Source organism: Pseudomonas sp. GW101-3H06 (assembly GCF_059424605.1).
The window spans coordinates 4,612,834-4,837,295 of record NZ_JBWKZO010000001.1 but is presented as its reverse complement, the minus strand read 5'-3'; the positions used below and the strand labels follow the sequence as shown (position 1 = coordinate 4,837,295).

The window sequence follows — 224,462 nt, the reverse complement described above, 5'->3', positions numbered from 1 at the left end:
AATTGTGTTCTATCTAAATTGTGACTATTCGGGTTTCGAAAATGCACATCATTTATGTAGTTGTCGAGGTTGATGTCGCCGATTGATTTATCGATTTCGCTTATTAGCTTGCCTGAAGCCTGGGAAGAGTTTGCTAGCTTTTGTAAGTCCCGTCCTTTCGCTGAGCTAAAACTGAGCTGTTTTAATGTTGGTGAGTTTATCCTGTATGTTTTTATGCCTGTGCTATCCATGTACATCGTAGTCGTGCCGTCGTTAATTGAGTAACTGATGAATGTTTTTGTTTGTTGTATCGAATACTTTATCTGGACCATTCTTTGCTCGAGGTAATACTTTTCGTTTTTTTATTCCTGAAGCTATTTTCGGGGGGGGCCGACTCCGCTTTAATGTGTTCTTCAAAATTTTCGCTGCAGCTATGCTAGCTGCGCTATGGCCACTTGGGTCTGATAGAGATACTGGATTTCCTAAGCAATATGCATAATGGTTCAGGCCTCCTCTACCAAGTGGACTCCAATTGTCCGGACTGACGAAGCGCATCAGCACCGGATTAAACGGTCGATACCCATTCCCCAAAAGATAATACCCGGTCACTGGATCCGGTTGTTCACCGTTGAAACCAAGCAGGCTTAGTAATCCGTTTAAAATCTGATGGTGGCCATAAGGGGAATAGGCGATTGGCTCTGGTGCTTGATTGGCCTTAAGTGTCTGCAGCACCGAGCGCTGTTGGTCGGTGACCAGTAGCGTGGTGTCGCATCTATTACCGTTGTCCTGCTGTTGAGCCAGCAACTGGTCGCCATGCTGGACAATCGAGTAACGCATCGCGCCCTGTATCTCGGTAGCCAGGCGGCTTTTGCAGTAGAAGCGCTGGTGCTCTGGCTCGTTCGGGAGTGTATTGGCGATGAGCCGGTCCAGGGCGTCATAGTGATATTGGCAGAGCAGGGTGACGGGCAGCGATGGCATGCGTGAGTGCTCCGAAGGTTCGAAGTGCTGGCGCTCAGTATCGGCGATGTTGCGTGGGGCGGGAACTAGCAGAACTGATAGGTTCGGTCGCGGCACAATCTCCTGAATCACTCAATACCTGTGGCGAGGGATTTGATTCGATTACTTGGTTTACCGCATAAGCAGTTCCGACCTCTTCGCGAGCAGGCTCGCCCCCACAGGGTGTGTGTCGAACGCTGGATTCACGGTTCGCCTCGATCATATTGTGGGAGCGAGCCTGCTCGCGAAGAGGCCAGAGCAGGCAATACAGATTTCCTCTGACAACCCCCTCTATTTCAACCCCCCGCAAAAGTTGGAAAGCTTCTTGCAGTAGCCGCCCTGCGCCCGCTTCAGGCGTCAAAAGTTTGCTTTAAAGGCACGGGGATTACCGGTGGATCGCTCTCAGTTACTCAGCAGTACACGCACGCACATGGCAGACCTCAGTCGAGGCAATCTGGGCGTGCCGCTGTTGTTGCTGGTCATGTTGGCGATGATGATGTTGCCGATGCCGCCGTTCCTGCTCGACGTGTTTTTCACCTTCAACATTGCCCTGTCGATTGTCGTGCTGCTGGTCTGCGTCTACGCCTTGCGGCCGCTGGATTTCGCGGTGTTCCCGACCATCCTGCTGGTGGCGACGCTGTTGCGACTGGCGCTGAACGTGGCCTCCACGCGGGTGGTGATGCTCCACGGCCAGGATGGTCACGCCGCCGCCGGTAAGGTGATCCAGGCTTTCGGCGAGGTGGTGATCGGCGGCAACTACGTGGTCGGTATCGTGGTGTTCGCGATTCTGATGATCATCAACTTCGTCGTGGTCACCAAGGGTGCCGGGCGGATTTCCGAGGTGAGCGCGCGTTTCACCCTCGATGCGATGCCCGGCAAGCAAATGGCGATCGACGCTGACCTCAACGCCGGCCTGATCGACCAGGCCCAGGCCAAGGCCCGTCGTTCGGAAGTGGCGCAGGAAGCCGAGTTCTACGGCTCCATGGACGGTGCCAGCAAGTTCGTGCGCGGTGACGCCATCGCCGGTTTGCTGATTCTGTTCATCAACCTGATCGGCGGCATGGCGGTCGGTATCTTCCAGCACAACATGACGTTCGCCGATGCCGGCAAGGTTTACGCGCTGTTGACCATCGGTGACGGTTTGGTGGCGCAATTGCCATCACTGCTGTTGTCCACCGCGGCGGCGATCATGGTGACCCGTGCTTCCGGTTCGGAAGACATGGGCAAGCAGATCAATCGCCAGATGTTCGCCTCGCCCAGGGCCCTGGCCGTGTCGGCGGGTTTGATGGCCGTGATGGGCCTGGTGCCCGGCATGCCGCATTTTTCCTTCCTGAGCATGGCTGCCCTGGCGGCGGGTGGTGCGTATCTGTTCTGGCGCAAGCAGAACATCGTCAAGGTCCAGGCTTTGCAAGAGGTCAAGCGTCAACAGGAGCTGCTGCCATCGCCGGCCCGCGCCCAGGAAACCAAGGAGCTGGGCTGGGATGATGTGACACCGATCGACATGATCGGCCTGGAAGTGGGTTATCGCCTGATTCCGCTGGTGGACCGCAATCAGGGTGGGCAATTGCTGGCGCGGATCAAGGGTGTGCGCAAGAAGCTGTCCCAGGACCTGGGTTTCCTGATGCCGACCGTGCATATCCGCGACAACCTCGACCTGGCGCCGAGTGCCTATCGCCTGACCCTGATGGGGGTGATCCTGGCGGAAGCGGAGATCTACCCGGACCGCGAACTGGCGATCAACCCCGGGCAGGTCTACGGCTCGCTCAACGGCATCACCGCCAAAGATCCGGCTTTCGGGCTGGAGGCGGTGTGGATCGAAATCAGCCAGCGTGCCCAGGCGCAATCGCTGGGCTACACCGTGGTCGATGCCAGTACCGTGGTGGCGACTCACTTGAACCAGATTCTGTACAAGCACTCCAGCGAGCTGATCGGTCACGAGGAAGTGCAGCAGCTCATGCAATTGCTGGCGAAAAACTCGCCGAAACTGGCCGAAGAACTGGTGCCGGGCGTGCTGTCGCTGTCGCAATTGCTCAAGGTCCTGCAGGCGCTGCTGGCCGAGCAGGTGCCGGTGCGCGATATTCGCAGCATTGCCGAAGCCATCGCCAACAACGCGTCCAAGAGTCAAGATACTGCCGCATTGGTGGCCGCGGTGCGCGTCGGCGTTTCCCGCGCTATCGTCCAAAGCATTGTAGGCACTGACTCCGAGCTGCCAGTTATAACGCTGGAGCCAAGGTTGGAACAAATATTGCTCAATAGTCTGCAGAAGGCAGGACAAGGCTCGGAAGAGGGCGTTTTGCTGGAGCCAAGCATGGCTGAGAAGCTGCAACGTTCGTTGATCGATGCGGCACAGCGCCAGGAGATGCAAGGTCAGCCGGTGATTCTGCTGGTAGCCGGCCCGGTTCGCGCGATGCTCTCGCGGTTTGGCCGACTGGCAGTGCCGGGTTTGCACGTTCTGGCGTACCAGGAAATTCCTGACAACAAGCAAGTGACCATCGTTGCGACAGTAGGGCCCAACGGCTGAGGTAGTGGGTTATGCAAGTTAAGCGTTTTTTCGCCGCCGATATGCGTCAGGCCATGAAACTGGTTCGTGATGAGCTGGGTGCCGATGCCGCCATCATTGGCAACCGCCGCATCGCCGGTGGGGTCGAGCTGACGGCTGCCCTGGATTACAAGCTGTCGGCGCTGGCGCCGCGTGTTCCGAACATGGAACTTGAAGACGAGCTGCGCAAGACCCAGTCGCGGATCGTCACCGCCCAGGCCGAATTGAGCCTGCGCAGCGAGGGTGAGAGCGACAACGCGACCAATCGCCAGTTGTTCGCCGGCCTGCCGCTCACGGCCGCCGAGCCACTGATCGAACCCACCTACGCCGAGCCCCGTCGCCCGGCGCCGGCACCTGTTGCTGCGCCTGCGGTCGATCAGCGTGTGTTCGACTCGATGCGGTTCGAACTCAACGGCCTGCGTGAGCTACTTGAAGTTCAACTGGGCTCCCTGGCCTGGAATCAGCTGCAAGGCAGCCGCCCGGACCAGGCTAACCTCTGGCGCCGCTTGCAGCGCATCGGCCTGTCCGGCCCGTTGTCGCGGGACTTGTTGGCGCTGATCACCGATATCGAAGAACCCCGCCAGGCCTGGCGCATGTTGCTGGCCCACTTGGCGCGGATGATTGCCACACCGGAAGTCGAACCGCTGGAAGAGGGTGGTGTGATTGCCATGGTCGGCCCTGCCGGCATGGGCAAGACCACCACCCTGGCCAAGCTGGCTGCCCGTTACGTGCTCAAATACGGCGCGCAAAACATCGCGCTGGTGAGCATGGACAGCTATCGTATTGGTGCCCAGGAGCAACTCAAGACCCTGGGCCGGATTCTCAACGTGTCGGTAACTCACGTCGATCCGGGGCAATCGCTGGTGCAGGCGCTGGATCCATTGTTGCGCAAACGCGTCGTGCTGATCGATACCGCCGGCCTGCAAGCCAGCGATCCGGCGCTGCGCATGCAGCTCGAAAGCCTGGCCGGGCGTGGCATCAAGTCAAAAAATTACCTGGTCCTGGCAACCACCAGCCAGAAACAGGTTCTAACGGCCGCTTATCACAGTTACAAGCGCTGCGGGCTCGCTGGCTGCATCCTGACTAAACTGGATGAAACGGCGAGTCTGGGCGAGGTGTTGAGCCTTGCCATCAGCCATGAGTTGCCGGTGGCGTACCTGACCGATGGGCCGCGGATTCCGGATGATTTGCATCTGCCGCGTCGTCATCAACTGGTCAGTCGCGCCGTGAGCGTGCAAATGCAGGAAGAGCCCAGCGAAGAAGCCATGGCTGACATGTTCGCTGATATCTACCACAGCCCGACCAAGCAGGTAGGCTGAGGTGACAATGAATCGTTTTTGTACCTACATCGATGGTCTGCCATGCATTGTTCCAGTTGCGAACGCGCAGCCAGTAATGTGGCCTCCGTCTATGCAAGACAAGGTAAAGAAATAACATGGGCAGCATGCATCCCGTACAGGTGATCGCGGTGACCGGCGGCAAAGGTGGCGTCGGGAAAACTAACGTGTCAGTGAACTTGTCCCTGGCTTTGGCTGAGCTTGGCCGGCGCGTCATGCTGCTGGACGCCGATCTGGGGCTGGCGAACGTCGACGTTCTGCTGGGTCTGACACCCAAGCGTACTCTGGCTGATGTGATTGAAGGCCGTTGCGAGCTGCGTGACGTCCTGTTGCAGGGGCCAGGCGGCATCCGCATCGTTCCGGCCGCGTCCGGGACCCAGAGCATGGTGCATTTGAGCCCGGCGCAACACGCCGGCCTGATCCAGGCGTTCAGCGACATCGGCGACAATCTCGACGTGCTGGTGATCGACACCGCTGCGGGTATCGGTGACTCGGTAGTCAGTTTTGTGCGCGCCGCGCAGGAAGTGTTGCTGGTGGTCTGCGACGAGCCAACCTCGATCACCGACGCCTACGCATTGATCAAATTGCTTAACCGCGATTACGGCATGAATCGTTTCCGCGTCCTGGCCAACATGGCGCAGAGCCCGCAGGAAGGTCGCAACCTGTTCGCCAAGTTGACCAAGGTCACCGACCGCTTCCTCGACGTCGCCCTGCAATACGTTGGCGCCGTGCCGTACGACGAAAGCGTGCGCAAGGCCGTGCAGAAACAACGTGCGGTCTATGAAGCGTTCCCGCGTTCCAAGTGCTCGCTGGCGTTCAAGGCCATCGCACAGAAGGTCGATACCTGGCCGCTGCCCGCCAACCCGCGCGGGCACCTGGAGTTTTTCGTCGAGCGCCTCGTGCAACAAACGGCAGGACCTGTGCTATGACAGCCAGCGGTTACAACCTCTACAAGAAGTCGGCGCGTGACGCGCAGTACGAGCTGATCGAGCGTTACGCGCCACTGGTCAAACGCATTGCCTATCACCTGCTGGCACGTCTGCCGGCCAGCGTCCAGGTCGAAGACCTTATCCAGGCCGGGATGATCGGCCTGCTTGAAGTGTCGACCAAATACGACGCCAGCAAAGGCGCGAGTTTCGAGACGTACGCGGGCATCCGCATCCGCGGCGCCATGCTCGATGAAGTACGCAAGGGGGACTGGGCACCACGTTCGGTCCACCGCAATACCCGGATGGTCAGCGACGCCATTCGCTCGATTGAAGCTAAAACCGGTCGTGACGCTAAAGATCACGAAGTTGCGGCCGAACTCCAATTGAGTCTCGACGATTATTACGGGATTTTGAACGACACCCTGGGCAGCCGCTTGTTCAGCTTCGACGATCTGTTGCAGGACGGCGAACACGAAGGGCTGCATGAGGATGGCGCGAGTGCTCATCTTGAACCGTCACGCGATCTGGAAGATGAACGCTTCCAGGCGGCGCTGGCGGACGCGATTGCCAATTTGCCGGAGCGTGAGCGACTGGTGTTGGCGCTGTACTACGACGAAGAGCTGAATCTCAAGGAAATCGGTGAGGTCCTGGGGGTCAGCGAATCTCGGGTCAGCCAGTTACACAGCCAGTGCGCGGCCCGTTTGCGGGGGCGTTTGGGAGAGTGGCGAGCGCGCTGAAGGCAGTGTGGGGGCACTGCGACGTGGCTGGTGGGGTGATGAACCGCGCCGGTCTCGATCCGCTGTACTCCAGACAGTCATCGAGTGCTTTGCCAGATTGATTGAAATGGCGCGTCCAGGTGCTGGGCGCGTTTTAGTCTGCTTGGAGGTCGAATTGGACAAGAACATGAAAATCCTCATCGTTGATGACTTCTCAACGATGCGGCGGATCATAAAAAACCTGTTGCGTGACCTTGGGTTCACCAACACGGTCGAGGCCGACGATGGCACTACCGCCATTCCGGTACTCAACAGCGGGAGCATCGACTTTCTGGTAACGGACTGGAACATGCCAGGCATGACCGGTATCGATCTGCTGCGCCACGTGCGTGCCGATGAAAAGCTCAAGCACCTGCCGGTGCTGATGGTGACCGCTGAAGCCAAGCGCGAACAGATCATCGAAGCGGCCCAGGCCGGTGTAAACGGCTATGTGGTCAAACCCTTCACGGCCCAGGCGTTGAAAGAAAAAATCGAGAAGATTTTCGAACGCATCGGTTGAACTGCGCCACGGGGGAGCTATGGGGCATAACGAATCTTCGCAGGGTGATTTTGAATCGACCCTGAAAAAACACGCCGTCGAACTGGTCGCGAGCCTTGAAAAGGGCAAGTTCGGCGATGCTGTGCAATTGATCCATGAGCTCAACCAGACCCGTGACCGCGGCCTGTATCAGGAAGTGGGCAAGCTGACCCGCGAGCTGCATAGCGCGATCGTCAATTTCCAGATTGACCCGCACATGCCGCAAGCCGAGGAAGTGTCGCAGATCACGGATGCGACCGAGCGCCTGTCCTATGTGGTCAAGCTGACCGAGGCGGCGGCCAACCGCACCATGGACCTGGTGGAAACCGCCACGCCGGTGGTCAACCGCCTGAGCGATGAAGCCCAGGCCTTGAGTACCGACTGGGGACGGTTCATGCGTCGTGAAGTCGGGGCTGAAGAGTTCCGCGAACTGGCGCGGCGGGTCGACGGTTTCCTGGCGCGCAGCGCCGAAGACGGCCGCGCGGTGTCGAGCAACCTCAACGACATCCTGCTTGCCCAGGATTACCAGGACCTCACCGGTCAAGTGATCAAGCGCGTGACCCAACTGGTCACCGAAGTTGAAAGCAACCTGCTCAAGCTCGTACTCATGGCCAGTCAGGTGGACCGCTTTGCGGGCATCGAACATGACCGTGAGGCGATGCTTGCCGAAAAAGATCCACAAAAACATCTCTCTCAGGGTGAAGGTCCGCAGATTCATGCCGATAAAAGAGAAGACGTTGTGTCCGGTCAGGACGATGTGGACGATTTGCTATCCAGCCTGGGATTTTAGAATTTTAGTTTTCTAGAGTTTTGGAGTTTTAGGTTTTTTGGGTTTTTAGACCTGTTAGGAGCACACCATTAATGAGCTTCGGCGCCGATGAAGAGATCCTTCAGGATTTCCTGGTTGAGGCCGGCGAGATTCTAGAGCAACTGTCAGAGCAACTGGTCGAGCTGGAAAGCCGGCCAGATGATGCGGACTTGCTCAATGCAATTTTTCGCGGTTTTCACACTGTAAAAGGGGGCGCCGGCTTCCTCCAGCTCAACGAGCTGGTGGAGTGCTGTCACATCGCCGAAAACGTGTTCGACATCCTGCGCAAGGGCGAACGTCGCGTCGACTCGGAATTGATGGACGTGGTTCTCGAAGCACTGGACGCGGTGAACAGCATGTTCAGCGAAGTCCGCGAGCGCAGCCCGATCACGGCTGCCACGCCTGAATTGCTCGCGGCCCTGGCTCGTCTGGCCGAGCCGCAAACGGCTGACGAGGTCGCACCGGCACCTGTTGCCGACGTGGTTGAAGAGCCTGTCGCTGAAAGCGAATCGGGCGATATTACCGACAATGAATTTGAACAACTGCTGGACTCGCTGAACGCCGTCAAGGCTCAGGCCGAGGCGCCGGCGGCTGCTCCGGCACCGGCCAGCGACGGCGCTGCCAGTGACGAAATCACCGATGCCGAGTTCGAGTCGTTGCTCGACCAGTTGCACGGTAAAGGCCAGTTTGCCGTTGATGCGGTGGTGGCGCCTGCCGCGCCTGCCGCGCCGCAAGCGCCGAAAGCCGCCGGTGACAGCTCCGATATTACGGATGACGAATTCGAAGCACTGCTCGACCAGTTGCACGGCAAGGGCAACTTTGCGGTGGATGCGCTGGAATCGGCCATTGCTTCGGTACCGACCCCTGCAGTGCCAGCCGCCGCTGCGGCCGGTAGCGACCTGATCACCGATCACGAATTCGAATCGCTGCTTGACGAATTGCACGGCAAAGGCAAGTTCACCGAAGTCGGCACTGCCTCTGGAACCGCTTCCGGCACCAGCGCACCGGTGGCGGCACCTGTCGCCAAGGCTGCGACACCGAAACCCGTGGCCAAGGCGCCAGAGCCGAAAGCCGAAGCTCCAGCGGCCGCTGCCGCTCCGACCCGCGCCCCGGCATCGGCGCCAGCGGAAAAACCGGCCAGCGAAGCCGAGACGACCGTGCGGGTCGATACCGCGCGTCTCGACGAAATCATGAACATGGTCGGCGAACTGGTGCTGGTGCGTAACCGCCTGGTCCGTCTTGGCGCCAACAGCGCCGATGAAGCCATGTCCAAGGCCGTGTCGAACCTCGACGTGGTCACGGCCGACTTGCAGACCGCGGTCATGAAGACCCGGATGCAGCCGATCAAGAAAGTCTTCGGGCGCTTCCCGCGCCTGGTTCGCGACCTGGCTCGCCAGCTCAAGAAAGAGATCAACCTGGAGCTGGTCGGCGAAGAAACCGACCTCGACAAGAACCTCGTTGAAGCCCTGGCCGACCCGCTGGTTCACTTGGTGCGCAACGCAGTCGATCACGGCATCGAGTCGCCGGAAGAACGCGAAGCTTCGGGCAAGGCCCGTGGCGGCAAGGTCATCCTGGCCGCGGAGCAGGAGGGTGACCACATCCTGCTGTCGATCTCCGATGACGGCAAAGGCATGGACCCGAACGTCCTGCGTTCCATCGCCGTGAAACGCGGTGTGATGGACAAGGATGCGGCCGACCGCCTGAGCGACACCGAGTGCTACAACCTGATTTTCGCCCCGGGCTTCTCGACCAAGACCGAGATCTCCGACGTATCGGGTCGTGGCGTGGGCATGGACGTGGTGAAAACCAAGATTTCCCAGCTCAACGGCTCGATCAACATCTACTCGGCCAAGGGGCAGGGTTCGAAGATCGTCATCAAGGTGCCGCTGACCCTGGCGATCATGCCGACGCTGATGGTCATGCTCGGCAACCAGGCGTTCGCGTTCCCGCTGGTGAACGTCAATGAGATCTTCCACCTCGACCTGTCGACCACCAACGTGGTGGATGGCCAGGAAGTGGTGATCGTGCGGGACAAGGCGCTGCCGTTGTTCTACCTCAAGCGCTGGCTGGTCAGCTCCGCCGCTCACGAAGAGCAGCGCGAAGGCCATGTGGTGATCCTTTCGGTGGGCACTCAGCGGATCGGCTTCGTCGTCGATCAACTGGTGGGCCAGGAAGAAGTGGTCATCAAGCCATTGGGCAAAATGCTCCAGGGAACCCCGGGCATGTCGGGCGCCACCATTACCGGTGACGGTCGCATTGCACTGATTCTCGATGTTCCGAGCATGCTCAAGCGTTACGCCACGCGGCGTATTTGATACTGGCGAAGCGGGGCGACTGATGGTCCCGCGGCGTCTAACGGAGTGTTTATGGCAGTCAAAGTCCTGGTGGTGGACGATTCGGGGTTTTTCCGCCGCCGCGTCTCGGAAATTCTTTCAGCGGATTCGAATATCCAGGTCGTTGGCACGGCGACCAACGGAAAAGAGGCGATCGATCAGGCACTGGCCCTCAAGCCGGACGTGATCACCATGGACTATGAGATGCCGATGATGGACGGCATCACGGCGGTGCGACACATCATGCAGCGCTGCCCGACTCCGGTCTTGATGTTTTCTTCGCTGACCCACGAAGGTGCCCGGGTGACCCTCGATGCGCTGGACGCCGGCGCGGTGGACTTCCTGCCAAAGAATTTCGAAGACATCTCGCGCAACCCCGAGAAGGTCAAGCAACTGCTGTGCGAGAAGATTCTGAGCATCTCGCGCAGTAACCGTCGCGTCAGTGCCTACAGTGCTCCGGCTCCGGCACCGGCAGCGGCAGCCACACCAGCGCCTGCGCCTGCGCCTTCCAGCCTCGGCAGTTATGGTGGCAGCGCACCTGCGCGTCCGGCTCCGACCCCGATCCCTGCACGCGCCCATGCGGCCACGCCGTCGTCGCCCGCGCCGAAACGCAAAGCCTACAAACTGGTGGCCATCGGTACCTCCACCGGTGGGCCGGTTGCCCTGCAGCGGGTGTTGACCCAGTTGCCGGCCAACTTCCCGGCACCGATCGTGTTGATCCAGCACATGCCTGCAGCATTCACCAAGGCTTTCGCGGAGCGTCTGGACAAGCTCTGCCGCATCAGCGTCAAGGAAGCCGAGGATGGCGACATCCTGCGTCCAGGCCTGGCGTTGCTGGCTCCGGGTGGCAAGCAAATGATGATCGACGGCCGTGGCGCGGTGAAAATCCTGCCGGGCGACGAGCGTTTGAACTACAAGCCGTGCGTGGATATCACTTTCGGTTCGGCGGCCAAGTCCTACGGTGACAAAGTTCTGGCAGTGGTATTGACCGGCATGGGCGCCGACGGTCGCGAAGGCGCGCGTCTGCTCAAGCAGGGCGGCAGTTCGATCTGGGCCCAGGATGAAGCCAGCTGCGTGATCTACGGCATGCCGATGGCCATCGTCAAAGCCGAGCTCGCCGACGCGGTGTACAGCCTGGACGACATCGGCAAGCACCTGGTCGAGGCCTGTATCTGATGGATGTTCTGAGCCTTATCGGCATCATTATGGCGTTCGTCGCCATCATCGGCGGCAACTACCTGGAGGGCGGACACCTCGGTGCGCTGGCCAACGGCCCGGCGGCACTGATCGTACTGGGCGGGACCATTGGTGCAGCATTGCTGCAATCACCGATGAGCGCTTTCAAGCGGGCCATGCAGATCCTGGCGTGGATTCTGTTCCCGCCACGCGTCGACCTGGCCGGTGGCATCGATCGTGTCGTCAACTGGAGCCTGACCGCGCGCAAGGAAGGCTTGCTCGGTCTGGAGGGCGTCGCCGACACCGAACCCGACAGCTATTCGCGCAAAGGCTTGCAACTGCTGGTGGACGGCGCCGAGCCGGAAGCCATCCGCAGCATTCTGGAAGTGGATTTCTATACCCAGGAAAGCCGCGATATCGAGGCCGCCAAAGTCTTCGAAAGCATGGGCGGCTACGCGCCGACCATCGGCATCATCGGTGCGGTGATGGGCCTGATTCACGTCATGGGCAACCTCGGTGATCCGTCGCAACTGGGTAACGGCATTGCCGTGGCCTTCGTCGCCACCATCTACGGCGTGGCCAGTGCCAACCTGGTGCTGCTGCCGATTGCCGCCAAACTCAAATCCGTTGCATTGCGCCAGTCGCGTTATCGCGAAATGTTGCTCGAAGGCATCCTGTCGATCGCCGAAGGTGAAAATCCGCGCTCCATTGAATTGAAGCTCCAGGGCTTCATGGATTGATGGGGGTAATGGACTATGGCTCGTCGTCGCCAACATGATGAACACGTCAACCACGAGCGCTGGCTGGTGTCCTACGCGGACTTCATCACCTTGCTCTTCGCGTTTTTCGTGGTGATGTATTCGATATCTTCGGTCAACGAAGGCAAGTACAAGGTCATTTCCCAAGCGCTGATCGGCGTCTTCAACGATGCCGACCGTTCGCTCCAGCCTATACCCATCGGTGAAGAACGCCCGAAGACCGTGACCCCGGCCAAGCCGCTGGTCAAGGATGCTGAACAAGTTGACGCCGGTATCGCCGGGGCCAGCGATCCGCTGAAAAGCATCGCCGACGACATCAGCGCAGCCTTTGGCGACTTGATCAAATCCAACCAGATGACCGTGCGCGGAAATGAGCTGTGGGTCGAGATTGAACTCAATTCCAGCCTGTTGTTCGGTAGCGGCGACGCCATGCCCAGCGACATGGCCTTCAATATCATCGACAAGGTCGCGGCCATTTTGAAGCCGTTTGACAACCCGATTCACGTCGAAGGTTTCACTGACGATCAACCCATACGTACCGCGCAGTACCCGACCAACTGGGAACTGTCGTCGGCCCGTTCGGCGAGCATCGTGCGCATGCTGGCGATGCAGGGGGTGAACCCCGGCCGTCTGGCGTCGGTGGGCTACGGCGAATTCCAGCCCGTGGCCAACAACGCGACGGTCGAGGGTCGGGCGCGCAACCGTCGTGTAGTGCTGGTGGTGTCACGCAATCTTGACGTGCGCCGCAGCCTGACCGGGACCGGAGCCGCTCATACCACACCGGATGCCGCTTTGAAGCGTGCTGGCACACAAACTGCACCGACCCCGGTCAAGTCGCCGGTACGAGAGAGCGCCGTCAATTCTCCGTCACCCGCATTAACACGTTGAGCTATTTCCCGGTCGATTCGACCGGGAGGAACCAAACCAAATGAGAGTCTGGGCAGTCGCCAATCAAAAGGGTGGTGTCGGTAAAACCACTTCCTCCATTGCTTTAGCCGGTTTGCTGGCCGAGGCGGGCAAGCGCGTGGTCGTGGTTGACCTTGACCCCCACGGCTCGATGACCAGTTATTTCGGCTACGACCCCGACAGCCTGGAACACAGCAACTACGACCTGTTCCTGCATAAGGGCAGCGTGCCGCAGGGTTTGCCCGGACAATTACTGCTGTCGACCAGCGACGAACGTATTTCCCTGCTGCCGTCGAGTACCGCCCTGGCCACCCTTGAACGCCAGTCGCCGGGCCAGAGTGGCCTGGGCCTGGTGATCGCCAAGAGCCTGGCGCAGTTGTGGCAAGACTTCGATTACGCGGTGATCGACAGCCCGCCGTTGCTCGGCGTGCTGATGGTCAATGCCTTGGCGGCGAGCCAGCAACTGGTGATCCCGGTGCAGACCGAACACCTGGCGGTCAAAGGCCTGGAGCGCATGATCAACACCCTGGCGATGATCAACCGCTCGCGCAAACAGGCCTTGCCGTTCACCATCGTGCCGACTCTGTTCGACCGGCGTACGCAAGCGTCCCTCGGCACGCTGCGGGTGTTGCGCGACAAGTTTCCGGAGGAAATCTGGCAGGGCTACATTCCCGTGGACACCCGCTTGCGTGATGCCAGTCGTGCCGGGCTGACGCCTTCGCAATTCGACGGCAAGAGCCGTGGCGTTCTTGCCTACCGTGCGCTGCTCAAGCATTTGCTGACGGCACAACTTGTGCCGCAGGTGGCCTGAAGATGAAACCCGTACCGCTCGCTCCTACAGGAGTGCGCCAATGAATCGTCCATTGAAGACCACTTCGCGCCCGCAACTGGCGTTGCAGTCCTACCTGGATAATCTGCTGCAGGAAGTCACCGAGGAATTCGCGCCAGAAATGGAAGCGCTGCCCGCCGTGGTTGAGGTTGAGGCTGCGCTGGACGAATTCCAGGCGGCAGTGCTCGAAGAGCAGGCGCGCGATGCGCAGAAAATCGTAGTTGCGACTGTCCCGGTTGCAGCACCGGTAGTGAAAACACCGGTTGCAGTGGTTGATGCGCCGACACCCGTTCTGGCGCCGGTCTCGACGATCGCCCCCTTGCTGCAAGCCTTGGTGTCACCGGCCGTCGAAGAGCAACAGGTTTTGGTTACTGCCCCGGTCGAAGTGCAACAGGTGCTGGTACCGCCCGTGGTCGATGTCCACCTGCCACCTGCCAACACACCGCCGCCGGTGGAAACCGACGGTCGTCCGGCGTGGGCAGCCGAGCCCTTCGAGTGCCTGTTGTTCGATGTTGCCGGGTTGACCCTGGCGGTGCCTCTGGTATGCCTGGGCTCGATCTACTCCCTGGCCGGCCACGAACTGACGCCGCTGTTCGGTCAGCCGGAGTGGTTCCTCGGCATCCTGCCGAGTCAGGCGGGCAACCTGAAGGTTCTGGACACTGCGCGATGGGTCATGCCCGATCGTTATCGCGATGATTTCCGACAGGGCCTGCAATACGTCATCTCGGTTCAGGGCTACGAGTGGGGGCTGGCGGTGCATCAAGTCAGCCGCTCATTGCGCCTGGACCCGAACGAAATCAAGTGGCGCAGCCACCGTGGTCAACGGCCATGGCTGGCGGGCACGGTGATTGAACACATGTGTGCATTGCTCGACGTGTCCGAACTGGCCGAGTTGATCGCCAGCGGCGGGGCAAAGCACATGGGCGGCAGCAAGCCGGTCCAAAAGTTGAAATGAAAACTGCACAACAAACAGGCGACGGCATCCAAATGCCGCAGCACCGAACACACACCGCCAGGGCGGTTTTTCGAGGGGTCAGGGTATGAATGATAAGGCGACGGCGGCAAAAGGGTCCGAAGATCCGATCCTGCAATGGGTAACCTTCAAGCTGGATAACGAAACCTACGGCATCAACGTGATGCGCGTTCAGGAAGTCCTGCGCTACACCGAAATCGCCCCGGTGCCGGGTGCCCCGAGCTACGTGCTGGGCATCATCAACCTGCGCGGTAACGTGGTCACCGTGATCGACACCCGTCAGCGCTTCGGCCTGATGAATGCCGAAATCAGCGACAACACCCGTATCGTCATCATCGAAGCCGACAAGCAGGTTGTCGGGATCATGGTCGACAGCGTGGCCGAAGTGGTTTACCTGCGTCAGTCGGAAATCGAAACCGCGCCGAACGTCGGTAACGAAGAATCCGCCAAGTTCATTCAAGGCGTGTGCAACAAGAACAACGAACTGCTGATCCTGGTCGAACTGGACAAGATGATGAGCGAAGAAGAATGGTCGGAACTGGAGAGTATCTGATTGATTCTCGAGGTTGCGGTCATTGTCCTGTTCCTGTTCTGGGCAGGCACGCTGGCGATGTTTCTGGCGTACATTCGCGATCAACGCAAGATCGCCGCGCAACAGGCCCAGGGCGATGCGTTGCGTGATCAGCGCATCAAGGACCTGGCCAAAAGCGTGGATGACTATCAGAACGGCAACGTGCGCATGGGTGAAGACCTGCACGAACTGCGCGCCATCGTCGCGCCGTTGCCGGACCGGCTCACCCGTGTGGAACAACGCGATCCTACCAGCCTGTCGTTCGCCCAGGCGGCGCGACTGGTGGGAATGGGCGCGAGCGTCGACGAACTGACCCAGTCCTGCGGCTTGACCCAGGCTGAGGCGGAGTTGATGAGCAAGCTGCACAAGAACTGATTGTTTCGATCACGCTGAAATCGCCTTCGCGAGCAGGCTCGCTCCCACAATGGATCGGGGTGGACACAAGACGTGTGAACACCGCCAATCACCTGTGGGAGCGGGCTTGCCCGCGATGGCGTCTTCGAACCCTCAGTAATCATTCCCCGCGATCGGTGATGTCCTTCTCAACCATCGGCGCATCCGGATCCTGCCCCGTCGGAAACTTGCCCTTCAGATTCCACGCAAACGAAACAATCGTCGCAATTGTGCAAGACAGCTCTTCCGGAATAATTCAATTTCTAGGACTGAATCGAAATGTTCATTGTGCGAGACTTTTGAAGAAGCCTGTACTATCAATTGTGATAGTTGTATTCGGCTGATGTTCGTATTTAACTGTTGGCTCTCCTCGTTATGTCGATATTTGTGGAGATTGATTGTTATATAGGGATTGGGAGAGGGTTTTTATGAGCGACCAGCCGAACCGCGCTGCGGGAGTAGTTACTTCTTTTGAAACGGTAGATCCAAGCGACGATCCGGACTGGCCGTTAACCCGCATAAAGGGTTTGATCAAAGATGATTTGGATGGAAGGATTTACATTTATAATCATAAAACTTTTGAAGGGTGGTATGACGCAAGGCCGCTGGTTGGAAAGCGTGTCCGTTTTCTAAGGTATTACAGTGGGCAACACGGTCACGTAGCGGAAGAAGTCGAGTTGGAGTAACGAGTAATCTACTCAAATAGTGAGTGCTGATCCTACTTCGGTATGATAGTGGTCAAATTAACATGTGTTTCCAGGCTCGCTTTTAAGACTTGGTAGTTTTCACACTTCGTGTGTTTGCCACGGGTTTCTTGAAAGCGAGCTTTTTGTGATCGCAGTTTTGACCTCTCAGTAATTTTCCCCGCGATCCGTCACATCCTTCTCAACCATCGGCGCATCCGGATCCTGCTCCTCCGGAAACTTGCCCTTCAGATTCCACGCGAACGCAATGATCTCCGCAATCGTGCGGTACAACTCCTGCGGAATGCTGTCTCCCAGCTCCATGCGCGCCAGCAGCCTCACCAACTCGGCGTTTTCGTAAATCGGCACTTCATACTCGCGGGCGATCCGCAGGATTTCTTCAGCCAGTTCTTCATCACCCTTGGCGGTGAGGGTAGGGGCGTGGGTGCCGTCGTATTTGAGGGCGATGGCCTGGCGGGGTGTGTTGGGATTTTTCATGCGGTTTCGTCGACCCAGCGTTGTTCTAGACGAGTTTGCTGGCCTTGAGGCGGTCTGCCCTGATGGCAATCGAGATCGCCGACATTCAGCCCCGAGGCCAGCAGACGCTGACGCAGTGCGGCCAGGTTGTTTTCGATCAGGCTGGCGGTGTACGGCCGTTCGGCCCAGAGCTGGCTGGAGAGACTGCCCTTGATCAGCTGTGCCTGAATCTGCATCGGCCCCAGCGGCTCCATATCGAACGCCAACTCGACGCGCCACAGTTGTTGCTTGGGCTCTCGCTCTTCACGGCGTTCATGGGGTTGTTCCCTGTCTGGCGCTTCTTCACGCTGGAACTTGATCTGCAACGGCACGATGTCCTGCAGGTTGCGCATCGGAACTTCCAGTTGCCAGGTGCTCATCAAGCGGCCGTCGCTGGTAACACCGGTCTGCTCCAGGCTTGACAGTTGATGGCTCTGCAGGCGTGAAACCGCCGCCGCGGCCAGGCGCAGCAGGTGTTCAAGATCATCTTCGCCTTCAGCGTTCTGCAACAGGCGCTCGGGCAGCGGGAAGCTGGTGGGCGACGGTTTGGCACTGACCTGCCCGAGCATGCCCAGGGCATTACGCACGAAGCTCGGCATGGCTTGGGCCAGGGTGTTGGCGGCGATGATCGCGCTGAGGTTGGTGCTGGCGGGCAGCCCTGGCGTCAGTTGCGCAATCAGCTTGAGCAGATCGGCCTTCATGTCGGGCGCGAGCGCCGGGTTGTGCCCGGTCAGCAGTTTCGATTCGAGGAACGCGCCGCTGCCAGCCAGTGCCAGGGCCAGGCCTTTGGGGGTACTCAGTTGCTGAACGTCGGGCAGGCCGGCGAGCAATTTATCAACCGCCACGCGCAAGTCGCTTGAGGTCTGATTCGAGGGTGGCAGGTTTTGCAGCAGCTTGAGCAAACCATCCAGCGATCCCTGACGGCTTTGTTGGCCGACCAGTTGCTGGGTCACCGCCAATTGCTCCTGGCGGCTGCTCAAGGGCACGAACTTCAAGGTCTGGGTGTCCTGCACCTGGGCGCTGAGCAAGGTGCCGATGCGCAAAGGCTGTGGGCTGTCGATGCTCAAGGTGCTGCCGCTCAAGGCCGTATTGAGCAGGCTGACCATCGAGCGAAATATCGTCGGTTGCCCCGGCACTTGCGGCAACACCTGGGAGGTCAGCACTTTGCCCTGCAACAGGGTGCCGACCGGCAGTTGCGTGGTGTCGAGGCGGGTGAGGGTGGCGACGCTGGAAGCGATGGCTTGTTGCACCGTGACGGCGAGGTTCCCTGCTGAAGGCTGGGTGACCGCGATGCTTGTACCCTGGGCCAACGGCAGGTTGCTGGTGGCCTGGACCGTGGTCTGGCGGCCGCTTTCCAGGGTGACCTTGAGCAGCAGCTGAAAAGTCTGATCCGCCTGCTTGAGCGACAACACCTCGGCCTTGGCCGTCTGCCCGGCAGTGATCAGGCCCTCGATGGGCGTCAGCAGCTTGAGCAATTCGCCGCTTACTACCAGTGGGCGCGCAGATGTCGGGCTGGTCTGCGGGAGCGGGAGGATGTTCATTTCGCCTGTCATACGCGGTCACAACCTTGGGAAAATGCACTCTTTAGAGTAGGAAATGGCATGTATAATGCCGCCGCGTTGTATACAGAGTGCCGGAAACCTTGCAATTATTTGACGCAGCTCGCTAGTTCGGGCTGCCAATAGATCTATTCTGCATCTCTTTAACGGCCGCGCCAGAGCCGACTTGAACCGTATAAGGCCCGTGAACCCTTGACCAGTCCTGTCCTGCAAACCGTTGCCCTTGCCTGTGAGCGAGACCTTCGGCTGCTCTTCGAAAATCTCGATTTGAGACTGGCCAGTGGCGAAATGGTGCAAATCAGTGGCCCCAACGGCAGTGGCAAGACCAGCCTGTTACGCCTGCTTTCGGGGCTGATGCACCCGACGGCCGGGCAAGTGCTGCTCAATGGCCAACCACTCAACGAACAACGCACGGAACTGGCGCGCAACCTGCTGTGGATTGGTCATGCGGCGGGGATCAAGGATCTGCTGACGCCGGAAGAGAACCTCAGCTGGCTCTGTGCCCTGCATCAACCGGCCTCCCACGACGCCATCTGGCAAGCCCTGGCAGCGGTCGGATTGCGCGGTTTCGAAGATGTTCCCTGCCACACGCTATCCGCTGGGCAGCAGCGGCGTGTCGCGCTGGCACGGCTGTATCTGGACAGCCCGCCGCTCTGGATTCTCGATGAACCCTTCACCGCCCTCGACAAACAAGGCGTGGCGCAGTTGGAGGAACACCTGGCCGGCCACTGCGAACGCGGCGGCATGGTGGTGTTGACCACTCACCACACACTGAGTCGCCTGCCGGCCAGCTATCGCGACATTGATCTGGGGAAATGGGCCGTATGAGTGTTTTTGGCCTGTTGGTCGCCCGTGAAGCCCGTCTGCTGTTCCGCCGTCCCGCGGAGCTGGCCAATCCGCTGGTGTTTTTCGCCATCGTCGTTTCCCTGTTCCCCTTGGCGGTCGGTCCCGAGTCTCAATTGTTGCAAACCTTGTCTCCGGGACTGGTCTGGGTGGCGGCCCTTTTATCGGTTTTGCTCTCGCTGGACGGGCTTTTCCGCAGTGATTTCGAAGACGGCTCGCTGGAACAGTGGGTCCTTTCGCCGCACCCCCTGCCTCTTCTGGTTTTGGCCAAGGTGCTGGCACACTGGGCGTTTTCCGGCCTGGCACTGGTTTTGCTCGCTCCGTTGCTGGCGTTGATGCTCGGTTTGCCTGCCGCCTGTCTGCCGGTGTTGCTGCTTTCTTTATTGCTGGGTACACCGGTGCTGAGTCTGCTCGGTGCGGTGGGCGCGGCACTGACGGTCGGTTTGAAACGCGGTGGCCTGTTGCTGGCGTTGCTGATTCTGCCGTTGTACATCCCGGTGCTGATTCTCGGCAGTGGCGCCTTGCAGGCAGCCCTGCAGGGCATGCCGGCGACCGGTTATCTCTTGTGGCTTGGTAGCCTGACCGCCCTGGCGATAACCCTGACACCTTTTGCAATAGCCGCTGGCCTGAAGATCAGCGTCGGCGAATAATAATGAGGTCTGGTTAATTTTTAACCACTCTTTTTAAAAAAAGCAGACCCTTTGGCTGCTTCGTGAAAACGAACGGCAACCGTGATGGAAACAGTAATGAACTGGACCTGGTTTCATAAGCTCGGCTCACCCAAGTGGTTCTACGGCATCAGCGGCAAGATGCTGCCGTGGTTGAGCATCGCAGCCTTACTGCTGATCACCATCGGCGTAGTCTGGGGCCTGGCCTTCGCGCCACCGGACTATCAGCAAGGCAACAGCTTTCGCATCATTTATATCCACGTTCCGTCCGCCATGCTGGCGCAGTCCATCTATGTGATGCTGGCCGTGTGCGGCGTCGTCGGGTTGGTGTGGAAAATGAAACTGGCCGACGTCGCCCTGCAATGCGCGGCGCCCATCGGTGCCTGGATGACCGCCGTGGCGCTGGTCACCGGTGCAATCTGGGGCAAGCCGACCTGGGGCTCGTGGTGGGTCTGGGATGCACGCCTTACGTCCATGCTTATCCTGCTTTTCCTGTACTTCGGTCTTATTGCGTTGGGCAACGCCATCAGCAATCGTGACAGTGCGGCCAAAGCCTGCGCGGTATTGGCAATCGTCGGCGTGATCAATATCCCGATCATCAAATACTCGGTGGAGTGGTGGAACACCCTGCACCAGGGCGCGACCTTTACCCTCACCGAAAAGCCGGCGATGCCCGCCGAAATGTGGCTGCCACTGCTGCTGACGGCACTCGGGTTCTACTGTTTCTTCGGCGCGGTGTTGTTGCTGCGCATGCGCCTTGAAGTGCTCAAGCGCGAGGCACGGGCCAGTTGGGTCAAAGCTGAAGTGCAGAACAGCCTGGAGGTCGCTCGATGAGTTTTGCGTCATTCGGCGACTTCATCGCCATGGGCCATCACGGCCTGTATGTCTGGTCAGCCTACGGCATCTGCCTGGTGGTGCTGGCCCTCAACGTGGCGGCGCCGATCCTGGCCCGCAAGCGGTATTTGCAACAAGAGGCGCGTCGTCTGCGCCGGGAGAACGGCAAGTGAATCCCCTGCGTAAAAAGCGTCTTACCATCATTCTCGCGATTCTCGTCGGAGTCGGCGCTGCCGTGGGCCTGGCCCTGAGCGCCCTGCAACAAAACATCAATCTGTTCTATACACCGACCCAGATTGCCAACGGCGAAGCACCCCATGACACGCGCATTCGCGCTGGCGGCATGGTCGAGAAAGGTTCGCTGCAGCGTTCCGGCGATTCGCTGGACGTGAAGTTCATCGTCACCGACTTCAACAAGTCCGTGACCATCACCTATCGCGGCATCCTGCCGGACCTGTTCCGCGAAGGGCAGGGCATCGTCGCCCTGGGGAAACTCAATGCCGACGGCGTGGTAGTGGCCGATGAAGTGCTGGCCAAACACGACGAGAAGTACATGCCGCCGGAAGTGACCAAGGCCTTGAAAGACAGTGGTCAATCCGCACCCACACCCGCCAAGGAGGGTTGATGATGACTTCCGGCATGTTTATTCCAGTGCTTTTCATACCAGAACTGGGCCACCTGGCCATGATTCTGGCGCTGTGTTTCGCCCTGGTTCAGGCCGTGGTGCCCTTGCTCGGCGCCTGGCGTGGCGACCGTTTGTGGATGAGCCTGGCCCAGCCGGCCGCATGGGGCCAGTTTGCCTTTCTGCTGTTCGCCTTCGGTTGCCTGACCTACGCGTTCATGGCCGATGACTTCTCTGTCGCGTATGTGGCCAGCAACTCCAACAGCGCGTTGCCGTGGTACTACAAATTCAGCGCCGTGTGGGGCGCCCACGAAGGTTCGTTGCTGCTGTGGGCGCTGATCCTCGGTGGCTGGACCTTCGCCGTGTCAGTGTTCTCCCGGCAGTTGCCGCAAGTGATGCTGGCGCGGGTGCTGGCGGTGATGGGCATGATCAGCATCGGTTTTCTGCTGTTCCTGATCCTCACCTCGAACCCGTTCGAACGCATCCTGCCGCAGATTCCGGCGGACGGTCGCGACCTTAACCCGCTGCTGCAGGACATCGGTCTGATCGTGCACCCGCCGATGCTCTACATGGGTTACGTCGGTTTCTCCGTGGCCTTCGCCTTCGCCATCGCCGCACTGCTGGGCGGTCGCCTCGATGCGGCGTGGGCGCGCTGGTCGCGTCCGTGGACCATCGTCGCCTGGGCCTTCCTCGGTATCGGTATTACCCTCGGCTCGTGGTGGGCCTATTACGAACTGGGCTGGGGCGGCTGGTGGTTCTGGGACCCGGTGGAAAACGCTTCCTTCATGCCTTGGCTGGTGGGCACCGCGTTGATTCACTCGCTGGCGGTCACGGAAAAGCGTGGCGTGTTCAAGAGTTGGACCGTGTTGCTGGCCATCGCCGCGTTCTCATTGAGCTTGCTGGGGACTTTCCTTGTGCGCTCCGGCGTACTGACGTCGGTTCACGCCTTTGCATCCGATCCCGAGCGCGGCGTGTTCATCCTGATTTTCCTGCTGTTCGTGGTCGGCGGTTCGCTGACGCTGTTCGCCCTGCGTGCGCCGGTGGTCAAGAGCCAGGTCGGCTTCAACCTCTGGTCCCGGGAAACCCTGCTACTGGGCAACAACCTGGTGCTGGTGGTGGCGGCTTCGATGATCCTGCTGGGCACCTTGTACCCGCTGATTCTGGATGCCATGACCGGCGCCAAGCTGTCGGTCGGCCCGCCGTACTTCAACGCGTTGTTCATTCCGTTGATGGCGTTGCTGATGCTGGTGATGGCGGTCGGCGTGATCGTGCGCTGGAAAGACACCCCGGTTAAGTGGCTGCTGAGCATGCTGACGCCGGTACTGCTCGGCAGTGCTGCGCTGGCGGTGGTGGCCGGTGTTGCTTACGGCGATTTCAACTGGGCGGTGCTGGCGACCTTCATGCTCGCAGCCTGGGTGTTGTTGGCCGGTGTGCGAGACATCTTCGACAAGACTCGCCACAAAGGCCTGATCAAAGGTTTACCGACGTTGACCCGCAGTTACTGGGGTATGCAGGTCGCGCACCTGGGTATTGCGGTCTGCGCCCTGGGCGTGGTGCTGTCGAGCCAGAACAGTGCCGAGCGCGATCTGCGCCTGGCACCGGGCGAATCCATGGCGTTGGGCGGTTATCAGTTCGTGTTCGAAGGCGCCAAACACTTCGAAGGCCCGAACTTCACTTCCGACAAGGGTACCGTGCGGGTGATCAAGGACGGCCAGGAAGTCAGCGTGCTGCATCCGGAAAAACGCCTCTACACCGTGCAGAATTCGGTGATGACCGAAGCCGGGATCGACGCCGGTTTTACCCGTGACCTCTACGTCGCCCTGGGTGAACCGCTGGGCGAGGGTGCCTGGGCAGTGCGCGTTCACGTCAAGCCATTCGTGCGCTGGATCTGGTTCGGCGGCTTGCTGACCGGACTTGGCGGATTGCTGGCAGCGCTGGACCGGCGTTATCGGGTAAAGGTGAAAAGCCGCGTGCGTGAGGCGCTGGGCATGTCGGGAGCTACTGCATGAGACGTTGGTTGATGCTGTTGCCACTGGCGATTTTTCTGGTGGTCGCTGTTTTCCTGTATCGCGGTCTGTACCTGGACCCGGCTGAGTTGCCTTCGGCGATGATCGGCAAGCCATTCCCGGAGTTTTCCCTGCCGGCGGTGCAGGGCGACAAGACCCTGACCCGTGCCGATATCCTCGGCAAACCGGCGCTGGTCAACGTCTGGGGCACCTGGTGCATTTCCTGCCGGGTCGAGCACCCGGTGCTGAACAAACTGGCCGAAAAGGGCGTGGTGATCTACGGCATCAACTACAAGGACGTCAACATCGACGCCTTGAAGTGGCTGAAGGATTTCCACAACCCCTATCAACTGGACATCCGCGACGATGAAGGCTCCCTGGGCCTGAACCTCGGCGTATACGGCGCGCCGGAAACCTTCTTCATCGACGCCAAGGGCGTCATCCGCGACAAGTTCGTCGGGGTGATCGACGAGCAGGTCTGGCGTGAAAAACTGGCGGCCAAGTATCAGGCGCTGGTCGATGAGGCCAAGCCATGAAGCGCTGGATTGCCGCTGTCGTTCTGGGCTTGAGCATGGCCGGGGTGGCTCACGCCGCCATCGACACCTATGAGTTTGCCAAGGAAGGGGACCGCGAGCGTTTTCGCGAATTGACCAAAGAGCTGCGTTGCCCCAAGTGTCAGAACCAGGACATCGCCGACTCCAACGCACCGATCGCCGCCGACTTGCGCAAAGAGATCTTCCGCATGCTCGGCGAGGGCAAGGACAACCAGCAGATCATCGATTTCATGGTCGATCGCTATGGTGATTTCGTCCGCTACAAACCGGCCCTGAACGCCAAGACTGCACTGCTCTGGTTCGGTCCTGCCGGCCTGTTGCTCGGTGGTGTTGTGATCATCGCGGTGATTGTCCGCCGTCGGCGCGTTCAACGCACCGCCACCAAGGATGAGCTTTCTGCCGAGGAGCGCGAGCGCCTCGACCAACTGTTGGATAAAACCAAGAATGATTGATTTCTGGCTTGCTGCTGGTCTGCTGCTTCTGGTGGCCCTGAGTTTTCTGTTGATCCCCATTCTGCGCAGTCGTCGTGCACAGCTCGAAGAGGATCGGACCGCCCTGAACGTGGCGCTGTATCAAGAGCGTGTGGCTGAGTTGCAGGCTCAGCAGGAAGAAGGCGTTCTCGATGCCGCACAAATGGACGCCGGTCGCGCCGAAGCCGCCCGGGAGTTACTCGCCGATACCGAAGGCGTTGCCGCGCCACGGGTATCGCGCCTGGGCAAACCGGCACCGTTGCTGGCGGCGATCCTGGTCCCGGTGCTGGGCCTTGGGTTGTACCTGCATTTCGGTGCCAGCGACAAAGTCGAGCTGACCCGGGAATTCTCCCAGGCGCCACAGTCGATGGAAGAGATGACCCGGCGTCTGGAGCGCGCGGTAGCGGCGCAGCCGGATTCCGCCGAGGCGTTGTATTTCCTTGGCCGCACCTACATGACTCAGGATCGTCCTGGCGACGCGGCGAAAATCTTCGAACGCACCGTCGCCGTGGCCGGGCGCCAGCCTGAACTATTGGGGCAATGGGCTCAGGCCCAGTACTTCGCCGATGGCAAGAAATGGTCGGACAAGATTCAGGCGCTCACCGACGAAGCGTTGAAAGCCGATCCGAAGGAAGTCACCAGTCTCGGCCTGCTGGGCATCGCGGCGTTCGAAGGCCAGCGTTATCAGGAGGCCATCGATTACTGGAATCGCCTGTTGGAGCAACTGCCACCGGAAGACAAATCCCGTATCGCGCTGCAGGGCGGTATTGACCGCGCCACCGAGAAACTGGTGGCCAGCGGTGGCAAGGTGGCCGCGGCCCCGGTGGCCAAGGCTGCTGTGTTGCTCAAGGTCCGGGTGGACCTGGCGGCTGACCTGAAAGCCAAGGTCCAGCCGGGTGACAGTGTGTTCATTTTCGCTCGCGCCACCTCCGGCCCACCTGCGCCGCTGGCGGCCAAGCGCCTGACCGTGGCCGACTTGCCGGCAACTGTCGAACTGGGCGATGCCGACGCGATGATGCCGCAGTTGAAACTGTCGAACTTCCCTGAAGTCCAACTGGTTGCGCGCATCTCACGTGCCGGCAAACCAACGGCCGGCGAGTGGATCGGTCGCAGCCAGCCTCTGGCCAGTAGCACCACCGCGCCGCAAAAACTGACCATCGACAGCCCGGACAAATAACAGGAAACGCCACCATGACCGCCATCGCTCGTATCACTCTGCTCAGTATGGTTTTAGGGTTGAGCGCTTGTGCGGTCCAACGACCCGAGCCGACGTCGCTGCCGCCGATCCCGCCGTCGCAACCAAAGCCTACGCCGTCTACTTCGCCGACCCCGAGTAAGCCGAGCATTCCGGCCAAGCCTGCCAAACCGTTGCCGCGTACCTCCGCCAGCTTCGCGCCGCCGCCGGGGGGCAATAGCCATTGGGATCCGAAACTGGGTGTGTATGTGCTTGATGATCAGCCCAATACCTTTTATCGCCAGCGTACTTATTACCGTTGGGATAATGGCTGGAGCCGGTCGATCAGTCCTAAGGGCCCCTGGGAAGAGACGGATATTCATGGGGTGCCGGGTGGGTTGGGACGGCAATTCGGGCAGTAGCGCAAGAGGCGACCTTCGGGTCGCCTTTTTTCTTGGGTGCAGAAAGGTAATGGCTGGGCCATCGCTGAGCACTGTGGGAGCGAGCCTGCTCGCGAAAAACGCCCGGACAACGCGTTCACTCAGACAGGGCGCGTTACCGTGTACGTCCATCGCGAACAGGCTCTCCCACACGGTGCAGGAGCAAGCTTTTGACCTTTTGCTTTTCTATTCGGGCGGATCAATCCGATCCAGCGCCCGGTTCACCACCAGCTCACCCAGCATGATGACTTGCGCGATACCCAACAGAGTATTGCGACTTGTCCCCTCCGTTCGATCCGCCAGATCCATGGTCATGACATTGGCCGAAGCCAGTGACTCACAGGCGTGGGCCAGCAGGGTTTCGGTATCCAGTTCTGGGTTGACGAAGAACATCGCGCATAGTTTGCGTGGGGTGGCACGGATATCGGCAGCGGAGGGTATGCGTTCGGATGGTTCGTGAGAATTACTGGGATCGATGGATTCGGATGGCGTTTCCGGATCGGTGTCCGGGGGATTCGGCGTTACTTTGAACATAGTTACCAACTCCAGATGAGGAGCCGTACACACGTCGCGACTAAACGAGGGTGGCGGCTGTACGCAGGTTAGTCGACCGGGGAGTTAGCAAAACCGGCGCGCCCGAAGGCGCCCTGCGCACAACCACCATTAAGTACAGGGCTGAAATACCTGACTGAATGAAGCGTTATGCACCTACTAACTGGGACGGGCGACTAAACCCGATCACTGATGGGCAGTGACGCGAATCAAGTTACCGAGCGGCCCCCAGGCGCACAAGCCGGCGGATTCTGGCGTAACCGTAGGCAACGACGCAAGGTGCTGTGGCTTTTGCGAAGTCACTTTGCCGACATTTAAACAAACGAGAAACGGCTTACCAAAACGGGCAGAACACTGCTCGATCCAAATGGTTTAACGCTGCTAAAGGGCAGCTTTCGACATGGCCGTTAAAAAATCCTACAAACAGCTACGCCCATAAACGGACACGTCCTACGCGCTTCTCGGAAGCATCCTATTTTCAGCCTGTGTCGGCTTCTTGAAGCTGACACAGGCTTGAACGAGGGTGGAAATGACGCCTCCTCGAATACTCCAGGAGGTTTGAATGTGAACACCACACTGCCCGTCTTCTTCGACCACAGCCGCCACAAACTCTGGGTCCGCAACCTCGAGGCTCCCCTCGACGTCCTCGCCTTCCACGGCCAGGAACGCCTCAGCCAACCCTTCACCTACACGGTGGAATTCACCAGCCCCGAACAGGACATCGCCGCCGAACACCTGCTCGGCCAGTCCGCCCGTTTCAGCCTGTACGCGGCCAAACAGCCCCCGGTCATCAAAGGCCTGCCCGTCCCTGAAATCAAACCCCTGCGCAGTCTGAACGGCGTGATCACCGCTTTCAAACGGCTGTCCGCCTCCGTCGACGAAGCGCGCTACGAACTGACCCTGCAACCGCGCCTGGCCCTGCTCGAGCGCGGTCGGCAATACCGCCTCTACCAGCATCAGTCGGTGCCGCAGATCGTCGAACACGTCCTGCGCAGCCGCCACGAATTCGAGGGCCACGACTTTCTGTTCCGGCTGGTGCGCGACTACCCCAAGCGCGAACAGGTGATGCAGTTCGGCGAAAGCGACCTGGCCTTCATCGCCCGATTGTTGGCCGAAGTGGGCATCTGGTATCGGTTCACCAGCGACCAGCGCCTGAATATCGACGTCGTGGAATTCTGCGATGACCAGCGCGGTTACCAGTTCGACGTCGAACTGCCGTTGCGCCCGCCCGCCGGGCTCAGCAGCGATGAAGACGGCGTCTGGCAGCTGCAATCGAGCCATCGGGTCGTGGAAAAAAACCTCCACCTGCGCGCCTACGACCCGCGTCACGCCAAGGCCTGGCTGCAGAGCGACGTCGACCAGACCCGGGGCGCGAAAACCACCTACGGCGAGGCCTACCACTACGCCGAACCCTACACCGAGCTCGGCGATCGCTATCTGCAGGACGAGGACCTGCAAAGCGAAAGCGGCTACTTCTACGCCCGCCTGCGCCACGAGCGTTACCTCAACCACCAGACCCTGCTGAGCGGCACCAGCAGCAGCGCCACCCTGGCGCCGGGTCAGGTCCTGCGCATCAGCGGTGGCGCACCCCAGGCCTTCGCCCCCCGCGCGGTGATCACCCACCTCACCACCCGCGCCGCCCGCGATGCCAGCTTCGAATGCCGCTTTGAAGCCATCCCCTACGCCGAGACCATCTGCTTTCGCCCGCCATTGCTGCCCAAGCCCCACATGGCTGGCACCATCCCGGCCCGGGTCAGCAGCTCACAGGCCCACGACCTCTACGCCGACATCAACAAGGAAGGTCGCTACCGGGTCAACTTCCTGTTCGACCGCGATACCTGGCCGCTGGGCCGCGAAAGCCTGTGGCTGCGCCTCGCGCGCCCTTACGCCGGCGACACCCATGGCCTGCACCTGCCGCTGATCGCCGGCACCGAAGTGGCCATCGCCTTCGAACAGGGCGACCCCGACCGCCCCTACATCGCCCACGCCCTGCACGACAGCGAACACCCGGACCACGTCACCCTGGCCAAACGCGACTACACCCGCAACGTGCTGCGCACCCCGGCCAACAACAAGTTGCGCATGGAAGACCGGCGCGGGCAGGAGCACGTCAAGCTCAGTACCGAGTACGGCGGCAAGAGTCAGCTGAATCTGGGGCATCTGGTGGATGCCGAAAAGCAGAAACGCGGGGAAGGCTTTGAGCTGAGGACGGATGCTTGGGGCGCGCTGCGTGCGGGCAAAGGCGTATTCATCAGCGCCGACGGCCAGGCCAAGGCCCAAGGTCAAGCGCTGGACATGAACGCCGCCGTTGGCCGCTTGCAACAAGCCGGCGAACAGCTGCAAAAGCTTTCGGTCGACGCGCAAACTGCCAACGCCGACCCGGCGGACGTGGCCGCGCAACTGCGACTGCTGCGCCAGGAGCTGGAACAACTCAAGGCCTCGGTGCTGCTGCTCAGCGCACCGCAGGGCATCGCCCTCACCAGCGGCAACCACCTGCAACTGGCGGCGCAGCACAACCTGATGCTCAACGCCGGCGGTCAGGCCGATATCAGCGTGGTCAAGCGCCTGTTCATCGGCGTGGGTCAGGGCTTGAGCCTGTTCGTGCGCAAGCTGGGGCTCAAGCTGATCGCCAATCAGGGACCGGTGCAGATTCAGGCGCAGAACGACAAGCTGGAACTGTTTGCCCGGCATGGCCTGGACATCACCAGCACCGAGGACGAAATCCGCATCACCGCCAAGAAAAAAATCACCCTCAATGGCGGTGGCAGCTACTTCAGCCTGGAGCAGTGCGGTATCGAGGCGGGCACGGCGGGGGGTTACGGGATCAAGGCGGTGGACTACGCGTACAGCGGCCCGGCCAGCATGACCGCCACACACCCGGATTATCCGCAGAGTCTATCCAAACAGGTGCTGCGATTCAGTCTACCGCAAGCCGCCAATGCACATCGCCAGGCATGGGCGGGCATGCCCTACAGGCTGTACGCCGACGGAGCCGAACTCCAGCGAGGCGTATTGGATGCATCGGGGCAATTGCTGATCGACCATCAGGTCGTCACCCGTGGCTACCGGTTGGTCATGGCCAACGGCGTGACCCACCACATTCCGGTACCCACCGAGTATCGCAATGCGGAACAGGCACCACTGGCCAACCGTGGCCTGCATAACCATCCCTCGCAAGTCGATGCCGAGATGAGTCAACCCAACTCGCACACCGATCACCGGGCGCTCTACGACGCGCTGTTGCAAGGACTCCATGATCAGCAAGGGAAAATGCCATGAGCCAGTACGAGTTTGTCTCACCGGTCGCACTCCAGAAAACCCAAGAAGTGACATGTATTCCACCGTGGTACGTGCGCAACACCGAATACCCGCCTGCCATGGCGACCTATGAACCTTTGATCAACGGTGAAGAAGCGTTCAGGGCGGTTCACGAGGCTATCTGCAATGCCACGAAAACGATCGATATCATCTGTTGGGGCTTCCAGCCGTCGATGTATTTCATCCGCGATGGTAAGGCACTGTGCATTGGAGAATTATTGAAGGCCAAGGCCAAAGCAGGCGTCAAGGTTCGGATATTAGGCTGGGAGATGCCGTTCAATAGCGCAGGGGCCGGCGGCGAAGCCAATCTGCCCGGCAAGGGCACATTGCGCATCAGCGACCGGGCCTTGCAGAGTTCCACCCAGGCGCAATACGACTACGACCGCCAGTGGTTTGCCGAGTGTGCGGTGGCGGACCATAAAGCCACCGAGCGCGGTGCGTCGGGGCTGCCAGTGTTTGTCAGTCGCGGTTTCGACTTCAATGAGCGGGCGGAAATTGAACATCAAGTGCGGCGCGCACGTCTCGATCCGCAGGTCGGTAGCGCCACGCGTTTCACCCTGGCCGCGACCGCCACGCACCATCAAAAAACCGTGCTGGTCGATTTCGAGTTGCCGGAGCACGCCGTCGGTTTCGTCATGGGCCACAACATGCTCGACGAATACTGGGACACCGACGGCCATTCCGCGCAAAACCGCTCTGAGGACAATAAGCCGGCCCCCAACAAGGGACCGCGTGGCAAGACTCCTCGCCAGGACATTTCCAGCCAGGTCAGCGGACCCATCCTGGAAGCCCTGCACCACAACTTTGCCAAGGCCTGGCGCAAGGAGACCGGCGAAAACCTGATCAACGCACGCCAATCCATGCAGATCGGGCCGCAACTGCAATGCAGGCTGGATGCCACCCGACAAATCGCACAGATCGTCCGCACCCAGGCCCAGGAAGGTAAACGCGACATTGAGCGGGCTTACCTGCAAGCCGCCAACAACGCGACCCAATTCATCTACATCGAGAACCAGTACTTTCGCTGGCCACCGCTGGCGGAGCTGATCAAGGCCGCTGCCGCCGGCCAGACCCTTGCCGGACGCGATCCGGGCATCCACGGTCCGTTGCACCTGTTCGTGATCACCAATGCCGGCGACGACAGCGTAGGGCCCGGTGCGCTCAATACCCAGCGCATGCTCCAGAGCCTGGGGCGTGGCGAACTCATCCCCGAAGTCACCAAACTGCAGCGCATCGAAGAAGTGAAAAAAAACGCGCCGCCACGGCCGACTTTCGAGCCTCATGACCGAGTCGGGCAGAGGGCGCTGGATGACTGGCAGTACGAACTGAACCGGCAAATCCGCGCCATCAAGGAGAGTACGGTTCGCGCGGAAGAACGCCCCGGCCTGAAGGTCCACCTGTGCACGCTGGTCGCCCCTGACTCCTCCCCCGGCAACTGGATGCCGGTGTACGTCCACTCCAAGTTAATGATCGTCGACGACGTCTTCACCACCCAAGGCTCGGCCAATATCAACACCCGCAGCATGCAGGTGGACAGTGAGCTGAACATTATTCATGAGTGGGCGAGCGTGACGGAGGCGCTGAGGCGGCGGTTGTGGGATCTGCATACGGGCGGGATGGGGGCGCAGGATGATCCGGGGGAAGCGTTCAAGGCTTGGCTGGACATCATTGAGAAAAACAAAGAACGCCAGGATGACAAGAGAGATGGTGTTCCTTACGCCCCCCTCGTTGAGTTTTATTACGACAAAGCCACTTTGAAGGACATCGACTGATGCGCCGTATTTTCCTGCTGTCAATTCTGCTGCTGGTTGCGTGTGACAGTCGCAGTACCTTTACCTATATGAAGAAGGACCCTCAAGTGAAATCACTGAACGAGATCAAGGCTGATCTGGCTTTTAGCTGTGTGTACGAGCAGTTCCCCGCACTATCAGCCGAGGCCGATGTGCTATTCCAATACGCCCGCTGGTTGCAGAAAAACAACCAACTTAAAGAGGACAAAAGCGTCGATATTGAGATTGAGCGGCTGTATCGCATTGCTGCCGAGAACGGTCATTACAAAGCCAACATCAATCTACAAAACGGTGCCATGCGCGGCCATTTCCAGCTGCGTGGCGATGAACATTTGCGCTTGAGTCAGCGACTGATCAGCGAAGGGGTGGCGACGGGTTATTACTTCGTTGGGATCTTCCTGCAACAGGGTTCCGCCGGGTTGAAACAAGATCAAGAAATGGCCCTGCGCTATTTTCGTAAAGCTGCTGATAAGGGGAGTGCACTCGCTCAATACTATGTAGGAGACAAGCTTGAACCAAGCAATGCCGCACCTGAAATTGCCCTCCAGATGTATCGTTGTTCTGCTGAGCAAGGCAATGGTAAAGCGGCAACAGCACTCGGCGTTTACATGTCGGCGCATGGTCAATACCAAGAAGCGCTAGAAGCCTTTCAGTTGGGGGCCGGTGCCGGAGATGAGTCCTCAACTTCCTTCTTGCGAAATGGTTTCCATGGTCCAAAAACGGATAATCGGCTGTACTACCTTGGGCAAGATGAAGATCTGGAACGCGCCGAACGCTACGAAAAAATCTGGCGAGTTCTCGCTAACTATTCCTACGCCCATCCCAAAGTCCCCGAAATCAACGAAATCCTGCCTTTGCCACCGGCCAAGCTGCCCGCCTGGGATGGCAAGCTCCAATGGCTCGAAGAGCGCCTGGCCAACGTCCCACCAGAAAAACCCAGCGTCGCACTGATCAACCAACTGGCCGAAGCCATGGTGCTCGAACCGGCCACAGGCAAGCCGATGCTGGGTTCACCTTCATTCAACCAACATCATTTTCTGGGGCTCAATTGCAGCAGCGGTGACGCCTGTCCGCAAAGTGGCTATTGGAAAATCAGATGGAAATACCATGAGCGGTATTGCTTGATGGAAAGGAACGTCGCGCACTACTTCAAACAAGGCGACATCATGCCGAAGGCAAAAATACAGTTCGATCGCGAGCGTATCTGGCCCCTCCCGGTAAAGATCGTAAACACTCAGCGGGCAGTGACATGGGGATTGGTCGGGTGATGCGCCGAGCTCTCGTGATGACAATTATGCTGAGCGCAACACTACAGGGATGTGCGAGCTTAAAGCCCCCCATTGATCCACTTACGAATATCAAAGCCAACCTGGCTTTCACTTGTGTACACGAACAATTCCCCACGCTATCAGCCGAGGCCGATGTGCTGTTCCAGTACGCCCGCTGGTTGCAGAAAAATAATCAGCTCAAAGAGGACAAAAGCGTCGACGTTGAGATTGAGCGGCTGTACCGCATTGCTGCCGAGAACGGTCATTACAAAGCCAATATCAATCTGCAGAACGGCGCCATGCGCGGGCATTTCCAGCTTCGGGGCGACGAGTATTTGCGCTTGAGCGAGCGGCTGATCAACGAGGGTGTGGCGACGGGTTACTACTTCGTCGGGATCTTCCTGCAGCAGGGTTCGGCAGGGTTAAAGCAGGACCCGGAAATGGCCCTGCGCTATTTCCGCAAGGCTGCCGACAAGGGCAATCCACAAGCTCAGAATTACGTAGGCGATAAGCTTGAAGCGAGCGATATGGCACCGAAAATTGCCGTTCAGATGTATCGCTGTGCCGCTGAGCAAGGTAATGGCGAGGCAGCATCAGCTCTGGCGGGATACCTGTCAGAGGCTGGGCAATATCAAGAAACGCTTCTAGCTTTCCAACTTGGAGTCGCTGCTGGCGACAGTACCTCTGCTTACACTTTAAACCATGTCTTTCGTAATCCACCCTCTACCAATGAACTTCATTACCTTGGCCAACAAGAGGACCTCGAACGCGCGGAACGCTACAAAAAAATTGGCAAAGTGCTAGGAAACTACTCCTACGCCAACCCCAAAGTCCCCGAAATCAACGAAATCCTCCCTTTGCCACCCGCCCCGTTGCCCGCCTGGGACGGCAAACTGCAATGGCTCGAAGAACGCCTGGCCAACATCCCGCCAGAAAAACCCAGCCCTGCACTGATCAACCAACTGGCCAAGGCCATGGTCCTCGACCCCGCCACCGGCAAGCCCCTGCCGGGCTCACCCTCGTTCAGCGAAAACCAGTTTCTGGAACCAACCTGCGGCAGCGGCCAAGCCTGTCCGGAGAGCGGCTACTGGAAAATCAGGTGGAACGGCCACGGGCGTTATTACCTGTCGCAAGCCAACCCCCCTCGCTTCTTCAAACAAGGCGAGATCATGCCCAAGGCCAAAATCAATTTCGATCACGAGCGGATCTGACCTTTCCCCCCAAAGTTCGTGAGGACTGAGCGGAATGTGACTTGGGGGGGCTCGAGTAAGCCGGGAAACCGGTACACAACACTTCCGATTCCGGTTTTTTCGAAGCTGTCCCACTTGAATATCGGCCTTTGGCCAATTGCATAAATGGAACCGCCAGTTCTGGCAGTCAAAAAGGAGCTACATATGAGCAAGTATGACGATATAAAAGTGACCCTCCTCCCACTGCCAGAAGGCGCTGAGCTAGAGGGTACAAGCATTGTCCAGTTCGACGAGCAGGGCAAATTTGTCGAAGCTCACTCTTTCGGCAACTTTGTGGGAAAAATCGAAGGCGGCATGAGGCTAATTCGCCCGGATGGGTCAACTTTCACGCTGAAAGAGGGAAACATAACCGCGGAAAATTTCTTCCAAAATCGCTGGGTCTCCAGGATTTGTCCGAGATCCAATCCTTTGTATTACGAACCGTGGATCAAATGCGGATCTACCGTATCGATTTCTTCAACGGAGGGTATATCGAAGCGACTTATTCACAACACGGCCAGTTGATGCAATACATCGGTAAAAACATCACCCAAGCAATCTCCAAGGGCAATGAAGTGATCGTTAGCCAGGGTGATTCGCTCTGGGGTGAAGAGCAATGAATTGACGGGAAGTTAAAAGATAGCAGCCTCGTTTCACTCGTCAGTTCCTGCTGGAGAGCGTGTGTACCTGTAGAGGCTGCGATCTTTTGATCTTGTCTCAACCTTTCACAAAACCTTCATCAAATAGTTAATCCAGCGACATGTGCGAGTCATAGGGCTGACATGCCCCGTGCCTAAAGTCGGTTGAACTCAAATACGGCCATGGACGGCTGTTCAACCAGACAGAGAAGCCCATGAACGCAGCTATCCATGTCGATCATCTGAACAAGACCTTTGCGCGCAAGACCGCACTGGTCGACCTCGAACTGACCATCGCGGCCGGTGAGATGGTCGCGCTGATCGGCGCGTCCGGCTCCGGCAAGTCCACTTTGTTGCGCCACCTCGCGGGCCTGGCCTGTTGTGATCGCAATAACGGCGGCAGCATTAAGGTGCTGGGGCGGGAAGTGCAGGCCAGCGGACGGCTCAATGGCAAGGTGCGGCGCTTGCGGGCCGATATCGGCTATATCTTTCAGCAGTTCAACCTGGTCAACCGCCTGAGCGTGCTCGACAACGTGCTGCTCGGTTGCCTGGGTCGCATGCCGCGCTGGCGTGGCAATTTGTGCCTGTTCAATGCCGAGGAAAAACAGTTCGCCCTGGAGTCCCTGGACCGTGTCGGCTTGGCCGATCTGGCTTTGCAGCGGGCCTCGACCCTGTCCGGCGGTCAGCAACAGCGCGTGGCGATTGCCCGGGCCCTGACCCAGCGTGCTGAAGTGATCCTGGCGGATGAGCCGATTGCCTCGCTCGATCCTGAGTCCGCGCGCAAGGTCATGGAGATCCTCGCCGACATCAACCGCCGTGACGGCAAGACCGTGGTCGTGACCCTGCATCAAGTCGATTACGCCACGCGCTATTGCCCCCGTGCCGTGGCGCTCAAGGGCGGGCGGATTCATTTCGATGGCCGCGCCACCGAGCTCAGCAGCCATTTCCTCAACGATTTGTACGGTGCCGACATCGACACCAGCTTGATGTGTTCCGATCAGATTCGCCCTGTTGAAGCCACGCCCCGGCTGGTGCTGGCGCGTGCGTGATGACCTCGAATTTTCCAACCGTTCTCCCTCAGGAAACCTTTCCATGTTGAACCGTATCGGTCGCGTTTTTGCTGGCGCAGCACTGCTCGCCGGCTGTGTGCTGGGCACCGCCCAGGCTGAAGAAAAAGCCATCAACTTCGGCATCATGTCCACCGAGTCGTCGCAGAACCTCAAGAGCATCTGGCAGCCGTTTCTCGATGACATGCAGAAGCAGACCGGCCTGAAGATCAACGCCACCTTCGCCTCCGACTATGCCGGCCTGATACAGGGCATGCGCTTCAACAAGGTCGACGTCGCCTGGCTGGGCAACAAGGCCGCCATCGAAGCGGTGGACCGTTCCAACGGCGAAATCTTCGCCCAGACCGCGGCCGCCAGCGGCGCCGCCGGTTACTGGAGCGTGTTGATCGCGCGCAAGGACAGCCCGATCAACTCCGTCGACGACATGCTGAAAAACGCCAAGACCCTGACCTTCGGCAACGGCGACCCGAACTCCACCTCGGGCTACCTGGTGCCTGGCTACTACGTGTTCGCCAAAAACAACGTCGATGCGGCCACCGCGTTCAAACGCACCCTCAACTCCAGCCATGAGGTCAACGCCCTGAGTGTGGCCAAGGGGCAACTGGACGTGGCGACCTTCAACACCGAAAGCTGGGATCGCCTGGAAGTCACCCAGCCAGACAAGGCGGCCATGCTCAAAGTGATCTGGAAGTCGCCGCTGATCCCAGCCGATCCGCTGGTGTGGAGCAAGGCTCTGAGCGACAGCGAGAAAACCAGGATCCGCGACTTCATCTTCAGCTACGGCGACACCGAAGCCGAGAAAGCCGTGCTTGCGGGCATGCAGCTGGGCAAGTTCCTGAAATCCAGCGACGACCAGTTGTTGCCGATCCGCCAGCTGGAGCTGTTCAAGCAGCGCACCACGATCAGCACCGACACCAAGCTTGAAGCGGCGGACAAGGCCAGGAAACTCGCCGAGATCGATGCCGAACTGGCCAAGCTGCAAGAACGCATCACCTTGCTGGAAAAAACCGACAAAAAGACCGCCGACGCCGGTTGATTCTCTGCAGCTCAACTGTGGGAGCGAGCCTGCTCGCGAATAGCGGTATGTCAGTCGACATCGCTGGAGCATGTGCCGGCCTCTTCGCGAGCAGGCTCGCTCCCACCGGTTTGCATCAGGCAATGCCCCAGGACATTTTTAGAGAACCCTTATGACCACTCTGCACGCTGAAGCTGTCGGCAAGCGAACCTGGCCGCAATACACCGGTTGGGGCCTGTTTCTGGTCCTGCTGGCCTGGGCCTGGCACGGCGCCGAAATGAATCCGATGGCGCTGTACCGCGACTCGGGAAACATGGCGACCTTCGCCGCGGATTTCTTCCCGCCGGATTTCCATGAGTGGCGCGCCTACCTCAAGGAAATGATCGTCACCGTGCAAATCGCCCTCTGGGGCACGGTGTTGGCGATTGTTTGCTCGGTGCCGCTGGGCATTCTCTGCTCGGAAAACATCACCCCCTGGTGGATTCACCAGCCACTGCGCCGTGTGATGGATGCCTTCCGATCGATCAACGAAATGGTCTTCGCGATGTTGTTCGTCGTGGCAGTCGGGCTCGGGCCGTTTGCCGGTGTGCTGGCGCTGTGGATCAGCACCACGGGCGTACTCGCCAAGCTGTTCGCCGAGGCGGTGGAAGCGATTGATCCAGGTCCGGTTGAAGGCGTTCGCGCCACCGGAGCCAGTGCCTTGCAGGAGGTGATCTACGGCGTGATTCCGCAAGTGATGCCGCTGTGGGTTTCCTATGCGTTGTACCGCTTCGAGGCCAACGTGCGTTCGGCGACAGTGGTGGGGATGGTCGGTGCCGGCGGAATCGGCGTGATCCTGTGGGAGAACATCCGCGCCTTCCAGTTTGTGCAGACCTGCGCCGTGCTGCTGGTGATCATCGTCGTGGTCAGCCTGATCGACATCCTCTCGCAACGCCTGCGCAAGCAGTTCATCTGACTTTTCGGAGGGGTGCCTGCGGGCGCTTTTTTTAAAGCATGCCGTTGTCTAGACAAGATGAACCGGTGTACCGCGAATTGGCCGACATCCTGCGCCGCGAGTTGGTTGACTATCGCGCCGGAGACTTCCTGCCCGCCGAGGTGCAGCTGGCCGAACGCTTCGGCGTCAACCGCCACACCCTGCGTCGCGCCATCGATGAGCTGGTGTTCGAAGGCAGCCTGTTGCGCCGCCAGGGCAAGGGCACCCAAGTGCTGGAGCGACCGCTGATTTACCCGATGGCCGCCGACAGCGCCTACAGCCAGTCGTTGTCGGCCCAGGGCCTGGGGGTCGAAGCGCTGCTGCTCAAGCGTCGTTACTGCTTCGCCAGCCGTGAAGAGGCGCAGCATCTGAGCCTCGTCGAAATGGCACCGATGATCGAATTGCAGACCCTGCGCAAGCTCGACGGGCAACCGGTCAGCCTGATTCGCCATCGCTACTGCGCCAGTCACGCGCCACTGCTGGCGGACTACACCGGCGGCTCCCTGCGCCAGTACCTGAGTGAACGCGATCTGCCGCTGACCCGTACCCAAAGCCTGATCGGCGCCCGTTTGCCCAATCGCGAAGAGGCGGCTTTGCTGATGATGCCCCGGCACCTGCCGGCGCTGAGTGTGTTCACCCTTTCCCGTGATCGCGATGGCCGTGCGGTGGAGCTGGCGCAGTCCACCAGCCGTTCGGATCGCTTTCAGTACCAGGTCGTCACCTGATGGAGAACCAACCGATGAATCCTGTTTCTCTCACCGCCCGGCAGCACTGGATCGGCGTGCTGGCCCGCGCCCGTCGCAGCGAATTGCAGCCCCATGAAGCCGCGCTGCGCGATGTCGAATACCAACTGATCCGCGCCCCGGAAATCGGCATGACCCTGGTGCGTGGCCGCATGGGCGGCAACGGCGCGCCGTTCAACGTCGGTGAAATGAGCGTGACCCGTTGCGTGGTGCGCCTGGCTGATGGCCGTACCGGCTACAGCTACCTGGCGGGCCGCGACAAGGTGCATGCCGAGCTGGCCGCGCTCGCCGACGCGCATTTGCAAGGCACGCAACAGCGCCATTGGCTCGATCAAGTGATCACGCCGCTGGCCAACGCCCAAGCCGAACGCCGCGCGCAGAAAGAGGCGGACACCGCCGCCACCAAAGTCGAATTCTTCACCCTCGTGCGAGGAGACAACTGATGAGCGCACAGCTGTTGCAACCGGCGTTTGCCGACCCGGTGCTGGATGCCCAGCGCGGTTTTCGCGCGGCACTCAAGGCACTGGCCGGCCCCGGTCTGATCCAGACCCTGCACGCCACGCCGAACCTCGAGGGCCTGGCACCAGCGACCTACGCGCTGTGCCTGGCGTTGCTGGATGTCGACACACCGCTGTGGCTGGCGCCGTCCTTCGACACGCCGCTGATCCGCGCCAACCTGGCGTTTCACTGCGGTTGCCCATTGACTGCGAATCGTGAAGACGCACGCTTTGCCTTGCTGGACGCCGATGACCTGCTCGACCTGAGCGGCTTCGACCACGGCAACGACCGCTACCCCGACCAGTCCTGCACCTTGCTCGTTCAACTGCCGAATCTCGATGGCGGGGCAAGGTTGGCCTGGCGCGGGCCGGGGATCGAAAGCGCACACGGCGTTGCGTTGCCGGTGGCCGATGGCTTCTGGCGCGAGCGTGAACGCCGCAATGAATTCCCCCGGGGGCTGGATGTGTTTTTCACCGCTGGCCAGGAACTGATCGGCCTGCCGCGCAGTACCCGCATCGCAAAGGAGCCTGTCTGATGTATGTAGCCGTCAAGGGTGGCGAACAGGCCATCGACAATGCCCACCGTCTGCTGGCGAAAAAACGCCGGGGTGATACCTCGGTTACTGAACTGAGCGTCGAGCAGATCCGTCAGCAGCTGCCGCTGGCGGTGGCGCGGGTCATGAGTGAAGGCTCGCTGTACGACGAAGAACTGGCCGCGCTGGCGATCAAACAAGCGGCAGGTGATTTGGTCGAAGCGATTTTCCTGCTGCGCGCCTACCGCACCACGTTGCCGCGCTTCAGCCCGAGCCTGCCGATCGACACCTCGACCATGCAGCTCAGCCGCCGCATCTCCGCGACCTTCAAGGACCTGCCCGGTGGGCAGCTGCTGGGGCCGACGTTCGATTACACCCATCGCCTGCTCGACTTCGCGCTGCTGGCTGAAGGCGATTATCCGGGGCCGCAAACGACCCCTGACGCCAGCCTTGAAGCGTGCCCCCGGGTCTTGGGTTTGTTGGCCAGGGAAGGCTTGATCAAGAACGAGTCCGATAATGGCGACAGCATCGCCGACATCACCCGCGATCCGCTGGAGTTGCCCGCCAGCCGCGCCGAGCGCCTGCAGGCCCTGGCCCGTGGCGATGAAGGGTTTCTGCTGGCGCTGGGCTACTCGACCCAACGCGGCTATGGCCGCAACCACCCGTTCGCCGGGGAAATCCGCATCGGTGAAGTCGAGGTGTGGATCGACCCCCAAGAGCTGGGCTTGCCGATCAATCTGGGCAGCATCGAAGTCACCGAGTGCGAGATGGTCAACCAGTTCGTCGGCTCGGCCACCGAACTGGCGCAGTTCACCCGTGGCTATGGCCTGGCCTTCGGACATGCCGAGCGCAAGGCCATGGGCATGGCGCTGGTCGACCGCGCCTTGCGTGCCAAGGAGTTCAACGAAGAGATCGAGTCCCCGGCGCAGCAGGAAGAATTCGTGCTGATGCACTGCGACAACGTCGAGGCCGCCGGTTTCGTCTCGCACCTCAAACTGCCTCACTACGTGGACTTCCAGGCCGAGCTGGAACTGATCCGCAAACTGCGCAAGCCTGCCGAGGGCAACACCCATGAATGACTTGAGCCAGGTACCCGTGCGCGACGCGGCGTACAACTTCGCCTACCTCGATGAACAGACCAAGCGCATGATCCGCCGCGCCTTGCTCAAGGCCGTGGCGATCCCCGGTTATCAGGTGCCATTCGGTGGCCGCGAGATGCCGTTGCCTTATGGCTGGGGCACCGGCGGCATGCAATTGACCGCGACGATTCTTGGCGACGATGACGTGCTCAAGGTCATCGACCAGGGCGCCGACGACACCACCAACGCCGTGTCGATCCGCCGCTTTTTCGCTCGCACCGCCGGCGTCGCCACCACCGAAATCACCCCGGACGCGACGGTGATCCAGACCCGTCACCGCATTCCGGAAACGCCGTTGCACGCCGATCAGATCATGGTCTACCAGGTGCCGATCCCTGAGCCGCTGCGCTTTATCGAACCGTCGGAAACCGAGACCCGGACCATGCACGCCCTCAACGATTACGGGGTAATGCACGTCAAGCTCTACGAAGACATCGCCACCTTCGGCCACATCGCCACCGCCTACGCTTACCCGGTGATGGTCGACGAACGCTACGTGATGGACCCGTCGCCGATCCCCAAATTCGACAACCCGAAACTCGACATGAGTCCGGCGCTGATGTTGTTCGGTGCAGGCCGCGAGAAGCGCCTGTACGCCGTGCCGCCGTACACCAGAGTCACCAGTCTCGACTTCGAGGATCACCCCTTCGAAGCACAGCAATGGGACGAGTGCTGCGCCATTTGTGGCAGCCATGAGTCGTTCCTCGACGAGCTGATCATCGACGACGCCGGCACCCAGAGCTTCGTCTGTTCCGACACCTATTACTGCGCCCAGCGCGTCAGCCAGCAGGAGCAGGGCCAATGAACCATGCACTGAAAAACGAACTGTCGGTGTCTACCGAACCCCTGTTGCAAGTACGTGACCTGTCGCTGTTGTACGGTCCGGACAAGGGCTGTCAGGACATCAGCTTCGACCTGTATCCCGGTGAAGTGCTGGGGATTGTCGGTGAGTCCGGTTCCGGTAAATCGACTTTGCTTTCACTGCTCAGTGGAAGGCTGCCGCCGCAAAAAGGTCTTATCGGTTACCGCGACAAGCAGGGCCAATGGCTCGACCTGTACAGCGCCAGCGAAGCCGAACGCCGCACCTTGCTGCGTACCGAATGGGGCTTCGTCGAGCAGAACCCGCGTGACGGTTTGCGCATGGGTGTATCGGCCGGGGCCAACATCGGCGAACGGTTGATGGCCCAAGGCGTGCGCAATTACCAGCAGCTGCGTGGGGCGGGGCTGGACTGGCTGAGCCAGGTGGAAATCGACCCGCAGCGCATCGATGACCTGCCCCGGACCTTCTCCGGCGGCATGCAACAGCGCCTGCAGATCGCCCGCAACCTGGTGTCGAGCCCGCGCCTGGTGTTCATGGACGAACCCACTGGCGGCCTCGACGTCTCGGTGCAGGCGCGGTTGCTCGACCTGCTGCGCGGTCTGGTACGTGAACTGGATCTGGCGGTGGTGATCGTCACGCACGATCTGGCGGTGGCGCGATTGCTGGCCGATCGCTTGATGGTGATGCGCCGCTCGCGGGTGGTGGAAACCGGGCTCACCGATCAGATCCTCGACGACCCGCAGCACCCTTACTCTCAACTGTTGGTGTCTTCGGTGTTGCAGCCATGATGAATACCTTGATCGAGGTCCGTGACCTCTCGAAAACCTTCACCCTGCATCAGCAGAACGGCGTGGTCCTCAATGTGCTGCGCGGGGTGGATTTCAGTGTGGCGGGCGGCGAATGCCTGGTGCTGCACGGCCAGTCCGGCGCCGGTAAAAGCACTTTGCTGCGCACCCTGTATGGCAATTACCTGCCGGCGGGCGGCAGCATCCGCGTGAAGCACGACGGGCAGTGGCTGGAGCTGGTGGGCGCCGAGCCCCGGGACATTCTCCAGGTGCGCCAGCGCACTTTGGGTTATGTCAGCCAGTTCCTGCGGGTCATTCCGCGGGTGGCCTGCCTGGACGTGGTGATGGAGCCGGCGCTGGCCCGCGGCTGGTCGAAACATCTGGCGCAATCGCGTGCCGAGTTGCTGCTCAGGCGCCTGAATATTCCGCAACGCCTGTGGCAACTGGCGCCCGGTACCTTCTCCGGTGGCGAGCAGCAGCGGGTCAATATCGCTCGCGGTTTCATGGTGGCGTGGCCGGTGATGTTGCTCGATGAACCCACGGCTTCCCTGGATGACAGCAATCGCCAGGTGGTGCTGGAACTGATGAACGAAGCCAAGCAAGCCGGTGCGGCGCTGATCGGCATCTTCCACGACCGCGTCGCCCGCGAAGCGGTTGCCGATCGCCATCTCGACATGACCCCAGCAGCATCGAATCAAGAGGAATACGCCGATGCCCGTTGAACAGATCCTCAGCAATGCCCAACTGGTCACCGCTGACCGCGTGTTCTATGGCACCGTGCTATTGCGCGACGGCTTGATCGCCGACGTGGCCGAAGGCCCGAGCCGCTTGTCCCAGGCTCAGGACCTCAACGGCGATTATCTGCTGCCCGGACTGGTGGAACTGCACACCGACAACCTGGAAAAACACATGACCCCGCGCCCCGGCGTGGACTGGCCATCGCGCCCGGCGGTGCTCAGCCACGATGCGCAGATCATCGCGGCCGGCATCACCACGGTGTTCGACGCGGTGTCCATCGGTGACGTGAATCCCAAGGGCAACCGCATGCAGAAACTGCCGGCGATGCTGGAAGCGATCTCCAGTGCGTCCGACGCCGGGCTGACCCGCGCCGAGCATCGCCTGCACCTGCGTTGCGAGCTGTGCCATCCCGACACCCTGAGCGTGTTCCGCGATCTGGTGGAGCATCCGCTGGTGCAATTGGTGTCGGTGATGGACCATTCGCCGGGTCAGCGCCAATTCGTGCTGGAGTCCAAGTACCGTGAGTACTACATGGGCAAATACCACCTGACGACGACGCAAATGGATGAATTCATCACCTTGCAGATGGCCAATTCCCGCGAGTACAGCGACCGCTATCGCGCGGCGATTGTCGAGCATTGCCTGGCCCGCGGCCTGTCGGTGGCCAGCCATGACGACGCAACCCTGGCCCACGTCGAGGAGTCGGCACGCTATGGCATGACCATCGCCGAATTCCCGACCACCCTCGAAGCGGCGCGTGGTTGCCGGCAGCAAAACATGAAAGTGCTGATGGGCGCACCGAACATCGTGCGCGGGGGATCGCACTCAGGTAACGTGGCCGCCGCTGACCTGGCGTCAGAAGGACTGCTGGACATCTTGTCCAGCGACTACTATCCAGCAAGCCTGCTGCAAGCGGCGTTTGCCCTGGTGGCGCAGAGCGAGCGAATCGACCTGGCCGAAGCACTGCGCATGGTCAGCCTGGCCCCGGCCCGCGCCGCGGGTTTGAGTGATCGCGGCGAGATCGCCCCGGGTTTGCGCGCCGATCTGGTACAGGCACGCAGTCAGGAGGGTTTGCCGGTGGTCCAGCAAGTATGGCGACAAGCGAAGAGGGTGTTTTAATGCCAGGCAGGTTGATCTATCTCATCGGACCTTCAGGTTCGGGCAAGGACAGCCTGCTGGATGCCGCGCGAGCGCGGTTGGCCGAACGTGGCTGCCGTATCGTGCGGCGAGTCATCACCCGTTCGGCGGAAGCCGTGGGCGAGGCGGCGCTGGGCGTCAGCATGGAGCAGTTCACCGAGATGCAGGCCCGGGGCGCATTTGCCCTGAGCTGGCAGGCCAATGGCCTGGCCTATGGCATCCCGCGGGAAATCGATGATTGGCTGGCGGCGGGGGACGACGTGCTGGTCAACGGTTCACGTGGGCATCTGCCGCAAACCCGTGAGCGCTATCCGGATGTGTTGGCGGTGTTGCTGACCGTGGACCAGGCAGTATTGCGCCAGCGCCTGCTGGCACGCGGGCGTGAGTCCGTGGCCGAGATCGATCAGCGGCTGGCGCGCAATGCCCGGTTCAATGAGCGTCTGTTGGCCGATGACCCCAAAGTGCATGTACTCGACAACTCCGGACCGCTGGAGCGCACTGTCGAGCACCTGCTCGCCTGCATCGATGAGCCGGCCGCATGCGCCTGACCCTGCTGGGCACTGGTGATGCCCGACAGGTGCCGGTCTATGGTTGCGAATGTCAGGCCTGTATTCGTGCGCGTTTCGATGAACGCTTACGCCGTCGTCCGTGCTGCGCGCTGATCGAATGCGGCGACCAGCGCTGGCTGATCGACAGCGGCCTTGCGGACTTGACCGAACGCTTCCCGCCACGCAGTTTCAACGGCGTCCTCCAAACCCATTACCACGCCGATCATGCCCAAGGGCTGCTGCATCTGCGTTGGGGCCAGGGCCTGGTGATTCCGGTGCACGGTCCGGTCGACCCGGAAGGCCTGGCGGATCTCTACAAGCATCCGGGCATTCTCGATTTCAACCAGCCGTTCGAAGCTTTTGAAACCCGATCCTTCGGTGCGCTCAACGTTACCGCGCTGCCATTGCTGCACTCCAAACCAACGCTCGGTTATCTGCTCGAAGGCGAAGGTCGTCGCATCGCCTACCTGACCGACACCGTTGGCCTGCCACCGGCCACCACGGCCTGGTTGCAACGTCAGCCGCTGGACGTGCTGGTGCTCGACTGCTCAATGCCACCGCAACCGCAGGCACCGCGCAATCACAACGACCTGAACCTGGCTATGCAATGCATTGACGAATTACAACCTGAGAAGGCGGTGTTGACCCATGTCGGGCACACGTTTGATGCCTGGTTGATTGCGCATCGTGCAGAGCTGCCGGGCAATGTCAGTGTGGGGTTTGATGGGAATGTGCTGTAGCAGGAGGTTAACGGATACGCCAAATCCCCTTTTGGGAGTGAGCCTGCTCGCGAAGACGGCCTGACAGCTAACCTGACCTGCGTTCATGCCTCCTTGATCAGCAATTCCTGCACATACTCCACAAACGCCCGAGCCTTGGCACTGATCATCCTGCCCGTAGGAAAAACCGCCCACAGGTCCTGATTCGGCAGCGTCCAGTCAGTCATCACTTCCCTGACCGAACCGTCGGCCAGCTCCGGTGCAAACATCCATTCAGAAGCCGTGGTCAGCCCCTGATGGGCCAGTACCGCAGCCCGCAGACCCTCGGCGGCGTTGACTCGGATACGGCCGCTAATAACGACCGATTGTTCTATGCCAGCCCTCTTGAGCGACCAGTTGGCACCGCCGCTCAGGGTGTAGACGACCGCCTGGTGCTTGCTCAAGTCAGCGGGGCAGGTGGGCTCACCCTGTTGTTCGAAATAGGTCGGCGTACCCAGCACCACGCGCCGGCATTCGGCGATCTTGCGGGCGGTGAGGCTCGAGTCGCTCAAGGCGCCCATGCGCAGGGCAACATCGACGCCTTCTTCCACCAGGTTGACGTTGCGATCATCGAGCATCAAGTCGATGTTCAGTTCCGGGTTCCGTTCGAGAAACGGCCCCAGGTGCGGGACGATGTGCAGCCGGCCGAAGGTCACGGCGGTGCAGATACGCAGATTGCCGGTCAGCCCACTGGCCGCACCGCGAGCAGCATTGTCGGCCTCGTCGGCTTCTTCGATGGCGCGCTTGGCCCGTTCGAAAAAGGCCAGGCCTGCTTCGGTGGGTGTCAGGCCGCGGGTTGAGCGCAACAACAACCGCACCGCCAGACGCGATTCGAGCTGTGCGATGGTTTTCGATACCGCGGGTTGACCGATATTCAGGCGACGTGCGGCGGCGGAAAACGAGCCGGTTTCTACCACGTAGACGAAAGTTTCCATTGCGGCGAGGCGGTCCATCCAAGGTCCTTATGCAGTTGTGAACGTTATCGGACCGCTTTTGTGGGAGCGAGCCGGGTCCGGGCGGCGTTCCGACGAATGCGGTCTATATCTCGATGATGATGTTGAATGTAGTGACCCTATCGCGAGCAGGCTCGCTCCCACAATGGATTGATGCTGTCAGGTGAACCTCGAACCACGACAACTCTTCAATCACACCCCGTAAAACAACCGAACGTCGAGTTGCAGGTTTTTGTGCTTGAGTAAAGATAACTCTGGAGTTACTTTTATTCATGCCGGAGCAAGGAGGCGGATGGTGCAGAGCAGGCTACTGATCAAGGAGTTGATGGAGGCAGGTTGGACATTGGATCGGATCACCGGAAGTCATCACATCTTCACCCACCGTTACAACCCATACACGATTCCCGTTCCCCATCCGAAAAAGGATTTGCCGGTCGGGACGGTCAAGAGCATCAGAAGGCGAGCCGGGCTTTTTTGCCCGCTGGCCAGTTACGCAGGAGATCCATAATGCAATATCCAATCTGTATCGAGTGGGGCGATGAGAACACCGCCATCGGTATCCAGATCCCCGATATTCCAGGCGCGGTAACCGCCGGGGATAGCTTTGAAGATGCCTACAACGCGGCGGTCGAGATTGCCCACATCCTGCTTCAGGAGATCGCGGCGGACGGGGGGACGATTCCGATGCCGACTTCCGCAGCCGAGCACCGTGGCAATCCGGAGTTTGCCGATATGGGGTGGGGGATGCTGGAGCTGGATATCTCGCCGTATCTGGGCAAGACCGAAAAGGTCAACGTGACGCTGCCGGGCTATGTGATCCAGCGAATTGACCGCTATGTGCGTGAACACAACGTCAAAAGCCGTTCGTCGTTTCTGGCGGATGCGGCGATGGAGAAGCTGGTTCGGTATTGAGTTGTGTCAGTCGAATCGCCCTCGTCGGATCGCCGCCCGGAGCCAGCTCCGGGCGGCGATCCGACGAAAGCTTTTAGCGTTTTATGCCGTCGCCAAAGAACGCTTCTCTGAAACACTCAAGAACCGCACCAACGCCACCAATGGAAACGCACTGCCCACCACGACGATCCACAACCAGCCGCCATGCTCATACACGGCACTGGCCACCGAAGAACCGAATGCCCCACCGATGAAGATGCTGGTCATGTACAGCGCATTCAGGCGGCTGCGGCTTTTGGCGTCGAGGGCGTAGACCGCGCGTTGGCCGAGGACCATGTTCATCTGCACACAGAAGTCGAGTACCACCCCGGTCACGGCCAGGCCGATAACGCTGTAGACCGGATGGATGAACGCCGGCAGGAAGCTCAGGCTGGCGAACAGCAGCGCCAGCAAGGACGCGATGCGGGTGTGACCTGCATCGGCCAGCCGACCGGCGATGGGCGCAGCGATGGCACCAATGGCACCGACCAGGGCGAAAATCGCGATCTGCGATTGCGACAAGCCATGATTGCGCGCCAGCTCCAGTGGCACCGCAGTCCAGAACAGGCTGAACGTGGCGAACATGCAGCCTTGGTAAAACGCGCGCTGACCCAGAACCGGTTGCTGGCACAACAGTGTCCAGAGCGAGCCGAGCAACTGGCCATACGAAGCACTGTGATCTGGTTGGCGCTTGGGAATGGTCACGGCCAGCACGATACTGATCGCCGCCATCAGCAGCGCCGCGATCACAAACATCGCCCGCCAGCCGAGGTGGTCAGCGACCACGCTGGACACCGGTCTCGCCAACAGAATCCCCAGCAGCAAACCGCCCATGATCCCGCCGACCACGCGACCACGAGATTCTTCAGGCGCGAGGTGTGCGGCCAGCGGAATAAGGATCTGTACCGACACCGAACTGAAGCCCACCAGTAGCGAAATCAACAAAAACACATTCGGTTGATCGGTGAATGCAGCGCCCAACAGACTGGCAATCGCCACCACCGTGGTGATGATCATCAAGCGGCGGTTCTCCAGCAAGTCCCCCAACGGCACCAGAAAGAACAGGCCAAGCGCATAGCCGATCTGGGTCAGCGAAACGATGAAACTGGCCAGGGTGCTGGTCAGGCCGACGTCCGGGGCGATCAGGCCGATGATGGGCTGCGCGTAGTAGATGTTGGCCACGATCGCGCCGCAACAGAAGGCGAACAGCAGCACCATGCCTCGGGTCATTGTGGCGGTGCCGTGGGGCACCTGAGTCGCTGGATTCATAACGTATCTCGCTCAACAGAAGGGAATGCGCGCAGGCTAATGGTCTGATCAAAACGGCGGAAGAGAGATTGGAGTGATAGCAGTCATTCCATTGCGGAATGAGTGACGAGCGAGCGTGTCGTTCGCCGATGACCGTCGAATCAAAATATCAGGGCTGATGATACATTCACTTACATCTTGTTCGATAGCCTGCTTATGTTCTCGCTCATCACAAGCGACCGACCATCCGAAGAAATGCCGGCTTTTGCGCGATAGCTAAAATCTACAGGGGGATCACTTCAACGCGTCCTTACAAAGCGGGAGTATCACGATGAAAATCGTATCTTCGCTGGCGTTGGTGGTAGCGGTTGGGACGATCTCCGGGTGTTCGACAGTGCCCGATCGCCAAGTCACCAACGTTCCCCTGAACGCTACTTCCATCAATGCCGGGAATATCGCCCGGCCAATCATGATGCCTGACGGGCAAGCAACCGTGTTCTGGTTTGCTGTCAGTGGAGAATCAATGGGTAGCGCATTACCAGGTCGTTTGCAGGCCTACATTTACCCGGGAAGCTGTGGACGTCTGGGGGCCAAACCGGCCTACGACATGAATGACGGCCCGAATGCGCGGTTCTATTCGCAAGCGTCCATGCAATATTTCTGGAAAAGCGCACCCGTACCGGTCGAGACGCTTCGAGCGGGGGGCTATGCGTTGGTGGTGCGTGAAAGCCCGGCCGATGGTCACCAACCGATTTTCTGCGGGAATCTGAGCTGAACGCTGGAGGTAAAACCTGTGGGAGCGAGCAGGCTCGCTCCCACAGAGGGGGCGTTCAGTGTTTACTGGGTATAGATTTGATCGAAAATCCCACCATCGTTGAAGTGGGTTTTCTGCACGGTGCGCCAGTCACCGAAGGTCTTCTCCACCGACAGGAAGTCCACTTTCGGGAAGCGGTCGGTGTACTTGGCCAGCACTGCCGGATCACGTGGACGCAGGTAGTTGGCGGCGGCGATTTCCTGGCCCTCCGGCGACCACAGGTACTTCAGATATTCCTCGGCGGCGGCGCGGGTGCCTTTCTTGTCGACCGATTTGTCGACCACCGATACCGGTGGCTCGGCTTCGGCGGAGACGCTTGGGTAGATCACTTCGAACTGGTCGCGACCAAACTCGCGGGCAATCATTTCCGCTTCGTTTTCGAAGGTCACCAGCACGTCGCCGATCTGGTTGGTCATGAAGGTGGTGGTAGCGGCACGGCCACCGGTATCGAGCACCGGTGCTTGCTTGAACAGTTTGCCGACGAAGTCTTTGGCCTTGTTCTCGTCGCCGCCATTCTTCAGCACGTAGCCCCAGGCCGACAGATAGGTGTAGCGACCATTACCCGAGGTTTTCGGGTTCGGCACGATCACTTGTACGCCGTCCTTGAGCAGGTCTGGCCAATCTTTCAAGGCTTTCGGGTTGTCTTTGCGCACGATGAAGACGGTGGCCGAGGTGAAGGGCGCACTGTTGTTTGGCAGGCGCGTGACCCAGTTGTCCGGGATCAGTTTGCCGTTGTCCGCCAGGGCATTGATGTCGGTGGCCATGTTCATGGTGATGACATCAGCCGGCAAGCCGTCGATGACCGAACGCGCTTGTTTGCTGGAACCGCCAAAGGACATCTGCAGGGTGATGTTTTCGTTGTGCTGGGCTTGCCAGTGTTTCTGGAACGCAGTGTTGTAGTCCTTGTAGAAATCGCGCATCACGTCGTAGGACACGTTAAGCAGGGTCGGTGCGGCCTGAGCCACGCTGGTCAGGGCCAGGCCAGCGGCCAGAAGTGAGGCGCCAAAGAGTTTTTTCACTGCGCATTCCTTGTTCGAGAACATTTTTATTAAAGATTGAAGCCATTTGCCAGCGACTATAGCCGGGCTCACATAGGCCTTTAAAGATTAAAAAGCTCTTTGCTTATTCCAGTTTTTTAAACAATGCGTTGCCGCAACGAGAACAAAACGCGGCGCCATGTTCATGGTTGTTTTTCCGACACACCGGGCAGTCGTGTTGCAGCTGTTCGCCGCGCATGGCGTTGGCCAGTTCGGCGGTGAAAATCCCGGTGGGCACAGCAATAATCGAATAACCGGTGATCATCACCAGCGACGAAATCACCTGGCCCAGCGGGGTCTTCGGCACGATGTCGCCAAAGCCCACGGTGGTCAGGGTCACGATCGCCCAATAGATGCCTTTGGGAATGCTGGTGAAGCCGTGCTCCGGGCCTTCGATCACATACATCAGCGTGCCGAACACCGTCACCAGGGTGCAGACGCTGACCAGAAACACCACGATCTTCTGCTTGCTGCCGCGCAGCGCCGACATCAGGTAGTTGGCTTGCTTGAGGTACGGGCTAAGCTTGAGCACCCGGAAAATCCGCAGCATCCGGATGATCCGGATAATCAGCAGGTACTGCGCATCGGCGTAATACAGCGCAAGGATGCCGGGCACGATGGCCAGCAAATCCACCAGGCCATAAAAACTGAAGGCATAACGCAGCGGCTTGGGCGAACAATACAGGCGCAGGATGTACTCGCCGAGGAAGATAACCGTGAAGCCCCACTCGATGTAGGCCAGCACATCGGCGTAGTTCTGGTGGATGGTGTCGATGCTGTCGAGCATCACGATCACCAGGCTGGCGAGGATGATCAACAGCAGAATACCGTCGAAGCGCCGGCCGGCCTTGGTGTCGCTCTGGAAAATCATGACGTAAAGCTGTTCACGCCAATTTTTGCTGCTGTCCATGGATAACGCCTGACTCAATGATCAGCGCAGCCTAGGTTGATTGTCCCCGTGAGCGCAAGACGCGCTGTCGACAGTGGTTTTGCCCAGCATCTGAATACCGGCGCGGATCAGCCAGCAGGCGAGAATAAAGGGGGCGGTGAGTGTGGCCAGTCCAGCGGCGGCAAAGATTGGCGTCAGCAACAGCGCCAATACGATGCCCAGCAGTGGCAGCCAGGGTTGCTGGCGTTGCGCGCTGAAGGCGAGGGCGGCCAGCACGGCGTTGTAGCCGCCCAAGCCGAGCAGGGCGGTGCCGGTCTCGTGGTGCAGCAGACTGGAGCCGAGGCCGAGGAACGAGGCCATCAGCGCCCAACAGAACGCTCGACGATCGGCGATCAGCAAGCCGGCGGCAATCATCGCCCCGGCCAGCGGATGGTCGAGGAACATCACCTGGCCAATACCTTTTAGCAATGCGGCAAACAGGTTAGGTGAGTTCAGTTCGATCAAAGGTGTCGGTACCGAGGGGGCGGCGACGCACAGCAGCAACCAGCTCAGGCCCACGAACGGTGCGGTGTAGGCGGGTACGTATTGGTTGACGCGGGTACGCTTGAGCCACTGTTGAGTGATCATCGCACTCAAGCCGCCGGCTGCCAGAATCAGTGGCGGCATCATCGCCGACCACGGGAAGTACAGGCTCAGTAACAGGCCAATCAATACGCCGTTGTAGCTGAACAATCCCGCCTGGCGATCGGCCTTTGCATAGTTGCGCCGTTGCGCCGTGAGCAATCCGGCGACGCCCCCTAGCAACGCACCGCCAAGCAACGCGGGCGCAGTGAACAGGATGGCGCAAAGGCACAGCAAGCCGCAGAGCGGATGGCGCTGAAGGAATATTTGACTGAAGCCGTTGAGCAAAGCCTCGGCCCAGTCGGGGCAGTGGGTGTTGAAGTGGTTGGCAGGCATGGCAGTTCTGAAAGGTCAATGAAACCGAGTCACCTGCATCGCCAGCAGGCTGGCTCCCACACTGAATCTCTGTTCAGTCTTGATTCCGTGATCGACACAAAACCAATGTGGGAGCCAGCCTGCTGGCGATGAGGCCGGTGGGCGCTCTAGATCAACGTCTCGATACGCAGAGAGTTAGTCGACCCCGGCTGCCCAAACGGCACACCCGCCGTGATCAATAACGTGTCGCCACGCTGCGCCATGCCTTGGGCCTGGGCGATTTCCAGCGCCGTGGAACACACTTCATCCACCTGACGCAGACGATCATTGACCACCGAATGCACCCCCCACGCCACGGTCAAGCGGCGCGCGGTCTGCAGGTTTGGCGTCAGGTTGAGGATCGGTACGGTTGGCCGTTCCCGCGCCGCCCGCAGGCTCGAGGTGCCTGACTCGCTGTAGTTCACCAGCACCGCCACCGGCAGCACGTTGCTGATACGGCGGATCGCGCAGCTGATCGCATCGGAAACCGTGGCTTCGGCTTTCGGTCGGCTGACGTCGAGCTGGGCTTGATAGTCCGGACCGTTTTCCACCTGGCGGATGATTTTGCTCATCATCTGCACGGCTTCGAGCGGATATTCACCGGATGCAGTTTCTGCCGACAGCATCACCGCGTCAGCCCCTTCGGCCACAGCATTGGCCACATCAGTCACCTCGGCGCGGGTCGGTGCCGGGGAGAAGCGCATCGATTCAAGCATCTGCGTCGCCACCACCACCGGTTTGCCGAGCTGGCGGCAGGTACTGATGATGTTCTTCTGAATTTGCGGCACGCTTTCGGCCGGCACTTCCACGCCCAGATCGCCCCGAGCGACCATGATTGCGTCGCTCAGCTCGGCGATTTCCCGCAGCTGGGTCACCGCCGAGGGCTTTTCGATCTTGGCCATCAAAAACGCTTTGTCGCCGATCAGTGTGCGGGCTTCGCGAATGTCATCCGGACGCTGCACGAACGACAGTGCCACCCAGTCCACACCCAGTTCCAGGCCGAAGCTCAAGTCACGGCGATCCTTGGCGGTCAGCGGGCTCAGATCGAGTACGGCTTGCGGCACATTCACGCCTTTGCGATCCGACAGTTCGCCGCCGTTGAGCACCGTGGTGTCGATGGCGTCGGCGTACTTGGTGACTACCCGCAGGCGCAGCTTGCCGTCATCGAGCAGCAAGTCCATGCCCGGCTCCAGCGCGGCGATGATTTCCGGGTGCGGCAGGTTGACCCGGCGTTCATCGCCCGGCGTGGCATCCAGATCCAGACGCAGGGCCTGGCCGCGCACCAGTTGCACCTTGCCCTCGGCAAACTTGCCGACCCGCAGTTTCGGGCCTTGCAGGTCCATCAGAATGCCCAGTGGATAATTCAACTGGCGCTCGACTTCGCGAATCCACTGATAGCGCTGGGCGTGATCGGCATGATCACCGTGGCTGAAATTCAGGCGAAAGATGTTGACCCCGGCCTGCACCAGTTCACGGATGTCGTCGATCCCGCCGATGGCAGGCCCCAGGGTAGCGAGGATTTTGACCTTCTTATCAGGCGTCATGTTTAGGGCTCTCGAGAATCAGGATGGCGCGCAAGTCATTGACGTTGGTACGAGTCGGCTCGGTGACGATCAGTGCGTCCAGCGCCTCGAAGTAGCCATAGCCGTTGTTGTTGTCCAACTCGTCGCTGGCGCTCAGGCCCAGTGCGGCGGCGCGGGCGTAGCTGTCCGGGGTCATGATCGCGCCGGCGTTGTCTTCGGAGCCGTCGATGCCATCGGTGTCGCCGGCCAGGGCGTAGACGCCCGGCAAGCCCTTGAGGCTGTCGGTCAGGCTCAGCAGGAATTCGGCGTTGCGTCCGCCCCGGCCATTACCGCGCACGGTGACGGTGGTTTCGCCGCCGGAGAGAATCACGCAGGGGGCCGCCAACGGTTGACCGTGCTGCACCACCTGACGGGCGATGCCGGCGTGAACTTTCGCCACTTCGCGCGATTCGCCTTCCAGGTCGCCGAGGATCAGCGGGCTGAATCCGGCCTGACGGCATTTCACCGCCACCGCTTCCAGTGATTGTTGCGGGCGGGCGATCAGCTGGAAGTGACTGCGGGCCAGGCTCGGGTCGCCGGGTTTGACGGTTTCCGATTCCGGACTTTGCAACCAGGCACGCACTGAGGCCGGTACTTCAATGCCGTAGCGCTTGAGGATCGCCAGGGCTTCGGCCGAGGTACTTGGGTCGGCCACGGTAGGGCCGGAAGCGATGACCGTGGCGAGGTCGCCCGGTACATCGGAAATCGCATAGGTGTAAACGGTTGCCGGCCAGCAGGCCTTGCCCAGACGTCCGCCCTTGATCGCCGAGAGGTGCTTGCGCACGCAGTTCATCTCGCCGATGGAGGCGCCGGATTTGAGCAGGGCTTTGTTGATCGACTGCTTGTCGGCCAGGGTGATGCCTGCGGCCGGAAGTGCGAGCAGCGCCGAACCGCCACCGGACAGCAGGAAGATCACACGGTCTTTTTCGCTCAGGTCGCTGACCAGTTCGAATACCCGTTTGGTGACAGCTTGTCCCGCGGCGTCCGGAACCGGATGCGCAGCTTCGACCACTTCGATTTTTTCGCACGGCGCGCCGTGACCGTAGCGCGTCACCACCAGACCGGACACTTCACCCTGCCAGCAACGCTCGACCACCTGGGCCATGGCGGCCGCGGCTTTACCGGCACCGATGACGATCACCCGACCGCTGCGATCGGCGGGCAGGTGGGCTTCGAGGACTTGTTGAGGATGGGCCGCGTCGATGGCTGTGGCGAACAGCTCGCGCAGGAATTGTTGCGGATCGACCGACATGGCGGGCTCCCGGAATTCTTGTTATTGGAGGGTGGAGCAACCCGGAACCTTGTGGGAGCCAGCCTGCTGGCGATTCAGGCGCTGAGGTCTATCAGACACACCGCGTTGATTTCATCGCCAGCAGGCTGGCTCCCACAGGTTCAGGCAGGGCTTACTTCTTGTCGCGAATCGAGAAGTTCGCCATGTGTTCCAGGCCTTTGATCAGCGCCGAGTGGTCCCAGTTGCTGCCACCGATGGCCGCGCAGGTGCTGAACACTTGCTGGGCGTTGGCGGTGTTTGGCAGGTTGATGTTCAGTTCCTTGGCGCCTTGCAGGGCCAGGTTCAGGTCCTTCTGGTGCAGGCTGATGCGGAAGCCCGGATCGAAGGTGCCTTTGATCATGCGCTCGCCGTGTACTTCGAGGATCTTCGATGAAGCGAAACCACCCATCAGCGCTTCACGCACCTTGGCGGGATCGGCGCCGTTTTTCGAGGCGAACAACAGGGCTTCAGCCACCGCCTGGATGTTCAGCGCTACGATGATCTGGTTGGCCACTTTCGCGGTCTGACCGTCGCCATTGCCACCGACCAGGGTGATGTTCTTGCCCATGGCCTGGAACAGCGGCAGAGCGCGTTCGAAGGCATCGGCATCGCCACCGACCATGATGCTCAGGGTCGCGGCTTTGGCGCCGACTTCACCGCCGGACACTGGTGCGTCGAGGTACTGCGCGCCTTTTTCGTTGATTTTGGCAGCGAAGGCTTTGGTGGCGGTTGGCGAGATCGAGCTCATGTCGATCACGATTTTGCCTTTACCGATACCAGCGGCAACGCCGTCAGCGCGGAACAGCACGTCATCGACTTGCGGGGTATCCGGAACCATGACGATGATGAATTCGGCTTCTTGCGCGACTTCTTTCGGGTTCGCCAGGGCAACGGCGCCAGCAGCGACCAGGTCGGCTGGCGCGGCGTCGTGGTGCGCCGACAGGAACAGGCTGTGACCGGCTTTCTGCAGATTCGCCGCCATTGGGTGGCCCATGATGCCGGTGCCGATAAATCCGATTTTAGCCATGAGAAAATCCTCTTGTTTTTATTGCTGCTTCAAGCAAATAGGGAACTGCCTTTTTGTGGGAGCGAGCAAGCCCGCTCCCACAGGGGATCTGTGTCAGATTGCGTTATGGGTTTTGAGCCAGCCCAGACCCGCTTCAGTGGTGGTCAGCGGCTTGTATTCACAGCCGACCCAACCCTGATACCCGATGCGGTCCAGGTGTTCGAACAGGAAGCGGTAATTGATTTCACCGGTGCCCGGTTCATTGCGTCCCGGGTTGTCGGCCAACTGGATGTGGTTGATCTCGCCCAGGTGCGATTGCAGGGTGCGGGCCAGGTCGCCCTCCATGATTTGCATGTGATAGATGTCGTATTGCAGGAACAGATTGGCGCTGCCGACCTGTTCGCGAATCGACAGGGCTTGCGCCGTGTTGTTCAGGTAGAAGCCCGGAATATCGCGGGTGTTGATCGCTTCCATCACCAGTTTGATGCCCGCTGCCTGAAGCTTGTCGGCCGCGTACTTGAGGTTGGCAACGAAGGTTTTTTCCACGGTGGCATCGTCGACGCCTTGTGGACGAATGCCGGCCAGGCAGTTGACCTGGGTGTTGCCCAGCACCTGCGCGTAAGCGATGGCCAGGTCGACCCCGGCGCGGAACTCTTCAACGCGGTCGGGCAGGCAGGCGATACCGCGCTCGCCCTTGCCCCAGTCACCGGCCGGCAAGTTGAACAGCACTTGGGTCAGGCCGTTGGCGTCGAGCCTGGCCTTGATTTCGGCGGAGCTGAAGTCGTACGGGAACAGGTATTCGACACCGGTGAAGCCGGCCTTGGCGGCCGCTTCGAAACGGGCGAGGAAATCCTGTTCGGTGAACAGCATGGACAGGTTGGCTGCGAAACGCGGCATGGTGGTCTCCCAAATATGATTGAGCTTCCCTGTGGGAGCGGGCTTGCTCGCGAAAACGGTGTGTCAGTCAACATTTGTGTTGAATGCGAAGCCGCCTTCGCGAGCAAGCCCGCTCCCACACAGGGGACGCGATCAGCTGTTAATCGAGCAACGAAATCGCCGTCGGTGCGTCGTTGCCGACCAGCGCCAGGTCTTCGAATTCGTTGACGGCGTTGATTTCGGTACCCATGGAAATATTGGTCACGCGTTCCAGGATAATCTCGACGATCACCGGAACCTTGAACTCCTCGATCATCTCTTCGGCCTTGCGCAGGGCAGGGGCGATGTCCGCCGGCTCGAATACACGCAGTGCCTTGCAGCCCAGGCCTTCGGCAACTGCGACGTGATCGACGCCATAACCGTTGAGCTCCGGCGCGTTCAGGTTATCGAAGGACAGCTGCACGCAGTAGTCCATCTCGAAACCGCGTTGTGCCTGACGGATCAGACCCAGGTACGAGTTGTTCACTACGACATGAATGTACGGCAGCTTGAACTGCGCGCCCACCGCCAATTCTTCGATCATGAACTGGAAGTCATAGTCGCCAGACAGCGCCACGACTTTACGCGTCGGATCCGCCTTGACCACGCCCAGCGCCGCCGGAATGGTCCAGCCCAACGGACCTGCCTGACCGCAGTTGATCCAGTGACGCGGTTTGTAGACGTGCAGGAACTGTGCGCCGGCGATCTGCGACAGACCGATGGTGCTGACGTAGCAAGTGTCCTTGCCAAACACCTGGTTCATCTCTTCGTAAACCCGCTGCGGCTTGACCGGCACGTTGTCGAAGTGAGTCTTGCGCTGCAGGCTGGATTTGCGTTGCTGGCAGTCTTGCAGCCAGGCGCTGCGGTTTTTCAGCTTGCCGGCGGCTTGCCACTCGCGGGCGACTTCGATGAACACGGTCAGCGCAGCAGCGGCGTCGGACACAATGCCCAGGTCCGGGGTGAATACGCGGCCGATCTGGGTGCCTTCGATGTCGACGTGTATGAACTTGCGGCCTTCGGTGTACACATCGACCGAACCGGTGTGACGGTTGGCCCAGCGGTTACCGATGCCCAGCACCACGTCAGACTTGAGCAGGGTGGCGTTGCCGTAGCGGTGCGAAGTCTGCAGGCCGACCATGCCGACCATCAGCGGGTGATCGTCGGGGATGGTGCCCCAGCCCATCAGGGTCGGGATGACCGGAATCCCGGTCAGCTCGGCGAATTCCACCAGCAGGTCGCTGGCATCGGCATTGATGATGCCACCACCGGCCACCAGCAACGGACGTTCGGCCTGATCCAGCAGCGCCAGGGCTTTTTCTACCTGAATGCGGGTCGCGCTCGGTTTGGCCAGTGGCAGCGGCTGGTAGGCGTCGATGTCGAATTCGATTTCCGCCATCTGCACGTCGAACGGCAGGTCGATCAGCACCGGGCCTGGACGGCCGGAGCGCATTTCATAGAACGCCTTTTGAAACGCGTAAGGCACCTGGCCCGGTTCCAGAACGGTGGTCGCCCACTTGGTCACCGGCTTGACGATGCTGGTGATGTCGACAGCCTGGAAGTCTTCCTTGTGCATACGGGCGCGGGGTGCCTGGCCGGTAATGCAAAGGATCGGAATCGAGTCGGCCGAGGCGCTGTACAGCCCGGTGACCATGTCGGTACCGGCAGGACCGGAGGTGCCGATGCACACGCCGATGTTGCCGGCTTTGGTGCGGGTGTAGCCCTCGGCCATGTGCGACGCGCCTTCAACGTGGCGAGCGAGGACGTGATCGATGCCGCCGACCTTTTGCAGGGCGGAGTACAGCGGGTTGATGGCGGCACCCGGGATGCCAAAAGCGGTATCAACCCCTTCACGGCGCATCACCAGAACGGCGGCTTCGATTGCTCTCATTTTGCTCATGGTTTTGTGCCTCTTTACGTTTTGTAATTGTATACAAGTGGCTTTGCGCAGAGTGTATTCACGGCGGACGGCGCAGGTCAATCCATTTTATCAAGCACTCGTTTCATTCGTCGGAAGCCCAATCTACTGTGGCTTTTCGTCGCATGTGGCGCTTTTCGATAATTATTGTATACAAAAAAATAATTCATTGTGTTCTATTTGTCGCATCGGACGCGGCACCAGTGCGCAGTCCACCGGCTTTCCTAAAAACAAAATGAGGACGGCACCATGAGCGCTTTAACCTTGAAAGTCGCAGTCAACCTGGTCAACGAGGCCATCAACGCGGGGCGTGCCATTTCCGCGGCCCCCCTGACCATCGCGGTGTTGGATGCCGGTGGGCACCTGATCACCCTGCAACGTGAAGACGGCGCCAGTCTGCTGCGTCCGCAAGTCGCCATCGGCAAAGCCTGGGGCGCCATCGCGCTGGGCAAAGGCTCACGCCTGCTGGCGCTGGATGCTCAGCAACGCCCGGCGTTCATCGCCGCTTTGAACAGCCTGGGACAAGGCAGCGTCGTCCCGGCACCGGGCGGTGTGCTGATTCGTGATCAGGGAGGGAACGTGCTGGGGGCAGTGGGGATCAGCGGGGATCTGTCGGATGTGGATGAGCAGTGTGCGATCACTGCGATCGAGGCGTTGGGGTTGAGGGCGGATGCGGGGGTGGTAGCTTGATGAATGGTTGATTGAGTTACCGCTATCGCCAGCAGGCTGGCTCCCACAGGGGATCTCTGATCTTCAGATCCATTTGTGGGCGTCAGCCTGCCAGCGATTGGGTGCGCCCTGCGGTCTACCGATCCGGCTCACACCCCTTGAGCACCAACCGGATGATCGTCTGCGCCGCCGCTTCATAGTCGTCTTCATCCAGCCTGGCCTTGCCGGTGATGGCGGTGATTTGCCAGTCGAAGTCGGCGTAGGTCTGGGTCGCGGCCCAGATGCTGAACATCAGGTGGTTGGGGTCGATGGGGGCGATCTGGCCGCGGTCGATCCAGGTCTGGATGCAGTCGATATTGTGTTTGGCCTGGCCGTTGAGCTGTTCGACCAGGTCGGCGCTCAGGTGTGGGGCACCGTGCATGATTTCACTGGCGAACACTTTGGAGGCAAACGGCAGGTCGCGGGAGATACGGATCTTCGAGCGGATGTAGCCACTCAGCACTTCGCTGGGCACGCCATCAGGGTTGAACGGGGTCGAGGCCTGGAGGATCGGCTCGATGATGCTTTCCAGCACCTCGCGGTAGAGGTTTTCCTTGGATTTGAAGTAGTAGTAGACGTTGGGCTTGGGCAATCCCGCCTTGGCTGCGATGTCGCTGGTTTTGGTCGCAGCGAAGCCCTTGTCGGCAAATTCCTCACTGGCGGCACGCAGGATCAGTTGTTTGTTGCGCTCGCGGATAGTGCTCATAAACCAGGTGGTTCCTTGCCTGTTCTGGCGGTTGCGCATGGTAGCACCGGCCTTTGGCGGCGCTCAAGAATGCTCCGTGCGGCGCCGGGCCGCGCTATGCTGCACGGCATTCATTGCAGAAGGAAACCCGATTCATGGCAGGAAGCAGTTTGCTGTTGCTGATCGACGACATCGCCGCCGTGTTGGACGATGTGGCGTTGATGACCAAAATGGCCGCCAAGAAGACGGCCGGCGTGCTCGGCGACGATCTGGCACTCAATGCCCAGCAGGTCAGCGGCGTACGTGCCGAACGGGAAATCCCCGTGGTATGGGCCGTTGCCAAGGGCTCGTTCATCAACAAGCTGATCCTGGTGCCGTCGGCATTGGCCATCAGTGCGTTCATTCCGTGGCTGGTCATACCGTTGTTGATGGTCGGTGGCGCATACCTGTGCTACGAGGGTTTCGAGAAGCTCGCCCACAAGTTTCTGCACAGCAAGGCTGAAGATCAGGCTGAACATGCCGAACTGGTCGAGGCGGTGGCAGACCCTTCAGTCGATCTGGTGGCGTTCGAAAAGGACAAGATCAAGGGCGCGATCCGCACCGACTTTATTCTTTCGGCGGAAATCATCGCCATCACCCTGGGCGTCGTGGCCGACTCGGCGCTGACCCAACAAGTCGTTGTGCTCTCGGGCATCGCCATCGTCATGACTGTCGGCGTCTACGGGTTGGTGGCGGGTATCGTCAAACTCGATGACCTGGGTCTGTGGCTGACCCAGAAGCCGGGCCAGCTAGCCAAAAGCATTGGCGCAGGAATTCTGCGAGCGGCACCGTACATGATGAAAAGCCTGTCGGTGATCGGCACGGCGGCGATGTTCCTGGTCGGTGGCGGCATCCTCACCCATGGTGTACCCGTGGTGCATCACTGGATCGAGAACGTCAGCGCAGGGGCGGGTGGTGCCGGGTTTATCGTGCCGACGTTGCTTAACGGGCTGGCAGGGATTGTGGCGGGCGCGGTGGTGTTGGTGGGGGTGATGGCTGCCAGCAAAATCTGGAAAGCGTTGAAGGGCTGAACCTGGCAGTACGATCCACTGTGGGAGCGAGCAAGCCCGCTCCCACAGTGTTTTGTGTTCGCAGGATTACTCGGCAATCTGCAACTTGCGCGACTCGGTGTACACGTAACGCACCTTCTCATACTCGAACGGCGAGTTCAGCTGGCCATAACGGAAGCTCGTCTGGTAGCGCTTGTCGACGCCACGCAGAATCCACACCTCGGGATGGTTGGAACTGACTTCGGCAACGTTGAGGAAGTTGATGGCTGACTCGGCGCTGAAATCGACCACCAGCCCGCCCGTGTCACGCAGGTTCGACGGACCGAGGATCGGCAATATGAAATAGGCGCCGCCTGGAACACCGTAAAAGCCCAGGGTCTGGCCAAAGTCTTCGTTCTGGCGTGGCAAGCCCATGGCCGTGGCCGGGTCCCACAGGCCGGCGATGCCGATGGTGGTGTTGAGCAGCAGGCGCCCGGTAATTTCCATCGAGCGCTGGCCCTTGAACTGCAACAGACTGTTGAGCAGGTTCGGCACGTCGCCGATGTTGTTGAAGAAGTTGCTGACACCGGTGCGCAAGAAGCTTGGCGTGATGTAGCGATAGCCATCGACCACCGGCAGGAACACCCATTGGTCGAAGCGATAGTTGAAGTGGTAGACGCGGCGGTTCCACTCTTCCAGTGGGTCGTAGACGTTCAGCGCGCTGAGCGTCGAGCGCTCGAACTCGCGCTGATCCAGGCCCGGGTTGAATTTGAGTTTGCTCAACGGTTCCTTGAAGCCGTCACTGTCGACCACCACCGGGGCATTGGCTTTGCTGTTGTCGGCATTGGCAGCGGTTGTGCAGAGTAACGCGGCGATAAGCAGGAGGTATTTAGCCACGGAAGAACTCCAGCATGGCGTCGCTGTTGACGCGGTAGTTAAGGTTGCCGCAGTGGCCGCCCAGCGGGTAAACGGTCAGGCGATCACCAAAGGTCTTGCGCAGGAAACCGAGGTCTCCGGGACCGAGGATGACGTCGTCGGCGTTGTGCATGACGGCAATTTTCGGGCTGTCGTGCAGGTAGTCCTTCAGCGCATACAGACTCACCTGATCAATCAGTTGCAGCAGGCTGCCGCCGTCGGTACGGGCGCGCCACATCGGAATGACCTGCTCGGTGATGTAGCAGTCGAAGTCACATTGCAGCGCACGCTTGAGGTACGGCGTCATGCTGGTGCCTTCGGTGATTGGTGTTTTCGGTGGAGTGATGAGGCCGCGGCGGTTGATCAGATCCGACGTGAAGGCGATGTCGGCCGCCGAGAAGCGGAACGACGTGCCGATCAACATGGCCATCTGTTCGTTGGTCAGGTGTTGCTTGGACTGTTGGAAGTCGTAGAGCAGTGCATCGTTGAGATCGATGTAGCCCTTCTGCTGGAAGTAACGGGTCAGTTTATTCAGCACCAGCTCGTAGAAGGTGGTCGTATTGGTGATGCCCTTGACCTCCGTTTGTACAAGCTTGTCCAGGTTGGTGATCGAGGTGTACAGGTTGACCGGAGGATTGAGCAGCAACACTTTCTTGAAATTGAAGCTGCGGCGGGTTTCGTCCAGATGGGCCACGAATGCCGCATCCAGCGCGCCGAGGCTATAGCCTGTCAGGTAATACTCAGTGACCGGCAGCTTTGGGTTCTGCGCGCGTACAGCCTGCATCACCCGGTACATGTCTTCGGCGTCGTCCTTGGTGATACCGGGGGTGGCAAAACGTGAGGCGGCGCTCATGAAGTCGAAGCTGGTGGGTGATGACAATTGCACCACGTGATAGCCGGCCTTGTAGTAAAGCTTTTTCAGGTATTCGTTCAGGCTGCTGTCATAGCGCGCGCCGGTGCCGGCGATCAGAAAGATCAGCGGTGCGGCTTTGCCTTGCGTGGCGATGCGATAGGTGAGTTTCTTGACCGGCCAGAAGTTGTCTGGAAGCTCGAATTGACGCTCCGGGCGCAAGGTGAGGCTGCGATCCGACTGATCGATGTCATCGTCCAGTGGCAGGTCCGGACGCAGATCCGGAGGCGTCGTGGCGATGGTCGCCTCGAATGGGTTGCTCAGCGGATAGCCATAACTGGCGGCATCGATATCCACCGCCAGCGCGGACGCACTCAAGATAAGGCCGCCAAACAGGGCGGCGAAGCGCAAGGAACGGAGCATGACTGGATTCCTTAAAGGAAGGTGCCGAATGAAGTTCGCAGGCTATGACCACTGGATTTGCGCCAAAGTGCCACGCATCGGCACCAAACAGGCCTAATTCGGAGTAATAGTAGCTGGACGATACACTTTGCAGCGATTGCATGACCAGTTAACAGTTGTTAGTGCTTGCGTAAGGCCGCCGGGCGATTAAGCTGGCCGCCGTTTTCGCTTTATTGGAGTGCTTCATGTCCCGCCGTCTGCCCGTGATTTTGTTGCTTGTTTTGCTGCCGTTTTGGCTGGCCGCCAGTTATGGCGCGCGTTATGGCTTCATGGAAGACGCGCAATGGGTGGGTATCTGCGTGGATGAGGCGAATCGTTGGGAATGTCAGGTTCGTTCGAACCTGGGGCTGATGATTCACTTCGCGATTTTGGGCTGGACTGCGTTGATCGCTGCGTTGATCGGCTTTGTGATGCCAGGGCGGGCAGGGTGGTGGCTGGCGGTGCTGGCGCTGGTGTTCGGGTTCCCGGCGCTGGCGTTGTACAACACGACGTTGGCGGTGTTTGCGGTGGTGATTGCGGGGTTGCGGTTGGTCAGGGCTCCCCGTAGCGCCTGATAGTCTGCCTTCGCGAGCAGGCTCGCTCTCACAGTTGATCTCCATCGAACACATTATTTGTGAATGAAAATCCAGTGTGGGAGCGAGACTGCTCGCGAAGAGGTTGGCAAGCACGCTGAAAGCTTAAGCCTTGCGAACCCGCAAACTCCGCCACAACGCCACCACCATCAACACACTCACCAGCGCCCAGCCCCAGGCCTGCTGGTTCTCCAGCCCTTCGCGGTACAACTGCGGCGCAATGCCGGCGCCGATGATGAAGGTCAGCAGCGTAATCTCCCGGCGCGGTGCGCTCACCGGACGGCACAGATAGACCAGCGCCGGGACGATGAACGCCACGCTCGGGAAGCTGCGATAGCGTGGGTCGAATACCAGTTCCAGCATCGTCACCGCCGCGGCAAACCCTGTCACCGCCAACAACCAGCCTGATCGACGTTCGAGCACATTGAATGCCCATCCACGCCACCCGGTGCGAGGGCTCAATGTCAGTGCGACGTGAGTCAGTATCAACAGGTTCAGCGCCGTCAGCAACGCGACCCACAGCCATTCACTGGCAAAACGCGTGGTGACGCGGGCCAGATCACCCCAGGCGCCAATCGAGCAAGCCGCCAGGGCGCCCAGCAGCGGCAGCACCAGCGCCGCGCGAGTGCTGCGCACACGGCCGCCGAGGATCAACGTGCCGAGGAAGATCAAGCTGCCCACCATCAGCCACTGCGACCAGTAAGGTACGTTCGACACTGGCCCGGCCAGTACACCTTTGTCCTGACGGTCGGCATCGAACAGCCCCCAGTAACCACCGACCGCACCTTCGCTGGCACGTTTCCACGGTTGGTCGAAGGCTTCGATCAGGTTGTAGTGCCAACCTTGCTGCTCGGCCATGGCGACAAAACCACGAATGAACCTGGCTTCGTTGACCCGGCTCGGCAGGGCGGTTTTACGCTGGCGGCCTTCGCTTGGCCAGCCGGTTTCGCCGATCATCACGTCCTTGGGGGCGAACATTTTGCCGAACATATGACGAATATCGGCAACTTGCGACAAGGCAACGTCAATGTTCGAAGGATGATCTTCCCAGTACGGCAGCAGGTGGATAGTGATGAAGTCTACCGCTGGGGCGACTTCAGGGTGCTTCTGCCAGAACTCCCAAACGTCGGCATAAGTGACGGGCTGTTTGACTTGGCTTTTAACCTTTTCAATTAGCCTGACCAACTGTGATCCGGTGATTTCCTTGCGCAAGAGGGTTTCGTTGCCGACGATCACCGAGGTCACTACGTCCGCGTTAGCGTTTGCAGAAGCAATCAGCAGGTCGACTTCTTTGGCGGTGTCGACTGGATTACTGTTGACCCAGGCCCCGATCATCATTTTCAACCCATGCTTGCGCGCCAGATCGGGCAGGGCGTCGAGACCGGTCATGGAGTAGGTGCGGATGCATTCGAAACTTTTGGCCAGCAACGCAAGGTCGGCGTCCATGCGCTCGGGGCGCAAGTTGAACGGCACATCGAACGGCGACTGGTCTTTGTCGAACGGGGTGTAGGAGGCGCATTGCAGCTTGTGCGTCGGGGTGGCGACGTCCGGCAGGATCACCGGTTTGCCCAGGCCGTACCAAAAGCCGCCAAAGGCAAAAAGCCCCAGCAGACAGGCGAAAAGATAAGCAAAAAAAGGAAAGCGGGATGTCGCGGGCATGGTCAGGCCGTCTGGGAGCAAAGCGGCGCATGTTACCTGTATTTTTCGCGTGCTTGGTGGCCTGCATGATTTTGACATGCAAAGTTCGGGCGGATTGCCCGAGGCGTTTGTCTGGCGCGGGTTTAATGGCGTTCTGATGTCGTTTCTCGATGCCTTGAGGTCGCTGGCAGAGCAGGTCGCAATGACTGTCAGGTTGATTATCGAAGGCGTCAGTACTCCGCTGATGATCGAAAGAGTTTGCGGTGGGCGTGATGGGGGCGCTGTGCACCATAACAATACGTTGAAGCGACTCGGCACCCGTCGAGCGCAGCACTTTCGGGGAAGTAACGATGAAGATGCGACGACTTTTAGGCGCAGGTGCCGCTCTGGCGCTTGCGATGGGCTCCACATTCGCCAGCGCAGCAACCCAGACCCTGAGCATCGGTTACGTTGACGGCTGGTCCGACAGCGTCGCGACCACTCACGTAGCGGCTGAAGTGATCAAGCAGAAACTCGGTTATGACGTGAAGCTGCAAGCGGTCGCTACCGGGATCATGTGGCAAGGCGTGGCTACCGGCAAACTTGACGCCATGCTGTCGGCCTGGCTGCCGGTGACCCACGGCGATTACTGGACGAAGAACAAGGATCAAGTCGTCGACTATGGTCCGAACTTCAAGGACGCGAAAATCGGTCTGATCGTGCCGGAGTACGTCAAGGCCCAGTCGCTTGACGACTTGAAAACCGACGACAGCTTCAAAAAACGCATCGTCGGCATCGACGCCGGTTCGGGCGTGATGCTCAAGACCGAACAGGCGATCAAGGACTATGACCTGACTGGCTATCAACTCAAGGCCAGTTCCGGCGCCGGCATGATTGCCGAGCTGACTCGCGCCGAGAAGAAAAACGAATCCATTGCCGTGACCGGTTGGGTGCCGCACTGGATGTTCGCCAAGTGGAAACTGCGCTTCCTCGAAGACCCGAAAGGCGTGTATGGCGCGGCCGAAACCGTGAACAGCATCGGTAGCAAAGAGCTGGCAACCAAGGCGCCGGAAGTGGCCAAGTTCCTGAAAAACTTCCAGTGGGCCTCGAAAGACGAAATCGGTGAAGTCATGCTAGCGATCCAGGAAGGCGCCAAGCCTGACGCAGCCGCGAAGGATTGGGTGGCCAAGCACCCTGAGCGCGTGGCTGACTGGACTAAATAAACGTCTATTTAGCGCTGCTCGCTTTTCCCTGTGGGAGCGAGTCTGCTCGCGAATGCGGTCTATCGGTCGACTCAGATGTTGACTGACACGACGCTTTCGCGAGCAGGCTCGCTCCCTCAGTTATTTATGGTGTGCTGGTAAATGGCGAGAACGTCATGTGGTTCTAAGACTAAGGTCGTCTGGAACCTGTCCTTGAGCCGAATAGAGTGGCTACGTTCCAACTAAATTTGTGCTGCGAGGATAAAAACAATGAACGACAGCATTTACCTCTCGATTCAAAACAGCCCGCGATTCAAGGAGCTGGTTAGCAAGAGGGAACGATTCGCCTGGATTCTTTCGGCGATCATGCTAGGGCTTTACTCCGGATTCATCCTTTTGATTGCCTACGGGCCGCAGGTACTGGGGGCGAAACTCAGCCCTGAGTCCTCGATTACCTGGGGCATACCGATCGGTGTCGGGCTGATTGTTTCGGCCTTCGTCCTGACCGGTATTTACGTACGACGCGCCAATGGCGAGTTCGACGACCTGAACAATGCGATTCTCAAGGAGGCTCAGCAATGATCCGGCGTCTAATGGCTCTTTTGAGCATCGCAGCCTTCGCACCGGGCGCCTGGGCGGCTGACGCCCTGACCGGTGCCGTGCAGAAGCAACCGCTTAACGTGTCCGCGATTGTGATGTTTGTCGCCTTCGTCGGTGCGACCCTGTGCATCACTTACTGGGCCTCCAAACGCAACAAGTCGGCAGCCGACTACTATGCGGCGGGCGGCAAGATCACCGGTTTCCAGAACGGTCTGGCAATCGCCGGTGACTACATGTCCGCGGCGTCCTTCCTGGGTATTTCCGCGCTGGTGTTCACCTCCGGCTACGACGGCCTGATCTATTCGATCGGCTTCCTGGTGGGTTGGCCGATCATTTTGTTCCTGATCGCCGAGCGCCTGCGTAACCTGGGTAAATACACCTTTGCCGACGTGGCGTCCTACCGCCTGGGGCAAACCCAGATCCGTTCGCTGTCCGCCTGCGGTTCGCTGGTGGTGGTGGCGTTCTACCTGATCGCGCAAATGGTTGGCGCCGGCAAGCTGATCCAGCTGCTGTTCGGCCTTGATTACCATGTTGCGGTGATCCTCGTCGGTATCCTGATGTGCGCCTACGTACTGTTCGGCGGCATGTTGGCGACCACATGGGTGCAGATCATCAAGGCAGTCCTGCTGCTGTCCGGTGCCTCCTTCATGGCGCTGATGGTGATGAAGCACGTCAACTTCGACTTCAACATGCTGTTCTCCGAAGCCATCAAGGTTCACCCGAAAGCTGACGCGATCATGAGCCCGGGCGGCCTGGTGAAAGATCCGATCTCGGCGTTCTCCCTCGGTCTGGCGCTGATGTTCGGTACCGCTGGCCTGCCTCACATCCTGATGCGCTTCTTCACTGTGAGTGACGCGAAAGAAGCTCGTAAGAGCGTGCTGTACGCAACCGGTTTCATTGGCTACTTCTATATCCTGACCTTCATCATCGGTTTCGGCGCGATCCTGCTGGTCAGCACCAACCCGGCCTTCAAAGATGCTGCCGGCGCATTGCTGGGCGGTAACAACATGGCGGCGGTGCACCTGTCCAACGCGGTCGGTGGCAGTATCTTCCTGGGCTTCATTTCGGCGGTAGCGTTCGCAACCATTCTGGCAGTGGTTGCCGGTCTGACCCTGGCCGGTGCATCGGCGGTGTCTCACGACCTGTACGCCAGCGTGATCAAGAAAGGCAAGGCCAACGAGAAGGATGAGATCCGCGTCTCGAAAATCACCACTGTCGCCTTGGCGGTGTTGGCGATCGCACTGGGCATCCTGTTCGAAAGCCAGAACATCGCGTTCATGGTAGGCCTGGCGTTCTCCATCGCGGCGAGCTGCAACTTCCCTGTGTTGCTGCTTTCCATGTACTGGAAAAAGCTGACCACCCGCGGTGCGATGATCGGCGGCTGGATGGGCCTGGTAAGTGCCGTGGGCCTGATGGTGCTCGGTCCGACCATCTGGGTGCAGATCCTGCATCACGAGAAGGCGATCTTCCCGTACGAGTACCCGGCGCTGTTCTCGATGATCATTGCCTTTATCGGTATCTGGTTCTTCTCGGTTACCGACAAGTCGACTGCGGCTGACAATGAGCGGGCGCTGTTCTTCCCGCAATTCGTCCGCTCGCAGACGGGGTTGGGGGCGAGTGGTGCGGTTTCGCACTAAGGCTTCAGCGATCTATATATAAGCTGCGTTAAATATGAATGCCCCGGTCGAGAGATCGGGGCATTTTTTTTGTGGGCGGTTATCGGATGTTTTAGGCGTGAAGTTTGATTGTGGAGGGGGTGACCGGGTGCATATCCATTGCTGAGGTAATGGCTGCATATGGTTTCGCCCTACGGCGAGTCCCTTTGGCTCAGCCTTCCGAAGGGGCGGGCAGATCAAAAGCAGCCGAGGCGAGCTGACACTCGACCTCACTGCTGTTCGCGTTCCGCTGTGGGAGCGCAGGCCAAACAAAAACGGCCTCTATATAAATAGAGGCCGTTCCCGGTGCAACCAAGACGTTATCGCAAGACAGGTCTTATTTGCGGTCTTCCAGCTTGGTGATGTCACGCGACTCGTAGCCGGTGTACAACTGGCGCGGGCGACCGATCTTGTACGGGCTGGAGAGCATTTCTTTCCAGTGGGAGATCCAGCCGACGGTCCGCGCCAGGGCGAAGATCACGGTGAACATGCTGGTTGGAATGCCGATCGCCTTGAGGATGATCCCCGAGTAGAAGTCGACGTTCGGGTACAGCGAACGTTCGATGAAGTACGGGTCGGTCAGGGCGATCTCTTCCAGGCGCATGGCCAGTTCGAGTTGCGGATCGTTGGTGATGCCCAGTTCCTTCAGCACTTCGTCGCAAGTCTGCTTCATGACGGTGGCGCGCGGGTCGCGGTTTTTGTAAACGCGGTGACCGAAGCCCATCAGTTTGAACGGATCGTTCTTGTCCTTGGCCTTGGCGATGTACTTGTCGATGTTCGAGACATCGCCGATTTCATCGAGCATGGTCAGTACGGCTTCGTTGGCGCCGCCGTGGGCAGGGCCCCACAGTGCAGCGATACCGGCGGCGATACAGGCGAACGGGTTGGCGCCTGAAGAGCCCGCCAGACGTACGGTGGAAGTCGATGCGTTCTGCTCGTGGTCGGCGTGGAGGATGAAAATCCGGTCCATGGCCTTGGCGAGTACCGGGCTGATCGGTTTGATCTCGCACGGGGTGTTGAACATCATGTGCAGGAAGTTTTCCGCGTACGACAGGTCGTTGCGCGGGTACATCATGGGTTGACCCATGGAGTACTTGTAAACCATCGCTGCCAGGGTCGGCATCTTGGCAACCAGGCGGATCGCGGAGATTTCGCGATGCTGCGGGTTATTGATGTCCAGGGAGTCGTGGTAGAAGGCCGAGAGGGCGCCGACTACGCCGCACATGACGGCCATCGGGTGGGCGTCGCGACGGAAGCCGTTGAAGAAAGTCTTCAGCTGCTCGTGAACCATGGTGTGGTTCTTGACGGTGCCGACGAACTGGGCCTTCTGTTCTGCGGTCGGCAATTCGCCGTTGAGCAGCAGATAGCAGGTTTCCAGGTAGTCCGACTTTTCAGCCAGCTGTTCGATCGGGTAGCCGCGGTGCAACAGAATGCCGTTGTCGCCGTCAATATAGGTGATCTTCGACTCGCAGGAAGCGGTCGACATGAAACCAGGGTCAAAGGTAAAGCGGCCCGTGGCCGTCAGACCCCGAACATCGATAACATCGGGACCAACGGTGCCGGTTAAAATGGGCAGCTCGACGGGGGCTGCGCCCTCGATGATCAACTGCGCTTTTTTGTCAGCCATGTGGCCTCCTATTTATGCTTGAAATCATCAGACAGACCCCCCACGCAGGGCCCGCACCACTATAGTGAGATAAATTCGAATGTCAATTTGCCTAAAGTCTTGCTCCAGAAGGCTTTAACCCGACTTTTTTCTCGAAATTGCCTGCCATTTACGCCTTTTATACGCGTTGTGCAATCAGCTATTTGGGCTAGGTGTTTGCGTTGTCATTAGTAGCCTAACTGTCTATACTCGGCCACCGACCGCCAAGGGCTTTTGGGCCTGCTTTATTGGGGGTCGCATCCCTGGGTGGTGGTTACCTGACCAGTGCACTCCCCAACAACTTTGCCCTGATTGTTAGGGGCTCTTCAGTGTGAAAAAAAGCCGTGAAAAGCCAACGACCTGTAAACCTAGACCTAAGGACCATCAAACTCCCCATCACCGGCGTTACGTCGTTTCTTCACCGTGTTTCCGGCATCATCCTCTTCCTGGGCCTGGGCTTCATGCTTTATGCATTGGGCAAATCCCTGGGTTCCGAGGAAGGTTTTGCCGACGTGAAGGCAACCTTGACCAGCCCTCTGGCCAAGTTCGTAGCATGGGGCCTCCTTTCCGCTCTCCTGTATCACCTGGTAGCCGGTGTGCGCCACATGATTATGGACATGGGCATCGGTGAGACGCTGGAAGGCGGCACGCTGGGCTCGAAAATCATTATCGCCGTGTCTGCGGTGCTGATCATTCTGGCGGGAGTTTGGATATGGTAACCAGCGTTACGAACCTGTCGCGTTCGGGCCTCTATGACTGGATGGCGCAACGTGTGTCTGCGGTTGTTCTCGCGGCTTATTTCATCTTCCTGATCGGATACCTCGCAGCGAACCCGGGCATTGGCTACGACCAATGGCATGGTCTGTTCGCCCACAACGGGATGCGTATCTTCAGTCTGCTGGCCCTCGTTGCCCTGGGCGCTCACGCCTGGGTTGGCATGTGGACCATCGCGACCGACTACCTGACGCCGATGGCGCTGGGCAAGTCCGCGACCGCAGTACGTTTCCTTTTCCAGTCGGTATGCGGCGTTGCGATGTTCGCGTACTTCGTCTGGGGTGTGCAGATTCTCTGGGGTATCTGATTCATGGCTAACATTCCAACGATTTCTTTCGACGCCATCATTATTGGTGGTGGCGGTGCCGGCATGCGCGCAGCGCTGCAACTGGCGCAAGGCGGCCACAAGACTGCCGTGATCACCAAGGTGTTCCCGACCCGTTCGCACACTGTGTCGGCACAGGGCGGCATCACCTGCGCCATCGCGTCGGCCGACCCGAACGATGACTGGCGCTGGCACATGTACGATACCGTCAAGGGTTCCGACTACATCGGTGACCAGGATGCTATCGAATACATGTGTCAGGAAGGCCCGGCTGCCGTTTTCGAGCTGGACCACATGGGGCTGCCGTTCTCGCGTACCGAAACCGGTCGTATCTACCAGCGTCCATTCGGCGGTCAGTCGAAGGATTACGGTAAAGGCGGGCAGGCTGCCCGTACTTGCGCCGCTTCCGACCGTACCGGTCACGCGCTGTTGCACACCCTTTATCAGGGCAACCTGAAAGCCGGTACCACGTTCCTGAACGAGTACTACGCTGTTGACCTGGTGAAAAATCAGGACGGCGCGTTTGTTGGCGTTATCGCCATCTGTATCGAAACCGGCGAAACCACCTATATCCGTTCGAAAGCCACCGTGCTGGCGACTGGCGGTGCAGGTCGTATCTACGCCTCGACCACCAACGCCCTGATCAACACCGGTGACGGCGTCGGCATGGCCCTGCGTGCAGGCGTACCGGTACAAGACATCGAAATGTGGCAGTTCCACCCGACCGGTATCGCCGGCGCCGGTGTACTGGTGACCGAAGGTTGCCGTGGTGAAGGTGGTTACCTGATCAACAAGCACGGCGAGCGTTTCATGGAGCGTTATGCTCCGAACGCCAAAGACCTTGCCGGTCGTGACGTTGTTGCCCGTTCGATGGTTAAAGAGATCATCGCCGGTAACGGTTGCGGTCCGAATGGCGACCACGTAATGCTCAAACTCGACCACCTGGGCGAGGAAGTGCTGCACAGCCGTCTGCCAGGCATCTGCGAACTGTCGAAAACCTTCGCTCACGTTGACCCGGTTGTTGCGCCTGTTCCGGTTGTTCCGACTTGCCACTATATGATGGGCGGCGTTGCCACCAACATTCATGGCCAGGCAATCACTCAGGATGCCGACGGCGTCGACACCATCATCCCTGGTCTGTTCGCAGTGGGTGAAGTGGCTTGCGTATCGGTTCACGGTGCCAACCGTCTGGGCGGCAACTCGTTGCTCGACCTGGTGGTATTCGGTCGCGCGGCGGGTCTGCATCTGGAAAAAGCCCTGACCGACGGTATCGAATACGACGACGCTACCGACGCCGACATCAATGCGGCCCTGTCGCGTCTGTCCGCTCTGAACGAGCGTACCGAAGGCGAAGACGTCGCCACCCTGCGTCGTGAGCTGCAAAGCTGCATGCAGAACTACTTCGGTGTATTCCGTACCGGTGAATACATGCAGAAGGGTATTGCCCAGCTGGCTGATCTGCGTACCCGTATCGCCAACGTCAAGATCAACGACAAGTCGCAGGCGTTCAACACGGCGCGTATCGAAGCACTGGAACTGCAAAACCTGCTGGAAGTGGCTGAAGCGACCGCCATCGCTGCAGAAGTGCGCAAAGAATCCCGCGGTGCTCACGCTCGTGAAGACTTCGAAGACCGTGACGACGAAAACTGGCTGTGCCACACCCTGTACTTCCCGGGTGAGAAGCGCGTTGCCAAGCGTGCAGTGAACTTCTCGCCGAAGACTGTTCCGACTTTTGAACCTAAGATTCGGACTTATTAAGGGTGGCCGCCATGTTGCAAGTCAGTGTTTATCGTTACAACCCTGATCAGGACGCTGCGCCGTTCATGCAGGAATTCCAGGTCGATACCGGTGGTAAAGACCTGATGGTGCTGGACGTGCTGGCGCTGATCAAAGAGCAGGACGAAGGTTTCTCCTATCGTCGCTCCTGCCGTGAAGGCGTTTGCGGCTCCGACGGCATGAACATCAACGGCAAGAACGGCCTGGCGTGCATCACGCCACTGTCCGCCGTTGTAAAAGGTAACAAGTTGATCGTTCGTCCTTTGCCAGGTTTGCCGGTTATCCGTGACCTGGTTGTTGATATGAGCATCTTCTACAAGCAATACGAGAAGGTTAAGCCATTCCTGCAGAACGACACGCCGGCTCCGGCCATCGAGCGTCTGCAGTCCCCTGAAGAGCGTGAAAAGCTCGACGGTCTGTACGAGTGCATCCTGTGTGCTTGCTGCTCGACCTCTTGCCCGTCCTTCTGGTGGAACCCGGACAAGTTCCTGGGTCCAGCTGCCCTGCTGCAAGCGTACCGCTTCCTGGCAGACAGCCGCGACACCAAGACGGCCGAGCGTCTGGCTTCGCTGGATGACCCGTTCAGCGTATTCCGCTGCCGCGGGATCATGAACTGCGTCAACGTATGTCCGAAAGGCCTGAACCCGACTAAGGCCATCGGTCACATCCGTCACATGCTGCTCTCCAGCGGCGTGTGATTCAGCTGCTGTAACTCAGCTGTTGTAAATGTAGTGCCGCTGTAAACGTAGAGGCTAAGGCGCGGGCTTCAACCCGCGTCCTGGCTATAACCAGAGCGGCAGCTTAAAAGGCTGCGGCTCTTACTTTGAAGAAATGAGACAAGCAGGGGCATCCGGGCTGGTACCCGGACTATCAGTGTGATCCTAGTGGCTTGTTTTGGTCGCTGCATTTGGACTTCTGCAAGTTTGCTCGGTGTCGACACCGGTGGTGTTCCCCTAACCGAGGGTGACCAAGCATGCAAGAAAGCGTGATGCAGCGCATGTGGAACAGCGCCTACCTATCCGGTAGTAACGCTGCCTATGTGGAAGAGCTCTACGAGCTCTACCTGCACGACCCTAACGCTGTGCCAGAAGAGTGGCGCACCTACTTCCAGAAGTTGCCTGCCGACGGCAACTCTGCCACCGATGTTTCGCACTCCACAATTCGCGATCATTTCGTCTTGCTGGCAAAGAACCAGCGCCGCGCCCAACCGGTTTCCGCCGGCAGCGTGAGCAGTGAGCACGAGAAGAAGCAAGTTGAAGTGCTGCGATTGATCCAGGCCTACCGTATGCGTGGCCACCAGGCAGCCCAGCTTGACCCGCTGGGGCTGTGGCAGCGTACTGCACCTGCAGACCTGTCGATCAATCATTACGGCTTGACCAATGCCGATCTTGATACGACCTTCCGTGCCGGCGACCTGTTCATCGGCAAAGAGGAAGCGAGCCTACGCGAAATTCACGAAGCGTTGCAGCAGACATATTGCCGCACCATCGGCGCTGAATTCACGCATATCACCGATTCCCAGCAGCGCCAGTGGTTCCAGCAGCGTCTGGAAAGCGTGCGTGGCCGTCCGACGTACTCCGCCGACATCAAGAGCCACCTGCTTGAACGCGTCACTGCCGGCGAAGGCCTGGAAAAATACCTGGGTACCAAATACCCGGGCACCAAGCGTTTCGGCCTGGAAGGCGGCGAGAGCCTGATTCCGATGCTCGACGAGCTGATCCAGCGTTCCGGTTCCTACGGCACCAAGGAAATCGTCATCGGCATGGCCCACCGTGGCCGTCTGAACGTGCTGGTCAACACCTTCGGCAAGAACCCGCGCGAGCTGTTCGACGAGTTCGAAGGCAAGAAAAAGGTTGAACTGGGTTCCGGTGACGTTAAATACCATCAGGGCTTCTCGTCCAACGTGATGACCACCGGCGGTGAAGTTCACCTGGCCATGGCGTTCAACCCGTCCCACCTGGAAATCGTATCTCCAGTGGTCGAGGGTTCCGTTCGCGCCCGTCAGGATCGTCGTAACGACCCTACCGGTGAGAAGGTTCTGCCGATCTCCATCCACGGTGACGCGGCATTCGCCGGTCAAGGCGTGGTGATGGAAACCTTCCAGATGTCGCAGACCCGCGGTTTCAAGACTGGCGGCACCGTGCACATCGTGATCAACAACCAGGTCGGTTTCACCATCAGCAACCCGCTGGACTCGCGTTCCACCGAGTACGCTACCGACGTCGCGAAAATGATCCAGGCGCCGATCCTCCATGTAAATGGTGATGATCCGGAAGCCGTATTGTTCGTGACCCAGCTGGCCATCGACTACCGCATGCAGTTCAAGCGTGACGTGGTGATCGATCTGGTCTGCTACCGTCGCCGCGGCCACAACGAGGCTGACGAACCTAGCGGCACCCAGCCACTGATGTATCAGCAGATCACCAAGCAGCGCACCACTCGTGAGCTGTATGCCGATCGTCTGACCCAGAGCGGTGTGATGGACGCAGAACGCGTTCAGGCGAAAGTCGACGAATACCGCAACGCGCTGGACAATGGTCTGCACGTGGTGAAAAGCCTGGTCAAGGAGCCGAACAAAGAGCTGTTCGTGGATTGGCGTCCGTATCTGGGTCACGCCTGGACCGCGCGTCACGACACTCGCTTCGACCTGAAGACCTTGCAGGAACTGTCCGCCAAGCTGCTGGAAATTCCGGAAGGCTTCGTGGTTCAGCGCCAGGTTGCCAAGATCTACGAAGACCGTCAGAAGATGCAAGCCGGCGGCTTGCCGATCAACTGGGGTTACGCCGAAACCATGGCGTACGCGACCCTGGCGTTCGAAGGTCACCCGATCCGCATGACCGGCCAGGACATCGGCCGCGGTACGTTCTCGCACCGTCATGCCGTGTTGCACAACCAGAAGGATGCGGGCACTTACGTGCCGTTGCAGAACCTGTACGACGGTCAGCCACGCTTCGACCTGTACGACTCGTTCCTGTCCGAAGAGGCCGTGCTGGCGTTCGAATACGGTTATTCGACCACCACGCCAAACGCCCTGGTTATCTGGGAAGCCCAGTTCGGCGACTTCGCCAACGGTGCTCAGGTGGTTATCGACCAGTTCATCACCAGTGGCGAGCACAAGTGGGGCCGCCTGTGCGGTCTGACCATGCTGCTGCCGCACGGTTATGAAGGTCAGGGGCCGGAGCACTCCTCGGCTCGTCTGGAGCGTTACCTGCAACTGTGCGCCGAGCACAACATTCAGGTGTGCATGCCGACGACGCCGGCTCAGATCTATCACTTGCTGCGCCGTCAGGTGATTCGCCCGCTGCGCAAACCATTGGTAGTCCTGACTCCGAAGTCGCTGCTGCGTCACAAGTTGGCCGTCTCGACGCTTGAAGATCTGGCCGAAGGTTCGTTCCAGACCGTTATCCCGGAAATCGATGCCCTGGACCCGAAAAAGGTCGAGCGCATTGTTCTGTGCAGCGGCAAGGTCTACTACGACCTGCTGGAAAAACGCCGTGCCGAAGGCCGTGACGATATCGCCATCGTGCGTATCGAGCAGTTGTACCCATTCCCTGAGGACGACTTGAACGAAGTCCTGGCTCCTTACACCAACGCCAAACATGCCGTCTGGTGCCAGGAAGAGCCGATGAACCAGGGCGCGTGGTACAGCAGCCAGCACCACATGCGTCGCAGCATCAGCAACCTCAACAAGTCTCTCGTACTCGAGTACGCGGGCCGTGAGGCTTCTGCTGCACCCGCATGCGGTTACGCATCGATGCACGCCGAGCAGCAGGAACAACTGCTGCAAGACGCCTTTACCGTTTAATGCCTTCGCGCACCTGAAACCGAATTTAAGGAACCACAGATAATGGCTATCGAGATCAAAGCCCCCACTTTCCCGGAATCGGTTGCCGATGGCACCGTTGCCACCTGGCACAAACAACCGGGCGACGCCGTCAAGCGTGACGAACTGATTGTCGACATCGAAACCGACAAAGTCGTACTGGAAGTTCTGGCCACTGCTGACGGCGTGCTGGGCGCTATCGTCAAGAACGAAGGCGACACCGTTCTGTCCGACGAAGTGTTGGGCTCGATCGTTGAAGGTGGCGCTGCCGCCGCTGCTCCAGCTGCTGCCCCGGCCGCCGCTGCTCAAGCCGCTGCTCCGGCTGCCGAAGGCGAAGATGATCCTGTTGCTGCCCCGGCTGCTCGCAAGCTGGCTGAAGAAAACGGTATCAACATCGCGTCCGTTGCCGGTACCGGCAAAGGCGGTCGTGTGACCAAGGAAGACGTGGTTGCGGCCGTTGCCGCCAAGAAAGCCGCTCCGGCTGCTGCGCCTGCCAAGGCTGCCGCACCTGCCGCTGCTGCTCCGGTATTCGCGGCCGGTGACCGCGTTGAAAAGCGCGTTCCGATGACCCGTCTGCGTGCCAAGGTTGCCGAGCGTCTGGTTGAAGCTCAATCGAACATGGCGATGCTGACCACTTTCAACGAAGTCGACATGACCGAAGTCATGGCCCTGCGTTCGAAGTACAAGGATCTGTTCGAGAAGTCCCACAACGGCGTGCGCCTGGGCTTCATGTCGTTCTTCGTGAAAGCCGCTACCGAAGCGCTCAAGCGCTTCCCGGCTGTCAACGCGTCGATCGACGGTGCGGACATCGTCTACCACGGCTACGCTGACGTCGGTGTTGCTGTTTCCAGCGACCGCGGCCTGGTGGTACCGGTTCTGCGTAACGCCGAGCTGATGAGCCTGGCTGAAATCGAAGGCGGCATCGCTACGTTCGGCAAGAAAGCCCGTGACGGCAAACTGTCGATGGAAGAAATGACTGGCGGTACGTTCACCATCACCAACGGCGGTACCTTCGGTTCGATGATGTCGACCCCGATCGTCAACCCGCCGCAGGCTGCGATTCTGGGCATGCACAACATCATCCAGCGTCCTATGGCGATCAACGGCCAGGTCGTTATCCGTCCGATGATGTACCTGGCGCTGTCCTACGATCACCGTCTGATCGATGGCAAAGAAGCTGTGACCTTCCTGGTGACCATCAAGAACCTGCTGGAAGACCCGGCTCGTCTGTTGCTGGATATCTGATAGAAGCAGTCGCGAGCTGCAAGCTACAAGCTGCAAGTAAAGGCAGTTTGGCTTGTGGCTTGCGGCTTGAAGCTTTTCGCTCAAGAGGATTTTTTGAATGTCGCAGAAATTTGACGTAGTAGTGATCGGTGCGGGCCCTGGCGGCTATGTTGCTGCCATCAAGGCCGCGCAACTGGGTCTCACCACGGCCTGCATCGAGAAGTACACCGACAAGGAAGGCAAACTGGCGCTGGGCGGTACCTGCCTGAACGTCGGCTGCATTCCGTCGAAAGCCCTGCTGGACAGCTCGTGGAAATTCCACGAAGCGCAGGATGGCTTCGCGATCCACGGCATCAACCACACTGGCGTGACCATGGACGTGCCAGCGATGGTCGGCCGCAAGGCCAACATCGTCAAAGGTCTGACCTCCGGCGTTGCAACCCTGTTCAAGGCCAACGGCGTTACTTCGATCCAGGGCCACGGCAAGCTGCTGGCCGGCAAGAAAGTCGAAGTCACCAAGCCTGATGGTTCGGTTGAAGTCATCGAAGCCGAAAACGTGATCCTGGCTCCAGGTTCGCGTCCGATCGACATTCCACCGGCCCCGGTCGACCAGAATGTGATCGTTGACTCCACCGGCGCACTGGAATTCCAATCCGTTCCCAAGCGTCTGGGCGTGATCGGCGCCGGCGTGATCGGTCTGGAACTGGGTTCGGTCTGGTCCCGTCTGGGTGCTGAGGTGACTGTCCTGGAAGCCCTGGACACCTTCCTGATGGCAGCCGACACAGCCGTTTCCAAGGAAGCGCTGAAAACCCTGACCAAGCAGGGCCTGGACATCAAGCTGGGCGCTCGCGTGACCGGTTCGAAAGTGAACGGCGACGAAGTCGTTGTGAACTACACCGATGCCAACGGCGAACAGAACATCACGTTCGACAAGCTGATCGTAGCCGTTGGTCGCCGTCCGGTGACCACTGATCTGCTGGCCGCCGACTGCGGCGTGACCCTCGACGAGCGCGGTTTCGTGCACGTTGACGATCACTGCGCCACCACCGTACCGGGCGTTTACGCCATCGGTGACGTGGTTCGCGGCATGATGCTGGCGCACAAGGCGTCGGAAGAGGGCATCATGGTTGTCGAGCGCATCAAGGGCCACAAGGCCCAGATGAACTATGATCTGATCCCTTCGGTTATTTATACTCACCCGGAAATCGCGTGGGTCGGTAAAACCGAGCAGGCCTTGAAAGCTGAAGGCGTAGAAGTTAACGTCGGCACCTTCCCGTTCGCAGCCTCTGGCCGTGCCATGGCTGCCAACGATACCGGCGGTTTCGTCAAGGTCATCGCAGATGCCAAGACAGACCGCGTATTGGGCGTCCACGTGATTGGCCCAAGCGCTGCCGAACTGGTTCAGCAGGGCGCGATCGGTATGGAGTTCGGCACCAGCGCTGAAGACCTGGGCATGATGGTTTTCTCCCATCCGACCCTGTCTGAAGCCTTGCACGAAGCTGCTTTGGCGGTGAATGGCGGCGCCATCCACATCGCCAACCGCAAGAAGCGTTAAGACACAATAAGAAACCACGGCGGTATCGGCCCGTCGTGAGCCTTGCGTGCAAGACTCACCGCGGAATGTCCGCTGGACGCAGTCTTGCGTAGCTGCACCGGGTATCCGGAAAGGCTACGCAAGCAGCAGTCACAGGTGGTGCGGCACTTGAACAAGTGCAGCACCGAATGCGCAGTACCTAACGAAGACGGTAATAAGCATGAATCTTCACGAGTATCAGGGTAAGCAGCTGTTCGCTGAGTACGGCCTGCCAGTATCCACCGGTTACGCGGTAGACACCCCGGAAGCAGCAGCAGAAGCTTGCGACAAAATCGGCGGCAGCGAGTGGGTTGTCAAAGCCCAGGTCCACGCCGGTGGTCGCGGTAAAGCGGGCGGCGTAAAGCTGGTTCGCAACAAAGAAGACGCCAAAGCCTTCGCACAGCAGTGGCTGGGCAAGCGTCTGGTGACTTACCAGACTGACGCCAACGGTCAGCCAGTCACCAAGATCCTGGTTGAATCGTGCACTGATATCGCTAAAGAGCTGTACCTGGGCGCTGTCGTTGACCGTTCGAGCCGTCGCATCGTGTTCATGGCTTCCACCGAAGGTGGCGTGGACATCGAGAAAATCGCTCACGACACTCCAGAAAAAATTCTGAAAGCCACTATCGATCCACTGGTTGGCGCTCAGCCATTCCAGGGTCGCGAGCTGGCATTCCAGCTGGGTCTGGAAGGCAAGCAAGTTGCCCAGTTCGCCAAGATCTTCGTTGGCCTGGCCAAACTGTTCCAGGATCACGATCTGGCCCTGCTGGAAGTGAACCCGCTGGTGATCAAGGCTGACGGCGATCTGCACTGCCTGGACGCCAAGATCAACATCGACGCCAACGCCATGTACCGTCAGCCTAAGCTGAAGACTTTCCACGATCCGTCGCAGGACGATCCGCGCGAAGCGCACGCTGCCAAGTTCGAACTGAACTACGTAGCGCTGGAAGGCAACATCGGTTGCATGGTCAACGGTGCCGGTCTGGCCATGGGTACCATGGACATCGTCAACCTGCACGGCGGCAAGCCAGCCAACTTCCTCGACGTGGGCGGCGGTGCTACCAAAGAACGCGTTACCGAAGCTTTCAAGATCATCCTGTCCGACACCAACGTCGCTGCAGTATTGGTCAACATCTTCGGCGGCATCGTTCGTTGCGACATGATTGCCGAAGGCATCATCGGTGCAGTGAAAGAAGTCGGCGTGAAAATCCCGGTTGTTGTTCGCCTTGAAGGCAACAACGCTGAGCTGGGCGCTAAAGTACTGGCAGAAAGCGGTTTGAACATCATCGCTGCTACCAGCCTGACCGACGCTGCTCAACAAGTTGTCAAAGCTGCGGAGGGCAAATAATGAGCGTCCTGATCAATAAAGACACCAAAGTTATCTGCCAGGGTATTACCGGTTCGCAAGGTAGTTTCCACACCCAGCAAGCCATCGAGTACGGCACCAAGATGGTGGGTGGTGTAACTCCAGGCAAAGGCGGTACCGAGCACCTGGGTCTGCCAGTGTTCAACACCGTGAAAGACGCCGTAGCTGCCACTGGCGCCACCGCCAGCGTGATCTACGTTCCGGCTCCTTTCTGCAAGGACTCGATCCTGGAAGCTGCTTTCGGCGGCATCAAGCTGATCGTGTGCATCACCGAAGGCATTCCTACCCTGGACATGCTGGATGCCAAGGTCAAGTGCGACGAGCTGGGTGTTACCCTGATCGGCCCTAACTGCCCAGGTGTGATCACTCCAGGTGAATGCAAGATCGGCATCATGCCAGGTCACATTCACTTGCCAGGCAAGGTCGGTATCGTTTCCCGTTCCGGCACCCTGACCTACGAAGCTGTCAAGCAAACTACTGACGCCGGTTTCGGTCAGTCGACTTGCGTCGGCATCGGTGGTGACCCGATCCCGGGTTCGAACTTCATCGACATCCTGAAACTGTTCCAGGAAGACCCGAAGACCGAAGCGATCGTGATGATCGGTGAGATCGGCGGTTCGGCTGAAGAAGAAGCGGCTGCCTACATCAAGGCGCACGTGACCAAGCCGGTTGTTTCCTACATCGCTGGTGTGACTGCTCCTCCGGGCAAGCGCATGGGCCATGCTGGCGCAATCATCTCTGGCGGCAAAGGCACTGCAGACGAGAAATTCGCTGCTCTGCAAGACGCAGGCGTTAAAACCGTGCGTTCGCTGGCAGACATCGGCAAGGCCCTGGCCGAGCTGACTGGTTGGGCAGTCAAGTAAGCCTCGCGCTAAACTGACGCTTTACCAAACAAAGGCCACCTTCGGGTGGCCTTTGTGCTTTTGGAGCAGTTACAAGCTGCAAGTCAGGGGCTGCAGGGCACAAGCTTGAAGCTCAAAACTTGTAGCTTGTAGCTGCTTCTCATACATAAACGCGACACGAAAATGTCGCAGATCGGAATGTTCGCCCTCTATCAGTGCGTTTCACGGCCAAATTCGTTAGGCTAGCCGCCATTTTTGCGTCCGCCGCCCACAAGGCAGCTACGCGCTAAACGGGTCAGTCCCATACGGACCGACTGCATTTCCCTCATCCATAAGGGAAACCCCTCTCTAAATTCCGATTCAGTAGTGTGGTATTTCCTTAATGAAAGTGTTGAAAGGTCAGGACATCCTGGCACTTGGTTTTATGACGTTTGCCCTGTTCGTCGGGGCCGGCAATATCATTTTCCCGCCTATCGTCGGTTTGCAGTCCGGGCCTAATGTCTGGATGGCGGCGCTGGGCTTTCTGGTCACGGCGGTAGGTCTGCCGGTGATCACCGTTGTCGCGCTGGCCAAGGTCGGTGGCGCGATGGACGCGTTGAGCAGCCCGATCGGTAAGCTGGCCGGTGGTCTGCTGGCGGCTGCGTGCTACCTGGCCGTTGGTCCACTGTTTGCCACGCCGCGTACCGCTACCGTGTCGTTCGAAGTGGGCCTGGCACCGCTGACCGGCGAAAGTCCGCTGGCGCTGTTCCTCTACAGCTCGGTGTATTTCCTGCTGGTGTTCTTCATCTCGCTCTATCCAGGCCGTCTGCTGGATACCGTGGGTCGTTTCCTCGCACCCTTGAAGATCATCGCCCTGGCGGTACTGGGCATTGCGGCATTCGCCTTGCCGGCGGGTGATATTGGTCAGGCAACGCCTGAATACGTTGCAGCACCGTTCTCCCAGGGTTTCATCAACGGTTACCTGACCATGGATACGTTGGGTGCGCTGGTGTTCGGCATCGTTATCGTCAACGCCATTCGCTCCCGCGGCGTCGAATCGCCGGCGCTGATTACCCGTTACGCGATCATTGCCGGCCTGATTGCCGGCGTGGGCCTGGCGCTGGTGTATGTCAGCCTGTTCCGGCTCGGTTCCGGCAGCCATGAAGTGGCCGCCGGAGCGACCAACGGTGCGGCGGTGTTGCATGCCTACGTGCAACACACCTTCGGCTCCCTGGGCAGCGGCTTCCTGGCGGTGCTGATTTCCCTGGCGTGCCTGGTGACGGCTGTGGGCCTGACCTGCGCCTGCGCGGAGTACTTCAGCCGTGTACTGCCACTGTCCTACAAGACCCTGGTGATCATCCTGGCGGCGTTCTCGTTGCTGGTGTCCAACCTGGGTCTCACCAAGCTGATCGCCTTCTCGATCCCGGTACTGACCGCGATCTACCCGCCATGCATCGCCCTGGTGGCCTTGAGCTTCTGCAAGGACTTCTGGCATGAGCAGGGCCGCATTGTCGGTCCGGTGATGCTGGTGTCTTTCATCTTCGGCTTGATCGATGCCCTCAAGGGCGCCGGCCTGGCAGACTGGATGCCGACTCAGCTGGCTCACTTGCCGCTCAGTGAGCAGGGCCTGGCGTGGCTGGTGCCTTCGGTAATGACCCTGGTGGTCGCTGTGGCCTGCGATCGCTTGCTGGGCAAGCGCGAAGAAGCGCTGGCTTAAGCTTCACTGGCCCGTCACGAGCGGGCTTGTACGCAAAACAGAAATGCCCCGTATCAATCGATACGGGGCATTTTTAATGGGCGTGAGGCAGTGTCTTTTTCCTTAAGCTAACGTCGAAGCATTGCCGAACCTAATGTGGGAGCGAGCCTGCTCGCGAACGCGGCGCCACATTCAACAAGGATGTTGACTGATCCGGCGCTTTCGCGAGCAGGCTCGCTCCCATAAGGTTTGAGTGTTCCGTTACTACATCATAAGGACCTGCATGTCGTTCATCCAAGCCAACCTGATCCACATCCTCGCCGCGCTCTGGTTCATCATCTGCTGGGGCGGATACACCCGCTATGCCACATGGAAGGGCCGCGACACTGCTTGCCTGGCCAGTGTCCTGCATCTTTACCGCGAAGACTGGATGCGCCGCATGCTGCTGCGCGACAACCGCATCGCCGACGCCAGCGTGATCGGCAATCTGGAGCGCAATGCGTCGTTCTTTGCGTCCAGCACACTGATTATCCTGGCCGGCATTCTGACTGTACTCGGCGCCTCGGAAAGGGCTGTCTCGTTGCTGGCGGACATCCCGATAGTGCAACAAGCTTCCCAGGGTATGTCGGAAATCAAGTTGCTATGCCTGGCGCTGGTGTTCGTCTACGCGTTCTTCACGTTCAGTTGGTGCATGCGTCAGTACAACTTCGCGGCCATTCTTGTGGGGTCGGCGCCGATGGTCGGTGAGCGCCATGTCTCCGAACTGGAGCGCAAAGCCTTCGCTACCCGTGCAGCCCGTGTTATCTCCATGGCCGCCAACCAGTTCAACTTCGGCCTGCGTTCTTACTACTTTGGCATGACGATGCTGGCCTGGTTCGTCAGCCCCTGGTTATTCATGTTGATGAGTGCCGGCGTTGTGTTTGTGTTGTATCGCCGCGAGTTTCACTCCGACGTTCTCGACGTGATGGTCTATACCCCTACTGAGGCGCCGTTGCCCGAGGTGAGTAAAGAGGTCGTTTGATGAGTATTCCATTCTGGTGTGTGTTTATCAGTGCCGTGCTGATTTACGTGGCGCGCATGCCCGTGACGACGGCCATGAAAGAGCAGGGTGGTTACAACAATCACCTGCCGCGCCAACAGCAGGCGCAACTCACCGGTTTGGGTGCCCGCGCGGTGGCGGCACATCAGAATAGTTTCGAAGCCTTCATATTGTTCGCTGTGGGTGTGTTGATGGCGCATACCACGCAAACGGCAGGATGGCTCATCGACTTGCTGGCGATCATCTTCGTGATCACGCGAGTTATCTACTTGGTGTGTTACTGGAAAGACTTGGCGTGGCAGCGCAGTCTGATTTGGCTGGTGGGTTTAATCTGTTCGCTATTGCTGATGATTAGTCCGACTTTTCGAACGATTTTGCTCTAGCGTGCTCAGCGCATTCAAAACTGCAGGCAAAAGAAAACCCGCACTTGGCGGGTTTTCTTTTGTCACGCTAAAAACCGGATTAGTTCTTAGGTGCTTCCGGCGCGGCTTCTTTTGCCGCTGCTTCGTTCGATTCAGCCTGAGCTTTGGCGGCTTCGGCGTTTTCTTTCGCCGCCTCGTTCACTTTATCCTGAGCCTCGCTCATTTTTTCCTGGGCTTGCTCAGCATGTTGGGTAGCGTCTTGAGCTTTGTCCTCGGATTTTTTATCGCAAGCAGCGAGACCGAGGGAAGCGGTCAACATCAAGGCAATAGCTAAAGTCTTACGCATGGGGTGTTTCTCCTGATGGAAAGTATCTTACTGGCCTTTCGAGCACAGACATCAGGGTTAAGTTCCTCACGTCGTTCAGATATATAAGTTTGTTCTAACGTGGAACTTTTTCCAGGGGTGTTAATGCGTTGCCAGACTATTAAACAGGAGTTTTTATCAAATGGCTGAAAATCCCCTTTTTGAGCGTGCTACGCGATTTCTGTCAGCGCTGCGCCATTGTCAGGTCCTCGGGCTTCACGTTCATAGCGCCAGCAGTGAAGGACTCACGGTGGTTCTGCCATACAGCCCGCGGATCATCGGCAACCCACAGACCGGTGTGATCCACGGCGGTGCATTGACCACGCTGATGGATACCGCTTGTGGCATGTCCACGCTCTGCGTGCTGCCGGAGTTCGAAGTCTGCCCGACCCTCGATCTGCGCATCGACTACATGCATGCCGCCGAACCCCATAAAGATGTCTATGGCTTCGCCCAATGTTACCGGGTGACCACCGACGTGATTTTCGCCCGCGGCTTTGCCTATCAGGATGATCCTGAACAACCGATAGCCCATGTGGTGGGCACCTTCATGCGCATGGGCAAGGGCATAAAGGGCACCAAAGGCTTTGGTGGTGCCATCGCTGGAGACAAGAAATGACCGACACGTTCAAGGAGCAACTGCGACAGGCCCATGCACAGGGTGATTACGCCGCGCTGCTGCAACGGATTCCCTACGCCACGCTGATCGGAGTGGAGTGCTCACGAGTAGGGGATGAATTGCTGTTTCGTCTGCCGGCCAACAAGGACAACATCGGCAACCCTTTATTACCTGCGATCCACGGCGGTGTGATTGCCGGTTTCATGGAGCTGGCGGCGGCGATGCACCTGTTGATAGCTACCGGCTCGCCGGGTGTGCCGAAGATTATCGACTTTTCTCTCGATTATCTTCGTACCGGGCAGTTCCGTGATACCTGGGCCCGATGCCAGGTGTGCCGCCAGGGACGCCGGGTGGCCAACGTGGCGGTTACGGCCTGGCAAACCACCGAAGGTGAGGCCATCGCCACGGCCCGGGCACATTTCAAACTGGAGGAGCCCTTGAAATCCTGAACGGAGCCCCCAACTCTGATGACAACCCGCCGCCGACCCTCAAGGTCGCGGCTTATGCCATCTGATTGGAGTTTGATGACCATGAGTGTGGAAACTCAAAAGGAAACCCTGGGCTTCCAGACCGAGGTAAAGCAGCTGCTGCACCTCATGATCCATTCGCTGTATTCCAACAAGGAAATTTTCCTTCGCGAACTGATCTCGAACGCCTCTGACGCTGTAGACAAATTACGTTTCGAAGCGCTGGCCAAGCCTGAATTGCTGGAAGGTGGCGCTGAGCTGAAAATCCGTGTGAGCTTCGACAAGGACGCCAAGACCGTCACGCTCGAAGACAACGGCATCGGCATGAACCGCGAAGATGTGATCACCCACCTGGGGACCATCGCCAAGTCCGGCACCGCCGATTTCATGAAAAACCTGTCGGGTGATCAGAAGAAAGACTCGCACCTGATCGGTCAGTTCGGTGTGGGTTTCTATTCTGCGTTCATCGTCGCCGACAAGGTCGACGTATTCAGCCGTCGTGCCGGCAGCCCGGCCAGCGAAGGCGTGCATTGGTCGTCCAAGGGTGAAGGCGAGTTCGAAGTCGCCACCATCGACAAGGCCGAGCGCGGTACCCGCATCGTGCTGCACCTGAAGTCCGGCGAAGACGAGTTCGCCGACGGCTGGCGCCTGCGTAACATCATCAAGAAGTACTCCGACCACATCGCCTTGCCGATTGAGTTGCCGAAAGAAGTGGCCGCTGTCGAAGGCGAAGAGAAGCCAGCCGTTGAATGGGAAACCGTCAACCGCGCCAGCGCTCTGTGGACCCGTCCGCGTACCGAGATCAAGGACGAGGAATACCAGGAGTTCTACAAGCACATCGCTCACGACTTCGAAAACCCGCTGAGCTGGAGCCACAACAAGGTCGAAGGCAAGCTGGAATACAGCTCGCTGCTGTATGTGCCGGCTCGTGCACCGTTCGACCTGTACCAGCGTGAAGCGCCGAAAGGCCTGAAGCTGTACGTGCAGCGTGTGTTTGTCATGGATCAGGCTGAGTCGTTCCTGCCGCTGTACCTGCGCTTCATCAAGGGCGTGGTCGATTCCAACGACCTGTCGCTGAACGTGTCGCGGGAAATTCTGCAGAAAGACCCGATCATCGACTCCATGAAGTCGGCGCTGACCAAGCGCGTGCTGGACATGCTGGAAAAACTGGCGAAGAACGAGCCTGAGCAATACAAAGGCTTCTGGAAGAACTTCGGTCAGGTCATGAAAGAGGGCCCGGCAGAAGATTTCGCCAACAAAGAAAAAATCGCCGGTCTGCTGCGCTTCGCCTCGACCAGCGGTGATGAGGGTGAGCAGGTGGTCGGCCTGGCCGAATACCTGGCACGCGCCAAAGAAGGTCAGGACAAGATTTACTACCTGACCGGCGAAACCTACGCCCAGGTCAAGAACAGCCCGCACCTGGAAGTCTTCCGCAAGAAAGGCATCGAAGTGCTGCTACTGACCGACCGTATCGACGAGTGGCTGATGAGCTACCTGAGCGACTTCGACGGCAAGAGCTTTGTCGATGTGGCGCGTGGTGACCTGGACCTGGGCAACCTGGACTCGGAAGAGGACAAGAAGGCTGCCGAAGAAGTCGCCAAGTCCAAGGAAGGTCTGGTCGAGCGTCTCAAGACTGCACTGGGCGAATCCGTTGCTGAAGTGCGGGTGTCCCATCGCCTGACTGATTCGCCGGCGATCCTGGCCATCGGCGAGCAGGACCTGGGCCTGCAAATGCGTCAGATCCTGGAAGCCAGTGGTCAGAAGGTCCCGGATTCGAAGCCGATCTTTGAATTCAACCCGGCTCACCCGTTGATCGAGAAGCTCGATAACGAGCAGAGTGACGAGCGCTTCGGCGACCTGTCGCACATCCTCTTCGATCAGGCGGCCCTGGCGGCCGGCGACAGCTTGAAAGATCCGGCGGCCTATGTGCGTCGTCTCAACAAGTTGCTGGTTGAACTGTCGGTTTAACTGCGTTGTAGAAAAACCCGCTTCGGCGGGTTTTTTCATTCTGGTGTTCAAAAATCAGGAGTCAGAAATGAGCCAAATCACTGTACGTTCCGTGGTCTACCAGATTGACGGTCAGCCCTACGAAAGCCGTGTGGCGTTCGACGCCGACCATAAAGGCGCGCGTCCGGGTCTGTTGATGGCGCCGAACTGGATGGGCGTCGGTGCCGGTGCCGAAGAGATTGCCACGTCGGTGGCGGCCAAGGGCTACGTGGTGCTGATCGCGGACCTCTACGGCCAGTCGCTTCGTCCAACCAACAACGACGAAGCGGGCGCGGCGATGATGCCGCTCAAGAATGACCGGGCATTGCTGCGCAAGCGCATGCAAGTAGCGTTCGAGCAATTGCAACAGCAAGGCGAGGCGCAGGTCGATACGTCAAAACTGGCGACCTTCGGCTTCTGCTTCGGTGGTTGCTGCGCCCTGGAGCTTGCGCGTACCGGTGCACCGGTGAAGGCGGCGGTGTCGTTCCACGGCACCCTCGATACCCCGGACATCAACGACGCGAAAAACATCAAGGGCTCGGTATTGGTGCTGCACGGCGCTTCCGATCCACTGGTGCCGAAAGAGCAGTTGCCAGCCTTCGAAGAAGAAATGAACGCTGCTGGTGTGGATTGGCAGTTACTGAGCTACGGTGGGGCTTTCCACTCGTTCACCGACCCGCATGCCAAGGTTCCGGGGATGATGATCTACGACGCGAAGATCGCGGCCCGTGCATTCGTTTCGATGCACAATCTGCTGGATGAAGTGTTCAAAGGCTGATCTGGTGTCAGGCACTGATTGAGGTGCTAGCGGCTCCGGCCTCTTCGCGGGCAAGCCTGCTCCCACAGTTAGCCAGTGCGAACACAAAATTTGTGTCCACCTGAAGATCCTTGTGGGAGCGGGCTTGCCCGCGAAGGCGGCTTTGCAGGCAATACAGAACTTAAGGCAATTCGATCCGCTCAACTTCCCCCGGCACCGTCGGCCAATCCCCGGCCGCCCAGCGACGGCGCGCTTCGTCGATCAGCGCTGGATCGCTCGCCACAAAATTCCAGTTGATCCGCCGCGGACCGTCCAGCGGTGCTCCGCCAAACAGCACGGCATGACAATCACTCTCGGCGAACAGCGTCATCTCTTCACCGACGGGCAACACCACCAGCGAGTGCGGTTCTATCAATTCACCTTCCAGCTGTACCTCGCCGCTCAACACATAGAGCGCACGTTCTTCATGTTCGGTGGGAATCAGCAAGGACGTCGCCGTTTGCAGGTGCAATTCGGCATACAGCGTAGGAGAAAGCACCGGTACCGGCGATTCCAGGCAAAAGCCTGACCCGGCAATCATGCGGATCTTAACGCCAAGGTTTTCACTGACCGGCAGGGTAGCCGCGGGGTGGTGGCTGTAATGGCCCGGACCCTGTTCATGGTCCTTGGGCGAGGCCAGCCAGATTTGCAAGCCGTGCATCGTGAAACCGCTTTCCTTCAGGGCTTCGGGCGTGCGCTCGACGTGGGCGATGGCGCTGCCGGCGGTCATCCAGCTGACATCCCCGGCGTTGACCACTTGATCCGAACCGAGGCTGTCCTTGTGCTGGAGTTGCCCCTCAAACAGGTAGGTGAGGGTGGACAGGCCAATGTGTGGATGCTGACGAATGTTCATGCCATCTCCCGCGGCGTAGCGGGTTTGCAGCATGTGGTCGAAAAATACGAAAGGCCCGACATTGCGGCATTTGGCGGATGGCAACGGGCGAAGAATCGGCTGGCCTTCGACATCTTCGGCGCGGGGGCGGATCACGAGCGGAGTGTTCATGGTGCGTTCCAGACTGGGCGGGTGATGCGGTCGAGCATAACCCGCTTGCGCAACCCTTGCCGCTATTGGCTGAACGCGCCTTCGGACAAATGAGTTTCGATGCTGACTTCACTGCTGGTCATCAGCTTGTGGATCGGGCAGCGATCGGCCACGCGGTGCAGCTCGTCACGCTGTGCGTCGGTCATCACGCCCTTGAGGGTCAGTTTGACGTGCAGCGCGTATTTGCCCTTTTGCTCTTCACTGTTGTCGCGTTTGACCTCGACGCCGACACCGGTCAGCGGGATGCCCTTCTTCCTGGCATACAGCTTAAGGGTCAGGGCTTTGCAGGCGCCCAGTGCGGCATCGAAGTAATCGTGGGGTTCCGGCGCCGAGCCCTCACCTCCTGCGGCCACAGGCACATCGGCAAAGAGTTCGTGGTCATCGATCTGAACGGTATGGCGAAAACCTTCGGCGGAGACGGTATTGACGGTAACAGTCATGGGAAACCTCACAGGCAACAGGAAGCGTCATTCGATCAAAAAAGACCTTGAAGGTATAGAGCATTCCTCTTGAGGCGCGTTCCGCTTTCTTTGCCGAATGCCAGGCGAAAAAAAAGCCCCGCGATTGCGGGGCTTCGTCGTGCCGGTAGCTCAACTGCCTTTGACAGTCTTGCCGTTGACCTTGCCGTCCAGGAGCATGATGTTGTACTCCTTGCCGTCGGTTTCAACCTGTTGCAGGCGGACCAGCAGGTAGTCCCAATCCTTGGCGAACCAGAGCACGGTGATGCGCTTGCTTTGTGTCGGGTCACGCACGCGCTCGACCTTGATCGCTTCGATCTGGCCGGCTTTTGTGTCGACCTTTTCCGAACCCAGCACGCGGAAGTCATAGGTGTCGACTTCGCCATCGTCTACCACTTGATAGCTCATGCTTTTCTTGCCGGCGGCCACGTCATGTTGCAGTGCCAGCTGATAGGTGGATTTGTCGACCATGCCGCGGTTGAGCGGAATGTTGACAGGGTCACCGCGGTCGGTGCCGGTGACTTTTTTGGCGGCCCAGTCGAAATCCAGGTCAGCCTTTTTCGCTTTGCCCAGGCCACCTCTTTCAAAGTGGTAGGACTGCGGCAGCAGGGTGTCCTTGTCGACGGTCAAGGTGCTTTCTTCGGACAGGCTGGCGATCATCATCGAAGCCTTGAAGCTGAGCCTCCAGACGCCGTTGGCTTCCTTGGTCAGGCTGCGCTCGGCGGTGCCGCTCATGGGCAGCTGCTTCCAGTCGGCGGTGTAGCTGGCGGAGAAAGGTTGAAGGTCTGCAGCCTGTGCGAAGGGCAAGGCGAACAGAGCGCAAGCGAAGAGCAGGGCACGACGCATAAAATCTCCTAGGTTCGAATCAAGTGGCCGCTGGCCGCGAGTAACTGTCCATCCAGTAAAGCACCTTGATCGCCAAGTGATAACCGGCCCTCGGCAAACCAGCGAACGGCCATCGGGTAGATCAGGTGTTCCTGAGCATGGACCCGCTGCGCCAGACTCTGCGGCGAGTCGTGCAACTCTACCGGTATTACTGCCTGTACGACCAGTGGTCCGCCATCGAGTTCCTCGGTGACGAAGTGCACGGAGCAGCCGTGCTCGGCGTCGCCAGCCTCCAGCGCGCGCTGATGAGTGTGTAACCCTTTGTATTTGGGCAGCAGCGAAGGGTGGATGTTGAGCAGGCGACCCTGGTAATGGCGCACGAAGTCCGCGCTGAGAATGCGCATGAAACCGGCCAGTACCACGAGTTTGGGGTTGAAGGCGTCGATCAGTTCGATCAGCGCGGCATCGAAGGCCTCGCGGCCGTCGAAAGCCTTGTGATCCAGGGTGCGGGTAGCGATGCTCGCCTCCCTGGCGCGTTGCAGGCCGAAGGCGTCGGCACGGTTGGAAATCACCGCAGCGATGCGGACCGGGCTGTCGCCGGTCCGCGTGCTGTCGATCAAGGCCTGCAAGTTACTGCCGGTGCCGGACAGCAGCACCACGACATCACAGGTCTTAGGCATCAGTGAGCCTTAAGGTTCTTCAGTTCAACCTGGGCTGCGCCTTCGGCAGCGGTGGAGATCTGACCGATGACCCAAGGCTGCTCGCCGGCTTGGCGCAGAACGTTCAGGGCGGTTTCAACGTGTTCTTGAGCCACGCAGATGACCATGCCCACGCCGCAGTTCAGCACGCGGTGCATTTCGTTCTCGTCGACGTTGCCTTTCTCTTGCAGCCAGTCGAACACGGCCGGACGGGTCCAGCTCGCCACGTCAAGCACGGCTTGTGCGCCTTTTGGCAGCACGCGCGGAATGTTGTCCAGCAGGCCGCCACCGGTGATGTGGGCCATGGCCTTGACGGCGCCGGTTTCCTTGATCAGCTTGAGCAGCGGCTTGACGTAGATACGGGTCGGGGCCATCAGCAGGTCGGTCAGCGGTTTGCCGTCGAGCTGGGTGTTTTCGATGTCGGCACCGGAGACTTCGATGATCTTGCGGATCAGCGAGTAACCGTTGGAGTGCGGGCCGGACGATGGCAGGGCGAGCAGGGCGTCGCCGGCAGCGACTTTGGAGCCGTCGATGATTTCGGATTTTTCCACGACGCCGACACAGAAGCCGGCCAGGTCGTAGTCTTCGCCTTCGTACATGCCAGGCATCTCAGCGGTTTCGCCGCCGACCAGGGAGCAGCCGGACAGCTCGCAGCCTGCGCCGATGCCGGTCACGACCTGAGCGGCGGTGTCGACGTTCAGTTTGCCGGTGGCGTAGTAGTCAAGGAAGAACAGCGGCTCGGCGCCGCATACAACGAGGTCGTTGACGCACATGGCAACCAGGTCGATGCCGATGCTGTCGTGCTTGTTCAGGTTCAGTGCCAGGCGCAGTTTGGTGCCGACGCCGTCAGTGCCGGAAACCAGCACGGGCTGCTTGTAGCCGGCCGGGATTTCGCAGAGGGCGCCAAAACCGCCCAGGCCGCCCATGACTTCCGGGCGCGCAGTGCGCTTGGCGACGCTCTTGATGCGTTCGACCAATGCTTCACCGGCGTCGATGTCTACACCGGCGTCCTTGTAGCTCAGGGAGGGTTGCTTGCTCATGATCCAGGCCTTTAGGGGGGATTTCTGGGTAACGACCGAGTTCAGCGGGGGCGCCGAAATCGACGAGGGCGATTGCCTCACGCGAATTTCGAGAGTGCCCGGCTGTTGCCGGTCTGCGAAGGCGCGCGATTTTATCAGGCTTGAAGGGCAGCGGCCATCCTCAGGCCGACGGCAGGGGCATATCGGCATAAAAAAACCATCTTTACAGCGTGATGGTGGCATCCTTCAGGCTTGGGAAGGGTATCGGCATTTACCGTCTATCGTTATGACAGTGCGAAAACTTACCCGGGGCGTGTGAATGTTTTGCGCCAGGCGATGGTCACAGCCTTGCTCGATCATGTTCATGCGGCCTGTTCCAGCTGCTCTTGTCTTCAGGAATCTTCCATGCGTTTTTGCAAATTCTTGTTTGTGGGCTGTTTGTCACTGCTCAGCCTGGTCAGTCATGCCGAAACCGTCAAAGGCCTTTACCAGGTTCGCGAACCCGTCAGCGGCCAGTCACCGCAGGAGCGGGACCAGGCGACTCAACGCGCGCTCGATACCCTTGTCTTGCGTCTGACCGGCGACCCCAAGGCAGCGCAAAGTCCTGGGCTGGCAGCGATCCGCAAGGACCCGCAGCAAATCATCAGTCAGTTCGGTTATGACGCCGGGCCACCGGAAGTCTTGAAAGTCGATTTCGATCCGGGCACCACTGAACAGGCCATGCGCCGTGCCGGGTTGGCCATGTGGGGCGCCAATCGGCCCTCCATCCTCGGTTGGTGGCTGAACGACTACAGCGACGGTTCAAGCCTGGTGGGGGATGGTCAGGCCAGTGCCGCACCGCTGCGCCGCGCGGCGCAGCACCGTGGTTTGCCGTTGCGCTTGCCCCTGGCGGATCTGAATGAACAGATTGTCGCCACCGCGCCCAATCTGGAAAGTGCTGATCCGGCGCCGCTGCGCAACGCATCGGAACGGTACAATGCCGACGCCTTGCTGGCAGTGCATGCCCGCGAAGAGGGTGGGCAGTGGCAAGCCAAATGGCGTTTGTGGCTGGGGGATCAGAAAGAGGCGGGCACTGTCCAAGGGGCTGATCAAGCCGCTTTGGCGGACGCGGTGATGCTGGCGGTCAATGAGCGCCTGGCACCGCGCTTTGTCGCCAGGCCAGGGTCTGCGACTCAACAGTTGCTGGAAGTGCAGGGCATGAATCTTGAGCGCTATGCAACCCTTGGGCGTTTGCTGGAGCCTTTTTCCGGGCGCCCACAAAGTGTCAATGGCGACCGGATTCTCTATCGAGTCAATGGCAGTACCGATCAGCTGCGGGCGCAGTTGTCGCTGGCGAAATTGCAAGAAGTTACAACGGCACCCGCTCCTGCTCCCGTAGCGCCTGTTGCGCCAGTGGCTGACGGTTCGGTCCCTGTCGCAACACCCGCCCCGGCACCGACACCGCAGTTACGATTTCGCTGGTAGTTTTTCTTTCTTTATATAGAAGCAATGGAGTGGTTCATGGCCGATACGCGGCGTTGGTTCTGGTTGGGTGGGGTGGTTCTGCTCTGCGCGTTTATCTGGCTGTTACACCCGATTCTGACGCCGTTCCTGGTGGCGTTGCTGTTGGCTTATCTGTTTGACCCACTGGTGGACAGGATGGAAAAAGCCGGGCTGTCGCGAACCTTGGGCGTGGTCGCTGTATTCGCGCTGTTCACCTTGATTGTCACAGCGCTGTTGCTGGTGTTGGTGCCGATGCTCGCCAAGCAGTTGTTTCGTTTATATGAGCTGGCACCGCAGATGCTCGATTGGTTGCAGCACACTGCGCTGCCGTGGGCGCAGTCCAAGTTCGGTTTGTCGGAGGGGTTCTGGAAGTTCGACAAGCTCAAGGCTGCGATCAGTGAACATATGGGCCAGACCACCGACATCGTCGGGGTGGTGCTGAGTCAGGCGACGGCTTCCGGTCTGGCGTTGATCGGCTGGCTGGCGAATCTGGTGCTGATACCGGTGGTGAGTTTCTACTTGCTGCGGGATTGGGACCTGATGATGGCCAAGATCCGTGGTCTGCTGCCCCGGGATCGCGAGGAGCGCGCAGTATTACTGGCTGGTGAGTGTCATGAAGTGCTCGGGGCGTTTGTGCGCGGGCAGTTGCTGGTGATGGTGGCCTTGGGCGTGATCTATGCCGCTGGCCTGATGCTGGTCGGACTGGAATTGGGTCTGTTGATCGGTCTGATTGCCGGTTTGGCGGCGATTGTCCCGTACATGGGTTTCGTCATTGGTATTGGCGCGGCATTGATTGCCGGTCTGTTTCAGTTCGGCGGCGATCTGTACCCGATGATCGGCATCGTTGCGGTGTTCATGGTCGGTCAGGCGCTGGAGGGTATGGTACTCACGCCGTTGCTGGTGGGAGATCGCATTGGCCTGCACCCGGTGGCAGTGATCTTCGCGATCCTGGCCGGTGGTGAACTGTTCGGTTTTACCGGGGTTCTGCTGGCGTTGCCGGTGGCGGCGGTGATCATGGTGCTGGTTCGTCATGTGCATGATTTATATAAGGATTCTGATATTTACGGTGGGGTTGACGAGCCAGGTCTTCAGGCTTCTTCAAAGGCGTCCCGGATGGATGCGGGGTTGTTGCCTGCAGCGCCAAAGAAACTGTCATGAAATCGGCGCGCCAACGCAAACCTTTGATTTTGCTTGTGGTCTGTCGCATTGTGCGGTCGGCCTCACGGGTATAAACTTCGCAAACTTTACACAGAGGCCACTAACGGTTCCTTTGGAACTGTTCAGTCAGCATGAAACCGATTCAGCTGCCCCTAGGTGTGCGTCTGCGTGACGACGCCACCTTCATCAACTACTACCCAGGCGCCAATGCCGCTGCACTCGGCTATGTCGAGCGGCTGTGCGAAGCCGACGCCGGATGGACCGAAAGCCTGATTTACCTCTGGGGCAAGCACGGGGTAGGGCGTACACATTTGTTGCAGGCAGCTTGCCTGCGTTTCGAGCAAATGGGCGAGCCGGCGGTGTATCTGCCGTTGGCCGAGTTGATGGATCGCGGCATCGAGATTCTCGACAACCTCGAACAATACGAACTGGTCTGTCTGGATGATTTGCAGGCCGTTGCCGGCAAGGCGGATTGGGAAGAGGCGCTGTTCCATCTGTTCAATCGTCTGCGTGACAGCGGTCGGCGCCTGCTGATTGCCGCGTCAACGTCCCCGCGTGAATTGCCGGTGAAACTGGCGGACCTCAAATCCCGTCTGACCCTGGCGCTGATCTTCCAGATGCGTCCGCTCTCCGACGAAGACAAACTGCGTGCCCTGCAACTACGTGCATCCCGTCGCGGCCTGCACCTGACCGATGAGGTCGGGCATTTTATCCTGACCCGCGGTACCCGCAGCATGAGCGCGCTGTTCGAGTTGCTTGAGCGTCTCGATCAGGCTTCCCTTCAAGCTCAGCGCAAGCTGACTATTCCGTTCCTGAAAGAAACGCTGGGCTGGTAACAAGCCCGGCAAAGCCAATCCCTACAGTAGTTTTGGCATATTTCAGGCGCCAGAAAACACGCTTTCCTACAACCAGTAGTCTGCGCAAACGATCAAATAGTGCTTAAGCGCTTAGATGTAAACGAGAAACCGAGAAGTCACAAAAAGTTCGATTGAATTTGCAAATGGGTTTGATAGCGGGCATAGTCTCGGCTTCTTTACAACTATCAGCCACGGTCGTGCCCATGCTAAAGCGCTTTGCACCCCTCGTGCCCCTCGCACTCGTTACCCTGTTGTTCGGTTGCGCCGCCCACACTCCGGTGTCGCAGCAAGCGCAACAACAGCAGGTACAAAACCCTGTTACTGCCTCTTCCGTTCGTTATCAGGACTCTCTTTTCCAGGAAGAGACGGCAACCGAAAAAGAACTGGCAGCCTTCGCCGACGGCAAGTCTTATCAACTGCCAGTTCTGGCCGACAGTATCCTCGAACGCGGCATGTCCCTGATCGGTACCCGTTACCGTTTTGGTGGTACCTCTGAAGCCGGTTTTGATTGCAGCGGTTTCATCGGTTATCTGTTCCGCGAAGAGGCGGGCATGAACCTGCCACGCTCCACCCGCGAAATGATCAACGTGGATGCGCCGCTGGTGTCTCGCAACAAACTTGAACCAGGCGACCTGCTGTTCTTCGCCACCAATGGCCGTCGCGGTCGCGTCAGTCACGCCGGGATCTACCTGGGTGACAACCAGTTCATTCATTCCAGCAGCCGCAAAAGCGGTGGTGTGCGGATCGATAGCCTGGGCGACAGCTACTGGAGCAAAACCTTCATCGAAGCCAAGCGCGCCCTTGCGATGGCCCCTGCGGCAAGCCCGATCGTCACGGCTCGCAAGTAAGCGGACAGTTTGTAAGGCGAACTTAAAGTCTTACTTGAAGTTTGCCGCATAAGCGCTAGAATCTGATCCATGAATGATGGCAAACCGCCTGCGTGCTGCGCAGGCGGTTTTCTTTTCTGCGTCTCTGCAGAAAAAAGCCGCAGCCAGATCAGGATGCTCTGCCTATGTCGACGTCGGCCCGCCTCGCAATCATGCTTTTCGCAGCGCTGCTCAGCGCCTGCGCCAGTCGCACACCGCCGCCAGCGCCGGTGGTTCGCGCGCCCATTGTTTTCGGTCCCTCCCAAGCCTTTTCGCCTGAAGCGCAAGACGTGCTGTTCCGCGCGTTGGGCCTGGTGGGCACACCTTATCGCTGGGGTGGCAATACGCCGGATTCCGGTTTCGATTGCAGCGGGTTGATCGGTTACGTGTACCGTGATGTCACCGGGATTTCCTTGCCGCGCACCACCCGTGAAATGATCACCATGCAAGCGGCCAACGTGGGCAAGGAAGGGCTGCAAACAGGTGATCTGGTTTTCTTCGCCACCAATGGCAGTTCCCAGGTCAACCATGCCGGCATCTACGTCGGCGAAGGCCGGTTCGTCCACGCGCCTGCCACGGGTGGCACGGTCAAGCTCGACAGCTTGTCCAAGGTGTATTGGCAGAAAGCCTACCTGAGCGCCAAGCGCGTCCTGCAACCGGAGCACCTGGCGCGCAATCCGTAACCGCCGGAGGTTGTGGTCATGACCGCTCGCACGCTCAATCTCGACGATTCGCTCTATCAGTACCTGCTGGACGTGTCCCTGCGTGAAACGCCGCTGCTCAAGCGTTTGCGCGACGAGACCCAGGCACTGCCCATGGCGCGTTGGCAAGTGGCGCCCGAGCAGGGGCAGTTTCTCGCGTTGCTGGTGAAACTCATCGGCGCCAGGCGTGTTTTGGAAATCGGCACTTTCACCGGTTACAGCGCCCTGTGCATGGCAGCGGCATTGCCGCAAGATGGCTCGCTGATCTGCTGTGACATTCCCGGCGATTACAACGCCACGGCGCACCGTTACTGGCAGGAAGCCGGTTTGTCCGGGCGAATCGATCTGCGTCTGGCGCCTGCGCTGGAAACCCTGAGTACGCTGGACCTGCCCGAGCAGTTCGATCTTGTTTTCATTGATGCTGACAAGGCCAACTATCCCGTCTATCTGGAGCATGCGTTGCGTCTGTTGCGCACCGGCGGTCTGGCCGTGTTCGATAACACGCTGTGGAGTGGCCGGGTGCTTGAGGCTGATCCGGAGAGTGAAGACACTCGCGCCATCCAGGCGCTCAATCGTGCCTTGAAGGGTGATTCGCGGGTGGATTTATCGTTGTTACCGTTGGGGGATGGGCTGACCCTCTGCCGTAAACGCTGATCCCTTGTGGGAGCGAGCAAGTCGAATCGTCGCACCGCCGCTCCCACATTGTTATGTGACGTTATTTAGTCGCGGACACCCGCCACACCTTGTTGCCCACATCATCCGCCACCAGCAAACCGCCTTGTTGATCGATCACCACCCCCACCGGCCGGCCCATGGCTTTTTCGTCGTCATTGAGAAAACCCGTGAGCACATCCACCGGCTGCCCGTTCGGTTTGCCGGCGCTGAAGGGCACGAAAATCACTTTGTAGCCACTGTGCGGCTTGCGGTTCCATGAGCCGTGCTGGCCGATAAAGGCGCCTTCGCTGAATTGCGCCGGCAACTTGTTGCCTTCGGCAAATGTCAGGCCCAGCGACGCGGTATGCGGACCCACTGCGTAGTCCGGCGAAATCGCCTTGGCCACCAGCTCGGGTTTTTGCGGCTCGACGCGAACATCGACGTGCTGTCCGTAATAACTGTAAGGCCAACCATAGAACCCACCGTCCTTCACAGAGGTGATGTAATCGGGCACCAGGTCGCTGCCGATTTCATCCCGCTCGTTGACGGCCGTCCACAAAGCACCGCTGGTAGGTTCCCAGGCCAGTCCGTTCGGATTGCGAATCCCCGAAGCAAAGATTCGGTGGTTGCCGGTGGCGCGATCCACTTCCCAGATCGCCGCGCGTCCTTCCTCCTGATCCATGCCGTTTTCCCCGACGTTGCTATTCGAGCCTACCGTGACGTACAGCTTGCTCCCGTCCTTGCTGGCGATGACGTTTTTGGTCCAATGATGGTTCAGCGGACCGCCCGGCAAATCCACCACTTTGGTCGGCTGCGCCTTGATCACCGTGTCGCCGCTTTCATAGTGAAAGCGCAGCAGGCGATCGGTATCGGCTACGTACAGATCATTGCCGACCAGGGTCATGCCGAAAGGTGAGTTGAGATTTTCCAGGAAAACCGTGCGGGTCTCGGCAATGCCATCGTGATCCGAATCTCGCAGCAGGGTGATGCGGTTCGGGCTCGGCACGCCAGCCCCGGCACGGCCCATGACTTGTTTCATGACCCAGCCGCGAATGCCTTGGCCGTCAGCGGGTTTGGGCGGGGCGTTGGTTTCGGCGACCAGTACATCGCCATTGGGCAGCACGTAAAGCCAGCGCGGGTGATCAAGGCCTTCGGCGAACGCGGCCACTCGCGTGCCGGCGGCCGCGACAGGTTTTGCGCCGTCCGGCCAGCCGATGGCCGGCGCGATGTTCACAGTCGGGATCAGTGTTTTGTTCGGTTCTGGCAGCTTGGGCGACGGGCCGGTGCCGTCGGAGACTTGCAGCCTGGAGGTTTCACCGCAGGCGGCGAGCCCTCCGGCGAGGGCGATGACAAAAGCGAGTTGAGACGTGCGCATTACTGATCTTCCCTATGAATGCCTTGATCTAATCATAGAGAAGTCTAAACGCTGGATGGTTCAACCCTCAGCCGCGAGCCTCTTTCAGCAGTACGGCGATGCCGGGGTGATAGTGGCCTGCCTCGTTGCGCAACTTGCGATAGGCGTAGGGGAAATACCAGGCCACGGCGCAGGTGTGCTCTTTTTGCAGGTCATCGACCATGTCTTGCAGTTCTTCCGGAGTGGCGCCGTGCTGGGCTTTTTGCGGGGCGACGAACAGGCAGCCGAGTTTCAGGTCGCTGGCGTAGCTGATTTGCTTGGCGTTGCTGGTGATGTCGTGCAGGGCCTGGGTCAGGTTCAGGCTGTTGACCCGTGGCCAGCGTTGCGTGGCCTGCAGCCAGGCGCGGGCTTCGGGGGTGGCGATAAACAGGTCGGCGCGGCCATTGCGTTCGCCTTCTTCGATCTGTTTGCGGGTGGGCGCTTGTTGCAGCGTGACCGTCTCCGCCATCCATGCCGCAGCTGAGAGCAGGCCGAGGTTGGCTTTTTCGTCGAGCCAGTACGGTGTTTCATGATCTCCACGCACAGCGTTGTAGCGGTCAATACATTCGAACCAGCGCTCCAGTACCGGTCGCAGGAATTCCAGCTTCGGATTGCTGATGATCATGCCTTGCATGGGGCTCACCCTTTTTATTGTGTTGTGGGGTTGTGGCTCTTTGATATCACTGCTGAGAGTGTGGCACAAGATTGGCGTCAAATTGTGGATGGGTGGCTGTTATTCACTGATACGGCCCGTCTTCAATTGACGCTCCACCCCCAACCCTCTAACCTTCGCGGCTTGTTTCAGGTGCTCTGTGGCTTGGGTCGACAGAGTGAAACAGGGAAGCCGGTGAGTGGTCACTTCAAAGCACGAAGGTCTGCAATTCCGGCGCTGCCCCCGCAACGGTAAATGAGTGAAAGCTGCGTCTTGAGCCACTGTGTCAAAAGACATGGGAAGGCGCGCAGTCAGGCCAACGCCGCTCATGAGCCCGGAGACCGGCCTGATCCATCCAAGCGGCATCACGGTGGGCGATGCCAGGCTTCTTGCCGTCTATTTTTGTGCCTGCCCGCCGTTATCCAGCCTCAACGGAGAGCTCCCCATGACTGATACCCCTGATCGTGACGAACGTCATCTGGCGCGCATGCTGCGCAAGAAAGCCGTGATCGATGAACGCATCGCCAATTCCCCGAATGAATGCGGTCTGTTGCTGGTGCTGACCGGCAACGGCAAAGGCAAGAGCAGTTCGGCGTTCGGCATGCTCGCCCGGTCGCTGGGCCACGGCATGCAGTGCGGCGTTGTGCAGTTCATCAAGGGGCGCAACAGCACGGGCGAGGAGTTGTTCTTCCGGCGCTTCCCCGAGCAGGTGCGCTTTCATGTGATGGGCGAGGGCTTTACCTGGGAAACCCAGGACCGTCAGCGTGATATCGCCGCTGCTGAAGCGGCCTGGGCGGTGTCGCAGCAATTGCTGCGCGATCCATCCATAGGCCTGGTGGTGCTGGATGAACTGAACATCGCGCTCAAACACGGCTACCTCGATCTCGATCAGGTGCTCAGCGATTTGCAGGCACGGCCGCCGATGCAGCATGTGGTGGTCACCGGTCGTGGCGCCAAACCGGAGATGATCGAACTGGCCGACACCGTCACCGAGATGGGCATGATCAAGCACGCGTTCCAGGCTGGGATCAAAGCGCAAAAAGGCGTCGAGCTGTGAATCAACCCCGTCGTTGCCCCGCGGTCCTGATTGCCGCGCCGGCCTCCGGTCAAGGCAAGACCACGGTCACCGCCGCGCTGGCTCGATTGCATCGCAATCAGGGGCGCAAGGTCCGCGTGTTCAAATGTGGCCCCGACTTTCTCGACCCGATGATTCTCGAGCGCGCCAGCGGTGCGCCGGTGTATCAACTGGACATGTGGATGGTCGGCGAGCAGGAAAGTCGCCGCTTATTGTGGGAAGCCGCAGGCGACGCCGACCTGATCCTGATCGAAGGCGTGATGGGGCTGTTCGACGGCACACCGTCCAGCGCTGATCTGGCACGGCACTTCGGTGTACCGGTGCTGGGCGTGATCGACGGCACCGCCATGGCCCAGACCTTTGGCGCACTGGCACTGGGGTTGGCGCGCTATCAGCCGGACTTGCCGTTCGCCGGGGTCCTGGCCAATCGTGTCGGCACCTTGCGTCATGCACAACTGCTCGAAGGTAGCTTGACCGAAGGCCTGCGCTGGTACGGCGCGCTGTCCCGGGAAACCGGGATCGAATTGCCGAGCCGACACCTCGGCCTCGTCCAGGCCAGCGAGTTGAACGACCTCGATGTGCGTCTCGATGCGGCAGCCGATGCCTTGGCCAGCAGTTGCGAGGTTGCGCTGCCGCCGGCGGTTGAATTCGCCGCGCCGGATGTGATCGCCGCCGAGCCATTGCTGGCCGGCGTGCGCATTGCCGTGGCCCGGGACGAAGCGTTCGCCTTCACCTACGGCGCCAGCCTTGATTTGCTGCGGGCGATGGGCGCCGAGCTGCGGTTCTTCTCGCCGATCCGCGATACGGATTTGCCGCAGGCAGACAGCCTGTATCTACCGGGTGGCTACCCTGAATTGCACCATGTGGCCCTGGCACAAAACACGTCGATGCTCAGCGCAATCCGTGCGCACCACGCAGCGGGCAAACCGTTACTGGCCGAATGTGGCGGCATGCTTTATCTGCTCGATTCGCTGACCGATGTCGAAGGCACTCGCGCTGAACTGGTGGGATTGCTGGCCGGTGATGCGGTGATGCAAAAGCGTCTCGCCGCGTTGGCGTTGCAGGCGGTTGAACTGCCGGAAGGTTCGCTGCGCGGCCACACCTATCATCATTCGCTGACTACCACCGAACTGACACCGATAGCCCGGGGCATGAGTCCTAATGGCGGGCGTGGGGCGGAGGCAGTTTATCGTCAGGGGCGGATGACGGCTTCGTATGTGCATTTTTATTTTCCGTCCAATCCGACGGCGATTGCTTCGCTGTTTGCACCTGACCGAGCGGGTGCCTTCGCGAGCAGGCTCGCTCCCACCCAAGATCACCTGAATCCTGTGGGAGCGAGCCTGCTCGCGAAGAGGCCATGACTGACAACGCATTCAGTCCGGCCGAGCGCGAAGCGGTCTATCGCGCCCTCGCCGAACGTCGCGACATGCGCCACTTCAGTGGCGGCACCGTCGAGCCCGAGCTCTTGCGGCGCCTGCTCGAAGCCGCGCACCAGGCGCCGAGTGTCGGCTTGATGCAGCCCTGGCGTTTCATTCGCATCAGCGACCGCGTCTTGCGCGGCAAGATCCAGGTGTTGGTGGAAGAAGAACGCATCCGCACCGCCGAAGCCCTGGGTGAGCGCACCGACGAATTCATGCAGCTCAAGGTTGAAGGCATCAATGATTGCGCCGAGGTGCTGGTCGCGGCGCTGATGGATGATCGCGAGCGGCATATCTTCGGTCGGCGCACTTTGCCGGAAATGGACCTGGCCTCGTTGTCCTGCGCGATCCAGAACCTGTGGCTGGCGTCCCGCGCCGAAGGGTTGGGCATGGGCTGGGTCTCGCTGTTCGAACCGCAAGCGCTGGCGGATCTGCTGGGGCTGCCGTCCGGCGCCAAGCCGTTGGCCATTTTGTGCCTGGGACCGGTCAAGGAATTTTATCCGGCACCGATGCTGGTGCTGGAGGGCTGGGCGCAAGCGCGTCCGCTCAGTGAATTGTTATACGAAAATTATTGGGGAGTGCGTCCATGAGTGTGGCGTTGTTGAGTGTCGCCGCCGTGGCGCTGGATGCGCTGCTGGGCGAACCCAAACGCTGGCATCCGCTGGTGGCGTTCGGCCGTTTTGCCGAGCGCATCGAGCAACGTTTCAACGGTGGTGGCCGCGGCTGGCGCAGCCATGGCGTGACCGCGTGGGTGATCGCCGTGTTGCCGTTGACGCTGTTGGCCACGGCGTTTTCCTGGGCGCCTTATGTGGGTTGGGTCGTCGAAATTCTCGCACTGTATTGCGCCCTGGGCATGCGCAGCCTCGGTGAGCATGTCGAGCCGGTGGCCAGGGCTCTGCGCAGCGATGATCTGGACGAGGCGCGCACGCGGGTGGGTTATCTGGTCAGCCGTCAGACCAGCGAGCTCGACAAAACCGCAGTCGCTCGCGCCGCCACCGAGTCGGTGCTGGAGAACGGCAGCGATGCGGTGTTCGCCGCTTTGTTCTGGTTTGCCGTGGCCGGTGCGCCTGGCGTGGTGCTTTACCGTTTGAGCAACACCCTGGATGCGATGTGGGGCTATCGCAACGAACGCTTCGAGCGTTTCGGCTGGGCCGCGGCGAAGATCGACGATGTGCTCAATTACATTCCTGCGCGGTTGGTGGCGTTGACCTACGCGCTGCTGGGCAAGACTCGGCTGGCCTTGAAATGTTGGCGTACCCAGGGCCCGACCTGGGACAGTCCGAATGCCGGTCCGGTGATGGCAGCGGGCGCTGGTGCCCTGGGCGTCGAGTTGGGTGGGCCGGCGATTTATCACGGCGAACTGCATGAGCGTCCGCCACTGGGCGAGGGCCTGCCGGCGGACGCCGACGCCATTGACCGCGGCTGGCAATTGGTCCAGCGCGGGGTATGGTTATGGCTGCTGATTCTCTGCGTGGGGGCTGAATTTTATGCTTGAGCACGGTGGACGTTTGCGCAAGGCGGCGCTCGAATACGGCATCGCGCAAGCCGATTGGCTTGACCTGTCCAGCGGACTGGCGCCCTGGCCGTTTCCGGTGCCACAGATTCCGCTGCGGGCCTGGGCACGCTTGCCGGAAACCGATGACGGCCTGGAACAGGCCGCCTGCGATTACTACGGCGCCTTGCAGGCATTGCCGGTGGCCGGTTCGCAGATGGCCATCCAGTTGTTGCCGCGATTGCGCCGGGCGGGCAAGGTCGGCGTGCTGTCGCCGTGTTACGCCGAACATGCCGAAGCCTGGCGTCGTAATGGTTACATCGTGCGTGAAGTGCTGGAGCAGGAAGTCGATTTCTTTGTCGACAGCCTCGACGTGCTGGTGGTGGTCAACCCGAACAATCCTACCGGCCTGAGCCTGACGCCCGCCCGATTGCTCGATTGGCATTCGCGACTGGCCCAGCGCGGTGGCTGGCTGGTGGTGGACGAAGCGTTCATGGACAACACACCGCACCTGAGCGTGGCGCCGTTTGCCCATCAGGTCGGGCTGATTGTGCTGCGTTCGTTCGGCAAGTTTTTTGGCCTGGCCGGGGTGCGTCTGGGGTTTGTCCTGGCCGAGCGCAAATTGCTCAAGCTGCTCGCCGAACAGGTCGGACCCTGGGCGGTAAGCGGCCCGACCCGGGTGCTGGGCCAGGCTTGCCTGCGCGATACCGAAGGGCATACGCAGCAACGGGTGCGTGCCGACGAGGCCAGCGAACGGTTGGCGTCGTTGCTTGAGCAGCACGGCTTCAAACCCCAGGGCGGTTGCGCCTTGTTCCAATGGCTGATCACCGAACGTGCCGAAGAACTCCATGAGTTCATGGCCCGACGTGGCATTCTGCTGCGATTGTTCACACTAAACAGCAGCCTGCGTTTTGGCTTGCCGGCCGAAGAGGCCGATTGGGCACGCCTCGCCGCTGCATTCGAAGACTTTGCCAAGGAAGCCACATGACCACCTTGATGGTGCAGGGCACCACATCGGATGCCGGCAAAAGCACGCTGGTGACAGCGCTGTGCCGTTGGGTCACGCGTCAGGGTATAGACGTGGTGCCATTCAAGCCGCAGAACATGGCGCTCAACAGCGCGGTGACGGCCGACGGTGGCGAGATCGGTCGCGCACAAGCGGTGCAGGCTCAGGCCGCGTATCTCGAACCGCATACCGACATGAACCCGGTGTTGCTCAAGCCCAACAGCGACACCGGCGCCCAGGTGATCATCCACGGTCGTGCTGTCACGACCATGAATGCCGTGGCTTATCACGACTACAAAACCATCGCCATGCAAGCGGTGCTGGCTTCCCATGCCCGGTTGAGCGCGGCCTATCCGCTGGTGATGGTCGAAGGTGCCGGTTCGCCTGCCGAGATCAATCTGCGTGCCGGCGACATTGCCAACATGGGCTTCGCTGAAGCGGTGGATTGTCCGGTGGTACTGATCGCCGATATCAATCGGGGCGGAGTGTTCGCCCATCTGGTGGGCACGCTGGAGTTGCTGTCGCCCAGCGAACAGGCGCGGGTCAAGGGCTTTATCATCAACCGTTTTCGTGGCGATATCGCTTTGTTGCAACCGGGCCTGGACTGGCTGGAGCAACGCACCGGCAAACCGGTGATCGGCGTGTTGCCATACGTAATGGACCTACACCTGGAAGCCGAGGACGGTATTGATCAGCGCCAGACCGACAAGGCTGAGCAGGTGTTGAAAGTGGTGGTGCCGGTGCTGCCGCGCATCAGTAATCACACCGACTTCGACCCGTTGCGCCTGCATCCGCAAGTGGACCTGCAATTCATCGGTCCCGGCCAGGCGATTCCACCGGCCGATCTGATCATTCTTCCCGGCTCGAAAAGCGTGCGCAGTGACCTCGCTTATCTGCGGGCCAACGGCTGGGACACGGCGATTTCTCGACATCTGCGTTACGGCGGGAAAGTGCTGGGCATCTGTGGCGGCCTGCAAATGCTCGGTGAGCAGGTACACGATCCGCTGGGCCTTGAAGGCACATCGGGTTCCAGCATCGGCTTGGGTTTGCTGGCGTTCGAAACCCGGCTCGAAGCAGAGAAGCAACTGCGCAATGTGCGTGGGCGCCTGGCGCTGGAAAATGCTGAAGTCAGCGGCTATGAAATCCATGCCGGTGTAACCACCGGAGCGGCGCTGGAAAACGCCGCGGTGCAGCTCGATGATGGTCGTTGTGACGGTGCGCAAAGTATCGACGGACAGATTCTCGGCACCTATCTGCACGGTCTGTTCGAATCACCGGCGGCGTGCAGTGCGCTGTTGCGCTGGGCCGGTTTGCAGGCTGTGCAGGATGTGGATTACCACGGGTTGCGCGAGCGGGATATCGAGCGCTTGGCGGATTTGGTGGAGCAGCATCTCGATACTGCGCTGTTGCGGGAGCTCTGCGGGATTTGAGGTGTTCTTTAGGGCGCCTTCGCGAGCAGGCTCGCGAAGGCGCCAGTCGTTACACCGCCAATTAGAAGGTTGATGACCATGCTCCAACTGATCCTCGGTGGCGCCCGCTCCGGCAAAAGTCGCCTGGCCGAAAAACTGGCAACTGACAGTCAGCTCCAGGTGACCTACATCGCCACCAGCCAACCCCTGGACGGCGAAATGAGCGAGCGGGTCGCCCATCACCGCGCCCGCCGTCCGGCCGAGTGGGCGTTGATCGAAGAGCCTCTGGAGCTGGCCCGTGCCCTGCGTGAAAACGCCCGCGCCGATCATTGCCTGTTGGTCGATTGCCTGACCCTGTGGCTGACCAATCTGCTGATGCAGGACGATGCCGAGCGCCTGAACGCCGAGCGTGAAGCCTTGCTGGAGTGCCTGGCGTCGCTGCCGGGGGAAATCATTTTTGTCAGCAACGAGACCGGAATGGGTGTCGTGCCGCTGGGCGAGTTGACTCGCCGCTATGTCGATGAAGCCGGTTGGTTGCATCAAGCTCTGGCCGAGCGTTGTCAGCGAGTCATCCTGACCGTCGCCGGCCTGCCCCTGACTTTGAAAGGAACTGCGTTATGAGCCCATCCTGGTGGTTGAATCCTTGCCAAGTGATCGACGCCCAGGCGGTCGAGCAGGCGTTAGCCCGTCAACAGCAATTGACCAAGCCGGCCGGCTCTCTCGGGCAACTTGAGTCGGTGGCGGTGCAACTGGCGGGATTGCAGGGGCGAGTCAAGCCGAGTCTGGAGCAGGTGTCGATCGCGATTTTTGCCGGTGATCACGGCGTGGTGGCCGAAGGGGTGTCGGCGTTTCCCCAGGAAGTCACCGGGCAGATGCTGCATAACTTCGTCAACGGCGGCGCGGCGATCAGCGTGTTGGCGCGGCAGTTGGGGGCTTCCCTTGAAGTGGTGGATCTGGGAACGGTCACGCCTTCGCTGAACCTGCCGGGGGTGCGTCACTTGAACGTCGGCCCGGGCACGGCGAATTTCGCGCGGGGGCCGGCGATGACATCGGCTCAAGGCGAACTTGCTCTGCAGGCCGGTCGTGACAGCGTATTGAGGGCGAAAGCGGGCGGTGCGCAGTTGTTCATCGGTGGCGAGATGGGCATCGGCAACACCACTGCCGCCAGTGCGCTGGCCTGTGCCTTGCTCGAATGCCCGGTGGTGCATCTGGCCGGGCCGGGCACCGGGTTGAATGCGGCAGGTGTCAGCCACAAGGCCGAGGTGATTGAACGTGCATTGGCCTTGCATGGCGCTCAACGTGGCGATGCCTTGCAAACCCTTTTCAATATGGGCGGCTTCGAAATCGCAGCACTGGTTGGCGCTTATCTGGCCTGTGCCCAGGAAGGTGTTGCGGTATTGGTGGACGGCTTCATCTGCAGCGTTGCCGCGTTGGTCGCGGTGCGCCTGAATCCTGAATGCCGTCAGTGGCTGTTGTTCGGTCACCGGGGGGCCGAGCCCGGGCATCGGCATGTGCTGGAAACCCTGGGCGCCGAGCCGTTGCTCGACCTCGGTTTGCGTCTGGGCGAAGGCAGCGGCGCGGCACTGGCCGTGCCGTTGTTGCGGCTTGCGTGTGACCTGCACGGGCAAATGGCGACGTTTGCTGAAGCGGCGGTCGCGGATCGCCCGGCATGATTTTGCGCCTGGATCTGCTGCGTCACGGCGAAACCGAACTCGGCGGCGGATTGCGTGGCAGCCTCGACGATGCGCTGACCGAAAAGGGTTGGCAGCAGATGCGCTCGGCCGTGATAGAGCAGGGGCCTTGGGATCGTGTGATCAGCTCACCGTTGCAGCGGTGTGCGCGCTTCGCTGAGGAATTCGCCGGGCAAATGGGCTTACCGGTAGCGTTCGATCAGAATCTGCAAGAACTGCACTTTGGTCGTTGGGAAGGGCAGAGCGCTGCGGCGTTGATGGAAACCGATGCCGAAGCCCTGGGGTTGTTTTGGGCGGATCCTTATTCATTCACCCCGCCTCAGGGAGAGCCGGTGGCTGAATTTTCTGAACGGGTGCGGGTGGCGGTGGCGCGTTTGCAAGCGGCGTACGCCGGCGAGCGTGTGTTGCTGATCAGCCATGGCGGAGTCATGCGTTTGTTGCTGGCTCAGGCGCGAGGCTTGCCTCGTGAACAGTTGCTCAACGTCGAAGTGGGTCATGGAGCACTGTTCTCGCTATCGGTTGATGCCGATGGCTTGTTGAAGGAAGTGCGTTGACCATGTTGCCGTTCTGGATCGCCCTGCAATTCCTCAGCAGCCTGCCGATACGATTGCCGGGCATGCCGGCACCGCAAGAGTTGGGGCGATCGCTGCTGTTTTATCCGCTGGTGGGGTTGTTGTTCGGCGGGATTCTATGGGCATTGAACTGGCTGTTGTTGGGCGCACCCTTGTTGTTGCAAGCAGCGCTGTTGCTGACGGTTTGGGTGTTGCTCAGTGGTGCGTTGCACCTGGACGGTCTGGCTGACAGCGCCGATGCCTGGCTCGGTGGATATGGCGACCGTGAGCGCACACTGACCATCATGAAAGACCCGCGCAGCGGTCCGATCGCAGTGGTGACGCTGGTCTTGGTGCTGCTCCTGAAATTTGCCGCGTTGCTGGCGTTGATCGAACAGCAGTACGCCGTGGCGCTGATTATCGTTCCGCTGCTGGGGCGCAGCGCGTTGCTGGGGTTATTCCTGACCACGCCCTATGTGCGTCCTGGCGGTCTGGGGCAGGCACTGGCCGATCATCTTCCGCGGTTGGCGGGCAAGCAAGTGTTGGCACTCAGCGCTTTGGTTTGTGTGCTGGTCGCGGGCATTCATGGCGTGTTCGCAGTGGTGTTGGGCGTTGTACTGTTCGTCTGGTTAAGGCAAGTGATGTTGCGGCGATTGGGCGGGACGACAGGGGATACGGCGGGCGCGTTGCTGGAGCTGCTGGAGGTGACGGTACTGGTGGGGCTTGCGTTGGTATGATCGGGTTGCATCGATAAAACCGGCCTCTTCGCGAGCAGGCTCGCGATTGCGGATTGTCAGGCGATGAATCACTCTTACTGTAACTTGATTTAACAGACTCACGGGTATATACACGCACCATGCTCGACTCCCAATGTTTATGCATCAACCTGCGTCGCGCCGCCCGTGGCGTCAGCAGGCATTACGACGGCGCTCTCGATGGCTTCGGGATCAACGTTGCGCAGTATTCTTTGCTGTGCAATCTGCAGCGCCTGGATCAACCGAGCATTTCCACGTTGGCCGAAGCCATGGGGCTGGATCGCAGCACCCTGGGACGTAATCTTCGGGTGCTGGAAGGTGAGGGTCTGGTGACGCTGGTGGAAGGCGAGGACATGCGCAATCGTATCGTCCTGCTGACCGAAGCCGGAGCCGAGCGGCTAAAAGCAGCCTTGCCGGCCTGGGAGGCGGCGCAGCAGCGATTGGTTGATCGTCTGGGCGCCGAAAAGCGTGAAACGTTGTTGAAGTTGCTGGACGAACTGGCTTGATGCCGGTTTGTTCGATCTTAAGCGGGTATATACCCGCGTCAGGAGAACAAGAATGACATCGATGTGGCGTACGTGCGGTTGGGTTTTGTTGGGGGGGGCGCTGATCCTTGCGTTATCTCTGGGCGTTCGGCATGGCTTCGGCCTGTTCCTGGCGCCGATGAGTGCCGAATTCGGCTGGGGGCGGGAAGTCTTTGCCTTCGCCATCGCCCTGCAAAACCTCATCTGGGGCCTGGCGCAACCGTTCACCGGCGCGCTGGCCGACCGCTTTGGCGCGGCGAAAGTGGTGCTCATCGGTGGCATTCTGTACGCCCTGGGCCTGGTGTTCATGGGCTTGTCCGACTCGGCGGTGACCTTGTCGCTAAGTGCCGGCCTGTTGATCGGCATCGGTCTGTCCGGCACCTCGTTTTCGGTGATACTCGGCGTAGTCGGGCGAGCAGTGCCGCCGGAGAAACGCAGCATGGGCATGGGTATCGCCAGCGCCGCCGGATCTTTCGGTCAGTTCGCCATGCTGCCCGGCACGCTCGGGTTGATCGGCTGGCTCGGCTGGTCCGCGGCCTTGCTGGCGTTGGGGTTGCTGGTTGCGCTGATCGTGCCGCTGGTGGGCATGCTCAAGGACAAACCCCTGCCGGTGCTAGGGCATGAACAAACCCTGTCCGAAGCGTTGCGTGAAGCCTGTTCCCATTCGGGATTCTGGCTGCTGGCATTCGGCTTTTTTGTCTGCGGTTTCCAGGTGGTGTTCATCGGCGTTCACTTGCCGGCGTACCTGGTGGATCAACACCTTCCAGCCACCGTCGGCACCACGGTGTTGGCGCTGATCGGTCTGTTCAATATCTTCGGCACCTATACCGCAGGCTGGCTGGGCGGACGCATGTCCAAGCCGCGGTTGCTCACGGGGCTGTACTTGTTGCGGGCTGTGGTGATTTCGCTGTTCCTGTGGGCGCCGGTGACCACGACAACAGCCTATCTATTCGGCATGGCCATGGGCTTCCTGTGGCTGTCGACGGTGCCCTTGACCAACGGCACGGTCGCGACCTTGTTTGGTGTACGAAACCTGTCCATGCTTGGTGGGATTGTTTTCCTGTTCCATCAGCTCGGCTCGTTCCTCGGCGGCTGGTTGGGCGGGGTGGTGTACGATCGAACCGGGAGTTATGACTTGATCTGGCAGGTCGCGATTCTCTTGAGCCTGATGGCAGCAGCACTGAACTGGCCGGTGCGTGAACGTCCGGTGGCGCGGCTGCAAACCCAAATGAGTGCGACATGAATAGTCTCTGGCCGCGAATCACTCTCTTGGCAGTCTGTGCCTTGCTGCTGGCCCTGGCGTGGTGGGGCTGGCATCAGGGCGGGCTGGCGTTGATGCAGTTGGGCATGAGTCTGTGCTAGAGGCAGGCTTGCTAGCAGGATGTCAGGGCGAGTAACTTCGATCCTGACGATTCCTCACAAGGAGGCACCGATATGCTGATGCGCTGGTTTGCAGTTCCCGCGTTACTGGTAGCGTTTAGCGGATTGGCTCAAGCGGCAGAGTGCCCGGCGCTGCTGCAAGGTTCATTGCCCAAGTTGCGCGCCAATGAGTCCATCGATTTGTGCCAGCGCTTTGCCGGCAAGCCGTTGGTGGTGGTCAACACTGCCAGTTTCTGTGGCTTTGCGCCGCAGTTCAAAAGCCTTGAGGCGTTGAATCAGCGTTACAAGAAGCAGGGGTTGGAGGTGATCGGCGTACCGTCCAATGACTTCAAGCAAGAGTCCAAGGACGGTGCCGAGACCGCCAAGGTCTGTTACGTAAACTATGGCGTGACCTTCACCATGACTGAACCGCAGAAAGTTCGTGGCGACGATGCCACGCACCTGTTCAAGGTTCTTGCCAGTCAGAGCAGCGCGCCTAAGTGGAATTTCTACAAGTATGTGGTCGATCGCCAAGGCAAGGTGATCGCCAGTTTTTCCAGCCTGACCAAGCCCGATGACCCTGAGTTCATCGCAGCTGTGGAGAAAGCCCTGGCCTCACCGCCGCTGGCTGCCGTTCCCTGACTGTGAGAGCGAGCCTGCTCGCGAACTTCGAGGGCGCCACATTTATCCTGCTGATATGCATCATCGTTGACGTCCTTCGCGAGCCGGCTGGCTCCCACAAAAAAGCCCCGCGGTCTGCAGAAGAACGCGGGGCTTTTTCGATTCGGGCAGCGAGTGGTTCAGGTTCGCCGACGATCATCAGAAGCGGTAGGTTGCACCGACACCGAAGCCGTTCGCCCAGTTTTCATACTTGGCGCTGTAGCTCTGACGGCCGTTGCTGTTGTTGACCTTGACGTCTTCTTCCTTCAGATAGGAATACGCCACGTCGATGGTCAGGTCGTCGGTCGGGCTCCAGCCGGCACCCAGGCTGAAAATCGTGCGATCGCCAGTCGGGATGCGTGGGGAGCGGTTTTCGTTGTTGGTCGGCGCCTGGTCTACGGACAGACCGGTACGCAGCACCCACTGCTTGTTCAGCTGATAGGAAGCACCAATGGCGTGCGCCCAGGTGTCGTGCCAGTTCTGCTCTTCAGTGATGGTGCCAAACCCGCGTGCAGCCAGCGCTGCAGGTACGCCTTCGTTCTCGACAGAGATTTCTTTGAGACGGCTCCAGCGAGTCCAGGTGCTGCCTGCGTAGAGGGTCCACTGGTCGTTAAGCTGGTGAGTCACGGAGAGGTCAACCGACTCAGGCGTCGTAATGTCGAGCGAAGCGTCGTACTTCTGGCTCGGGTTTTGGCCCAGTGCGCTGAGCAAGCCGTAGTTGACCTTGGTGTCACCCTCGATCTTGTATTTCACTTTCGAATGGTAGGTCAGGCCGACGCGAGTGCTGTCGGTGGCTTGCACCAGAATACCGATGTTGTAACCCAGTGCGGTGTCGTCACCCTTGATCTTGACTTCACCGTCCGGTGCCAGCGGGTTCAGGGATACGTTCGATTCCAGCTTGCCGTCGATGCGGTTGATGGTCGGACCAAAGCCGATCGACACCTTGTCGTTGAAGGCATAGCTGACGGTTGGCTGCAGGGTCACGATTTTGACTTCGCTCTTGCTGCCGAAGTAACGGCCGGCAAAGCCGTTCTCGTAATCGGTTACCAGGCCGAATGGTGCGTAGACGCCGAAACCGACCGCCCACTGGTCATCGAGTGGCTTGACGTAGTAGCCCATCGGCACGCCCATGAAAGGGACCATGTCACCTTTGTTGGTGCCGCCGTTCGGACGGGAGCTGGCATCGCTGATATCGGTGTGCGCGTCAATAAATGCAACACCGCCGGTGACTTGTTCGCGCTTGAGGCGAGACATGCCGGCAGGGTTGCCAAAAATGGTGGATGCGTCGTCGGCAGAGGAAGATCGCCCGGCAAAACCTGTACCCATCCCGCTGATGCTTTGTTCGTTGAGGGCAAAGCCACTTGCAAAGATCTGGGTGGATGCCATGGCAACGGCGAGGCTAATGGTGGTTTTGAGCATTACTTTTTTCATTATTAGAACTCCTGGTGATCACCGGGGCGAAAATTACCAACATTTTCGTCCCAGCGCCATAGGCTGTATTGCTTGATTTAGAGCGGTTTTGTAGGACAATCCGACCAAATTCGCGACCTGTTGTGCGATCTTTGGATCCAGAGGTGCTTAGCAGGCTACCTGATTCATTGGTGAGACACAGGTTTGCCAGGCGTAGGTGAAGTCTCTGAGGCGTCCTTGGGGCTGGAAGGTCTGGCGCCAGATTCGGGCCATGCCCAGCAGGTCGTCTGCTTCGGGGAGGGGAGTGTTCTGTTCTTCGACCAGCAGCCAGGCAATGGCTGTGGCGTAACGCAGGTTGACGGTCAATTCCAGGTGCGGGCCACTGAGAAAGGCATGCTGGCTGGCCAGACCGCGGACCAGACTGGCACGTTCGGGGTCGAGTGCCAGGTAATGGTCCCAGAGGGCCTGATGGCGGGGTTCGGCGATTCGATACAGGCCGTGTCCACGGCGATCGTGCAAGGCGGAGCCGAGGGCTGACTGGCTGGCGGCAATACCCAGCAGCAGGGATTCGGCGGTTGCGCTATGACGTCCAAGGTAGATCAACGTCGGGCGGATCACATAGCGGCACAGTTCGCTGGCAGCGATACCCATAAAACCCTCGAAACACTAAATGGTCGGCGAAACCTGAAGAGAGCGTTGGCAGCGGTGAATCGAATCAGGCTCGCCGGAAGCGGATCAAGCCGCTTGAGTTGAAGTGTAGTGTCATATTCACTGCGTAAAGGTCTGTTTTTAAAATATTTCCGGCTTCCAGTTATAACCGTTATATCGCTTGGTGCTTAACCGGATGACCTGCAACATGAAATTTCAGGCAACAAAAAGCCCCGCTATTTGAGCGGGGCTTCTGATGTTTCAAACGTGTTGGCGTTTCAGGCAACCAGTGCCTGACGGGTACGCTCAATTACAGCCTGCAGCGGTTCGGCGCTGGAGTATTGATCGGGGTACAGGCGCTCACTGTGACGGGCGATGCCGTGTTCGTTGACCAGGGTGAAGCTGAAGCAGCCTTTGCGAGCGGCCATGATCAGGCAGTTCATTGGTGCAAAAGCGTTGGTTAGGGTGCGGATGGCATCCTGTGCATGGATTTGAGTAGACATAGTCATGGGTGTTCCTACAAGCGACACGGATAAGAGCCGTGCAAAATTAAAACGTTCCAGTAACGACGACCACCGTTGGTCGAACGAAGAACCCGACTGGAACAAAGCAGCCAGTTTGAAGCGCTGATAATTGGCGCGCTTGGGCTGGCAGGTAGGTACTTAGGAGGGCAGGCAACACATCGAGGGCAAAGGTTCGGGGCCCGGGGTGAAGATCCTGATCAATTTGCAGGTTGGTTCGGTCAGAGTAAGCGAGTCTGGCAACACCCTTTGCTTTCGATTCAAAGGCTGTGTTGACGCGAGATTACCTGGAAACCATCGAGGTGGCCGATCCCGCTTGTTCGGTGTAAGGCTTCCTGTGGGAAGGCTGACCGGGGGGATTTGTTCGACCAGAATTGACTTTCAGCTTGGTACTAACGGCACGGATAGTATCGGATTGAAACGGCGATGGGAAGTGTGTTAGCCAAAAAAGTCGGAGAGTCGCCTCAGTCTGACGCTGCGTAAAGCCCTTTACCGAAGTCATGAACCAAAGCGGCGCCCTGTAATGGTCCGTAATCCGACCGGCGGTCGTGGTGATTCAACCAGTGGCGAGCTGCCTGGGTCACGGGTTTGCAGGGTTTTATCCCCAGGCAAGGGGTAAAAGTGCGCCGAAAAAGCGCAGCGATATAACCGTCCCGAAGGTACTTGTGCACATTATTTGCGCGCGTTGTCACCTTGTTGTCATCTAGCCTTCAAGCGCAGTGGGTGCCTGTAACCAAAATTTAAGTCAATGAAAAACATCGCTTTTTTTAACTGGTGAAAAAATCGTCAGTTTGACTGCAGGCCCCATTCCACAGGGCTTTGCGAGACTTCAGGGGCGGTTGTCCACTGACTTATCCACAGCTTCTGTGGATTGTCCCGAGCGCTTGCTCTAGGACGGGCGTGCCCGGATTTTTTCACCTTTACCTGTAAGAAAAAAAGAGTAGAGTGGCGCGCCTTCCGATCTGCCCACAGTGTTTTATGAAGTTTCGTACGCCACCCGCTTCATCCACTTCCAAAACGCCCATTGTTGCCCCACCCAAGCGCTTTTCGATGCGGGTGGCCGAATGGCTGCTGGACAGCCCGCGCCTGGGCGAAAACACCAACGTCAAACACATTGCCGGGCGTTTGCTCAAGCAACCGGCCCGTGAGGGCGTTGTGGCTGCGCAAAGCCGCCTTGGCCAGTTGATGTGCCGCGAGTGCGGCAATGCCAGGGACCGTCGGATCGGCCAGGATCTGCTGCGCCAGGCCGCGCGGGCAGGGGACTTGCGCGCGCAACAGGAGCTGGGGCTGCTCGAAGACTGAGCTGTCCAAGACCTGACGCCTTGGTTAACCTTCTAGCTTTATTTCAATGGCAGGAATGGCTATGGCTATGGACTTGACCAGCGCGTTGCTGGGGCTCGGGGGCGCTGCTCTGCCGCTACTGGTGTTGGCCTGGCAACTTCAACGCAAGGCAAGCTCGGCGCAAGCTGAGGTCGCGCTGCTGGAGGAGCGACTGGCTACGGCGCATCTGGCGCAGGATGGCCTGAACGCGCAACTCGAAGCCTGTCGCGATGAAATAGCCGATCTCGGTCAGGCCAATGCCGCCCGGCAAGCTGACCTTGCCGCTGTGCGCCGTGAAGTCGAGCTGCTGCAAATCGAACGGGATGATGCCCGCGACGCCTCTCACGCCTGGAATATCGAGCGCGCAGGAAAAGACGCTGAGCTGCGTCGTCTGGACGCCCAGGCTGCTTCGCTCAGTGCCGAGTTGCGTGAGCAGCAGGAAAGCCATCAGCAGCGCCTCAACGACCTGCAGGGCTCACGAGATGAGCTGCGTGCGCAGTTCGCCGAACTGGCGGGGAAGATTTTCGATGAACGAGAGCAGCGTTTTGCCGAAACCAGTCAACAGCGCCTGGGGCAGTTGCTCGATCCATTAAAGGAACGCATCCAGTCGTTTGAAAAACGCGTCGAGGAAAGCTATCAGGCTGAAGCCCGGGAACGCTTTTCGCTGGCCAAGGAACTGGAGCGCCTGCAACAGTTAAACCTGCGCCTGAGTGATGAAGCCACCAACCTGACCCGTGCCTTGAAGGGACAGAAAACCCAGGGTAACTGGGGTGAGCTGATTCTGGAGCGGGTGCTTGAGCATGCCGGGCTGGAGAAGGGCCGCGAGTATCAGACCCAGGTCAATCTCAAAGGCCCGGATGGCGAGCGTTTCCAACCGGACGTGATCATTTATCTGCCTGGCGACAAGCAGGTGGTGGTCGACTCCAAGGTCAGCCTCACGGCTTATCAACAATACGTGGCGGCCGAAGACGAAGGCATCAGCCAGATCGCCATCAAGCAGCACGTTCTGTCCCTGCGTAATCATGTCAAAGGTTTGGCCGGCAAGGACTACAAGCGGCTCGACGGTTTGCACAGCCTGGATTTCGTCCTGCTGTTCGTACCCATCGAAGCGGCATTTTCCGCTGCGTTGCAGGCCGAACCGACACTGTTCCAGGAGGCGTTCGACCGCAACATCGTGATCGTCAGCCCGACCACTTTGCTGGCGACCCTGCGTGTCATCGACAGTCTGTGGAAGCAGGAGCGGCAAAGCCAGAACGCCCGGGAAATCGCCGAGCGGGCCGGGTGGCTGTACGACAAGTTCGTGTTGTTCATTCAGGATCTGGATGAAGTCGGCAATCGCCTGCAGCAACTGGATAAAGCCTACAGCGCCGCGCGCAACAAGCTGACAGAAGGCCGCGGCAACCTGGTCAGCCGCAGTGAACAACTCAAGTTGCTCGGGGCGAGAGCGAGCAAAAGCCTGCCGGCGGATCTGCTGGAGCGGGCGATGACGGATGTGGATGGGTTGGTCGAGTTGCCGGAATAGTCAAAAGCTTCGCGAGCAAGCCCGCACCCACAGTTGATCGGTGTGGGGGCGAGCCTGCTCGCGAAGGCGTCAGATGCAGCACCACAACGTAAACCCTACAGCGGCAAATGCCGACTCAACAACGCCCGCAATGCCGCCGGTTTCACCGGTTTGGCCAGATAATCCAGCCCTGCCGCATGCACTTGGGCCACCGTCTCCGGTCGGCCATCTGCGCTGATCACCACACCGGGTACCGGTTCGCCCAATCGGGTGCGCAACCAGGCCATCAACTCGGTGCCTGTTTCACCATTGTCCAGATGGTAATCCACCAATGCCAACTGCGGCCGTACCCCGTTGCCGAGCAGCGCTGCGCATTCATCGCGGTTACGCGCGGTCCAGACCTGGCAACCCCAGCGTGTCAGCAAGCTGTTCATGCCGATCAGGATGCTGTCCTCGTTATCGATGCACAGCACCTGCGCACCACTGAGCAGTTTGCCGTTGAGTTCGATCGCCTTGGCCGGCAACGCCGCTTGCGCCCGTGCCAGCGGAACGCTGACGCTGAACACGCTACCGCGTCCCGGCCATGAGCGTACGCGCAGGGTATGCCCCAGCACGCGGCACAAGCCGTCGGCGATCGCCAGGCCCAGCCCCAGGCCTTTCTCGGCACGTGTCTGATGGCTGTCGAGGCGTTTGAATTCTTCGAAAATCACCTGCTGCTTATCTTCGGGAATCCCCGGTCCGCGGTCCCAGACCTCCAGGCACAGCTCGCCCTTGCGGCGACGAACTCCCAGCAGCACCGGGCCTTTGGCGTAACGGAAGGCGTTGGTCAGGAAGTTCTGCAGGATCCGGCGCAGCAATTTGATGTCGCTTTCGATGCGCAACGTACTGCCCCGGACACGGAACTCCAGCCCCTGTTCCCGTGCCAGTGCCTTGAATTCGGCGCCAAGGGTGTCGAACAGCTCATTGAGTGCGAAGGGCTTGGCATCGGGATTGATCTTGCCGTTTTCCAGGCGAGAAATATCCAGCAGGTCGCTGATCAGGTCTTCGGCTGAACGCAGTGAGCTGTCCAGGTGCTGCACCAGCTTTTGCGCCTCACCGGACAAGCCGTCCTCCTGATGCGACAGGGCGGCGGAGAACAGTCGCGCCGCGTTCAAGGGCTGCATCAAGTCATGACTCACTGCTGCCAGGAAGCGGGTTTTCGACTGGTTGGCCGCCTCGGCGGTGCCCTTGGCTTCGGTCAGGGCCACATTGAGCTGTGACAGTTCGTGGGTGCGTTCGGCCACCCGCTGTTCGAGGCTTTCGTTGGCTTCGGTCAGTGCCTGTTCGGCTTCGCGGAACGGGGTGATGTCGGTAAAACTCATGACGAAACCGCCGCCGGGCATCGGGTTGCCGATCAGTTCGATCACCCGTCCATTGGGGAACAGCCGCTCGGAGGTATGCGCCCGGCCCTGGCGCATCCAGTGCAGACGGCGGGCGACGTGCACTTCGGCTTCGCCGGGACCGCACAGGCCGCGCTCGGCGTTGTGGCGAATGATGTCGGCAATCGGCCGGCCAACGCTGATCAAGCCATCCGGGTAGTTGAACAGTTCCAGGTAGCGACGGTTCCAGGCCACCAGTTTCAGCGATTGGTCGACCACGCTGATGCCCTGGGTGATGTTCTCGATCGCCCCTTGCAGCAACGCGCGGTTGAACTGCAGGACTTCGGAGGCTTCGTCGGCGATGCGCACAACGTCCTCCAGTTGCATCTCCCGACCCTCGATGGCGGCTTTTACCACCGCACGTGTCGACGAGGCGCCCAACACACCGGCCAGCAATCGTTCGGTATGGGCAATCCATTCACTGTCGGCATTCTGGTTCGGGTTGAAGCCTTTGCCCTGGCGGTAGGCAAAGCGGATAAAGCTCTGGCGCGCGCGTTCCTCACCGACGAAGCGTGCCGCCAATTGCAGCAGATCGTCGATCTGTACCGCCAGCATCGAGCGTGCGCTAGGTCGGGCACTGATTTCCTGGCCGATGAAACGACCGGCCTGCCAGTGTTCCGACACTCGCGTACGTGACATCACCGAGACCCAGGCGAACAGCGTGAAATTGCCGGCAAGGGACAGGACCACGCCTTGGGTCAGCGGTGTGATCGGCAGGTTCAACGGGTTGCTGTGCAGCCAGGCCAGGCCCGGGAAGCTGTTCAGGGAAACCCCGAGACTGTGGGCGGCGATCGGCAGGATCAAGGTGTAGAACCAAAGGAACGTGCCGGCGGCGAGACCGGCGAATACGCCGCGACGGTTGGCCTGTTTCCAGTACAGGGCACCGAGCATGGCTGGCGCCAGTTGGGTCACGGCGGCGAAGGCGATCTGGCCGATGGTCGCCAGGCTCGCGGTCGAGCCCAGCAGGCGATAACTGACATAGGCCAGCAACAGAATTACCACGATGCTCACGCGACGCACCGACAGCATCCATTGGCGGAACACCTCGAACGGGCGCTCGGCGTTGTTGCGGCGCAACAACCATGGCAACAGCATGTCGTTGGAGACCATGGTCGACAACGCGACGCTGGCCACGATCACCATGCCGGTGGCCGCCGAAGCACCACCGATAAAGGCCAGCAACGCCAGGGCAGGGTGGGCCTGGGCCAGCGGCAGGCTGATCACGAATGAGTCCGGCAGCACCGAGCTTGGCAGCATCATCTGGCCGGCGAGGGCGATCGGTACCACGAACAAGGCCGCCAGGGCGAGGTAGGCTGGAAACACCCATTTGGCCAGGTTCAAGTCCTGAGGGTCGATGTTTTCCACCACCGTCACATGGAACTGTCGCGGCAGGCAGATGATCGCCATCATTGCCACGCCGGTCTGCACCACCATCGATGGCCAGTTGATGGTTTCCTTCCAGTACTCCTCCAGGCGCGGGGCGAGCATGGCCTGATCGAACAGGTCATCAAAACCGTCATACAGCCCGAACGTCACATAGGCGCCGACGGCCAGAAACGCGAACAGCTTCACCAGCGATTCAAAGGCAATGGCCAGGACCATGCCGCGGTGGTGCTCCGTGGCATCGAGGTTGCGGGTACCAAAGACAATGGTGAACAACGCCAGCACCAGTGACACCACCAATGCCGTGTCCTGCGCGCGAACCCCCATGGCATCAGCGCCTGCACCGATCAACAGGTTCACACCGAGTACGATGCCCTTGAGTTGCAAGGCGATATAAGGCAGTACGCCCACCAGGCAGATCAACGCCACCACCACGGCCAGTGACTGGGATTTGCCATAGCGTGCGGCGATGAAGTCGGCGATGGAGGTGATGTTCTCCTGTTTGCTGATCATCACCATTTTTTGCAGCACCCACGGCGCGCCTATCAGCAGCAGGATCGGCCCGAGGTAAATCGGCAGAAACGACCAGAGCTGTTCGGCGGCCTGACCGACCGCGCCGAAGAATGTCCAACTGGTGCAATAAACGGCCAGCGACAGACTGTACACCCAGGCACGCACGCGTGGCGGCAAGGGCGCACTGCGACGGTCACCGTAAAAGGCGATGGCGAACATGATGGCCATATAGGCCAGGGCGACGACGGCAATCAGCCCGCTGGACAACGACATGGGAACTCCAGGCAACCAAAGACACCCGGGCCTCCCGCCCGGACAGACAGTCTCGCACGATGGCAGGGGTTAGTCAGTGTCGACCAAGGTCGTGGCGTGGTGGGGTGTCGCAGGTGGGGTATCAGTCAGATCTATGGCGACTGCGCGGGCCTCTTCGCGAGCCGGCTCGCGAATGGCATTGTCACTGACGAAGCGCGATCTCGATCAACCGATGCAACTCCTCAACCTCCAGCGGCGTTTCGGAAAACAGTATTCGAAACACAATAGGCGCCGCCACCATATTGATCAGCCGATCGACACTGGGCTTGGGCGCATCCGGATAGCGATCCAGGATGAGCTGCAACTGCCCGCCAATGATCGTCGCGCAATAGCTCGGCTTGAGGCTCGCTTGCACGTCACGCAGCATATTGCGGCCGGGTGCGGAACTCATTTCATCCAGATACTGTTCGGCCCAGGCCAGCACGTCACCTTGCAAGCTGCCGGTCTTGGCCGACTCCGTTTCCGGTTGCATGCGCGCAAGCGCAACATCCGCCAGTAACGCCGACAAATCACCCCAGCGCCGATAAATGGTCGAAGGCGTAACACCCGCCCGTGCGGCGATTTGTGGCACGGTCACGGTAGCGCGATCCTGCTCTTCGAGCAGTTCGCGCACGGCAGTATGAATCGATTCCTGGACCCGGGCGCTGCGGCCACCGGGACGTAAAGCGGGAGTAGTCATTGCGTGTTTCCTGTCTAGCGCCGGAGTCTGTTGCGAGATGACACCGGTTCTGAAAAGCCATGCATCGGACCTTAACACAAAGAATTTGCTTTAAGCGCAAGCCGGTAGCACACTCCGCAAAAGCAAAAAATTAGCTTTTGCGGAGCAATCTCATGTCCAGTTCTCATTCAAACCGTGCCAGCCTGTGGTTTCTGGCAATCACTTTACTCAGTTTTCTCGCGGCTTCCACGGCACCGACGCCGTTGTATCACGTGTATCAGCAACAACTGCAGTTCTCGGATGCTGTACTGACGCTGATTTTTGCCGTGTATGCCTTGAGTCTGCTGGCAGCGCTGCTGACAGTCGGTTCGCTCTCGGATTACCTGGGGCGCAAACCGGTGATTTTTACGGCAGTGGTGCTCAATATTCTGGCGATGTTGTTGTTTATCTATGCCGACAACGTCGCCTGGCTGATCGGCGCCCGGGTACTGCAAGGCTTTGCCACGGGCATGGCCACCGCCGTATTGAGTGCAACCCTGCTCGACACCGACCGCCAACAGGGGCCGCTGATCAACAGCGTGGCCCCGTTGCTTGGCATGGCCTTGGGCGGGATGGGGTGTGGTTTGCTGGCCGAGTTTGCACCAGCTCCCTTGCACTTGACCTACTGGCTGCTGCTGACCTTATTTTTGATGCAGGCCATGTATGTATGGCGTTTGCCGGAAAGTGTCTCGCCGCAGTCGGGCGCATGGGCGTCATTGCGGCCGACCTTGCATGTGCCGGCCCAGGCGCGCTCCACTTTGTGGCGCGTGTTGCCGCTTAACGTTTCGACCTGGGCACTCGGCGGTTTCTACGCCTCACTGGCGCCTTCATTGGTTCGGGCGGCCACCGGCTCGACGTCGAACCTGATCGGCGGGGGCACCGTGGCAGCCTTGACAGTGACCGGCGCCCTGATGATTTTCACCCTGCGCAATCGATCGGCCGCTTTCGCGTTGCGATTAGGTGCCAGTTCGCTGCCAGCAGGCATCGTCCTGATTTTACTGGGCGTGCACAGCGCGAGTCTGCCCTTGTTTTTCCTCGGCACGTTTGTCGCCGGCTGTGGTTTTGGTGCCGGCTTCCTGGGAGCCGTGCGCAGTCTGTTCCCGCTGGCCTTACCCCACGAGCGGGCCGGGTTGATGTCGGCGTATTACGTGCTCAGTTATCTGGCGTTCTGCCTGCCGTCGTTGCTGGCCGGCAACCTCACGCATACCTTTGGTTTGGTCGCCACTACCGACGGGTATTGCGCAGTGTTGATCCTCCTTTCGTTGAGCGCACTGTTGGCTTTGACTCGTCAGCGCGCCGCCAGCGCTTGCAGCGTTGCGGGTCAGCCATAAAGTGATGCGGTGCCCGTCCAGTCTTCGTGACAACGGTTCAGTGTAAATATCTATACAATAGATAACAGTTAGAGATATTACCCGTTATATCGATATTCGATCTGGATCTATGATGGGCTCCACCTCACCAGAGGAAGGAGCCCACCATGACATGCCCCAACGCCGCCAAACCCGGTATCAAACCTTTTCGCCAACTGCAGCACCCGCGTGAGGTCATCCGCCAGTTCACCCCCAACTGGTTTGCCGCCACCATGGGCACCGGCGTGCTGGCCCTGGCGCTGGCGCAATTGCCCGTTGCCAATCCGGTTTTGTACAGCGTTGCCGAAGCCCTGTGGCAACTGAATATTGTGCTGTTCTTGTTGTTCACAGCGCTGTATGCGGCACGCTGGGTGTTGTTTTTCGATGAGGCGCGGCGGATTTTCGGCCACTCCACGGTTTCGATGTTTTTCGGCACCATTCCCATGGGCCTGGCGACCATCATCAACGGCGTTCTGCTGTTTGGGCTGCCGCGTTGGGGTGATGGCGTGGTTCAGCTGGCCGAAGCGGTGTGGTGGCTGGATGTGGCGATGTCGGTGGCGTGCGGGGTGTTGATTCCCTACATGATGTTTACCCGCCAGGAACACAGCATCGACCAGATGACCGCCGTGTGGTTATTACCGGTGGTGGCGGCGGAAGTGGCGGCGGCCAGTGGTGGCCTGCTGGCGCCCCATCTGGCCGATGCTCATTCGCAACTGGTGGTGCTGGTGACCAGTTACGTGCTCTGGGCATTTTCCCTGCCGGTGGCGTTCAGCATTCTGACCATTCTGCTGCTGCGCATGGCGTTGCATAAATTGCCCCACGAAAACATGGCTGCCTCCAGTTGGCTGGCACTCGGGCCGATCGGTACGGGCGCGCTGGGCATGTTGCTGCTGGGTGCCGACGCTCCGGCGATTTTTGCCGCCAATGGTATGCCGGGTATTGGTGATATCGCCGCCGGCCTGGGCCTGGTCGCCGGCATCACGCTGTGGGGCTTTGGTCTGTGGTGGATGCTGATGGCGGTGTTGATCACGTTGCGCTACTTGCGCGCCGGCATACCTTTCAATCTCGGTTGGTGGGGGTTCACCTTCCCGTTGGGCGTCTATTCTCTGGCAACGTTGAAACTGGCCAGTACGCTGCACCTGACGTTTTTCAGTGTCTTCGGCTGTGTGCTGGTGACATTGCTTGCAATGATGTGGCTGATTGTCGGCAAACGCACGGTGCAGGGTGCATGGCGTGGCGAGTTGTTTGTCTCGCCGTGCATAGCAGGATTGAAGAAATGAACGGCAAAGTTTAGGTAAGGTGTGGCCTGGATCGACGCGCGACATTCCAATCATTGTATCCACGCTTCTCTTTACCTGATCAGGGACACATGGAAGATGAGTCACCCCTCGCAATTCACCTTGCTGCGCACCCGGCGCTTCCTGCCGTTCTTCGTGACACAGTCTCTCGGGGCGTTCAACGACAACATTTTCAAGCAGTCGTTGATCCTCGCCATTCTGTACAAGCTGTCGATCGAAGGTGACCGTTCAATCTGGGTCAACCTGTGTGCGCTGCTGTTCATCCTGCCGTTCTTTCTGTTTTCGGCGCTGGCCGGTCAGTTCGGGGAAAAATTCGCCAAGGACGCACTGATCCGCCTGATCAAGCTCGGGGAAATAGCCATCATGGCGGTCGGCGCGATCGGTTTCATGTTCGATCACCTGTGGTTGATGCTGGTGGCGCTGTTCGCCATGGGCACGCACTCGGCGCTGTTCGGACCGGTGAAATACTCGATCCTGCCCCAGGCCCTGCGTGAGGATGAGTTGGTCGGTGGCAACGGTCTGGTTGAAATGGGCACCTTCCTGGCAATTCTGGCCGGGACCATTGGTGCCGGGATCATGATGTCGTCCGGTGATTACGCATCGGTCGTTTCCACCGCGATCATCGGTATCGCCGTCCTCGGTTACCTGGCCAGTCGCGGTATTCCGCGGGCAGCCGCTGCTTCACCGCAATTGCGCCTGAACTGGAATATTTTCAGCCAGTCCTGGGCCACGCTGAAGCTCGGCCTGGGGCAAACCCCGGCGGTGTCGCGCTCGATTGTCGGCAACTCGTGGTTCTGGTTTGTCGGGGCTATTTATCTGACGCAGATCCCGGCGTATGCCAAGGAATGGATGCACGGCGACGAAACCGTGGTCACGCTGATTCTTACGGTGTTCTCGGTCGGTATCGCCGTGGGTTCGATGCTCTGCGAAAAGCTGTCCGGGCGCAAAGTCGAAATCGGCCTGGTGCCATTCGGCTCGTTCGGCCTGACCGTGTTCGGTTTGCTGCTGTGGTGGCATTCCGGGGGAATACCGGACAGCGTCGAAGGGCATGGCTGGATCGAGATACTCGGCTTTGCTCACACCTGGCTGGTGTTGATCGACATCCTCGGCCTGGGGGTGTTCGGTGGTTTTTACATCGTGCCGCTGTACGCGTTGATCCAGTCACGCACCGTCGAGAACGAGCGGGCCCGGGTCATTGCCGCCAACAACATTCTCAACGCGTTGTTCATGGTGGTATCGGCGATTGTCTCGATCATCCTGTTGAGCATGGCCGAACTGTCGATCCCGCAGTTGTTCCTGGTGGTGTCGTTGCTGAACATTGGTGTCAACGCCTACATCTTCAAAATCGTTCCCGAGTTCACCATGCGTTTCATGATCTGGCTGCTCAGCCATTCCATGTACCGCGTGGAGCATCGCAATCTTGATCTGATTCCCGAGGAGGGCGCGGCGCTGCTGGTGTGCAACCACGTGTCGTTCGTCGATGCCTTGCTGATTGGCGGTGCGGTCCGTCGGCCGATTCGCTTTGTGATGTACTACAAGATCTACAACCTGCCGGTGCTGAACTTTATCTTCCGCACGGCCGGGACGATTCCGATTGCGGGGCGTCATGAAGACATCCGGATCTACGAACAGGCCTTCACGCGCATTGCCCGGTATCTGAAGGACGGCGAGTTGGTGTGCATTTTCCCCGAGGGCAAATTGACCGCCGATGGTGAGATCAATGAGTTCAAGGGCGGATTGACGCGGATTCTCGAAGAAACGCCGGTGCCGGTGATTCCGTTGGCCTTGCAGGGGTTGTGGGGGAGTTTCTTCAGCCGCGATCCGGGCAAGGGACTGTTTCGCCGGTTGTGGTCGCGGGTGACGTTGGTGGCGGGGCCGGCGGTGGCGGTTGAGGTGGCGGAGCCGGCGAGATTGCAGCAGATGGTAGGGGATTTGCGCGGGACCGTAAGATAGTCGTCGCTTGTACAGGCCCCTTCGCGAGCAGGCTCGCTCCCACTATGAAATGCGATCAAATGTGGGAGCGAGCCTGCTCGCGAAAGCGGAAGTGGCCTAAGCGCTAACCTTGAGCCCAACCAAACCGGTCACGATCAACGCCACACTGGCCAACCGCACCAGCGCCATCGATTCCCCAAACAGAATGATCCCGGCAATCACCGTACCCACGGCACCCACACCTGTCCAGATCGCATAGGCCGTGCCCAGTGGCAGTTCCTTCATGGCAAGACCCAGCAAGCCAAGGCTGACAGCCATGGCCGCGACGGTGAGGGCGGTGGGGAGCGGGCGGGTGAAACCGTCGGTGTACTTCAGGCCGACGGCCCAGCCGACTTCGAACAGGCCGGCGAAGAACAGAATGATCCAGGACATCAAAGACCTCCATCGATTGACGGGGTCGTCCCCAGATTAATGACTCGATCGAGCCGCGGGGTCGTCCCCGCGTTGCGCAATAGAGTGCCCAGCATTAATCCGGGGATCAAGTTTTTGGATCAAGATCGCGGATCAGTCAGTGGCCTGCTGGCCGCCGATCTTGCGATCTTCTTTCTCGCTCATACGGCGGAAGTACGTCGATAGCAGGGCTCCGGAAATATTGTGCCAGACGCTGAACAACGCACTGGGTACTGCCGCCAATGGCGAAAAGTGCGCACTGGCCAACGCGGCACCCAACCCGGAGTTTTGCATGCCGACTTCCAGGGCCAGGGATTTGCGCTGAGCCAATGGCAGCTTGAACAGACGCCCGGTGAAGTAACCCAACAGATAACCAAAACTGTTGTGCAGCATGACCACGGCCATGATCAGCAGGCCTGACTCGGCAATCTTCGCCTGGCTGGCGGCAACCACGGCGGTGACGATGATCACGATGCTCACCACCGACACCAAGGGCAAAACGTCTACTGCGTGGCGAACCCGGTCACCGAGCAAGCGTTGGGCCGCGACGCCTAGCACGATCGGTAGCAGCACCACTTGCAGGATTGACCAGAACAGCTCCATGAACGAGACCGGCAGCCAGGCTGAAGCCAGGAGCCAGATCAACGCCGGTGTCAGCAACGGAGCGAGGAGGGTGGTCACGGCGGCAATGGCCACCGACAATGCCAGATCCCCGCGTGCCAGCCAGGTCATCACGTTCGAAGAGGTGCCGCTTGGGCAGCAGCCGACCAGGATCACGCCGACGGCAATCTCCGGCGGCAAATGGAAGGCCTGGCAGAGCAACCACGCCACGCCGGGCATGATCACGAAATGCGCAACCACGCCCAGGGCCACGCGCCACGGATGGCGGGCGACTTCGGCGAAGTCTTCGAGCTTGAGGGTCAGGCCCATGCCGAACATCACCAGCCCCAGCAGCGGCACGATGGCGCCCTTGAGACCGATGAACCATTCCGGTTGCAAGAACGCCACGACGGCGAAAATCAGCACCCAGTAGGCGAAGGTGTTGCCGACAAAACGACTCAATGCAGCCAATGCGCGCATGGCCTGATCCTTAATTTTAAGTAACACCATAAAAAGAAATGTGGGAGCGAGCCTGCTCGCGAAGGCGTCAATTCAGACAACATTTTTGTCGACTGACAGACCGCTTTCGCGAGCAGGCTCGCTCCCACAGGAGAGCTGGTAGGCTTTAGATCCCCTGCGGAGTTTCTTCCCCGCCCAGCGCTTCAACCAGTGCCGGCAGGAAGTCGCCGAAGGTCAGCATCATCAAGGTGAAGCTGGCATCCAGCTGGCCGAGGGCTTCATCGCCACCGTCCTGCTCCGCCTGGTCTTGCAGCAGGTCTTCGAATTTCAGGCGCTTGACCACCATTTTGTCGTCAAGGACGAAGGACAGTTTGTCCTGCCAAGCCAGCGACAGCTGGGTGACCACTTTGCCGGTGCTCAGGTGCAACTGGATTTCTTCGCTGGTCAGGTCCTGACGCTTGCAACGCACGATGCCGCCGTCTTCGTGTGTGTCGCGCAGCTCGCATTCGTCCAGCACGAAGAAGTCGTCCGCGGCTTTCTGGGTGGTGACCCATTCGGTCATGGTCGCGGTCGGCGACATTTTCACGGTCAGTGGGCGCACCGGCAGGGTGCCGATCACTTCACGCAGGGTGGACAGCAAATCTTCGGCGCGCTTCGGACTGGCCGAGTTGACCAGGATCAGGCCCTGTTTCGGCGCGATGGCGGCGAAGGTCGAGGAGCGACGGATAAAAGCGCGCGGCAGGAAGGCCTGGATAATTTCATCCTTGATCTGGTCGCGTTCCTTTTTGTAGACCTTGCGCATTTGCTCGGCTTCGATCTCTTCGACCTTTTCCTTCACTGCATCTCGGACGACGCTGCCCGGCAGGATGCGTTCTTCCTTGCGCGCGCTGATCAGCAGGAAGTCGCCACTGACGTGTACCAAAGGCGCATCTTCGCCTTTGCCGAACGGTGCGACGAAACCGTAGGTGGTCAACTCCTGGCTTGCACATGGGCGCGCCAGTTTGGTGGCCAGTGCAGTTTCCAACGCCTCGGCATCAACAGGCAGATCTTGGGTCAGGCGATAGATAAGCAGGTTTTTGAACCACATGGGGTGAGTCTCTCCTTTATACAAAGGCGGGCATTATTGTCCTCCGTGTGCCATAGGCCAACCCTTCTCTAAGCCTTTGGAAGGCATGAAAAAATTAATTAAAAAAGTGCTTGCCAGAGGTAGGGTCGCTCCGTAGAATGCGCGCCACACCGAACGTGAAGGGTGATTAGCTCAGCTGGGAGAGCGTCTGCCTTACAAGCAGAATGTCGGCGGTTCGATCCCGTCATCACCCACCATTCGCATTCAGTGTTACGCGCAGCGGTAGTTCAGTCGGTTAGAATACCGGCCTGTCACGCCGGGGGTCGCGGGTTCGAGTCCCGTCCGCTGCGCCATATTCGGTAACCTGGAACACTGAACGCCAGGTCACCACGGAAAAGCCCGCTGATGCGGGCTTTTTTCTGCCTGAAGTTTGACTTTGGTTCCTGCAGGACGTGTCGTTTCACCGGTTTTCAGATTTTTTTGAAAAAATTATCAATTAAATCAACACTTTATGAAAATCTGTGGCACAATGCGCCCCGCAACGAAGGTAAAGGGTGATTAGCTCAGCTGGGAGAGCGTCTGCCTTACAAGCAGAATGTCGGCGGTTCGATCCCGTCATCACCCACCACTTTCAACGCTACGCGCAGCGGTAGTTCAGTCGGTTAGAATACCGGCCTGTCACGCCGGGGGTCGCGGGTTCGAGTCCCGTCCGCTGCGCCATATTCGGTAACCTGGAACACTGAACGCCAGGTCACCACACAAAAAGCCCGCTTGATGCGGGCTTTTTGCTGTCTGGCGTTTGGCTTTTCCCGTCGCGTTTTCTGTAGGAGCGAGCCTGCTCGCGATGGTCGTCAACGATAACGCGGGAAATCTGACGCCCCGAGGTGCTCTCGGGTTTTTCGCGAGCGGGCTCGCTCCTACAGTGTGGATATCGAATTATTGCCCGGCATTGCGGGCATGTCGGTAATCGCTGACGGCCTCGTAGACAGCTTTGCGCAAGCGGTTGATGCCACCAATGGGGCGATGGGCCTCAAGCCCGAACCATGGGTTGAACGACTGGTTATCGCATTGCAGATTCAATGCCGGCGTATCGAAGTCCTGCGCCGGCACTGTGATCCGTGCCACGGTCTGGAAGGGCGAATCGCTTTCGCGCCACTCAATGCTGGTGTCTTCGATCGGCATATACTTGTTCGCGTCCTGGCGCTGGATCTGCAAGACGAAGCACGCCGGCACCCGGTCTGTGGATAACTGCTGGTTCAGCGCGCTGCGCAAGAAGTTCGGCAGCTTCTGATTTTGTGCCGGCAAGCTGTAGTCCGGGCAGCTTTCAGGGTCGGGCATCACGCGAAACTTGGCATTGGCCTCACCGTATTTGTAGGGTGAAACCGAAAAATAGGTCGTCTGGGTCGGGCTCGGTGGCGCGGGAGACAGTGTCGCCAGGGCAATAAACAGATGACGCACCTGCCAGGTGCGTGGGTCCCAGCCCGGAAAGAACGCCATCATTTTTTTGCCATCCGCCTGAGCAGCAACGTTCTGACGATACTCGGCGACATCGCTGACAAAGAAGTTCGCATGGCTGAACATCACGAAATCCTGTTGACCTCGTTGCTGCTGGTCGCTGAGCAGCTGCTTGCCCGGTACATCAAGTAGCTTGATTGCCATGCCCCGTGCATCGCGAATGCTGTCGAATTGCGGGTAAGCGTTACCGTTGGACAGGCGCATGGTTGCCTTCCAGATCTTGCCGGGTTCGCTGAACACACCCTGGCGCAGATCGCTTGCCAGCTCCGGCAGCACCTGGACTTGAGCTTCCACGCAGCCGTGAGCCTTGGCGTGGGCATCGCGCAGATAGCGGGTGCTTTCGCGGTGTTGATCGACGATGCGCACGGCGGTCTGGATGATGTCCTGAGTCATCGCCGCTTCGCCGTCCGGGATCAGTTCCTGCGCCGATACCGGCCCGCGGTGTTGCCAGGCAAACCACGCCGTGGCCAGCGCCCAGCCCAGCAGCCCAAGCCCCAACAACCAGAACAGCGTCTTGCCGAGGAACGCGCCCAAGCGCAGCCAGAGAGTCTTCAGCATGGGGAATTCCTTTTGATCATGGCAATTGCGACTCCAGCGGGCCGCCCAACACTTTCAGATACTCCATCAGCGCCCAGCGCTCTTGCGGTTGCAGCAAGCGGCCAATCACGCCGTTGCCGAGCTTGCCGGAGCGGAATTCGTGACCGCTGTTGTGGTTGCCGGTAATGCGCGTGTCGAACAGAAAACCGTTGGTGAAGGCTTCGGTGCGATAGCCCAGGTGTTTGGGGTCGTACTCGAACGTGCCTTTGTAAAAGGTCGTCGCGCGTTCATCCTGCGGCGAGAGCAGTTGATAAATGCTCGGCACCGAACCGTTGTGCAGAAACGGCGCGGTCGCCCACACACCTGCCAACGGGCGAGCCTTATAGGCCCGTAGTTCACGTACTCCTATAGGCAGGCCGAAGCCGTCCATTTGCGGTCTTTCGGCCGGGGTGATACCGGCGTCGCGATAAGCGCGGTTTTCAACGAAAGCGGTAACATAGGCCAACCCTTTGGCCACCGACATTTGGCTCAGATCAAGGGGGTCGGCGGGCTTGGGTTCGACGTCCAGTTGCTCCAGCTCCTTCTGGTTCCATTGCAGCGCCGTGAGGTCGAAGCGGTGGTCGGCGATGTTGTTGGCAGCGCCAGGGTCGGTGCCGATGAACTCCACGGGAAGCATTTTCAAGTGCTGCACGTATCGCCCTTCGCCTTGGGTTACCCGCGGTACGTGGCAGCCGGCGCAGTTTTCGCCGAACAGGGCACGACCTTTGGCGGCCAGGGGTTTATCGATTGTCCCGAGCAACGCTTCCGGCCAGGCGGGTGGTTCCAGCCGTTGCAGGGTTTCTTCGATCAGATGCAAATCGCGCACGCGAACGCTGGAGGGGTAACGGTCATCCCCCATCAGTGGCTGCCGGTTGTCGTCGAAGAAATTCAGCGTGGCGCCTACGCCCAGGGCTTCACCGATATTGCGCGCCATCGGCTGCTGCGCCGAGCCATTCCATTGCACCCAGTCGAAGGTCCACATGTCCCACAGTTGCGGATAGTCGACAGGGGCGTTGGCCACCCGATAGTTGGCGGGGGATATTGCATCGCCGAAGCTGGCGTTGGCGATGCGCCCGAAAGCGTCGGTGCGTCCCGGACCTTCTTCGGTCGGGTAGAGCCCGCGATGGGTATCGTTCCACGCTACTTTCAGGAAAGTATCAAGGGACTTCTTGAACGCCTTGCGCAGTTGTTCGTGTTCGGTTTCGTAGTCGGAACCCAGGACCTTGCGCGCGAAATCTTCGAATTTCCAAGGGTTGTAGTAAGTCGCGAACAGACTCGCCACCAGTGCTTGTCCGAAACTGCCACCTTTCAATGTAGGAACGCTTGAGGGCAAAACATGCTGAGCCGATCCGCCATCGATACGCACGGCCTGACCGTTGAAGCGCAACTCGCCGGTGTGACAAGCAGCGCAGGTAATATCCAGAAACGTATCCGTGCCGCCGGGGTTCTGATGCCGGGCGAAACCCACCGGCAGCTTGTCGGGGTTGGCCGGTGTGGGTTCCTGGTCGGGGTCGATCAGAAAACCGAAGCGCGCGAGGTATTCGGGGGCGGCGAAGCGTTGGTTTGAGAAAGGCAGCTCTAGAGCGGTGAACCACTCGTACCGCAGACCTTTGACCTGGGTGCCCTGGGGCGTAAAGTAATAAGCCTCGCGGTCGCCGGCGCTCCACTGCTCCAGGTAATGCACCTTCTGCGCGGGCGTCCAGAGCGGTAGTTTCGGGTTGACGACATAGTACAAGACTACGGCCAGACCCACTGACAACAGGGCCCCGATCAGAGCCAGCAAGCGGAATAAGAGGCGCAAGATAAACTTCCTTGTCGATTTGTTCTTCTGTTATGCCTCAGCGCCAGGTGCGCGGCAAGTGGCCATTACGCCAGATGTGGTGGGATGCGGAATTTGCTTGTGTGGGAACGAGATGACAGAAGTTTCACCATCTTCACTCCGAAAAGCGTTTAAACACCTGAACTTATCGGAAATCTCCGGCTCTCATGCCGGTAGCCATTGGTCGTGGCCGCCTGATAAGCTCGCGGCTTTACTCGATTGCCCTTTAGGCGCATGAACAAGGAAATAGCATGAAACAGCATCGGTTGGCGGCGGCGGTGGCCCTGGTAAGCCTGGTACTCGCGGGTTGCGACTCGCAGACCAGCGTAGAGCTGAAAACCCCGGCGCAAAAAGCTTCCTACGGGATTGGCCTGAACATGGGCAAGAGCCTGGCTCAGGAAGGCATGGATGACCTGGATTCCAAAGCCGTAGCCCAAGGCATCGAAGATGCCGTCGGCAAGAAAGAACAGAAACTCAAGGACGAAGAGTTGGTTGAAGCCTTCGCTGCACTGCAAAAGCGTGCCGAAGAGCGTATGGCCAAGATGAGCGAAGAGTCGGCAGCCGCCGGCAAGAAGTTCCTCGAAGAAAACGCCAAGAAAGCTGGCGTCGTGACGACCGCTTCGGGCTTGCAGTACGAGGTGGAAAAGAAAGCCGATGGCGCTCAGCCCAAGCCGACTGACGTAGTGACCGTTCACTACACCGGCAAGCTGACCAATGGCACCGTTTTCGACAGTTCCGTCGAGCGCGGCAGCCCGATCGATCTGCCGGTCAGCGGCGTGATTCCAGGTTGGGTCGAAGGCCTGCAACTGATGCACGTTGGCGAGAAGTACAAACTGTACATTCCTAGCGAACTGGCTTACGGCGCGCAAAGCCCAAGCCCGGCAATCCCTGCCAACTCGGTACTGGTCTTCGATCTGGAACTGCTGGGGATCAAGGATCCAGCCAAAGAAGAGGCCGCCAAGTAATCCGCGTCTGCTTTGAAAACAACGCCCCGTTTATGCGGGGCGTTGTTGCATCTGGTGTCCTGCACGGGTACCCAAAGCGAACCGATGCTGTAGGCTGGAGTCATAGCCTGTGTAGGGCAGGCGCTAACCGCGCCAGACCGCCAAGTCAATGAATTATTGGAGTTTTTTCGATGAGTAAAAAACGCCCGATCTAAGCTCAGCCCTTGTGCAGCGGGCCTTTCAGCCATGAAAAGCAGCTCTGTTCACAAGGTTATCCACAATTTGTGTGGATAACCTTTCCGTGGGAGTCACCATGAAAACACCCTGGAATTTCGCTCGTTTCCTGCCTCTCGCAGGACGTCTGCTCGCGCGTGGACGGTTACCGACCTTATTGTTTGCGGTGGCCAGTAAAGGTGCCAGTCAGGGCAATCGGCTGGGCAAACTCAAAGACGATCTGCGTCTGCTGCAAGCACTTTGCCTGGCGTACTGGCGCGGTGAGTATCGCGCCATCAGTCCCAAGGCCGTGATATCGGTAGTGGCAGGTCTGATGTACTTTCTTAGCCCGCTGGATGCGATCCCGGATTTCCTTCCCATGTTCGGCATGCTCGATGACATCGCGGTGCTGGGTTGGCTGATGAAAGTTCTCGACGATGAACTCAATGCCTTTCGCGCATGGCGCAAACGTCAGGCGCCGGAAAAGCTCGCGGTGGTCGAGCGGCTGCCTGATTCGCCTGAGCAACTTCAACTTCAGGGGCCGAAAAAACGCTGAGCCAATCAAGTCTTATCCACAGATAGATCCCCCCCGCGACCTTAGCCGCTGTTAGGATTACACTTCTAGGAAAAAGTGCCGACTCGCTAAGTGTTGTTGTCCTACGGGGTAGTCATGGATATTCAGATAATTACACGCGAAGGCGAACCAGAATATGCGGTTCTGCCGTGGGCTCAGTATCAGGCTCTACTAAAAGCAGCAGGCATCAACGAAGCACCGTCGCAGCCGGCTCCGGCGCCGCTGGCGACAACCCGGGAGCCGATTCTTCCAGGTCTTGATCAACTACGCAGTTTGCGCGAAGGGAAGGGCATCGCCATCGAGGCGCTCGCCCGCACGGTAGGCATCAGCCCGTCTTATCTGGCCATGATCGAAACTGGCGAGCGTCAGCCCGACGCTGCGATTCGCCGCAGTCTGGCCTGGGAGTTGACGGTGCCAGGGTGGAGGGATGAATCGTGAGCGTACGCATCAGTCGTCAACATTGGGACGGACTGCTGGGCGAGCTGGATCAGGCGCGTCGTCAGCGTCATCTTCTGACTTATCGGGCGTTGTTGGAGCGTTTGCAGCTCCCCACGCCCGCCATGCAAACCCTGACTGCCGCGCTTGAACATCTGGCGGCGCTGGATGCCAAGGCCGAGCAGCCCTTGCGCAGTTCGCTGGTGATCAGCCAGGGTGCCAGCCGTCTACCGCGCACCGGTTTCTTTGAGTGTGTCGAACGTCTCGGGCGTTTTTCCGGGCCGTCCGACGGCGTTGCCGCGGCGTCCTGGCATGCCTCGGAAGTGGTGCGGGTGTTCGAATACGAGTACCCCGAATCGGCGGAGGCTTGAGTGTTTTTACGACTCAAGGCGCGGGTCAGTTACTGGCTGGCGCGCAGGCTGTTTCACTGGCAGTGGTTTGTACGCAACCCCCGTGGCTGGAGCTGGCTTGAAGGTCAGTTCGCCCGCATGGCGAACCTGGGCGATGTCGGCGCCCAGAGTTTCTATGGCCACATCCTGACCTTTCGTGGCGTCGGTCTGGGGGCGCGCGAAGAGGGTGTTCGCCTGCTGCGCCTTGCGGCTTTGGCCGGTGATGGCAAAGCGGCTTATCAGGTGGGGGTGATCAGCCTCGCCGGGAGCGCGAACAAGGCACCGGATCCGGCTGAAGCAGCGCGGTTCTGGGAGATTGCCGCGAAGGCCGGGCATCCACTGGCGCAGATAAAACTTCAGGAACTGGCATCGCGCAATTCCACGAAGTAACCGATTCTTCTGACAGATCCAAGCGGCGTAGGAGGAGACTTCTGCGCCACTTTTTTATGGGTGAAGAGGTCTTAGCGAAACGCCCTACAGCAAACACCTCCTTGCCTGACTTCTTTTCCCGCTGATCCCCCGCACAGTCCCTCGCGCCCTATTTCCTGTGCGAGAGATTGTTCATGTTCGATCCGGTTTTTCCCGCAGCTTTTTGCCTGTTGGTGGGCTGATGGTTCACATCGCCCGGATCGAGCAGGAACTCGAGCATTTTCCCGACACCCTGACCCTCTACCGTCAACAGCTTGCGCACTGGTTCAGCCGGAGCGCTGACCGGCTCAGCCATGTCGCGGACATGCCCTCACTGTTTGGCATGGAGCGGGTGATCAAGTTTGGCAATACCACCACTGTGGTCAGCAGCGGTGATGACGACTTTATCTCGACGGTTGCGCAGTGTCCGCAAGGCGGAATCCTGCAGATCGAGAGCCAGTTCGAGTCGGTGTATGACGTGCCGCTGGGGAGCATTCAGATCGACGTGATTGCGCTGAGCAGCGGTCAGTCGACGCCGGTCACGCTGGATGAAAACGGCAAGGGGCAGTTCAGTTGCTTATCCGGTGAGTCTTACCGCTTGCGGGTGCAAAACCAGGTCACATCGGAGCAGTTGGATGAGTTTTTTGAATCCTACGATGGGCTGACGCAGGCCCTGGAAACCTGGCTGCGCGGCGAGTGGGCTGGTTTCAAACCGGGGTGGTCGCAGTCGACTTTGCTGGCTGTGGGCAACGGGATGTTGGCCGGCAGTTGGGCGGCCATCGAGGGGGCGTGGGATGGCATCCAGCTGTTGTCGGACATTCTGCAGGATCCTGGTGAGTTTGCTGATCGACTCGGCAACGGTGTCGAGCAACTGAAGAAACTGGCGCAAGACACGCCGCAAGCGATGGCAAACCTGCAACTGCTGGCCAGTGACGAGGCCGTGCTGTGTCTGCTGTTGCGCACCGCCAGCCTCTGGCTGGAAATGCTGCCACCCAGCGTGATCGCCGGTGAAACCGCCAAGGCCGTGTCGACGCGGGTGGTGGAGTTGCTGATTGACGTCCTGATCGCCATCGTCCTGACCTGCGCTACGGCTGGGGGCGGGATTGCCTATCTGAAAATGCGTTTGGCCAGTCGCGGCGCGCAATTGATCAACGCGCTAACGCGGCTCGTCGAGGCGTTGTTCTCGATCCTCAATACCTTCATGGGGTATGTGGAGCGCTACAAAAAAATCGCCGCCCGGGGTGTCGCAGCGGGGCTGAAAAAAGGCCGGATGCAGCTGCGCTGGAACGCGCGCAACAACACTACGGTTAAAAAAGACGAAGCCCACGACGACGCGCCGAAACAGGCGAAAAACCCCAACGGCGACAGCGCCGACACCGCCGCCCACACCGCCACCCACGGCTGCCCGGTGTCGCTGGTCAGCGGCGAGGAACTGCTGACCCTCAGCGACGGCACCCTCGACGGCATCTTGCCCTTCGACTTCACCCGGCTGTACCGCACCAGCGCCGTGGAGCTCGACAGCGGCCTCGGCTTTGGCTGGAGCCATTCGCTGAGCCAGCGCCTGGAGATCGACGGTGACATCGTCACCTGGGTCGATCCGGAAAACCGCCGCACGCCGTTCCCGCTGCCGAGCCTGGCCCGCCCGGCGATCCACAACAGCCTGTCGCGGGCGGCGATCTACCTCGGCGATCAGCCCGACGAACTGATCCTGGCGCTGGCCGGCGAGTCGCCGCGTTTTTATCACTTTCACGACGGCCGCCTGAACGCGATCAGCGACGCCTACGGCAACCGCTTGAGCGTGCAGCGCGATCTGGCCGAGCGCATCCAGCGCCTGGACAACGGCGCCGGGCGCTGCTTGCGGCTGCGCTACGAGCGCCGCCATTTGATCGCCGTCGACTACCAGTGCTTTGACCTCGGCGATGACCAGCCAGCGGCCTGGGTGACGCAACAGACGCTGGTCAGCTACCGCTACGACGCCCGTGGCCGGCTGATCGAAGCGACCAATGCCGCCGGTGACAGCGAGCGCTACGACTACGACGAACAGCACGTCATCCTGCAGCGGCAACTGGCCGGCGGCGCGAGTTTCTACTGGGAGTGGGAGCGCGCCGGCAAGGCAGCCCGGTGCATCCGCCACTGGGCGTCCTTTGCGCAGATGGACACCCGCTACAGCTGGGATGACGACGGCGGCGTGACGCTCAAGCACGCCGATGGCAGCGAGGAAACCTACGTCCACGACGCGCAGGCGCGGCTGGTGCGCCGGGTCGAGGCCGACGGCGGTGAGCTGCTTAAGGCTTATGACCAGCAAGGCCGCTTGATCGCCGAGCAGGACGCCCTCGGCGCGGTCACCGAATACCGCTACGACGAGGCCGGACGGCTGATCGCGCTGCTGCCACCGGACGATGAGCCAACGTCCTACGAATACCGCAACGGTTTCCTGCACGCCCGTTATCGCGGCCAGGCCAAGTGGACCTATCGGCGCAATGCCCAGGGCGATATCACCTGGCTGATCGACCCCGACGGCCAGAGCACCTACCACGAGTACGATGCGCAAGGCCGCCTGCTGTTGATCCGTTACCCGGACCACAGCTTTCATCGGTTCGCCTGGAACCGCCTCGGCCAACTGCAGGAAGAAACCCTGCCCGACGGCGGACGCCGGCAGTATGCCTACGACACGCTGGGGCGGCGGATTACGGTGCAGGACGAACACGGCGGCGTCACCCGTTACCAGTGGGACGCCGTTGGCCGACTGCAACAGACGATTCTGCCGACCGGCGCCCGCCGCGCCTTCAGCTACAACGCCTACGGCCGGGTCACCGCCGAGCGCGACGAACTCGAGCGCGTCACCCGCTACGAATACGCCGACGACCTGCACCTGGTCAGCCGGCGGATCAACCCCGACGGCAGCGAACTGAAGTACCGCTACGACCACGCGCGGCTGTTGCTGACCGAGATCGAAAACGAGGCCGGCGAGCGTTATCGGCTGGACTACACGCCGGGCGGCTTGATCCGCCAGGAAACCGGCTTCGACGGCCGGCGCACCGCCTACGCCTACGACCTCAACGGCCGGTTGCTGGAGAAAACCGAGTTCGGCGATGACGGTTCGCAGCTGGTCACGGCCTATCAACGCGACAGCGCTGGACGCCTGCTGCTCAAGACTTTGCCCGACGGGGTCCAGATCGCGTACCGCTACGACCGCCTGGGGCGCCTGGTCAGTGTCGACGACGGTCAGGAACATCCGCTGGCGTTCGACTACGACGCCCATGACCGGCTGATCACCGAACACCAGGGCTGGGGCACCCTGCGTTACGGCTATGACGCCTGCGGTCAGCTGCAGCACCTGCGCCTGCCGGACAACAACCGCCTGAAGTACCACCGGGCCCAGGGCGGTGCGCTGACCGCCATCGACCTCAACGGCACACGCCTGACCACCCACAGCGTTGTCGCGGGTCGCGAACAGAGCCGCCAGCAAGGCGCATTGCTCAGCGAATACGCCTACGACGACCAGGGCCGCCTGCACGCCCACGCCGTCAGCCAACAGCAGCGCCCGCTGTACCGTCGCGACTATGCCTACGCCGCCAACGGCAACCTCCTGCAGGTCGACGACAGCCGCCACGGCCAACGCCGCTACCAGTACGACCCGCTCGACCGCCTGAGCCACGTCCGCCACGCCCGTGATCAGGACCCGGAACACTTCAGCCACGACCCGGCCGGCAACCTGCTGATCCACGACCGTCCCGGCCCCTGGCACCTCAAGGGCAACCGCCTGCGGCGCCACGCCGACCGCCATTATGACTACGACGCCTTCGGCAACCTGATCCGCGAACGCCGCGGGGATGCCGTCACCGAGTACCGCTACGACAGCCAGCACCGCCTGATCGGCCTCCAGCTGCCGGACGGCCGCCAGGCCTGCTACCGCTACGACGCCTTCGGCCGGCGCATCGCCAAGACCGTCGACGGCCACACCACCACCTTCTTCTGGCAGGGCGATAACCTCATCGCCGAAAGCAGCCCAACCCACTACCGCAGCTACCTCTACGAACCCGGCAGCTTCCGCCCCCTGGCGCTGCTCGACGGCAAAGGCCCGAAAAAAGCCTGCCCGTTCTACTACCAACTCGACCACCTCGGCACCCCCGCAGGAACTCACCGACTACGGCGGCGACATCGTCTGGTCGGCGAAATACACCGCCTACGGCAAGCTCGCCCAACTGACCCACGGCGGCGGCGAACAACTCGAGCAACCGCTGCGCTTCCAGGGCCAGTACTTCGACACCGAAAGCGGCCTGCACTACAACCGCCACCGCTACTACCACCCGGACACGGGACGCTACCTGACCCCCGACCCGGTGAAGCTGGCGGGTGGGTTGAATGCCTATCGGTATGTGCCGAATCCGACGGGGTGGGTGGATCCGTTGGGGTTGAGTGGGAGTTGTCCGGGGGCGAATAGGCCGGGGTGTTCGGCACCGGATGGTGTTGTTGGCGCTAGAGTTGATGAGGGTGAGCCGCAGCTGCCTAAGATGACGGGGGAGCAGCGACGAATAAGAATCGATGAGTTATCAGAGTCGGTTTTTTATAGGCGCTTGAAGGAAATGGAAGAATCGATTGATGATGGCCACTTTCTACAGAAACATGGTGCACAAACAACCCTCCAATCTCAGCTTGATCGGGTGAAGGAAGGGAAAAATCCTACGACAGGAGAAATTGAGCGGTATGCAAGAGGACGAAGAAGGGGGGAGCCGATTATACCTTCAGCAGCAACGCATTTTCTCAAACATCGTGATCAGTTTAATGCGATACAACGTGTGCAGTTGGTTTTTAAGCAAAGCGGTCTAGACGCTTCACGAAAACCTATTGAGATGGGAAAAAATGTAGGTGAAGGATTCAAAAGAGAAAACTTACAGTATGGTGAGCAAACAAGAGCGATAGTCATACTTAATAACGAAGGTAGTCCGATAACTGCATATACGGATTTTGAGCAATGAATAGAGTCTACACACTGTGGAGTATACGCGGTCTGCTTTTTGTTTTTGATATTGAAAATACACGTGATTTGAAGCGGGAGGAAATTATCGTCTCAAAAAATGTGAATGACGATATAGAGCTTGCTGAGCTTTTTGATATTTTGCTGCGGCCGGAATTTTTTGCGTACAGTGAAAAGGAGCGGTTATTGTTAATTGAAACCTTGTCTTATTTTTTAGAGAAGGGCGATGGGTTTGACGGGGTTTTTTCAAAAATGGATACGTACTTTGATGATGATGTTAAAGATCAAAGGCAGTTTATGAAAGTTCTCCTTGGTTGTTTGCAACGGTATCAGGATCAAGGAAGTGGCGATAAATAAACCCTACAGACAGAGACGCGTTTGGGCAACGTCCTAGGAGATTTCCTTCAAGTTCTAGCGGTTTCCATGAACTGGTGCGAAGTGAGTTCACCCGATAGCCTTTGGTGGTCACTGAAGATTCAGTGGTGGGGTGTAAGAACCCTTCAGTCATCGGAAACGCGTAGCATCGACACCTGATTTGCCAGCAACTGCTGCGAAATGCCCACTCTGTTCGTCGATACCCACGCGCAGTTCGACGTTTTGAACGACGCTGCCAACTATCGAATCCGCGCTGTCACCCAGGCGCTGGAAAACCTGTCCATGCGTGGATCGGTGGAGTGTGAGTCGTTCATTCTCAGTGATTTTGCGTTGCTGTGTGCCATTCCCTTGCGGGATGGGTGTGATGTGTTGGATGTGGTGGGGCGGCGGTTGCGGGGGCGGGCTTCAGGGGCTTAGTGGGGAGGTCCAAAAACATCTGCATTGGATGACATGGCCTCTTCGCGGGCAAGCCCGTTCCCACAGGGTGTTGTGTTGTACGCAAGGATAGCGAACGACATAGAACCCTGTGGAAGCGTGGCTAGTCGGATCGCCGCACCGCCGCGAAGAGGTCAGTGCAGTCACCGATGCCCCATCAGCATTTCAACTTCAGGTTCCGGCACCGCCAAGGTATCAATCACATGCACGCTGTACCCCGGCATATTTTTCGCGTGGTGTTTGGCCTGGGATGCCATCTCCGCCAACTGGCTGGCGTCGATGGCTCCGCAGGCTTCGGGATGCAGGTGCACCACGCCGATGGACAGGGACAGCAGCGGGAATTCCTGGCGCACGCCCTGGCGATTGGGGGCGATGAAACAGCCGGCTTCGAGGTGTTCGCTGCGGTAGAAGCGGCGGCATTGGCTCTGGAAGTCGTCCAATAGTTGGTTCAAACGTTTGCCCCAGTCTTCCGGGCCGAGCACCAGCAGGAAGTCGTCGCCGCCGATGTGGCCAACGAAGTCGCGGGACGGGTTGACGCGGTCGTTCAGACATTGCGCCAGGCACAGCAGGACTTCGTCCCCACGGCCATAGCCGTAGATGTCGTTGAAGGGTTTGAAGCTGTCAATGTCGACGTAGCAGATCACCGATTCCCGCTTCTGTTGCAGCAGCCGTGTGAGGCATTGCTGGATCGGCACGTTGCCCGGCAGCAGGGTCAGCGGGTTGGCGTAGCGGGCCTGCTGGATTTTCAGTTCGGTAATCAGTTTCAGTACATCGATCACCCTGCCCAGGCCCAGGTAGCTGCCGTTGAGGGTGATGATGAAGTCTTCTTCAATGCGTTGCCGGGCACGGCTGGTGATCAGGCGGCTGACCTGTTGCAGCGACTGACTCATCTCGACCGCCAGGAAGTCATCGCTCATCAAGCGGCTGATGGGCTTGCGGGCGAACAGGTCGGTGGCAAACGGCTTGAGCAGGGCGTCCGAGAGCGAATGCCGATGGACGATGCCGCACGGCTGACCCTGATCGTCCAGCACCGCCAGCGAGTTCAGGTTGGCCTGGCGGCGGAAGGCTTCGAGGACGTTGGCGGTCGCGGTGTTGCGGCCCACCGCGGGCTGGTCGTTGAGCAGGGCGCTGAGGTCGCTGGCTTCGTCGTTCAGCGCCACGGTGGTGTTGTCCTGGCGCGGCATCAAAGTCCGGGCATCCCGGGGCGGATGTTCCTGTGGGCGGCAGAGCAGGTAGCCCTGGACCAGATCGACGCCCATCTCGGTCAACACCGCCAGTTCTTCCGGCAACTCGATGCCTTCGGCGATCACCTGCGCCCGTGACGCCTTGGCGATTTGCAGGATCGAACCGACGAATTCGCGTTTGAGGGCATCCTGATGAATGCCGTCGATGAAATGTCGGTCGATCTTCACGTAGTCCGGACGCAGCTCCGACCACAGGCGCAGGCTCGAGTAGCCTGCACCCAAGTCATCGAGGGCGATGGAAAAACCCATTGCCCGGTAGTGATGCAGGGCGGTTTGCAACAACTGGAAGTCATCAATCGGTGTCTGTTCGGTGAGCTCGATGACTACCTGACTCGGCGGGATGCCGAAATCCTGCAGCAGTTGCAGGGTGCGGCCCGGCTGGTGTGCGGCTTCGAGCAGAGATTCCGGGGACACGTTGAGGAACAGCTTGCCGGGCAGTTGCTGTTCATTGAAGCGTCGACATGCGCTCTGCCGACAGGCGATTTCCAGTTCGCTCAGGCGGCCGGCCTGGCGGGCGACGGCGAACAACGCAATGGGGGAGTGCAACGGACTGTTGGAAGGGCCGCGGCTGAGGGCTTCGTAGCCGAGAATCCGTCGTCCGGAGAGGCAAATGATCGGCTGGAACAGACTGTGCAAACCGCCTTGAGTCAGGATTGAACTCAACGCACTCAGCTGTTCGGTTGTGGTCATGGCGATCTCTGGCGATAAAAAAAGGACTGGGCGGGCTCTTGGTAAAAGAGCACGCCCAGTCCTTTATTTCACGACAGAATGATGACTGTTTGATGAAGCTCCGGGGAGCTTCAGCATTAAATTGCCATCATCTTGCCAGGCACCACTCAGTGTTTGGCCACTGCGGTGTTGAGCTTGAGATAGTCCAGCAGAATGCGCCCGGTTTCGCTCAGGTAGGCGTCGTCTTCCGGCTTGGTCTTGTCCGGCTCGGCCGCGAGGGCGTCTTCGTCTTCTTTCTTCAGCTCTTTGAGCGGCTCTTCGCCCTTGGCCTTGCGACGGATGTTCTCCATGGCCAGTTGCTTGGCTTCGATATCGGCGTGTTGCGCACGACGCTCGGCTTCATTGAGGCTGACGGTTTTTTCTGCCATCAGTTTCTGCGCCAGCGCCAGCTTGTCGCGAATGAACACGAATTCCGCGTCTTTGTTCGTACGCACGTCATGCTCGGATTTGAGCTGGGAGATGTACGGTTTGAACGGGTCGGCAGCCGGCTTGATCGCCGCTTTGATGGTATCCCACGGCATGGCTTCCGGCAGGGCGCTTTCGCCGATTTCCTTGGTGTCGATGATCGACGGGTAATCGATATCCGGCAGTACGCCCTGATGCTGGGTACTCTGGCCGGAAACCCGATAGAACTTGGCCAGGGTCAGTTTCAGCTCGCCATGGTTCAGCGGCTGGATAGTCTGCACGGTACCCTTGCCGAAGGTCTGACCGCCGATGATCAGTGCGCGGTGGTAGTCCTGCATGGCACCGGCGAAAATCTCCGAAGCCGAGGCGGACAAGCGGTTGACCAGCAACGCCATCGGGCCTTTGTAGAACGCGCCCGGGTTTTCATCTTCCAGTACATCGACGCGGCCATCGGCGTTACGCACGAGTACGGTCGGCCCCTTGTCGATGAACAGGCTGGTCAGCTCGGTGGCTTCCTGCAAGGAACCGCCGCCGTTGTTGCGCAAGTCGATCACTACGCCGTCGACCTTTTCCTTCTGCAACTCGGTCAGCAGTTTCTTGACGTCGCGAGTGGTGCTCTTGTAGTCCGGATCGCCGGCACGGAATGCCTTGAAGTCCAGATAGAAGGCCGGGATCTCGATAACGCCGAGTTTGTAGTCCTTGCCATCCTGCTTGAGGTTGAGCACCGACTTCTTCACTGCCTGATCTTCAAGCTTCACCGCTTCGCGGGTGATCGGTACGATCTTGCTGGTCTGGTCGTTCGGCGCATTGCTGGCCGGGATCACTTCCAGGCGCACCACGGTGCCTTTCGGGCCGCGGATCAGCTTGACCACTTCGTCCAGGCGCCAGCCCACCACGTCGACCATTTCCTTGTTGCCTTGGGCAACGCCGATGATCTTGTCGGCCGGAGCGACCTGCTTGGTCTTGTCCGCCGGGCCTGCCGGCACCAGGCGCACGATTTTCACTTGATCATTGTCGTTCTGCAACACGGCGCCGATGCCCTCCAGGGACAGGCTCATGTTGATGTCGAAGTTTTCCGCGTTATCCGGCGACAGATAGTTGGTGTGCGGGTCGTAGGACATGGCGAAGGTGTTGATATACGCCTGGAAGATGTCTTCCGCGCGGGTCTGGTCCAGACGCGCCAACTGGTTCTTGTAGCGCTTGGTCAGGGTTTCCTGGATTTGCTTGGAATCCTTGCCGGCGATCTTCTGCCGCAGTACTTCGTCCTTGACGCGCTTGCGCCACAGGTCGTCGAGTTCCGCGGTGGATTTGAGCCAAGGAGCGTCCTTGCGATCGATCAGCAAGGTTTCCTTGGTGGTGAAGTCGATCTTGTCGACGCCTTTGTTCAGCTCGGCAAGGGCGAAGTCCAGACGCGCCTTGACGCGGTCCAGGTAGCGCTTGTAGATGGTGAACCCGGCATTGAGGTCGCCGCTTTTCAGGAAGTCGTCGAACTGGGTCTTCCACTTGTCGAATTCGGCAATGTCGCTGGCCATGAAGTAGCTGCGCGACGGGTCGAGCAACTTGAGGTAGCTGTCGTAGATGATCAGCGAGCGCGCGTCATCGAGCGGCGGCTTGCTGTAGTGGTGGCGCTTGAGCAACTCCACGACGTTCAGACTGGCGATGACTTCGTCGCGATCAGGTTGAAGCTTGTCCCAGCTATTGGCTGCAAATGAACTGCCGGACAGCGGCAAAAGGCCGATACCGATGAAAAGAGCGAGGGCGGTGCTGGGGAACAAACGCTTCATGTTGATTCGACGCGGGGACAATTGATAACGCATATTAGGCCGTCTTTGAAGTCGCCGGTTCCACATGGGCCGGTCGCATAATGCAAAAAGCCCGGCGGTACAGCTTCGGGCTCAGTCCAGACTCACTATGGAGGCACTGTGAAAGCATTGCAAGGCGTTGACGGTCAAGTGGAGTGGGTTGAAGAGCCTCGTCCGGCGTGTGATGTAGGACAAGTTCGCATTCGAGTGGCGGCTGCGGGACTCAATCGCGCCGATTTGTTGCAGAAGGCCGGTCTTTATCCACCACCGCCGGGGGCCAGCCAAGTGCTCGGTCTAGAGTGTTCGGGTGTGATCAGCGAGGTCGGTCCGGGCTCGTCCTGGCAAGTGGGGGATCGTGTTTGCGCCTTGCTGGCCGGGGGCGGGATGGCCGAAGAGGTGGTTGTCGACGGACGGCATGTGTTGCCGGTTCCCGACGAAATGTCGTTGGCCGAAGCCGCTGCGTTGCCGGAAGTGTATGCGACCGTCTGGTTGAATTTGTTTCAACTGGCAGCGCTCAAACCGGGCGAAAAAGTTCTGCTGCACGCCGGAGCAAGTGGAATCGGTTCAGCCGCCATTCAGCTGTGCAAGGCCTATGGTAACCCTTGCTGGGTCAGTGTCGGCTCGGCCGAACGCCTGGCCTACTGCGAGGCGCTCGGTGCCCAGGGGGGCGTGGTGCGCACCGGCGATCTGGAAAGCCTGAGCGACCTCGGGCCGTTCGATGTCATCCTCGATCCGGTGGGCGGCAACTACGCTGCGCTGAACCTGAAATTGCTGGCCGGTGACGGCCGTTGGGTACTGATCGGTCTGATGGGCGGCCGCGAAGCGAAGCTGGATCTGGCGCAAGTGTTGGCCAAGCGCGTGCAGTTGCTGGGGTCGACCCTGCGCAGCCGCGACGATCAGTTCAAGGCGGATCTGTTCAGCGATCTGCGCCAGCATGTCTGGCCGCTGTTTGCCGAAAAACGCCTGAGCCCGCAACTGTCCAAGGCCTTCCCGATCAAGGATGCCGAAGCGGCGTTTGCGGAGTTGGCGAGTAATAAGGTGGCGGGCAAGCTGGTGCTTGTGATCGACGAAAGCCTGACCTGACACAAAAAGCCTGTGGGAGCGAGCAGGCTCGCTCCCACAGGGGATCTCGGTTATTTCCAGAGGTGGATCGGCCAACCGGCCTTTTCGGCCTGCTCGCGCAACACCGGGTCCGGGTTGACCACGTGCGGGAAATCCACCTTCAGCAACAACGGCAGATCATTGCGTGAGTCGGAATAGAAGCTCGCGCCTTCGAGGTTTTCCTCTTCGGCATCCAGCCATTCCAGCAACCGGGTGATCTTGCCTTCGCGGTAGGTCAGGGTGCCAACGGTGTTGCCGCTGTATACGCCGTGAGCCACTTCCAGTTCGATGCCGAGAATCTCGTCGATGCCCAGGCGCTCGGCAATGGGCTTGACCAGATGTACACCCGAGGCCGAGATCACCAGGATGCGGTCGCCCGCCTTGCGGTGGGCGGCGATGGCCTTGGTGGCGTCGCTGAAGATGATCGGTTCGATGAAGTCTTCCACCCAAGGCCCGACCAGATGCTCGACTTCTGCCGGGCTGCGGCCGATCAAGGGTTCCAGGCTGAAGGCCATGTAGTCCTCCATCGCCAGGTGGCCCCGGCCATAGGCATCCATCAGCTCCTTGTCACGACGCAGGAAGGATTCGCCGTCGACCCAGCCGAGGCGGACCATTTGTTCGCTCCACAGTGAGGCGCAATCGCCGTGGATCAGGGTTTCGTCCAGATCAAAAATTGCCAGGGCCATCAGTGCAGTTCTCTCTTCAGCGTCAGCAAAGGCATCAGGCTACCTCACACAGGGCCGTCGGATCGATGGAAAGTGCCAGGCGCTGACCATCGGGATGCAGGTCAGATGCCGAGCGGTTGAGCACGTCCACCACCAACTCCACACCCCGGGCTTCGATCCGGTAGCGGATCACGTTGCCCAGCAGGCTGTGGCTGCGTACTTGCGCGTCCAGTTCACCGTTCAGGCTCAATTCGATGGCCTCAGGGCGAATCGCAATACGATGATTGACCGGCCGCTGCAGCAGTTTCGTTGCGCTCTCGGCGTCCAGCAGGTTGTAGTTGCCGATGAACCCGGCGGCGAATACATCCACCGGCGCGGTGTACAGGGTTTCGGCGTCGCCGCTTTGTACGATTTTTCCCTGATTCATCAGGAAAATCCGGTCAGACATGGTCAGGGCTTCTTCCTGGTCGTGTGTGACGAAAATCGTGGTCAAGCCCAGTTCACGCTGGATCTGGCGGATCTGCTCACGCAAATGTTTGCGAATCCGCGCATCGAGGGCCGACAGCGGTTCGTCCAGCAGCAACAGGCGTGGGCGGGTGACCAGGGAGCGGGCGAGGGCGACACGCTGGCATTGGCCACCGGACAGCTGATGCGGATAGCGGGCGGCAAAATCTTGCAGCTCCACCAGTCTCAGCACTTCGGCGACGCGCTTCTGACTGTCGTCGGCGTTGACCTTCTGCATGCGCAAACCGAAGGCGACGTTCTGCTCGACGGTCATGTTGGGGAACAGCGCATAACTCTGGAACACCATACCGATCCCGCGTTTCTGCGGGCTCAACGGCACGATATCGACACCATCGAGCAGAATTTTGCCGCCATTCACCGAGGTCAGTCCGGCGATGCAGCGCAGTAGCGTGGATTTTCCGCAACCGGACGGGCCGAGCAGGGTGACGAATTCACCTTTGTGGATTTCGCAGTTGATGTCGCTGAACACCGTGGTTCCAGCGTAGTTTTTCTGTAGGTGTTGGACGCTGACATAGCTCATTCGCTTTTGTCCTTGTTCAAGATATTGGCCGCCCAGGTCAGAACCAGCACAAAGAAGAAGTAGGAAATCACCAGCGCGCTGGTGAAGTGGCCGCTGCTGTTGCGCATGTTGTTGAGGTAGACCTGCAGGGTTTCGTAACGGGTACCCACGAGGATGTTGGCGAACACGAACTCACCGAACAGGAACGAGAACGACAGCAACAACGCCACCATCAGGCCCTTGCGCAGGTTCGGCAGCACCACCAGGATCGCCGCCTGGAACGTGCTGGCACCGAGCAGTTGGGCGGCGTCCATCAGGTCGCGCAGGTTGATCGCCTGCAGGTTGTTGGTGATTGCCCGGTACATGAACGGCAGTGCCACGGTGAAGTAGCAACCGATCAGGATCCACGGCGTGCCGACCATGGCGAACGGCCCGGAACCGTAGAGCTGCAACAGCCCCACCGACGACACCACCGGCGGTACGGCGAAGGGCAGCAGGATCAGGATGTTCATCAGCGCATCGAGTTTCGGGAAGTGGTAATGCACCACGAACAGCAGCGGCAAAATCAGCACCACCGAGAGAATCAACGCACCGATGCAGACCAGCAGCGATTGGCCGAAAGCACTCAGGAAACGCGGATCGCTCCACAGCTGCACGTACCATTTGATGCTGAAACCGCTGGGCAGAATGGTGGCCGACCAACTGCTGGAAATCGAGTAGATAAAGGTCCCGAGCAGGGGCAGCAACAGAATGATAAACAGCAGGTAGACGACTACCCGGTGGTAAATGCCGACGGGGCCCAATTCAGCGCGAGACATGGTAGCTCCTCTTCAACAGCAGCTGATGCACGACGGTCACCAGGGTCATCAACGCCACCAGCACCACGGCCAGGGCACTGGCCAGGTTCGGGTCCAGGGAAATATCGCCCGAGACCATCGCCGCGATGCGGATGGGCATCACGTTGAAGTTGCCGGTGGTCAGGGCGTACACCGTGGCGTAAGCGCCGAGGGCGTTGGCCAGCAGGATCACGAAGGTGCCGAGCAGTGCCGGGGTCAGCACCGGCAGGCCGATGTGGCGCCAGAACTGCCAGCCGTTCGCGCCGAGCAGCGCGGCGGACTCGCGCCAGTCTTCACGCAAGGCGTCGAAGGCCGGGTAGAGCAGCAGCACGCCAAGGGGAATCTGAAAGTAGGTGTAGAGAATGATCACCCCGGTTTTCGAATACAGGTTGAAGTCCTGAATGATTCCGGCCTGTTTGAGCAGGATGGTGAAGCTGCCGTTGAAACCCAGCAGGATGATGAACGCAAAGGCCAGCGGCACGCCGGCGAAGTTGCTGGTCATGTTGGCGAAGGCGTTGACGAAGTTGCGCAGCTTCGAGTCGACCCGGCGCAGGGAATAGGCACCGAGTACCGCGATGATGATGCCGAACACGCTGGACCAGAAACTGATCTCGAGGCTGTACTGGATCGCCTGCCGGTAAAACTTCGAATCGAAGATCCTGGTGAAGTTGGCCAGGCCCCAACCGAATTCTTCCGATTCCAGGCTATTGATCATCACCCACACCAGGGGGGCGATTTCGAACACGATAAAGAACAGGGCGAAGGGCACCAGGCACAAGGCTGCCAGCCATTTGCCGCGCATCATGGAGGTCACTTGAGCAGCTCCCGGCACACAGGTTTGTCGTGGGGCACGCCCAGCAGTTCGCACACGGTGCCGCAGATCTCGGTCTGTCTTGGCGTGGCGTCGGCGTTGAAACTGAACGCATCGCCGAGCACGAACAGCGGCACTTCGCGTTCCTCGGGCAGCAGACCGTTATGGGAGCGGTCATTGTTCATGCCGTGGTCGGCGGTCACCAGCACCTGGTAACCGGCGTCGAGCCAGTCTTGCAGGCAGTCGGCGAGGAGGATGTCCGCCGAGCGCGCGCTGTTGCGGTATTGCGGGGTGTCGAGGCCGTGCTTGTGACCGGCATCGTCGATGTTCATCGGGTGTATCAGCAGGAAATTCGGCGCATGGCGCAGGCGCAGGTTTTCGGCGTCGGCGAACAGGTGCGAGTCGGGGTAGTGATCGCTCCAGTAGAAATGCCCGTGCTGGATCGGTAGAGCAGGGTCGTTGGTGTGACGATCCCGGGCCGCCACGAACGGTGAGCGGTTATACAGCTCACTGACCCAGTGATAAGCCGCCGCGGCGGTTTTCAGGCCGGCGTCGGTGGCGTAGTGATAGATGCTGCGCTGGTTGGACAGGCGCGAGACGTTGTTGTGAACGATGCCGCTCTCGATCGGCGTGACGCCGGTCAGGATGCATTCATAAAGCGGTCGGGACAGGGCGGGCAACTCGCACTCCAGCTTGTAGAGCGCTGCGCGTCCTGCGCCGACGTAAGCCTGCAGGTGCCCCATGGCGTGGCGCGCGACTTCGTAATTGAGGCCGTCGAGCACGACAAGGATGACGTTGTGCTTCATAGGGGCGGAACTCCGCAAAACAGGAATTTGAAATTCACTCGGTCCACTGTGGGAGCGGGCTTGCTCGCGAAAGCGATTGATCATTCAACAGTGATGTCGACTGACACGCCGCCTTCGCGAGCAAGCCCGCTCCCACATTGGGTCCCCGGTGTTTGTGCTACCGCGTCATTTCATTTCTACGATCACTTCTTCGTTCCACTTCTGCGGCAGGGCTTTGGAGGTTTTCTCCCACGCATCCGCGTCCTTGATCGGCGTGACCTTTTTGTACTGCTCGTTCGGCAGCAGCTTGGCCTGGACATCGGCGGGCAGGGTCAGGTGGTCGGCGCGGATCGGACGGGCGTTACCCTTGGCCAGGTTGATCTGGCCGGCGTCGCTGAAGATGTACTCGCGGGTCAGCTTGGCGGCGTTCGGGTTCTTGGCGTATTTGTTGATGATGGTGGTGTAGCCGGAAATCACCGAACCGTCGGAAGGAATCAGTACGGTGTAGTCATCTGGATTGGCCATCTTGGCCTTGTAGCTCAGGCCGTTGAAGTCCCAGACCACGCCGACTTCGATCTCGCCTTTTTCCATGGTGGCGATGGTTGGGTTGGCCATGGACAGGCGACCTTGCTTGGCGATGTCGGCGAACAGATCCAGTGCAGGCTTGAGGTTTTTCTCGTCGCCACCGTTGGCCAGCGCGGCAGCCAGAACGCCGTTCGCCGCTTGTGCCGCGGTGCTCACGTCACCGATGGACACCTTGTATTTGCCGGTTTTGAGGTCAGCCCACTTGGTTGGCGCTTCGGAACCGTGCAGCAGCTTCTTGTTGACGATGAACGCGATAGTGCCGGTATAGGCCAAGGCCCAGTGACCGTCCTTGTCTTTGGCCCAGGTCGGCACCTGGTCCCAGGTCGATGGCTTGTAAGGCTGGGTAACGCCCTGCTTGACCGCGATCGGGCCGAAGGCCGCACCGACGTCGCCGATGTCGGCGCTGGCGTTGTCTTTTTCAGCGGCGAACTTGGCGATTTCCTGGGCAGAGCTCATGTCGGTGTCGATGTGTTTGAGGCCGTACTTCTTGGCCAGGTCTTCCCAGGTGCCTTTCCAGTTGGCCCAGTCATCGGGCATGCCGACACTGTTGACCGCGCCTTCCGCTTTCGCAGCGGCTTCGAGGGTTTTCAGATCATCAGCCGCCATGGCGGCGGTGCACATGGCAATGGTCGAACCTAACAGTGTTGCCAGGAAAAGCTTTTTCATTCCGAAGCTCCTATGGGTGTTTTCAACGCTGCGATTGCGGTGGTGTTGGTCTAGGTCAGCAATACCTGAGCCAATCTAAGGACGTTCGATGACACTTTGATGTCGTTCGTCGCCCGGTCGGGCTTTTTTCGGCCCGGCGTTGGCGGGTGTCCGGTAAGCGTAGACCATCGACAAAACCCCGCTGTGCAAGGGACTTGGCCGATGTATTGCAGGTTTTTGTAGATCTGGCGCCGACGACCGTTCGGTCGCTTGTCATCTCTCAGTCATCTGCACTGCCTACGCTTGCAGGATGTTTAAAGAGCCGATTGGTTGTGTGGTTCTGCCCCGAAACAGTGCTGGTCTAGTCCAGATAGGTAACGTTGATGCGCGATGAGGCAACAAAAGCGGTGACTGCCATTGGCCAGGTGCTCCAGGAGCAACTTGATCACGGGCTGCTCGCTCCGGGAAGCAAATTGCCGGCCGAGCGCAAACTCAGTGAGTTGTTCGGGACCACACGTATCACTGTGCGCGAGGCATTGTTGCAACTGGAGGCCCAGGGGCAGATTTATCGCGAAGAGCGGCGCGGCTGGTTCGTTTCACCGCCGCGTCTGGCCTATAACCTGATGCAGCGCAGTCACTTTCACGCGATGGTCAGCGCCCAGGGGCGAGTGCCCTCTACCGAAGTCATTTCAGCGCGATTGCAGCCGGCGTCAGCGGCGGTCTGTGCCTGGTTGCAGTTGCCGGCGCTGTCGAGTGTGATTCAGATCTGCCGTTCGCGGCGCATCGATGGGCGACTGGTGCTGTATGTGGAGCACTATTTGAATCCGCAGTATTTCCCGGGGATTCTGGATTTCGATTTGAATCAGTCGATCACCGAGCTGTATGCACGGCACTACGATTTGCATTACGGGCGAGTGCGTTTCGAGATTGTACCGACGGCATTGTCGGTGGATGCAGCGGCGGCTTTACGGGTGTCGGTGGGGAGTCCGGGGTTGCGCATTGCGCGGGTCAATTACGATCAGCATGAGCGGTTGATCGACTGTGACCTGGAGTTTTGGCGCCATGATGCGATTCATGTCGGGGTTGATGTGGTCTAGGAGCAGCTTCAAGCTTCAAGCTTCAAGCTTCAAGCGACAAGAGTGACTTGCAGTGTCACTCCTTCTGCGAGCCACCACCGGCAGTCATCACCTGCACACTCATCCTTGGCGTCGCCAGATCCATCCCCGCTTCATCCAGATGCCGTTTCAACGACAGGTTGAATGCCCGGGACACTTCCCACTGCTTGATCGGCGCGGTCTTGAAACGGGCGCGCAGGATCGCGTTGCCGGATTCGAAACTCTCCACCCCCTGAATCTCCAGCGGCGACCAGATATTGCGTCGTTGCAACGGGTCGGTGCGCATTTTCTGGCCAACTTCACGCATCAGTTTGATCGCGTTGTCGATGTCCATGCTGGCCGGTACGGCGACCCGGAAGATCGCGTAGCCGAATTCCCGGGAGTAGTTCTTGATGCTTTTGATTTCGCTGAACGGAATGGTGTGGACGATGCCGTCGATGTCTCGCAGGCGCACGGTGCGAATCGTCAGGCCTTCGACAGTGCCCAGGTGCCCGCCGACGTCCACGTAGTCGTCGATGGCCAGGGAGTCCTCGATGATGATGAACAGGCCGGTGATCAAGTCGGCCACCAGCGATTGCGCGCCGAAACCGATGGCCAGGCCGATCACGCCGGCACCGGCCAGCAACGGCGTGACGTTCATGCCCATGTTCGCCAGGGCAACGATCAGCGCGATGATGAAAATAGCCACGAACAACACGTTGCGGATCAGCGGCATCATCGTCTGTGCCCGGGCGTTGGCCAGGCCCTTGCGCGAGCGGGTGAGGGCGTGGTGCACGGCGGTGTCACTGAGGATCCAGATCAGCCAGGCAAAAATCAGCGTACCGCCGAGGCTGAACAACTTGACGCTGACTTCATGGCCTTCGCCTTCGGTGAAGCGGATCAGCGACATGCCCCAGACCCGCAGGCCGAGTTCGATGAACACCAGCCAGACCAGCAGATGGGCGAGGGTGTAGAAGAAGCTTTTCAGGCGCTCGGAATACAGCGCGTGGCGTTTCACGCCGCGTTGCGGTTTGAGGGCATGGCGACGCACCAGACCGTTGATGACCATGCACAGCACCAACAGCACCGTACAGATCAGCGACTGACGCAACGCGGTGCTGGTATCACCGGCTGAAACAAAGGTGGCGAACAGCGAAATACCCACCAACACCAGCGCCGGCACGAACCAGAAGGTGCCGAGAATCTCAATGGTGTCGCTGAGGGCTCGGCGGGTCAGGCGCCGGGACAGTGGCTGGTTGCGAATCAAATGGGCAATCGGACGGCGAAAACGCAGGATGAACAATCCCGTGGACAGCGCCGCCAGGACATTGGCCACTGTCGCGGCGGAGTGCGCCAGATGCACACCGAGGCTGTCGATCAGACGCGGGTCGTTCAGGGCTTCACCGAAAGCCGCGAAGCTGCCGATCAGCCACAGCGGCCGAAAGGCCTGATGGCGCAGGATGTACAAGGCACGATGGCGATGCGGACCATCGAGCAGGGAAAAGGCGATCACGCAGATCGCGGAAAAACAGGTGCCGACCACCAGCGCGTAGGCCAGCACCATCGCCAGGCTCTTGCCCAATGACGAAGGCAGGGCATAACTCAGGTACACCGTGATGACCAGCGCGATCAACCACGGACCGAGCTTGCGCAGGGCAAAGCGCAGCATGTCCAGGGCCCTGGGGTGTTGCGGCAGCTCCTCGGTCAGGCCGAACCGCATGCGGACCCGATGGCTGACCCAGATCAGGGCCGCCGCGAGCAGGCTCCAGACCATCAGAATCATGGCGAAGGCGAAGATGATGGGGAGCCATTCGTTGGCGGGCAGCACCAGCGCGGTCAGTTCGTCCTGAGCCAGTTTGAATTCGTCGGACCAGCGCGTGATCGGGCTGTCGGCACCGGTAAATTGTTTCTCGAAACTGGCCAGTGTCCCGCCGATCAGGCCCAACACGCCTTCTTCGGTGGTCGGCTGGGCTTTTTTCGTGGCGTCGCGCAGTTTCTTCAAATCCGCCAGTAGCTGGGTGCGCTGCTGATCGTTTTCCAGGGACTTGATGACTTCATCGAGGGATTGCCCGAGGGGCTCCTGCGCTTGCGGCTGGGTTTTCGCCGAACTGTTGAGCAGGCTCGGCAAGCCGACTGCCTGGGCTGGTGCCATCGGCAGCAACGTCATCAGGCAGACAAGGAAAAAGCACGGCAGGGCAAAAAGACGAGCGAACACTGGGCGGTCAACCTCGGAGTGAGCGGGTTGACCGAGTGTACGAGCCCGTCAAAATCAATGCGAGTCGGGGGGAGAATTTATTCGTTGAGCTTGGCGAGGATCTTGACCACCACAGTGGCGAGGATCGTCAGCATGCCGATCCACATGGCGAATACGCCGGCGTTCTTGTCGCGAAAGTTGAAACCGAGCGCCAGCAGGATCATCCCGGCGAGAATCGGGATCAGCATGGCGTGGAACGAAGACATTGAAATCATGACGACTGCCTTGTCGGAAGGGATGGTTGAAGTCTAGGTGGCTTTTGGAGTAGCGGTGCTGAGGTGTATCAGAAATGCATCGTTTGATCCTGGCGCTGGGGTTACCGTACCACCGCCTTCGCAAGCAGGCTCGCTCCCACATTGGAATGCATTTCAACTGTGGGAGCGAGCCGGCTCCGGGCGGCGATCCGATGAAGATTTTCAGCGGTTACGGTAACTCGCGGCAGGCGTAGAACGCGCTCAGCACTTTGACCAGGTGCGCCAGGTCATGGCTACCGCATAGTTCACGGATCGAGTGCATGGCGAAGGTCGGCAGGCCGATGTCCACGGTGCGCACGCCCAGCTGGCTGGCGGTGATCGGGCCGATGGTCGAGCCGCAGCCCATGTCGCTGCGCACCACGAAACTCTGCACCGGTACTTCTTCGGCCATGCACAGGTGGCGGAAGAACCCGGCGGTTTCGCTGTTGGTGGCGTAGCGCTGGTTGCTGTTGACCTTGATCACCGGGCCGGCGTTGAGTTTCGGACCGTGGTTGGCATCGTGTTTTTCTGCGTAGTTGGGGTGTACGCCGTGGGCGTTGTCGGCCGAGACCAGCAGGGATTTCTGAATGGTGCGGACGAATTCATCACCTTCGGGCAACAGGCGACGCAGTGTCTGCTCCAGCATCGGGCCGTCGGCCCCGCAGGCCGAGCACGAGCCGACTTCTTCGTGATCGTTGCAGACCAGTACGCAAGTTTCGTCGGTTTCGGCCGTCAGCAGCGCTTGCAGGCCGGCGTAGCACGACAGCAGGTTGTCCAGGCGTGCGCCGGCAATGAAATCGCCGTGCAGGCCGATGACCGCGGCGCTTTGCGTGTCGTAGAAACTCAGCTCGTAATCGAGCACCACGTCGGCGTTCAAGCCGTGTTCGCGGGCCAGTTGGTCGGTGATCACGGCGCGGAAATCCACGCGCTCGTCGCCGGCAAATTGCGCCAGGACCGGTGGCAGCTCGGTCTGGGCATTGATGGCCCAGCCCATGTTGGCTTCACGATTAAGGTGGATGGCCAGGTTCGGAATGATCGCGATCGGTGCCTTGAAGTCGATCAACTGGCTTTCGACCTTGCCGTCACGGCGGAAGGTCACGCGGCCGGCCAGAGACAGGTCACGGTCGAACCATGGCGCCAGCAGCGCACCACCATAGACTTCAACGCCCAGTTGCCAGAATCCCTGGCGTTGCAGTTCCGGTTGCGGCTTGACTCGCAGGCACGGGCTGTCGGTGTGGGCGCCGACCAGGCGGATTCCGCCATGCAGCGGCGAGTGGCGGCCCATTTTGATCGCAACGATCGAAGAATCGTTACGGGTGACGTAGTAGCGACCATTGGCTTCGGTATGCCATGGCTCGCGCTCGTCGAGGCGTTGATAGCCCGCCGCTTCCAGTCGCTGAACCAGGCTGGCGGTGGCATGGAACGGGGTAGGGGAGGCCTTGAGGAAGTCGATCAGGCCTTGGTTCAACTCTTCGCGCATAAGTAGCTCCAGACAGCAGTGGCGCCAGTTTAGCGTATTGGCTCGCGGCATTGCAGACACAATGCCGTGTGGTGTGCGAGAGCAGCGGGTGGCGAGGACGTTGAGTCAACCCGTGATCAGGTTGCCATTGAGGAACACTTCGCGACGTTGCTTGCGACCGACATGTTCATGTTTGCTCGCAAGGTAGACCTCGTCGAATCTTTCCCGGGAAATGCCGCGGCGTTGTCCGACGTATTCATCCACCAGCCGGTCGTAATCGGCTTCTGTGATGAACTTGTAAATCTCGCGACGGTAGAAGAACCCGAGCTGGAAGCCCAGTGTTTCGCTCGGATGCGACGTCGTACCGGCGAAGCAGTTTTCAAAGTCGATGGCTTTCAGCGATTTCTGCGACGATCTAGGGATCATGATGTTGCCGATCCAGAAGTCCATGTGCGTGATGTTCTTGCGGGCCAGGGAACTCAGCAGTTCGAACGCTTTGAGAATGAAGGTTTCAACGTTCTCCGGGTTGCGCTTGAGCCATTGCACGCCGTCGATATGGTCTTCGAGCAGACGCGTCAGAATGAAATACTCGCGGGTCAGGCCCAGTCGGTCCTTTGAATATCCAAAGCCTTGCAACGGCGGCATTTGCACGCCACGGCGCTGGGCTTCAAGGGTGTTGACCAGTTCTTCAAGAGGCCAGTCGAATCGACCGTTGCGTTGCGGTTTTCCCAGGGTTACCCGGACTTTTGCCTTGAGGGTGTCCAGTGGCTGGACCTTGGCAAACAGCGGCGTATCACCAGACGCCAGCGGTGCGCTCGCGCGGGTGAGCTTTTGTGCGTTGCGTTTTTTGATCAGTTGTTCGAGGGCCTGTTGCGCTTCGAAGCTGGGTTGCTCAGTCAAATGCAGGGTGGTGTTGCCGAAAATGAACGTGACGGGGTAGTCGCATTGGAGCGTTTTACTGCTGAGCACGTGGGCATCCTGCCTGACATCTGGTTGCCGTGATTTTACGTTTCATTACAAATTTATGACAGTTTTTTCACGCCACATTTATGGCGTGAAAATTGTAACTGGAAATAAATAAGCCCCTCACAATTAAGGGGTTTTTGAGGTTGCCAACTGCAGTTACCCGCTGCTTAAAAAGGAGCAGGACACTCGAAACGCAGGCGTTCGCCGGTCTGTGGATGAGTGAAGCTCAACATGCTGGCGTGCAGGCACAGTCGCGGCCAGGCCGCCAGGGCTTGTTCATGAGCATAGAGCCCGTCACCCAGCAGCGGATGGCCGATGGAGAGCATGTGTACGCGCAATTGGTGCGAACGGCCGGTGATCGGCGTGAGTTCCACGCGGCACCAGTCGCCGCAACGCTCCAGCACCCGCCAGAAGGTCAGGGCGTGTTTGCCGAATTCATGGTCGACCACATGCCGTGGCTTGGTCGGCGGATCGTAGCGCAGCGGCAAGTCGATGCTGCCACTGTCCAGTTCGGGTTGACCCCAGCACAGAGCGGTGTAGGCCTTTTCGGTTTCGCGATCATGAAATTGCCGCGACAGTTCACGGTGCGTATCGGGATCGCGGGCCAACAGGATAATGCCGGAAGTTTCCCAATCCAGCCTATGGACGATTCGCGCCTCCGGGTAGCCATTTTCTTGTAGGCGGGTAATCAGGCAGTCCTTGTTGTCGTCGGCCCGGCCGGGGACGGAAAGCAACAGGGTCGGTTTGTTCACCACCAGTATGGCGGCGTCCTGATGGATGATGTGGACGTTGGACAACGGCATTAAAACAGCCTCGTAACAAACGCCAACGGCGGTTCATGGCCCATTCCAATGATGGAATGGTCCATGAACCGCCGTGGCTCCAGCCGGATCGACTCAGCGATCTGGCAGGGTGATATTGAGTTCCAGAATCGAGCAGCTGCCCTGGCTTTCCAGTGCGACGTGCACGTCGTCGGACCCGATATTGACGTACTTGCGAATCACCTCGACCAGTTCCTTTTGCAAGGCCGGCAGGTAGTCCGGGGTACTGCGTTGGCCGCGTTCGTGCGCCACGATGATCTGTAGACGCTCTTTCGCTACCGACGCGGTGCTTTGCTTTTTGTTGGCACGAAAGAAGTCAAAAAGGTTCATTGCTTAGTTGCCTCCAAACAGGCGCTCGAAGAATCCCTTCTTCTGTACATCGAGGAATCGATGATCCACGGTCTTGCCCAGCAGGCGGTCAACGGTATCGCTGTAGGCCTGGCCGGCATCGCTCTGGTCGTCGAGGATCACTGGAACGCCCTGGTTGGATGCCTTGAGCACCGCCTGGGATTCCGGGATCACGCCGAGCAGGGCCACCGAGAGGATTTCCTTGACGTCTTCTACGCCGAGCATTTCGCCTTTGCTCACACGTTCCGGGTGATAACGGGTAATCAGCAAGTGTTCCTTGATCGGGTCTTCGCCGCGTTCGGCGCGACGGGACTTGCTGGCCAGCAGGCCGAGCATGCGGTCGGAGTCACGAACCGAGGACACTTCCGGGTTGGTCACGACGATCGCTTCGTCAGCGAAGTACATGGCCAGGTGGGCGCCTTTCTCGATGCCCGCCGGGGAGTCGCAGACCACGAACTCGAAGTCTTCCTTGAGTTGCATCAGGACCTTTTCCACGCCTTCGACGGTCAGCGCGTCTTTGTCGCGGGTCTGGCTGGCGGCCAGCACGTAGAGGTTTTCCAGGCGCTTGTCTTTGATCAGCGCCTGTTGCAGGTTGGCTTCGCCGTTGACGACGTTGACGAAGTCGTACACCACGCGGCGCTCGCAACCCATGATCAGGTCGAGGTTACGCAGACCGACGTCGAAGTCGACGATCACTGTTTTGTGGCCGCGCAGAGCGAGGCCGGTACCGATAGCGGCGCTGGTGGTGGTCTTACCCACACCACCCTTGCCGGATGTAACCACGAGAATCTTGGCCAAGGTGTTTCACCCCTAAGGAAAAAGGACTTTTAGCCCCTGAAAAACATCTCTTGAAAAACTACTGCAGTCGGACAGCCTTGGCTGGAATTCGGTTCTGGGCGGCGTTTACCTCCGGTAAACACTGCTTTTGGCCTGTTTCCTACTTCGTTTGAGCCGTTTTCGCTACGTTTTAGAGATGTTTGGAAAATGCGGCAGTATCCGTTAAAGCCGAATGATGTTCAACACATCGCCCGACAGGCTGACCTGTACACCCGAACCCCATAAAGGGTCGCGGCGCAGATCTTCGGACACCTTGTAATGACCTGCGATGGAGACCAGTTCAGCGCTCATTTGCTGACAGAAAATCCTGGCTTTCGTATCGCCTTTGACTCCGGCCAACACGCGACCACGCATGGGGCCGTATACATGGATGTTGCCATCGGCGAGAAGTTCCGCCCCCGGGCTGACCGAAGAGATCACCACCAGATCGCTGCCCTGAGCATAGATCTGCTGTCCGCCGCGTACGGGCGAGGTGATGATTTTTGTCGGTTTGATGGTTGGCTCCGGCGGTTTTTCCGGTTTTTTCGTCACAACGCCTTCGTTCAGGTCCAGCGGACGCTCGCGGGCACCGGACGGCGGCAGCACCGGAAGATCGACGGCGATGGCCGCGGCGATGTCTTCAATGCGGCTGGCACGAATCGCCAGGGTACGCAGGCCGTGCTGGCGGCAGACGCGCATCAGCCCCGGCAGATCGACCGCGCCTTCATGGGCCGGAAGTTTGTCCAGGGCCAGTACCAGAGGTGCATTACTGAAAAAACCAGGCGCCTGGGCAACCTTGGCGGCCAATTGCCGATCGAGGCCTTCGAGGTCGTTGCGGGCCAGCTCCAGCACCGTAATGGCGAGCATGCTGCCCTTCAGCTGGAACACGGGATCTTGGTCTAGCGGTTCGGTTTGGCTCATGGTCGGCATACAGAGACTTGTCACTAAAAGTGCCGAGACTTATAACGAGAACGCCCGCAGGCCGCAAGCCGGGTCGAACGATGTAGAATGCGCGGCCCTTGTCTTTTCGGAAGCTTTAATGGATCGCCCGCGTTTTCGAACCTCCTTTCTATCTCCACGTTTCTGGCCGCTGTGGTTGGGCCTGGGGCTGTTGTGGCTGATTGTCCAGTTGCCGTACCCGGCATTGCTGTGGATCGGTCGCGGTCTGGGTGCCTTGATGTATCGGGCGGCCGGCGACCGACGGCGCATCGCCAAGCGCAATCTGGAACTGTGTTTCCCTGAAAAGTCAGCTGCCGAGCGCAAGCGTCTGCTCAAGGAAAATTTCGCCTCGACCGGCATCGCTTTCTTCGAAATGGCGATGAGCTGGTGGTGGTCCCGCGAGCGTCTGGCCAAACTGGCCCATATCGAAGGGCTGGAATATCTGCAGCAAGCCCAGCGCGAAGGCAAGGGCGTGATTCTGATGGCGGTGCATTTCACCACCCTGGAAATCGGCGCCGCATTGCTTGGCCAGCAGCACACCATCGACGGCATGTACCGCGAACACAAAAACCCGTTGTTCGATTATGTCCAGCGTCGTGGTCGCGAGCGGCACAACCTCGACTCGCTGGCGGTCGAGCGTGAAGACGTACGCGGCATGCTCAAATTGCTGCGCTCGGGCCGGGCGATCTGGTATGCACCGGACCAGGACTACGGCGCCAAGCAAAGCATCTTCGTGCCGTTGTTCGGCATCCAGGCGGCGACCGTCACCGCCACCAGCAAGTTTGCACGGCTGGGCAAGGCGCTGGTGGTGCCGTTCACCCAGGAGCGCCTGGCGGACGGTAGCGGTTATCGGTTGGTAATCCATGCGCCGCTGGAAGGCTTCCCCGGGGAAACCGAGGAAGAAGATTGCCTGCGTATCAATCAATGGATCGAGGGTGTGCTGCGCGAGTGTCCGGAGCAATACCTCTGGGCCCATCGCCGCTTCAAGAGCCGTCCACCCGGCGAGCCCAGGTTGTACGCCAAGCGCGGTTGATCAATCGATTCCACTGAGCACCATGGAGTGTTGCGATGCGTCCTGCTGAACCGGTTACAGGTTTGATTCTTTCCGGCGGCGGGGCTCGGGCGGCCTATCAGGTCGGTGTACTGGCGGCGATTGCCGAGCTCCTGCCATTGGGGGCAGACAATCCGTTTCCGGTGATCGTCGGCACTTCGGCCGGGGCGATCAATGCGGTCAGCCTGGCCAGCGGAGCCACGGATTTTCGCGCCGCCATCGAGCGATTGACCGCCTTCTGGCAAGGCTTTCGCAGTCATCTGGTGTTGCGCAGTGACTGGCCAGGGGTGATCCGCCAGGCCAGTCGCTTTGTCGGTCACAGCCTGCTGGGCCTTGGCGCTCAGGTCCCCGTGGCGTTGCTCAACAGTTCGCCACTGCGCGACCTGCTCCATGACAAGTTGCACATGACCGGCATTGCAGAAGCCATCTCACAAAAGCAGCTGCACGCGGTGGCCGTCACGGCGTTTGGGTACGAGTCCGGTCAGGCCGTGACGTTTTATCAGGGTGGCGGCACCATCGATGCCTGGTTGCGCCATCGCCGGATTGGCGTTCCTACCCAGTTATCCGTTGAGCATCTGCTCGCCAGTTCGGCCATCCCGCTGCTGTTTGCCCCGGTGAAAATCGGCGAAGAGTATTTCGGCGATGGCGCGGTGCGCCAATCGGCACCAATCAGCCCGGCGCTGCATCTGGGCGCCAGCCGCGTTTTGGTGGTGGGGGTCAGTGGCAATCCACGGGGCGTTGATCCGGAGCAACCCTTGCAACGTGCCTGGACCGGGCAGCAGCCGACCCTGGCGCAGATTGGCGGGCACCTGCTCAACAGTACGTTCATTGACAGCCTGGAAAGCGATATCGAGTTGCTGCAGCGCTTGAATCAGTTCAGTCATCTCATGCCCGATGGCACGCCGATTCGCACACTGGGCGTGGCGCCGGTGGAGGTGCTGGTGATTTCGCCCAGCCAGCCGATCGACGAGATTGCCGCACGCCATCGCCAGGAATTGCCGGCGGCATTGCGCCTGTTCCTGCGCGGGCCGGGGGCGACCAAGACCAGCGGGGCGGGGGTGTTGAGTTATCTGTTGTTCGAGGCGGGGTATTGCAGCGAGTTGATTGATCTGGGGCGGCGGGATGCGTTGGCCAAGAAGGAAGAGTTGTGCCGGTTTCTGGGGTTGGCGGAGCCTGTGGTATCGGCTTGAGATCGGTGTCGCGGCATTCGCGAGCCGGCTCGCTCCCACAGAGGGTCTTCAGTGCGACAAAGATCAACTGTGGGAGCGAGCCGGCTCCGGGCGGCGTTCCGACAAAGCTTTTCAGATCAGAAGTGAACCTTGACCAGGAAGCTGGTCACGCTTTGATCGGTCTTGAAGCCCTCGCTGTCTTCGATACCGTATTTGTTTTTCCAGTAATCGTATTCAACACCGACGTACAACTGCTTCTCGCCCAGATTCAGCGCCTTGCCCAGGTCGTATTTGATCTGTGGGTTGAAGTGCAGGTTGGCGTGGTATTCGCCTTTGGCGTTGGAGTCGTTGTCGACCACCCAATCCATGAAACCGTCGATGAGCACGTCGGAGTCGCCCACCGGGATGGTGTAGGACCAGACCGGGGTGATCTGCCAGATATCGTCACCCGGACGGCTGCCTTCGGTATGACGGTTGTAGAAGTTCAACTGGAAGTAGTCGAAACCGGGGATGGCCAGATCGAAGCCTGGACCGATCAGGTAGGACTCGGTGTCGTTCTCGCCGAACTCATAGGTCATGGCCAGCAGGACGTCTTTGATCGGGCCGAATTCCAGCTTCTGGTCGAAGATCTTGCCGAACGACAGGCGCGGGGCGAATTCACCGTAGTGGGTGTTCTCGCCCGCGAACGCATCTTCCTTGCCGTTGTAGAAGATCTTGTCGATAAAGAAGAAGTTGTCACCGTATTTCCAGCCATCGGCGTGTTCGAAGGTCACCGTCTGCTGGATGCGCGGGTTGACCTGGAAGTCCTTGCCATACAGATAGGTCAGGCTGTTGTTCTGCCATTGCAGCAAGTCGCCGGCCATGGCCTGCCCCCCCGCCAGCATTGATCCCGCCAGCATCAGGCTAGTGCACGTGCGTTTCATTCGGTTGCTCCCAAAAAGTAGTGGTTTCATGTTTTTTTAAGGTCGACGCTCTGGTGTGGCGCCTTTTTCTGTAACGGCAAAAAAAATCATCCATACGGTCAGCTTGAGTGCTGTCAGCAAACGCTGCGCCAAGGTTTTCGAAAACAAAAAAACTCCCGCTCGGCTGCTCAAAAACAGTCGATTGAGAGTGATTGGGGAATGCCTTGGTACCGTCCAGTGCCGGGATAAGTTGGCTTTCTGGTCAGGAATTAAATCCGGGCTTTTTTTTAAAGCGGATTCAGGCGGCCGCGGAGAATACTGACTCCAGGGCCCGCTCTCAAGTGCTCCGCAACAGCGCACCGACGACAGGTTTGGGGCGCGGTTGCGGATCATCTTAGAAATGCACCTTTACCAGCAGGCTGGTGGTGCTTTCATGGGTGTCGAGGTTGGTGTTGTTTTCGACGCCGTACTTGTCTTTCCAGTAGCTGTACTCGACGCCGACATACACCTGTTTCTCACGCCAGCCGAAGGCTTTGCCCAGGTCATATTTGATTTGCGGGTTGAAGTGCAGGTTGGCGTGATAGGTGCCGCGCGCGTTCTGGTCGTTGTCCACGACCCAGTCGATGTAGCCGTCGATCAGCAGGCTCGAATTGCCCATCGGCAGGGTGTAGGACCAGGCTGGCGTGATCTGCCAGACATCATCGCCGGGACGCGAGCCTTCGGTCTGGCGATAGTAGAAGTTCAGGGTGAAAAAGTTGAAGCCCGGTACCTTGAGGTCGAAACCGGGACCCATCAGATAGGCTTCGCTGTCGTCTTCGCCGTTCTCGTAGGTCATGGCCAGCAACACGTCCTTGATCGGGCCGAATTCGAAGCGGCGGTCGAAGATTTTGCCGAAGGAGAGTCGTGGGCTGAATTCGCCGTAATAAGCGTGAACGCCTTTGTTCCGGTCTTTCTCGCCGTTGTAGTAGGTGCTGTCGACGAACAGGAAGTTGTCACCATACTTCCAGCGATCGGCGTGTTCGAAGGTGATCGTCTGCTGGATCGACGGGTTGATCGCGAAATCCTTGCCGTACAGATAGCTCAGGCTGTTGGTCTGCCAAAGCAGCAAATCGCCGGCCATGGCCTGGCTTGCAGCCATAAGACAGCCACCCAACAGCATGGTTTCCTGGGTACGAATCATCTGTGCTCCCTCTTGTTTTTATTTTTCGAGGCGCAGGCAGCCCCCGACCCTGTGGGGCGGACTTGCTCGCGAAGAGGGCGGTACATTCAACAGAGATGTTGACGGTCAGACCGCTTTCGCGAGCAGGCTCGCTCCCACAGGTTTCGTGTGTTGTCTTTCAGTTCAGTGGGCGTGGCAGTCGTTGGCGGCGCGTTCGGTGCCACCGAGGATGTTGAACAACAGGTTCAATGTCAGGGCGCTGAGGGTGGCCATGGCGATACCGCTGTGGGTGATCGGGCTCATCCACACAGGCAGATGGGCAAAAAACTCCGGACGCACCACCGGGATCAAACCCATGCCGATGCTCACCGCTACCAGCAACTGGTTGCGACGGTCACCGATGTCGGCCTCCTGAAGAATCTTGATCCCGGTGGCGGCGACCATGCCGAACATCGCGATGGCTGCGCCGCCCAGCACCGCTGGTGGAATCGACGCCACCAGGAACGCCGCTTTTGGCAGCAGGCTGAGGACGATCAACAAGCCCCCGGCGACGATCGTCACCGAACGGCAGCGCACGCCGGTCATCTGTACCAGGCCGATGTTCTGGGCGAAGGAGGAGTGGGTGAAGGTGTTGAAGAAGCCGGCGAAGAACGAAGCGCCGGCATCGCACAGCAAGCCGCGTCGCAACATGCGCGGGCAGACTTCCTGACCGGTGATCTTGCCCAGCGCAAGGAACATCCCGGTGGACTCGACGAAAATGATCACCACCACCAGGCACATCGAAAGAATCGGTGCGAGTTCGAACTTCGGCATGCCGAAGTGCAGCGGGGTCACGAATTGCAGCCATGGCGCCTGGGCCATGCCACTGAGATCAACCATGCCGATCAGACCGCAGAGCACATAACCCAGGCACATGCCGATCAGCACGGAAATATTGACCCAGAAACCGCGCATGAAGCGATGGACCAGCAGGATGGTGCCCAGCACCAGCGCGGCAATGGTCAGGTAGATCGGGGAACCGAACTGAGCGGCTTCGGCGCCACCACCGGCCCAGTTTACGGCGACGGGGAACAGCGACAAACCGATCGAGGTGATGACCGTGCCGGTTACCAGTGGCGGAAAGAAGCGTACGACTTTGGACATGAACGGGGCGATGAGCATGCCGAAGAACCCGGCGGCGATGGTGGCGCCGAAGATCCCTTGCAGGCCGATACCGGGCATGCCAGCCATGGCGACCATGCTGCCGACGGCGGCAAAACTGGCGCCCATCATCACGGGCATGCGGATGCCCATGGGGCCGATGCCCAAGGATTGAACAATGGTGGCGATGCCGGCGACCAGCAGGTCGGCGTTGATCAGGAAGGCGATTTCTTCACGACTCAGGCCAGCGGCCTGTCCGATGATCAGCGGCACCGCGATGGCTCCGCCGTACATCAGCAGAACGTGTTGCAGGCCAACCAGGATCAGTTGCAAAAGGGGCAAACGCTGAATGGCGGGTGCGTCGGGGATGCGCGCTTGGGATAGCTCGGACATGCAACACCTCGGATCTTTTTTATTCTTGTGATGTACAGCTGCAATGTTGCTGGCAGCTGTATTCGAATCAGGACCGCGTTGCGGCCATTCGCGAGCAGGCTCGCTCCCACAGGTTTCGCATTGTCTGTGTGGGAGCGAGCCGGCTCGCGAAGTTTTTACTCAGTTGGTCGGGGCACCCTGAACGATCCAGGCGCCGATCAGGTCACGTTCCTGCTGGGTCATCTGGGTGATGTTGCCCAGCGGCATGATCTGGGTGGCGACTGCTTGAGCCTGGATCCGTGCCGCGTTCTGGCGGATCTGCTCGGGCGTGTCGAGCATCACGCCGCCCGGAGCCGCACTGAACAGCGGGCTGGTCGGTTTGGCCGAGTGGCAGACCGCGCAACGCTCCTGAATCACGCTGTGCACCTTGTCGAAGCCAGGGCCTGTGTTGGACGCCTGAGCTGGAGCGGCTGCGGGCGCCTCTGCAGGTTTTGCTTCAGCCGGTTTCAAACCAGCGCCCACTGCTGTTTCCGGCAGGGGTTGATACTCGATAGCAGCAGGTGCCTTGGCCACTTCCGGGGCGCTGGACATCGGCTTCGGACCGGAGACATAAGCCAGGCAAATCATGCCCACCGCTGCCACCGGCAGGGTCCAGGCATACTTGTGGCTGTCGTGACGGGTGTTGAAGTAGTGACGCACCAACACCGCCAGCACCGCGATCCCGGCCAGGATCAACCAGTTGTACTGGCTGCCGTAGGTGCTCGGGAAGTGGTTGCTGATCATGATGAACAGCACTGGCAGGGTGAAGTAGTTGTTGTGACGCGAACGCAGCAGGCCTTTGGCCGGCAGCGCCGGATCGGGCGTGCGGTTTTCGGCGATGGCCGCGACCAGTGCGCGTTGCGCCGGCATGATGATGCGGAACACGTTGCCGACCATGATGGTGCCGATGATCGCGCCGACGTGCAGGTACGCACCACGACCGCTGAACACTTTGCTGAAACCGTAGGCGGCGCCGATGATCAGCACGAACAGGATGAAACCCAGCAAAGCAGGGCGTTTGCCCAGGGCCGAGTCGCAGAGGAAGGAGTAGATGAACCAGCCGATGAACAGCGAGCCCAGACCGATGGCCACGCCTTCAGGGCCGCTCAGGGTGCTGCCCGGAGCCAGCAGGTAGAGCGTCGGGTTGGAGTAGAACACCACGCACAACAGCGCGATCCCCGATAGCCAGGTGAAGTAGGCTTCCCATTTGAACCAGTGCAGGTTGTCCGGCATGGTCGGTGGGGCCAGTTTGTATTTTTCCAGGTGGTAGATGCCGCCGCCGTGGATCGCCCACAAATCACCGGCCAGACCGCTTTTCGGGTTGACCCGATTGAGGTTGTTTTCCAGCCAGACGAAGTAGAACGACGCGCCGATCCAGGCCACACCGGTAATCATATGAACCCAGCGCACGCTCAGGTTCAGCCATTCCAACAGATGTGCTTCCACAGTCTTTACCTCTCGCCTGTCACTCTGTTGTCGAGTGATCAGACCTTCTCTTATTGGTGGGGGGCGAGGATCAAACGCTCATCCTCTTTGAAAAAATGCTCATCGCAGTTATTGCCTGTGCCACTGCGATCAACCACCAGGAAGTCATCCCGCTTTTCGATCGTCAGCACCGGGTGGTGCCAGACGCCGCGATGGTAATTAATGCCCTGCCTGCCGTTGGTGACGAAGGCGCGGACCAAGCCTGATACAGGTACATCGCCAAGTGGCGCGACCACGATCAGAAAGGGGTTGCCGAGCAGCGGAATGAAAGCCTGGCTGCCCAGCGGATGACGCTCCAGCATGCTGACGGTCAGGGGCATGTCCTGCGCGTCGGCGCGGAAGATGCTGATGATCGCCTTGTCCTCTGGCGTGGCGGTTTCCACCGTCGCCAGTTTGTGGAAGCGCATGGTCGAACCGTTGTTGATCATGAAGTGATCGCTGCCGTCGGTTTCGATGACGTCACCGAAAGGGGCGAAGGCTTCTTTGGTCAGCGGTTCAATCGTCAGTGTGCGCATGCGGGTCTTCTTATCCGAATTCTGTGTTGTTGGTTCTGTTGCTATCGCTCGCAGGCTGGCTCCCACATTGGGAATGCATTCCCCTGTGGGAGCCAGCCTGCTGGCGATTGGGTTCAGCGCTTATTTAGCGACCTTGCCCAAAACGCGCAGGCGGCTCACGCCACCATCCGGGAACACGTTCAGGCGGATGTGAGTGATAGGGCCCAGCGCCTTGATCTGCTCGGCGAAGGTGTGTTCGGCGTGCATTTCCAGTTTCTGGCTTGGCAGCAGTTCGCGCCAGAACAGCGACTGGGTTTCGATCTGGCTGTCAGTACCACCCTTGACGAACGCGCCCTGGATCGAGCAGCTGTCCGGGTAGTTGCCCTTGAAGTGCAAAGTGTCGACGACGACTTTCTCGACTTCACCGGCATGGCCCAGGGCGACGATCACCCAGTCATTGCCAGGCGTGCGGCGACGTGCGGTTTCCCAGCCATCGCCCATGTTGATGCCACGGCCCGGGTTGAGGATGTTGCTCATGCGGCCGAAGTGCTCATCGGAGCAGGCGAGGGCGCGACCGCCGTTCAGGGCCGCAGCCAGGTCGACTTGTTCGTTGTCGCCAACGGCCGACCAGTCGCGGAACGGAATGCCATACACGCGCAGACGGGCCACGCCGCCATCCGGGTAGATGTTGAAGCGCAGGTGGCTGAAGGCTTGCTCGTTGCTGATTTCGTGGTAGTGGTGGCTGTTGCCTTGCAGCTCGACGGCGGACAGCACTTCAGTCCATTGGGTGTTTTCGTCCGGCTCGCCTTCGGCCAGGAAGCAGGCTTCCAGGGAGGCCGACGGCGGGAAGTTACCGGTGAAGAATGAAGTGTCGATGTCCACGCCTTTGATCGAGCCCGGCACGCCCAGGCGGATGACCGCGCTGTCGTAACCTTCGAAGCGCTTGCGGCGCGACTCCCAGCCATCCATCCACTTGCCGTTGTCATCGAACACGCCCTCCTTCCACACGGCCGGGGTCGGTTGGAACAGACGGTTGGCGTCTGCGAACCAGTCATCGGTGACCGAGATGATTTTGGTGCCCAGGCGGGCATCGGCCAGGTTCACAAACTTCTCGAAAGGTACGGCGTAAGCTTTCATTCTTCTTGTCTGCCTTTAATAAGTTGGCTTGGGATGCTTGCTGGCCCTGGGTGCTTTTTGCGTTTGAGCGCACCCGCGACTTTTCACAAGGGCCGCTCGCTATAGGGTCAGTAAGCGGAACAGGGCGATCTTGTTGATCTCCGCCAGCGCGCACTTGAACTCGGTGTCGACCGGGTTGTGGATGCGCGTTTCGAACGCTGCGAGGATCTGATGCCGGTTGCTGCCTTTTACCGCCATGATGAAGGGAAACTTGAACTTGGCCTTGTAGGCGTCGTTCAGCTCGGTGAAGCGAGAAAACTCTTCGGCCGTGCATTGGTGAATCCCCGCGCCCGACTGTTCTTCAGTGCTGGCCGCGGTAAGCTGGCCCTGGACGGCAGCTTTGCCGGCCAGGTCCGGGTGGGCGTTGATCAGTGCCAGCTGGCTGGTGTGATCGGCGCTCAACAGGATGTCGCTCATGCGCTGGTGCAGGGTTTCGATCTCGTCGATCGAAGCGTCCTGGCCCAGCTCGAAAGCCTTTTCGGCTACCCATGGCGAATGTTCGTAGATATCGGCGAAGGCGTTGACGAAGGCGTCGCGGCTCAGGGTCGAGGGTTTGACGGTTTGAAAGGTGCTCATTTGGCAGCCCCTTGGTACGGGTGGGTTTGCTGCCAGTGGCGCGCGATATCGACGCGACGGCTGAACCACACCTGTTCATGACTTTTAGCGTATTCGATAAAGCGCTTGAGCGAGGCCAGACGCGCCGGACGGCCGATCAGGCGGCAGTGCAGGCCGATCGACAGCATCTTCGGTGCATCGGCGCCTTCGGCGTACAACACATCGAATGCGTCCTTGAGGTATTCGAAGAAATCGTCGCCCTTGTTGAAGCCCTGGACCTGGGTGAAGCGCATGTCGTTGGTGTCCAGGGTGTACGGGATCACCAGGTGCGGCTTGCCGGTCGGGTTATTCGGTTCCCAATAGGGCAGGTCGTCGTCGTAGGTGTCGCTGTCATAGAGGAAACCACCTTCTTCCATCACCAGGCGACGGGTGTTCGGGCCGGTGCGGCCGGTGTACCAGCCCAGCGGACGTTCGCCGGTGATTTCAGTAAGGATGCGGATCGCTTCGAGCATGTGCTCGCGTTCCTGGGCTTCGTCCATGTATTGGTAATCGATCCAGCGGTAGCCGTGGCTGCAGATCTCGTGGCCGGCATCGACCATCGCTCGGATCACGTCCGGGTGACGCTGGGCGGCCATGGCGACGGCGAAGATGGTCAGCGGAATGTCGAATTCCTTGAACAGTTTCAGAATCCGCCAGACGCCGGCGCGGCTGCCATACTCGTACAGTGATTCCATGCTCATGTTGCGCGCGCCTTGCAGCGGTTGCGCCGAGACCATCTCCGAAAGGAACGCTTCGGATTCTTTATCTCCGTGCAGGATGTTGCGCTCGCCACCCTCTTCGTAATTGAGCACGAAGGACAGGGCGATCCGGGCATTGCCCGGCCAGTGTGGGTGAGGAGGGTTACTGCCGTAACCGGTCAGGTCGCGTGGGTAGTCAGCGCTCACTGCAGTCTTCCTTCTTATTCGTGGCTTATACAAAGTCAGGGTTGTGTAGCGCGCCTGCAAGTGGGAAGTCAGGCTGGCGTCACAGTGATGGGGTGATTGTATACAACTTTATATTCACTTTGTAAGCCTGATTTTTCGCATTTTTCGCTAACGGTCATCTTAGCGTGCTATTGCGACGGACCTGCAAGAAATCTGCCTGATTGGTCAGCTAATGTCTCCAGGGTTCAGTAAACTTGCGCATTGAGGTTAAATCGCCGTGAAATCACCGGATGACGCTACGGGGCGCAGAAATGTCGATTTTATTGTGTACAATTTTTATAGAAAGTGTCTTAATCAATCGCTCGCCGCAGCGTTTCGTGCTCCGAATCGGTGCGGTCTCCTTTTCAACTGACTTCGGGAGGCGCGAGGTCTGACTGCTTCCACGCAGGCAGGCGCGCAGAATCAATGGGACGTTTGACTACACACGTTTTGGACGCTGCACACGGTTGCCCGGGCAGCTCAATCAAGGTCGAGTTGTACCGCGTTGAAGGTTCGCAGCTGGAATTGGTCGCCACTGCAACAACCAACAGCGATGGCCGTGTCGATGCACCCCTGTTGCAGGGTGATGACTATCGCACCGGGGTCTATCAGGTTCAGTTCCATGCGGGCGATTACTACCGCGCCCGCGGTGTTCAGCTGCCGGAGCCGGCTTTCCTGGATGTGGTGGTGCTGCGTTTTGGCATCTCGGCAGAACAGGATCACTACCACGTTCCGCTGCTGATTTCGCCCTACAGCTATTCGACATATCGCGGCAGCTGATCCCCCAAGCAGCTGCCTCACCCTGGAAGCGACTGCGCATATAGCTTCTTTGGTCTTTCGCCCGCTCACACTGCGGGCTTTTTTTCGTTCGCGGTTTCAGCTCCTTGGATCATCGGTTCGCACGATAAACACCGAATCCTGGCGATCTATGGATATCTGGCTCCCGCCTCTGAGCCAGATCAATTTGTTGGCGGCTTCCGCGTCTTGAACCATGCGCATGGCCGCCCGGCCGATCAATTCCAGTGACCTGTGAGGAGAGAAACCCTGATCGCTGGTCGATGGAACATGAATCTTTTTGCCGTGAACGCGGTGCAGGGTCATGTGGAACACAAAATCATGCCCGGGGCGCCGGAAAACCGCCGCTGGATAATTCTGGGCGGTGGTGGGTTCAAATACGACGTATCCGTTGAACATATGGGAGCGGTTGTTCTCGCCGGCACGGCCAGCGAGAACAGGAAGCGGGTGTTAGCCTTCCCTGATGATGAAAACCGACTGCCATCCCGATGCGGTCCTCTGGGTTCCCCCCAGCAACCAGACCACTTTGTTCTGATCGTAAGCTGCGCGAAGCGCTGCCTGCGCGGGTTCACCGATCCGCGTGCTCAGATGCGGATCGGAAAGTTCATTTCCCGGCGGGGTGATGTCCCTGATTGCATGGCCATCGATGCGGCCGAGTTTCAGGAAGAAAACGCTATCGTGGTTTTTACGGGTAAAAACCAGTGTTGGACCCTGGTGTTCGTTAGTCAGCGGAAAAACCTCGTACCCATTACGCATCAGCACGTTGCGTACCAACCGCTTGAGGTTGTGATTGGAAGGGTTGGTTTCAAAGTTTTTCCACTCCGTGGGAAAGTGAACAGGGTCAAAGTCCAGCCTGCGTAATGTTCCGGAGGCATCGGAAGGGGTTAGCGCCAGCCAACCAATACTGGTCGTCCTGGTAATGACGGGCAGCATCAGCAGAGGGTCCGACAATTCCCGTTTAGGTACACGGTTGTTCGCGTCCGCCCAGTTGCGAAAGGTCTGTTTCAAGACCATAAGGCCCAGGCCGTTTATGACGCCCGAATCATTGGCTCGGTTGAATACAGCTCTGGCAACGTTATTTCGCGACTCATCTGAAAAATCCCTGAAGGTGTCGGCCACGTAATGGGTCAAGCTCTTTTCGAATGGATAGCGGTTTTCGGGTACTTCCCACTGACCGGTCCTTTTGATTGCCCATCTGGGTTGCAGCGATAGATCGTCCTGCAGCATCTGTTCGAATGCTTCGTAACGTGAAGGCGAAAACCGGGGGTGTTCAAGAAAGGCAATACCGGTTTGCTCCGGCGATCCGTGAGGCACGATTCGATAGTGAAGCCCATTAATCTCCAAAGACTCCACCGCATGATTTTTTGTCGTGCTTCCCCAGTTTTGCCATAACGCGGAAGACAGATCCAGAGGCGCGGTGGTCTGCGTGAGCAGCTCGACGAGAAGTGGATGCTTTTCCGTCAGTTTGTCGGCCTCTTCCTCCTGGCGTGGCCGTTTTCGTGTGCTGGGACCGGGTTGTTCGTCCCTGGAGCTTCCTGGTAGTGGGTCAGTAATGCGGGGTGGCTGGTCTGCGGACTCGGTGTTTTTCCGGCGCCAGTACGCTGTTCCTGCAATTCTTTCCAGTAGAGGGCCCGTCGCAGTCAACTCGCTGGCCGAAGATGCCTGGTACTGGCCGTCATCGCGACGCCGGACCAGCGTGACGCCTTCATTTTCGATTTCCGCATACATCGTGTTGCGTTGGCCACGACGTAATCCATCGTCTAGCGGTGCCGGTAATTTCGGTACCAGAGCGGAGGGTAGAAAATTGATGTCGGATGTCGCGACGGCGGGCGTGATAACGAGCGGCCCGGGCGTGGAAATGTTCTCCACCCGAATGGTGGGTTCTTGCGCATTATCGTCCGAACCACTTTGCGGCCGTCGATTTCCTGGTGCGCTGGGGACCGGGTCGGGGATGCGGATTTCGGGCAAGGTCAACCGTGGTGGTGCACCGTCTTCGCCAGCGTTGTTTCTACCAGGCGGGTTCGTTTCTGGTGTGTTGGGTTTTGGAACTTTCTTCGGTGGCTTCATGCCGTTGTTACTCCTTTGATGTATATGACGGGGTCAATTCCAGGTTGTTGGGGCCAGGCATTTAGGCCCGTTCAGGCGGATATTAATTTTTCATGGGAGTGTGCACATTCGGCGGTAACTATTTATAGCGCCGGGATGTAGACTTGTTCGAATATAAGGTCGACTGCGTGCGTCACCCCTGAGGGTGTTATCACATATATCTGTTCAACCGGGGTTTCATTGTCGCTGTATTCGGGAAGGTGGACGATGCAGCGTCCCACCAGTAATTTGTTTCCAGACAACTTTATGTTGCCACTGTGCTCATCTCGTGAATGAATGTACCAGGTAGAAGCATTGGAGGTTTTTTCGAAGGCGCCCGGCGTAGAAATTCGAAGCGTGGTGTCTGCGAGAAAATGCACATGATAGATCGATCCACTTCCCTCCAGCGAGTCCACTGCAGTCTGCAAGTGATTGGGAAAGTCGATACGTTGCGGACGAGGGGGGAGCAAGATAGGTGAGTTGTCTTGCGGGCTGTTTAACAAATACCGGCCCGCACGCTTTTTCAGCATTTGCCACCCGTCCAACTGTTTGAGGCCGGGTTTTGTTGCATCGTCAACATAATTTGGCAATGGGGGCGTTATTCTATAAGACACTCCGTCGCGCAGGGTCAGGATCAAAGCCCTTTTCATCATTAGCCCTTTAACCATGTATGAGCTGTTGATGATGTTTGTAAAGGTGTCGGACTGATTGGCTATGAGGTCCTGGATCTTCAGTGTTTTGTTATTGAAGGAAAGGTGAAGGTCGAAGTCCCTGTAGTTTAAATAAGTGTTGCCATGCTGGGCGCTGACTTCGACGGTGTAGTTGGCTTGTACAGCGGATATTTCCGTACTGTCACAATCGATATGAATGCTACTGGTGACATTGAGGAATTGGTTTGAAATGTTGAATGCTGTTCGTGTGATATCGCGATCAACGAAATAGTGCAGCGATTTATCACCTGACATGCCGTGTGCAAGGTGATTGATAATCATGGGAGCTGGTCGTTTACCCTTTGACAGGATCAATACATCGACATTTTTTTTGTCCAAGCCCTCTAATTCGTCGGGAAAGTCAGGCGAGAGTTGAAAACCGTCCTTGGTCAAGAAACGCAATTTCTGTTCCTGGAGCAGGCGTTTGTCTCCCACTGATTTATAAATGTCCTTGATGATCAGCTTTCTTTCCGGCCATTCACCATCTATGCCGCACAGTGACGAGACCACCAGTGAGGTCTCTTCAATGGACCATTGCTGAATGGCTTCAAGCGCCCAGTCCATGATGATCAGGCTTTCTTCTCCCGCCTGCTCGGTGATGATCACGGTGCCGCTTTTGTGCGCAATGTAATACTGGTCTTTGCCTGCTTGACCTTCAGCGCTTCCATGATTGCCCATCATATAAATCGCATCATCACCATCGCCGCCAAAGATTTGGTCATTGCCTTTGGAAACGATGCGGTTGTCACTGGACGACCCTATTACCAGGTTTTTTGCGCCGGCCAGCGTCTCAACATGCTCAATACTTTCCAGTGTTGTGTGAGGCGATGAAGGTTCCAGCGTTGATTCGCCCTCCAGGCGCATATGACCTGACTCGAGGTCGATCAAAAAACCGGTATAGGCGTGCTGATCCCGGCTATCCAGCTGTCCCAGCAATACCAGCGTGTCGTTGCCGCCGCCACCCGCTAGATGGCTTTGAGCTTGAGAGGACGCACGCGACTTGAGCGTCTGTACGGCTCCTTCGAACAGGAATTGATCATCCATTTCGCCACCGGTCAGGTATTTGCTCCCTGTGCCATAGCTGAAGTGATTGGGTCTTTTTTCAATGCCGAGGACGATGTCGTTTCCCCCTCCCAACAGCCAAAGCGTCGCTTTGGATTTGCCATCAGTGCCGTTAACCACCCCGGAAAGACCAACAGGAATACCCTTGCGGGCGTCGATGGCGTCGTCTCCACCGTCAACCACCGGCACTTTGATATCCTTGGAACCTATCGATTCGCGTCCCTGGTCGTCCCACTCGAACCAGAACACTTGGGAGGCTTTAAGAGAAACATCGATGTTGCCATTTACGATGGCGCAAACGTTGTCCTTCAGTTGGCCGTCGAGCCACTTTTGAGCTCTCCTGATGAACATTTTGGCGTGTTGGTCTTTGGCCAGGGCGATGGTGTAGCGGTCGTGGATGGACTGCCAGGGTTCTTGACTATTGATCGCGCGTCTAAACGCGAAAACGCTTTCCCCGAAGCTCAACTCGATATGGTCGGTAATGTCGTCTATCTGTCGGATGGCGCTGTAAATCTGGGCGCCAGCGATCAGGAAGACCGCAGCTGCGATGCCCAGTGGCCCAGCACTGGCAAAGCCTGCAAGGGCCGCCGTACCAAGAATCAGGGTCAATGCGGCGCTGGCCAGGTTCATGCCGGCAGCCACGTAATGGTCCAGGGCCTGCTTGCCGGTAGTGTTGGCGGCATCGTTCAACGCTTTGATCGCGAAGTAGATGTCGAAGGGCAGGGTCAGCACGCCTGCGATCAACCCTGCTGCGCGTGACAAGTGCAAGCCAAAATGGGTCCTGGAAAACCCCTGATAGATGCGTGCGCTGTTTTCAATCAACTCCTCGGCCGTTTTCACAAGGCCACGTTCGATGATCAGTGATCCGAGTTCTGTTACCACGGCGCCGGCACTGATCAACGCTTCGGTATGGTCCTGTCTTTTCATGGCATCGGTGATGCCCATCAAGCCGCTATAAATGCCGAATGCCTGTAAGCCAACGCCCATGCTGTTAGCGACTTTGCTTTTTTGTTTGTTGACCCAGTCAGGGACCCTCTCGGGTAAACGGGTATCGCGAATGTCCAGTTTTTGTGCTGCTTGCAGCAGCCTGTCGATTTTCTGTACGTGGCTGTCTTGCGCCTGAGCCAGCAACGGCCCGGCGTCTATCGAACGATGTGTGGCTATCTCGAACAGCAAGGTGGGGATTGTGTAGTCGCCGACATTTCCGCTCGACCGAATGCGACTTTCGACATCAACCGGGTTTAGGTGTAAGCCATCGATAAATGCTTGGGATGGGCAGCGAAAGTTGGTGTTGTCGATATCCAGGAGCTTGCCGTAAACCTGGGCGTTCATCAGATGGAGCTCTACACGGCTGACTGTAAATTGGCCAAGGACAAGCGGCCCGTAATGCTGATCCAGGGCGCGCAACACCCTTTCTCGCTTATTGGCGGGACGGGGACGCCGCTCCTTTAGCGTCGACGTTCCGTGGCTGCGGATGAAATCGGCAATTTCCTGATCCGCCGTAGTCAGAGAAGGCGGATCAATATCCGAAACTTTGATTGCGTCATAGTCTGCTGCGTCGGCAGACGTAAAATTCTGCGCCATATGTACTTCCTTGTCGGGCTGTTATGGAAAAAAACCAGGCCCGAACTGTAGGGAGGCGCGTTGCTGTTAAAGCGATAAATATGTAGGGCGTGTGTTTCTGCCCATGACATTTGGCTCAGTGAGGACGCAGGGGGAACCGGACTACGTCGAAGCCCATCCGCGACATTTCTGTTTGCCGGGATGGGCGGGAAGGGGCGTTGCTACAGGCTTAAGATCCTAGTGCCCGCTCAGCAAAGAGGCAGCGCCAGCACCACTGAATAAACCCGCACTGATTCGGTTGAACCAGCTCTGGCCTTTACCCGAGCGCAAATAGCTGGCTGCTCCATGGGCGCCCAACCCGTAGGCCAATTTGCACAGCAGGTCCAGGACGGTCCAGGTTGCAATCATCACCAGCAATTGAGGCAGAAACGCTTGTTCGGCACTCAGGAACTGCGGCAGGAATGCGGCGAAAAACAGAATGTCTTTGGGGTTGCTGGCGCCCAGCGCGAACGCCCGTCCGAACAGTGCGCGAAAACGCGGTACCGGTGCTGCCTGAGGCACGTCGGCGCCGTGAGTAGGTAGGCGCGATTGCTGCCAGCTCTGCCAGGCAAGGTAGAACAGGTACAGTCCACCGACGATTTTCAACACGCTGAACAGTTGTTCCGACGCGAGTAACAATGCACCCAATCCCAAGGCGGAGGCACTCAACAGGCAGATCGAAGCGAACACCCCTCCCAGGAATGCCGGGTATGAACGGCGCAGGCCGTAGTTCAGGCTGTTACTGATCATCAACAATGACAGTGGCCCAGGGATCAGGATCACCACCAGTGCAGCGCCGCTGAACAACAGCCAGGTTTCCAGACTCATCACTTTCCTCCATTTGCACAAAAGCCTCACCCGACGGGGTGAGGCTGGTTTCAAGCGCGTTCCGCGAAGGTTTACAGGAAGATGAACTTGGCGATGAAGATCGCGCAGAGCACCCACAGGCTCACGGAGATTTCCTTGTATTTGCCAGTACCGGCCTTCAGCGCCACGTAGGTGATGAAGCCCAGCGCTATACCGTCGGCCACCGAAAAGGTCAGGGGCATCATGATTGCCGTGACAATCGCCGGAATGCTGTCGGTCGCTTCGTCCCACTCGATGTGCGCCATGCCGCCCATCATCAGCATGGCCACATAAATCAGCGCACCGGCGGTGGCATAAGCAGGGATCATCCCGGCCAGCGGCGCGAAGAACATGGCGGCAATAAATAGCACACCTACAGTCACGGCGGTAAGACCAGTCCGACCACCTGCCGCTACGCCAGCGGCACTTTCCACGTAGCTTGTGACCGGAGGAACACCGACTACTGCGCCGAATACGCTGGAGGCACTGTCAGCTTTCATGGCGCGGGAGAGGTTTTCGATCTTGCCGTCAGCGTTGACCAGATTGGCGCGCTGGGCCACCCCCATCAAGGTGCCGGCGGTGTCGAACATGTGCACGAAGAGGAAGGCCAGCACCACGCTGATCATGCTGACGTTGAACACACCGGCGACGTTCATGGCCATCCATGTAGGTGCCAGGCTCGGCGGTGCCGACATGATGCCCTCGTAGTGCACCAGGCCCAGGCCCCAACCGGCCAGAGTCACGGTGATGATGCTGATGAGGATCGCGCCGAATACCTTGTGATAGCTGAGGATCGCGATCATCAGGAAGCACACGGCGGCGAGCAGTGGGCCGGGCTCGCGCAGGGAGCCCAGTTTGATCAGTGTTGCCGGGCTATCGACGACGATCCCGGCGGTTTTCAGGCCGATCAGCCCCAGGAACAGGCCCACGCCGGCGCCCATGGCGAAGCGCAGGCTTACAGGAATGCTGTTGAGCAGCCATTCGCGGATGCGCGAAAAGGTCAGGATCATGAACAACACACCGGACACGAACACCGCGCCGAGGGCGGTTTCCCAGTTGTAGCCCATGGTGCCGACCACGGTGTAGGTGAAGAACGCGTTCAGGCCCATGCCCGGCGCCAGGCCGACCGGCCAGTTGGCGTATAGGCCCATCAACAGGCAACCGAGAGCGGCGGCGATACAGGTGGCGACGAATGCCGCGCCGTGGTCGATCCCGGCGTCCGCCATAATGTTGGGGTTGACGAAAATGATGTATGCCATGGTGATGAAAGTTGTCAGACCGGCAATCAACTCGGTCTTCACCGTGGTGCCATGCAAGCTGAGTTTAAAGATGCGCTCCAGCCAGCCATTGCGTAAAGGCGGGGAGAGATCCAGCGTCGATGCTTCGGATTTGCGGCTTTCCACAGCGAGTACTCCTCAAGAGTTTTATTTTTATTTCCAGGGCCGGACCCTTGGGGGTGGCAGCGGCCCTTTGAGGCACTTGCGCATTTCTTGACTGCCTGGTCAGAAACTCGCACGAAGTGGATTATGCTTTTGTATACAAAGAAAGCAAATAATGTTTTTGATATTGTTTACGAAAATTCCGTCGATCGCGATATATCGCCTTCGAAGTCCCCATCGCCAGCAGGCTGGCTCCCACAGGTTTTGTGCATGCCACAGATCACGGTGGGGGCCAGAACAGTCAATCAACGACTGCCTGACTTTTCCCCAATGCCAGATTCACCGCCAACCACCCATTCACCGCCGTCTCTCCAGCCTCGGCAAACACCCGTTCCAGCAGCTTCACCTGTTCGCGGCGTAGCGCCTGTTCAAAACGCGCACCATCGTCGGTCAGTTCCAGCAGCCGTTTACGTTTGTCGGTTTCAGAGGCAACGCTGTTGACCAGATGCATTTCCACCAACTGGCGTAGCGGCATGTTCAGCGCCTGCTTGCTCACCCCAAGCAAGGCCAGCAACTCCTTAACGCTCAGGTTCGGATAGCGGGCAATGAAAAACACAATGCGTTGGTGCACCCGACTCAAGCCTCGACGTTCAAGCATTTCGTCAGCTTTGGCGGTAAAAGCCTGGTAGCCGAAGAAAAAAGCTTCCATGGCCTGTTGCTGGGAAATCGGGTTTTTAAGGTCAATCATATTGACGTATCCGCTCGGGCTGTCGTAATTTCGGTCAATAAGTTTGACTCATTTTTCTCTGGCCTCGCTACCGGTGATCCCCATGGCTTTTTCCGAACGTGTCTCGCGCCTTAAAAGTTCTTTGATCCGAGAAATCCTCGCCGCGGCCCAGCGTCCGCAGATGATGTCGTTCGCCGGAGGCTTGCCAGCCGAAGCCAAGCTGCCCAAGGTCGAGTGGGCCGATATGCCAGTGTCCATGGGCCAATACGGCATGAGCGAAGGTGAGCCGGCATTGCGCGAAGCCTTGGCGGCCCAGGCGCGGGCGCTGGGTGTGCCGTGCGAGGCGAGTCAGGTGCTGGTGGTCAGCGGTTCTCAGCAAACCCTCGATCTGGCGGCCAAGCTCTACATCGACAAAGGCACCGAGATCCTTCTCGAGGCTCCGACGTACCTGGCGGCGCTGCAGATCTTCCAGCTGTTCGGCGCCGATTGCCTCACCGTGCCGCTGGAATCGGACGGCCCGAACCTGGCGCAACTGCGTTCACGCCTGGAAAAACATCGCCCGGCGTTCATCTACCTGATCCCGACCTTCCAGAATCCTTCGGCGGTGCGGTACAGCGAAGCCAAGCGCGAGGCGGTCGCCGCGATACTGGATGAGTTCGGCGTGACCTTGATCGAAGATGAGCCCTACCGTGAGCTGAGCTTTGATGGCAGCAGCGCCAAACCCATTGCCGGGCGCCTGAAAAAATCCAGCTGGATCTACACCGGTACGGTCTCGAAAACGCTGTTGCCGGGCCTACGAGTTGGGTATCTGATTGCCAGCCCGGATTTATTCCCGCATTTGCTCAAGCTCAAGCAGTCCGCGGATTTGCACACTAATCGGGTGGGTCAATGGCAAGCGTTGCAATGGATCGGCAGTAAACCTTTCCAGCAGCATCTTGGTGAGTTACGCGACTTTTACCGGGTTCGTCGCAATGCGTTCCAGGCGGCGCTGGAAACCCATTTTTCCGATCTGGCGGACTGGAACATGCCCCAGGGTGGACTGTTTTTCTGGCTGACACTCAAACAACCGCTGGATACCCGGACGTTGCTCAATGCAGCGCTGGCCGATGATGTGGCGTTCATGCCGGGCGAACCGTTTTTTCCGCAGCCGGACGATCATCACGGGCATCTGCGTTTGAATTTCAGCCACATTGATCCGGCGCGGCTGGATGAAGGACTCAGGCGATTGGCGGCAGTGGTGAGACAGGCTCAGGCCACTCGAGCGGCCTGAGGGCAGGGTAGAAACGAATAAACCGGCCATTGGGCCGGTTTATTTTTTCCGAGGTTTGCGGTGTCTGATCTGGCCTCTTCGCGAGCAGGCGTCAATCAGAACACCGCAAAACCATCAGACCGCCGCAAACCGTTTATCCAGATAATCAATGATCACCTTGGACTCATACATCCAGGAGGTCTGGCCATTCTCTTCGATACGCAGGCACGGCACCTTGATCTTGCCGCCTTGCTCCAGCAGGGTCTGGCGATCCTGCTCGTTGTTTTTCGCATCGCGTAACGCCACTGGCACATTCAGGCGGCGCAAGGTGCGGCGGGTTTTCACGCAGAACGGGCAAGCGTGGAATTGATACAAGGTCAGGCCTTTGGCGGCGGCTTCGACCTGAGCCTGAGCGGCGGCGGGGCGCTGCTTCTTGCCAGGGCGAGTGAGGAAGTCGATGAAGATGATCAGTTGGCCGAGGCCGACACGAAGCGCTTTGACGAACACGTTGTAAGCCTCACGGGGCAAATGAAGAAAGTCGCGCAGCTTACCTGATTTTTCACAGGCAAAAAAAAACCGGCGATGAATGCCGGTTTTCCGGTATTGCCAATTACTTGATGAGGCTGAGGAATTCGCTGCGGGTCGCCGCGTTCTCACGGAACTCGCCGAGCATCACCGAGGTAATCATCGTCGAATTCTGCTTTTCCACACCGCGCATCATCATGCACATGTGCTTGGCCTCGATCACCACCGCAACGCCAAGGGCGCCGGTGACCTGTTGGACCGCATCGGCGATCTGGCGGCTGAGGTTTTCCTGGATCTGCAGGCGGCGGGCGTACATATCGACGATCCGCGCGACTTTCGACAAACCCAGCACCTTGCCGCTCGGAATGTACGCGACGTGAGCCTTGCCGATGAACGGCAGCAGGTGGTGTTCGCACAACGAGTACAGCTCGATGTCCTTGACCAGCACCATTTCGCTGTTGTCGGAGCTGAACAAGGCACCGTTGGTGACTTCTTCGAGCGTCTGTTCATAACCGCGGCAGAGGTACTGCATGGCTTTGGCGGCACGTTTTGGCGTGTCGAGCAGGCCTTCGCGGGACACGTCCTCGCCCAATTGGCCGAGAATCGCGGTGTAATTCTGTTCCAGGGACATGAAACTACCTGTGGGATTTTACGCAAAGAGCAAGGGTACGGTGGCGGACACGGCGCTGCAAGCGTGACGAATCAGCTTTACTCGTCGCGACCTTCCATCATGGTGCGTTTGAGCATTACATAAACCGCGCCGGCACCGCCGTGTTTTGCCTGGCAAGAGGTGAAGCCTAGCACTTGCGGATGCTGGCGCAGCCAGGTGTTGACGTGGCTTTTGATCATCGGTCGCTTGCCGTCCAGGCGCACGGCCTTGCCGTGGGTGACGCGTACGCAGCGGATTTCGAATTTGGTGGCTTCGGCCAGAAAGGCCCAGAGGGTTTCCCGGGCCTTTTCCACACTCATGCCATGCAGGTCGAGGCTGCCCTCGAACGGGATCTGCCCGATCTTGAGCTTGCGCATCTGGCTTTCCTGCACGCCGTCACGTGCCCACATCAGCTCGTCTTCAGGGCCGACGTCGATGACGAACTGATCGGACAGTCCGTCGACAGTGGTGGCATCGGTGCGCACGGTGGCGGCTTGTCGCAGCTTGGCGATCTGCGCGCGGTCAGCTTTAGGTTTGCCGGTTTCGGCGCGATCGTGCTTGATCGGCTTGACGCCTTGAATCGCGTTTTTGAACAGGGAAAAATCGTCGTCTTGCATGTCAGCCTCCGCGAAGGGCGGCCAGTTTACCCAACTCGAAGCGAATGGGCGCGCGACAAAACGCGCGGCGTTCGGCTCAGTCGTGTTTTTTCATCAGATGCGGTGACATGTTGAGCGCCTGCGACTGTCGTGAGCGGCGCCGGCAGCGACGCCACATCCACACGCCGAGGTACAGCACGAACAGACCGATCGCCAGAATCACCGCGGCACCGGCGCGGTTAGTGTTCATCTCGCCCAGGGCAGGTGCGTGCCCCAACAAGCTGGCGACGCCGGCCATGGCGAGTAATACACCGCACGTCGCCAGCAACGCAGCGAAGGCTGCGCCGATTCGAAAACGCCAGTTGCGTTGGCCTTTTGGCCGCAAGCGGCGAGCGTCAAAACCATCGGATAACTTCATTCCGACCTTCCTCAATGGGTATCGGCCCTTCGACCGGAAGTTGACCGGGATGTTCCTGAGGCTAAGACAATTGCAGCTAATGAGAGGCTTTTACGGATGAGCGGCGGCATGGACCGCTCATCAATCCTGCAATCAGACCAGGTCGTTAGTCTGGGCGACAGCGGCAAAGTTGTCCGCCATGATCGCCATTTCGGTCCGCTGCACATCCTCGGCGCTCAGGACGCCGCCTTTGTACGGCAGGTCGCGGGTGGCGCAGGCGTCTTCCACGAGGGTACAACGGAACCCCAGGTTTTTCGCTGCCCGTACCGTGGTGCTGACACTGGAATGACTCATGAAACCGCAAACCACCAGATCCACCGAACCCAGCTCTTCCAGGCGCTTTTTCAGATCCGTGCCATGGAATGCACTCGGCAGGATTTTTTCAATCTTGATTTCGCCGGCAAGCGGCTCCAGGCCCGGAATGAATTGCCCGCGCTCACCGCGTGGGTCGAATAGCCCACCGACAGTGCCGAGGTGGCTGACATGCACGATCGGGCGGCCGGCCGCGCGGGCAGCAGTCACCAATTTCTTGATGTTCGCGACAGCCGCATCCATGCCACTCAGGGCCAGTGGGCCGCTGAGGTATTCTTTCTGGGCATCGATGATGATCAGGGTCGCATGACTCAGTTTGGCTGCTGCGTAGCCGCGGCCGCTGAGTTGAAACATCGTTTGTGGAACGGACATTCTGGGGCTCCTTGGAGTGGGGCTTTTGCGACATTGTCCTCTGGCTGAGCGCTTCTGTGAATCGCTACTATCGTAGGCACCGTCGTTACTGGCGTGCAGCGTTGTCAAGTGGGCCTATTTGTTCAATACCGGGCTGTAAAAAGAGATTAGTCCTACATCTGCACGGATGTTTTTCCTGCGTCGTCGTGGCGACGTTTGACTGGTAGAATCGCCCGTCGATTTTTCTGGAGTTTGCCGTCGTGATCACTTCCCGCCTTCGTACCCTGCGTGACCATATCCGTTGGGCCGTCAGTCGCTTTCATGGGGAGGATCTGTTTTTCGGCCATGGGACCGACAACGCCTGGGACGAAGCCCGTCAATTGGTGTTGGGTGCCTTGCACTTGCCGTGGGAAATTTCCGACAGCTACCTGGATTGCAATCTGGAAGAAGACGAATTGGCTCACTTGCAGCTGTTGCTCAAGCGTCGCATTGAAGAGCGGGTGCCAACGGCTTACCTGCTGGGCGAAGCCTGGTTCTGCGGGATGTCATTCATCGTCGATGAGCGCGTGCTGATCCCGCGTTCGCCGATTGGCGAGTTGATCGAAAACCGTTTTACCCCTTGGTTGGGTACCGAACCTGCGCGGATCCTCGACCTGTGCACAGGTTCAGGCTGCATCGGTATCGCTTGCGCCTATGAGTTCCAGAACGCTGAAGTGGTGTTGGCCGATCTGTCGTTCGAGGCGCTGGAAGTGGCCAACCAGAACATCGAGCGCCATGGCGTCGATGAGCGGGTTTACACGGTGCAGGGCGATGGCTTCGATGGCTTGCCGGGGCAGCGTTTCGACCTGATCGTTTCGAACCCGCCTTACGTTGACGCTGAAGATTTTGCCGACATGCCGGACGAGTACCAGCATGAACCGGAGCTGGGCCTGGCCTGCGGTGACGATGGATTGAACCTGGTGCGACGCATGCTCGCCGAAGCGGCGGATCACCTGACCGAGAAGGGCTTGTTGATTGTCGAGGTGGGCAACAGCCAGGTGCACGTCGAGGTGTTGTACCCTGAAGTCGACTTCGCCTGGCTGGACTTCGAGCGTGGCGGGCATGGCGTGTTTATGCTGACGGCCGAGCAGTGTCGGGATCACCAGGCACTATTCGCGTCTCGCGTTTAACCGCAATCATTGTGGCGAGGGGATAAATCCCCTCGCCACAAAAACCGTCAACGGTGTGTCGCAATCCAGATCAGCAACCCCGCCTGAAACACCGCGAACGCCACCAGGCAGGTAATGGTGAAGCGCAACCCGGCGTCTTCGCGTTTGTACTTGCTGACTTTTTCTTCGTGCTTCTTGAGTTTGACTTCCTGCTCGGCGAGATTCTGTTCGGCTTGCTGGAGCATCTGCGCGGCTTCAAGAATTTCCACGACTTGCAGTTTTTCCGTGTTCCAGTCACCCAGCAGGTCACCGACCAGCACTTCTTTGACGCTGCCCTTCAAATGCTGGGCGTCGGCGTAAACCACATCAAAACCGTGTATTCGCAAAAAATGATCGCGGCGCAGGCGGGTGTCTTCGTTCAACGCGTCCTTGTTGTTCAGATCAATACCGTCGACGGTGTAGCCCGGCCAGCGCTTCTTGGCCCAGGTAATGCCTTGCGCTGCCATGAAACGACCGATGCCACGGTTCAGCGGTTCGACCTGCAGGCCGCTGTCCGGGCTGAAATGAACGCGTTTTTCAGTGTGGTCGGCCCACACGTCCAGATGATTCTGTTCCTTGCGCACCCGTTGGCCGGGCAGAGAGATGCTCATGCGCATCAGGCTGCGTAGCTTGTCGTTGCGCTCTGCGTAGCCGAATTCGACGAAGCGCAACGGCCGACCGCCGGTACTGCGGTCAGTTTGCAGCGGCGCCAGGCGGAGCATTTTGTGGTGCTCGACGTGGACGTCCGCCCATGGCAGCTCGACCGCTGGCGGTGCGTCTTTTTCAGCGGTGGTGTCGGGTGAAGTCGGGGTATCGGTCATAACGGCGAGATCCTGTCCAAGCTCAGCTTGCCGCCAGCCAGTGCGCTGGCGACAAAGTCTTATCGGCCGTTTTCGACAAGACTGGAGAGCAAATTAACGGGAGTGAAGTCCGTCAATGAACCCGAGGATTCGCGAACCCAGTTCCGCCGCCAGCGGCAAATTCGGATCCTTGTAGGAGGCCAACTGGCGTTTGACGTCGTTGGGCACGATGCGCAGGACATGGTTCATACCTTCGATCAGCGCCAGTTCAGCGTCCGGTTTGGCCGCCTTGAGCAGGCGTGCATCATTGACGCCGACCTGGATATCGTTGCTGCCCTGAATGATCAGCGCCGGCATTTTCAAGCGGGCGAAGGCCGCAGCCGGGTCCTGGCGGAACAGCGAAATCAGATACGGCTGTACGCTCGGGCGGAAAATCACCTGTAATGGCGGCGGCACGTCGTCGTCGGTTTTCCCGGCCTTGAGGCTGTCGAGCAGCTCGTTGCTGCGCAGCATCAGCGGTGGCGGCAGGCGATTGCTCAGTTGTTGGCGCAGCACCTGATCGATCGGCCGTGCGCTGCCGGACATGGAAATCACTGCCGCCGCATCAACGCTCGGCGCCGCAAGGCTGGCGATCAACGCGCCTTCGCTGTGCCCCAACAAAATCAGCTTGCCGAAACGAGGATCGGTTTTGAGTTTACGGCCCCAGGCTTCGGCGTCGGTAACATAGGCCTCCAGCGTCAGGTTTCGTTCGTCCGGGGTCGCCGCCAGGCTCGCGGCCACGCCACGTTTGTCGTAACGCACGCTGGCGATGTTGTGTTTGGCCAGCACCCACGCCAGGCGTTTGAGGCTGTCATTGCGTCCGCCGTCGGGGTTGTTTCCGTCGCGATCCGTAGGACCGGAGCCGGAAATGATCAGGACAACCGGTACCGGTTTGTCGGATTTTGGCAGCAACAGCGAGCCGAACAGCTCGCCGGTGCCGGTGTCCAGAGTGATCGGTCGTTGCAGGACTGTGGCCTGGGCGAAGCCGGACATCAGGGTAAGGCTCAAGATCAAAACTCGCAGCATTATCACGCCATTATCATCAAGGTGCCGGTTGGACTCGCAGGCACCCATAAGGTTCGAGGATGAACTACTTGGGTAGCCTGCGTATACTGGCGCGCATTACGTATTTGGGTTCGATTTCACGGAGCGTCCTGCATGTCCGGCAATACCTACGGCAAGCTGTTCACTGTCACCACCGCGGGCGAAAGCCATGGTCCGGCGTTGGTCGCCATTGTCGATGGCTGCCCGCCGGGCCTGGAGATCTCCCTGGAGGATCTGCAGCGCGACCTGGACCGCCGCAAGCCCGGCACCAGCCGCCACACCACCCAGCGCCAGGAAGCCGACGAAGTGGAAATCCTCTCCGGTGTGTTCGAGGGTCGCACCACGGGTTGCTCCATTGGCCTGTTGATCCGCAACACCGACCAGAAGTCCAAGGACTACTCGGCGATCAAGGACCTGTTCCGCCCGGCCCACGCCGACTACACCTACCACCACAAATACGGCGAGCGCGATTACCGTGGCGGTGGTCGCAGCTCGGCCCGTGAAACGGCCATGCGCGTGGCCGCTGGCGCCATTGCGAAAAAATACCTGGCCACCCAGGGCATCGTCATTCGCGGCTACATGAGCCAGCTCGGGCCGATCGAAATCCCGTTCAAGACCTGGGATTCGGTGGAGCAGAACGCGTTCTTCAGTCCTGATCCCGACAAAGTGCCGGAACTCGAGGCCTACATGGACCAGTTGCGCCGCGACCAGGATTCGGTCGGCGCGAAGATTACCGTGGTGGCTGAAGGCGTAATGCCGGGCCTCGGCGAGCCGATCTTCGACCGTCTCGACGCCGAGCTGGCCCATGCGCTGATGAGCATCAACGCGGTCAAGGGCGTGGAAATCGGTGCCGGTTTCGCCAGTGTCGCCCAGCGCGGCACCGAACACCGCGATGAGATGACTCCGGAAGGTTTCCTCAGTAACAATGCCGGCGGCATCCTCGGCGGCATTTCGTCCGGTCAGCCAATCGTTGCGCACCTGGCACTGAAACCGACATCCAGCATCACCACGCCGGGCCGTTCCATCGACATCAACGGCAATCCGGTGGAGGTCATCACCAAGGGCCGTCACGATCCATGTGTCGGTATTCGCGCCACGCCGATCGCCGAAGCGATGATGGCCATCGTGCTGATGGATCACCTGTTGCGCCACCGTGGACAGAACGCCGATGTGCGCGTGAGCACGCCGGTGCTGGGTCAGCTTTAATGGCTGACCTGAAAGCCGCTGCAGTCTGATGGCGGTGGCGGCGCTTCCGTACTGGCGGCTTTCCAGCTTCTATCTGTTCTATTTCGCCTTGCTCGGTTCGACAGCGCCGTTTTTGGCGCTGTACTTCGATCACTTGGGATTTACCCCGGCGCGAATCGGCGAGCTGGTGGCGATCCCCATGCTGATGCGTTGCGTGGCGCCGAACCTCTGGGGCTGGCTCGGTGACTACACCGGCCGGCGCCTGGCCATCGTGCGCTTCGGTGCCGTTTGCACGCTGCTGACCTTCTCGCTGATTTTCGTCAGCAAGACCTACGCCTGGCTGGCCATGGTGATGGCCTTGCATGCATTCTTCTGGCATGCGGTGTTGCCGCAATTCGAAGTCATCACCCTGGCACACCTTAAAGACCAGACATCGCGCTACAGCCAGATCCGCTTGTGGGGCTCCATCGGTTTTATCATTACCGTGGTTGCGCTTGGGCGTTTGTTCGAATGGCTCAGCCTCGACATCTACCCGGCGGCGCTGGTGCTGATCATGGCCGGCATCGTTCTCAGCAGCCTGTGGGTGCCGAACGCGCAACCGGCGCCGGGCAACCGACCGACGGGGGAGGGTTTTCTCAAGCAATTGCGCAGCCCCGGCGTGCTGGCGTTTTACGCTTGCGTGGCATTGATGCAGATGAGCCACGGACCGTATTACACGTTTTTGACCCTGCACCTTGAGCGATTGGGTTACAGCCGTGGCGTCATCGGCATGCTCTGGGCCGTTGGCGTGGTGGCGGAGGTGTTGATGTTCATGGCCATGAGCAAGATATTCGCGCGCTTCTCGTTGCGTCGGGTGCTGCTGGTGAGTTTCCTGCTGGCGGCGTTGCGCTGGTTGCTGCTCGGTTCGCTGGCCGAATTTCTCTGGGTGCTGCTGTTTGCCCAGATCCTGCACGCGGCGACGTTCGGCAGCTTTCACGCCGCTGCCATTTCCTTCGTGCAACGTAGCTTCGGCGCGCGCCAGCAAGGGCAGGGCCAGGCGTTGTACGCCGCACTGGCCGGCACGGGCGGCGCATTGGGCGCGTTATATTCCGGCTACAGCTGGAACGCCCTCGGCGCGGCATGGACTTTTAGTATTGCCAGTCTCGCAGCCCTCGCGGCTGCCATTATCATTGCCACACGTATGCAAGAGGACAGGCCATGAGCCTTACCCGTGAACACTTCGCCCAGGAAATCATCGACGCCGGGCGTTTTCTGTATGGCCGCGGCTGGTCGCCGGCCACCAGCAGCAATTATTCGACCCGATTGTCGCCGACCGAAGCCTTGTTGACCGTGTCGGGCAAGCACAAGGGCCAGTTGGGTCTTGATGATGTGCTCGTCACGGACCTGGCGGGCAACAGCCTGGAACCGGGGAAGAAACCGTCCGCCGAGACCCTGCTGCACACGCAGCTCTACAACTGGCGCCCGGAGATCGGCGCGGTGCTGCACACGCACTCGGTGAACGCCACGGTGCTGTCGCGCCTGACTTTGGGCGATTTCATCGAGTTCGAAGACTACGAACTGCAAAAGGCCTTCAGCGGTGTATCGACCCACGAATCCCGGGTGCGGGTGCCGATTTTCGACAACGATCAGGACATTGCGCGACTCGCCGCCAAGGTGCAGCCTTGGCTCGACGCCCATCCCGATTGCGTCGGTTACCTGATTCGCGGCCACGGCCTCTACACCTGGGGCGCGCGGATGAGCGATGCCCTGCGGCAGATCGAGGCTTTCGAGTTTTTGTTCGAGTGCGAGTTGAAGACTCGCAGCGTGTTGAACCGTTAACGGCAGACTTATCCACAAGTCGCCCATCGCCTGATGCAGCGCTGCGCCCGACCGGTGTCCACAAACCGGACGGCGCGGCCGAAACCGAGGAATTGCCCCATGAGCAGCCTGTCCGTTTATCACGTCTCCAGCCCTGACATTCCCAACAAGGTGCTGACCCATTTCGAAGACATCGCTTCGACCCTGGCCGAGCAGGGCGTGCGCTTCGACCGCTGGCAAGCCGCGGCGAAGATCCAGCCCGGCGCGACTCAGGAAGAGGTGATCGCCGCGTACCAGGCGCAAATCGACAAGCTGATGACCGAGCGAGGCTATATCACGGTCGATGTGATCAGCCTCAACAGCGATCATCCGCAAAAAGCCGAATTGCGCGCCAAGTTCCTCGAAGAACATCGCCATGGTGAAGACGAAGTGCGCTTTTTCGTCGCCGGTCGCGGTTTGTTCACCCTGCACATTGACGATTACGTCTATGCCGTGCTGTGCGAGAAAAACGACTTGATCTCGGTGCCTGCCGGTACCAGGCACTGGTTCGACATGGGCGAGCATCCGCATTTTGTGGCGATTCGCCTGTTCAACAATCCGGAAGGCTGGGTGGCCAATTTCACCGGCGACGACATCGCCGGCCAATTTCCGCGTCTTGAGGACTGAGTCGATGCCGATCAAAGCGATACTCACCGACATCGAAGGCACCACCAGCGCGGTGAGTTTTGTGTTCGACGTGCTGTTTCCCTACGCGGCCAAACATCTGCCGACGTTCGTCAGCCAGAACGCCGCGCGTAGCGACGTGGCCGAACAGCTGGACGCCGTACGCCGGGACAGCAACGAGCCGGACGCCGACGTCGAGCGGGTCATCGAAATCCTGCTGGGCTGGATTGCCGAAGACCGCAAGGCCACGGCGCTCAAGGCGCTGCAGGGGATGGTCTGGGAGCAGGGGTATCAGGCGGGGCAACTCAAGGGGCATGTGTATCCGGATGCCGTTGAAGCGCTGCAACGTTGGCATCAGGCCGGTTATCAACTGTTCGTTTATTCATCCGGTTCGATCCAGGCCCAGCGCCTGATCTTCGGCTGCTCGGAGGCGGGGGACCTTACACCGCTGTTCAGCGGTTACTTCGATACCACGTCCGGGCCCAAGCGCGAAGCGCAGTCCTACGCCAACATCACTCAGGCCATCAAGCTCGAGGCCTCGCAGATCCTGTTCCTGTCGGACATCGTCGAAGAACTGGACGCGGCGCGTATGGCGGGAATGGTCACTTGCGGATTGGCCCGTGAGGGTGGCGAACTGACTGGGCATGTCACTGTGGACAGTTTTGCCCGAATCGATCCGTCAGCGTTTTAAACACAAAACAGGCCGTGAAGCGAAAGCATTCACGGCCTGTCTGATAACAGTGCTGAAACAATTCAGGCCGAGTGATAAGTCGGCAGCGCAAACCGCTGTTGGCTTTGCAGCATGGAAATCTGTGGCAGTTCGCTGGCCTGCTCGGCCAAGTCGCGGCGAATGGCGCTGATGACCCACGACAATTGATCGCCATTGTGCAATTGCTGATAGGAAATCGAGCGTTTGAAGACTTTGCCTTCGGCGCTCAGGGTCAGCAGTATCCCGCCGTCAGGTCGTGCCTGGGTGGTGACTTCGAAGTTGGAGAACAAGGATGAAAATTTTTCCTGGATCAGGCTCATGTCTATCAGCTCCGTGAGTACTTGAATGGCAAGCATGCACAGAGCGTTGCAGTGATTGTGCCAGTACCCGTTTTTGAAAAATATCCTTTAAAAACAATGGTTTAATTTTAAAGCTGATTTTCACTTTCGTGCAATTTGCAAGAATGGCCATCGTGCATCCTGCATTTTGCGGGGTCGTCAGCGATTCGATGGAACCATTTTGTGTGCCGGTGCTCGCGATTTCCAACACCGCTGTCGCAGATACAAAACATTTCAAAAACCGCGTGTACAGCTCCAGAACCGTTGACGTATTTTCGGGCTTCAATCAGCACCGCCCGACAATAAAAAGATCGAACGGGAGCAACCATGAGCCGCACCTCAAGCGACACGATTACCTGGGGCATGATGCTCCGAAAGCTGCCTTCCATTGCCAAAGCCCTTCCACGGGTGGTCAAGGGAATGAAGGTCGCCAACGTCAAGGATCCGACCCAACCGTGTGGCCTGGGCTGGAGTTTCGAACAGGCAACCCTGCGCCATCCTGATGGTCCGGCATTGCTGTACGGCGAGGTGGCGCTGACTTATGCACAGGTCAATCAGTGGTCCAATCGCATTGCCCATCATCTGATCGAGCAAGGCATCGGCAAGGGCGATGTGGTAGCGGTATTCATCGAAAACCGCCCGGAACTGTTGGTAACGATACTGGCGGTGGCCAAGGTTGGCGCGATCAGTGCCTTGCTCAACACGTCGCAGACCCGCGACACCCTGGTCCATAGCCTGAATCTGGTGACACCGGCCGCCATTGTGGTCGGCGAGGAGCTTGTCCCGGCGTTTCTGGCGGTGCGCGAGCAGGTGGCGATCGAGGCGGGGCGAACCTGGTTTGTCTCCGATCAAGACACTTACCGCCATCCTGGAGTGGCCCCCGAAGGTTTCATCAATCTGATGACGGCCAGCGTCGGCGCCGACGGTGCCAACCCCGTCAGCAGCCGGCAGGTTTTCTTCGACGACCCCTGTTTCTATATCTACACCTCGGGCACCACCGGGTTGCCCAAGGCCGGGGTGTTCAAACACGGACGCTGGATGCGCAGCTCTGCCAGCTTTGGGATGATCGCGCTGGATATGCATCCTGCGGACGTCGTCTATTGCACCTTGCCGCTGTATCACGCCACCGGTCTTTGCGTGTGCTGGGGCTCGGCCATCAGCGGGGCCTCGGGGTTTGCCATCCGCCGCAAGTTCAGCGCCAGTCAGTTCTGGAGCGACGTGCGCAAGTACCGCGCGACCACCCTCGGTTATGTCGGCGAATTGTGCCGTTATCTGGTCGACCAACCGCCCAGTGCCGACGACAGCAAGCACGGCGTGATCAAGATGATCGGCAACGGCCTGCGCCCCGGTGCCTGGCGTGAGTTCAAGACGCGCTTTGGTGTCAATCACATTTGCGAACTGTATGCCGCCAGCGACGGCAATATCGGTTTCACCAACATTCTGAATTTCGACAACACCGTCGGTTTTTCCCTGATGTCATGGGAGTTGGCGGCGTACGACCACGACACTGGTGCGCCGACCCGTGAAGCCAATGGCTTCATGCGCAAGGTCGGCAAAGGCGAGCAGGGGCTGCTGCTGGCCAGGATCGATGACAAGGCGCCGCTGGATGGCTACACCGACCCGCAGAAAACCGAAAAAGTCATCCTTCGTGACGTATTCGTGAAGGGCGATCGTTACTTCAACACCGGCGACCTGCTACGCAACATTGGTTTTGGCCACGCGCAGTTTGTTGATCGCTTGGGTGACACCTACCGCTGGAAAGGGGAAAACGTCTCGACCACCGAAGTCGAGAACATGCTCCTGAAACATCCGCTTATTTCCGAAGCCGTGGCCTACGGCGTGGAAATCCCCAACACCAACGGCCGGGCCGGAATGGCGGCGATCACGCCCGCCGAATCCCTGGCAACCCTGGATTTCAGCGAATTGCTGGCATTTATCCGACAGCAGCTTCCGGCCTATGCAGTGCCGTTGTTCCTGCGGGTGAAAGTGAAAATGGAAACCACCGGGACGTTCAAGTATCAGAAGACCCGGCTCAAGGACGAAGCGTTTGACCCGGAGCGAACCGGCGATGACCCGATCTATGCGTGGTTGCCCGGGACCGACACTTATGTGCAGGTCACCGAACAGGTGCTGGCCGAGATTCACAGTGGCTTGCATCGTTATTGAATGTGGCTATGGCCGCGCATCAGAAAAAAGAAGTGACAGTGTCGGGGCGGCTCGGGAAACTGTCGGCTTTGCGAATAATTGAATGTGGAGTGCTCAATGTCAGACAAAAGCCGCCAGATGACCCCCGAAGAAGCTGCCGAGTTTGCCGAACAGGTATTCAACAAGGCGCGGGAGGGCGATGCGGCCATGATGGCTGCGCTGCTGACCAAAGGCTTGCCGCCGAACCTGCGCAATCACAAGGGCGACACCTTGCTGATGCTGGCCGCGTACCACGGCCATGTGGACACCGTGAAAGTCCTGCTCGAACACAAGGCCGATCCGGAAATCCGCAACGACAACGGTCAGAGTCCGATCGCGGGTGCTGCCTTTAAGGGCGACCTGGCGGTCGTCACGGCGTTGGTTGAAGGTGGCGCGCAGGTCGAGGGTTCGTCGTTCGACGGGCGTACGGCGTTGATGATGGCGGCGATGTTCAATCGCGTCGCCATTGTCGACTACCTGATCAGCAAAGGCGCCGACCCGAAAGCCAAGGACGCCAACGGCATTACCGCGCTGGATGCGGCCAAGACCATGGGCGCGGTCGATACCGTTGCACAGCTGGAGAACCTGCTGGGTTAATCGCCCTACGCAGAACCTTTGTGGCGAGGGGGCCGCAGCGTCTGCCGAATGCGTTATCCTTCGCGCCCTCAAAATTCCCTCGCTACAGGATCTGCCCCATGAAAGCCGCACTCGTCGAACTCATCAGCAAAATCAGCTCCGGGTGCATGGGTGACGACGAAATCCTCAAGGTCGCTGACGAAGCAGCCCAGGCCTACGCGGATCCACAGGGTTTTCTGAGCGCCAATCCGGACATCAACTACGACGACACTTTCCCGATTCCGCTGGGCGAGTGGGTGGTCGTCGGCAGTCTGCCCGAAACCGTGCTGTTCCAGGCCGACACGTACATGGACCTGTTCGCCCAGATCGTCGCCTCCTTCGGTCCGGGCGTCGAGTTCAACCTCAAGCCCAAGCAACTGGCCAAGACCGAAGCCCTGACCGCGCTCAATCGCATCCAGGTACAAATGAGCAGCCTGAACAAGGAAAACGGTGGTTATACACTGGTGAACTTCAGTCAGTTGCTCGACGACGAGCTGCAAGTGGTGCTGGTCTACGGCAACGACGTGCCACGGGTACTCGAATTGTGCGCCGAAGTCGGCATCGCGGCTGCGCCCGCCCTGGAAGCCCTGAAAGTGGCCATCCACGTCTGAGACGGTAAAGCTGTCAATTAAACGGAACCCTTGTCCGGGCCGGCTATCCTAAGGGCATACCACTCTTCGGGAGCGTCACCATGGGTTCCACGTTCAACAGCCTGGTCGGCCTGATCATTCTTGCCCTGGACATCTGGGCCATCATCAACGTGCTGAAAAGTGGCGTCTCCACCGGGATGAAAATCATCTGGGTGCTGTTGATCCTGTTGCTGCCGGTTTTGGGCCTGATCATCTGGGCCATTGCCGGGCCGAGAGGTGATGTCAGGGTCTGACTGCGCCTTCGGGCACAACGCATTTCCCTTGTGGGAGCGAGCCTGCTCGCGAAGGCGATGGCACATTCAATATGGATGTTGCTGACATGCCGTCTTCGCGAGCAGGCTCGCTCCCACATCGTTCTGTATGCACCCGGTCATGAAGGTTCGACCTGTCATGTTCCGCAACGTAGAATGCGCGCCTTTCCCGGGCAATCGAGGCGATCGATTGGCCATCATGGGCGGGTAACCGTCCGTTGCCACCCGCATTTATCGGAGCACTTCCCATGAGCACCACCCCGACCAGCGACTACCTGGAAACCCTCTACGAAGGCTACGGCCAGCGTTTTCGCATGGACAAACTGCTGCACGAAGTGCGCACCGAACACCAGCACCTCGTCATCTTCGAAAACCCGCGCATGGGCCGGGTCATGGCACTGGACGGCGTGATCCAGACCACCGAAGCCGATGAGTTCATCTACCACGAGATGCTCACCCACGTGCCGATCCTCGCTCATGGCACCGCCAAGCGCGTGCTGATCATCGGCGGCGGCGACGGCGGCATGCTGCGTGAAGTCTCCAAGCACCGTAGCGTCGAACACATCACCATGGTCGAGATCGACGGCACCGTGGTCGATATGTGCAAGGAATTCCTGCCGAATCACTCCAAAGGCGCCTATGACGATCCACGCCTGAACCTGGTGATCGACGACGGCATGCGTTTCGTCGCCACCACCACTGAAAAATTCGACGTGATCATTTCCGACTCCACCGACCCGATCGGTCCGGGCGAAGTGCTGTTCTCGGAAAACTTCTACCAGGCCTGCCATCGCTGCCTGAATGACGGTGGCATCCTGGTGACGCAGAACGGCACGCCGTTCATGCAGATCGACGAAGTCAAAACCACCGCCGGTCGCCTGCGCAGTCTGTTCCCGGACTGGCACTTCTACCAGGCTGCGGTACCGACCTACATCGGTGGTTCAATGACCTTCGCCTGGGGCTCGACCAATACCGCTTATCGCCAATTGTCCCGTGAAACCCTGCAACAGCGCTTCGCAGGCAGCGGCATTGTCACGCGCTACTACAATCCGGAAATACACATCGGCGCCTTCGCGTTGCCGCAGTACGTGCTGCAAGCGGTGGGTAAGCCCAGCAACGATTGATGGTTGACGCATAATTACTGTGGGAACGAGCCGGAGCCGGTTCGCTCCCACAGGTTCTTTGTTTTACATCCTGTTTGCTGTAATCCGTTGGAACGATCAATTCGAGCTAAAGTCGAGATAGGTGTAAGCCCATTCGCGGGTTTGATAGAGGAGGCTCCGATGTCAAAGTGGAAAGTCACTTTCGTGGATGATCATGGCGAAACGATCGACGAAGTCTTCGAGTGCGAGGAATGCCCTAGTCACGAGCAGGCCGCAAAACTCATCAAGCAACGTCTCCTCCCTGTCGCCGCCAAGCTGGATTTGAACGATCTGGAAGGGCGGACCCCTGACGCGAGCGTCAAAAACCTCAAAACCCAGAACAGCATTGAAATCCTCGGCATCACGCCAATCTGAACAACACCTGTCACATTCTCATCCAGGCCTTGGCAGCGGCTCTATCCTGAGGCTACTCTGCAATCGAGATCAGCGAATGGATCGCTAAGGTCTGGTCTTGTCAGCTACATGCTTGTTTCCCGTCGGCACATCGGTTGCCGAAGCGCTCGCAGTCATGCTTGCGCGCGAAGGGAGTACGGAAAGTCTATCCATCGGTTTGAGGAGGACGTTTCATGAGCACAGCCTATCAAGAAGACATCAGCAGCAGCGTGCTGCGCCGCATGAAAGAAGGCGGTTTCGACTTTTCACGATTCCATCCCATCGAGTTCTACGCCATTTTCCCGGATGAGGAGCGGGCACGCAGGGCGGCAGGTCATTTTCATCGTGGGGAATCCCTGAATGCGCAAGTCAGTGTGCGCGACGACGGTGCCTGGGCGCTGGAGTTAAGCAAGGTCATGTACGCCACCTATGATGACATCGGCGACTTCGAGCAGGGTTTCGAAGCGGTGGTCGAGCCATTGGGCGGCATCATTGAGGGCTGGGGAGTCAAGCAGGAGGTACGAGGGCGACTCGCATAACATTATGAGCAGCAGCAACCAGCGATGACGGCTGACCTTCGGGTTGGCCGTTTTCGTTTTTGCAGAATAAAAAATCGCGTTTCAACGAAACAAAAAAAAGCCACCTGAGCGGGTGGCTAAAAGGGAAGACCGGTAAGGAGAGAAGCCGGTCGGAGCATGCCGGACCGGGTTGCCGGAGCAACCGAATAAGTGAGGCTGAAGACTTCATTGAACAGATGCTGGTGAAGTTTTTTCAGCGGATGCACGGATTATCCACAGCGCTAACCGGGCAGTGAAATCAACTCTGACTATGCTGGTGATAGGCAACAACATTGCCTTGCAATGAAGCGGGGGCGATCAGGATGGAACAGCTGGCGCACAGGATTGGTGCGGTGTCTGTGTATCGAATATCCAACTGATTGATATCAAAGCGTTTATGCCGATGGCGCGGGCCTTGCAGAGGTCCGTACGTCCGGGTGACAAGGAGTACGGCATGATCCGCACCTATTTTGATGAGATGTACGATGCCGGCGGCCAGGTCCGCCCGCATTATCGGGAGTTTGCCCGTTGGCTGGCCGAAACGCCTGACGAGCTTTTGGCACAACGGCGACGCGAGGCCGATCTGTTATTTCATCGCGCCGGGATTACGTTCACGCTCTACGGTGATGAGCAGGGGACAGAGCGCCTGATTCCCTTCGACACCATTCCACGCAGCATCCCGGCCAGTGAATGGCGGGTGGTCGAGCGGGGCTGCATTCAGCGGGTCAAGGCGTTGAACATGTTCCTCGCCGACCTCTACCACGAGCAGCGGATCATCAAGGCCGGCATCATTCCGGCCGAGCAAGTGCTGGCCAACGAACAGTACCAGTTGGCGATGCAGGGGCTGGATCTGCACCGCGATATCTATTCGCACATCTCCGGTGTCGATCTGGTGCGCGACGGCGACGGCACGTACTACGTGCTCGAAGACAATCTGCGCACGCCCAGCGGTGTCAGCTACATGCTCGAAGACCGCAAGATGATGATGCGTCTTTTCCCCGAGTTGTTCGCGGCGCAACGCATCGCACCCATCGATCACTATCCGAACCTGCTGCTCGATACGCTGAAAAGCTCCAGCCCGATCGACAACCCGAGCGTTGTAGTACTGACGCCGGGGCGCTTTAACAGTGCGTTCTTCGAACATGCGTTTCTGGCGCGAGAGATGGGCGTGGAGCTGGTGGAAGGCGCGGACCTGTTCGTGCGTGACGACAAGGTCTTCATGCGCACCACCGATGGACCGAAAGCCGTTGATGTGATTTATCGCCGCCTCGACGATGCGTTCCTTGACCCACTGGCCTTCAATCCGGAGTCGATGCTCGGCGTGCCGGGGCTGCTGTCATCCTATCGGTCCGGCAATGTGGTGCTGGCCAATGCCATCGGCACGGGGGTGGCGGATGACAAATCGGTGTACCCGTTTGTCACGGACATGATCCGGTTTTATCTGGACGAAGAGCCGATCCTGAAGAACGTGCCGACCTGGCAATGTCGTAATCCGTCCGAGCTGTCCCATGTGCTGGCCAATCTGCCGGAACTGGTGGTCAAGGAAACCCAGGGCTCCGGCGGTTACGGGATGCTGGTGGGGCCAGCGGCGACAGCGGCGGAAATCGAAGCCTTCCGCGCAAGGATCATCGCCAAGCCCCATGCCTACATCGCGCAACCGACACTGTCGCTGTCGACCTGTCCGACCTTTGTCGAAAACGGCATCGCGCCGCGCCATATCGACTTGCGTCCGTTTGTGTTGTCTGGCCGCGAAACCCGGGTCGTGCCCGGCGGCTTGACCCGTGTTGCCCTGCGCGAAGGCTCCCTGGTGGTGAATTCCTCCCAGGGCGGCGGAACCAAGGACACCTGGGTGGTCGAGGATTGAAGGAAGCCTGTCATGTTAAGTAGAACTGCCTCGGATTTGTATTGGATGTCGCGTTACCTGGAGCGGGCGGAAAACCTCGCACGGATGCTCGACATCAGTTATTCGCTGTCACTGATGCCACAGGATGGACGTGGCAACGGTCTGCACGAACTGGCCATGCCGCTGTTGATTACCGGCACCCTGGACGATTACCTCGAACGCCACGGCGAGCTGCATGCCGAACGGCTGCTGCATTTCTTCGCCCTGGACGCGGCGAATCCGGCGAGCATCTACAGCTGCCTGGGTGCGGCGCGTGCCAGTGCCCACGCGGTACGTGGGCGAATCACCGCCGACATGTGGGAAAACATCAACGCGACCTGGCTGGAAATTCGCGGAATTGCCGAACAGGGCCTGAGTCGCTACGGCATGAGTCGTTTCTGCGAGTGGATCAAGGAACGTTCCCACCTGTTCCGGGGCGCGTCCTACGGCACCATCATGCGCAACGATGCGTTCCGCTTTATTCGCCTGGGGACGTTCATCGAACGCGCCGACAACACGTTGCGCCTGCTCGATGCCCGTTACGAAATGGCCGGCGATCAGGCCGAAGCGGTCAGCGACGGCACAGCCCACGCGTATTACCAGTGGAGTGCCTTGCTGCGGGCACTGTCGTCGTTCGAAGCCTATACCGAAATCTACCGTGACGCTCCCGGCGCCCGGCATGTCGCCGAGTTGCTGTTGTTGCGGGCCGACGTGCCGCGCTCGTTGCGCGCCTGCACCGAAGAAATCGACCAGATCCTTGCTCAGTTGCCGGGAGCCAATGGCCGACCGGCGCAACGCCTGGCCGCGGAGATGGACGCGCGCCTGCGCTACACCGGCATCACCGAAATCCTCGACGAAGGCCTGCACGCCTGGTTGACCGAGTTCATCCCGCTGGTGCGCCAGTTGGGCAACGCGATTCACAGTTCCTACCTGGAGGCTGCATGAGACTTTCCATTAGCCACGAGACCACCTATCACTATGAAGATCAGGTGCGGGCGAGCATCCAGTATTTGCGACTGACTCCCCACGACAGCGAGCGCCAGCACGTGCTCAGCTGGCAGCTCGACCTTCCGCGCCCGGTGCGCGCGCAACTCGACCCGTTCGGCAACATCCTGCATGTGCTGACCATGGACGAGCCTCACGCGGCAATCATCATCGGTGCCCGTGGCCAGGTCGACATCGACGAACAGCGCGAAGCCGAGCACGAGAGCCAGTCGGCGTTGCCGTTCCTGCGTTTCACCCGTCTGACTGAAGCTGACGCGGCACTGCGCGCATTTGCCGAGAAGGAATGCAAGCAACGCCGCGATCGCACCGCGCTGATTGACCTTATGCACGGCCTGAACCAGCACATGACCTATACGCCGGGCGCCACCGAAGTGGATACCAGCGCCGCCAAGGCCTTCGCCGGGCGTTCGGGTGTGTGCCAGGACCATACCCATGCCTTTCTCGCCTGTGCCCGCAGCCTGGGTATTCCGGCGCGGTACGTGTCGGGTTATCTGTACAGCGAGGATTGTGAGCACCTGGCCAGTCACGCCTGGGCCGAAGCCTGGCTGGATGACGCCTGGTACAGCTTCGACGTGACCAACGAACTGGCCCGCCCCGAGCGTCACCTGAAGCTGGCGGTGGGCCTGGACTATCTGGACGCCTGCCCGGTGCGCGGCATGCGTCGCGGCGGCGGGTGTGAGCAGATGCATGCCAAAGTGTTCGTGTCGCCCACGCCTGCGCCGGTGATCTCGGTGCAACAACAGTAAATGCTGACACCATGATCCCTTGTGGGAGCGAGCCTGCTCGCGAAAGCGGCCGTTCAGTCAGCCCAATCGTGACTGACACACCGCCTTCGCGAGCAGGCTCGCTCCCACAAGAATATTTTCAGTGGAGATGAGGCCAGTCCCGGTAATACAAGTTCAGGGCTTAACCTTGCGCTCCACCATATGCTTCAAATACCCCACCAGCATCCCCAGGTCTTCATCCGGCAACACCTCGGCTGAAAAGCCCGGCATTTTCGCTTGGGGCCATTGGCGCAAACTCTGCGGATCACGGATGTAGCGCTTGAGGAAGTCCGCACCAAAGTACTCGGTCGGGTTGTACGGAATATTCAGGTCCGGCCCGAACTGCGAATCTCCGGCACCGTTCAATCGATGGCACGCCAGGCAGTTTTTCTGAAACAGCGCAAAGCCCTTGTTGATCGGGTCGTCTGCTTTCAACGCGGGATCAGGCAGCAGGGTAGGGAAGCGCTCGGCCACCGGCGCAAGGCGCTTGATGCTGGCCAGTTCGAACGGCCATTGTTCCGGGCTGATATTCCCTGCCCGCGGGTCGGTCCAGACCAGGTAAAACGGCCCGGCGCTGTGCTTGCCTTCTGACAGCGGCGGCCAGGGTTTCGCCGGGTCTTCGATGGCCAGCCAGGCTCGCGCGCCCTGGGTGTTGAGTAGCGGTCCGGCCGACAATTCCGCGGCAAATCCATCGGACGCAACAGCTTGCAAATGGTCGTCAGGTTTAACGTCCGTCAACAACAGCGCCAACGGTACAGCGCGGTAGCTCATGTCCCGTTTGTAGGAAACATCATTGGGGATGTTGATGGTCAGGACTTGAGGGTGCTTGAGCAACTCCTCGGTCTGCCAGGTGCGACTGTGCTCGCCCAGCTCCAGATTCAGCTGTGCGGCGTGCAAAGGCGTGCCGAGCAGCAACGCCCCAAGCAGAATAAACGTTTTCAAAATGATCGCCGTCCATGTCGTGGAAGTGCCACAAAGGTTGGCACAACAACGCTGGCCCGGGTAGCGAGCCAGTCACATTTTGAGCGTGGCGATATAAAACGCTGGTGCCATATTTCTGGAATAACGACTAGCCGATCACCTTGGTCAGGTTGGGCAAAATCAACAGTAATGTCGTGGCAAAGAGAATGAGACCTGCTTGGCGAACTTTCGATTGTTTGAACATGGCTGACCGCCTTTTTTTTGTTATTTCCTGATGCCTGCCTGCATATATCCATGACGGCAAACGTTGCACTTCCTGTAGGACGAGCGCCTCGGCAAAACCCGACGACAACTTCGTATAACTTCACCTTAGAGGCCGCGTCACGCTTGTTTTAGATCCATTTAGTATGGAGTTCTCACTCAATGCTATTAAAAAGGCATGAGGCCTTTTGCCAGCTTCTTGGGCGGCCTTTTGCTAGACACCTGCGGGTCTTTAACCGGTTCATCAAGTCATTGATGACCGTCCGTCTGAGCGTGACCGTCAATGCCTGTGAGCGCTGCGGTCATTGAATCCATTGGTCGCCGGGCCAAGAGTGTGAGCTGTGTTTTTCACTAATTGCACTGCGGTTCGAGGACGTCATGACCCAAGCTTTGATTTTCGACGCGTTACGCACGCCCCGCGGCAAAGGCAAGGCCGATGGCGCCTTGCACAGCGTCAAACCGGTGAACCTGGCAGCAGGCTTGCTCAGGGCGCTGCAGCAGCGGACCGCACTCGACACCAGTCAGGTCGATGACGTAGTACTCGGTTGCGTGACGCCCATCGGCGATCAAGGCTCCGACATCGCAAAAACCGCAACCCAAGTGGCGGACTGGGACGTCAGCGTGGCCGGGGTGCAGATCAATCGATTCTGCGCTTCAGGGCTGGAAGCGGTGAACCTGGGGGCGATGAAAGTCCGCTCCGGTTTCGAAGACCTGGTGGTGGTCGGCGGCGTCGAGTCCATGTCGCGCGTCCCCATGGGCAGCGATGGCGGGGCGTGGGCATTGGATCCGGAAACCAATCTGCACAGCCACTTCACCCCGCAAGGTGTGGGAGCCGACCTGATCGCCACGCTCGAAGGATTCAGTCGCCAGGACGTCGATGCTTACGCGCTGCATTCGCAACAGAAAGCTGCGCGGGCGCGGGCCGATGGCTCATTCAGCAAGTCGCTGGTGCCGGTCTGGGATCAGAACGGCATCATCCTGCTCGATCACGATGAATTCATCCGTGCCGAATCGACCATGGAAGGCCTGGGCAAACTCAAACCGAGTTTCGAAATGATCGGGCAGATGGGGTTCGACGCCACCGCTCTGCGCGTCTACAGCCAGGTCGAGCGAATCAACCATGTCCACACTCCCGGCAACAGTTCCGGAATCGTCGACGGCGCTGCGCTGATGCTGATCGGCTCCGAAGCCAAGGGCCGGGCGCTGGGCTTGCAGCCACGGGCGCGGATCATCGCCACGGCGGTGACCAGTACCGATCCGACCATCATGCTCACAGGCCCCGCACCGGCCACACGCAAGGCGCTGGCCAAGGCCGGGCTGCGGGTTGAAGACATCGACCTGTTCGAGGTCAACGAAGCGTTTGCCTCGGTGGTGTTGAAGTTCATCAAGGACATGGCCGTCGACCCGGACAAGGTCAACGTCAACGGCGGCTCCATTGCCATGGGCCACCCGCTGGGCGCCACCGGATGCGCGATTCTCGGCACCTTGCTCGATGAGCTGGAAGCCCGGCGCCTGCGTTATGGCCTGGCGACCCTGTGTGTCGGCGGCGGCATGGGTATTGCCACCATCATCGAACGCCTCTGAGCCCCGAATTCAAGGAAACCTTCCATGACCCAAGCCATTCGTTACGAAAAAGGCCAGGACCAGATTGTCGTCCTGACCATCGATATGCCGGGCCAGAGCGCCAACACCATGAACGCGGTGTACCGCGAAGCCATGGCTGACTGTGTCGCCCGCCTGGTGGCAGACAAGGACGCCATTGCCGGCGTCATCATCACCTCGGCGAAAAAAACCTTCTTCGCCGGCGGTGACCTCAATGAGCTGATCAAGGTAGGAAAACCCGAAGCCAAAGCCTTCTACGACATGGTGCTGAAACTCAAAGGGCAACTGCGTACCCTGGAAACTCTCGGTAAACCGGTGGTCGCGGCGATCAACGGCGCGGCGCTGGGCGGCGGCTGGGAAATCTGCCTGGCCTGCCATCACCGCGTGGCGCTGGACAACCCGTCGGTGCAATTGGGCTTGCCGGAAGTGACCCTCGGTCTGTTGCCGGGCGGCGGCGGGGTGGTGCGCATGGTGCGCATGCTCGGCCTGGAAAAAGCCCTGCCGTATTTGCTCGAAGGTAAAAAAGTGCGGCCGCAGCAAGCGTTGCAGGCGGGTTTGATCGATGAACTGGCGGCGGATCACGCCGAGTTGCTGGCCAAGGCGCGAGCCTGGATCATCGCCAACCCGAAGACGGTGCAGCGTTGGGATGTGAAGGGTTACCAGATCCCCGGTGGTACGCCGTCAAACCCGAAAGTCGCACAGATGCTGGCCATTGCACCGTCGATCCTGCGCAGCAAAACCCAGGGCTGCATGCCGGCGCCGGAAAAAATTCTTTGCGCCGCCGTGGAAGGTGCGCAAGTGGATTTCGACACGGCGCACCTGATCGAAACCCGCTACTTCACCGAGGTGACCACCGGTCAGGTCTCGAAGAACCTGATCGGCACGTTCTGGTTCCAGCTCAACGAAATCAATGCCGGCGGCTCGCGGCCGCAGGGTTTTGCTCCCTGCGTCACCAGGAAAGTCGGCGTGCTGGGTGCCGGGATGATGGGCGCGGGCATTGCGTTTGTCAGCGCGTCGGCAGGCATCGAGGTGGTGCTCAAGGACATCAATCTTGCCGCCGCCGAGAAGGGCAAGGCGCACTCGGCGGCGTTGCTGGACAAGAAGGTAGCGCGCGGGCAGATGAGCGTCGAGCAACGCGAAGCCGTTCTGGCACGCATTCATGCCACTCAAAGCGATGCCGACCTGACCGGTTGCGATCTGATCATCGAAGCCGTGTTCGAAGACCGTGATCTGAAGGCCAGAGTGTCCCTGGCTGCGCAAAAAATCGTCGGTGCCGACGCAGTAATCGCCTCCAACACCTCGACCCTGCCGATCAGCGGCCTGGCCACGGCGGTACCGGACCAGAGCAAGTTTATCGGCCTGCATTTCTTCAGCCCTGTGGACAAAATGCCGCTGGTGGAAATCATCAAGGGCGTCAACACCAGCGACGAAACCCTGGCTCGCGGATTTGATTTCGTTCTGCAAATCAAGAAAACGCCGATCGTGGTCAACGACAGTCGTGGTTTCTTTACTTCACGGGTGTTTGGCACGTTTACCAACGAAGGCATTGCGATGCTGGGCGAAGGCGTGAGTGCGCCGATGATCGAGACCGAGGCGCGCAAAGCCGGCATGCCCATCGGACCGTTGGCGATTTCTGATGAAGTCTCCCTCAGCCTCATGAGCCATATCCGCCAGCAAACCGCCAAAGACCTGCAGGCGGAAGGCAAACCGCTGACCGAGCATCCGGCCTTTGCCGTGATCGACGTGCTGCTCAATGAATACAAGCGTCCGGGCAAGGCCGCGGGCGGTGGTTTCTACGAGTACCCGGCGGGGGGCCAGAAGCACCTGTGGCCGGAGCTGAAAAACCGCTTTGAAAAGGCCGACGGGCAAATTTCGCCCAAGGACGTGCGCGATCGCCTGCTGTTCGTGCAAGCCATTGAAACCGTACGCTGCGTGGAAGAGGGCGTGCTGACCTCGACGGCGGACGCCAACGTTGGCTCGATTTTCGGCATCGGTTTCGCGGCCTGGACCGGCGGTGCGCTGCAGTTCATCAATCAGTACGGGGTCAAAGACTTCGTGGCCCGTGCCCAGTACCTGGCGGGTCAATACGGCGAGCGCTTTGCACCACCGGCACTGTTGCTGGAAAAAGCCGCCAAAGGCAGGCTGTGTGAAAACCTAGCAATCTGCTGGCCGGTTGAAGAAAATGCCCGTATCGCAAGATACGGGCATTTTTCTTATGCGCTATATCCAAGGTGAAAACCGCTCCCAGAGCGCTCTGTTTCCACTCTCGCTAGACGAACTCATTCCCGATGACCATCTGGTTCGGGTGATCGAAGCCTATGTTTCGCTTCTGGACTTTGAGCTGCTGGGCTTCGACAAAGCCAGGCCCAAGGCCACGGGACGCCCTTCGTATGATCCCGCCGACCTGCTCAAACTCTACCTCTACGGCTATTTTCAGCGCATCCGCTCGTCGCGGCGGCTCGAGGCAGAGTGTCAGCGCAACGTTGAAGTCATGTGGCTGCTTGGCCGGCTGGCCCCTGATTTCAAAACCATCGCTGATTTTCGGCGCGATAACAGCGCTGCGTTCACCGCAACCTGCCGCGCCTTTGTTCGGTTTTGCCGAAATGCCGGTCTGATTGCCGGCGAGTTGGTGGCCATCGATGGCAGCAAGTTTCAGGCGGTTGCCTCAAGTCGCAAACACCTGACACCGAAAAAGCTCAAGCAGCGAGAAGCGGTGCTCGATAAGCGAATTGCGCGTTATCTGGCACAACTTGATGAAGCAGATCGTGGCGAGGATGGGGAATCGATTGATCGTTCAGCGGTGCAAGCCGCGCTTCAAGAGTTGCAGGTAAAAAAGGCCAATAACCAGACCTGTCAGGTGCTGATGGAGGCTCAAGGTCTGGTTCAACACGTCGTGGGCGAGCCCGAGGCCCAGAAGATGCGAACGGCGTCCGGCCCGCTCGTGGCTTACAACATTCAAAGTGCTGTAGATGCCAAACATTGTCTGATTCTGCACCACGAAGTCACTCAGGAAGGCACCGACAATCGCCAGCTCGATCCGATGGCCAAAGCGGCCAAAGAGGAGCTGCACCAATCCGAACTCTGCGTCACAGCGGATGCGGGCTACTCCAATGGCGCCCAGTTTCAGAGCTGTGAAGATGCCGGCATCACGGCGTTTGTGCCCCCGAATCGGTCCATCAACACCACCGGTGGCGACGAACAATACTTTGATCGAACCGAATTCATTTATGACACGGACAACGATCAATATCAGTGCCCCGCCGGCAACCAACTGACACTCAAACAACTGAGCAAGGGCGACCGGATCTATCAGGCGGCTATCAGCGACTGCCGAAGTTGTCCGCTCAAAAGCCGCTGCACCAAGGCCGAACGCCGGTATCTGACGCGCCATGCCCACGAAGCGGCATTTGAGCGAATGGAGCTGCGGATGAAGGCCCATCCCGAAATGATGGTCAATCGCCGATCCATCGTCGAGCATCCCTTCGGCAACCTGAAGCAATGGATCTTCGGCAATGGCCGGTTTTTGCTGCGCCAGTTACAGGGTACTCGCGCAGAAATGGCTCTTGCGGTACAGGCCTACAACTTGAAAAGAGCTATCCAGGTGCTGGGAGCGCAAAAACTGATGGAACTGATGGGCTAAGAGGCCCTTTCATTATTCAGATTTCAGATTTCAGATTTCAGATTTCAGATTTCAGAAAAGCAAAATGCCCCGACAAGTCGGGGCATTTGCTTTTAGCCGGCGCAGATTGCGTTTTCACACAGCCTGAAAGGGGAGGCATTTTAGGGATCGGTGACACATCACGGGGCTTGCCTTGTTACGGTGTTTCAAGGCAGGCTCTGGGGTGTGCATTATTCCCATCACGTGTCAGGTATTTTTTATGTCGTTACGCATCTGCATTCTCGAAACCGACATCCTGCGTCCGGAACTGGTCGACCAATATCAGGGTTACGGGCAGATGTTCAAACACCTGTTTTCGCAGCAGCCCATTGCCGCCGAATTCACTGTGTACAACGTGATGCAGGGCGAGTATCCCAGCGACGACCTGACCTTTGACGCCTATCTCGTCACCGGCAGCAAGGCCGATTCCTTCGGCACCGACCCCTGGATCCAGACCCTCAAGGACTACCTGCTGACCCGCTACGAGCGTGGCGACAAACTGCTGGGCGTGTGTTTCGGCCATCAGTTGCTGGCGCTGTTGCTGGGCGGCAAGAGCGAGCGGGCGACCCAGGGTTGGGGCGTCGGCACCCACAATTACAAACTCGCCGCCAAGGCGCCGTGGATGAATCCGGTGCGCGAAGAGTTGACCCTGCTGATCAGCCATCAGGACCAGGTGACGTCACTGCCGGAAAACGCCACGGTGATCGCCTCCAGCGATTTCTGCCCCTATGCCGCGTACCACATCAATGATCAGGTGTTGTGCTTCCAGGGGCATCCAGAGTTCATTCATGACTACTCCCGGGCCTTGCTGGAGATTCGTCAGCAAGCGCTGGGCGAGCAGGTGTATACGAAAGGTGTCGCGAGCCTGGAAAATGAACATCACGGCAGCACGGTTGCCGAGTGGATGATGCGGTTCGTGGCGCACAAGCCTGAAGCCGTTTAAAGCCAAAAGCTTCGCGAGCAGGCTCGCTCCCACATTTGGTGCTCGATCGAATGTGGCAGCGAGCCTGCTCCGCGAATGCGGCGACTGGTTTTCACTGAAAGCACGCAGGCCTACAACCACCCCGACTTTTTGAAGCTCGCCCACAAACTCACACATCCCACCGTAATGAACCCCAGCACGCCGAAATATCCGTAATGCCAGGTCAGCTCGGGCATGTTCTGGAAATTCATCCCGTAAATCCCCGCTACCGCCGTCGGGAACGCCAGGATCGCTGCCCATGCTGCGAATTTGCGCTGCACCACGCTTTGGCGTGACGCCTCCAGCAACACGCCGACCTCGATGGTCTGGCTGGCGATATCGGCCAGGGTCGTCAGATCTTCCATTTGCCGGGTGACATGAATCTGCACATCGCGGAAATACGGGCGCATGTTCTTGTCGATGAACGGAAAGTTCAGCTTTTGCAGTTCTTCGCCGATCTCCACCATCGGCGCTGCAAATCGGCGCAAGCGCAATACATCACGGCGCAGGCTGTGAAGTTTCTGTATGTCACGCTCATTCAGCGAGCCGCACATGACATTGCGTTCCAGTTCGTCGATTTCAGCATGGATCGCTTCGCCCATCGGCTGGTAGTTTTCGATCACAAAATCGAGGATGGCATAGAGTACGAAATCTTCCCCGTGCTCAAGCAATAGCGGACGCGCCTCACAGCGCTGCCTGACATAGGCGTAAGACGCCGAGTGGCCGTTGCGTGCGGTAATGATGTAACCGTTACCGGCAAAGATATGGGTCTCGATGAACTTGAGTTTGCCCTCTTCGCGAATCGGGGAATACGTGACGATAAATAGCGCATCGCCGAAGGTCTCGAGTTTCGGTCGGCTGTGCTTTTCCAGGGCGTCTTCGATGGCCAGTTCGTGCAGGTTGAACTGGCGTTGCAGGTTGTACAGTTCCTCGGCGCTCGGCTCTTCAAGGCCGATCCAGACAAAGTGACCAGGCTTGGCGGCCCAGGCAGCGCCTTCGTCGAGGGTGATATTGGTGACTTTCTTGCCAGCGCTGTAAACCGCAGCAGCAACAACTCTACCCATGATGGTGATTCACTTCTTATTAACAGGTGCCTATTAGCAATAATGGCAGGCGATGTTCAGCTTATCCTTGTCTGCTACTGGAGCGTCAGTGAAATCTGCCGGGTTCGCGGGTATCAGCGCGCAGACAAAAGAAAACCCGCACCAGGCGGGTTTCATTCAAGCGGCTTGCAGTTGCCGGTCCATCGAGTCGATGCATTCGCGCATCTGTTCGCGGCACTGGGCAATCAGCATGGGCATGTCGTCCAGGCTTAACCCGGCGGTAGGAATGGCCGGCAGCGAGCGAATCAGAATTTTCCCACTGCGCCAGCGGTTCAATCGCATGTGCTTGACGTAACTGCTGACGCACACCGGCACGATCGGCACCCCGGCCGCGATGGCCATCTGAAAGGCGCCTTTCTTGAATGGCAACAACTCTTCGCCCAGGTTGCGCGTGCCTTCCGGGAAGACCCAGATCGAGGTGTCTTCATTTTGCAGGGTGTGGGTGGTGGTCAGCATCGATTGACGTGCTTTCTGCGCATTGCCGCGGTCGATCAGCACGTTACCGGCCAGCCAGAACAACTGGCCGAACAACGGTACCCACTTAAGACTCTTTTTACCGATGCACACGGTACGACGGGGCACTACGTTGCCGAATACAAACAGATCGTAGTTGGACTGGTGGTTGGCGATGATCACGCAGCTGTCAGGCTTATCCATCAGCGGTCCGACGTCGGCCTTCACCCGCAAACGAAGAATGCACATCGCCGGCCATGCGTAGAGGCGGGCACATAGACGACTGTTGTCCGGATTGAACGGGCGGCACAGGCCGAGAATCACGCCCAGCACACCTGCAACAATAAAGTGCAAGCCCATCAATGACATACGTAAAACAAACAGCATTTTCAGGCCCCACCGGGACAAAAGGTGGCGCAGTGTACGGATGTGCACTGTTTTCGGCAATTGCCACTAAAGAAGCGGGAGATAGCCGATGTTTAAGTACATGTTTCCGACTGATGGGTCAGACGCGTTCTAGAGCGGTCGTAGGCTATTTAGCACGGCACGTACGAAAAAAGCCCGACACGACGGTCGGGCTTTTCGTTGCTGCAGGTTGGGTCTTAACCCAAATGCTCCTGATCCTGGATGATTGCGTTGTCCAGGGTTTCCAGCAGTTCCTTGCGTACTTTCAGCTTGGTGTTCTTGTGTGCGGTCATGTTGATCTTCTTCAACTGACGAGCCGCCGCCAGTGCTGCACTTTGCAGCTCTTCGGCAGACACCACCACGTCAAGGAAACCGGCATCCACTGCTGTTTGCGGATTAAACATCTCACCGTTGATCACCGAGCGGTGGAACGCCGATTTGCGCAGGCGATCACGGGCCAGCTCGATACCGGCATGGTGCATGGTCATGCCGATCTGTACTTCGTTCAGGCCAATGCTGAACGGACCGTCGACACCAATGCGATAGTCGGCTGACAGCAGTAGAAACGCGCCCTTGGCCACGGCATGGCCAGGGCAGGCGACAATTACCGGGAACGGGTGCGACAGCAGGCGGCGGGCCAGGGTCGAGCCCGAAGTGACCAGCGCCACGGCTTCTTTAGGGCCGGACGTCATCACCTTCAAATCATAACCGCCCGAGAGAATGCCCGGCTGACCGGTAATGATCACCACCGCACGATCAGTCACCGCCTGATCCAGCGCAGCGTTGAAGGCCGCAATCACGTCCGGAGAAATGGCATTGACCTTGCCATTGTTCAGGGTCAGGGTCGCGATACCGTCTTCGAGATGGTAAGAAATCAACTCACTCATGACGCCATTCCTTTCAATAAAGTTGGGCTGAAGTTACCCACCGCCACAGGCCAGGTAAAGCGCTATGACTGACCCGCCAGTCACCCTTTTCCCGCCCGCCAAGCGTAGTCCGCCCCGTCAACGGTGCATTGCCCTCTTTATAGATGCGTACGCCAAGCCGGAGATTGGCCGGTTTGCCATTGCGTTAACCGGCTTCAAACGGCTAATCGCGTTAAGCGCATGAAAATTCTAAAAAAATGTTTGCCATCAGAAAAGCTTTCGACTACATTAGCGCGCCTCGACAGACAGAACATGTTTGAAGAGATACGGTGAAGTGTCCGAGTGGCTTAAGGAGCACGCCTGGAAAGTGTGTATACAGGAAACTGTATCGAGAGTTCGAATCTCTCCTTCACCGCCAAATTCGATGTAAACAAAACCCCTGGTTTCGAAAGAAGCCAGGGGTTTTGTGTTTTTATGGGGCTGATTTCTTAAAACGTTGATATGCCGAACTTTGCCGTCATGTGGCACGCTGCCTCACTTTCTGAACAACAAGGACCTCCCATGATCACCACCACGACCCACGCTATCGAAGGTCGACAAATCACCGCCTACCTGGACATTGTCAGCGCCGAGTCGGTACAGGGCATTAATGTTATCCGCGATATGTTTGCCGGGATGCGGGATTTTTTCGGTGGGCGTTCTCAGACGCTGGAGCAGGCGTTGAGGGAGGCGCGCATCCAGGCCACTGACGAGATCAAGGAACGGGCGCGGGCACTTCAGGCAGATGCGGTGGTAGGGCTCGATTTCGAGATCAGCATGCCAGCCGGCAAGGGTGGAATGGTGGTGGTGTTTGCGACCGGAACGGCCGTCAAGCTGAGGTGATCGGAGCGGGGCCATTCGTCGGGCATCGGGTAATCTGAACTACAAGTCCATAAATGACCGGCTAGTCTCAAAATCCTTGGTGGTCGATATTTTTTCGGCAATAGGGCTTGTCGGTGTCGACTCCGCTTTTGAAGAGGGGTGAAGAGATGACTGATCCGTACATCGAAGACGACGGGGCGGAATATCCGATCAACAATAACGTCAAGTGTGGACAGACTGCATACGTCGCCAGCTTCGGCGAAGACCAGACCGAGGTCGACAAGATCAAGACCAGGGCGTGCCGAGTGCTGAAAGGGAAATTTCTCCCCAAGGTGACGGCTCCTGTCAGGAAGTAATCAACCCGCAAGCGAACCCCGTCATTGAACGGGGTTTTTTGTGCCCCGGCTTTAGCATCTGAAGATTCTGTGAACGAATATTTAACCCGGCTGCTTTTTCACAAAGTTTTCACAAGGTCCTACGTAGGCTCAACTCATCCGTTAGAAAGCAACACCCTGCCCGTTCCCCAGCGGGCTTTTTTTTGCCTGTCATAAAACCTTTTCCAAAATTGCTGTCCAACCGTCGCTAACTCCGAGGTTGAGTGCGCGCATGTCTGGACTTTGTCTCCTCTAAAGCTTTCAATCTCGACCCCTTTGATTTTCATCCCTATTTTTGAGGTTTTTGTCATGCGTTTCACACTGCCTGCTTTGGTTCTGGGTCTTCTGGTCGCTCAAGGTGCAATGGCTGGCGACGGCACTGCCGCCATCGGTGGCGGTTTGGGTGGTGCGCTGGGTAATGTCGTCGGCCAAAGCATGGGCGGCAGCACCGGGGCAGCGATTGGTGCGGGCGTAGCAGGCGCGGCCGGCAGTGCTGTTGCCGCCAAGAAAGGCCACCGCACCAGCGCTGCGATCGGCGGTGGCGTGGGCGCCGCTGGCGGTTCGGTGATCGGCAACAGCCTTGGCGGCAAGACCGGTTCCACCATCGGTGCAGGCCTGGGTGGCGCATTGGGCGGTGGCGTGGGCAGCAACCTGGCCAAAGGTCACAAGCGTCACTGATCCTCAGCGATCGATTGAAAGAGCCTGGCTCGATCAACCTGCTGGTCGGTTAAAGTAAATGCCCGTATCGCGAGATACGGGCATTTCTCTTATTTGCCATATTCAGGATCCGGGGCAGATTGCGCTTTCACGCGGTCCGATTGCGGAGCCTTTTTTGTTGTGCGTCATTCTTGACACTGTCCGGTCAGCTTCTCTAGGATGCTGCTCATGCGCCGATTTAAACAGCTACTTGCGGGGCGCCAGGTGACTGACTCAGTTGCCGATAGAAGCTTGAAACAGGCTTCGAAATACCGCTAAAGCGCTGGTTCGGTGTTGCCTCTCACCTGCCATGCAGACTTTTGAGGCAGAGACACGACACGATGAATGCATTAAGCCCGGTTGTACGTCCCGCGCCGATCACGGCACATCTCACCCAGCGCAATCCAAAAATCCTGCTTGGCGGTAAACATCAGCCGACGCTCTTGCGCTACCTCGATGGCTGGCCGCGTCGCACCGGCGGGCCGGCAGCGTTCCTGATCCAGTTTGTCGAAGACGGTGAGTCGCTGGCTCGGTTTGCCAGCGACAGCTTTGATCTGGCGGTGATTCAGTCCCCCAGCGCTGAAGATGCCCACGAAGTCATCAAGCAACTGACCCGCGTTGCCCGACAAGGGCTGATTACCCGTCGCTGAGGCTCAGCGCGCTGCGGCTTATAAATACTCGATCGCTACGATGTACACGCACTGCTCACCGGTCGGTGTCTGGACCCGAACTTCGGCGTCCAGCGCCTTGCCGATCAGGGCACGGGCCAGCGGCGAGTCGATGCTGATCAGGCCCTGTTTCAAATCCAGCTCGTCAGGCCCGACGATGCGATAACGTGATTCTTTGCCATCTTCGTCTTCGATGGTGACCCAGGCGCCGAAATAGACTTTGTTCGGGTCGCTGGGCTTCTCGCTGACGACCTTGAGCGCTTCCAGGCGTTTAGTGAGAAAACGCACGCGGCTGTCGATCTCGCGCAGCATCTTTTTGCCATAGGTGTATTCGGCGTTTTCCGAGCGATCGCCCTGTGCCGCGGCTTCGCTGACAGATTGCGTCACTTGCGGTCGCCGGACGTGCCAGAGCTCATGAAACTCGGCGCGCATCCGCGCTTCACCTTCGGGGGTGATCAGCGCGGTGCCGGCGGTGCGGGGAGGGCGATAACGGCTCATGGTGATTTCTTTGAGAGTGAGCGGCTGAGTTTATCAACCCTCGCGCAGGACTGTCAGGGGGCTGGCATTCAAGGCGCGACGGGTGCCGAACACACCGGCGCCTCCGATCAGCACTGCACCGATCAGTGGCATTACCAGCAGCCATGGATGCGGACTCCAAGGCAGATCGAACGCATAGCGGTACAGCACCAGGCTCACGACTTCCGACCCCAGCGCGGCCAGCAAGCCACTGACGGCGCCGAGCAGGCCGAACTCGATCCGCCGCGCCTTGACCAGCAATTGCCGCTCCGAGCCCAGCGCACGCAACAGCGCCCCCTGACGGATGCGCTCATCCAGTGTCGCCTGCAAGCCGGAAAACAACACGGCCATTCCCGCTGCCAACACAAACAACAGCACGTATTCCACCGCCAGGGTGACCTGGGCAAGGATGCTGCGCAGCTGCGCCAGCAGCGCTTCGACTTGCAAAATGGTGACCGCCGGAAAACTGCGGGACAGGTCGACGATCTGCTGATCATGACCCGCCGCCAGATAGAAACTGGTCAGGTAGGTCGCCGGCAGGTCCTTCAAGGTGCCGGGCTGGAAGATCATGAAGAAGTTCGGCTGGAAGTTGTCCCAGTTGATCTCCCGCAGGCTGGTGACCTTCGCCTCGCGATTGACCCCGCCGACGGTAAAGACCATGTGATCACCGAGCTTGAGCTTCAGGCTTTCGGCGACCTTGCCTTCCACCGACACGCCGGGAATTTCATCCGGTGGTTGCGCTGGCCACCAGTCGCCTGCTGTGATCTTGTTACCCGCTGGCAGGTCTGCTGCCCAGGTCAGGCTCAGGTCGCGCTGGATCGCCCGATCGCCGGCCGAATCCTTGCTGACGATTTGCTGCACCGGTTCACCATTGATGCTGATCAGCCGTCCCGGCACGACCGGGTACAACGGTGCCGATTGCGCCGATACCGAGATCAGGCGATCAGTGAACGCCTGCTTGTCCGCGGGCAGGATGTTCAGGGCGAAATAGTTGGGAGCGTTTTTCGGCAACTGGTTTTGCCAGGTATCCAGCAACTCGCCCCGTAGCAAGGCAATCAACGCCATCGACAGCAGGATCAGGCCGAACGCCAGGGCTTGCCCGGCGGCTGCCAGTGGGTGACGGAGCAATTGGCCAAGGCCGAGGCGCCACGGCAACGAGGCCTGGGCGAGCATGCGCCGCAGGCTTTTCAACAGCAGCAACAGCAAGCCCCCCAGCACCAGCGCTGCAATCACGCCGCCGCCGAGCAGGGCGAAGGTCAGCACCAGGTCCAGGCTCAAGCGCCACATGATCAAACCGAGGGCGCCCAGCGCTGCGCCGTAAACCATCCAGGTGCTGGACGGAATCGGTAGCAGGTCGCGACGCAACACACGCAACGGTGGCACCCGACCCAGCGCTGCCAGCGGCGGCAAGGCAAACCCTGCCAATGCCACCAGCCCGGTGCCGATCCCGGCGATGGCTGGGAGCAACCCGCCCGGCGGTACATCGGTCGGCAGCAAGTCATGCAGCAAGGCAAACAGCCCCAGTTGTGCCAGCCAGCCGATGACAGCGCCGCTGATGCTGGCAAGCAGGCCTAGCACAGTCAGTTGCAAACCGAACAGCACCATGGTTTCCCGGCGCGACAATCCCAGGCAGCGCAACAGTGCGCTGGCGTCGAATCGGCGCATGGCGAAACGCGTCGCCGACAGCGCCACTGCCACGCCGGCCAGCAACACCGCCACCAGACTGGCCATATTCAGATAGCGTTCAGCCTTGCCCAGGGCCCCACCAATCTGCCGGTTGCCATCCCGGGCATCCTGGATGCGCTGATTGGCCGCGAGGCCGGGTTTGATCAGTTGGCGGTAGGTTTCCAGTGCTTCGGGTTTACCACGCCAGAGCTCGCGGTAACTGACCCGGCTGCCGGGTTGCACCACGCCGGTGGCGGCGAGGTCGTGGAGGTTGATCAATACCCGTGGCGTCAGGCTGTAGAAGTTGCCGGCACGGTCGGGTTCGTAGGTCAGTACTCGCGCCAGCGTCAGGTTTTTCATACCGACATCGATGCTGTCGCCGATCTTCAGGTTCAGTGCGGTCAACAGCCGCGCTTCGACCCAGGCCTCACCGGGTTTCGGACCGCCGCCGGACTCTTGCGGGGCGAAAGGGGCAGGGGCGCTTTTCAGTTCGCCGCGTAGCGGGTAGACATCATCGGCAGCCTTGATGCTGGACAGCTGGATGCCACTGTCAGTGGCGATGACGCTGGAGAACTCCACCACCTGCGCGTGTTCCAGACCCAGCTCGGTGCCGCTTTTTATCTGTTCGGGGCGCGCCGGCGAGCTGCCTTCGAGCAGCAGGTCCGCACCGAGGAATTCAGTGGCACGCAGCATCATGGCGCCGTTCAGGCGGGCGCCGAAGTAACCGATGGCAGTGCTCGCCGCCACGGCCACCACCAGTGCGAAGAACAACACGCGCAACTCCCCGGCACGGGCGTCGCGCAGCAACTGGCGGATGGCGAGACTGAAGAGGCGCAGCAGCGGCAGATGGGCCATCAAGCCTCCAGAGGGGCGACCAGCAGGCCGGCTTCAAGGCGGATCAGGCGCCGGCAGCGATGTGCCAGGCGTTCGTCGTGAGTCACCAGCACCAGGGTCGTGCCGCGCTCCTTGTTGAGCTCGAACAACAGATCGCTGATACGCTCGCCGGTGTGGCTGTCTAGGTTACCGGTAGGTTCATCGGCGAACAGCACGTCGGGCTCGGCGGCAAACGCCCGGGCAATCGCTACGCGCTGCTGTTCACCGCCGGAGAGCTGGCGTGGCGAGTGGGTCAGGCGCTTGCCCAGGCCGACCCGTTGCAACAGTTCGGTGGCTCGGACTCGGGCGTCTTTGCGGCCATCGAGTTCCAGCGGCAGCATAACGTTTTCCAAGGCGTTGAGGCTGTCGAGCAACTGGAAAGACTGAAATACAAAACCCACATGTTCTGCGCGGATGCGCGCGCGCTGGTCTTCGTCGAGATTGCTCAAACCTTGCCCGGCGAGGGTGACTTCGCCGCTGCTCGGCAGGTCGAGGCCGGCGAGCAGCCCCAGCAGGGTGGATTTGCCGGAACCGGACGCGCCGACGATGGCCAGGCTATCGCCCTTGTTCAGTTCCAGGCTGAGTTGGTGCAGGATGGTCAGTTCACCTTCCGCGCTGGGAACCACTTTGCTAAGGTTCTTCGCGGTGAGAATGCTTGCGCCCATGGAGAATCCGATGCGTGTGTGGTTTTTGAGTGCTGGCCTGGCCTTGATGTGCATGGCCCAGAACGCAGCGGCGGGTACTGTCCTGATCGTTGGCGATAGTATCAGCGCCGGTTTCGGACTGGATACCCGGCAAGGGTGGGTGTCTTTGCTTGAGCAACGGCTTAAGCGAGAAGGTTTTGACGATAAAGTGGTCAATGCGTCCATCAGCGGCGACACCAGTGCCGGAGGCCAGGCGCGGCTGCCGGCGCTGCTTGCAGAGCATAAGCCGGAGCTGGTCATCCTCGAGCTGGGGGGTAATGATGGGCTGCGCGGGTTGCTGCCCACGCAATTGCAACAAAATCTTGCTTCGATGATCGACAGCTCTCGCGCCAGCGGTGCCAAGGTGTTGTTGCTCGGCATGCAGTTGCCTCCCAATTATGGTGCGCGTTACACCAAGGCCTTCGCCGAGGCCTACAGCAATGTTGCCCAAGAGAAAAAAATCCCTCTGGTTCCGTTTTTCCTTGATGGCGTGGGCGGTCATCCCGACTTGATGCAGGCCGACGGCATTCACCCGGCTGCCGGGGCTCAGGACAAGTTGCTGGAAAATGTCTGGCCTACGCTAAAACCGCTGTTATGACACTTTTCTAGGCGCGGGCTTTCGGCTAAGGTGGCGCCCCCGATTTGGAGCCCCCGATGCCGCGTCCCGCCTGGTCACTATTTGCCTACCAACTGATCGAGCCTGATGAACAGCTGGACCTGTTCGCCTGCCAGGAAGTGCGGGTGCATCTGGTGACTCGTCAGCTGGAGCTTGGCGGTTCGGCGGACCGGACCCTGTGCGGCAGTCTGTTGCCGGCGCAACCACGCTGGTCGAGCGTCGATCGCCGGGTGTTCCAGGACCAGCGCCTGTGTTCATTGTGCCGAGCCATTCTCGAGTCGCAAAAGCGCGGTACCTCGCCGATCTGGCCGGAGCTGCGGTTCGAGCTGTAGGTGCAAACTGCGAACTTTTGCCCGCATGACGCGCTCTATCGGTGCAGCTCCCCGAAATTACGGACGGCGGTGTACAATCCCGTTCTTATACCTCTGTCGATCATGCGAAGGATTTTCCGGATGTTGCCGCGCTTTCCTGCCGTCACCCGCTGCCTGTCCCTTGCCGCACTTTGTGTGGCAGGCCCCGTAGCAGCATTGGAGTTACCCCTGCCACCGCCTGGTGAAGACATCATCGGCCAGGTGCAAGTGATCAAGGCCAAGTACGAAGATACCTTCGCCGACCTTGGCACAGCCTACGACTTGGGCTACTCGGAAATGGTCGCGGCCAACCCGGGCGTCGATCCATGGTTGCCGGGCGCAGGCACCGAAATCGTGTTGCCAACCCGCTTCATCCTGCCGCCAGGCCCACGTGAAGGTATTGTCATCAACCTGGCCGAGTACCGCCTCTACTACTACCCGAAGGGCCGGAACGTGGTGTACACCTTCCCATTGGGTATCGGTCGTGAAGGCTGGGGCTCGCCCATTGCCCACACCAGCATCATCGCCAAGACGCCGAACCCGACCTGGACCCCTCCAGCGTCGATCAAGGCCGAACACGCTGCCGACGGTGATCCACTGCCCAACGTAGTGCCGGCAGGCCCGGATAACCCGCTGGGGCCGTTCAAATTCACGCTGGGCACCCCTGGCTACCTGATCCACGGTTCGAACAAGAAATTCGGCATCGGCATGCGCACCAGCCACGGTTGCTTCCGCATGTTCAACAATAACGTGCTGGAGATGGCCGGTATGGTGCCGGTAGGCACGTCGGTACGCATCATCAACGATTCGTACAAGTTCGGCGTGAGTGGCGGCAAGGTTTACCTGGAAGCGCACACGCCGCTGGACGACAAGGGCAACCCGTCGGTGGTCGACAAGCACACGGCAGTCATCAACGCGATGCTCAAGCGTGAGGACATCACCAACAACCTGCGCATGAACTGGGACGTGGTACGTGACGTCGTCGCGGCTGAAGACGGCCTGCCGGTGGAGATCGGCGTGCCCAGCAATGCTGCCCCGATGGTGACCAGCGCGCCACTCGACCCGCTGCAGTAATCCTTGAAAAGAACCCGCCGATGCTTGAAGTGTCGGCGGGTTTTTTCATGCCTGCACGAAACGGCAGGCAAAAAAAAGCCGACCCAAAAATGGGTCGGCTTGATAACAATCCCGAAGGACTATTACTTGCGGCTAGCTTTTTCCAGCATGCGCAGAGCACGCTCGTTAGCTTCGTCAGCAGTCTGTTGTGCTTTTTGAGCAGCAGCCAGAGCTTCATCAGCTTTACGGTAAGCTTCGTCTGCACGAGCTTGGGCGCGAGCTGCTGCGTCTTCAGTAGCAGTCAGACGTGCTTCGGTTTCTTTCGATGCGCTGCTGCAACCGGTAGCCAGAACTGCGGCCAGAGCCAGAGCAGAGAATTTCAGAACGTTGTTCATCGTGTTCCCCTTCAAGGACTTTCTATTAAGTGGCTGTCTCCTCCGATTGAGGAAATAGCCGGCGTACATACTACCCATTACTTGTCGTAAGTAAACTGACGTAAAGCAAGAAGCAAAAAAAATTGTAGGCGTTGATTCTTTTTCGAGCAACTTTTAACTGCACTGTTTAAAAAATACCCAGCTGGGAGGCCCGAGATGAGCGAGCCGGCGAAGAAAAGTTCCCCGTGCCTGGCGCTCTTTTTGCGGTCTTGGCTAAAGTCTGTCTAGATGGATTCGTCTACACTTTTGTTCGGGTTTTGCGCGACGCCTCTCATATCTTTCTCTATGTTCTGGTGACTTTAACATCGGGCGTTCGTCTCAAGTCTCAACATCCGGCAATGTTCAGGCTGACGCCCCCGGGGGGACCCTTGGGCGAACCGTTCCTGCGTGACCCGGAGCAGCACCCCCGCCAACGAGCATGATGACGAGCGTACCTTGAGCATTTCTGCCAATGGTGCCTACTATTTGTACGTGCTCGGTTGCGCGAGATCGGTGTAGCTCTTCTCGGTGTCCATTCAGGCACGGGGTGGCGTAGTTGTTCCTTCGCCGGAAAAACATCGGTAAGGTAGGGGTCGGAATTCTAGACCCGCGAGGAGTAGTGATGAGCGAGGCGTTGTCCATCCACCATGACCAGGCTGGTCATCAGTTCGAGACCAATGTGGACGGTCATCGTGCCTACCTGACTTATATGGATCTGGGGAAACAGACCCTGGATATCTATCGCACGTTCGTGCCTAACGCATTGCGCGGTCGTGGCATTGCTGCGGCACTGACCGAGAAGGCGCTGGAATACGCCGAGGAAATGGGCTACACGGTCATTCCATCGTGCTCCTACGTCGAGCGCTACATGGAGCGTCACCAGCGGCATGCGGCCAAGCTGAGCCAGTGATCTTCAGCTAAACGAACACATAAAAAAACGCCGGGCAGTGCCCGGCTTTTTTTTGTCTGCGTATCGAGCGCAGATCAGGTGCGATCGCGTTTAGGCAGCACATCCTTGAGCTTGGCATGCATGCTGCGCAAGGTATTCTCGGTAGCGGTCCAGTCGATGCAGGCATCGGTGATCGACACGCCGTATTGCAGGTCGGCAAGGTCTTTCGGAATGGCCTGGCAGCCCCAGTTCAAATGGCTTTCGACCATCAGGCCGATGATCGACTGGTTGCCTTCGAGGATCTGGTTGGCGACGTTCTCCATCACCAGCGGTTGCAGGGCCGGATCCTTGTTGGAGTTGGCGTGGCTGCAATCGACCATGATGTTCGGCTTGATCTTCGCTTTGTTCAGCGCTTGTTCGCACAGGGCGACGCTGACCGAATCGTAGTTCGGCTTGCCGTTGCCACCGCGCAACA

General features: G+C 59.3%; 216 protein-coding genes, 5 tRNA genes, 6 pseudogenes and 1 riboswitch (1 of these 228 running past the window's edge). Of the genes and pseudogenes, 141 read left to right on the top strand and 86 right to left on the bottom strand.

The genetic code is table 11. The features are described from left to right. Positions 1-252: 252 nt before the first annotated feature. Positions 253-957 carry an RHS repeat-associated core domain-containing protein gene (locus AC07ZE_RS22105; RefSeq protein ID WP_207266637.1) on the bottom strand — a complete coding sequence of 235 codons (705 nt, stop codon included), beginning with the start codon at positions 955-957 and terminating at the stop codon, positions 253-255. 409 nt (positions 958-1,366) lie between these two features. Here AC07ZE_RS22105 and flhA point away from each other — a divergent pair, with 409 nt between their 5' ends. From flhA to AC07ZE_RS22035, 14 genes are all read left to right on the top strand, one after another. After that, a complete protein-coding gene (gene flhA, locus AC07ZE_RS22100) occupies positions 1,367-3,496 on the top strand; it encodes a flagellar biosynthesis protein FlhA (RefSeq protein WP_207266636.1) in 2,130 nt (709 codons plus the stop codon). 11 nt (positions 3,497-3,507) lie between these two features. Then, a complete protein-coding gene (flhF, locus tag AC07ZE_RS22095; RefSeq protein ID WP_096509577.1) occupies positions 3,508-4,833 on the top strand; it encodes a flagellar biosynthesis GTPase FlhF in 1,326 nt (441 codons plus the stop codon). Between the two features lie 116 nt (positions 4,834-4,949). Then, complete coding sequence (gene fleN, locus AC07ZE_RS22090; RefSeq protein WP_008001746.1) at positions 4,950-5,780, top strand: flagellar synthesis regulator FleN; 831 nt, start codon at positions 4,950-4,952, stop codon at positions 5,778-5,780. Next, a complete protein-coding gene (fliA, locus tag AC07ZE_RS22085; protein ID WP_007894214.1) occupies positions 5,777-6,517 on the top strand; it encodes an RNA polymerase sigma factor FliA in 741 nt (246 codons plus the stop codon). Before fleN ends, fliA begins: the two co-directional genes overlap by 4 nt. Before the next feature lie 166 nt (positions 6,518-6,683). Continuing rightward, positions 6,684-7,055: a chemotaxis response regulator CheY gene (locus AC07ZE_RS22080; protein ID WP_003183998.1), complete on the top strand. Its 372-nt coding sequence runs from the start codon at positions 6,684-6,686 to the stop codon at positions 7,053-7,055. 19 nt (positions 7,056-7,074) lie between these two features. After that, entirely contained in the window at positions 7,075-7,863 is a 789-nt protein-coding gene (locus AC07ZE_RS22075) for a protein phosphatase CheZ (RefSeq protein WP_207266635.1), read from the top strand. Between the two features lie 71 nt (positions 7,864-7,934). Further along, positions 7,935-10,196 carry a chemotaxis protein CheA gene (locus AC07ZE_RS22070; RefSeq protein WP_207266634.1) on the top strand — a complete coding sequence of 754 codons (2,262 nt, stop codon included), beginning with the start codon at positions 7,935-7,937 and terminating at the stop codon, positions 10,194-10,196. A gap of 51 nt (positions 10,197-10,247) precedes the next feature. Beyond that, a complete protein-coding gene (locus AC07ZE_RS22065) occupies positions 10,248-11,390 on the top strand; it encodes a protein-glutamate methylesterase/protein-glutamine glutaminase (protein ID WP_207266633.1) in 1,143 nt (380 codons plus the stop codon). Further along, entirely contained in the window at positions 11,390-12,130 is a 741-nt protein-coding gene (locus AC07ZE_RS22060; protein WP_095195703.1) for a flagellar motor protein, read from the top strand. The genes AC07ZE_RS22065 and AC07ZE_RS22060 overlap by 1 nt, the downstream gene beginning before the upstream one ends. 15 nt (positions 12,131-12,145) lie before the next feature. Continuing rightward, complete coding sequence (gene motD / locus AC07ZE_RS22055) at positions 12,146-13,036, top strand: flagellar motor protein MotD (protein WP_207266632.1); 891 nt, start codon at positions 12,146-12,148, stop codon at positions 13,034-13,036. A gap of 40 nt (positions 13,037-13,076) precedes the next feature. Then, positions 13,077-13,865: a ParA family protein gene (locus AC07ZE_RS22050; protein WP_095195701.1), complete on the top strand. Its 789-nt coding sequence runs from the start codon at positions 13,077-13,079 to the stop codon at positions 13,863-13,865. 40 nt (positions 13,866-13,905) lie between these two features. Then, positions 13,906-14,838 carry a CheW domain-containing protein gene (locus tag AC07ZE_RS22045; RefSeq protein ID WP_207266631.1) on the top strand — a complete coding sequence of 311 codons (933 nt, stop codon included), beginning with the start codon at positions 13,906-13,908 and terminating at the stop codon, positions 14,836-14,838. 85 nt (positions 14,839-14,923) lie between these two features. Further along, positions 14,924-15,409: a chemotaxis protein CheW gene (locus AC07ZE_RS22040; protein ID WP_007980742.1), complete on the top strand. Its 486-nt coding sequence runs from the start codon at positions 14,924-14,926 to the stop codon at positions 15,407-15,409. After that, the gene (locus AC07ZE_RS22035) at positions 15,410-15,802 is read left to right on the top strand and encodes a DUF2802 domain-containing protein (RefSeq protein WP_095195699.1); all 393 of its coding nucleotides are present in this window, start codon (positions 15,410-15,412) and stop codon (positions 15,800-15,802) included. It begins immediately after the preceding gene. Positions 15,803-15,941: 139 nt separating this feature from the next. Here AC07ZE_RS22035 and AC07ZE_RS22030 read toward each other — a convergent pair. Further along, a pseudogene (locus AC07ZE_RS22030) lies at positions 15,942-16,073 on the bottom strand (EscU/YscU/HrcU family type III secretion system export apparatus switch protein); the annotation flags it as partial. Between the two features lie 175 nt (positions 16,074-16,248). Between AC07ZE_RS22030 and AC07ZE_RS22025 the strand changes: the two are divergent. Beyond that, positions 16,249-16,506 (top strand): hypothetical protein, encoded by a 258-nt coding sequence (locus tag AC07ZE_RS22025; RefSeq protein ID WP_207266630.1) that lies wholly within the window; start codon positions 16,249-16,251, stop codon positions 16,504-16,506. Positions 16,507-16,671: 165 nt separating this feature from the next. Here AC07ZE_RS22025 and AC07ZE_RS22020 read toward each other — a convergent pair whose 3' ends face one another. After that, entirely contained in the window at positions 16,672-17,001 is a 330-nt protein-coding gene (locus AC07ZE_RS22020) for an EscU/YscU/HrcU family type III secretion system export apparatus switch protein (RefSeq protein ID WP_207266629.1), read from the bottom strand. Then, positions 16,998-18,572, bottom strand: a complete 1,575-nt coding sequence (gene fliK, locus AC07ZE_RS22015) for a flagellar hook-length control protein FliK (RefSeq protein ID WP_207266628.1) — start codon at positions 18,570-18,572, stop codon at positions 16,998-17,000. Before fliK ends, AC07ZE_RS22020 begins: the two co-directional genes overlap by 4 nt. 198 nt (positions 18,573-18,770) lie before the next feature. On the opposite strand from fliK, the gene ccmA reads away from it, so the two are divergent. The 10 genes from ccmA to AC07ZE_RS21965 all read left to right on the top strand — a co-directional run bounded on the left by ccmA (position 18,771) and on the right by AC07ZE_RS21965 (position 26,171). Then, positions 18,771-19,406 carry a cytochrome c biogenesis heme-transporting ATPase CcmA gene (gene ccmA / locus AC07ZE_RS22010; protein ID WP_207266627.1) on the top strand — a complete coding sequence of 212 codons (636 nt, stop codon included), beginning with the start codon at positions 18,771-18,773 and terminating at the stop codon, positions 19,404-19,406. Further along, entirely contained in the window at positions 19,403-20,071 is a 669-nt protein-coding gene (ccmB, locus tag AC07ZE_RS22005) for a heme exporter protein CcmB (RefSeq protein ID WP_007983326.1), read from the top strand. Before ccmA ends, ccmB begins: the two co-directional genes overlap by 4 nt. Positions 20,072-20,167: 96 nt before the next feature. Beyond that, positions 20,168-20,923, top strand: coding sequence for a heme ABC transporter permease (locus AC07ZE_RS22000; RefSeq protein WP_095195695.1), 756 nt, complete (start codon positions 20,168-20,170; stop codon positions 20,921-20,923). Then, positions 20,920-21,096 (top strand): heme exporter protein CcmD, encoded by a 177-nt coding sequence (gene ccmD / locus AC07ZE_RS21995; protein WP_057398391.1) that lies wholly within the window; start codon positions 20,920-20,922, stop codon positions 21,094-21,096. Before AC07ZE_RS22000 ends, ccmD begins: the two co-directional genes overlap by 4 nt. Next, positions 21,093-21,548, top strand: a complete 456-nt coding sequence (gene ccmE / locus AC07ZE_RS21990) for a cytochrome c maturation protein CcmE (protein ID WP_207266626.1) — start codon at positions 21,093-21,095, stop codon at positions 21,546-21,548. Before ccmD ends, ccmE begins: the two co-directional genes overlap by 4 nt. A gap of 14 nt (positions 21,549-21,562) precedes the next feature. Further along, a complete protein-coding gene (locus AC07ZE_RS21985; protein WP_404940898.1) occupies positions 21,563-23,554 on the top strand; it encodes a heme lyase CcmF/NrfE family subunit in 1,992 nt (663 codons plus the stop codon). Next, the gene (locus AC07ZE_RS21980; RefSeq protein ID WP_207266625.1) at positions 23,551-24,087 is read left to right on the top strand and encodes a DsbE family thiol:disulfide interchange protein; all 537 of its coding nucleotides are present in this window, start codon (positions 23,551-23,553) and stop codon (positions 24,085-24,087) included. The genes AC07ZE_RS21985 and AC07ZE_RS21980 overlap by 4 nt, the downstream gene beginning before the upstream one ends. Continuing rightward, positions 24,084-24,557 carry a cytochrome c-type biogenesis protein gene (locus tag AC07ZE_RS21975; RefSeq protein ID WP_137805403.1) on the top strand — a complete coding sequence of 158 codons (474 nt, stop codon included), beginning with the start codon at positions 24,084-24,086 and terminating at the stop codon, positions 24,555-24,557. Before AC07ZE_RS21980 ends, AC07ZE_RS21975 begins: the two co-directional genes overlap by 4 nt. Continuing rightward, positions 24,550-25,752, top strand: a complete 1,203-nt coding sequence (ccmI, locus tag AC07ZE_RS21970; RefSeq protein ID WP_207266624.1) for a c-type cytochrome biogenesis protein CcmI — start codon at positions 24,550-24,552, stop codon at positions 25,750-25,752. Before AC07ZE_RS21975 ends, ccmI begins: the two co-directional genes overlap by 8 nt. A 14-nt stretch (positions 25,753-25,766) precedes the next feature. Further along, on the top strand, positions 25,767-26,171 hold the full coding sequence (locus AC07ZE_RS21965; protein ID WP_207266623.1) for a hypothetical protein: 405 nt from the start codon (positions 25,767-25,769) through the stop codon (positions 26,169-26,171). A 204-nt stretch (positions 26,172-26,375) separates the two neighbouring features. Here AC07ZE_RS21965 and AC07ZE_RS21960 read toward each other — a convergent pair whose 3' ends face one another. Further along, positions 26,376-26,723: a DUF6124 family protein gene (locus AC07ZE_RS21960; protein ID WP_207266622.1), complete on the bottom strand. Its 348-nt coding sequence runs from the start codon at positions 26,721-26,723 to the stop codon at positions 26,376-26,378. 582 nt (positions 26,724-27,305) lie between these two features. Here AC07ZE_RS21960 and AC07ZE_RS21955 point away from each other — a divergent pair. The 18 genes from AC07ZE_RS21955 to phnP all read left to right on the top strand — a co-directional run bounded on the left by AC07ZE_RS21955 (position 27,306) and on the right by phnP (position 45,719). Beyond that, positions 27,306-30,020, top strand: a complete 2,715-nt coding sequence (locus AC07ZE_RS21955) for a type VI secretion system Vgr family protein (RefSeq protein WP_207266621.1) — start codon at positions 27,306-27,308, stop codon at positions 30,018-30,020. Beyond that, positions 30,017-31,831: a phospholipase D-like domain-containing protein gene (locus AC07ZE_RS21950; RefSeq protein WP_207266620.1), complete on the top strand. Its 1,815-nt coding sequence runs from the start codon at positions 30,017-30,019 to the stop codon at positions 31,829-31,831. Before AC07ZE_RS21955 ends, AC07ZE_RS21950 begins: the two co-directional genes overlap by 4 nt. Next, positions 31,831-33,117 (top strand): SEL1-like repeat protein, encoded by a 1,287-nt coding sequence (locus AC07ZE_RS21945; protein ID WP_207266619.1) that lies wholly within the window; start codon positions 31,831-31,833, stop codon positions 33,115-33,117. Before AC07ZE_RS21950 ends, AC07ZE_RS21945 begins: the two co-directional genes overlap by 1 nt. Continuing rightward, entirely contained in the window at positions 33,117-34,328 is a 1,212-nt protein-coding gene (locus AC07ZE_RS21940; RefSeq protein WP_207266618.1) for an SEL1-like repeat protein, read from the top strand. The genes AC07ZE_RS21945 and AC07ZE_RS21940 overlap by 1 nt, the downstream gene beginning before the upstream one ends. Positions 34,329-34,798: 470 nt before the next feature. Then, entirely contained in the window at positions 34,799-34,966 is a 168-nt protein-coding gene (locus tag AC07ZE_RS21935; protein ID WP_207266617.1) for a hypothetical protein, read from the top strand. Positions 34,967-35,199: 233 nt separating this feature from the next. Further along, positions 35,200-36,033 carry a phosphonate ABC transporter ATP-binding protein gene (gene phnC, locus AC07ZE_RS21930; protein ID WP_207266616.1) on the top strand — a complete coding sequence of 278 codons (834 nt, stop codon included), beginning with the start codon at positions 35,200-35,202 and terminating at the stop codon, positions 36,031-36,033. Positions 36,034-36,076: 43 nt separating this feature from the next. Then, positions 36,077-37,087, top strand: coding sequence for a phosphonate ABC transporter substrate-binding protein (gene phnD / locus AC07ZE_RS21925; RefSeq protein ID WP_207266615.1), 1,011 nt, complete (start codon positions 36,077-36,079; stop codon positions 37,085-37,087). Between the two features lie 151 nt (positions 37,088-37,238). Continuing rightward, the gene (phnE, locus tag AC07ZE_RS21920) at positions 37,239-38,021 is read left to right on the top strand and encodes a phosphonate ABC transporter, permease protein PhnE (protein WP_207266614.1); all 783 of its coding nucleotides are present in this window, start codon (positions 37,239-37,241) and stop codon (positions 38,019-38,021) included. 38 nt (positions 38,022-38,059) lie between these two features. Next, positions 38,060-38,764: a phosphonate metabolism transcriptional regulator PhnF gene (phnF, locus tag AC07ZE_RS21915; protein WP_207266613.1), complete on the top strand. Its 705-nt coding sequence runs from the start codon at positions 38,060-38,062 to the stop codon at positions 38,762-38,764. Between the two features lie 14 nt (positions 38,765-38,778). Then, the gene (gene phnG / locus AC07ZE_RS21910; RefSeq protein ID WP_207266612.1) at positions 38,779-39,225 is read left to right on the top strand and encodes a phosphonate C-P lyase system protein PhnG; all 447 of its coding nucleotides are present in this window, start codon (positions 38,779-38,781) and stop codon (positions 39,223-39,225) included. After that, a complete protein-coding gene (gene phnH, locus AC07ZE_RS21905) occupies positions 39,225-39,815 on the top strand; it encodes a phosphonate C-P lyase system protein PhnH (RefSeq protein WP_207266611.1) in 591 nt (196 codons plus the stop codon). Before phnG ends, phnH begins: the two co-directional genes overlap by 1 nt. Then, positions 39,815-40,891, top strand: a complete 1,077-nt coding sequence (locus AC07ZE_RS21900; RefSeq protein ID WP_207266610.1) for a carbon-phosphorus lyase complex subunit — start codon at positions 39,815-39,817, stop codon at positions 40,889-40,891. The genes phnH and AC07ZE_RS21900 overlap by 1 nt, the downstream gene beginning before the upstream one ends. Then, positions 40,884-41,756 carry an alpha-D-ribose 1-methylphosphonate 5-phosphate C-P-lyase PhnJ gene (locus AC07ZE_RS21895; RefSeq protein WP_207266609.1) on the top strand — a complete coding sequence of 291 codons (873 nt, stop codon included), beginning with the start codon at positions 40,884-40,886 and terminating at the stop codon, positions 41,754-41,756. Before AC07ZE_RS21900 ends, AC07ZE_RS21895 begins: the two co-directional genes overlap by 8 nt. Continuing rightward, on the top strand, positions 41,753-42,559 hold the full coding sequence (gene phnK / locus AC07ZE_RS21890; RefSeq protein ID WP_207266608.1) for a phosphonate C-P lyase system protein PhnK: 807 nt from the start codon (positions 41,753-41,755) through the stop codon (positions 42,557-42,559). Before AC07ZE_RS21895 ends, phnK begins: the two co-directional genes overlap by 4 nt. Next, positions 42,559-43,278: a phosphonate C-P lyase system protein PhnL gene (gene phnL / locus AC07ZE_RS21885; RefSeq protein WP_207267866.1), complete on the top strand. Its 720-nt coding sequence runs from the start codon at positions 42,559-42,561 to the stop codon at positions 43,276-43,278. The genes phnK and phnL overlap by 1 nt, the downstream gene beginning before the upstream one ends. Next, the gene (locus AC07ZE_RS21880; RefSeq protein ID WP_207266607.1) at positions 43,268-44,413 is read left to right on the top strand and encodes an alpha-D-ribose 1-methylphosphonate 5-triphosphate diphosphatase; all 1,146 of its coding nucleotides are present in this window, start codon (positions 43,268-43,270) and stop codon (positions 44,411-44,413) included. The genes phnL and AC07ZE_RS21880 overlap by 11 nt, the downstream gene beginning before the upstream one ends. Further along, positions 44,413-44,979: a phosphonate metabolism protein/1,5-bisphosphokinase (PRPP-forming) PhnN gene (gene phnN / locus AC07ZE_RS21875; RefSeq protein WP_207266606.1), complete on the top strand. Its 567-nt coding sequence runs from the start codon at positions 44,413-44,415 to the stop codon at positions 44,977-44,979. Before AC07ZE_RS21880 ends, phnN begins: the two co-directional genes overlap by 1 nt. Then, on the top strand, positions 44,970-45,719 hold the full coding sequence (gene phnP / locus AC07ZE_RS21870; protein ID WP_207266605.1) for a phosphonate metabolism protein PhnP: 750 nt from the start codon (positions 44,970-44,972) through the stop codon (positions 45,717-45,719). Before phnN ends, phnP begins: the two co-directional genes overlap by 10 nt. An 83-nt stretch (positions 45,720-45,802) precedes the next feature. Here phnP and AC07ZE_RS21865 read toward each other — a convergent pair whose 3' ends face one another. Beyond that, positions 45,803-46,690, bottom strand: coding sequence for a LysR family transcriptional regulator (locus tag AC07ZE_RS21865; protein WP_207266604.1), 888 nt, complete (start codon positions 46,688-46,690; stop codon positions 45,803-45,805). Between the two features lie 295 nt (positions 46,691-46,985). Here AC07ZE_RS21865 and AC07ZE_RS21860 point away from each other — a divergent pair, with 295 nt between their 5' ends. Both AC07ZE_RS21860 and AC07ZE_RS21855 read left to right on the top strand, forming a co-directional pair. After that, entirely contained in the window at positions 46,986-47,198 is a 213-nt protein-coding gene (locus AC07ZE_RS21860) for a type II toxin-antitoxin system HicA family toxin (protein ID WP_137805485.1), read from the top strand. Next, complete coding sequence (locus AC07ZE_RS21855; protein WP_137805418.1) at positions 47,198-47,602, top strand: type II toxin-antitoxin system HicB family antitoxin; 405 nt, start codon at positions 47,198-47,200, stop codon at positions 47,600-47,602. Before AC07ZE_RS21860 ends, AC07ZE_RS21855 begins: the two co-directional genes overlap by 1 nt. Before the next feature lie 81 nt (positions 47,603-47,683). Here the strand turns inward: AC07ZE_RS21855 and AC07ZE_RS21850 are convergent, their stop codons facing one another. Then, entirely contained in the window at positions 47,684-48,889 is a 1,206-nt protein-coding gene (locus AC07ZE_RS21850) for an MFS transporter (protein WP_207266603.1), read from the bottom strand. Between the two features lie 310 nt (positions 48,890-49,199). Between AC07ZE_RS21850 and AC07ZE_RS21845 the strand changes: the two genes are divergently transcribed. Next, positions 49,200-49,643 carry a hypothetical protein gene (locus AC07ZE_RS21845; protein ID WP_207266602.1) on the top strand — a complete coding sequence of 148 codons (444 nt, stop codon included), beginning with the start codon at positions 49,200-49,202 and terminating at the stop codon, positions 49,641-49,643. A 62-nt stretch (positions 49,644-49,705) separates the two neighbouring features. On the opposite strand, the gene AC07ZE_RS21840 is transcribed toward AC07ZE_RS21845, so the two are convergent. The 8 genes from AC07ZE_RS21840 to gcl all read right to left on the bottom strand — a co-directional run bounded on the left by AC07ZE_RS21840 (position 49,706) and on the right by gcl (position 59,233). Beyond that, positions 49,706-50,701 carry a sulfate ABC transporter substrate-binding protein gene (locus AC07ZE_RS21840; RefSeq protein WP_207266601.1) on the bottom strand — a complete coding sequence of 332 codons (996 nt, stop codon included), beginning with the start codon at positions 50,699-50,701 and terminating at the stop codon, positions 49,706-49,708. 103 nt (positions 50,702-50,804) lie between these two features. After that, the gene (locus AC07ZE_RS21835; RefSeq protein WP_207266600.1) at positions 50,805-51,629 is read right to left on the bottom strand and encodes an ion transporter; all 825 of its coding nucleotides are present in this window, start codon (positions 51,627-51,629) and stop codon (positions 50,805-50,807) included. 21 nt (positions 51,630-51,650) lie between these two features. Then, positions 51,651-52,565, bottom strand: coding sequence for an urea transporter (locus tag AC07ZE_RS21830; RefSeq protein WP_207266599.1), 915 nt, complete (start codon positions 52,563-52,565; stop codon positions 51,651-51,653). Between the two features lie 146 nt (positions 52,566-52,711). After that, the gene (pyk, locus tag AC07ZE_RS21825; RefSeq protein WP_207266598.1) at positions 52,712-54,127 is read right to left on the bottom strand and encodes a pyruvate kinase; all 1,416 of its coding nucleotides are present in this window, start codon (positions 54,125-54,127) and stop codon (positions 52,712-52,714) included. Next, positions 54,117-55,397 (bottom strand): glycerate kinase type-2 family protein, encoded by a 1,281-nt coding sequence (locus AC07ZE_RS21820; protein WP_207266597.1) that lies wholly within the window; start codon positions 55,395-55,397, stop codon positions 54,117-54,119. Before AC07ZE_RS21820 ends, pyk begins: the two co-directional genes overlap by 11 nt. 151 nt (positions 55,398-55,548) lie before the next feature. Then, on the bottom strand, positions 55,549-56,442 hold the full coding sequence (locus AC07ZE_RS21815; RefSeq protein ID WP_095195668.1) for a 2-hydroxy-3-oxopropionate reductase: 894 nt from the start codon (positions 56,440-56,442) through the stop codon (positions 55,549-55,551). A gap of 93 nt (positions 56,443-56,535) precedes the next feature. After that, positions 56,536-57,318 (bottom strand): hydroxypyruvate isomerase, encoded by a 783-nt coding sequence (gene hyi / locus AC07ZE_RS21810; RefSeq protein ID WP_207266596.1) that lies wholly within the window; start codon positions 57,316-57,318, stop codon positions 56,536-56,538. A gap of 139 nt (positions 57,319-57,457) precedes the next feature. Beyond that, entirely contained in the window at positions 57,458-59,233 is a 1,776-nt protein-coding gene (gcl, locus tag AC07ZE_RS21805) for a glyoxylate carboligase (RefSeq protein ID WP_095195666.1), read from the bottom strand. 267 nt (positions 59,234-59,500) lie between these two features. Between gcl and AC07ZE_RS21800 the strand changes: the two genes are divergently transcribed. Next, positions 59,501-59,941: a GlcG/HbpS family heme-binding protein gene (locus tag AC07ZE_RS21800; RefSeq protein ID WP_207266595.1), complete on the top strand. Its 441-nt coding sequence runs from the start codon at positions 59,501-59,503 to the stop codon at positions 59,939-59,941. Between the two features lie 115 nt (positions 59,942-60,056). On the opposite strand, the gene AC07ZE_RS21795 is transcribed toward AC07ZE_RS21800, so the two are convergent. Beyond that, positions 60,057-60,665, bottom strand: a complete 609-nt coding sequence (locus tag AC07ZE_RS21795; protein ID WP_207266594.1) for a TetR/AcrR family transcriptional regulator — start codon at positions 60,663-60,665, stop codon at positions 60,057-60,059. Positions 60,666-60,799: 134 nt separating this feature from the next. Here AC07ZE_RS21795 and AC07ZE_RS21790 point away from each other — a divergent pair, with 134 nt between their 5' ends. Then, positions 60,800-61,714 (top strand): DUF808 domain-containing protein, encoded by a 915-nt coding sequence (locus AC07ZE_RS21790; protein ID WP_207266593.1) that lies wholly within the window; start codon positions 60,800-60,802, stop codon positions 61,712-61,714. A 66-nt stretch (positions 61,715-61,780) separates the two neighbouring features. On the opposite strand, the gene AC07ZE_RS21785 is transcribed toward AC07ZE_RS21790, so the two are convergent. Next, positions 61,781-62,569, bottom strand: a complete 789-nt coding sequence (locus tag AC07ZE_RS21785; RefSeq protein WP_207266592.1) for an MlaA family lipoprotein — start codon at positions 62,567-62,569, stop codon at positions 61,781-61,783. Next, the gene (locus AC07ZE_RS21780) at positions 62,562-63,860 is read right to left on the bottom strand and encodes a serine/threonine protein kinase (protein ID WP_207266591.1); all 1,299 of its coding nucleotides are present in this window, start codon (positions 63,858-63,860) and stop codon (positions 62,562-62,564) included. The genes AC07ZE_RS21785 and AC07ZE_RS21780 overlap by 8 nt, the downstream gene beginning before the upstream one ends. Before the next feature lie 224 nt (positions 63,861-64,084). On the opposite strand from AC07ZE_RS21780, the gene AC07ZE_RS21775 reads away from it, so the two are divergent. Then, the gene (locus tag AC07ZE_RS21775; RefSeq protein WP_207266590.1) at positions 64,085-64,453 is read left to right on the top strand and encodes a hypothetical protein; all 369 of its coding nucleotides are present in this window, start codon (positions 64,085-64,087) and stop codon (positions 64,451-64,453) included. Between the two features lie 123 nt (positions 64,454-64,576). Here the strand turns inward: AC07ZE_RS21775 and AC07ZE_RS21770 are convergent, their stop codons facing one another. After that, on the bottom strand, positions 64,577-66,130 hold the full coding sequence (locus AC07ZE_RS21770) for a glycoside hydrolase family 17 protein (protein ID WP_219739420.1): 1,554 nt from the start codon (positions 66,128-66,130) through the stop codon (positions 64,577-64,579). Positions 66,131-66,459: 329 nt separating this feature from the next. Between AC07ZE_RS21770 and AC07ZE_RS21765 the strand changes: the two genes are divergently transcribed. The 3 genes from AC07ZE_RS21765 to AC07ZE_RS21755 all read left to right on the top strand — a co-directional run bounded on the left by AC07ZE_RS21765 (position 66,460) and on the right by AC07ZE_RS21755 (position 69,527). Further along, positions 66,460-67,311, top strand: coding sequence for a glycine betaine ABC transporter substrate-binding protein (locus AC07ZE_RS21765; protein ID WP_207266589.1), 852 nt, complete (start codon positions 66,460-66,462; stop codon positions 67,309-67,311). Between the two features lie 249 nt (positions 67,312-67,560). Next, a complete protein-coding gene (locus AC07ZE_RS21760; RefSeq protein ID WP_207266588.1) occupies positions 67,561-67,872 on the top strand; it encodes a DUF485 domain-containing protein in 312 nt (103 codons plus the stop codon). After that, on the top strand, positions 67,869-69,527 hold the full coding sequence (locus AC07ZE_RS21755) for a cation acetate symporter (RefSeq protein WP_207266587.1): 1,659 nt from the start codon (positions 67,869-67,871) through the stop codon (positions 69,525-69,527). Before AC07ZE_RS21760 ends, AC07ZE_RS21755 begins: the two co-directional genes overlap by 4 nt. Positions 69,528-69,882: 355 nt before the next feature. Here AC07ZE_RS21755 and gltA read toward each other — a convergent pair whose 3' ends face one another. After that, entirely contained in the window at positions 69,883-71,172 is a 1,290-nt protein-coding gene (gene gltA / locus AC07ZE_RS21750) for a citrate synthase (protein ID WP_007936034.1), read from the bottom strand. Positions 71,173-71,534: 362 nt separating this feature from the next. Here gltA and sdhC point away from each other — a divergent pair, with 362 nt between their 5' ends. The 12 genes from sdhC to AC07ZE_RS21690 all read left to right on the top strand — a co-directional run bounded on the left by sdhC (position 71,535) and on the right by AC07ZE_RS21690 (position 85,990). Beyond that, positions 71,535-71,909 carry a succinate dehydrogenase, cytochrome b556 subunit gene (sdhC, locus tag AC07ZE_RS21745; protein WP_083348457.1) on the top strand — a complete coding sequence of 125 codons (375 nt, stop codon included), beginning with the start codon at positions 71,535-71,537 and terminating at the stop codon, positions 71,907-71,909. Beyond that, positions 71,903-72,271, top strand: a complete 369-nt coding sequence (gene sdhD, locus AC07ZE_RS21740) for a succinate dehydrogenase, hydrophobic membrane anchor protein (protein ID WP_207266586.1) — start codon at positions 71,903-71,905, stop codon at positions 72,269-72,271. The genes sdhC and sdhD overlap by 7 nt, the downstream gene beginning before the upstream one ends. A gap of 3 nt (positions 72,272-72,274) precedes the next feature. Continuing rightward, complete coding sequence (gene sdhA / locus AC07ZE_RS21735; RefSeq protein WP_137805433.1) at positions 72,275-74,047, top strand: succinate dehydrogenase flavoprotein subunit; 1,773 nt, start codon at positions 72,275-72,277, stop codon at positions 74,045-74,047. Between the two features lie 11 nt (positions 74,048-74,058). Then, positions 74,059-74,763 carry a succinate dehydrogenase iron-sulfur subunit gene (locus AC07ZE_RS21730; protein WP_095195653.1) on the top strand — a complete coding sequence of 235 codons (705 nt, stop codon included), beginning with the start codon at positions 74,059-74,061 and terminating at the stop codon, positions 74,761-74,763. A 275-nt stretch (positions 74,764-75,038) separates the two neighbouring features. Beyond that, on the top strand, positions 75,039-77,870 hold the full coding sequence (locus AC07ZE_RS21725; RefSeq protein WP_207266585.1) for a 2-oxoglutarate dehydrogenase E1 component: 2,832 nt from the start codon (positions 75,039-75,041) through the stop codon (positions 77,868-77,870). Between the two features lie 42 nt (positions 77,871-77,912). Beyond that, positions 77,913-79,133, top strand: coding sequence for a 2-oxoglutarate dehydrogenase complex dihydrolipoyllysine-residue succinyltransferase (gene odhB, locus AC07ZE_RS21720; protein WP_095195651.1), 1,221 nt, complete (start codon positions 77,913-77,915; stop codon positions 79,131-79,133). A gap of 97 nt (positions 79,134-79,230) precedes the next feature. Continuing rightward, a complete protein-coding gene (gene lpdA, locus AC07ZE_RS21715) occupies positions 79,231-80,667 on the top strand; it encodes a dihydrolipoyl dehydrogenase (RefSeq protein ID WP_207266584.1) in 1,437 nt (478 codons plus the stop codon). A gap of 199 nt (positions 80,668-80,866) precedes the next feature. Beyond that, on the top strand, positions 80,867-82,033 hold the full coding sequence (gene sucC, locus AC07ZE_RS21710) for an ADP-forming succinate--CoA ligase subunit beta (protein WP_003223015.1): 1,167 nt from the start codon (positions 80,867-80,869) through the stop codon (positions 82,031-82,033). After that, entirely contained in the window at positions 82,033-82,914 is an 882-nt protein-coding gene (sucD, locus tag AC07ZE_RS21705; protein WP_003223019.1) for a succinate--CoA ligase subunit alpha, read from the top strand. The genes sucC and sucD overlap by 1 nt, the downstream gene beginning before the upstream one ends. Before the next feature lie 361 nt (positions 82,915-83,275). Continuing rightward, positions 83,276-84,589, top strand: coding sequence for a branched-chain amino acid transport system II carrier protein (brnQ, locus tag AC07ZE_RS21700; RefSeq protein WP_095195649.1), 1,314 nt, complete (start codon positions 83,276-83,278; stop codon positions 84,587-84,589). A 262-nt stretch (positions 84,590-84,851) separates the two neighbouring features. Continuing rightward, the gene (locus tag AC07ZE_RS21695) at positions 84,852-85,589 is read left to right on the top strand and encodes a DUF599 domain-containing protein (RefSeq protein WP_207266583.1); all 738 of its coding nucleotides are present in this window, start codon (positions 84,852-84,854) and stop codon (positions 85,587-85,589) included. Next, entirely contained in the window at positions 85,589-85,990 is a 402-nt protein-coding gene (locus tag AC07ZE_RS21690; protein WP_095195647.1) for an MAPEG family protein, read from the top strand. The genes AC07ZE_RS21695 and AC07ZE_RS21690 overlap by 1 nt, the downstream gene beginning before the upstream one ends. A gap of 79 nt (positions 85,991-86,069) precedes the next feature. Here the strand turns inward: AC07ZE_RS21690 and AC07ZE_RS21685 are convergent, their stop codons facing one another. Continuing rightward, complete coding sequence (locus AC07ZE_RS21685; RefSeq protein ID WP_095195646.1) at positions 86,070-86,315, bottom strand: hypothetical protein; 246 nt, start codon at positions 86,313-86,315, stop codon at positions 86,070-86,072. Between the two features lie 160 nt (positions 86,316-86,475). On the opposite strand from AC07ZE_RS21685, the gene AC07ZE_RS21680 reads away from it, so the two are divergent. The 4 genes from AC07ZE_RS21680 (at position 86,476) to AC07ZE_RS21665 (ending at position 90,183) form a co-directional block, all read left to right on the top strand. Next, positions 86,476-86,952 carry a PaaI family thioesterase gene (locus AC07ZE_RS21680; protein WP_207266582.1) on the top strand — a complete coding sequence of 159 codons (477 nt, stop codon included), beginning with the start codon at positions 86,476-86,478 and terminating at the stop codon, positions 86,950-86,952. Next, positions 86,949-87,401 (top strand): PaaI family thioesterase, encoded by a 453-nt coding sequence (locus AC07ZE_RS21675; protein ID WP_207266581.1) that lies wholly within the window; start codon positions 86,949-86,951, stop codon positions 87,399-87,401. The genes AC07ZE_RS21680 and AC07ZE_RS21675 overlap by 4 nt, the downstream gene beginning before the upstream one ends. A gap of 81 nt (positions 87,402-87,482) precedes the next feature. After that, positions 87,483-89,387 (top strand): molecular chaperone HtpG, encoded by a 1,905-nt coding sequence (gene htpG, locus AC07ZE_RS21670; protein ID WP_207266580.1) that lies wholly within the window; start codon positions 87,483-87,485, stop codon positions 89,385-89,387. A 67-nt stretch (positions 89,388-89,454) separates the two neighbouring features. Further along, complete coding sequence (locus AC07ZE_RS21665) at positions 89,455-90,183, top strand: dienelactone hydrolase family protein (protein WP_207266579.1); 729 nt, start codon at positions 89,455-89,457, stop codon at positions 90,181-90,183. A 160-nt stretch (positions 90,184-90,343) separates the two neighbouring features. Here AC07ZE_RS21665 and AC07ZE_RS21660 read toward each other — a convergent pair whose 3' ends face one another. The 5 genes from AC07ZE_RS21660 to purM all read right to left on the bottom strand — a co-directional run bounded on the left by AC07ZE_RS21660 (position 90,344) and on the right by purM (position 94,264). Continuing rightward, positions 90,344-91,204, bottom strand: a complete 861-nt coding sequence (locus AC07ZE_RS21660) for a pirin family protein (RefSeq protein ID WP_207266578.1) — start codon at positions 91,202-91,204, stop codon at positions 90,344-90,346. Positions 91,205-91,266: 62 nt separating this feature from the next. Beyond that, positions 91,267-91,683, bottom strand: a complete 417-nt coding sequence (locus AC07ZE_RS21655; protein ID WP_207266577.1) for an OsmC family protein — start codon at positions 91,681-91,683, stop codon at positions 91,267-91,269. A gap of 150 nt (positions 91,684-91,833) precedes the next feature. Beyond that, positions 91,834-92,547: a DUF3108 domain-containing protein gene (locus AC07ZE_RS21650; RefSeq protein ID WP_095195640.1), complete on the bottom strand. Its 714-nt coding sequence runs from the start codon at positions 92,545-92,547 to the stop codon at positions 91,834-91,836. 8 nt (positions 92,548-92,555) lie between these two features. Continuing rightward, a complete protein-coding gene (gene purN, locus AC07ZE_RS21645; protein ID WP_207266576.1) occupies positions 92,556-93,206 on the bottom strand; it encodes a phosphoribosylglycinamide formyltransferase in 651 nt (216 codons plus the stop codon). Continuing rightward, positions 93,206-94,264 carry a phosphoribosylformylglycinamidine cyclo-ligase gene (gene purM / locus AC07ZE_RS21640; RefSeq protein WP_207266575.1) on the bottom strand — a complete coding sequence of 353 codons (1,059 nt, stop codon included), beginning with the start codon at positions 94,262-94,264 and terminating at the stop codon, positions 93,206-93,208. The genes purN and purM overlap by 1 nt, the downstream gene beginning before the upstream one ends. A gap of 384 nt (positions 94,265-94,648) precedes the next feature. Here purM and AC07ZE_RS21635 point away from each other — a divergent pair, with 384 nt between their 5' ends. The 6 genes and pseudogenes from AC07ZE_RS21635 (at position 94,649) to AC07ZE_RS21610 (ending at position 99,961) form a co-directional block, all read left to right on the top strand. Next, entirely contained in the window at positions 94,649-95,707 is a 1,059-nt protein-coding gene (locus AC07ZE_RS21635) for a DUF2066 domain-containing protein (RefSeq protein ID WP_207266574.1), read from the top strand. 36 nt (positions 95,708-95,743) lie between these two features. Further along, positions 95,744-96,814, top strand: a pseudogene (locus AC07ZE_RS21630) (AI-2E family transporter); the annotation flags it as partial. Positions 96,815-97,014: 200 nt separating this feature from the next. Then, on the top strand, positions 97,015-97,719 hold the full coding sequence (hda, locus tag AC07ZE_RS21625; RefSeq protein WP_007936072.1) for a DnaA regulatory inactivator Hda: 705 nt from the start codon (positions 97,015-97,017) through the stop codon (positions 97,717-97,719). A gap of 224 nt (positions 97,720-97,943) precedes the next feature. Next, complete coding sequence (locus AC07ZE_RS21620) at positions 97,944-98,588, top strand: C40 family peptidase (RefSeq protein WP_207266573.1); 645 nt, start codon at positions 97,944-97,946, stop codon at positions 98,586-98,588. Positions 98,589-98,752: 164 nt separating this feature from the next. Further along, complete coding sequence (locus tag AC07ZE_RS21615; RefSeq protein WP_207266572.1) at positions 98,753-99,289, top strand: C40 family peptidase; 537 nt, start codon at positions 98,753-98,755, stop codon at positions 99,287-99,289. Positions 99,290-99,307: 18 nt separating this feature from the next. Then, the gene (locus AC07ZE_RS21610; protein ID WP_207266571.1) at positions 99,308-99,961 is read left to right on the top strand and encodes an O-methyltransferase; all 654 of its coding nucleotides are present in this window, start codon (positions 99,308-99,310) and stop codon (positions 99,959-99,961) included. A gap of 61 nt (positions 99,962-100,022) precedes the next feature. Here AC07ZE_RS21610 and AC07ZE_RS21605 read toward each other — a convergent pair whose 3' ends face one another. Together AC07ZE_RS21605 and AC07ZE_RS21600 are read right to left on the bottom strand one after the other, a co-directional pair. Next, entirely contained in the window at positions 100,023-101,336 is a 1,314-nt protein-coding gene (locus AC07ZE_RS21605) for a PQQ-dependent sugar dehydrogenase (protein WP_207266570.1), read from the bottom strand. 67 nt (positions 101,337-101,403) lie between these two features. Continuing rightward, positions 101,404-101,988, bottom strand: coding sequence for a hypothetical protein (locus AC07ZE_RS21600; RefSeq protein ID WP_207266569.1), 585 nt, complete (start codon positions 101,986-101,988; stop codon positions 101,404-101,406). 152 nt (positions 101,989-102,140) lie between these two features. Next, positions 102,141-102,370: riboswitch (cobalamin riboswitch) on the top strand. A gap of 81 nt (positions 102,371-102,451) precedes the next feature. On the opposite strand from AC07ZE_RS21600, the gene cobO reads away from it, so the two are divergent. From cobO to AC07ZE_RS21530, 14 genes are all read left to right on the top strand, one after another. Next, the gene (gene cobO / locus AC07ZE_RS21595; protein ID WP_095195630.1) at positions 102,452-103,063 is read left to right on the top strand and encodes a cob(I)yrinic acid a,c-diamide adenosyltransferase; all 612 of its coding nucleotides are present in this window, start codon (positions 102,452-102,454) and stop codon (positions 103,061-103,063) included. Then, complete coding sequence (locus AC07ZE_RS21590; protein WP_207266568.1) at positions 103,060-104,442, top strand: cobyrinic acid a,c-diamide synthase CobB; 1,383 nt, start codon at positions 103,060-103,062, stop codon at positions 104,440-104,442. The genes cobO and AC07ZE_RS21590 overlap by 4 nt, the downstream gene beginning before the upstream one ends. Then, positions 104,439-105,089, top strand: coding sequence for a 5,6-dimethylbenzimidazole synthase (gene bluB / locus AC07ZE_RS21585; protein WP_207266567.1), 651 nt, complete (start codon positions 104,439-104,441; stop codon positions 105,087-105,089). The genes AC07ZE_RS21590 and bluB overlap by 4 nt, the downstream gene beginning before the upstream one ends. Continuing rightward, entirely contained in the window at positions 105,086-105,994 is a 909-nt protein-coding gene (cbiB, locus tag AC07ZE_RS21580; protein ID WP_207266566.1) for an adenosylcobinamide-phosphate synthase CbiB, read from the top strand. The genes bluB and cbiB overlap by 4 nt, the downstream gene beginning before the upstream one ends. Then, entirely contained in the window at positions 105,987-106,979 is a 993-nt protein-coding gene (cobD, locus tag AC07ZE_RS21575) for a threonine-phosphate decarboxylase CobD (RefSeq protein ID WP_207266565.1), read from the top strand. Before cbiB ends, cobD begins: the two co-directional genes overlap by 8 nt. Then, positions 106,976-108,427 carry a cobyric acid synthase gene (locus tag AC07ZE_RS21570; RefSeq protein ID WP_207266564.1) on the top strand — a complete coding sequence of 484 codons (1,452 nt, stop codon included), beginning with the start codon at positions 106,976-106,978 and terminating at the stop codon, positions 108,425-108,427. The genes cobD and AC07ZE_RS21570 overlap by 4 nt, the downstream gene beginning before the upstream one ends. A gap of 78 nt (positions 108,428-108,505) precedes the next feature. Further along, positions 108,506-109,027: a bifunctional adenosylcobinamide kinase/adenosylcobinamide-phosphate guanylyltransferase gene (cobU, locus tag AC07ZE_RS21565; protein WP_207266563.1), complete on the top strand. Its 522-nt coding sequence runs from the start codon at positions 108,506-108,508 to the stop codon at positions 109,025-109,027. After that, positions 109,024-110,079 carry a nicotinate-nucleotide--dimethylbenzimidazole phosphoribosyltransferase gene (gene cobT / locus AC07ZE_RS21560; RefSeq protein ID WP_207266562.1) on the top strand — a complete coding sequence of 352 codons (1,056 nt, stop codon included), beginning with the start codon at positions 109,024-109,026 and terminating at the stop codon, positions 110,077-110,079. Before cobU ends, cobT begins: the two co-directional genes overlap by 4 nt. Beyond that, a complete protein-coding gene (gene cobC / locus AC07ZE_RS21555; protein ID WP_207266561.1) occupies positions 110,076-110,651 on the top strand; it encodes an alpha-ribazole phosphatase family protein in 576 nt (191 codons plus the stop codon). The genes cobT and cobC overlap by 4 nt, the downstream gene beginning before the upstream one ends. 2 nt (positions 110,652-110,653) lie before the next feature. After that, positions 110,654-111,385 carry an adenosylcobinamide-GDP ribazoletransferase gene (locus AC07ZE_RS21550; RefSeq protein WP_207266560.1) on the top strand — a complete coding sequence of 244 codons (732 nt, stop codon included), beginning with the start codon at positions 110,654-110,656 and terminating at the stop codon, positions 111,383-111,385. A gap of 119 nt (positions 111,386-111,504) precedes the next feature. After that, complete coding sequence (locus tag AC07ZE_RS21545; RefSeq protein WP_008065263.1) at positions 111,505-111,909, top strand: MarR family winged helix-turn-helix transcriptional regulator; 405 nt, start codon at positions 111,505-111,507, stop codon at positions 111,907-111,909. A 52-nt stretch (positions 111,910-111,961) separates the two neighbouring features. Next, a complete protein-coding gene (locus tag AC07ZE_RS21540) occupies positions 111,962-113,170 on the top strand; it encodes an MFS transporter (protein ID WP_207266559.1) in 1,209 nt (402 codons plus the stop codon). Continuing rightward, a complete protein-coding gene (locus tag AC07ZE_RS21535; RefSeq protein ID WP_259331985.1) occupies positions 113,167-113,289 on the top strand; it encodes a hypothetical protein in 123 nt (40 codons plus the stop codon). The genes AC07ZE_RS21540 and AC07ZE_RS21535 overlap by 4 nt, the downstream gene beginning before the upstream one ends. A gap of 72 nt (positions 113,290-113,361) precedes the next feature. Beyond that, a complete protein-coding gene (locus tag AC07ZE_RS21530) occupies positions 113,362-113,928 on the top strand; it encodes a glutathione peroxidase (protein WP_207266558.1) in 567 nt (188 codons plus the stop codon). A gap of 177 nt (positions 113,929-114,105) precedes the next feature. Here AC07ZE_RS21530 and AC07ZE_RS21525 read toward each other — a convergent pair whose 3' ends face one another. The 3 genes from AC07ZE_RS21525 to AC07ZE_RS21515 all read right to left on the bottom strand — a co-directional run bounded on the left by AC07ZE_RS21525 (position 114,106) and on the right by AC07ZE_RS21515 (position 116,507). Further along, entirely contained in the window at positions 114,106-115,377 is a 1,272-nt protein-coding gene (locus AC07ZE_RS21525) for an OmpP1/FadL family transporter (RefSeq protein WP_207266557.1), read from the bottom strand. Between the two features lie 147 nt (positions 115,378-115,524). Continuing rightward, positions 115,525-116,007, bottom strand: a complete 483-nt coding sequence (locus tag AC07ZE_RS21520; RefSeq protein ID WP_207266556.1) for a hypothetical protein — start codon at positions 116,005-116,007, stop codon at positions 115,525-115,527. A gap of 275 nt (positions 116,008-116,282) precedes the next feature. Further along, positions 116,283-116,507: a hypothetical protein gene (locus tag AC07ZE_RS21515; RefSeq protein ID WP_003204606.1), complete on the bottom strand. Its 225-nt coding sequence runs from the start codon at positions 116,505-116,507 to the stop codon at positions 116,283-116,285. A 996-nt stretch (positions 116,508-117,503) separates the two neighbouring features. Here AC07ZE_RS21515 and AC07ZE_RS21510 point away from each other — a divergent pair. After that, positions 117,504-117,827 carry an SEL1-like repeat protein gene (locus AC07ZE_RS21510; protein ID WP_207266555.1) on the top strand — a complete coding sequence of 108 codons (324 nt, stop codon included), beginning with the start codon at positions 117,504-117,506 and terminating at the stop codon, positions 117,825-117,827. A gap of 175 nt (positions 117,828-118,002) precedes the next feature. After that, a complete protein-coding gene (locus tag AC07ZE_RS21505) occupies positions 118,003-119,367 on the top strand; it encodes a DNA recombination protein RmuC (protein ID WP_207267864.1) in 1,365 nt (454 codons plus the stop codon). Positions 119,368-119,462: 95 nt separating this feature from the next. Here AC07ZE_RS21505 and AC07ZE_RS21500 read toward each other — a convergent pair whose 3' ends face one another. Both AC07ZE_RS21500 and AC07ZE_RS21495 read right to left on the bottom strand, forming a co-directional pair. Further along, the gene (locus tag AC07ZE_RS21500) at positions 119,463-122,933 is read right to left on the bottom strand and encodes a hybrid sensor histidine kinase/response regulator (protein WP_207266554.1); all 3,471 of its coding nucleotides are present in this window, start codon (positions 122,931-122,933) and stop codon (positions 119,463-119,465) included. Between the two features lie 181 nt (positions 122,934-123,114). Beyond that, entirely contained in the window at positions 123,115-123,651 is a 537-nt protein-coding gene (locus tag AC07ZE_RS21495) for a TetR/AcrR family transcriptional regulator (protein WP_207266553.1), read from the bottom strand. 152 nt (positions 123,652-123,803) lie between these two features. Between AC07ZE_RS21495 and AC07ZE_RS21490 the strand changes: the two genes are divergently transcribed. The 3 genes from AC07ZE_RS21490 (at position 123,804) to AC07ZE_RS21480 (ending at position 128,269) form a co-directional block, all read left to right on the top strand. Beyond that, a complete protein-coding gene (locus AC07ZE_RS21490; RefSeq protein ID WP_207266552.1) occupies positions 123,804-125,000 on the top strand; it encodes an MFS transporter in 1,197 nt (398 codons plus the stop codon). Between the two features lie 146 nt (positions 125,001-125,146). Then, positions 125,147-126,298 (top strand): TDT family transporter, encoded by a 1,152-nt coding sequence (locus tag AC07ZE_RS21485; RefSeq protein WP_207266551.1) that lies wholly within the window; start codon positions 125,147-125,149, stop codon positions 126,296-126,298. A gap of 96 nt (positions 126,299-126,394) precedes the next feature. Further along, complete coding sequence (locus AC07ZE_RS21480; protein ID WP_207266550.1) at positions 126,395-128,269, top strand: MFS transporter; 1,875 nt, start codon at positions 126,395-126,397, stop codon at positions 128,267-128,269. Positions 128,270-128,365: 96 nt separating this feature from the next. Here AC07ZE_RS21480 and sugE read toward each other — a convergent pair whose 3' ends face one another. From sugE to rdgC, 3 genes are all read right to left on the bottom strand, one after another. Beyond that, entirely contained in the window at positions 128,366-128,680 is a 315-nt protein-coding gene (sugE, locus tag AC07ZE_RS21475; protein WP_095195608.1) for a quaternary ammonium compound efflux SMR transporter SugE, read from the bottom strand. 132 nt (positions 128,681-128,812) lie between these two features. Further along, complete coding sequence (locus AC07ZE_RS21470) at positions 128,813-129,778, bottom strand: bile acid:sodium symporter family protein (RefSeq protein WP_207266549.1); 966 nt, start codon at positions 129,776-129,778, stop codon at positions 128,813-128,815. 145 nt (positions 129,779-129,923) lie between these two features. Continuing rightward, positions 129,924-130,844: a recombination-associated protein RdgC gene (gene rdgC, locus AC07ZE_RS21465; RefSeq protein WP_008060875.1), complete on the bottom strand. Its 921-nt coding sequence runs from the start codon at positions 130,842-130,844 to the stop codon at positions 129,924-129,926. 160 nt (positions 130,845-131,004) lie between these two features. Between rdgC and AC07ZE_RS21460 the strand changes: the two genes are divergently transcribed. The 5 genes and pseudogenes from AC07ZE_RS21460 to AC07ZE_RS21440 all read left to right on the top strand — a co-directional run. Continuing rightward, a tRNA-Val gene (locus tag AC07ZE_RS21460) sits at positions 131,005-131,080 on the top strand. 19 nt (positions 131,081-131,099) lie between these two features. Then, positions 131,100-131,176: transfer RNA gene (locus tag AC07ZE_RS21455), tRNA-Asp, on the top strand. 199 nt (positions 131,177-131,375) lie between these two features. Continuing rightward, a tRNA-Val gene (locus AC07ZE_RS21450) sits at positions 131,376-131,451 on the top strand. Between the two features lie 15 nt (positions 131,452-131,466). Further along, a tRNA-Asp gene (locus AC07ZE_RS21445) sits at positions 131,467-131,543 on the top strand. 124 nt (positions 131,544-131,667) lie between these two features. Beyond that, positions 131,668-131,751 (top strand): annotated as a pseudogene (locus AC07ZE_RS21440) (outer membrane lipoprotein carrier protein LolA); the annotation flags it as partial. Positions 131,752-131,759: 8 nt separating this feature from the next. On the opposite strand, the gene AC07ZE_RS21435 reads toward AC07ZE_RS21440, so the two are convergent. After that, complete coding sequence (locus AC07ZE_RS21435) at positions 131,760-132,896, bottom strand: catalase family protein (RefSeq protein ID WP_207266548.1); 1,137 nt, start codon at positions 132,894-132,896, stop codon at positions 131,760-131,762. A gap of 16 nt (positions 132,897-132,912) precedes the next feature. Further along, complete coding sequence (locus tag AC07ZE_RS21430; RefSeq protein WP_207266547.1) at positions 132,913-134,715, bottom strand: di-heme-cytochrome C peroxidase; 1,803 nt, start codon at positions 134,713-134,715, stop codon at positions 132,913-132,915. Between the two features lie 269 nt (positions 134,716-134,984). Here AC07ZE_RS21430 and bamJ point away from each other — a divergent pair, with 269 nt between their 5' ends. The 8 genes and pseudogenes from bamJ to AC07ZE_RS21390 form a co-directional block, all read left to right on the top strand. Then, positions 134,985-135,698 carry a BamJ family beta-barrel-assembly machinery protein gene (bamJ, locus tag AC07ZE_RS21425; RefSeq protein ID WP_207266546.1) on the top strand — a complete coding sequence of 238 codons (714 nt, stop codon included), beginning with the start codon at positions 134,985-134,987 and terminating at the stop codon, positions 135,696-135,698. Positions 135,699-135,990: 292 nt separating this feature from the next. Then, positions 135,991-136,446 (top strand): YkvA family protein, encoded by a 456-nt coding sequence (locus AC07ZE_RS21420; protein ID WP_207266545.1) that lies wholly within the window; start codon positions 135,991-135,993, stop codon positions 136,444-136,446. A 114-nt stretch (positions 136,447-136,560) separates the two neighbouring features. Then, positions 136,561-136,902 (top strand): helix-turn-helix domain-containing protein, encoded by a 342-nt coding sequence (locus tag AC07ZE_RS21415; protein ID WP_207266544.1) that lies wholly within the window; start codon positions 136,561-136,563, stop codon positions 136,900-136,902. Beyond that, a complete protein-coding gene (locus tag AC07ZE_RS21410) occupies positions 136,899-137,270 on the top strand; it encodes a hypothetical protein (protein ID WP_003223109.1) in 372 nt (123 codons plus the stop codon). Before AC07ZE_RS21415 ends, AC07ZE_RS21410 begins: the two co-directional genes overlap by 4 nt. Then, the gene (locus tag AC07ZE_RS21405) at positions 137,271-137,678 is read left to right on the top strand and encodes a sel1 repeat family protein (protein WP_207266543.1); all 408 of its coding nucleotides are present in this window, start codon (positions 137,271-137,273) and stop codon (positions 137,676-137,678) included. It abuts the gene before it with no gap. Between the two features lie 220 nt (positions 137,679-137,898). Further along, positions 137,899-142,675: pseudogene (locus AC07ZE_RS21400) on the top strand (RHS repeat-associated core domain-containing protein). After that, positions 142,672-143,031 (top strand): hypothetical protein, encoded by a 360-nt coding sequence (locus tag AC07ZE_RS21395; RefSeq protein WP_207266542.1) that lies wholly within the window; start codon positions 142,672-142,674, stop codon positions 143,029-143,031. Before AC07ZE_RS21400 ends, AC07ZE_RS21395 begins: the two are co-directional and overlap by 4 nt. A 183-nt stretch (positions 143,032-143,214) precedes the next feature. After that, positions 143,215-143,466 (top strand): annotated as a pseudogene (locus AC07ZE_RS21390) (hypothetical protein); the annotation flags it as partial. 161 nt (positions 143,467-143,627) lie between these two features. Here the strand turns inward: AC07ZE_RS21390 and AC07ZE_RS21385 are convergent. Next, a complete protein-coding gene (locus AC07ZE_RS21385) occupies positions 143,628-145,418 on the bottom strand; it encodes a bifunctional diguanylate cyclase/phosphodiesterase (protein WP_207266541.1) in 1,791 nt (596 codons plus the stop codon). A 146-nt stretch (positions 145,419-145,564) separates the two neighbouring features. Further along, positions 145,565-147,646 (bottom strand): carboxy terminal-processing peptidase, encoded by a 2,082-nt coding sequence (locus AC07ZE_RS21380; RefSeq protein ID WP_207266540.1) that lies wholly within the window; start codon positions 147,644-147,646, stop codon positions 145,565-145,567. 138 nt (positions 147,647-147,784) lie between these two features. Here AC07ZE_RS21380 and AC07ZE_RS21375 point away from each other — a divergent pair, with 138 nt between their 5' ends. After that, positions 147,785-148,747 (top strand): NAD(P)H-quinone oxidoreductase, encoded by a 963-nt coding sequence (locus tag AC07ZE_RS21375; RefSeq protein WP_207266539.1) that lies wholly within the window; start codon positions 147,785-147,787, stop codon positions 148,745-148,747. Between the two features lie 50 nt (positions 148,748-148,797). Here AC07ZE_RS21375 and AC07ZE_RS21370 read toward each other — a convergent pair whose 3' ends face one another. The 6 genes from AC07ZE_RS21370 to AC07ZE_RS21345 all read right to left on the bottom strand — a co-directional run bounded on the left by AC07ZE_RS21370 (position 148,798) and on the right by AC07ZE_RS21345 (position 154,137). Next, complete coding sequence (locus AC07ZE_RS21370; RefSeq protein ID WP_207266538.1) at positions 148,798-149,451, bottom strand: HAD family hydrolase; 654 nt, start codon at positions 149,449-149,451, stop codon at positions 148,798-148,800. Positions 149,452-149,485: 34 nt separating this feature from the next. Continuing rightward, positions 149,486-150,475, bottom strand: coding sequence for an ABC transporter ATP-binding protein (locus tag AC07ZE_RS21365; RefSeq protein ID WP_095196849.1), 990 nt, complete (start codon positions 150,473-150,475; stop codon positions 149,486-149,488). Further along, entirely contained in the window at positions 150,472-151,272 is an 801-nt protein-coding gene (locus tag AC07ZE_RS21360; RefSeq protein ID WP_207266537.1) for an ABC transporter permease, read from the bottom strand. The genes AC07ZE_RS21365 and AC07ZE_RS21360 overlap by 4 nt, the downstream gene beginning before the upstream one ends. Continuing rightward, entirely contained in the window at positions 151,259-152,095 is an 837-nt protein-coding gene (locus tag AC07ZE_RS21355) for an ABC transporter permease (protein WP_171017162.1), read from the bottom strand. The genes AC07ZE_RS21360 and AC07ZE_RS21355 overlap by 14 nt, the downstream gene beginning before the upstream one ends. 5 nt (positions 152,096-152,100) lie before the next feature. Beyond that, on the bottom strand, positions 152,101-152,907 hold the full coding sequence (locus tag AC07ZE_RS21350) for an alkaline phosphatase family protein (RefSeq protein ID WP_207266536.1): 807 nt from the start codon (positions 152,905-152,907) through the stop codon (positions 152,101-152,103). A 165-nt stretch (positions 152,908-153,072) separates the two neighbouring features. Continuing rightward, positions 153,073-154,137, bottom strand: coding sequence for an ABC transporter substrate-binding protein (locus tag AC07ZE_RS21345; protein WP_207266535.1), 1,065 nt, complete (start codon positions 154,135-154,137; stop codon positions 153,073-153,075). Positions 154,138-154,499: 362 nt separating this feature from the next. Here AC07ZE_RS21345 and AC07ZE_RS21340 point away from each other — a divergent pair, with 362 nt between their 5' ends. Then, positions 154,500-155,213 carry a UTRA domain-containing protein gene (locus AC07ZE_RS21340; protein WP_137808238.1) on the top strand — a complete coding sequence of 238 codons (714 nt, stop codon included), beginning with the start codon at positions 154,500-154,502 and terminating at the stop codon, positions 155,211-155,213. A 55-nt stretch (positions 155,214-155,268) separates the two neighbouring features. Here the strand turns inward: AC07ZE_RS21340 and AC07ZE_RS21335 are convergent, their stop codons facing one another. The 8 genes from AC07ZE_RS21335 to minC all read right to left on the bottom strand — a co-directional run bounded on the left by AC07ZE_RS21335 (position 155,269) and on the right by minC (position 163,028). Then, the gene (locus AC07ZE_RS21335) at positions 155,269-157,425 is read right to left on the bottom strand and encodes a mechanosensitive ion channel family protein (RefSeq protein WP_207266534.1); all 2,157 of its coding nucleotides are present in this window, start codon (positions 157,423-157,425) and stop codon (positions 155,269-155,271) included. A 77-nt stretch (positions 157,426-157,502) separates the two neighbouring features. Then, positions 157,503-157,679, bottom strand: a complete 177-nt coding sequence (locus tag AC07ZE_RS21330) for a hypothetical protein (protein WP_170948734.1) — start codon at positions 157,677-157,679, stop codon at positions 157,503-157,505. Positions 157,680-157,887: 208 nt separating this feature from the next. Further along, positions 157,888-159,177 (bottom strand): M18 family aminopeptidase, encoded by a 1,290-nt coding sequence (locus AC07ZE_RS21325; RefSeq protein WP_207266533.1) that lies wholly within the window; start codon positions 159,175-159,177, stop codon positions 157,888-157,890. A gap of 105 nt (positions 159,178-159,282) precedes the next feature. Beyond that, positions 159,283-160,125 carry a lipopolysaccharide kinase InaA family protein gene (locus AC07ZE_RS21320; protein WP_207266532.1) on the bottom strand — a complete coding sequence of 281 codons (843 nt, stop codon included), beginning with the start codon at positions 160,123-160,125 and terminating at the stop codon, positions 159,283-159,285. Positions 160,126-160,289: 164 nt separating this feature from the next. Next, on the bottom strand, positions 160,290-160,925 hold the full coding sequence (locus tag AC07ZE_RS21315) for an RluA family pseudouridine synthase (protein ID WP_095196840.1): 636 nt from the start codon (positions 160,923-160,925) through the stop codon (positions 160,290-160,292). A 93-nt stretch (positions 160,926-161,018) separates the two neighbouring features. Next, complete coding sequence (gene minE / locus AC07ZE_RS21310; RefSeq protein ID WP_007974947.1) at positions 161,019-161,273, bottom strand: cell division topological specificity factor MinE; 255 nt, start codon at positions 161,271-161,273, stop codon at positions 161,019-161,021. Between the two features lie 3 nt (positions 161,274-161,276). Beyond that, positions 161,277-162,089 (bottom strand): septum site-determining protein MinD, encoded by an 813-nt coding sequence (gene minD / locus AC07ZE_RS21305; RefSeq protein WP_060541535.1) that lies wholly within the window; start codon positions 162,087-162,089, stop codon positions 161,277-161,279. Positions 162,090-162,290: 201 nt separating this feature from the next. Beyond that, complete coding sequence (gene minC / locus AC07ZE_RS21300; protein WP_207266531.1) at positions 162,291-163,028, bottom strand: septum site-determining protein MinC; 738 nt, start codon at positions 163,026-163,028, stop codon at positions 162,291-162,293. 118 nt (positions 163,029-163,146) lie between these two features. Here minC and AC07ZE_RS21295 point away from each other — a divergent pair, with 118 nt between their 5' ends. Both AC07ZE_RS21295 and AC07ZE_RS21290 read left to right on the top strand, forming a co-directional pair. Next, positions 163,147-164,079: a lipid A biosynthesis lauroyl acyltransferase gene (locus AC07ZE_RS21295; RefSeq protein WP_207266530.1), complete on the top strand. Its 933-nt coding sequence runs from the start codon at positions 163,147-163,149 to the stop codon at positions 164,077-164,079. Between the two features lie 35 nt (positions 164,080-164,114). After that, positions 164,115-165,287: a patatin-like phospholipase family protein gene (locus tag AC07ZE_RS21290; protein ID WP_207266529.1), complete on the top strand. Its 1,173-nt coding sequence runs from the start codon at positions 164,115-164,117 to the stop codon at positions 165,285-165,287. A 116-nt stretch (positions 165,288-165,403) separates the two neighbouring features. Here AC07ZE_RS21290 and AC07ZE_RS21285 read toward each other — a convergent pair whose 3' ends face one another. From AC07ZE_RS21285 to puuE, 9 genes are all read right to left on the bottom strand, one after another. After that, positions 165,404-166,189, bottom strand: a complete 786-nt coding sequence (locus AC07ZE_RS21285) for an outer membrane protein OmpK (RefSeq protein WP_207266528.1) — start codon at positions 166,187-166,189, stop codon at positions 165,404-165,406. A gap of 36 nt (positions 166,190-166,225) precedes the next feature. Then, positions 166,226-166,561 carry a hypothetical protein gene (locus tag AC07ZE_RS21280; protein WP_207266527.1) on the bottom strand — a complete coding sequence of 112 codons (336 nt, stop codon included), beginning with the start codon at positions 166,559-166,561 and terminating at the stop codon, positions 166,226-166,228. Between the two features lies 1 nt (position 166,562). Beyond that, positions 166,563-167,348, bottom strand: coding sequence for an outer membrane protein OmpK (locus tag AC07ZE_RS21275; RefSeq protein ID WP_207266526.1), 786 nt, complete (start codon positions 167,346-167,348; stop codon positions 166,563-166,565). Positions 167,349-167,510: 162 nt separating this feature from the next. Beyond that, positions 167,511-168,860, bottom strand: coding sequence for a nucleobase:cation symporter-2 family protein (locus tag AC07ZE_RS21270; RefSeq protein WP_207266525.1), 1,350 nt, complete (start codon positions 168,858-168,860; stop codon positions 167,511-167,513). Positions 168,861-169,019: 159 nt separating this feature from the next. Next, positions 169,020-170,324, bottom strand: coding sequence for a urate hydroxylase PuuD (locus tag AC07ZE_RS21265; protein ID WP_207266524.1), 1,305 nt, complete (start codon positions 170,322-170,324; stop codon positions 169,020-169,022). A gap of 50 nt (positions 170,325-170,374) precedes the next feature. Beyond that, on the bottom strand, positions 170,375-170,878 hold the full coding sequence (locus tag AC07ZE_RS21260) for an ureidoglycolate lyase (RefSeq protein WP_085716886.1): 504 nt from the start codon (positions 170,876-170,878) through the stop codon (positions 170,375-170,377). A 120-nt stretch (positions 170,879-170,998) separates the two neighbouring features. Then, complete coding sequence (gene alc, locus AC07ZE_RS21255; protein WP_207266523.1) at positions 170,999-171,994, bottom strand: allantoicase; 996 nt, start codon at positions 171,992-171,994, stop codon at positions 170,999-171,001. 99 nt (positions 171,995-172,093) lie between these two features. Continuing rightward, positions 172,094-172,609 (bottom strand): 2-oxo-4-hydroxy-4-carboxy-5-ureidoimidazoline decarboxylase, encoded by a 516-nt coding sequence (gene uraD / locus AC07ZE_RS21250; RefSeq protein ID WP_207266522.1) that lies wholly within the window; start codon positions 172,607-172,609, stop codon positions 172,094-172,096. Then, positions 172,606-173,532, bottom strand: coding sequence for an allantoinase PuuE (gene puuE / locus AC07ZE_RS21245; RefSeq protein WP_095196831.1), 927 nt, complete (start codon positions 173,530-173,532; stop codon positions 172,606-172,608). The genes uraD and puuE overlap by 4 nt, the downstream gene beginning before the upstream one ends. A gap of 444 nt (positions 173,533-173,976) precedes the next feature. Between puuE and uraH the strand changes: the two genes are divergently transcribed. Continuing rightward, positions 173,977-174,330 carry a hydroxyisourate hydrolase gene (gene uraH, locus AC07ZE_RS21240; RefSeq protein ID WP_095196830.1) on the top strand — a complete coding sequence of 118 codons (354 nt, stop codon included), beginning with the start codon at positions 173,977-173,979 and terminating at the stop codon, positions 174,328-174,330. A gap of 96 nt (positions 174,331-174,426) precedes the next feature. Here uraH and AC07ZE_RS21235 read toward each other — a convergent pair whose 3' ends face one another. From AC07ZE_RS21235 to AC07ZE_RS21210, 6 genes are all read right to left on the bottom strand, one after another. Next, the gene (locus AC07ZE_RS21235) at positions 174,427-174,744 is read right to left on the bottom strand and encodes a hypothetical protein (RefSeq protein WP_207266521.1); all 318 of its coding nucleotides are present in this window, start codon (positions 174,742-174,744) and stop codon (positions 174,427-174,429) included. A gap of 51 nt (positions 174,745-174,795) precedes the next feature. Continuing rightward, positions 174,796-176,412, bottom strand: coding sequence for a hypothetical protein (locus AC07ZE_RS21230; RefSeq protein WP_207266520.1), 1,617 nt, complete (start codon positions 176,410-176,412; stop codon positions 174,796-174,798). A 122-nt stretch (positions 176,413-176,534) separates the two neighbouring features. After that, positions 176,535-179,786, bottom strand: coding sequence for a calcium-binding protein (locus AC07ZE_RS21225; protein WP_207266519.1), 3,252 nt, complete (start codon positions 179,784-179,786; stop codon positions 176,535-176,537). A 216-nt stretch (positions 179,787-180,002) separates the two neighbouring features. After that, positions 180,003-180,632 (bottom strand): LysE family translocator, encoded by a 630-nt coding sequence (locus AC07ZE_RS21220; protein WP_207266518.1) that lies wholly within the window; start codon positions 180,630-180,632, stop codon positions 180,003-180,005. Between the two features lie 71 nt (positions 180,633-180,703). Next, on the bottom strand, positions 180,704-182,053 hold the full coding sequence (locus AC07ZE_RS21215) for an NCS2 family permease (RefSeq protein WP_095196825.1): 1,350 nt from the start codon (positions 182,051-182,053) through the stop codon (positions 180,704-180,706). A gap of 277 nt (positions 182,054-182,330) precedes the next feature. Beyond that, the gene (locus AC07ZE_RS21210; protein ID WP_207266517.1) at positions 182,331-182,777 is read right to left on the bottom strand and encodes a MarR family winged helix-turn-helix transcriptional regulator; all 447 of its coding nucleotides are present in this window, start codon (positions 182,775-182,777) and stop codon (positions 182,331-182,333) included. An 82-nt stretch (positions 182,778-182,859) separates the two neighbouring features. Between AC07ZE_RS21210 and AC07ZE_RS21205 the strand changes: the two genes are divergently transcribed. Further along, on the top strand, positions 182,860-184,026 hold the full coding sequence (locus AC07ZE_RS21205) for an aminotransferase-like domain-containing protein (protein WP_207266516.1): 1,167 nt from the start codon (positions 182,860-182,862) through the stop codon (positions 184,024-184,026). A gap of 114 nt (positions 184,027-184,140) precedes the next feature. Here the strand turns inward: AC07ZE_RS21205 and AC07ZE_RS21200 are convergent, their stop codons facing one another. From AC07ZE_RS21200 to AC07ZE_RS21180, 5 genes are all read right to left on the bottom strand, one after another. Next, positions 184,141-184,512, bottom strand: coding sequence for a glutathione S-transferase N-terminal domain-containing protein (locus AC07ZE_RS21200; protein WP_207266515.1), 372 nt, complete (start codon positions 184,510-184,512; stop codon positions 184,141-184,143). Between the two features lie 103 nt (positions 184,513-184,615). Continuing rightward, complete coding sequence (gene folE, locus AC07ZE_RS21195; RefSeq protein WP_007988130.1) at positions 184,616-185,161, bottom strand: GTP cyclohydrolase I FolE; 546 nt, start codon at positions 185,159-185,161, stop codon at positions 184,616-184,618. Positions 185,162-185,238: 77 nt separating this feature from the next. Then, positions 185,239-185,796, bottom strand: a complete 558-nt coding sequence (locus tag AC07ZE_RS21190) for a Smr/MutS family protein (RefSeq protein ID WP_095196821.1) — start codon at positions 185,794-185,796, stop codon at positions 185,239-185,241. Positions 185,797-185,872: 76 nt separating this feature from the next. Next, a complete protein-coding gene (locus AC07ZE_RS21185) occupies positions 185,873-186,193 on the bottom strand; it encodes a hypothetical protein (protein ID WP_095196820.1) in 321 nt (106 codons plus the stop codon). A gap of 132 nt (positions 186,194-186,325) precedes the next feature. Next, positions 186,326-186,916, bottom strand: a complete 591-nt coding sequence (locus tag AC07ZE_RS21180) for a cysteine hydrolase family protein (protein WP_095196819.1) — start codon at positions 186,914-186,916, stop codon at positions 186,326-186,328. A 239-nt stretch (positions 186,917-187,155) separates the two neighbouring features. Here AC07ZE_RS21180 and prmB point away from each other — a divergent pair, with 239 nt between their 5' ends. Continuing rightward, on the top strand, positions 187,156-188,064 hold the full coding sequence (prmB, locus tag AC07ZE_RS21175; protein WP_207266514.1) for a 50S ribosomal protein L3 N(5)-glutamine methyltransferase: 909 nt from the start codon (positions 187,156-187,158) through the stop codon (positions 188,062-188,064). Positions 188,065-188,111: 47 nt separating this feature from the next. Here the strand turns inward: prmB and AC07ZE_RS21170 are convergent, their stop codons facing one another. After that, entirely contained in the window at positions 188,112-188,903 is a 792-nt protein-coding gene (locus tag AC07ZE_RS21170) for a hypothetical protein (RefSeq protein WP_207266513.1), read from the bottom strand. A 93-nt stretch (positions 188,904-188,996) separates the two neighbouring features. Beyond that, entirely contained in the window at positions 188,997-189,995 is a 999-nt protein-coding gene (locus tag AC07ZE_RS21165; RefSeq protein ID WP_207266512.1) for an alpha/beta hydrolase, read from the bottom strand. An 84-nt stretch (positions 189,996-190,079) separates the two neighbouring features. Between AC07ZE_RS21165 and aroC the strand changes: the two genes are divergently transcribed. The 5 genes from aroC (at position 190,080) to mtnC (ending at position 194,301) form a co-directional block, all read left to right on the top strand. After that, positions 190,080-191,171, top strand: coding sequence for a chorismate synthase (gene aroC, locus AC07ZE_RS21160; protein WP_095196815.1), 1,092 nt, complete (start codon positions 190,080-190,082; stop codon positions 191,169-191,171). 28 nt (positions 191,172-191,199) lie between these two features. Continuing rightward, entirely contained in the window at positions 191,200-192,351 is a 1,152-nt protein-coding gene (locus AC07ZE_RS21155; RefSeq protein WP_207266511.1) for an MFS transporter, read from the top strand. Continuing rightward, entirely contained in the window at positions 192,348-192,968 is a 621-nt protein-coding gene (locus tag AC07ZE_RS21150) for a methylthioribulose 1-phosphate dehydratase (RefSeq protein WP_207266510.1), read from the top strand. The genes AC07ZE_RS21155 and AC07ZE_RS21150 overlap by 4 nt, the downstream gene beginning before the upstream one ends. 99 nt (positions 192,969-193,067) lie before the next feature. After that, complete coding sequence (locus tag AC07ZE_RS21145; protein ID WP_207266509.1) at positions 193,068-193,613, top strand: 1,2-dihydroxy-3-keto-5-methylthiopentene dioxygenase; 546 nt, start codon at positions 193,068-193,070, stop codon at positions 193,611-193,613. A 4-nt stretch (positions 193,614-193,617) separates the two neighbouring features. Further along, a complete protein-coding gene (mtnC, locus tag AC07ZE_RS21140) occupies positions 193,618-194,301 on the top strand; it encodes an acireductone synthase (protein ID WP_207266508.1) in 684 nt (227 codons plus the stop codon). Between the two features lie 62 nt (positions 194,302-194,363). Here the strand turns inward: mtnC and AC07ZE_RS21135 are convergent, their stop codons facing one another. Continuing rightward, positions 194,364-194,639 carry a DUF3509 domain-containing protein gene (locus AC07ZE_RS21135; protein WP_095196811.1) on the bottom strand — a complete coding sequence of 92 codons (276 nt, stop codon included), beginning with the start codon at positions 194,637-194,639 and terminating at the stop codon, positions 194,364-194,366. A 345-nt stretch (positions 194,640-194,984) separates the two neighbouring features. Between AC07ZE_RS21135 and AC07ZE_RS21130 the strand changes: the two genes are divergently transcribed. The 10 genes from AC07ZE_RS21130 (at position 194,985) to AC07ZE_RS21085 (ending at position 204,082) form a co-directional block, all read left to right on the top strand. Beyond that, on the top strand, positions 194,985-196,823 hold the full coding sequence (locus AC07ZE_RS21130) for a long-chain-acyl-CoA synthetase (protein WP_207266507.1): 1,839 nt from the start codon (positions 194,985-194,987) through the stop codon (positions 196,821-196,823). Between the two features lie 96 nt (positions 196,824-196,919). Continuing rightward, positions 196,920-197,438, top strand: a complete 519-nt coding sequence (locus AC07ZE_RS21125; protein WP_207266506.1) for an ankyrin repeat domain-containing protein — start codon at positions 196,920-196,922, stop codon at positions 197,436-197,438. A gap of 98 nt (positions 197,439-197,536) precedes the next feature. Further along, positions 197,537-198,067 (top strand): hypothetical protein, encoded by a 531-nt coding sequence (locus AC07ZE_RS21120; protein WP_207266505.1) that lies wholly within the window; start codon positions 197,537-197,539, stop codon positions 198,065-198,067. Between the two features lie 80 nt (positions 198,068-198,147). Beyond that, positions 198,148-198,339 (top strand): PLDc N-terminal domain-containing protein, encoded by a 192-nt coding sequence (locus AC07ZE_RS21115; RefSeq protein ID WP_095196807.1) that lies wholly within the window; start codon positions 198,148-198,150, stop codon positions 198,337-198,339. 266 nt (positions 198,340-198,605) lie between these two features. Further along, a complete protein-coding gene (gene speE / locus AC07ZE_RS21110; RefSeq protein ID WP_095196806.1) occupies positions 198,606-199,481 on the top strand; it encodes a polyamine aminopropyltransferase in 876 nt (291 codons plus the stop codon). Between the two features lie 159 nt (positions 199,482-199,640). Beyond that, the gene (locus tag AC07ZE_RS21105; RefSeq protein ID WP_207266504.1) at positions 199,641-199,874 is read left to right on the top strand and encodes a hypothetical protein; all 234 of its coding nucleotides are present in this window, start codon (positions 199,641-199,643) and stop codon (positions 199,872-199,874) included. A 212-nt stretch (positions 199,875-200,086) separates the two neighbouring features. Further along, positions 200,087-200,431: a ribonuclease E inhibitor RraB gene (locus tag AC07ZE_RS21100; protein ID WP_007988090.1), complete on the top strand. Its 345-nt coding sequence runs from the start codon at positions 200,087-200,089 to the stop codon at positions 200,429-200,431. Positions 200,432-200,903: 472 nt separating this feature from the next. Beyond that, entirely contained in the window at positions 200,904-202,313 is a 1,410-nt protein-coding gene (locus tag AC07ZE_RS21095; RefSeq protein WP_007971899.1) for a circularly permuted type 2 ATP-grasp protein, read from the top strand. A gap of 12 nt (positions 202,314-202,325) precedes the next feature. Beyond that, positions 202,326-203,276: an alpha-E domain-containing protein gene (locus tag AC07ZE_RS21090; protein ID WP_077044641.1), complete on the top strand. Its 951-nt coding sequence runs from the start codon at positions 202,326-202,328 to the stop codon at positions 203,274-203,276. Further along, the gene (locus AC07ZE_RS21085) at positions 203,273-204,082 is read left to right on the top strand and encodes a transglutaminase family protein (protein ID WP_207266503.1); all 810 of its coding nucleotides are present in this window, start codon (positions 203,273-203,275) and stop codon (positions 204,080-204,082) included. The genes AC07ZE_RS21090 and AC07ZE_RS21085 overlap by 4 nt, the downstream gene beginning before the upstream one ends. A gap of 153 nt (positions 204,083-204,235) precedes the next feature. Here AC07ZE_RS21085 and AC07ZE_RS21080 read toward each other — a convergent pair whose 3' ends face one another. Beyond that, positions 204,236-205,042, bottom strand: coding sequence for a c-type cytochrome (locus tag AC07ZE_RS21080; protein ID WP_207266502.1), 807 nt, complete (start codon positions 205,040-205,042; stop codon positions 204,236-204,238). Positions 205,043-205,660: 618 nt separating this feature from the next. On the opposite strand from AC07ZE_RS21080, the gene AC07ZE_RS21075 reads away from it, so the two are divergent. From AC07ZE_RS21075 to AC07ZE_RS21060, 4 genes and pseudogenes are all read left to right on the top strand, one after another. Further along, complete coding sequence (locus AC07ZE_RS21075; RefSeq protein WP_207266501.1) at positions 205,661-206,866, top strand: acetyl-CoA C-acetyltransferase; 1,206 nt, start codon at positions 205,661-205,663, stop codon at positions 206,864-206,866. Positions 206,867-206,890: 24 nt separating this feature from the next. Continuing rightward, positions 206,891-209,029 (top strand): annotated as a pseudogene (locus AC07ZE_RS21070) (3-hydroxyacyl-CoA dehydrogenase NAD-binding domain-containing protein); the annotation flags it as partial. 70 nt (positions 209,030-209,099) lie between these two features. Continuing rightward, the gene (locus AC07ZE_RS21065; RefSeq protein WP_044271542.1) at positions 209,100-210,524 is read left to right on the top strand and encodes an IS1182 family transposase; all 1,425 of its coding nucleotides are present in this window, start codon (positions 209,100-209,102) and stop codon (positions 210,522-210,524) included. A 238-nt stretch (positions 210,525-210,762) separates the two neighbouring features. After that, positions 210,763-211,485 (top strand): amidotransferase, encoded by a 723-nt coding sequence (locus AC07ZE_RS21060; RefSeq protein ID WP_207266500.1) that lies wholly within the window; start codon positions 210,763-210,765, stop codon positions 211,483-211,485. A 110-nt stretch (positions 211,486-211,595) separates the two neighbouring features. Here the strand turns inward: AC07ZE_RS21060 and AC07ZE_RS21055 are convergent, their stop codons facing one another. The 3 genes from AC07ZE_RS21055 to AC07ZE_RS21045 all read right to left on the bottom strand — a co-directional run bounded on the left by AC07ZE_RS21055 (position 211,596) and on the right by AC07ZE_RS21045 (position 214,351). Beyond that, a complete protein-coding gene (locus tag AC07ZE_RS21055) occupies positions 211,596-212,567 on the bottom strand; it encodes a magnesium and cobalt transport protein CorA (RefSeq protein WP_207266499.1) in 972 nt (323 codons plus the stop codon). 156 nt (positions 212,568-212,723) lie between these two features. Next, positions 212,724-213,446, bottom strand: coding sequence for a lysophospholipid acyltransferase family protein (locus tag AC07ZE_RS21050; RefSeq protein ID WP_207266498.1), 723 nt, complete (start codon positions 213,444-213,446; stop codon positions 212,724-212,726). A gap of 215 nt (positions 213,447-213,661) precedes the next feature. Next, positions 213,662-214,351 (bottom strand): crotonase/enoyl-CoA hydratase family protein, encoded by a 690-nt coding sequence (locus AC07ZE_RS21045; RefSeq protein ID WP_207266497.1) that lies wholly within the window; start codon positions 214,349-214,351, stop codon positions 213,662-213,664. Between the two features lie 307 nt (positions 214,352-214,658). Here AC07ZE_RS21045 and AC07ZE_RS21040 point away from each other — a divergent pair. From AC07ZE_RS21040 to AC07ZE_RS21020, 5 genes are all read left to right on the top strand, one after another. Then, positions 214,659-214,748, top strand: a tRNA-Ser gene (locus tag AC07ZE_RS21040). Between the two features lie 143 nt (positions 214,749-214,891). Beyond that, positions 214,892-215,212, top strand: coding sequence for a YbjQ family protein (locus AC07ZE_RS21035; RefSeq protein ID WP_207266496.1), 321 nt, complete (start codon positions 214,892-214,894; stop codon positions 215,210-215,212). 146 nt (positions 215,213-215,358) lie between these two features. Next, entirely contained in the window at positions 215,359-215,547 is a 189-nt protein-coding gene (locus AC07ZE_RS21030; RefSeq protein ID WP_207266495.1) for a hypothetical protein, read from the top strand. Between the two features lie 327 nt (positions 215,548-215,874). Beyond that, complete coding sequence (locus AC07ZE_RS21025) at positions 215,875-216,243, top strand: hypothetical protein (RefSeq protein WP_034150136.1); 369 nt, start codon at positions 215,875-215,877, stop codon at positions 216,241-216,243. 359 nt (positions 216,244-216,602) lie between these two features. Next, positions 216,603-216,911, top strand: coding sequence for a class I SAM-dependent methyltransferase (locus AC07ZE_RS21020; protein WP_207266494.1), 309 nt, complete (start codon positions 216,603-216,605; stop codon positions 216,909-216,911). 18 nt (positions 216,912-216,929) lie between these two features. Here the strand turns inward: AC07ZE_RS21020 and greB are convergent, their stop codons facing one another. The 3 genes from greB to AC07ZE_RS21005 are packed head-to-tail and all read right to left on the bottom strand — an operon-like array spanning position 216,930 to position 220,648. After that, positions 216,930-217,427 (bottom strand): transcription elongation factor GreB, encoded by a 498-nt coding sequence (gene greB / locus AC07ZE_RS21015; protein WP_095196793.1) that lies wholly within the window; start codon positions 217,425-217,427, stop codon positions 216,930-216,932. A 33-nt stretch (positions 217,428-217,460) separates the two neighbouring features. Further along, positions 217,461-219,965, bottom strand: a complete 2,505-nt coding sequence (locus AC07ZE_RS21010; protein WP_207266493.1) for an ABC transporter permease — start codon at positions 219,963-219,965, stop codon at positions 217,461-217,463. Further along, positions 219,965-220,648 (bottom strand): ABC transporter ATP-binding protein, encoded by a 684-nt coding sequence (locus AC07ZE_RS21005; protein ID WP_207266492.1) that lies wholly within the window; start codon positions 220,646-220,648, stop codon positions 219,965-219,967. The genes AC07ZE_RS21010 and AC07ZE_RS21005 overlap by 1 nt, the downstream gene beginning before the upstream one ends. A gap of 10 nt (positions 220,649-220,658) precedes the next feature. Between AC07ZE_RS21005 and AC07ZE_RS21000 the strand changes: the two genes are divergently transcribed. From AC07ZE_RS21000 to AC07ZE_RS20990, 3 genes are all read left to right on the top strand, one after another. Beyond that, on the top strand, positions 220,659-221,264 hold the full coding sequence (locus AC07ZE_RS21000) for an arylesterase (protein ID WP_137806759.1): 606 nt from the start codon (positions 220,659-220,661) through the stop codon (positions 221,262-221,264). A gap of 56 nt (positions 221,265-221,320) precedes the next feature. Continuing rightward, entirely contained in the window at positions 221,321-221,614 is a 294-nt protein-coding gene (locus AC07ZE_RS20995; RefSeq protein ID WP_003226812.1) for a hypothetical protein, read from the top strand. A gap of 120 nt (positions 221,615-221,734) precedes the next feature. Next, positions 221,735-222,706, top strand: a complete 972-nt coding sequence (locus AC07ZE_RS20990) for a L,D-transpeptidase family protein (protein WP_137806760.1) — start codon at positions 221,735-221,737, stop codon at positions 222,704-222,706. Positions 222,707-222,828: 122 nt separating this feature from the next. On the opposite strand, the gene oprI is transcribed toward AC07ZE_RS20990, so the two are convergent. Beyond that, entirely contained in the window at positions 222,829-223,080 is a 252-nt protein-coding gene (gene oprI, locus AC07ZE_RS20985; protein WP_011335311.1) for an outer membrane lipoprotei OprI, read from the bottom strand. 640 nt (positions 223,081-223,720) lie between these two features. Between oprI and AC07ZE_RS20980 the strand changes: the two genes are divergently transcribed. Further along, positions 223,721-224,008, top strand: a complete 288-nt coding sequence (locus AC07ZE_RS20980; protein ID WP_008057026.1) for a GNAT family N-acetyltransferase — start codon at positions 223,721-223,723, stop codon at positions 224,006-224,008. Positions 224,009-224,082: 74 nt separating this feature from the next. Here AC07ZE_RS20980 and AC07ZE_RS20975 read toward each other — a convergent pair whose 3' ends face one another. Beyond that, on the bottom strand, positions 224,083-224,462 hold the end of the coding sequence (locus tag AC07ZE_RS20975; protein ID WP_095196788.1) for a 3-deoxy-7-phosphoheptulonate synthase. Its footprint extends 697 nt past the window's final position; 380 of the gene's 1,077 nt are visible here — the last part of the coding sequence; its start codon lies off the right edge, out of view — the gene reads right to left on this strand; its stop codon occupies positions 224,083-224,085.

Excerpts from the sequence above, each read along its gene's own strand:
- AC07ZE_RS22105 (WP_207266637.1), bottom strand. The coding sequence starts at position 957 with ATGCCATCGCTGCCCGTCACCCTGCTCTGCCAATATCACTATGACGCC.
- flhF (WP_096509577.1), top strand. The coding sequence starts at position 3,508 with ATGCAAGTTAAGCGTTTTTTCGCCGCCGATATGCGTCAGGCCATGAAA.
- fleN (WP_008001746.1), top strand. The coding sequence starts at position 4,950 with ATGGGCAGCATGCATCCCGTACAGGTGATCGCGGTGACCGGCGGCAAA.
- fliA (WP_007894214.1), top strand. The coding sequence starts at position 5,777 with ATGACAGCCAGCGGTTACAACCTCTACAAGAAGTCGGCGCGTGACGCG.
- AC07ZE_RS22080 (WP_003183998.1), top strand. The coding sequence starts at position 6,684 with ATGAAAATCCTCATCGTTGATGACTTCTCAACGATGCGGCGGATCATA.
- AC07ZE_RS22075 (WP_207266635.1), top strand. The coding sequence starts at position 7,075 with ATGGGGCATAACGAATCTTCGCAGGGTGATTTTGAATCGACCCTGAAA.
- AC07ZE_RS22070 (WP_207266634.1), top strand. The coding sequence starts at position 7,935 with ATGAGCTTCGGCGCCGATGAAGAGATCCTTCAGGATTTCCTGGTTGAG.
- AC07ZE_RS22065 (WP_207266633.1), top strand. The coding sequence starts at position 10,248 with ATGGCAGTCAAAGTCCTGGTGGTGGACGATTCGGGGTTTTTCCGCCGC.
- AC07ZE_RS22060 (WP_095195703.1), top strand. The coding sequence starts at position 11,390 with ATGGATGTTCTGAGCCTTATCGGCATCATTATGGCGTTCGTCGCCATC.
- motD (WP_207266632.1), top strand. The coding sequence starts at position 12,146 with ATGGCTCGTCGTCGCCAACATGATGAACACGTCAACCACGAGCGCTGG.
- AC07ZE_RS22050 (WP_095195701.1), top strand. The coding sequence starts at position 13,077 with ATGAGAGTCTGGGCAGTCGCCAATCAAAAGGGTGGTGTCGGTAAAACC.
- AC07ZE_RS22045 (WP_207266631.1), top strand. The coding sequence starts at position 13,906 with ATGAATCGTCCATTGAAGACCACTTCGCGCCCGCAACTGGCGTTGCAG.
- AC07ZE_RS22040 (WP_007980742.1), top strand. The coding sequence starts at position 14,924 with ATGAATGATAAGGCGACGGCGGCAAAAGGGTCCGAAGATCCGATCCTG.
- AC07ZE_RS22025 (WP_207266630.1), top strand. The coding sequence starts at position 16,249 with ATGAGCGACCAGCCGAACCGCGCTGCGGGAGTAGTTACTTCTTTTGAA.
- AC07ZE_RS22020 (WP_207266629.1), bottom strand. The coding sequence starts at position 17,001 with ATGAAAAATCCCAACACACCCCGCCAGGCCATCGCCCTCAAATACGAC.
- fliK (WP_207266628.1), bottom strand. The coding sequence starts at position 18,572 with ATGACAGGCGAAATGAACATCCTCCCGCTCCCGCAGACCAGCCCGACA.
- ccmB (WP_007983326.1), top strand. The coding sequence starts at position 19,403 with ATGAGTGTTTTTGGCCTGTTGGTCGCCCGTGAAGCCCGTCTGCTGTTC.
- AC07ZE_RS22000 (WP_095195695.1), top strand. The coding sequence starts at position 20,168 with ATGAACTGGACCTGGTTTCATAAGCTCGGCTCACCCAAGTGGTTCTAC.
- ccmD (WP_057398391.1), top strand. The coding sequence starts at position 20,920 with ATGAGTTTTGCGTCATTCGGCGACTTCATCGCCATGGGCCATCACGGC.
- AC07ZE_RS21985 (WP_404940898.1), top strand. The coding sequence starts at position 21,563 with ATGTTTATTCCAGTGCTTTTCATACCAGAACTGGGCCACCTGGCCATG.
- AC07ZE_RS21980 (WP_207266625.1), top strand. The coding sequence starts at position 23,551 with ATGAGACGTTGGTTGATGCTGTTGCCACTGGCGATTTTTCTGGTGGTC.
- AC07ZE_RS21975 (WP_137805403.1), top strand. The coding sequence starts at position 24,084 with ATGAAGCGCTGGATTGCCGCTGTCGTTCTGGGCTTGAGCATGGCCGGG.
- ccmI (WP_207266624.1), top strand. The coding sequence starts at position 24,550 with ATGATTGATTTCTGGCTTGCTGCTGGTCTGCTGCTTCTGGTGGCCCTG.
- AC07ZE_RS21965 (WP_207266623.1), top strand. The coding sequence starts at position 25,767 with ATGACCGCCATCGCTCGTATCACTCTGCTCAGTATGGTTTTAGGGTTG.
- AC07ZE_RS21960 (WP_207266622.1), bottom strand. The coding sequence starts at position 26,723 with ATGTTCAAAGTAACGCCGAATCCCCCGGACACCGATCCGGAAACGCCA.
- AC07ZE_RS21950 (WP_207266620.1), top strand. The coding sequence starts at position 30,017 with ATGAGCCAGTACGAGTTTGTCTCACCGGTCGCACTCCAGAAAACCCAA.
- AC07ZE_RS21945 (WP_207266619.1), top strand. The coding sequence starts at position 31,831 with ATGCGCCGTATTTTCCTGCTGTCAATTCTGCTGCTGGTTGCGTGTGAC.
- AC07ZE_RS21940 (WP_207266618.1), top strand. The coding sequence starts at position 33,117 with ATGCGCCGAGCTCTCGTGATGACAATTATGCTGAGCGCAACACTACAG.
- AC07ZE_RS21935 (WP_207266617.1), top strand. The coding sequence starts at position 34,799 with ATGCGGATCTACCGTATCGATTTCTTCAACGGAGGGTATATCGAAGCG.
- phnC (WP_207266616.1), top strand. The coding sequence starts at position 35,200 with ATGAACGCAGCTATCCATGTCGATCATCTGAACAAGACCTTTGCGCGC.
- phnD (WP_207266615.1), top strand. The coding sequence starts at position 36,077 with ATGTTGAACCGTATCGGTCGCGTTTTTGCTGGCGCAGCACTGCTCGCC.
- phnE (WP_207266614.1), top strand. The coding sequence starts at position 37,239 with ATGACCACTCTGCACGCTGAAGCTGTCGGCAAGCGAACCTGGCCGCAA.
- phnF (WP_207266613.1), top strand. The coding sequence starts at position 38,060 with ATGCCGTTGTCTAGACAAGATGAACCGGTGTACCGCGAATTGGCCGAC.
- phnG (WP_207266612.1), top strand. The coding sequence starts at position 38,779 with ATGAATCCTGTTTCTCTCACCGCCCGGCAGCACTGGATCGGCGTGCTG.
- phnH (WP_207266611.1), top strand. The coding sequence starts at position 39,225 with ATGAGCGCACAGCTGTTGCAACCGGCGTTTGCCGACCCGGTGCTGGAT.
- AC07ZE_RS21900 (WP_207266610.1), top strand. The coding sequence starts at position 39,815 with ATGTATGTAGCCGTCAAGGGTGGCGAACAGGCCATCGACAATGCCCAC.
- AC07ZE_RS21895 (WP_207266609.1), top strand. The coding sequence starts at position 40,884 with ATGAATGACTTGAGCCAGGTACCCGTGCGCGACGCGGCGTACAACTTC.
- phnK (WP_207266608.1), top strand. The coding sequence starts at position 41,753 with ATGAACCATGCACTGAAAAACGAACTGTCGGTGTCTACCGAACCCCTG.
- phnL (WP_207267866.1), top strand. The coding sequence starts at position 42,559 with ATGAATACCTTGATCGAGGTCCGTGACCTCTCGAAAACCTTCACCCTG.
- AC07ZE_RS21880 (WP_207266607.1), top strand. The coding sequence starts at position 43,268 with ATGCCCGTTGAACAGATCCTCAGCAATGCCCAACTGGTCACCGCTGAC.
- phnN (WP_207266606.1), top strand. The coding sequence starts at position 44,413 with ATGCCAGGCAGGTTGATCTATCTCATCGGACCTTCAGGTTCGGGCAAG.
- phnP (WP_207266605.1), top strand. The coding sequence starts at position 44,970 with ATGCGCCTGACCCTGCTGGGCACTGGTGATGCCCGACAGGTGCCGGTC.
- AC07ZE_RS21865 (WP_207266604.1), bottom strand. The coding sequence starts at position 46,690 with ATGGACCGCCTCGCCGCAATGGAAACTTTCGTCTACGTGGTAGAAACC.
- AC07ZE_RS21855 (WP_137805418.1), top strand. The coding sequence starts at position 47,198 with ATGCAATATCCAATCTGTATCGAGTGGGGCGATGAGAACACCGCCATC.
- AC07ZE_RS21850 (WP_207266603.1), bottom strand. The coding sequence starts at position 48,889 with ATGAATCCAGCGACTCAGGTGCCCCACGGCACCGCCACAATGACCCGA.
- AC07ZE_RS21845 (WP_207266602.1), top strand. The coding sequence starts at position 49,200 with ATGAAAATCGTATCTTCGCTGGCGTTGGTGGTAGCGGTTGGGACGATC.
- AC07ZE_RS21835 (WP_207266600.1), bottom strand. The coding sequence starts at position 51,629 with ATGGACAGCAGCAAAAATTGGCGTGAACAGCTTTACGTCATGATTTTC.
- AC07ZE_RS21830 (WP_207266599.1), bottom strand. The coding sequence starts at position 52,565 with ATGCCTGCCAACCACTTCAACACCCACTGCCCCGACTGGGCCGAGGCT.
- pyk (WP_207266598.1), bottom strand. The coding sequence starts at position 54,127 with ATGACGCCTGATAAGAAGGTCAAAATCCTCGCTACCCTGGGGCCTGCC.
- AC07ZE_RS21820 (WP_207266597.1), bottom strand. The coding sequence starts at position 55,397 with ATGTCGGTCGATCCGCAACAATTCCTGCGCGAGCTGTTCGCCACAGCC.
- AC07ZE_RS21815 (WP_095195668.1), bottom strand. The coding sequence starts at position 56,442 with ATGGCTAAAATCGGATTTATCGGCACCGGCATCATGGGCCACCCAATG.
- hyi (WP_207266596.1), bottom strand. The coding sequence starts at position 57,318 with ATGCCGCGTTTCGCAGCCAACCTGTCCATGCTGTTCACCGAACAGGAT.
- gcl (WP_095195666.1), bottom strand. The coding sequence starts at position 59,233 with ATGAGCAAAATGAGAGCAATCGAAGCCGCCGTTCTGGTGATGCGCCGT.
- AC07ZE_RS21800 (WP_207266595.1), top strand. The coding sequence starts at position 59,501 with ATGAGCGCTTTAACCTTGAAAGTCGCAGTCAACCTGGTCAACGAGGCC.
- AC07ZE_RS21795 (WP_207266594.1), bottom strand. The coding sequence starts at position 60,665 with ATGAGCACTATCCGCGAGCGCAACAAACAACTGATCCTGCGTGCCGCC.
- AC07ZE_RS21790 (WP_207266593.1), top strand. The coding sequence starts at position 60,800 with ATGGCAGGAAGCAGTTTGCTGTTGCTGATCGACGACATCGCCGCCGTG.
- AC07ZE_RS21780 (WP_207266591.1), bottom strand. The coding sequence starts at position 63,860 with ATGCTCCGTTCCTTGCGCTTCGCCGCCCTGTTTGGCGGCCTTATCTTG.
- AC07ZE_RS21775 (WP_207266590.1), top strand. The coding sequence starts at position 64,085 with ATGTCCCGCCGTCTGCCCGTGATTTTGTTGCTTGTTTTGCTGCCGTTT.
- AC07ZE_RS21770 (WP_219739420.1), bottom strand. The coding sequence starts at position 66,130 with ATGCCCGCGACATCCCGCTTTCCTTTTTTTGCTTATCTTTTCGCCTGT.
- AC07ZE_RS21765 (WP_207266589.1), top strand. The coding sequence starts at position 66,460 with ATGAAGATGCGACGACTTTTAGGCGCAGGTGCCGCTCTGGCGCTTGCG.
- AC07ZE_RS21760 (WP_207266588.1), top strand. The coding sequence starts at position 67,561 with ATGAACGACAGCATTTACCTCTCGATTCAAAACAGCCCGCGATTCAAG.
- AC07ZE_RS21755 (WP_207266587.1), top strand. The coding sequence starts at position 67,869 with ATGATCCGGCGTCTAATGGCTCTTTTGAGCATCGCAGCCTTCGCACCG.
- gltA (WP_007936034.1), bottom strand. The coding sequence starts at position 71,172 with ATGGCTGACAAAAAAGCGCAGTTGATCATCGAGGGCGCAGCCCCCGTC.
- sdhD (WP_207266586.1), top strand. The coding sequence starts at position 71,903 with ATGGTAACCAGCGTTACGAACCTGTCGCGTTCGGGCCTCTATGACTGG.
- sdhA (WP_137805433.1), top strand. The coding sequence starts at position 72,275 with ATGGCTAACATTCCAACGATTTCTTTCGACGCCATCATTATTGGTGGT.
- AC07ZE_RS21730 (WP_095195653.1), top strand. The coding sequence starts at position 74,059 with ATGTTGCAAGTCAGTGTTTATCGTTACAACCCTGATCAGGACGCTGCG.
- AC07ZE_RS21725 (WP_207266585.1), top strand. The coding sequence starts at position 75,039 with ATGCAAGAAAGCGTGATGCAGCGCATGTGGAACAGCGCCTACCTATCC.
- odhB (WP_095195651.1), top strand. The coding sequence starts at position 77,913 with ATGGCTATCGAGATCAAAGCCCCCACTTTCCCGGAATCGGTTGCCGAT.
- lpdA (WP_207266584.1), top strand. The coding sequence starts at position 79,231 with ATGTCGCAGAAATTTGACGTAGTAGTGATCGGTGCGGGCCCTGGCGGC.
- sucC (WP_003223015.1), top strand. The coding sequence starts at position 80,867 with ATGAATCTTCACGAGTATCAGGGTAAGCAGCTGTTCGCTGAGTACGGC.
- sucD (WP_003223019.1), top strand. The coding sequence starts at position 82,033 with ATGAGCGTCCTGATCAATAAAGACACCAAAGTTATCTGCCAGGGTATT.
- brnQ (WP_095195649.1), top strand. The coding sequence starts at position 83,276 with ATGAAAGTGTTGAAAGGTCAGGACATCCTGGCACTTGGTTTTATGACG.
- AC07ZE_RS21695 (WP_207266583.1), top strand. The coding sequence starts at position 84,852 with ATGTCGTTCATCCAAGCCAACCTGATCCACATCCTCGCCGCGCTCTGG.
- AC07ZE_RS21690 (WP_095195647.1), top strand. The coding sequence starts at position 85,589 with ATGAGTATTCCATTCTGGTGTGTGTTTATCAGTGCCGTGCTGATTTAC.
- AC07ZE_RS21685 (WP_095195646.1), bottom strand. The coding sequence starts at position 86,315 with ATGCGTAAGACTTTAGCTATTGCCTTGATGTTGACCGCTTCCCTCGGT.
- AC07ZE_RS21680 (WP_207266582.1), top strand. The coding sequence starts at position 86,476 with ATGGCTGAAAATCCCCTTTTTGAGCGTGCTACGCGATTTCTGTCAGCG.
- AC07ZE_RS21675 (WP_207266581.1), top strand. The coding sequence starts at position 86,949 with ATGACCGACACGTTCAAGGAGCAACTGCGACAGGCCCATGCACAGGGT.
- htpG (WP_207266580.1), top strand. The coding sequence starts at position 87,483 with ATGAGTGTGGAAACTCAAAAGGAAACCCTGGGCTTCCAGACCGAGGTA.
- AC07ZE_RS21665 (WP_207266579.1), top strand. The coding sequence starts at position 89,455 with ATGAGCCAAATCACTGTACGTTCCGTGGTCTACCAGATTGACGGTCAG.
- AC07ZE_RS21660 (WP_207266578.1), bottom strand. The coding sequence starts at position 91,204 with ATGAACACTCCGCTCGTGATCCGCCCCCGCGCCGAAGATGTCGAAGGC.
- AC07ZE_RS21655 (WP_207266577.1), bottom strand. The coding sequence starts at position 91,683 with ATGACTGTTACCGTCAATACCGTCTCCGCCGAAGGTTTTCGCCATACC.
- AC07ZE_RS21650 (WP_095195640.1), bottom strand. The coding sequence starts at position 92,547 with ATGCGTCGTGCCCTGCTCTTCGCTTGCGCTCTGTTCGCCTTGCCCTTC.
- purN (WP_207266576.1), bottom strand. The coding sequence starts at position 93,206 with ATGCCTAAGACCTGTGATGTCGTGGTGCTGCTGTCCGGCACCGGCAGT.
- purM (WP_207266575.1), bottom strand. The coding sequence starts at position 94,264 with ATGAGCAAGCAACCCTCCCTGAGCTACAAGGACGCCGGTGTAGACATC.
- AC07ZE_RS21635 (WP_207266574.1), top strand. The coding sequence starts at position 94,649 with ATGCGTTTTTGCAAATTCTTGTTTGTGGGCTGTTTGTCACTGCTCAGC.
- hda (WP_007936072.1), top strand. The coding sequence starts at position 97,015 with ATGAAACCGATTCAGCTGCCCCTAGGTGTGCGTCTGCGTGACGACGCC.
- AC07ZE_RS21620 (WP_207266573.1), top strand. The coding sequence starts at position 97,944 with ATGCTAAAGCGCTTTGCACCCCTCGTGCCCCTCGCACTCGTTACCCTG.
- AC07ZE_RS21615 (WP_207266572.1), top strand. The coding sequence starts at position 98,753 with ATGTCGACGTCGGCCCGCCTCGCAATCATGCTTTTCGCAGCGCTGCTC.
- AC07ZE_RS21610 (WP_207266571.1), top strand. The coding sequence starts at position 99,308 with ATGACCGCTCGCACGCTCAATCTCGACGATTCGCTCTATCAGTACCTG.
- AC07ZE_RS21605 (WP_207266570.1), bottom strand. The coding sequence starts at position 101,336 with ATGCGCACGTCTCAACTCGCTTTTGTCATCGCCCTCGCCGGAGGGCTC.
- AC07ZE_RS21600 (WP_207266569.1), bottom strand. The coding sequence starts at position 101,988 with ATGCAAGGCATGATCATCAGCAATCCGAAGCTGGAATTCCTGCGACCG.
- cobO (WP_095195630.1), top strand. The coding sequence starts at position 102,452 with ATGACTGATACCCCTGATCGTGACGAACGTCATCTGGCGCGCATGCTG.
- bluB (WP_207266567.1), top strand. The coding sequence starts at position 104,439 with ATGACTGACAACGCATTCAGTCCGGCCGAGCGCGAAGCGGTCTATCGC.
- cbiB (WP_207266566.1), top strand. The coding sequence starts at position 105,086 with ATGAGTGTGGCGTTGTTGAGTGTCGCCGCCGTGGCGCTGGATGCGCTG.
- cobD (WP_207266565.1), top strand. The coding sequence starts at position 105,987 with ATGCTTGAGCACGGTGGACGTTTGCGCAAGGCGGCGCTCGAATACGGC.
- AC07ZE_RS21570 (WP_207266564.1), top strand. The coding sequence starts at position 106,976 with ATGACCACCTTGATGGTGCAGGGCACCACATCGGATGCCGGCAAAAGC.
- cobU (WP_207266563.1), top strand. The coding sequence starts at position 108,506 with ATGCTCCAACTGATCCTCGGTGGCGCCCGCTCCGGCAAAAGTCGCCTG.
- cobT (WP_207266562.1), top strand. The coding sequence starts at position 109,024 with ATGAGCCCATCCTGGTGGTTGAATCCTTGCCAAGTGATCGACGCCCAG.
- cobC (WP_207266561.1), top strand. The coding sequence starts at position 110,076 with ATGATTTTGCGCCTGGATCTGCTGCGTCACGGCGAAACCGAACTCGGC.
- AC07ZE_RS21550 (WP_207266560.1), top strand. The coding sequence starts at position 110,654 with ATGTTGCCGTTCTGGATCGCCCTGCAATTCCTCAGCAGCCTGCCGATA.
- AC07ZE_RS21545 (WP_008065263.1), top strand. The coding sequence starts at position 111,505 with ATGCTCGACTCCCAATGTTTATGCATCAACCTGCGTCGCGCCGCCCGT.
- AC07ZE_RS21540 (WP_207266559.1), top strand. The coding sequence starts at position 111,962 with ATGACATCGATGTGGCGTACGTGCGGTTGGGTTTTGTTGGGGGGGGCG.
- AC07ZE_RS21535 (WP_259331985.1), top strand. The coding sequence starts at position 113,167 with ATGAATAGTCTCTGGCCGCGAATCACTCTCTTGGCAGTCTGTGCCTTG.
- AC07ZE_RS21530 (WP_207266558.1), top strand. The coding sequence starts at position 113,362 with ATGCTGATGCGCTGGTTTGCAGTTCCCGCGTTACTGGTAGCGTTTAGC.
- AC07ZE_RS21525 (WP_207266557.1), bottom strand. The coding sequence starts at position 115,377 with ATGAAAAAAGTAATGCTCAAAACCACCATTAGCCTCGCCGTTGCCATG.
- AC07ZE_RS21520 (WP_207266556.1), bottom strand. The coding sequence starts at position 116,007 with ATGGGTATCGCTGCCAGCGAACTGTGCCGCTATGTGATCCGCCCGACG.
- AC07ZE_RS21515 (WP_003204606.1), bottom strand. The coding sequence starts at position 116,507 with ATGTCTACTCAAATCCATGCACAGGATGCCATCCGCACCCTAACCAAC.
- AC07ZE_RS21510 (WP_207266555.1), top strand. The coding sequence starts at position 117,504 with ATGAAGTTTCGTACGCCACCCGCTTCATCCACTTCCAAAACGCCCATT.
- AC07ZE_RS21500 (WP_207266554.1), bottom strand. The coding sequence starts at position 122,933 with ATGTCGTTGTCCAGCGGGCTGATTGCCGTCGTCGCCCTGGCCTATATG.
- AC07ZE_RS21495 (WP_207266553.1), bottom strand. The coding sequence starts at position 123,651 with ATGACTACTCCCGCTTTACGTCCCGGTGGCCGCAGCGCCCGGGTCCAG.
- AC07ZE_RS21490 (WP_207266552.1), top strand. The coding sequence starts at position 123,804 with ATGTCCAGTTCTCATTCAAACCGTGCCAGCCTGTGGTTTCTGGCAATC.
- AC07ZE_RS21485 (WP_207266551.1), top strand. The coding sequence starts at position 125,147 with ATGACATGCCCCAACGCCGCCAAACCCGGTATCAAACCTTTTCGCCAA.
- AC07ZE_RS21480 (WP_207266550.1), top strand. The coding sequence starts at position 126,395 with ATGAGTCACCCCTCGCAATTCACCTTGCTGCGCACCCGGCGCTTCCTG.
- sugE (WP_095195608.1), bottom strand. The coding sequence starts at position 128,680 with ATGTCCTGGATCATTCTGTTCTTCGCCGGCCTGTTCGAAGTCGGCTGG.
- AC07ZE_RS21470 (WP_207266549.1), bottom strand. The coding sequence starts at position 129,778 with ATGCGCGCATTGGCTGCATTGAGTCGTTTTGTCGGCAACACCTTCGCC.
- rdgC (WP_008060875.1), bottom strand. The coding sequence starts at position 130,844 with ATGTGGTTCAAAAACCTGCTTATCTATCGCCTGACCCAAGATCTGCCT.
- AC07ZE_RS21435 (WP_207266548.1), bottom strand. The coding sequence starts at position 132,896 with ATGCTGAAGACTCTCTGGCTGCGCTTGGGCGCGTTCCTCGGCAAGACG.
- bamJ (WP_207266546.1), top strand. The coding sequence starts at position 134,985 with ATGAAACAGCATCGGTTGGCGGCGGCGGTGGCCCTGGTAAGCCTGGTA.
- AC07ZE_RS21420 (WP_207266545.1), top strand. The coding sequence starts at position 135,991 with ATGAAAACACCCTGGAATTTCGCTCGTTTCCTGCCTCTCGCAGGACGT.
- AC07ZE_RS21415 (WP_207266544.1), top strand. The coding sequence starts at position 136,561 with ATGGATATTCAGATAATTACACGCGAAGGCGAACCAGAATATGCGGTT.
- AC07ZE_RS21395 (WP_207266542.1), top strand. The coding sequence starts at position 142,672 with ATGAATAGAGTCTACACACTGTGGAGTATACGCGGTCTGCTTTTTGTT.
- AC07ZE_RS21385 (WP_207266541.1), bottom strand. The coding sequence starts at position 145,418 with ATGACCACAACCGAACAGCTGAGTGCGTTGAGTTCAATCCTGACTCAA.
- AC07ZE_RS21380 (WP_207266540.1), bottom strand. The coding sequence starts at position 147,646 with ATGAAGCGTTTGTTCCCCAGCACCGCCCTCGCTCTTTTCATCGGTATC.
- AC07ZE_RS21370 (WP_207266538.1), bottom strand. The coding sequence starts at position 149,451 with ATGGCCCTGGCAATTTTTGATCTGGACGAAACCCTGATCCACGGCGAT.
- AC07ZE_RS21365 (WP_095196849.1), bottom strand. The coding sequence starts at position 150,475 with ATGAGCTATGTCAGCGTCCAACACCTACAGAAAAACTACGCTGGAACC.
- AC07ZE_RS21360 (WP_207266537.1), bottom strand. The coding sequence starts at position 151,272 with ATGTCTCGCGCTGAATTGGGCCCCGTCGGCATTTACCACCGGGTAGTC.
- AC07ZE_RS21355 (WP_171017162.1), bottom strand. The coding sequence starts at position 152,095 with ATGATGCGCGGCAAATGGCTGGCAGCCTTGTGCCTGGTGCCCTTCGCC.
- AC07ZE_RS21350 (WP_207266536.1), bottom strand. The coding sequence starts at position 152,907 with ATGAAGCACAACGTCATCCTTGTCGTGCTCGACGGCCTCAATTACGAA.
- AC07ZE_RS21345 (WP_207266535.1), bottom strand. The coding sequence starts at position 154,137 with ATGAAAAAGCTTTTCCTGGCAACACTGTTAGGTTCGACCATTGCCATG.
- AC07ZE_RS21340 (WP_137808238.1), top strand. The coding sequence starts at position 154,500 with ATGCGCGATGAGGCAACAAAAGCGGTGACTGCCATTGGCCAGGTGCTC.
- AC07ZE_RS21330 (WP_170948734.1), bottom strand. The coding sequence starts at position 157,679 with ATGATTTCAATGTCTTCGTTCCACGCCATGCTGATCCCGATTCTCGCC.
- AC07ZE_RS21325 (WP_207266533.1), bottom strand. The coding sequence starts at position 159,177 with ATGCGCGAAGAGTTGAACCAAGGCCTGATCGACTTCCTCAAGGCCTCC.
- AC07ZE_RS21315 (WP_095196840.1), bottom strand. The coding sequence starts at position 160,925 with ATGCCGTTGTCCAACGTCCACATCATCCATCAGGACGCCGCCATACTG.
- minE (WP_007974947.1), bottom strand. The coding sequence starts at position 161,273 with ATGAACCTTTTTGACTTCTTTCGTGCCAACAAAAAGCAAAGCACCGCG.
- minC (WP_207266531.1), bottom strand. The coding sequence starts at position 163,028 with ATGAGCCAAACCGAACCGCTAGACCAAGATCCCGTGTTCCAGCTGAAG.
- AC07ZE_RS21295 (WP_207266530.1), top strand. The coding sequence starts at position 163,147 with ATGGATCGCCCGCGTTTTCGAACCTCCTTTCTATCTCCACGTTTCTGG.
- AC07ZE_RS21290 (WP_207266529.1), top strand. The coding sequence starts at position 164,115 with ATGCGTCCTGCTGAACCGGTTACAGGTTTGATTCTTTCCGGCGGCGGG.
- AC07ZE_RS21285 (WP_207266528.1), bottom strand. The coding sequence starts at position 166,189 with ATGAAACGCACGTGCACTAGCCTGATGCTGGCGGGATCAATGCTGGCG.
- AC07ZE_RS21280 (WP_207266527.1), bottom strand. The coding sequence starts at position 166,561 with ATGATCCGCAACCGCGCCCCAAACCTGTCGTCGGTGCGCTGTTGCGGA.
- AC07ZE_RS21275 (WP_207266526.1), bottom strand. The coding sequence starts at position 167,348 with ATGATTCGTACCCAGGAAACCATGCTGTTGGGTGGCTGTCTTATGGCT.
- AC07ZE_RS21270 (WP_207266525.1), bottom strand. The coding sequence starts at position 168,860 with ATGTCCGAGCTATCCCAAGCGCGCATCCCCGACGCACCCGCCATTCAG.
- AC07ZE_RS21260 (WP_085716886.1), bottom strand. The coding sequence starts at position 170,878 with ATGCGCACACTGACGATTGAACCGCTGACCAAAGAAGCCTTCGCCCCT.
- alc (WP_207266523.1), bottom strand. The coding sequence starts at position 171,994 with ATGAAAGCTTACGCCGTACCTTTCGAGAAGTTTGTGAACCTGGCCGAT.
- uraD (WP_207266522.1), bottom strand. The coding sequence starts at position 172,609 with ATGAGCACCTTTCAAACCGTCAAACCCTCGACCCTGAGCCGCGACGCC.
- uraH (WP_095196830.1), top strand. The coding sequence starts at position 173,977 with ATGGGACGTTTGACTACACACGTTTTGGACGCTGCACACGGTTGCCCG.
- AC07ZE_RS21235 (WP_207266521.1), bottom strand. The coding sequence starts at position 174,744 with ATGTTCAACGGATACGTCGTATTTGAACCCACCACCGCCCAGAATTAT.
- AC07ZE_RS21230 (WP_207266520.1), bottom strand. The coding sequence starts at position 176,412 with ATGAAGCCACCGAAGAAAGTTCCAAAACCCAACACACCAGAAACGAAC.
- AC07ZE_RS21225 (WP_207266519.1), bottom strand. The coding sequence starts at position 179,786 with ATGGCGCAGAATTTTACGTCTGCCGACGCAGCAGACTATGACGCAATC.
- AC07ZE_RS21220 (WP_207266518.1), bottom strand. The coding sequence starts at position 180,632 with ATGAGTCTGGAAACCTGGCTGTTGTTCAGCGGCGCTGCACTGGTGGTG.
- AC07ZE_RS21210 (WP_207266517.1), bottom strand. The coding sequence starts at position 182,777 with ATGATTGACCTTAAAAACCCGATTTCCCAGCAACAGGCCATGGAAGCT.
- AC07ZE_RS21205 (WP_207266516.1), top strand. The coding sequence starts at position 182,860 with ATGGCTTTTTCCGAACGTGTCTCGCGCCTTAAAAGTTCTTTGATCCGA.
- folE (WP_007988130.1), bottom strand. The coding sequence starts at position 185,161 with ATGTCCCTGGAACAGAATTACACCGCGATTCTCGGCCAATTGGGCGAG.
- AC07ZE_RS21190 (WP_095196821.1), bottom strand. The coding sequence starts at position 185,796 with ATGCAAGACGACGATTTTTCCCTGTTCAAAAACGCGATTCAAGGCGTC.
- AC07ZE_RS21185 (WP_095196820.1), bottom strand. The coding sequence starts at position 186,193 with ATGAAGTTATCCGATGGTTTTGACGCTCGCCGCTTGCGGCCAAAAGGC.
- AC07ZE_RS21180 (WP_095196819.1), bottom strand. The coding sequence starts at position 186,916 with ATGTCCGTTCCACAAACGATGTTTCAACTCAGCGGCCGCGGCTACGCA.
- AC07ZE_RS21170 (WP_207266513.1), bottom strand. The coding sequence starts at position 188,903 with ATGACCGATACCCCGACTTCACCCGACACCACCGCTGAAAAAGACGCA.
- AC07ZE_RS21165 (WP_207266512.1), bottom strand. The coding sequence starts at position 189,995 with ATGGGTGCCTGCGAGTCCAACCGGCACCTTGATGATAATGGCGTGATA.
- aroC (WP_095196815.1), top strand. The coding sequence starts at position 190,080 with ATGTCCGGCAATACCTACGGCAAGCTGTTCACTGTCACCACCGCGGGC.
- AC07ZE_RS21155 (WP_207266511.1), top strand. The coding sequence starts at position 191,200 with ATGGCGGTGGCGGCGCTTCCGTACTGGCGGCTTTCCAGCTTCTATCTG.
- AC07ZE_RS21150 (WP_207266510.1), top strand. The coding sequence starts at position 192,348 with ATGAGCCTTACCCGTGAACACTTCGCCCAGGAAATCATCGACGCCGGG.
- AC07ZE_RS21145 (WP_207266509.1), top strand. The coding sequence starts at position 193,068 with ATGAGCAGCCTGTCCGTTTATCACGTCTCCAGCCCTGACATTCCCAAC.
- mtnC (WP_207266508.1), top strand. The coding sequence starts at position 193,618 with ATGCCGATCAAAGCGATACTCACCGACATCGAAGGCACCACCAGCGCG.
- AC07ZE_RS21135 (WP_095196811.1), bottom strand. The coding sequence starts at position 194,639 with ATGAGCCTGATCCAGGAAAAATTTTCATCCTTGTTCTCCAACTTCGAA.
- AC07ZE_RS21130 (WP_207266507.1), top strand. The coding sequence starts at position 194,985 with ATGAGCCGCACCTCAAGCGACACGATTACCTGGGGCATGATGCTCCGA.
- AC07ZE_RS21125 (WP_207266506.1), top strand. The coding sequence starts at position 196,920 with ATGTCAGACAAAAGCCGCCAGATGACCCCCGAAGAAGCTGCCGAGTTT.
- AC07ZE_RS21120 (WP_207266505.1), top strand. The coding sequence starts at position 197,537 with ATGAAAGCCGCACTCGTCGAACTCATCAGCAAAATCAGCTCCGGGTGC.
- AC07ZE_RS21115 (WP_095196807.1), top strand. The coding sequence starts at position 198,148 with ATGGGTTCCACGTTCAACAGCCTGGTCGGCCTGATCATTCTTGCCCTG.
- speE (WP_095196806.1), top strand. The coding sequence starts at position 198,606 with ATGAGCACCACCCCGACCAGCGACTACCTGGAAACCCTCTACGAAGGC.
- AC07ZE_RS21105 (WP_207266504.1), top strand. The coding sequence starts at position 199,641 with ATGTCAAAGTGGAAAGTCACTTTCGTGGATGATCATGGCGAAACGATC.
- AC07ZE_RS21100 (WP_007988090.1), top strand. The coding sequence starts at position 200,087 with ATGAGCACAGCCTATCAAGAAGACATCAGCAGCAGCGTGCTGCGCCGC.
- AC07ZE_RS21095 (WP_007971899.1), top strand. The coding sequence starts at position 200,904 with ATGATCCGCACCTATTTTGATGAGATGTACGATGCCGGCGGCCAGGTC.
- AC07ZE_RS21090 (WP_077044641.1), top strand. The coding sequence starts at position 202,326 with ATGTTAAGTAGAACTGCCTCGGATTTGTATTGGATGTCGCGTTACCTG.
- AC07ZE_RS21085 (WP_207266503.1), top strand. The coding sequence starts at position 203,273 with ATGAGACTTTCCATTAGCCACGAGACCACCTATCACTATGAAGATCAG.
- AC07ZE_RS21075 (WP_207266501.1), top strand. The coding sequence starts at position 205,661 with ATGACCCAAGCTTTGATTTTCGACGCGTTACGCACGCCCCGCGGCAAA.
- AC07ZE_RS21065 (WP_044271542.1), top strand. The coding sequence starts at position 209,100 with ATGCGCTATATCCAAGGTGAAAACCGCTCCCAGAGCGCTCTGTTTCCA.
- AC07ZE_RS21060 (WP_207266500.1), top strand. The coding sequence starts at position 210,763 with ATGTCGTTACGCATCTGCATTCTCGAAACCGACATCCTGCGTCCGGAA.
- AC07ZE_RS21055 (WP_207266499.1), bottom strand. The coding sequence starts at position 212,567 with ATGGGTAGAGTTGTTGCTGCTGCGGTTTACAGCGCTGGCAAGAAAGTC.
- AC07ZE_RS21050 (WP_207266498.1), bottom strand. The coding sequence starts at position 213,446 with ATGCTGTTTGTTTTACGTATGTCATTGATGGGCTTGCACTTTATTGTT.
- AC07ZE_RS21045 (WP_207266497.1), bottom strand. The coding sequence starts at position 214,351 with ATGAGTGAGTTGATTTCTTACCATCTCGAAGACGGTATCGCGACCCTG.
- AC07ZE_RS21035 (WP_207266496.1), top strand. The coding sequence starts at position 214,892 with ATGATCACCACCACGACCCACGCTATCGAAGGTCGACAAATCACCGCC.
- AC07ZE_RS21030 (WP_207266495.1), top strand. The coding sequence starts at position 215,359 with ATGACTGATCCGTACATCGAAGACGACGGGGCGGAATATCCGATCAAC.
- AC07ZE_RS21025 (WP_034150136.1), top strand. The coding sequence starts at position 215,875 with ATGCGTTTCACACTGCCTGCTTTGGTTCTGGGTCTTCTGGTCGCTCAA.
- AC07ZE_RS21020 (WP_207266494.1), top strand. The coding sequence starts at position 216,603 with ATGAATGCATTAAGCCCGGTTGTACGTCCCGCGCCGATCACGGCACAT.
- greB (WP_095196793.1), bottom strand. The coding sequence starts at position 217,427 with ATGAGCCGTTATCGCCCTCCCCGCACCGCCGGCACCGCGCTGATCACC.
- AC07ZE_RS21010 (WP_207266493.1), bottom strand. The coding sequence starts at position 219,965 with ATGGCCCATCTGCCGCTGCTGCGCCTCTTCAGTCTCGCCATCCGCCAG.
- AC07ZE_RS21005 (WP_207266492.1), bottom strand. The coding sequence starts at position 220,648 with ATGGGCGCAAGCATTCTCACCGCGAAGAACCTTAGCAAAGTGGTTCCC.
- AC07ZE_RS21000 (WP_137806759.1), top strand. The coding sequence starts at position 220,659 with ATGCGTGTGTGGTTTTTGAGTGCTGGCCTGGCCTTGATGTGCATGGCC.
- AC07ZE_RS20995 (WP_003226812.1), top strand. The coding sequence starts at position 221,321 with ATGCCGCGTCCCGCCTGGTCACTATTTGCCTACCAACTGATCGAGCCT.
- AC07ZE_RS20990 (WP_137806760.1), top strand. The coding sequence starts at position 221,735 with ATGTTGCCGCGCTTTCCTGCCGTCACCCGCTGCCTGTCCCTTGCCGCA.
- oprI (WP_011335311.1), bottom strand. The coding sequence starts at position 223,080 with ATGAACAACGTTCTGAAATTCTCTGCTCTGGCTCTGGCCGCAGTTCTG.
- AC07ZE_RS20980 (WP_008057026.1), top strand. The coding sequence starts at position 223,721 with ATGAGCGAGGCGTTGTCCATCCACCATGACCAGGCTGGTCATCAGTTC.